At 35.8% G+C, this 225,518-nt stretch carries 185 protein-coding genes, 1 tRNA gene, 1 other RNA gene and 4 pseudogenes (1 of these 191 only partly in view); 88 read left to right on the top strand and 103 right to left on the bottom strand.

From position 1 onward, the window contains the following. The 3 genes from DKK70_RS13705 to nusG form a co-directional block, all read left to right on the top strand. A partial coding sequence (locus DKK70_RS13705; RefSeq protein ID WP_219999817.1) for an EF-Tu C-terminal domain-related protein occupies window positions 1-121 on the top strand: 121 nt, incomplete at its 5' end. 134 nt (window positions 122-255) lie between these two features. Next, window positions 256-657, top strand: coding sequence for a preprotein translocase subunit SecE (secE, locus tag DKK70_RS13700; protein ID WP_110434502.1), 402 nt, complete (start codon window positions 256-258; stop codon window positions 655-657). A gap of 1 nt (window position 658) precedes the next feature. Beyond that, window positions 659-1,204: a transcription termination/antitermination protein NusG gene (nusG, locus tag DKK70_RS13695; protein ID WP_065563741.1), complete on the top strand. Its 546-nt coding sequence runs from the start codon at window positions 659-661 to the stop codon at window positions 1,202-1,204. Between the two features lie 82 nt (window positions 1,205-1,286). Here nusG and DKK70_RS13690 read toward each other — a convergent pair whose 3' ends face one another. Together DKK70_RS13690 and DKK70_RS13685 are read right to left on the bottom strand one after the other, a co-directional pair. Then, window positions 1,287-3,209: an ABC transporter ATP-binding protein gene (locus DKK70_RS13690; protein ID WP_110434501.1), complete on the bottom strand. Its 1,923-nt coding sequence runs from the start codon at window positions 3,207-3,209 to the stop codon at window positions 1,287-1,289. A 230-nt stretch (window positions 3,210-3,439) separates the two neighbouring features. Beyond that, window positions 3,440-5,443, bottom strand: coding sequence for an OPT family oligopeptide transporter (locus DKK70_RS13685; protein ID WP_110434500.1), 2,004 nt, complete (start codon window positions 5,441-5,443; stop codon window positions 3,440-3,442). Window positions 5,444-5,671: 228 nt separating this feature from the next. Here DKK70_RS13685 and mazG point away from each other — a divergent pair, with 228 nt between their 5' ends. From mazG to DKK70_RS13665, 4 genes are all read left to right on the top strand, one after another. Next, window positions 5,672-6,469 (top strand): nucleoside triphosphate pyrophosphohydrolase, encoded by a 798-nt coding sequence (mazG, locus tag DKK70_RS13680; protein WP_219999816.1) that lies wholly within the window; start codon window positions 5,672-5,674, stop codon window positions 6,467-6,469. Then, complete coding sequence (locus DKK70_RS13675) at window positions 6,462-6,902, top strand: hypothetical protein (RefSeq protein WP_034883136.1); 441 nt, start codon at window positions 6,462-6,464, stop codon at window positions 6,900-6,902. The genes mazG and DKK70_RS13675 overlap by 8 nt, the downstream gene beginning before the upstream one ends. Window positions 6,903-6,991: 89 nt before the next feature. Further along, window positions 6,992-7,684, top strand: coding sequence for a glutathione S-transferase family protein (locus DKK70_RS13670; RefSeq protein WP_110434498.1), 693 nt, complete (start codon window positions 6,992-6,994; stop codon window positions 7,682-7,684). A gap of 235 nt (window positions 7,685-7,919) precedes the next feature. After that, complete coding sequence (locus DKK70_RS13665) at window positions 7,920-8,234, top strand: hypothetical protein (RefSeq protein WP_110434497.1); 315 nt, start codon at window positions 7,920-7,922, stop codon at window positions 8,232-8,234. A gap of 129 nt (window positions 8,235-8,363) precedes the next feature. Here the strand turns inward: DKK70_RS13665 and DKK70_RS13660 are convergent, their stop codons facing one another. Together DKK70_RS13660 and gltB are read right to left on the bottom strand one after the other, a co-directional pair. Then, window positions 8,364-9,776: an FAD-dependent oxidoreductase gene (locus DKK70_RS13660; RefSeq protein WP_110434496.1), complete on the bottom strand. Its 1,413-nt coding sequence runs from the start codon at window positions 9,774-9,776 to the stop codon at window positions 8,364-8,366. 14 nt (window positions 9,777-9,790) lie between these two features. After that, a complete protein-coding gene (gene gltB, locus DKK70_RS13655; protein ID WP_110434495.1) occupies window positions 9,791-14,248 on the bottom strand; it encodes a glutamate synthase large subunit in 4,458 nt (1,485 codons plus the stop codon). A gap of 394 nt (window positions 14,249-14,642) precedes the next feature. On the opposite strand from gltB, the gene DKK70_RS13650 reads away from it, so the two are divergent. Beyond that, window positions 14,643-15,827, top strand: coding sequence for an NAD(P)/FAD-dependent oxidoreductase (locus DKK70_RS13650; protein WP_110434520.1), 1,185 nt, complete (start codon window positions 14,643-14,645; stop codon window positions 15,825-15,827). On the opposite strand, the gene DKK70_RS13645 is transcribed toward DKK70_RS13650, so the two are convergent. Continuing rightward, window positions 15,824-17,248, bottom strand: a complete 1,425-nt coding sequence (locus DKK70_RS13645) for a sigma-54 interaction domain-containing protein (RefSeq protein WP_110434494.1) — start codon at window positions 17,246-17,248, stop codon at window positions 15,824-15,826. The two genes, DKK70_RS13650 and DKK70_RS13645, sit on opposite strands and share 4 nt — an antisense overlap. 254 nt (window positions 17,249-17,502) lie before the next feature. Between DKK70_RS13645 and lysA the strand changes: the two genes are divergently transcribed. From lysA to DKK70_RS13625, 4 genes are read left to right on the top strand one after another with little or no spacing between them, the layout of a single operon-like run. Then, complete coding sequence (gene lysA / locus DKK70_RS13640) at window positions 17,503-18,900, top strand: diaminopimelate decarboxylase (protein WP_034883145.1); 1,398 nt, start codon at window positions 17,503-17,505, stop codon at window positions 18,898-18,900. A 55-nt stretch (window positions 18,901-18,955) separates the two neighbouring features. Then, window positions 18,956-20,368: an APC family permease gene (locus DKK70_RS13635; RefSeq protein WP_110424255.1), complete on the top strand. Its 1,413-nt coding sequence runs from the start codon at window positions 18,956-18,958 to the stop codon at window positions 20,366-20,368. A 19-nt stretch (window positions 20,369-20,387) separates the two neighbouring features. After that, window positions 20,388-21,494 (top strand): alanine/ornithine racemase family PLP-dependent enzyme, encoded by a 1,107-nt coding sequence (locus tag DKK70_RS13630; protein ID WP_034883150.1) that lies wholly within the window; start codon window positions 20,388-20,390, stop codon window positions 21,492-21,494. Between the two features lie 54 nt (window positions 21,495-21,548). Beyond that, window positions 21,549-22,946, top strand: a complete 1,398-nt coding sequence (locus DKK70_RS13625) for an amino acid permease (protein ID WP_219999809.1) — start codon at window positions 21,549-21,551, stop codon at window positions 22,944-22,946. A gap of 110 nt (window positions 22,947-23,056) precedes the next feature. On the opposite strand, the gene DKK70_RS13620 is transcribed toward DKK70_RS13625, so the two are convergent. From DKK70_RS13620 to aas, 13 genes and pseudogenes are all read right to left on the bottom strand, one after another. Next, on the bottom strand, window positions 23,057-23,662 hold the full coding sequence (locus DKK70_RS13620) for a MarC family protein (RefSeq protein ID WP_065577645.1): 606 nt from the start codon (window positions 23,660-23,662) through the stop codon (window positions 23,057-23,059). Window positions 23,663-23,816: 154 nt separating this feature from the next. Beyond that, a complete protein-coding gene (gene rplS / locus DKK70_RS13615; RefSeq protein WP_025314641.1) occupies window positions 23,817-24,167 on the bottom strand; it encodes a 50S ribosomal protein L19 in 351 nt (116 codons plus the stop codon). A 31-nt stretch (window positions 24,168-24,198) separates the two neighbouring features. Continuing rightward, the gene (gene trmD, locus DKK70_RS13610; RefSeq protein WP_110434493.1) at window positions 24,199-24,951 is read right to left on the bottom strand and encodes a tRNA (guanosine(37)-N1)-methyltransferase TrmD; all 753 of its coding nucleotides are present in this window, start codon (window positions 24,949-24,951) and stop codon (window positions 24,199-24,201) included. A gap of 16 nt (window positions 24,952-24,967) precedes the next feature. Further along, window positions 24,968-25,498 carry a ribosome maturation factor RimM gene (rimM, locus tag DKK70_RS13605; RefSeq protein ID WP_110434492.1) on the bottom strand — a complete coding sequence of 177 codons (531 nt, stop codon included), beginning with the start codon at window positions 25,496-25,498 and terminating at the stop codon, window positions 24,968-24,970. A gap of 19 nt (window positions 25,499-25,517) precedes the next feature. Beyond that, window positions 25,518-25,766, bottom strand: coding sequence for a 30S ribosomal protein S16 (gene rpsP / locus DKK70_RS13600; protein WP_034900786.1), 249 nt, complete (start codon window positions 25,764-25,766; stop codon window positions 25,518-25,520). 259 nt (window positions 25,767-26,025) lie between these two features. Beyond that, window positions 26,026-26,394 carry a DUF956 family protein gene (locus tag DKK70_RS13595; protein ID WP_110424251.1) on the bottom strand — a complete coding sequence of 123 codons (369 nt, stop codon included), beginning with the start codon at window positions 26,392-26,394 and terminating at the stop codon, window positions 26,026-26,028. Window positions 26,395-26,543: 149 nt separating this feature from the next. Then, on the bottom strand, window positions 26,544-27,455 hold the full coding sequence (locus tag DKK70_RS13590) for a PTS system mannose/fructose/sorbose family transporter subunit IID (protein WP_110434491.1): 912 nt from the start codon (window positions 27,453-27,455) through the stop codon (window positions 26,544-26,546). Window positions 27,456-27,471: 16 nt separating this feature from the next. Continuing rightward, window positions 27,472-28,272 (bottom strand): PTS mannose/fructose/sorbose transporter subunit IIC, encoded by an 801-nt coding sequence (locus tag DKK70_RS13585; RefSeq protein WP_110434490.1) that lies wholly within the window; start codon window positions 28,270-28,272, stop codon window positions 27,472-27,474. Between the two features lie 21 nt (window positions 28,273-28,293). Next, window positions 28,294-28,851: pseudogene (locus DKK70_RS17720) on the bottom strand (PTS system mannose/fructose/N-acetylgalactosamine-transporter subunit IIB); the annotation flags it as partial. A gap of 44 nt (window positions 28,852-28,895) precedes the next feature. Then, window positions 28,896-29,268: pseudogene (locus DKK70_RS17715) on the bottom strand (PTS sugar transporter subunit IIA); the annotation flags it as partial. Window positions 29,269-29,483: 215 nt separating this feature from the next. Beyond that, on the bottom strand, window positions 29,484-30,395 hold the full coding sequence (murQ, locus tag DKK70_RS13575; RefSeq protein ID WP_110434488.1) for an N-acetylmuramic acid 6-phosphate etherase: 912 nt from the start codon (window positions 30,393-30,395) through the stop codon (window positions 29,484-29,486). Beyond that, window positions 30,382-31,569, bottom strand: a complete 1,188-nt coding sequence (gene lplT / locus DKK70_RS13570; RefSeq protein ID WP_110434487.1) for a lysophospholipid transporter LplT — start codon at window positions 31,567-31,569, stop codon at window positions 30,382-30,384. The genes murQ and lplT overlap by 14 nt, the downstream gene beginning before the upstream one ends. A 15-nt stretch (window positions 31,570-31,584) precedes the next feature. Next, entirely contained in the window at window positions 31,585-33,732 is a 2,148-nt protein-coding gene (gene aas, locus DKK70_RS13565; protein ID WP_110434486.1) for a bifunctional acyl-ACP--phospholipid O-acyltransferase/long-chain-fatty-acid--ACP ligase, read from the bottom strand. 200 nt (window positions 33,733-33,932) lie between these two features. On the opposite strand from aas, the gene DKK70_RS13560 reads away from it, so the two are divergent. Together DKK70_RS13560 and DKK70_RS13555 are read left to right on the top strand one after the other, a co-directional pair. Beyond that, on the top strand, window positions 33,933-34,907 hold the full coding sequence (locus tag DKK70_RS13560) for an ornithine cyclodeaminase family protein (RefSeq protein WP_110434485.1): 975 nt from the start codon (window positions 33,933-33,935) through the stop codon (window positions 34,905-34,907). Window positions 34,908-35,395: 488 nt separating this feature from the next. Next, window positions 35,396-36,829 (top strand): hypothetical protein, encoded by a 1,434-nt coding sequence (locus tag DKK70_RS13555; RefSeq protein WP_146210883.1) that lies wholly within the window; start codon window positions 35,396-35,398, stop codon window positions 36,827-36,829. A gap of 595 nt (window positions 36,830-37,424) precedes the next feature. On the opposite strand, the gene gpsA is transcribed toward DKK70_RS13555, so the two are convergent. From gpsA to DKK70_RS13540, 3 genes are read right to left on the bottom strand one after another with little or no spacing between them, the layout of a single operon-like run. Then, window positions 37,425-38,438 carry an NAD(P)H-dependent glycerol-3-phosphate dehydrogenase gene (gpsA, locus tag DKK70_RS13550; RefSeq protein ID WP_110434483.1) on the bottom strand — a complete coding sequence of 338 codons (1,014 nt, stop codon included), beginning with the start codon at window positions 38,436-38,438 and terminating at the stop codon, window positions 37,425-37,427. A gap of 36 nt (window positions 38,439-38,474) precedes the next feature. Continuing rightward, complete coding sequence (gene secB / locus DKK70_RS13545) at window positions 38,475-38,957, bottom strand: protein-export chaperone SecB (protein WP_034883175.1); 483 nt, start codon at window positions 38,955-38,957, stop codon at window positions 38,475-38,477. Between the two features lie 25 nt (window positions 38,958-38,982). Then, window positions 38,983-39,423, bottom strand: a complete 441-nt coding sequence (locus DKK70_RS13540; protein ID WP_110434482.1) for a rhodanese-like domain-containing protein — start codon at window positions 39,421-39,423, stop codon at window positions 38,983-38,985. Between the two features lie 131 nt (window positions 39,424-39,554). On the opposite strand from DKK70_RS13540, the gene DKK70_RS13535 reads away from it, so the two are divergent. The 12 genes from DKK70_RS13535 to fruA all read left to right on the top strand — a co-directional run bounded on the left by DKK70_RS13535 (window position 39,555) and on the right by fruA (window position 53,400). Continuing rightward, on the top strand, window positions 39,555-40,049 hold the full coding sequence (locus tag DKK70_RS13535; protein WP_146210882.1) for a DUF4952 domain-containing protein: 495 nt from the start codon (window positions 39,555-39,557) through the stop codon (window positions 40,047-40,049). A 269-nt stretch (window positions 40,050-40,318) separates the two neighbouring features. Next, window positions 40,319-41,728, top strand: a complete 1,410-nt coding sequence (gene glnA / locus DKK70_RS13530) for a glutamate--ammonia ligase (protein WP_034883178.1) — start codon at window positions 40,319-40,321, stop codon at window positions 41,726-41,728. Window positions 41,729-41,802: 74 nt separating this feature from the next. Further along, window positions 41,803-42,852, top strand: a complete 1,050-nt coding sequence (gene glnL, locus DKK70_RS13525) for a nitrogen regulation protein NR(II) (RefSeq protein WP_110434480.1) — start codon at window positions 41,803-41,805, stop codon at window positions 42,850-42,852. Between the two features lie 11 nt (window positions 42,853-42,863). After that, on the top strand, window positions 42,864-44,309 hold the full coding sequence (gene glnG / locus DKK70_RS13520) for a nitrogen regulation protein NR(I) (RefSeq protein ID WP_219999808.1): 1,446 nt from the start codon (window positions 42,864-42,866) through the stop codon (window positions 44,307-44,309). Between the two features lie 210 nt (window positions 44,310-44,519). Next, the gene (locus DKK70_RS13515) at window positions 44,520-45,476 is read left to right on the top strand and encodes a siderophore ABC transporter substrate-binding protein (RefSeq protein WP_110434478.1); all 957 of its coding nucleotides are present in this window, start codon (window positions 44,520-44,522) and stop codon (window positions 45,474-45,476) included. Between the two features lie 8 nt (window positions 45,477-45,484). Then, complete coding sequence (locus DKK70_RS13510; protein ID WP_110434477.1) at window positions 45,485-46,444, top strand: ABC transporter permease; 960 nt, start codon at window positions 45,485-45,487, stop codon at window positions 46,442-46,444. Next, window positions 46,434-47,405 carry an iron chelate uptake ABC transporter family permease subunit gene (locus DKK70_RS13505; protein ID WP_110434476.1) on the top strand — a complete coding sequence of 324 codons (972 nt, stop codon included), beginning with the start codon at window positions 46,434-46,436 and terminating at the stop codon, window positions 47,403-47,405. The genes DKK70_RS13510 and DKK70_RS13505 overlap by 11 nt, the downstream gene beginning before the upstream one ends. Further along, window positions 47,402-48,157, top strand: a complete 756-nt coding sequence (locus DKK70_RS13500; RefSeq protein WP_110434475.1) for an iron ABC transporter ATP-binding protein — start codon at window positions 47,402-47,404, stop codon at window positions 48,155-48,157. The genes DKK70_RS13505 and DKK70_RS13500 overlap by 4 nt, the downstream gene beginning before the upstream one ends. Before the next feature lie 159 nt (window positions 48,158-48,316). Then, entirely contained in the window at window positions 48,317-49,342 is a 1,026-nt protein-coding gene (gene cra / locus DKK70_RS13495) for a catabolite repressor/activator (protein WP_110434474.1), read from the top strand. A 199-nt stretch (window positions 49,343-49,541) separates the two neighbouring features. After that, window positions 49,542-50,744, top strand: coding sequence for a fused PTS fructose transporter subunit IIA/HPr protein (fruB, locus tag DKK70_RS13490; protein ID WP_110434473.1), 1,203 nt, complete (start codon window positions 49,542-49,544; stop codon window positions 50,742-50,744). Between the two features lie 2 nt (window positions 50,745-50,746). After that, window positions 50,747-51,682, top strand: a complete 936-nt coding sequence (gene fruK / locus DKK70_RS13485) for a 1-phosphofructokinase (protein WP_110434472.1) — start codon at window positions 50,747-50,749, stop codon at window positions 51,680-51,682. Window positions 51,683-51,690: 8 nt separating this feature from the next. Then, complete coding sequence (gene fruA / locus DKK70_RS13480; protein ID WP_110434471.1) at window positions 51,691-53,400, top strand: PTS fructose transporter subunit IIBC; 1,710 nt, start codon at window positions 51,691-51,693, stop codon at window positions 53,398-53,400. 50 nt (window positions 53,401-53,450) lie between these two features. On the opposite strand, the gene DKK70_RS13475 is transcribed toward fruA, so the two are convergent. Further along, window positions 53,451-54,023, bottom strand: coding sequence for an LOG family protein (locus DKK70_RS13475; protein ID WP_110434470.1), 573 nt, complete (start codon window positions 54,021-54,023; stop codon window positions 53,451-53,453). A 148-nt stretch (window positions 54,024-54,171) separates the two neighbouring features. On the opposite strand from DKK70_RS13475, the gene DKK70_RS13470 reads away from it, so the two are divergent. Next, window positions 54,172-54,247 (top strand) — tRNA-Asn (locus tag DKK70_RS13470). 200 nt (window positions 54,248-54,447) lie between these two features. Beyond that, window positions 54,448-55,185: a carbonic anhydrase gene (locus DKK70_RS13465; protein ID WP_110434469.1), complete on the top strand. Its 738-nt coding sequence runs from the start codon at window positions 54,448-54,450 to the stop codon at window positions 55,183-55,185. A 137-nt stretch (window positions 55,186-55,322) separates the two neighbouring features. On the opposite strand, the pseudogene DKK70_RS17710 reads toward DKK70_RS13465, so the two are convergent. Continuing rightward, window positions 55,323-56,266: pseudogene (locus DKK70_RS17710) on the bottom strand (COG2958 family protein). 259 nt (window positions 56,267-56,525) lie between these two features. Here DKK70_RS17710 and DKK70_RS13455 point away from each other — a divergent pair. The 4 genes from DKK70_RS13455 (at window position 56,526) to DKK70_RS13440 (ending at window position 60,657) form a co-directional block, all read left to right on the top strand. Further along, window positions 56,526-57,482 carry a hypothetical protein gene (locus tag DKK70_RS13455; RefSeq protein WP_219999805.1) on the top strand — a complete coding sequence of 319 codons (957 nt, stop codon included), beginning with the start codon at window positions 56,526-56,528 and terminating at the stop codon, window positions 57,480-57,482. Window positions 57,483-57,587: 105 nt separating this feature from the next. After that, window positions 57,588-58,529, top strand: coding sequence for a hypothetical protein (locus tag DKK70_RS13450; RefSeq protein WP_219999804.1), 942 nt, complete (start codon window positions 57,588-57,590; stop codon window positions 58,527-58,529). Window positions 58,530-58,636: 107 nt separating this feature from the next. Beyond that, window positions 58,637-59,593: a hypothetical protein gene (locus DKK70_RS13445; RefSeq protein ID WP_219999803.1), complete on the top strand. Its 957-nt coding sequence runs from the start codon at window positions 58,637-58,639 to the stop codon at window positions 59,591-59,593. Window positions 59,594-59,700: 107 nt separating this feature from the next. Continuing rightward, window positions 59,701-60,657 carry a hypothetical protein gene (locus DKK70_RS13440; RefSeq protein WP_219999802.1) on the top strand — a complete coding sequence of 319 codons (957 nt, stop codon included), beginning with the start codon at window positions 59,701-59,703 and terminating at the stop codon, window positions 60,655-60,657. Between the two features lie 316 nt (window positions 60,658-60,973). Here DKK70_RS13440 and DKK70_RS13435 read toward each other — a convergent pair whose 3' ends face one another. Continuing rightward, window positions 60,974-61,444, bottom strand: coding sequence for a pyridoxamine 5'-phosphate oxidase family protein (locus tag DKK70_RS13435; RefSeq protein ID WP_110434468.1), 471 nt, complete (start codon window positions 61,442-61,444; stop codon window positions 60,974-60,976). Between the two features lie 1,038 nt (window positions 61,445-62,482). Here DKK70_RS13435 and DKK70_RS13430 point away from each other — a divergent pair. Continuing rightward, entirely contained in the window at window positions 62,483-63,301 is an 819-nt protein-coding gene (locus DKK70_RS13430; RefSeq protein ID WP_375334997.1) for a haloacid dehalogenase-like hydrolase, read from the top strand. A 56-nt stretch (window positions 63,302-63,357) separates the two neighbouring features. Further along, window positions 63,358-66,060 (top strand): AAA domain-containing protein, encoded by a 2,703-nt coding sequence (locus DKK70_RS13425; protein ID WP_110434466.1) that lies wholly within the window; start codon window positions 63,358-63,360, stop codon window positions 66,058-66,060. Window positions 66,061-66,539: 479 nt separating this feature from the next. Here the strand turns inward: DKK70_RS13425 and DKK70_RS13420 are convergent, their stop codons facing one another. From DKK70_RS13420 to DKK70_RS13410, 3 genes are all read right to left on the bottom strand, one after another. Beyond that, complete coding sequence (locus DKK70_RS13420; RefSeq protein WP_110434465.1) at window positions 66,540-67,538, bottom strand: restriction endonuclease; 999 nt, start codon at window positions 67,536-67,538, stop codon at window positions 66,540-66,542. 226 nt (window positions 67,539-67,764) lie between these two features. Beyond that, window positions 67,765-68,463 carry a hypothetical protein gene (locus DKK70_RS13415; protein ID WP_110434464.1) on the bottom strand — a complete coding sequence of 233 codons (699 nt, stop codon included), beginning with the start codon at window positions 68,461-68,463 and terminating at the stop codon, window positions 67,765-67,767. Between the two features lie 383 nt (window positions 68,464-68,846). Continuing rightward, on the bottom strand, window positions 68,847-69,386 hold the full coding sequence (locus tag DKK70_RS13410; protein WP_110434463.1) for a hypothetical protein: 540 nt from the start codon (window positions 69,384-69,386) through the stop codon (window positions 68,847-68,849). Window positions 69,387-70,188: 802 nt separating this feature from the next. Here DKK70_RS13410 and DKK70_RS13405 point away from each other — a divergent pair. Further along, window positions 70,189-70,530 (top strand): DUF7079 family protein, encoded by a 342-nt coding sequence (locus DKK70_RS13405; protein ID WP_034884073.1) that lies wholly within the window; start codon window positions 70,189-70,191, stop codon window positions 70,528-70,530. A 620-nt stretch (window positions 70,531-71,150) separates the two neighbouring features. Here DKK70_RS13405 and DKK70_RS13395 read toward each other — a convergent pair. Further along, on the bottom strand, window positions 71,151-71,582 hold the full coding sequence (locus DKK70_RS13395) for a hypothetical protein (RefSeq protein WP_110434461.1): 432 nt from the start codon (window positions 71,580-71,582) through the stop codon (window positions 71,151-71,153). Window positions 71,583-71,731: 149 nt separating this feature from the next. Between DKK70_RS13395 and DKK70_RS13390 the strand changes: the two genes are divergently transcribed. Next, window positions 71,732-72,652, top strand: coding sequence for a hypothetical protein (locus DKK70_RS13390; protein WP_110434460.1), 921 nt, complete (start codon window positions 71,732-71,734; stop codon window positions 72,650-72,652). Between the two features lie 1,036 nt (window positions 72,653-73,688). Here DKK70_RS13390 and DKK70_RS13385 read toward each other — a convergent pair. From DKK70_RS13385 to DKK70_RS13365, 4 genes are all read right to left on the bottom strand, one after another. Then, window positions 73,689-73,928 carry a hypothetical protein gene (locus tag DKK70_RS13385; protein WP_110434459.1) on the bottom strand — a complete coding sequence of 80 codons (240 nt, stop codon included), beginning with the start codon at window positions 73,926-73,928 and terminating at the stop codon, window positions 73,689-73,691. 482 nt (window positions 73,929-74,410) lie between these two features. Continuing rightward, window positions 74,411-74,775: a transfer-messenger RNA gene (gene ssrA, locus DKK70_RS13375) on the bottom strand. Between the two features lie 291 nt (window positions 74,776-75,066). Beyond that, on the bottom strand, window positions 75,067-76,455 hold the full coding sequence (locus tag DKK70_RS13370) for an MFS transporter (RefSeq protein ID WP_110434458.1): 1,389 nt from the start codon (window positions 76,453-76,455) through the stop codon (window positions 75,067-75,069). Window positions 76,456-76,599: 144 nt separating this feature from the next. After that, window positions 76,600-78,003: a glycosyl hydrolase family 32 gene (locus DKK70_RS13365; protein ID WP_110434457.1), complete on the bottom strand. Its 1,404-nt coding sequence runs from the start codon at window positions 78,001-78,003 to the stop codon at window positions 76,600-76,602. Window positions 78,004-78,287: 284 nt separating this feature from the next. On the opposite strand from DKK70_RS13365, the gene DKK70_RS13360 reads away from it, so the two are divergent. Both DKK70_RS13360 and DKK70_RS13355 read left to right on the top strand, forming a co-directional pair. Next, on the top strand, window positions 78,288-79,274 hold the full coding sequence (locus tag DKK70_RS13360) for a LacI family DNA-binding transcriptional regulator (RefSeq protein ID WP_110434456.1): 987 nt from the start codon (window positions 78,288-78,290) through the stop codon (window positions 79,272-79,274). A 502-nt stretch (window positions 79,275-79,776) separates the two neighbouring features. After that, window positions 79,777-80,673 (top strand): DMT family transporter, encoded by an 897-nt coding sequence (locus DKK70_RS13355; RefSeq protein WP_110434455.1) that lies wholly within the window; start codon window positions 79,777-79,779, stop codon window positions 80,671-80,673. Between the two features lie 48 nt (window positions 80,674-80,721). On the opposite strand, the gene DKK70_RS13350 is transcribed toward DKK70_RS13355, so the two are convergent. Further along, a complete protein-coding gene (locus tag DKK70_RS13350) occupies window positions 80,722-82,002 on the bottom strand; it encodes a virulence factor family protein (protein WP_181416017.1) in 1,281 nt (426 codons plus the stop codon). Between the two features lies 1 nt (window position 82,003). Next, window positions 82,004-84,607 carry a bifunctional lysylphosphatidylglycerol flippase/synthetase MprF gene (mprF, locus tag DKK70_RS13345; RefSeq protein ID WP_219999801.1) on the bottom strand — a complete coding sequence of 868 codons (2,604 nt, stop codon included), beginning with the start codon at window positions 84,605-84,607 and terminating at the stop codon, window positions 82,004-82,006. Between the two features lie 341 nt (window positions 84,608-84,948). On the opposite strand from mprF, the gene DKK70_RS13340 reads away from it, so the two are divergent. Next, window positions 84,949-85,611, top strand: coding sequence for an HD domain-containing protein (locus DKK70_RS13340; protein ID WP_110434453.1), 663 nt, complete (start codon window positions 84,949-84,951; stop codon window positions 85,609-85,611). A gap of 84 nt (window positions 85,612-85,695) precedes the next feature. Here the strand turns inward: DKK70_RS13340 and DKK70_RS13335 are convergent, their stop codons facing one another. From DKK70_RS13335 to DKK70_RS13300, 8 genes are all read right to left on the bottom strand, one after another. Next, on the bottom strand, window positions 85,696-86,619 hold the full coding sequence (locus DKK70_RS13335) for an AEC family transporter (RefSeq protein WP_110434452.1): 924 nt from the start codon (window positions 86,617-86,619) through the stop codon (window positions 85,696-85,698). A gap of 20 nt (window positions 86,620-86,639) precedes the next feature. Then, complete coding sequence (gene glnD, locus DKK70_RS13330; RefSeq protein ID WP_219999800.1) at window positions 86,640-89,297, bottom strand: bifunctional uridylyltransferase/uridylyl-removing protein GlnD; 2,658 nt, start codon at window positions 89,295-89,297, stop codon at window positions 86,640-86,642. Window positions 89,298-89,929: 632 nt separating this feature from the next. Continuing rightward, window positions 89,930-91,279, bottom strand: a complete 1,350-nt coding sequence (locus tag DKK70_RS13325; protein WP_110434450.1) for a hypothetical protein — start codon at window positions 91,277-91,279, stop codon at window positions 89,930-89,932. Further along, entirely contained in the window at window positions 91,276-97,542 is a 6,267-nt protein-coding gene (locus tag DKK70_RS13320; protein WP_219999799.1) for a protein kinase domain-containing protein, read from the bottom strand. The genes DKK70_RS13325 and DKK70_RS13320 overlap by 4 nt, the downstream gene beginning before the upstream one ends. Window positions 97,543-97,552: 10 nt before the next feature. Then, window positions 97,553-98,200: a 4Fe-4S single cluster domain-containing protein gene (locus tag DKK70_RS13315; RefSeq protein ID WP_110434449.1), complete on the bottom strand. Its 648-nt coding sequence runs from the start codon at window positions 98,198-98,200 to the stop codon at window positions 97,553-97,555. Further along, window positions 98,201-100,024 (bottom strand): AAA family ATPase, encoded by a 1,824-nt coding sequence (locus DKK70_RS13310; RefSeq protein ID WP_110434448.1) that lies wholly within the window; start codon window positions 100,022-100,024, stop codon window positions 98,201-98,203. A gap of 1,370 nt (window positions 100,025-101,394) precedes the next feature. Continuing rightward, a complete protein-coding gene (locus tag DKK70_RS13305; RefSeq protein ID WP_219999798.1) occupies window positions 101,395-101,853 on the bottom strand; it encodes a lipocalin-like domain-containing protein in 459 nt (152 codons plus the stop codon). A 47-nt stretch (window positions 101,854-101,900) separates the two neighbouring features. Next, window positions 101,901-103,925, bottom strand: coding sequence for a CocE/NonD family hydrolase (locus DKK70_RS13300; protein WP_181416016.1), 2,025 nt, complete (start codon window positions 103,923-103,925; stop codon window positions 101,901-101,903). Window positions 103,926-104,027: 102 nt separating this feature from the next. Between DKK70_RS13300 and DKK70_RS13295 the strand changes: the two genes are divergently transcribed. Further along, window positions 104,028-104,936, top strand: coding sequence for a LysR substrate-binding domain-containing protein (locus tag DKK70_RS13295; protein ID WP_110434445.1), 909 nt, complete (start codon window positions 104,028-104,030; stop codon window positions 104,934-104,936). A gap of 194 nt (window positions 104,937-105,130) precedes the next feature. Here the strand turns inward: DKK70_RS13295 and DKK70_RS13290 are convergent, their stop codons facing one another. Beyond that, the gene (locus tag DKK70_RS13290; RefSeq protein ID WP_110434444.1) at window positions 105,131-105,874 is read right to left on the bottom strand and encodes a DeoR/GlpR family DNA-binding transcription regulator; all 744 of its coding nucleotides are present in this window, start codon (window positions 105,872-105,874) and stop codon (window positions 105,131-105,133) included. A 408-nt stretch (window positions 105,875-106,282) separates the two neighbouring features. Between DKK70_RS13290 and DKK70_RS13285 the strand changes: the two genes are divergently transcribed. Next, window positions 106,283-107,149 (top strand): aspartyl protease family protein, encoded by an 867-nt coding sequence (locus DKK70_RS13285; RefSeq protein WP_110434443.1) that lies wholly within the window; start codon window positions 106,283-106,285, stop codon window positions 107,147-107,149. A gap of 92 nt (window positions 107,150-107,241) precedes the next feature. On the opposite strand, the gene DKK70_RS13280 is transcribed toward DKK70_RS13285, so the two are convergent. Both DKK70_RS13280 and DKK70_RS13275 read right to left on the bottom strand, forming a co-directional pair. Then, a complete protein-coding gene (locus tag DKK70_RS13280) occupies window positions 107,242-109,674 on the bottom strand; it encodes a formate C-acetyltransferase/glycerol dehydratase family glycyl radical enzyme (protein WP_110434442.1) in 2,433 nt (810 codons plus the stop codon). Between the two features lie 14 nt (window positions 109,675-109,688). Beyond that, on the bottom strand, window positions 109,689-110,588 hold the full coding sequence (locus tag DKK70_RS13275; RefSeq protein WP_110434441.1) for a glycyl-radical enzyme activating protein: 900 nt from the start codon (window positions 110,586-110,588) through the stop codon (window positions 109,689-109,691). A 209-nt stretch (window positions 110,589-110,797) separates the two neighbouring features. Between DKK70_RS13275 and DKK70_RS13270 the strand changes: the two genes are divergently transcribed. The 8 genes from DKK70_RS13270 to DKK70_RS13235 all read left to right on the top strand — a co-directional run bounded on the left by DKK70_RS13270 (window position 110,798) and on the right by DKK70_RS13235 (window position 118,236). Beyond that, complete coding sequence (locus DKK70_RS13270; protein WP_181416015.1) at window positions 110,798-111,751, top strand: ROK family protein; 954 nt, start codon at window positions 110,798-110,800, stop codon at window positions 111,749-111,751. Between the two features lie 12 nt (window positions 111,752-111,763). Continuing rightward, the gene (locus tag DKK70_RS13265) at window positions 111,764-112,915 is read left to right on the top strand and encodes a PTS transporter subunit EIIC (protein WP_219999796.1); all 1,152 of its coding nucleotides are present in this window, start codon (window positions 111,764-111,766) and stop codon (window positions 112,913-112,915) included. Window positions 112,916-112,983: 68 nt separating this feature from the next. Beyond that, on the top strand, window positions 112,984-113,724 hold the full coding sequence (locus DKK70_RS13260) for a DeoR/GlpR family DNA-binding transcription regulator (RefSeq protein WP_110434438.1): 741 nt from the start codon (window positions 112,984-112,986) through the stop codon (window positions 113,722-113,724). 358 nt (window positions 113,725-114,082) lie between these two features. Beyond that, entirely contained in the window at window positions 114,083-114,406 is a 324-nt protein-coding gene (locus tag DKK70_RS13255) for a PTS lactose/cellobiose transporter subunit IIA (RefSeq protein ID WP_110434437.1), read from the top strand. A 27-nt stretch (window positions 114,407-114,433) separates the two neighbouring features. Further along, entirely contained in the window at window positions 114,434-114,751 is a 318-nt protein-coding gene (locus DKK70_RS13250; RefSeq protein WP_110434436.1) for a PTS sugar transporter subunit IIB, read from the top strand. A 2-nt stretch (window positions 114,752-114,753) separates the two neighbouring features. Further along, entirely contained in the window at window positions 114,754-116,079 is a 1,326-nt protein-coding gene (locus DKK70_RS13245) for a PTS sugar transporter subunit IIC (RefSeq protein WP_110434435.1), read from the top strand. Window positions 116,080-116,351: 272 nt separating this feature from the next. Next, window positions 116,352-117,014 carry a fructose-6-phosphate aldolase gene (fsa, locus tag DKK70_RS13240; protein WP_110424191.1) on the top strand — a complete coding sequence of 221 codons (663 nt, stop codon included), beginning with the start codon at window positions 116,352-116,354 and terminating at the stop codon, window positions 117,012-117,014. A 112-nt stretch (window positions 117,015-117,126) separates the two neighbouring features. After that, window positions 117,127-118,236, top strand: a complete 1,110-nt coding sequence (locus tag DKK70_RS13235; protein WP_110434434.1) for a glycerol dehydrogenase — start codon at window positions 117,127-117,129, stop codon at window positions 118,234-118,236. Between the two features lie 285 nt (window positions 118,237-118,521). Here DKK70_RS13235 and DKK70_RS13230 read toward each other — a convergent pair whose 3' ends face one another. The 7 genes from DKK70_RS13230 to DKK70_RS13200 all read right to left on the bottom strand — a co-directional run bounded on the left by DKK70_RS13230 (window position 118,522) and on the right by DKK70_RS13200 (window position 128,817). Next, complete coding sequence (locus tag DKK70_RS13230; protein WP_110434433.1) at window positions 118,522-119,223, bottom strand: hypothetical protein; 702 nt, start codon at window positions 119,221-119,223, stop codon at window positions 118,522-118,524. A 189-nt stretch (window positions 119,224-119,412) separates the two neighbouring features. After that, window positions 119,413-120,543, bottom strand: a complete 1,131-nt coding sequence (nrdB, locus tag DKK70_RS13225) for a class Ia ribonucleoside-diphosphate reductase subunit beta (RefSeq protein WP_110434512.1) — start codon at window positions 120,541-120,543, stop codon at window positions 119,413-119,415. A 117-nt stretch (window positions 120,544-120,660) separates the two neighbouring features. Continuing rightward, window positions 120,661-122,946: a class 1a ribonucleoside-diphosphate reductase subunit alpha gene (nrdA, locus tag DKK70_RS13220; protein WP_110434432.1), complete on the bottom strand. Its 2,286-nt coding sequence runs from the start codon at window positions 122,944-122,946 to the stop codon at window positions 120,661-120,663. Window positions 122,947-123,405: 459 nt separating this feature from the next. After that, the gene (locus DKK70_RS13215; RefSeq protein ID WP_110434431.1) at window positions 123,406-123,993 is read right to left on the bottom strand and encodes a hypothetical protein; all 588 of its coding nucleotides are present in this window, start codon (window positions 123,991-123,993) and stop codon (window positions 123,406-123,408) included. Between the two features lie 351 nt (window positions 123,994-124,344). After that, a complete protein-coding gene (locus DKK70_RS13210; RefSeq protein WP_110434430.1) occupies window positions 124,345-124,893 on the bottom strand; it encodes a hypothetical protein in 549 nt (182 codons plus the stop codon). An 882-nt stretch (window positions 124,894-125,775) separates the two neighbouring features. Then, on the bottom strand, window positions 125,776-127,155 hold the full coding sequence (locus DKK70_RS13205; RefSeq protein WP_110434429.1) for a hypothetical protein: 1,380 nt from the start codon (window positions 127,153-127,155) through the stop codon (window positions 125,776-125,778). A 330-nt stretch (window positions 127,156-127,485) separates the two neighbouring features. After that, the gene (locus tag DKK70_RS13200) at window positions 127,486-128,817 is read right to left on the bottom strand and encodes a replication-associated recombination protein A (protein WP_110434428.1); all 1,332 of its coding nucleotides are present in this window, start codon (window positions 128,815-128,817) and stop codon (window positions 127,486-127,488) included. Between the two features lie 165 nt (window positions 128,818-128,982). Here DKK70_RS13200 and lolA point away from each other — a divergent pair, with 165 nt between their 5' ends. Next, complete coding sequence (gene lolA, locus DKK70_RS13195; RefSeq protein WP_034883972.1) at window positions 128,983-129,576, top strand: outer membrane lipoprotein chaperone LolA; 594 nt, start codon at window positions 128,983-128,985, stop codon at window positions 129,574-129,576. Between the two features lie 87 nt (window positions 129,577-129,663). On the opposite strand, the gene DKK70_RS13190 is transcribed toward lolA, so the two are convergent. The 9 genes from DKK70_RS13190 to exuR all read right to left on the bottom strand — a co-directional run bounded on the left by DKK70_RS13190 (window position 129,664) and on the right by exuR (window position 138,000). Then, a complete protein-coding gene (locus DKK70_RS13190; RefSeq protein WP_110434427.1) occupies window positions 129,664-130,638 on the bottom strand; it encodes a hypothetical protein in 975 nt (324 codons plus the stop codon). 107 nt (window positions 130,639-130,745) lie between these two features. After that, window positions 130,746-131,189, bottom strand: coding sequence for a PTS sugar transporter subunit IIA (locus DKK70_RS13185; RefSeq protein ID WP_110434426.1), 444 nt, complete (start codon window positions 131,187-131,189; stop codon window positions 130,746-130,748). Between the two features lie 16 nt (window positions 131,190-131,205). Beyond that, the gene (locus DKK70_RS13180; RefSeq protein WP_110434425.1) at window positions 131,206-131,703 is read right to left on the bottom strand and encodes a PTS system mannose/fructose/N-acetylgalactosamine-transporter subunit IIB; all 498 of its coding nucleotides are present in this window, start codon (window positions 131,701-131,703) and stop codon (window positions 131,206-131,208) included. A 33-nt stretch (window positions 131,704-131,736) separates the two neighbouring features. Further along, a complete protein-coding gene (locus tag DKK70_RS13175; RefSeq protein ID WP_110434424.1) occupies window positions 131,737-132,597 on the bottom strand; it encodes a PTS system mannose/fructose/sorbose family transporter subunit IID in 861 nt (286 codons plus the stop codon). A 41-nt stretch (window positions 132,598-132,638) separates the two neighbouring features. Then, entirely contained in the window at window positions 132,639-133,472 is an 834-nt protein-coding gene (locus DKK70_RS13170; RefSeq protein ID WP_110434423.1) for a PTS mannose/fructose/sorbose/N-acetylgalactosamine transporter subunit IIC, read from the bottom strand. A 120-nt stretch (window positions 133,473-133,592) separates the two neighbouring features. Then, a complete protein-coding gene (locus DKK70_RS13165; protein ID WP_110434422.1) occupies window positions 133,593-134,243 on the bottom strand; it encodes a bifunctional 4-hydroxy-2-oxoglutarate aldolase/2-dehydro-3-deoxy-phosphogluconate aldolase in 651 nt (216 codons plus the stop codon). A gap of 88 nt (window positions 134,244-134,331) precedes the next feature. After that, complete coding sequence (locus DKK70_RS13160) at window positions 134,332-135,285, bottom strand: phosphoglycerate dehydrogenase (RefSeq protein WP_110424181.1); 954 nt, start codon at window positions 135,283-135,285, stop codon at window positions 134,332-134,334. A 497-nt stretch (window positions 135,286-135,782) separates the two neighbouring features. Then, window positions 135,783-136,793, bottom strand: a complete 1,011-nt coding sequence (locus DKK70_RS13155) for a substrate-binding domain-containing protein (RefSeq protein WP_110434421.1) — start codon at window positions 136,791-136,793, stop codon at window positions 135,783-135,785. A 430-nt stretch (window positions 136,794-137,223) separates the two neighbouring features. Continuing rightward, window positions 137,224-138,000, bottom strand: a complete 777-nt coding sequence (exuR, locus tag DKK70_RS13150; protein WP_110424179.1) for a transcriptional regulator ExuR — start codon at window positions 137,998-138,000, stop codon at window positions 137,224-137,226. A gap of 246 nt (window positions 138,001-138,246) precedes the next feature. On the opposite strand from exuR, the gene DKK70_RS13145 reads away from it, so the two are divergent. The 6 genes from DKK70_RS13145 (at window position 138,247) to DKK70_RS13120 (ending at window position 147,066) form a co-directional block, all read left to right on the top strand. Continuing rightward, on the top strand, window positions 138,247-139,512 hold the full coding sequence (locus DKK70_RS13145; protein WP_110424178.1) for an MFS transporter: 1,266 nt from the start codon (window positions 138,247-138,249) through the stop codon (window positions 139,510-139,512). Window positions 139,513-139,588: 76 nt separating this feature from the next. Next, window positions 139,589-141,001, top strand: coding sequence for a glucuronate isomerase (gene uxaC, locus DKK70_RS13140; RefSeq protein WP_110434420.1), 1,413 nt, complete (start codon window positions 139,589-139,591; stop codon window positions 140,999-141,001). Window positions 141,002-141,048: 47 nt separating this feature from the next. Then, window positions 141,049-142,512 carry a tagaturonate reductase gene (locus DKK70_RS13135; protein ID WP_110434419.1) on the top strand — a complete coding sequence of 488 codons (1,464 nt, stop codon included), beginning with the start codon at window positions 141,049-141,051 and terminating at the stop codon, window positions 142,510-142,512. A 13-nt stretch (window positions 142,513-142,525) separates the two neighbouring features. Then, window positions 142,526-144,025 carry a UxaA family hydrolase gene (locus DKK70_RS13130; protein ID WP_110434511.1) on the top strand — a complete coding sequence of 500 codons (1,500 nt, stop codon included), beginning with the start codon at window positions 142,526-142,528 and terminating at the stop codon, window positions 144,023-144,025. A 92-nt stretch (window positions 144,026-144,117) separates the two neighbouring features. Then, on the top strand, window positions 144,118-145,632 hold the full coding sequence (locus tag DKK70_RS13125; protein ID WP_110434418.1) for an MFS transporter: 1,515 nt from the start codon (window positions 144,118-144,120) through the stop codon (window positions 145,630-145,632). A 111-nt stretch (window positions 145,633-145,743) separates the two neighbouring features. Next, on the top strand, window positions 145,744-147,066 hold the full coding sequence (locus DKK70_RS13120) for a glycoside hydrolase family 28 protein (protein WP_110434417.1): 1,323 nt from the start codon (window positions 145,744-145,746) through the stop codon (window positions 147,064-147,066). A 62-nt stretch (window positions 147,067-147,128) separates the two neighbouring features. On the opposite strand, the gene DKK70_RS13115 is transcribed toward DKK70_RS13120, so the two are convergent. From DKK70_RS13115 to DKK70_RS13095, 5 genes are all read right to left on the bottom strand, one after another. Then, window positions 147,129-148,646, bottom strand: a complete 1,518-nt coding sequence (locus tag DKK70_RS13115) for a UxaA family hydrolase (protein WP_110434416.1) — start codon at window positions 148,644-148,646, stop codon at window positions 147,129-147,131. A gap of 71 nt (window positions 148,647-148,717) precedes the next feature. Continuing rightward, window positions 148,718-149,734, bottom strand: a complete 1,017-nt coding sequence (locus DKK70_RS13110) for a zinc-binding alcohol dehydrogenase family protein (protein WP_110434510.1) — start codon at window positions 149,732-149,734, stop codon at window positions 148,718-148,720. A 27-nt stretch (window positions 149,735-149,761) separates the two neighbouring features. Beyond that, window positions 149,762-151,201: a tagaturonate reductase gene (locus DKK70_RS13105; protein WP_110434415.1), complete on the bottom strand. Its 1,440-nt coding sequence runs from the start codon at window positions 151,199-151,201 to the stop codon at window positions 149,762-149,764. A gap of 113 nt (window positions 151,202-151,314) precedes the next feature. After that, on the bottom strand, window positions 151,315-152,232 hold the full coding sequence (locus DKK70_RS13100) for a GntR family transcriptional regulator (RefSeq protein ID WP_110434414.1): 918 nt from the start codon (window positions 152,230-152,232) through the stop codon (window positions 151,315-151,317). Window positions 152,233-152,338: 106 nt separating this feature from the next. Next, complete coding sequence (locus tag DKK70_RS13095) at window positions 152,339-153,616, bottom strand: MFS transporter (protein ID WP_034883319.1); 1,278 nt, start codon at window positions 153,614-153,616, stop codon at window positions 152,339-152,341. A 350-nt stretch (window positions 153,617-153,966) separates the two neighbouring features. Here DKK70_RS13095 and DKK70_RS13090 point away from each other — a divergent pair, with 350 nt between their 5' ends. From DKK70_RS13090 to DKK70_RS13080, 3 genes are read left to right on the top strand one after another with little or no spacing between them, the layout of a single operon-like run. Further along, window positions 153,967-155,235 carry an oligosaccharide MFS transporter gene (locus DKK70_RS13090; protein ID WP_219999792.1) on the top strand — a complete coding sequence of 423 codons (1,269 nt, stop codon included), beginning with the start codon at window positions 153,967-153,969 and terminating at the stop codon, window positions 155,233-155,235. A 41-nt stretch (window positions 155,236-155,276) separates the two neighbouring features. Continuing rightward, complete coding sequence (locus DKK70_RS13085; protein ID WP_110434413.1) at window positions 155,277-156,395, top strand: glycoside hydrolase family 172 protein; 1,119 nt, start codon at window positions 155,277-155,279, stop codon at window positions 156,393-156,395. A gap of 20 nt (window positions 156,396-156,415) precedes the next feature. Beyond that, window positions 156,416-157,414: a LacI family DNA-binding transcriptional regulator gene (locus tag DKK70_RS13080; RefSeq protein WP_110434412.1), complete on the top strand. Its 999-nt coding sequence runs from the start codon at window positions 156,416-156,418 to the stop codon at window positions 157,412-157,414. Between the two features lie 13 nt (window positions 157,415-157,427). Here DKK70_RS13080 and smpB read toward each other — a convergent pair whose 3' ends face one another. After that, complete coding sequence (gene smpB, locus DKK70_RS13075) at window positions 157,428-157,910, bottom strand: SsrA-binding protein SmpB (RefSeq protein WP_110434411.1); 483 nt, start codon at window positions 157,908-157,910, stop codon at window positions 157,428-157,430. 33 nt (window positions 157,911-157,943) lie between these two features. On the opposite strand from smpB, the gene DKK70_RS13070 reads away from it, so the two are divergent. The 5 genes from DKK70_RS13070 to DKK70_RS13050 are packed head-to-tail and all read left to right on the top strand — an operon-like array spanning window position 157,944 to window position 159,873. After that, a complete protein-coding gene (locus tag DKK70_RS13070; protein ID WP_110424166.1) occupies window positions 157,944-158,405 on the top strand; it encodes a type II toxin-antitoxin system RatA family toxin in 462 nt (153 codons plus the stop codon). 1 nt (window position 158,406) lies between these two features. Then, on the top strand, window positions 158,407-158,685 hold the full coding sequence (locus DKK70_RS13065; protein WP_219999791.1) for an RnfH family protein: 279 nt from the start codon (window positions 158,407-158,409) through the stop codon (window positions 158,683-158,685). Between the two features lie 20 nt (window positions 158,686-158,705). Continuing rightward, the gene (gene zur, locus DKK70_RS13060; protein ID WP_034883328.1) at window positions 158,706-159,140 is read left to right on the top strand and encodes a zinc uptake transcriptional repressor Zur; all 435 of its coding nucleotides are present in this window, start codon (window positions 158,706-158,708) and stop codon (window positions 159,138-159,140) included. After that, window positions 159,128-159,484, top strand: coding sequence for an EamA family transporter (locus DKK70_RS13055; protein ID WP_034883329.1), 357 nt, complete (start codon window positions 159,128-159,130; stop codon window positions 159,482-159,484). Before zur ends, DKK70_RS13055 begins: the two co-directional genes overlap by 13 nt. After that, entirely contained in the window at window positions 159,484-159,873 is a 390-nt protein-coding gene (locus DKK70_RS13050; protein WP_110434409.1) for a DMT family transporter, read from the top strand. Before DKK70_RS13055 ends, DKK70_RS13050 begins: the two co-directional genes overlap by 1 nt. A gap of 86 nt (window positions 159,874-159,959) precedes the next feature. Here DKK70_RS13050 and DKK70_RS13045 read toward each other — a convergent pair whose 3' ends face one another. The 9 genes from DKK70_RS13045 to DKK70_RS13005 all read right to left on the bottom strand — a co-directional run bounded on the left by DKK70_RS13045 (window position 159,960) and on the right by DKK70_RS13005 (window position 167,572). Further along, window positions 159,960-160,172 (bottom strand): DUF4177 domain-containing protein, encoded by a 213-nt coding sequence (locus DKK70_RS13045; protein WP_034883332.1) that lies wholly within the window; start codon window positions 160,170-160,172, stop codon window positions 159,960-159,962. A gap of 280 nt (window positions 160,173-160,452) precedes the next feature. After that, window positions 160,453-160,857, bottom strand: coding sequence for an 8-oxo-dGTP diphosphatase MutT (mutT, locus tag DKK70_RS13040; protein ID WP_110434408.1), 405 nt, complete (start codon window positions 160,855-160,857; stop codon window positions 160,453-160,455). Between the two features lie 115 nt (window positions 160,858-160,972). Next, entirely contained in the window at window positions 160,973-163,702 is a 2,730-nt protein-coding gene (gene secA / locus DKK70_RS13035; RefSeq protein WP_110434407.1) for a preprotein translocase subunit SecA, read from the bottom strand. Window positions 163,703-163,794: 92 nt separating this feature from the next. Continuing rightward, the gene (locus DKK70_RS13030; protein WP_110434406.1) at window positions 163,795-164,139 is read right to left on the bottom strand and encodes a hypothetical protein; all 345 of its coding nucleotides are present in this window, start codon (window positions 164,137-164,139) and stop codon (window positions 163,795-163,797) included. A 183-nt stretch (window positions 164,140-164,322) separates the two neighbouring features. Then, complete coding sequence (gene hxlB, locus DKK70_RS13025; RefSeq protein WP_110434405.1) at window positions 164,323-164,862, bottom strand: 6-phospho-3-hexuloisomerase; 540 nt, start codon at window positions 164,860-164,862, stop codon at window positions 164,323-164,325. 54 nt (window positions 164,863-164,916) lie between these two features. Then, window positions 164,917-165,366: a PTS sugar transporter subunit IIA gene (locus DKK70_RS13020; protein WP_110434404.1), complete on the bottom strand. Its 450-nt coding sequence runs from the start codon at window positions 165,364-165,366 to the stop codon at window positions 164,917-164,919. Window positions 165,367-165,380: 14 nt separating this feature from the next. Continuing rightward, window positions 165,381-165,665, bottom strand: a complete 285-nt coding sequence (locus DKK70_RS13015) for a PTS sugar transporter subunit IIB (RefSeq protein WP_034883343.1) — start codon at window positions 165,663-165,665, stop codon at window positions 165,381-165,383. Next, window positions 165,662-167,032 carry a PTS galactitol transporter subunit IIC gene (locus tag DKK70_RS13010; protein WP_110434403.1) on the bottom strand — a complete coding sequence of 457 codons (1,371 nt, stop codon included), beginning with the start codon at window positions 167,030-167,032 and terminating at the stop codon, window positions 165,662-165,664. The genes DKK70_RS13015 and DKK70_RS13010 overlap by 4 nt, the downstream gene beginning before the upstream one ends. A gap of 18 nt (window positions 167,033-167,050) precedes the next feature. Next, window positions 167,051-167,572 (bottom strand): RpiB/LacA/LacB family sugar-phosphate isomerase, encoded by a 522-nt coding sequence (locus tag DKK70_RS13005; RefSeq protein ID WP_034883345.1) that lies wholly within the window; start codon window positions 167,570-167,572, stop codon window positions 167,051-167,053. Window positions 167,573-167,843: 271 nt separating this feature from the next. On the opposite strand from DKK70_RS13005, the gene DKK70_RS13000 reads away from it, so the two are divergent. Further along, window positions 167,844-168,599 (top strand): DeoR/GlpR family DNA-binding transcription regulator, encoded by a 756-nt coding sequence (locus DKK70_RS13000; protein WP_110434402.1) that lies wholly within the window; start codon window positions 167,844-167,846, stop codon window positions 168,597-168,599. A 78-nt stretch (window positions 168,600-168,677) separates the two neighbouring features. Here the strand turns inward: DKK70_RS13000 and DKK70_RS12995 are convergent, their stop codons facing one another. Together DKK70_RS12995 and DKK70_RS12990 are read right to left on the bottom strand one after the other, a co-directional pair. Continuing rightward, on the bottom strand, window positions 168,678-170,231 hold the full coding sequence (locus tag DKK70_RS12995; protein WP_110434401.1) for a multicopper oxidase family protein: 1,554 nt from the start codon (window positions 170,229-170,231) through the stop codon (window positions 168,678-168,680). Between the two features lie 120 nt (window positions 170,232-170,351). Continuing rightward, entirely contained in the window at window positions 170,352-170,663 is a 312-nt protein-coding gene (locus DKK70_RS12990; protein WP_219999790.1) for a hypothetical protein, read from the bottom strand. 313 nt (window positions 170,664-170,976) lie between these two features. On the opposite strand from DKK70_RS12990, the gene DKK70_RS12985 reads away from it, so the two are divergent. Then, a complete protein-coding gene (locus DKK70_RS12985; protein WP_181416014.1) occupies window positions 170,977-172,041 on the top strand; it encodes an MJ1255/VC2487 family glycosyltransferase in 1,065 nt (354 codons plus the stop codon). Between the two features lie 10 nt (window positions 172,042-172,051). Continuing rightward, on the top strand, window positions 172,052-172,552 hold the full coding sequence (folA, locus tag DKK70_RS12980) for a type 3 dihydrofolate reductase (protein ID WP_110434398.1): 501 nt from the start codon (window positions 172,052-172,054) through the stop codon (window positions 172,550-172,552). Window positions 172,553-172,608: 56 nt separating this feature from the next. Here folA and relA read toward each other — a convergent pair whose 3' ends face one another. Genes relA through coaD form a run of 3 tightly spaced genes read right to left on the bottom strand, consistent with a single transcriptional unit; the run spans window position 172,609 to window position 176,702 of the window. Further along, window positions 172,609-174,867, bottom strand: a complete 2,259-nt coding sequence (gene relA / locus DKK70_RS12975) for a GTP diphosphokinase (protein ID WP_110434397.1) — start codon at window positions 174,865-174,867, stop codon at window positions 172,609-172,611. A gap of 5 nt (window positions 174,868-174,872) precedes the next feature. Further along, complete coding sequence (gene rlmD, locus DKK70_RS12970; protein WP_110434396.1) at window positions 174,873-176,198, bottom strand: 23S rRNA (uracil(1939)-C(5))-methyltransferase RlmD; 1,326 nt, start codon at window positions 176,196-176,198, stop codon at window positions 174,873-174,875. Window positions 176,199-176,213: 15 nt separating this feature from the next. Beyond that, the gene (gene coaD, locus DKK70_RS12965) at window positions 176,214-176,702 is read right to left on the bottom strand and encodes a pantetheine-phosphate adenylyltransferase (protein ID WP_110434395.1); all 489 of its coding nucleotides are present in this window, start codon (window positions 176,700-176,702) and stop codon (window positions 176,214-176,216) included. A gap of 253 nt (window positions 176,703-176,955) precedes the next feature. Between coaD and DKK70_RS12960 the strand changes: the two genes are divergently transcribed. Then, on the top strand, window positions 176,956-177,951 hold the full coding sequence (locus DKK70_RS12960) for an alpha/beta fold hydrolase (protein WP_110434394.1): 996 nt from the start codon (window positions 176,956-176,958) through the stop codon (window positions 177,949-177,951). A gap of 205 nt (window positions 177,952-178,156) precedes the next feature. Here the strand turns inward: DKK70_RS12960 and galM are convergent, their stop codons facing one another. The 8 genes from galM to trmB all read right to left on the bottom strand — a co-directional run bounded on the left by galM (window position 178,157) and on the right by trmB (window position 186,806). Beyond that, window positions 178,157-179,155 carry a galactose-1-epimerase gene (gene galM, locus DKK70_RS12955; RefSeq protein WP_110434393.1) on the bottom strand — a complete coding sequence of 333 codons (999 nt, stop codon included), beginning with the start codon at window positions 179,153-179,155 and terminating at the stop codon, window positions 178,157-178,159. Further along, window positions 179,146-180,303 (bottom strand): galactokinase, encoded by a 1,158-nt coding sequence (gene galK, locus DKK70_RS12950; protein ID WP_110434392.1) that lies wholly within the window; start codon window positions 180,301-180,303, stop codon window positions 179,146-179,148. The genes galM and galK overlap by 10 nt, the downstream gene beginning before the upstream one ends. Further along, entirely contained in the window at window positions 180,304-181,353 is a 1,050-nt protein-coding gene (gene galT / locus DKK70_RS12945; protein ID WP_110434391.1) for a galactose-1-phosphate uridylyltransferase, read from the bottom strand. It abuts the gene before it with no gap. 67 nt (window positions 181,354-181,420) lie between these two features. Next, window positions 181,421-182,437: a UDP-glucose 4-epimerase GalE gene (gene galE / locus DKK70_RS12940; RefSeq protein ID WP_110434390.1), complete on the bottom strand. Its 1,017-nt coding sequence runs from the start codon at window positions 182,435-182,437 to the stop codon at window positions 181,421-181,423. A gap of 29 nt (window positions 182,438-182,466) precedes the next feature. After that, window positions 182,467-183,750: an MFS transporter gene (locus DKK70_RS12935; RefSeq protein WP_258363951.1), complete on the bottom strand. Its 1,284-nt coding sequence runs from the start codon at window positions 183,748-183,750 to the stop codon at window positions 182,467-182,469. Window positions 183,751-184,200: 450 nt separating this feature from the next. After that, a complete protein-coding gene (locus tag DKK70_RS12930) occupies window positions 184,201-185,364 on the bottom strand; it encodes a histidine-type phosphatase (protein ID WP_110434389.1) in 1,164 nt (387 codons plus the stop codon). After that, entirely contained in the window at window positions 185,361-186,086 is a 726-nt protein-coding gene (nfsA, locus tag DKK70_RS12925; RefSeq protein ID WP_110434388.1) for an oxygen-insensitive NADPH nitroreductase, read from the bottom strand. Before nfsA ends, DKK70_RS12930 begins: the two co-directional genes overlap by 4 nt. Before the next feature lie 18 nt (window positions 186,087-186,104). Then, complete coding sequence (gene trmB, locus DKK70_RS12920) at window positions 186,105-186,806, bottom strand: tRNA (guanosine(46)-N7)-methyltransferase TrmB (protein ID WP_110434387.1); 702 nt, start codon at window positions 186,804-186,806, stop codon at window positions 186,105-186,107. Between the two features lie 259 nt (window positions 186,807-187,065). Between trmB and DKK70_RS12915 the strand changes: the two genes are divergently transcribed. Both DKK70_RS12915 and pth read left to right on the top strand, forming a co-directional pair. After that, window positions 187,066-188,013: a ribose-phosphate pyrophosphokinase gene (locus DKK70_RS12915; RefSeq protein WP_034883364.1), complete on the top strand. Its 948-nt coding sequence runs from the start codon at window positions 187,066-187,068 to the stop codon at window positions 188,011-188,013. Window positions 188,014-188,094: 81 nt separating this feature from the next. Continuing rightward, window positions 188,095-188,679 (top strand): aminoacyl-tRNA hydrolase, encoded by a 585-nt coding sequence (gene pth, locus DKK70_RS12910; protein WP_110434386.1) that lies wholly within the window; start codon window positions 188,095-188,097, stop codon window positions 188,677-188,679. Between the two features lie 91 nt (window positions 188,680-188,770). Here the strand turns inward: pth and DKK70_RS12905 are convergent, their stop codons facing one another. The 3 genes from DKK70_RS12905 to DKK70_RS12895 all read right to left on the bottom strand — a co-directional run bounded on the left by DKK70_RS12905 (window position 188,771) and on the right by DKK70_RS12895 (window position 191,884). Beyond that, complete coding sequence (locus tag DKK70_RS12905; protein WP_110434385.1) at window positions 188,771-189,232, bottom strand: DUF3597 domain-containing protein; 462 nt, start codon at window positions 189,230-189,232, stop codon at window positions 188,771-188,773. Between the two features lie 633 nt (window positions 189,233-189,865). Further along, window positions 189,866-191,047, bottom strand: a complete 1,182-nt coding sequence (gene uxuA, locus DKK70_RS12900) for a mannonate dehydratase (RefSeq protein WP_110434384.1) — start codon at window positions 191,045-191,047, stop codon at window positions 189,866-189,868. 75 nt (window positions 191,048-191,122) lie between these two features. Beyond that, a complete protein-coding gene (locus DKK70_RS12895) occupies window positions 191,123-191,884 on the bottom strand; it encodes a GntR family transcriptional regulator (protein WP_110434383.1) in 762 nt (253 codons plus the stop codon). A gap of 280 nt (window positions 191,885-192,164) precedes the next feature. Between DKK70_RS12895 and DKK70_RS12890 the strand changes: the two genes are divergently transcribed. From DKK70_RS12890 to rpmE, 8 genes are all read left to right on the top strand, one after another. Further along, the gene (locus DKK70_RS12890) at window positions 192,165-193,634 is read left to right on the top strand and encodes a mannitol dehydrogenase family protein (protein ID WP_110434382.1); all 1,470 of its coding nucleotides are present in this window, start codon (window positions 192,165-192,167) and stop codon (window positions 193,632-193,634) included. Between the two features lie 15 nt (window positions 193,635-193,649). After that, window positions 193,650-195,062, top strand: coding sequence for a glucuronate isomerase (gene uxaC / locus DKK70_RS12885; protein WP_110434381.1), 1,413 nt, complete (start codon window positions 193,650-193,652; stop codon window positions 195,060-195,062). A gap of 35 nt (window positions 195,063-195,097) precedes the next feature. Then, window positions 195,098-196,369 carry an MFS transporter gene (locus DKK70_RS12880; protein ID WP_110434380.1) on the top strand — a complete coding sequence of 424 codons (1,272 nt, stop codon included), beginning with the start codon at window positions 195,098-195,100 and terminating at the stop codon, window positions 196,367-196,369. A gap of 255 nt (window positions 196,370-196,624) precedes the next feature. Further along, a complete protein-coding gene (locus DKK70_RS12875) occupies window positions 196,625-197,086 on the top strand; it encodes a DUF721 domain-containing protein (protein WP_110434379.1) in 462 nt (153 codons plus the stop codon). Between the two features lie 48 nt (window positions 197,087-197,134). Further along, window positions 197,135-197,539 (top strand): YhcB family protein, encoded by a 405-nt coding sequence (locus DKK70_RS12870; RefSeq protein ID WP_110434378.1) that lies wholly within the window; start codon window positions 197,135-197,137, stop codon window positions 197,537-197,539. 84 nt (window positions 197,540-197,623) lie between these two features. Further along, a complete protein-coding gene (locus tag DKK70_RS12865; RefSeq protein ID WP_110434377.1) occupies window positions 197,624-198,997 on the top strand; it encodes a Do family serine endopeptidase in 1,374 nt (457 codons plus the stop codon). Between the two features lie 112 nt (window positions 198,998-199,109). Continuing rightward, window positions 199,110-200,162: an outer membrane-stress sensor serine endopeptidase DegS gene (degS, locus tag DKK70_RS12860; protein ID WP_110434376.1), complete on the top strand. Its 1,053-nt coding sequence runs from the start codon at window positions 199,110-199,112 to the stop codon at window positions 200,160-200,162. Between the two features lie 141 nt (window positions 200,163-200,303). Further along, window positions 200,304-200,519 (top strand): 50S ribosomal protein L31, encoded by a 216-nt coding sequence (gene rpmE / locus DKK70_RS12855; RefSeq protein ID WP_034883381.1) that lies wholly within the window; start codon window positions 200,304-200,306, stop codon window positions 200,517-200,519. Window positions 200,520-200,612: 93 nt separating this feature from the next. Here rpmE and metJ read toward each other — a convergent pair whose 3' ends face one another. Continuing rightward, the gene (gene metJ, locus DKK70_RS12850) at window positions 200,613-200,930 is read right to left on the bottom strand and encodes a met regulon transcriptional regulator MetJ (RefSeq protein WP_034883394.1); all 318 of its coding nucleotides are present in this window, start codon (window positions 200,928-200,930) and stop codon (window positions 200,613-200,615) included. Window positions 200,931-201,109: 179 nt separating this feature from the next. Between metJ and metB the strand changes: the two genes are divergently transcribed. Beyond that, entirely contained in the window at window positions 201,110-202,294 is a 1,185-nt protein-coding gene (metB, locus tag DKK70_RS12845) for a cystathionine gamma-synthase (RefSeq protein ID WP_110434375.1), read from the top strand. 82 nt (window positions 202,295-202,376) lie between these two features. On the opposite strand, the gene citX is transcribed toward metB, so the two are convergent. From citX to DKK70_RS12810, 7 genes and pseudogenes are all read right to left on the bottom strand, one after another. Then, a complete protein-coding gene (gene citX, locus DKK70_RS12840; RefSeq protein WP_181416013.1) occupies window positions 202,377-202,925 on the bottom strand; it encodes a citrate lyase holo-[acyl-carrier protein] synthase in 549 nt (182 codons plus the stop codon). A 61-nt stretch (window positions 202,926-202,986) separates the two neighbouring features. Further along, window positions 202,987-204,516, bottom strand: coding sequence for a citrate lyase subunit alpha (gene citF / locus DKK70_RS12835; protein WP_110434373.1), 1,530 nt, complete (start codon window positions 204,514-204,516; stop codon window positions 202,987-202,989). A 12-nt stretch (window positions 204,517-204,528) separates the two neighbouring features. Continuing rightward, a complete protein-coding gene (citE, locus tag DKK70_RS12830; RefSeq protein ID WP_110434372.1) occupies window positions 204,529-205,416 on the bottom strand; it encodes a citrate (pro-3S)-lyase subunit beta in 888 nt (295 codons plus the stop codon). Beyond that, window positions 205,413-205,703, bottom strand: coding sequence for a citrate lyase acyl carrier protein (citD, locus tag DKK70_RS12825; RefSeq protein ID WP_110434371.1), 291 nt, complete (start codon window positions 205,701-205,703; stop codon window positions 205,413-205,415). The genes citE and citD overlap by 4 nt, the downstream gene beginning before the upstream one ends. Before the next feature lie 21 nt (window positions 205,704-205,724). Then, complete coding sequence (gene citC / locus DKK70_RS12820) at window positions 205,725-206,774, bottom strand: [citrate (pro-3S)-lyase] ligase (RefSeq protein ID WP_110434370.1); 1,050 nt, start codon at window positions 206,772-206,774, stop codon at window positions 205,725-205,727. Window positions 206,775-206,778: 4 nt separating this feature from the next. After that, window positions 206,779-207,624 carry a fumarylacetoacetate hydrolase family protein gene (locus DKK70_RS12815; RefSeq protein ID WP_110434369.1) on the bottom strand — a complete coding sequence of 282 codons (846 nt, stop codon included), beginning with the start codon at window positions 207,622-207,624 and terminating at the stop codon, window positions 206,779-206,781. 83 nt (window positions 207,625-207,707) lie between these two features. Beyond that, window positions 207,708-208,997 (bottom strand): annotated as a pseudogene (locus DKK70_RS12810) (2-hydroxycarboxylate transporter family protein); the annotation flags it as partial. A gap of 278 nt (window positions 208,998-209,275) precedes the next feature. Here DKK70_RS12810 and DKK70_RS12805 point away from each other — a divergent pair. The 7 genes from DKK70_RS12805 (at window position 209,276) to DKK70_RS12775 (ending at window position 220,731) form a co-directional block, all read left to right on the top strand. After that, window positions 209,276-210,865, top strand: coding sequence for an ATP-binding protein (locus tag DKK70_RS12805; protein ID WP_110434367.1), 1,590 nt, complete (start codon window positions 209,276-209,278; stop codon window positions 210,863-210,865). 29 nt (window positions 210,866-210,894) lie between these two features. After that, on the top strand, window positions 210,895-211,587 hold the full coding sequence (locus tag DKK70_RS12800; RefSeq protein ID WP_110434508.1) for a response regulator: 693 nt from the start codon (window positions 210,895-210,897) through the stop codon (window positions 211,585-211,587). A 619-nt stretch (window positions 211,588-212,206) separates the two neighbouring features. Further along, complete coding sequence (locus tag DKK70_RS12795; RefSeq protein ID WP_146210880.1) at window positions 212,207-212,830, top strand: hypothetical protein; 624 nt, start codon at window positions 212,207-212,209, stop codon at window positions 212,828-212,830. A 50-nt stretch (window positions 212,831-212,880) separates the two neighbouring features. After that, window positions 212,881-214,716, top strand: coding sequence for a hypothetical protein (locus DKK70_RS12790; protein ID WP_110434365.1), 1,836 nt, complete (start codon window positions 212,881-212,883; stop codon window positions 214,714-214,716). 162 nt (window positions 214,717-214,878) lie between these two features. Then, window positions 214,879-216,675 (top strand): hypothetical protein, encoded by a 1,797-nt coding sequence (locus DKK70_RS12785; RefSeq protein ID WP_110434364.1) that lies wholly within the window; start codon window positions 214,879-214,881, stop codon window positions 216,673-216,675. Between the two features lie 194 nt (window positions 216,676-216,869). Beyond that, window positions 216,870-218,705 (top strand): hypothetical protein, encoded by a 1,836-nt coding sequence (locus DKK70_RS12780; protein WP_110434363.1) that lies wholly within the window; start codon window positions 216,870-216,872, stop codon window positions 218,703-218,705. Window positions 218,706-218,895: 190 nt separating this feature from the next. Further along, window positions 218,896-220,731 carry a hypothetical protein gene (locus DKK70_RS12775; protein ID WP_110434362.1) on the top strand — a complete coding sequence of 612 codons (1,836 nt, stop codon included), beginning with the start codon at window positions 218,896-218,898 and terminating at the stop codon, window positions 220,729-220,731. A gap of 73 nt (window positions 220,732-220,804) precedes the next feature. On the opposite strand, the gene DKK70_RS12770 is transcribed toward DKK70_RS12775, so the two are convergent. Next, the gene (locus tag DKK70_RS12770; RefSeq protein ID WP_110434361.1) at window positions 220,805-221,179 is read right to left on the bottom strand and encodes an AraC family transcriptional regulator; all 375 of its coding nucleotides are present in this window, start codon (window positions 221,177-221,179) and stop codon (window positions 220,805-220,807) included. 393 nt (window positions 221,180-221,572) lie between these two features. Between DKK70_RS12770 and DKK70_RS12765 the strand changes: the two genes are divergently transcribed. Together DKK70_RS12765 and DKK70_RS12760 are read left to right on the top strand one after the other, a co-directional pair. After that, window positions 221,573-222,100 (top strand): RNA ligase family protein, encoded by a 528-nt coding sequence (locus DKK70_RS12765; protein ID WP_219999787.1) that lies wholly within the window; start codon window positions 221,573-221,575, stop codon window positions 222,098-222,100. Window positions 222,101-222,420: 320 nt separating this feature from the next. Next, window positions 222,421-223,560 (top strand): AAA family ATPase, encoded by a 1,140-nt coding sequence (locus DKK70_RS12760; RefSeq protein WP_110434360.1) that lies wholly within the window; start codon window positions 222,421-222,423, stop codon window positions 223,558-223,560. Between the two features lie 59 nt (window positions 223,561-223,619). Here the strand turns inward: DKK70_RS12760 and DKK70_RS12755 are convergent, their stop codons facing one another. Next, window positions 223,620-225,020, bottom strand: coding sequence for a glycoside hydrolase family 1 protein (locus tag DKK70_RS12755; RefSeq protein WP_110434359.1), 1,401 nt, complete (start codon window positions 225,018-225,020; stop codon window positions 223,620-223,622). Between the two features lie 9 nt (window positions 225,021-225,029). Then, window positions 225,030-225,518 carry the 3' portion of a beta-glucoside-specific PTS transporter subunit IIABC gene (locus DKK70_RS12750; RefSeq protein ID WP_110434358.1) on the bottom strand. The gene runs 1,371 nt beyond the window's last position, so 489 of the gene's 1,860 nt are visible here — the last part of the coding sequence; its start codon lies off the right edge, out of view; it ends in the stop codon at window positions 225,030-225,032.

Below are 225,518 nucleotides of genomic sequence, written 5' to 3'. Positions count from 1 at the left end.
TAACATCAAAATGACAGTATCATTAATTCACCCAATCGCAATGGCAGACGGTTTACGTTTCGCTATCCGTGAAGGTGGTCGTACTGTTGGTGCTGGTGTTGTTGCTAAAGTTATCAAATAATTTAAGTAATTACGATCGAGAAAGGGTGTCGTTTGATGCCCTTTCTTATCTAGTCTGTTTAGCAAAATGTTTTTAACGAAAAGAGCATTTTGGAAAATGGATAATATTATAAATAACATAATCATAGGTTTTATATGCTAGTAAGTAACGAGAGTCAAGATACAAGCACAGTTCTAGACAAATTTAAATGGGTTTTGGTTCTAGTATTAATTGCGTTAATTGTTTGGGGAAATTCTTATTTCTCTACGCCTAATGATATCTATCAACCAAATACAATTGTTCGAATTATTGCGGTTGTTGTGATTTCGCTTTTAACCTTATTTATTGCATTTACAACCAATAAAGGAAAATCATTTATAACATTTTTACAAGAATCGCGAAAAGAGCTCAGAAAAGTGGTATGGCCAACGCGTAAAGAAGCGGTACAAACAACTTTATTAATCGCTGTTATTACCGTTATTGTTGGTACTGCGCTTTGGGGAATGGATTCTTTGTTCCGTTCAATCATCTTTTATTTAACATTAATAGGGCGTTAATATGAGTGAAACACAACAAAAACGCTGGTATGTGATCCAAGCTTATTCTGGCTATGAAGCACGTGTTGCACAATCATTACGTGAATATATTAAATTACATAATATGGAAGACTCTTTCGGTGAAGTTTTAGTACCAACCGAAGAAGTTGTTGAAATGAAAAGTGGTCAACGCCGTAAAAGCGAACGTAAATTTTTCCCAGGTTATGTTTTAGTTGAAATGATGATGAACGATGCGACTTGGCATCTCGTTAAAAGCGTTCCAAGAACTTTGGGATTTATTGGTGGAACTTCAGATAGACCAGCACCAATTAGCCAACGTGAAGTTGATGCTATCATGAATCGTTTACAGCAAGTTGGTGATAAACCTCGTCCGAAAACCTTATTTGAACCGGGCGAACTTGTGCGCGTTAATGAAGGTCCATTTGCCGACTTTAACGGTGTCGTCGAAGAAGTTGATTACGAAAAGAGCCGCTTGAAAGTATCTGTTTCTATTTTTGGTCGCTCTACGCCTGTTGAATTAGATTTTAGCCAAGTAGAAAAAAGTTAATCTATTTGTCATCTAATTAAAAAAATCACAGCTATATGCTGTGATTTTTTGTTTTAGGTGTTTAAATTTACTAAACTGATAGTTAATTAGCCTCGAACTCTTCCAATTGCTGTTGTAGCTCTAACCATTTTGATTCTGATTCATCTAATTCAGCCTTTAAATTACTTTGATTAAGTAATAATTGTGTTAATTCTGATTTTTTATCCGTTTCGTAAATTGATGAATCAGCTAATTGCTCTTCAATGACTTTTAACTGATCATTTAAATGAGCAATAGTTTGTTCTTCTTTATGTAACTGTTTTTTCAATGGTTGTATTTGTGCTCTGGCTTCTGCATCTTTTCGTTTCTGTTCTTTACGTTCTTGTGCAGAAACTTTAGGCAACACTTCTTTTTTTACTGGTTTATCTTTTTCTTGCGGTTGATTTTCAGCCTTTTGCTCATCGGTCAACCATTTATGATAGTCATCAAGATCACCATTAAAAGGTTCAACTTTATGGTTATGCACCAAGTAAAATTCATCTGTTGTTGACCGCAATAAATGTCTATCATGGGAAACCACAACTAAAGCACCTTCAAAATCAATCAACGCTTCAGTCAATGCTTGTCGCATGTCTAAATCTAAATGGTTTGTCGGCTCATCGAGTAATAGTAAATTTGGTTTTTGCCAAACAATTAGCGCTAAAACTAACCGAGCTTTTTCACCACCTGAAAAGGTTTTTACCGGTTCACTTACTTTATCACCATGAAAATCAAAACCACCCAAATAATTTCGAAGCTCTTGTTCGGTATTTTTAGGTTCAGCAAGTTGTTTTAAATGCCATAAAGCTGATTCATCAGCGCGTAAATATTCCAATTGATGTTGCGCAAAATAGCCTAATTGAACACCCTTAGCTAAACTAACATGACCGACCATCGGTGGTAATTCGCCGGCTAACAGTTTAATCAGTGTTGATTTACCTGCACCGTTACGACCTAACAGACCGATACGTGAGCCAGGTACTAAATTAAGTTTAATCTGCTCTAAGACAACTTTATCACCATACCCCGCAACGATATTTTCCATGGTTAATAATGGACTAGGTAAGAACTCTGGTCGTCGAAATTTAAAATGAAAAGGATTGTCAACATGAGCTGGCGCAATCAGTTCCATTCTTTCTAACATTTTTATTCGACTTTGAGCCTGTTTTGCTTTGGTTGCTTTAGCCCTAAAACGATCGATATAGCTTTGCAAATGAGCAACTTTAAGTTGCTGACTTTCATACATGGATTGTTGTTGTGCCAGTTTTGCCGAGCGCTGTGTCTCAAATGATGAATAGTTACCTGTGTATTCAAATAATTTCTTCTGTTCAATATGAATGATTTTATTAACTAATGGATCTAAGAAATCACGGTCATGAGAGATTAAAATAAGTGTACCTTGATAATTACTTAACCATCTTTCTAACCACATCACTGCGTCTAAATCAAGATGGTTAGTTGGTTCATCAAGAAGCAGTAAATCAGAACGACACATTAACGCTTGTGCTAGATTAAGTCGCATACGCCAACCACCAGAGTATGATTTAACCGGCAGCGTTAATTGTTCATTAGAAAAACCTAAACCATGCAATAATGTTGCCGCTCGGGAGCGGATAGTCCAAGCATCGATATTATCAAGTTTTTCATGGATAAGGGCGATTTGTTCACCGTTATTTTTTTCGTACGCGGTTTCTAAATCTTGTTCTAATTTGCGAAACTCACGATCGCCATCAATAACATATTCTACAGCTGGGGTATCTAATGCGGGGGTTTCTTGGTTTACCCAGGCTAATTGCCATTGAGAAGGGATAGAAACACTACCAGCATCTGTTTGAATTTCACCTTTGATTAATGAAAAAAGTGTGGATTTACCACAACCATTTTTACCGACTAATCCAACTTTTTGTTTAGGATTAATTGTTGCAGATGCGTTATCTAAAAGCAGATTAACACCCCTGCGAATTTGGATAGAATCAAATACTATCATAATATTGCCATCTATTATTCAAAAAACATGCTATGCTAACAAAAAAAGAACTTTATGCAAAACGTTTTGCAGGTGATTTATCCCCATTGTATTACTATCGAAAATTGATGATGGATTTATAACAATGAGGATAATGGAAAAATAAGATTAATTCTTCATTAATTTATTTAATAAAATCTTACTTAAATTTAATATAATAACTATCTATTCATATTAATATCACTTAAATTTTATTTTTTTATCGCCAACAATGCTCGGCGAATAAAAAGCCAACAGATAAAGATAAATACAAACAAACCTAAATATTGCGGTATATTTCCTAGGTTATTAAATATTGCTAGTGGCGCATCGCTGCCACCATTAGTTATACTGATTACGATGACTACTGCTAAGATAACTCCAATTAGACTTTCACCAACAATTAAGCCTGATGCAATTAAAGCGGCTTTGCGATCAACTTTTTTAAATTGTACTTTCGGATCGAGATTATTTCTTTTAGCGTCAGCATAAGTATAACGTTTAATAATCCAAGATAATAATGTACCGACAAAAATTGGTGTGGTGACACTTGGTGGTAGATAAATTCCTAATCCGACTGCGAGCGCTGGTAATCTAAATTTCGAGTGACGTTTAGCTAAAATTAAATCAGTGATGATAATTATGGCTCCTAATACTAAACCAATAAAAATCATTGTCCAATCAAGTTGGTGCGAAAAGATACCTCGGGCAATGGTTGTCATTAACGATGCTTGAGGCGCGGCTAAAACTTGCGTAAGATCCATATCACTACGAGGAATTGCACCAGTAAAGCCATAGGCATGGTATAACGTTTCTAAGATAGGTGCTATAACTAAAGCACCAACAAAACAACCAATTAATAAAGCAACTTGTTGTTTCCAAGGGGTTGCATTGACTAAGTGACCAGTTTTTAAATCTTGCAAATTATCATTGGAAATACATGCTATAGCTAACACCGTACTAGTGGTGAATAGGGCTAATGCGGTAGCAAAATTCGAGCCTTCGACTGTTGATAACATACCATTTACTTCACCTAGTCCTAATAAAATAAGTGAAACAACAATAACAGCAACTATTGCAATGCCAGACATCGGGCTTGCAGATGAGCCAACTAAACCAGCCATATATCCGCAAGCAGCAGCAACTAAAAATCCCATAATAAAAGAGAACAACACTGCACAAGCAACTAATGACCATGCTACACCACTTGATAAACCACTATCTGCTATGAATGAGTAAAAAGTTGCCACTAAAATGACTAACATTGCCGCCATAATTGAAAAGATCCATTTCGGAGACAGATCGCGTTCTGTGGTGGGTACGTCTTGTATAGATACATCTGAACGTAAGGTCTTAAAAGAAATTTTCAACCCTTCAATAACTGGTTTGATTAATGAAAATAGAGTCCAAACAGCTGAAATAGCAATTGTTCCAGCACCAATAAAACGGATATCACTGTCCCAAAATTGCATGGCAACTTGAGATAACGGTAAACTTGAATCATAACCAATGATGGCAGTTAAAATAGGTATACCAAATAGCCAAGCAATAACCATACCGATCAATATTGCAATACCTGAGATAATACCGATCAAATAACCGGCACTAAGTAACGCTAAAGAAAACCCCAAAGGAATTTGGAATATTGATTTGCCTGCTGTGAACCAATAAGCTGAACTTCCAGAAAGTAATTTAAACCCATTAGTAAATAAACTGACTATAGAGGCAATTACGCCGCCAAATAAAATATCTTTTAGTCCATCATTAGCATCACTACCTTCAGTCTTTGATCCGGCTTTTAATATTTCAGCCGCAGCAACCCCCTCAGGATAAGGTAAATTACTTTTTACTACCATGACATGTCGAAGCGGTATAGAAAATAACACACCTAACATACCGCCAGCCAAACATACCGCAAAGGTTAACCAAAATGGGAAATCATGCCAATACCCCATCATTAATAAACCGGGTATAACAAAAATAATTGAAGATAAAGTTCCTGCTGCTGAAGCCTGTGTTTGTACCATATTATTTTCTAAAATGGTTGAATCCGGGAAAAGGCGTAAAATCGCCATAGAAATGACTGCTGCAGGAATAGCAGATGAAAAAGTTAAGCCGACTTTTAAGCCAAGATAAACATTTGATGCGGTAAAAATAATTGTTATTAGTGCACCAAGAATAATCCCTCTAAATGTAAGTTCTCGTAGTTTACTCATGTTTTTAATGTAATTCCAGTTGAAGTTAAGCGTATTATATACTTAATTAGATTATTTTGCGTGTAAAACTGCGAAGTGATGTTGTTTTTTGGTATTTGATGGTTGTTTTTAAATGAAAATATTTTTTAATATATTTTGAATGTTTACTATTTAGTTCTTAAAGAATTACCATTTCTTTTTGAAACCATTACAATGTTAGTTAATGATTATTACTTTGTGAGAGATATTGTGAACCAATTAGAACGTCTACAAGCGATTACTAAACAATTACGCAATCCTATTAAAGGTTGCGAATGGGACAGTAAGCAAACTTTTGACTCGTTAAAATCCTATACTTTAGAAGAAACTTATGAAGTTTTAGATGCTATCGAAAAAAAAGATATGGTTGAACTTAAAAGTGAATTGGGCGACTTACTGTTTCAGATTGTTTTTTATGCGGATTTAGCAAGTGAACAAGGTTTTTTTAATTTTGATGATATTTGTCGAACTGTTGCTGATAAGCTGGTCAGTCGTCATCCGCATGTTTTTTCCAATAATACGACTATTAAACCGAATTGGGAGCAACTTAAACAACAAGAACGCGATAAGCGAGCACAATATTCGCTATTAGATGATATCCCGACCGCAATCCCTGCATTAATGAAGGCGGAAAAAATTCAAAAACGTTGTGCATCTGTTGGTTTTGATTGGAATGAACTACAACCGGTTATTGCTAAGGTTAAAGAAGAAATCAATGAAGTTGAACAAGAATTAGCACAATCAACTATTGATCAATCAAAAGTTGAAGAAGAAATGGGAGACTTGTTGTTTGCTACCGTCAATTTAGCAAGACATCTAAAAGTTAAATCGGAGTTATGCTTACAAAATGCTAATAACAAGTTTATTAGGCGTTTTAAACAAGTTGAATCATTGCTAAAACAAAAAAATCACAATTTAGTTGATGCAACACTTGAAGAAATGGAAGATGCATGGCAAATTGTCAAACAAACTGAAAAAATACCTAGCGAAGTAAAACAAAATGACTGAACAAAAAAATGAATTGTATCAAGAGATCGAAGCATGGGCACAAAATGCTATTTTACATAGCCCAACTTGGAGTATTAATCAACTCGATTATTCTGAAAAAAGTATTACTGTTGTTGAGATGATTATTGGCGAAATGGCGGATAAAAGCTTTGGTCTGCCAGAAGAACAACTGAATATGATATCGCAAGAATATGGCTGTTATCTGTTACTAACTGCACATAAATTATATGGTGGTCAGTTTTATTGGAACCAAGAACTAGAACAACCTATGTTAATTTGCTGTGAACCTGATTCAACCATAGCATTATTCACGTGGAATAAAGTTAAAGGTCGTTTATTAGGTGATAAAGCGGATCATATTGCTTATTTTCTAGATGAATTTGGCAAAGCGGTTTTCCAACCAGAAAAAGGTACCAATTTAGTTTATCTATAAATTACATTTGTAATAAATATGATTGAAAAAAGTTGGTAAGCAGATAAGTTTTCCGACTTTAATAAATTCTGTTAAAAGGAATTTTAAATATGAAATATACACTTTATATTGGTAATAAAAACTACTCAACATGGTCGATGCGTCCTTGGGTTGTGATGAAATATTTTGATATTCCTTTTAACGAAAAGCTGGTTAAATTTGATAGTTTTGCTGATGATTCTTTGTTCAAAAAGACTATGCTCGCTGTTTCAAAATATGGCACGGTACCTATTCTAATTGACGGTGATTTAGTGATCAGTGACTCTTTAGCTATTTGTGAATATTTAGCTGAAAAGCATGGCGACTTAGCTTTATGGCCGGCTGATCCCAAGAAAAGGGCAATCGCTCGCAGTTTAGTGGCTAAAATGCATTCTGGATTTCAGGCTATTCGAACTTATTTGCCGATGAATATTGAAGCCGAGTTTCCACAAGTAGGGCAAATAATATTACGAGACCATTTAGAGGTAAAAAAAGAAATCATGTTTTTAGATGATTTATTATCCTCGTCGTTAGCCTCGAAAAAATCAAGTTGTGACTATTTGTTTGGTAATTTTAGCATAGCCGATGCCTTTTATGCTCCTTTGTGCCTAAGATTAAAAAATTATCATATAGCAACAAGTTCAAGTGTTAGCAACTATATTGATATTATCTGTAATACTAAAGGCATTAAAGATTGGATCAATGAAGCATTACAAGAAAGATCTTTTGTCGCGATGGATGAACCTTATCGTTTACAAAGATAAGTAATGATAGGTAGAGATAACATAAAAATACCATCCCATTCAACACATACGCTATAAACATTATCGAGGATGAGGTTGACGGGTTAACTTCTTTTTTATCCAGTCATCAACTAAAGAACAATGGTTTGAGATTTACTATTATGGCGAATTAGAAAATGGCTACATTGCCGGTGTAGAACCAACTTTCGCCAATATTAAGATTGTAGCAAAATCCATTAATAGTGAAGAAGAAATATTGTTATTTGATGAAACGGTGCATGGCTATAACGCAATGTTTTGTGACAATCACTCTGATGGAGAAAAAAACAATCGGTCACTTGAAAAACTTAAAGTGACTGCGTCAAAAATAAAATTAACATTCGGTTATAGTATTGACTATGATTCTGAAAAAGAACTTTATGACTTAGATGAAAAAGGTCAGGTAATATTGGTTGATGGGCGAAAAATAGCTTGGCAACAGCTACTATATGACGGTTTTGACTGGTTATCGATTGAATTGATTGACGTAAATGGCAACGAACAACTCATAATAGATGCCGAGCTAGCCTAACGGTTATAGCTATTTTGTGGTGGAAATTGCGCTATTTTACTAAGTTACTCTCACTCAAATAAACTGATTTATCATTAACAAACCCGTTTGCTTAAAACGGGTTTGTTATTTTAATAATGATATTAGCAATTATGCTTCTAAGTAATCTAAAATACCTTCAGCAGCTTTGCGTCCTTCACTAATTGCGGTGACGACTAAATCAGAACCACGCACAGCATCTCCGCCAGCAAAGATTTTGGCATTCGAGGTTTGATAACCTTTGCTTTCAGGGGCAATTATCCGTCCTCTATCGTCAAAATCAACCCCATGTTCAGCTAACCACGGCATCGCATGCGGTTTAAAGCCAAATGCCATTACCACCGCATCTGCCGGTAACACAAATTCTGAGCCTTCAATAATCACTGGTGAGCGACGACCTTTCGCATCGGGTTCGCCAAGCTCTGTTCTTACCATTTTTACGCCAGTAACATGCCCAACATTGTTAATTTCAATACTCAGTGGTTGTACATTAAATTGGAACTGTGCGCCTTCTTCTTTGGCGTTTTTAACTTCACGTTTAGAACCAGGCATATTGGCTTCATCACGGCGATATGCACACGTCACTTCAGTAGCACCTTGACGGATAGATGTTCTTACGCAGTCCATGGCAGTATCACCACCGCCTAATACCACGACACGTTTATTTTTCATATCTACATAAGGCGCATCGTCAGTTTGTTGGTGCTGCATAATATGTTTCGTATTAGCAATTAAAAATGGTAATGCATCATAGACACCATCAGCATCTTCATTTTCAAGCCCGGCACGCATTGATTGATAAGTACCAGCCCCAACAAAAACGGCAGCAAACTCAGCAAGAAGATCGGCTAATTGTACTGTTTTACCCACTTCAGTATTAAGGCGGAACTCGACGCCCATTTCGCTAAAGACATGTCTACGATGAACTAAGACCTCTTTATCTAATTTGAAGGCTGGAATACCGAATGTTAATAAACCACCAATTTCAGGATGGCGATCAAAAACGACAGGGGTGACACCATTACGTACTAAAACATCAGCACAAGCCAAGCCGGCCGGGCCAGCGCCAATTATTGCGACTCTCAACCCGGTTTTTTCCACGTTAGAGAGATTTGGTCTCCATCCCATTTTAAAGGCTTCATCGGTAATATAACGCTCAATACTACCAATAGTTACCGCACCAAATTCAGCATTCAAAGTACAAGAACCTTCACAAAGACGATCTTGTGGACAAACTCGACCACACACCTCTGGTAAACTATTGGTTTGGTGAGATAGCTCAACCGCTTCTAAAATTTTGCCTTCATTGATTAATTTTAACCAATTTGGAATATAGTTATGTACCGGACAGCGCCATTCACAATAAGGGTTGCCACAAGCAAGGCAACGATCTGCCTGAGCTTGTGATTGTGAGGCGGAAAATCCCTCATAAATTTCAACAAATTCAATTTTACGAACGTTTAGCGATTTTTTAGGCGGATCAACACGTTGTAAATCGATAAACTGATAAACATTCTGACTCATATCGTGTTCTCCCCTTACTGTGCTTGCACGCGAAGCTCTGCTGATGAGCGGCTACGGTGACCTAACAATGCTTTAACATCACTAGACTTTGGTTTAACTAAGACAAATTGTTTGGCAAAGCCTTCCCAGTTAGCTAATATCTCTTCAGCCCAAGATGAGTGAGTTAACTGAGCGTGTTCCATGATTAAACCTCGTAAGTGCTCTTCATGGATCGAGTAGTCAGCCACATTTAACATTTCGACCAACTCTTTATTAATACGCTTATGTAAATCGCCATCGGTATCCAAAATATAAGCAAAACCACCGGTCATACCAGCACCGAAGTTAACGCCGGTTTTACCTAACACACAGACAATACCGCCAGTCATATATTCACAGCCATTATCACCAATGCCTTCAACCACGCTAATGGCACCTGAGTTACGCACGGCAAAACGTTCGCCAGCTCGGCCAGCAGCAAATAATTTACCACCTGTTGCGCCGTATAAACAGGTATTACCGGCAATGGTCGCTTCGTGACTTAAAAATGCCGAGCCTTGCGGTGGACGAATCACAATGCGACCACCAGCCATGCCTTTACCAACATAGTCGTTGGCATCGCCAGTAAGCGTTAAATCAACACCGCCTGCATTCCATACACCAAAGCTTTGACCTGCGGTACCATTGAAATTCAATGAAATAGGTGAGGTAACTAAGCCTTGATCACCATATTTTTTAGCTATATAACCAGATAAGGTAGTACCAACAGAGCGATCAGTATTTTGAATATCAAAGTAGAAACTTTTACTTTGACGATTATCCACCGCGTCTTGCGCTTGAGTGATGATCTCTTTATTAAGCACGCCTTTATCAAATGGCTTGTTATCTTCAATACAGTGCACAGGTTTTCCTTCAACCGGCGATGCGGTTTTAAGCAAGCCAGATAAATCCAGTTTTTGCTGTTTTGCGGTAATACCATCAAGTTCAATAAGCAGATCGGTACGACCGATTAAATCAACAATTCGGCAAACGCCAAGTTCTGCCATAACTTCTCGCGTATTACGAGCAAGAAAACGGAAGTAGTTCATGGCTTTTTCTGGTAGACCATGATAATGCTCACTACGCAGTTTCTCATCTTGAGTAGCAACACCGGTCGCACAGTTATTCAGGTGACAAATACGTAAGTATTTACAACCTAGGGCAACCATTGGCCCGGTACCAAAGCCAAAGCTTTCAGCACCTAAAATTGCAGCTTTCACAATATCGGCACCGGTTTTTAAGCCACCATCTACTTGCAAACGTATTTTATGGCGTAAACCATTAGCGACCAATGATTGTTGGGTCTCAACCAGACCAAGTTCCCAAGGAGAGCCGGCATATTTAACCGATGTTAACGGGCTGGCACCGGTACCGCCGTCATAACCTGAAATGGTGATTAAATCGGCATAGGCTTTAGCTACGCCAGTTGCAATAGTACCGACTCCCGGTTCGGACACTAACTTAACTGAGATCATCGCCGTTGGATTAATCTGTTTCAGGTCAAAAATCAATTGTGCTAAGTCTTCAATTGAATAAATATCATGATGCGGTGGTGGTGAAATTAATGTCACACCCGGTACAGAAAAACGTAATTTTGCAATATAAGGTGTTACTTTATCACCTGGTAATTGACCACCTTCACCCGGTTTTGCACCTTGGGCAACTTTGATTTGAATCACGTCAGCACTCATTAAGTAACCCGGTGTTACACCAAATCGGCCGGAAGCCACTTGTTTAATACGTGATACTTTGATGGTGTTATAACGGGCAGGATCCTCACCGCCTTCACCAGAGTTAGAAAAACCACCTAAGGTATTCATGGCTTCAGCTAATGATTCATGCGCTTCTGGACTTAATGCACCAATTGACATAGCGGCGGAGTCAAAACGTTTAAATAATGACTCTTCTGGTTCAACTTCATCAAGTGCAATAGCGGCATTTTCAGGTGGATTGAGTTTTAATAAGTCTCGCAAGGTCGTAGGAGGTCGATTATTTACAATATCCACATAACGCTGATAATCTGCATAATTACCGTCATTAACTGCTTTTTGTAGCGATTGTACAACATCTGGATTATAAGCGTGATATTCGCCACCATAAACAAATTTGAGTAAGCCACCTTGTTCGATTGGTTTACGACGCAGCCACGCTTTTTTAGATAAATTAAATTGATCTTGGGCAAAATCATCAAAGTTGGCACCACTAATGCGGCTAGTTACTCCTTGGAAGCAAAGTTCAACCACCTCTTCATTTAGACCAACTGCCTCAAATAGTTTAGCACAGCGATAAGAAGCGATGGTCGAAATTCCCATTTTTGACATAATTTTATATAAGCCTTTATTAATACCATTGCGATAATTAATAATCGCGTCACGGTAAGACTTATTTATAGTGCGATTATCCACCATTTGCGCTAACGTTTCATAGGCTAAGTATGGATAGATTGCCGTCGCTCCAAAGCCTAATAGGACGGCAAACTGATGCGGATCGCGACAGCTTGCGGTTTCAACAATGATGTTGGCATCACAGCGTAAACTTTTTTCAACTAAACGTTGTTGTACCGCACCAACAGCCATAGGTGCCGGAATTGGCAGGCGATCAGGTGCAATATTTCTATCGGATAAAATGAGTAATACCGTTCCCTCACGAACTTTCGCTTCGGCATCACCACATAATTGTTCAATTGCATCACGTAAACTACCGTCAATCTCATAAGTGATATCCAGTGTTTCTGATTTGTAGTAACGAGATTCTAAGGTTGTTAACTGTTTAAAATCCGAATGAACTAACACCGGATATTTAAAGGCAACCCGATGCGCTTGACCTTCAGCTTCGGCAAACACATTCATTTCACGACCAATGCTGGTTGAAAGCGACATGACGTGCGCTTCACGCAATGGATCGATAGGTGGATTAGTTACTTGAGCAAATTTTTGTCGGAAGTAATCATAAATTAAGCGCGGACGGCTTGATAGTACGGCAAACGGTGTATCATCACCCATTGAGCCGGTGGCTTCTTGGCCGTTTTCCCCCAAAACTCGAATGCATTGGTCGAGCTCTTCGGCACTATAACCAAATTGTTTTTGGTAAGTAGCGAGTAAAGTGTCGTCATAATCACGAGAGCCGATATCATCATCTGGTAGATCTTCAAATGGGATGAGACGTTTTACATTTTTAGCCATCCACTCTTTGTATGGATGACGTTTTTGGAGATCATTGTCAGTTTCTGAAGATTGTAAAATGCGACCTTCTTCAGTATCAATGACTAGTAACTCACCCGGACCAACTCGTCCTTTGGTGACGACTTCATCGGGTTGATAGTCCCAAATACCGATTTCTGAGGCACAAGTGATAAGTTTATCTGTGGTAATCACATAACGAGCAGGACGTAAACCATTACGGTCTAAGTTACAGGCAGCGTAACGACCATCTGACATAACAATACCGGCCGGTCCGTCCCACGGTTCCATATGCATGGAGTTAAAATCAAAGAAAGCTCGTAAATCCTCATTCATATCTGGATTGTTTTGCCATGCTGGTGGTACTAGTAAACGCATCGCACGGACAATATCCATACCACCGACTAAAAATAGTTCCAGCATATTATCTAGCGAGCTTGAATCAGAACCGGTGACATTGACAAACGGCGCGGCATCTTGCAGATCTGGAATCAATGGTGTTTTAAATTTGTAAGATCGCGCTTTTGCCCATTGGCGATTGCCCTCAATGGTATTAATTTCACCATTATGGGCTAAATGTCTAAATGGTTGCGCCAGTGGCCAACGCGGTACGGTATTGGTTGAAAAACGTTGATGGAATAAACAGATTGCGGTTTCCATCCGAATATCAGCCAAATCTAAATAGAATCGAGGTAAATCCTTCGGCATACATAAACCTTTATAGATATTAACCTGATTTGAAAAACTACAGACATAAAACGTATCATCTTGCACACGTTTTTCTATACGTCGGCGCACCATATATAGACGGCGTTCTAAATCGATTTTGGTCCAACCCGCCGGGGCATTGACAAATACTTGTTCAATTCTTGGTAGTGATGAGAGGGCGATTTCACCCAGAACACTTTTATCGATTGGCACTTCACGCCAACCTAATACATATAAGGTTTCTTCCGCTAGCTCTTCTTCAACAATTTCACGACTAGCTTGCGCTTCGGCTTCATCTTGACTTAAAAATAGCATGCCAACGGCATAATTAGCGGCTAAACGCCAACCTGCGTCCTCGGCGACTAGTCGAAAAAATCGGTCTGGTTTTTGTAATAAAAGACCACAGCCATCACCGGTTTTACCATCCGATAATATGGCGCCACGGTGTTGCATGCGAGCAAGTCCGTGAATTGCAGTACGCACTACTTTATGACTTGGTTGCCCTTCAATATGAGCAATTAAACCAAATCCGCAGTTATCTTTTTCATGCTGCTGGTTGTATAACATATCATTGCCTCTAATTCATTGTTATTCTTTTTTGAGAAGATATAGGCATTAATCCCATAATAGGTGTGAAGGTAATTAAAAATAGGTTTTTGGTCAAATAAATATTACTTATAAGTCAATATTTTAATCACGTAACCCATATATATTAATGAAGCTTATATCTTATATTAACCAATTGTTTTTATTAGTTTTAAATTTTATTTAAAATTAAGGTTATTTAATTTTAAAAATTTTTCATAATAAGAATTAATATCTGATTAAAAAAAGTTGCGCAATGAGGTTTTTGAGCCTAAAAATTGACGATTTTTACACATTTTTCAAAAATAGCGGTATTAGAATCGCCACTGTTATATTGTTATAATAAGCTATCTTTATTATGGGTAATAGATTAAATATGCAAACTAAAATTACAATTATCGGTGCTGGTGCTGCGGGGCTTTTTTGTGCCGGATTATTAGGGCAAAAAGGTTATGATGTGACTGTCATTGATAACGGTAAAAAATTGGGTCGCAAAATTTTAATGTCTGGCGGTGGTAAATGTAATTTTACTAACCTAAATGTTGAAGCTACCCATTATATTTCTCAAAATCGCCATTTTTGCAAGTCAGCGTTAAAGCGCTTTACTCAATGGGATTTTATTCAGCTAGTTAATCAATATCATATTGGCTACCATGAAAAAGATCATGGTCAGTTGTTTTGTGATAATTCAGCGCAAGATATTGTCGATATGCTTAGCCAAGAGTGTCAAAAAGGGCAAGTTAACTTTATGTTACAAACACAACTTGAGGATGTAGTATTAGCGGAGCAGGGTTTTAAATTACACACTTCCAAAGGCTACTTGCAAACGGATCACTTAATTGTTGCAACCGGTGGGCAATCTATGCCCGCACTCGGTATGACAGCAATTGGCTATAAAATTGCTGAAAAATTTGCTATTCCAGTTGTCCCTGTAAAAGCCGGATTGGTGCCATTTACCTTACATAAACCATTGTTAACAGTATTATCTTCGTTATCAGGAATCGCCCTACCAGTTGAAGTATCTAATAAACGTATCAGTTTTAAAGAAAACCTACTATTTACTCATCGAGGATTATCTGGGCCAGCCATTTTACAAATCTCCAGTTATTGGCAAGCAGGTGAAGCCATTACGATCAATTTATTGCCTGACTTTAACTTTGAGGATGATTTTAAACCTCTGTTAGATAATAATCGCAATCAAAGTCTTAAAAATTGTTTAGCGCAGATATTACCTAAACGGTTAATTGAAGCGTTAATGCAACTAAATTTGATCGTTGATACAACGGTTAAACAGTTAACGCCTACTGAGCAACAAGCACTGTATCAGACCTTAACAGCATGGAGCATGACACCAAATGGAACTGAAGGTTATCGTACGGCAGAGGTCACCTTAGGTGGGGTAAGTTGTGATGCATTATCCTCAAAGACGATGGCGGTAAAAAATCAGCCTAATCTCTACTTTATTGGTGAAGTTGTAGATGTGGCCGGTTGGCTTGGTGGTTATAATTTCCAATGGGCTTGGAGCAGTGCATTTGCCTGCGCCCAAGCTTTTGGTGATTAACTATCAATTACTCCCATTTGTATATTATATTTCTTCACTTTATATTGTAATGTGGTGCGCGAAACATTAAGTAATTTTGCCGCTGTAATAATTTTACCGTTGGCTTGATTTAATGCATCAACAATAAGTTGCTTTTCATAGTTTTCAACTTGTTCGGTTAGATTGCCGGTTATCTCTTTAATATTTGGCTTTTCGAGCTTAGCTTCTTCTTGTGGAGAAGGGCTTGGAAGGTCAAATAACTCGTCATCAAGAACAATTTGTTGCAATTCTCCCGGCTCATTTTGTAAAACCATACTACGGACGATAGCATTCTCTAGCATCCGTACATTCCCCGGCCAAGGTGCTGACATAAGTTGTTGTAAAGCATGTTCACTAATTCCGGTGATCACTAGGTTGACATCTGTTTTATGTTTATCGATAAAGTATCGTGCCAGTACCGGGATATCTTCTTGCCTTTCTCGGAGGGCAGGTAGTTTGATTAAACCAACATTTAATCGATAAAATAGGTCACTGCGCATTTTACCGGATTTTAGCAATTCGGCCGGTGATTCATTCATCGCCGCCACAATTCGCACATCGGCATGTTGCTCTTTATTACCGCCTAATGGCCAATAAGTTTTTTCTTGTAAGAAGCGCAATAGTTTACTCTGCATTTCAAGTGGCATTGTATTAAGTTCATCAAGAAATAAAGTTCCACCATTAGCCAGTTCAAGATAACCTTGACGATTTTCAGCACCGGTAAAGGCCCCTTTAACTGTCCCAAATAAGGTACTTTCAATCAAGGTAGTTGGTAAAGCACTACAGTTAAGTGAAATAAATGCTTTATCGCGGCGATGGCTGGTTTGATGAATTAATCTGGCAAATAGCTCTTTACCCGTACCAGTTTCACCAACAATTAATACCGGTACATCATTGCTGCCTAGAATATTGGTCTGATCGATAACTTCTTGCATTTTTTTCGAAGCAAAAATGATTTCCGGTAGTGGTTGCTCTTTATTCTGATATAATTTTCTATTCAGGCGAAAAACCTGATCTTGCAGTTGTCTTACATTTGATAAATTACGACCTATTTCAACAGCGCCGATGATCGCTTTTTCATGATTATAAAGCGGTACCGTTGTATGTTGATAATCGACTAATTTACCCACATGATTAAAGTAAGTTTGATAAGTATCTTGATACTCCTTACCATGTAAAGCTTGTAGCATAGTACTATCTTCTTTTTTCAAATTAGGGTAAACTTTAAGCATTGGTTTACCGATGGCTTGCTCCATTGAATAACCATCAAGTTCTGCGCTTTCCTGATTGTAGTAAATATATTTACCTTCTTTATCAATAATAGCCATAGGCTGATGTATTAAATCAAAAAAATGTTTAAATATTTCCAATGCTTGTAGTAATTCAGGATCAATTTTCATGATACTAAAACCTTTTAATAATCGGATTATTGCTAAGTATAGCTAGCGTTGATTTAAATATCTTTCAATTATTACTAAAAAAAGTGACAAATTTTTGTCATAAAAACATATTTTTTACTAAATGACTAATATTAAATTTGTAATTATTCTGTTAATGGATTGATTATTTGTGTTTTTTTAAGTTGGCACGGTGATTGCATTGTAAGTGAGTAATTTTTTACTTACCTTTTTTTATGTACTAATTAACTGGAGGTCATATGTCCGACACAATTATGTCAAATTATAACAAATTACGTACCGATCTAATAACAAAAGATCGCCGTTTCAGTGCGCAAGACGGTAAACTTTGTTTTGACGGTGTGAATTTGGAAGAATTAGCCAAGAAATATCCAACACCTTTTTATGTATTTTCTGAAAAAGAAATTGACCGTAATATTCAGGAAATCAAAGATTCGTTTAAAGCTCATCCAAACACTAAAATTTTCTATGCGTCAAAAACTTGTTCAGTTATGGGTGTTCTTAAAGCGATTAAAGATGCGGGTATCTATGCAGAAGCGAACTCAATGTTTGAAGTGCGTAAATGTTTAGAAATCGGTTTCCCAGGTAGTCAAATTGTTTTCAACGGTGTGGTTAAAAAACCGGTTGATTTAGAATTTGCAATCCAAAACGATCTTTATATCATCAACGTTGATAGTTTATATGAATTAGATATCATCGATGAAATTTCACGTCGCTTAAAGAAAGTAGCCAATGTTTGTGTGCGTGTTGAACCAAATGTTCCATCAGCAACTCACGCAGAATTAGTTACTGCTTACCACGCTAAATCAGGTATCGATTTAGAACAAGCTGAAGAAACTTGTCGTCGTATTCTTGAAATGCCTTATGTGCATTTACGTGGTTTACATATGCACGTGGGTGACCAAGTGCCTGAAGCAGAACCATTTGCTAAAGCAACCAAAGTATTAGTTGATGAATCACGCCGTTTAGAAGAAGTTTTAGGCATTAAATTTGATTTAATCAACGTAGGTGGTGGTATTCCAGTTCCTTATAAATACGATGATGAAAATGGTAATCCATTACAAGACAACATGTATGCCGGTATTACTGCACAAGATTTCGCTGATGCGGTAATTAGTGAAGTTCACAAATGGCGTACAGACGTTGAAATCTGTATCGAACCAGGTCGTAAAGTTACCGGTTCAGCAGGTGTGCTTTTAACTGAAGTTGCTTGTGAAAAACGTAAAACTAACTACGATTTAGACGGTAACATTGAAGAACATGTTGAATGGAAATTTGTTGATGCTGGTTATAGCGTATTATCTGACAGCCAACACTTTGATTGGTTCTTCTATGTTTATGATGCGTCAAAAATTACTGAACAACATGATGAGTACATTAAATTAGCTGGTCCATTATGTGATGGTGGTGACTATTTCCACGTTGGTGTTAAAGGTGAAGAATTCTTATTACCTAAAGACACTCAAATTGGCGATATCATTGCTTTCCTTGATGCTGGTGCTTATACCATCGAAAGCCAAACAGTTTATAACAATCGTCCACGTACAGCTGTTGTTATGATTGATAAAGAAGGCAAAGACCGATTGATTCGCCGTGAAGACACTTACGAGGATATGGTTGGATACGACGTGTATTAATCATGAGCTATCTGGGGCACTTAGTGCTCCAGATATTATAATGTGAGGTTATTTTATGAGTGATTCTAAAGATTCAAGTTTACTTGGTATTAAAGACATTGTGTTTATGAATGTTATTGCCATACTAAGTTTACGTCAAATTCCTAATGTTGCTCCTTATGGAGCGTCAGCAATGGTCCTTTGGCTACTTGCTGCATTTTGTCTGTTTTTCCCATTAGCTATGGTTTGTGGTGAACTTTCTACTGGTTGGCCAAAAGATGGTGGGATATTTGTTTGGGTAAAAGAAGCGTTTGGTAAACGAGTTGGCTGGATAGTGGTCGTTTGTTTCCTATTCTCATGCGTACTTTTCTTCCCATTAATGTTGCAATTTGGCTTTACGGCAATTGGTTACATGTTTAGTCCTGAATTAGCGCAAAATCAGGTGTTTATTGGTGTTGGCTCCATGGTGGTATTCTGGATCTTAACATTAATGAATATCAAAGGGATGAAATGGACTAAAATCATTAACAGTGTTAGTGCATGGTTAGGGGTATTTATTCCTGCTGGTATTATCGTGTTATTAGCCATTGTATGGTTAATGACTGGTCATCCAATGGCAACTGATTATAGTCATGTTAGTGATTGGATTCCGGATTTAAGTAGCTGGGATACTATTGTATTTTTATCAAGCATGATGTTTGCTTTTGCTGGACTTGAAGTGGCACCAATGATTGCTGGTCGTACTCGTGATCCACAACGTGACTTCCCTAAAGCAATGGCAGTATCTGCAATTGTTATTGTGGGTATCTATATGATCGGTACTTGGGCAATTAATACTTTATTACCTGCTGCTGATACCGATATTGTTGCCGGTGTAATGCAAGCGATGGAAGCTGCCGCTCAAGAGTTACATATGCCTTGGTTATTACCTGTAATGGCAATCTGTTTATTCTTTGGTGCATTGGGTCAAATTAACTCATGGTTAGTTGGTCCTATCTATATGTTACAAGAAGCATCAAAAGAAGATAATTTACTTGGCGAACGTATTGGTCGTTTACATCCGGTATATCAAACACCAGCATTTGCTTTAGTTATCCAAGCAATCATTGTAACGGTACTTTGTTTCTCAACATTCGTATCACCAAGTATTGCTGCTGCATATTGGATGTTAACTGCATTAACAACCATTTGTTACTTTATCCCTTATTTAGTGATGTTTATTGCTTACTATCGCTTACGTATTACTCAACCAGATGTACCACGTAGCTTTAAGATCCCAGGTAAAGTATTACCAATTGTTTTACCAGGTTTAGGCTTCTTATCTACGCTATTTGCGGTGATCTTAGTGTTTATTCCACCAGCACAAATAGATATGGGTGGATATGTTGAGTACATCGCGAAAATTGTTGGTGGTGCAGTGCTTGCAATTGTGTTAGCTGAATGGATATACCATCGCGCACAAAAACGTAATCGCTTGCAACAACAATAAGATATAGAGGAGTAATTTTATGTACAAACCTATATTGGAAATTGATTTAGGTAAATTAAAAGACAATGCTCGTGTTGAAAAAGAGCTATTGGCTAAACACGGCATTGAAGTAATGGCAGTAAATAAAGTCTTTGACGGTTGTGTGGAGACCGCCAAAGCGGTACTTGATGGCGGTATTGATGTTATCGCCGAATCAAGAACTTACAATTTGAAGAAACTTAAAGACGCTTTAAATTGTAAAACTTGTTTACTACGTAGTCCTTGTTTAAGCGAGATCAGCGAAGTAGTTAAATATGCTGATATTAGCTTGAACAGTGAAAAACAAGTTATCCAAGCACTTTCTGATGAAGCGGTAAAACAGCAAAAAATCCATCAAGTCCTATTAATGGTGGATATGGGGGATTTGCGTGAAGGTATTTGGTTTGAACATGTCGATGATATTATCGAGACAGTCAAACTTATCCTTTCTCTACCGGGCGTTGAGCTATATGGTCTGGGTACTAACTTTAACTGCTATGGTACGGTTCTACCAACTGTTAAAAATGGTGTGGACTTTTTACATATAGCGCGTAAAGTAGAGCAAGCTTGTAATATCAAGATCAAGTATCTATCAGCTGGTAACTGTACAAGTTATCATCTGCTTGATAAAGGGATCTGGCCAGAAGGACTTAATCACATCCGAATTGGTGGTTTACATGAGTTTGGGATTGAGTATGTAGATATGAAATATCTTGATGAATTTCATCACTCAAACAAACCTGTCGAAAAAGCTTGTAGTGACATGTATAAATTATATGCACAAATTATTGAGCTTAATAGTAAACCAACGGTTCCGGTCGGTGAGCTAGGTGTTGATGCCTTTTTGAACAGCAAAACTTTTGTTGATCATGGTACTCGCAAACGAGCACTTCTTGCTTTTGGCCGCCAAGATGTACCAGCAGAAAGCTGTATACCGATTAATGATAACATTACGGTATTGGGTCAAACTAGCGATCATACTATTGTTGATATCGAAGATGTTTCTGAAACATTACGAGTTGGCGATATGATTGGCTTTGAACTTGATTACACAGCTCTTCTTATGGCTTGCCAAACCAACGGTGTAGAAAAACGGTTTGTTTATTAATATGTATCAGCTGCTGGGCAACCAGCAGCTATTATTGATTACTAGGCGGTTTACATGGCAACATCAGAATCTCAAGAAAGTCCTTATCCCAGTACCTTAAAGAAAAACTTAAAAAATCGTCATTTATTGATGATTTCCTTAGGTGGCTCAATTGGTACTGGATTATTTATTGGTATCGCAGCACCACTTAGCACGGTTGGACCTTTAGGGACCATTATCGCATATCTACTTGCGGGTAGTATTATGCTATCTACTATGCTTTGCTTAGGTGAGCTTTCTTGTGCATTCCCGCATGCGGGTTCTTTTCAACATTATGCATTAATGTTTATTCCTCATCCTATCTGGAGTTATACCATTGGTTGGTTATATTGGCTAAGCTGGGTGCTGTCTATGGCGGCTGACTTAACCGCAGCTTCTATGATTGCTCATCAAGTTTTTTCCTCTATCCCCATCTACATTCTTAGTTTAATTATTTTAACCGTTATCACTTGTGTCCATTTAACTTCGGTTCGCGCCTTTGGTGAAAGTGAATACTGGTTTTCAACGATTAAAGTATTAGCTATTATTGCGTTCATTGCAGTTGGTATATATCTACTTTATCAACAATATAATCAAACGCATGAGTTACCGACATTTAAAACCGATCAAGGTTGGTTCCCTAATGGCTTTTTATCCATCTTTGTCTGTATGACGATTGTTACCTATTCTTTTCAGGGCGTGGAATTAATCGGTAGTGCTGCCGGTGAAGCGCAATCACCACAAACGGTATTACCGAAAATTATTACTGGTGTGGCATTTCGTATCATCTTGTTTTATGTGTTAGCGATAGCCGTATTAGCACTGGTTTATCCTTATGGTACAACACATGATGAGATTAGCCCATTTGTTTGGGTATTTAATAAAGCGGGAATTAACTTTGCTTCTTATGCGATGCTGTTTGTTATCTTTTGTGCGGCGATTTCGGCTGCTAATTCGGCGGTTTATGCCAGTTCGCGAATGTTATGGTCGATGGCTCAGGATAATTTAGCGCCAAAATCTTTTTCAAAAGTGAATAAACGCGGCGTGCCAACCAAAGGAATATTATTTATCGCCATTATTGCCTTAGTTTCGCTATTTTCGAAATATATCGCGGCTGAAAAATTATATCTCTATTTAGTGGCAAGTACCGGACAAGTTGGTTGTTTTGCGTGGATAATTATTGCTTGGTGTCAGTACCAATTTCGCAAAGGTGTGAATCAAGGTAAGTACAGTAAAGATATGATTAAATTTAAATCACCGCTATTTCCTTGGTTAGCGATGATCTCCATTACCGTTAACATTATTATTATTGTTGGCGTATGGTTTGGTGAGTCAGGGCATTTTATTTTATTATCAGAAGTGCTTTTAATTTTTGTTATCTTAGTTTCATACTACTTTTTTAAAAAACGACATTTAACTAATAAATTAAATTAATCTTATTCTTTATTTATGTAATCACCTAAACTCTCAATTAAAGGTGATTACATACTATCAGTGATAACTTTCTCTATCTTTATTTCTATCTGAAAGAGGACTAGCCTGACTTATTTTAGGAATGCAGCAACGCCTGTAAAAACAACTTGTGCCGCAATCGCTGATATTAATAATCCGGTGAGTTTTGACAAAATGGCAATACCGGTATTTTTTAACACTTTAGCAATGCTTTTAGCACATAGTAACATGGCGTAAATACCACTTGAGGCAATCAATAACGAAAGCGCGCCAATCAGATTTTGCATAATACCAACTGAACTCGTCCCCATAACAATGATGGTACCGATGGATGCCGGCCCCATACATAGCGGTATTGCTAATGGCACGACACTAATATCATCATCATCACTATGAATTTTATTTTTTTCAGGCGAATCATTCATTAATGTCACCGCGGTAATAAACAGTAATGCTCCCGAGCCAATTCTAAATGCGTCGAGTGTAAAACCAAACACGCTGAACATCGCATTACCAAAAAAGAATAGCACAATACCAATAATAAATACCGCACACGATGTTTTAAGTGCCGTTTTACGGCGTTGTGGTTCATCATACTGCTTAGTACCACTTAAAAATGCACTTAGTACAGCTGGTGGCGTCATCAATGCAAATAACTTGGTTGTGGTGGCAAGAATCTCAACAAGATAGTTGTCCATAGTGTTACCTTTTTTATTACTAGATATTGCTTGAAATGTGTCAACGATTGTTGGCGGGAATGAACTATAATACCCATAAAAACGGTCACCATAAAGGTGACCATATTTAATTGGATATATTTTAATGTGTATATTAAATATTAACCAATTTGAATTAGTTAAGGCGCTCTTTGATACGCGCTGCTTTACCACGAAGTTCGCGTAAGTAGTAAAGTTTAGCTTGACGTACTTGACCACGACGTTTCACAGTAATTGAATCAACAATTGGTGAGTGAGTTTGGAATACTCGTTCAACACCTTCGCCATTCGAAATTTTACGTACTGTAAATGCAGAATGTAAACCACGATTACGAATTGCTACAACAACACCTTCATATGCTTGAAGACGTTTTTTGTTACCTTCAACAACCCATACTTTAACTTCTACCGTATCACCCGGGCGAAAAGACGGGATGTCTTTTTTCATTTGTTCTTGTTCTAATTGCTGAATAATTGCATTTTTCATAATTTTGTCTCTTACTAGTTATACTGAAATATTAATGGCTCTGTTCATCACGATATTCACGCTGGAATTCAGTGAGTAAACGTTGCTCTTCATCAGTCAGAGCTAGATTTTCAAGAAGATCTTCTCTTCTCAACCAAGTTCGTCCTAGTGATTGTTTTAATCGCCAACGACGAATCGCTTCATGGTGACCAGACATTAATACGTCAGGCACCGCCATTCCATCTAACACCTCAGGTCGAGTATAGTGTGGGCAATCAAGTAAGCCGTTAGCAAAAGAGTCTTCTTCTGCTGATGATTCATGATTTAATACACCCGGAATAAATCTGGCTAATGCATCAATCATTGTCATCGCCGGTAATTCACCGCCACTTAACACGTAATCCCCAATTGACCATTCTTCATCAATTTCGGTTTGGATAACGCGTTCATCTATACCTTCGTATCGACCACAAATCAAAATCAACTTTTGATATTGTGATAACTCGCAAACACCTTGTTGGTTTAATTTGCGCCCTTGTGGGGAAAGATAGATTACTTTGGTATCTTCACCTGCTACTGCCTTTGCTGCATGAATTGCATCTCTAAGTGGTTGTACCATCATTAACATGCCGGGACCACCACCATAAGGCCTATCATCGACAGTCTTATGCTTATCATGCGCAAAATCGCGCGGGTTCCAATAATCTACGGTTAACAGCCCATTTTTAACAGCTCGACCAGTTACGCCATAACAGGTAATAGCTTGGAACATTTCGGGAAAAAGGCTAATTACGCCAATCCACATATTCTTACCTTACCAATTAAAAAGCGGGATCCCAATCGACCACAATCATTTTTGTTGTTAAATCAACTTGTTTAATAAATTGTTCTTCAACAAAAGGGATTAAACGTTCTGTTGCTCCAAATGCATCTTTTAGATTTGCTTTAACGACCAATACATCATTAGAACCGGTTTCCATTAAATCAGTTACCTGACCTAAGTCATAACCATTAACTGTTTTTACTCGACAGCCAATGAGATCTTTCCAATAAAAATCACCTTGATTTAATTCAGGTAATTCTTCTGCATCAACAAATACTTCAGCATTGGTTAACGCATTAGCTTGGTCGCGATCATCAACGCCTTTGAGTTTGACAATCATGTCCTGATTATGCGGTTTAAAGCTCTCTACAATTACTTCTTGCCATTTTCCAGCACGCTGGATATACCAAGGTTTGTAATCAAAAATACTATCTGGAAGTTCTGTAAACGAAAAAATTCTGAGCCATCCACGAATGCCGTAGCTTGAACCAAGTTTACCAACAACAATTAGATTCTCAGTATTCATCATCACAGTTACTATTACTTAATTAAGCAGCTTTTTGTGCTTGTTTGATCAATGCATTAACACGATCAGAAACTGTTGCACCTAAACCAACCCAATGATTTACGCGATCAAGATCTAAACGTAATTCTTCTGCTTTACCTTGTGCAATTGGATTAAAAAAGCCAACGCGCTCAATAAAACGACCATCACGTGGGTTACGGCTATCAGTGACAACTACTTGATAAAAAGGGCGCTTTTTAGAGCCACCACGAGCTAAACGAATAGTTACCATAACATCCTCTTAAATTAAAAAATAATCTTTCTTTTGCCCAACATGGACAAAATCAAAGCCCCAGAATTATACTCTTTCTAGCAAAAAGTGCAATGACTGATTGAGTGTGTAGAAGCGTGGTGGTAGCGGTTATCCGCAAGTTTAATCATAAATGAACATAAATTCATCTGGTTAACCAAGCGCATTGCAGACAATTCGCTTAATTGATAATAGTTGGCTTGGTTTACTGAGATATTGCTGTCTAATAGATGGTTTATTTTTAGGACTTTTTACGTCGAAAAGCACGAATTAAGACGTCGAAAAACCCTAATGATTTGACCATTTTTTGGCTATCAACATAGACTCGTATTGCTCTTAATACTTTCTTTGGCTCTTTGGAGGCAAAAGCAAATGTTCCATCTTTTTTGGTTTGTATGGAGTATCGAGATATCCACTTACCTTTAAAAAATACCGAGGCGATAACATAATCGACTTCTTCCCAAGGAATTTGAATATATTTGCGTGGATCACGTTGATGATAGAATTCAAATGCTTTATCGCCAATCATAATGTCGCCATATTCTGAAAATCCTGAAAATGCAGTCGCTTTAACTGTTAAATCTATTTTGGTATTTAATGATTGCACCATTTAATTGCTTGTTTCCATTATGCTAATTTGAGTTAGTTATTTCACCCTTTTCCCGTGATTGATGGTGAAAAGGGTGAGTAATGTTTGAGGGAAGCACAATTTTTACTTAAAAAGTGCCTTCCTCAATTTTTTAGTTAACATTCTTGATGTTATAAAAGACCAACAACGTGACCAATAATACCGACTAAGAATAGTCCAAGAATAATTAAAATAGGGGATACTTTTTTACGAAGTAACCACATACATAAGAAAGTTAATAGTAATGGCACCAGTCCAGGAATTAACTGATCTAAGTTATTTTGTAAGGTAGTTACTTTTTCTTGGCTCAGCGCAAGTCCACTTTGCATTTGGATTAATGCTTGGTGAATACCTTCGGCACCAGAGGGTAGTGAATTCCAATCAATAAATGCACCATTATCTAATTTTACTGTTGATACAACAGGTTGGAATTTTATTGATACCCACCTTTGTACCAAAGCTGCCAAGACAAACATCCCCAATATAGATGCACCTTTAGTGATTTTTTGCAGTAAACCACCACCTAAATTATCGGTAATTTTCGAACCGGTACGGTAACCAAATTCTTGAGTAAGCCACATAAAGGAGCAACGAATAATATTCCAAAGTAAGAAGAATAAAATTGGTCCTAAAATATTACCACTTAAGGCAAGTGAAGCGCCTAATGCACCAAGCATAGGACGAACGGTAAACCAGAATACTGGATCACCAACCCCTGCTAAAGGTCCCATCATCCCCACTTTAACCCCTTGAATAGCGACATCATCAACTGGTGCACCATTAGCACGTTCTTCTTCAAGGGCTAAAGTCACACCAAGTACCGGTGATGCTAAATAAGGGTGAGTATTAAAAAATTCTAAATGACGTTTAAGCGCGGCTGAACGATCTTCTTTTGTGGTATATAATTTTTTGATAGCTGGAATCATTGAATAAACCCAACCACCATTTTGCATACGTTCGTAGTTCCAAGAACCTTGAAGGAAAGTTGAACGCCAAGCTACCGCTAAACGGTCTTTTTTGCTTAAATGAATTTTATCTGTCATGTTCTTCTCCAAGTTCTTAGTAATCATTCAAAATATCATCAAGTGGATCGCCTTTACTACCACCATTTGATGAATTGCCACGTTCAGAAAGATTGAGATAAATCAGTGCTAAAGCAATACCTAGCGCACCTAATGCAATCAAGGTTAATTGTGATATCGCGGCAACGACAAAACCGATAATGAAAAATGGCCAAACTTCACGGTTTGCCATCATATTGATTACCATCGCATAACCAACAGCAACCACCATACCGCCACCAATAGCCATACCCGTTGTTAACCATTCAGGCATTGAGTTTAATGCTTCCTTGACTGCATCGGCAGGAATAAACAATAGTGCTGCTGCTGGGATTGCGATACGTAAACCTTGTAAACAAACTCCTAATATTTGCAACAATTCGATTCTACGAATATTACCTTGCTCTGCTGCGGCGTCCATTAAATGCACTAATGGCACGGCAATAGTTCTTACGATCATAGTTAAAAATAGACCAGCAACCGCAAGTGGGATAGCAATAGCGATAGCTGTCGCTACCCCCGCTTCACCTTGTCCACCAAGTACTAAAATGATTGACGAAGCAACGGCAGCAAGTGCGGCATCAGGAGCAACGGCGGCACCAATATTTGCCCAACCTAGTGCTATCATCTGTAATGATCCACCTAACATAACACCCGCTTCTAGATTTCCTGTTACAAGACCAATTAATGAACAAGCAACTAATGGTTGATGGAACTGGAATTGATCCAAAATACCTTCCATCCCCGCTAGGAACGCAATAACTATCACTAAAATGATAGCAATAATCGATAAAGTCATAATAATAACCTCTTAATTAAACTAATTTTTCTGTCCGGCTAATTCTTGTTTCGCTTTCTTTAATAATTCATCCATATTATCGTTAGAATCATTAGGTACTTTGCGAACGTCAAATTTCACATTTTTCGCTTTTAATTTTTCGAATGTATCAACATCTTCAGTGCTCATAGACAGCACTTTATTGACCATTACCTTGCCAACAGAGTGAGCCATGGAACCAACATTTAATGTTTGAATATCAACACCACCTTCGACAGCACGAAGTACATCTTCCGGGTTTTCGAAAAGTAATAAAGCTTTAGTGTTACCAAAACGTGGATCATGCGCAACTTCGATAATTTTTTTAATTGGCACGACATTAGCTTTAACTCCTGGAGGTGCAGCTTCTTCAATCAGTTTTTTTCTTAGCTCATCTTTGGCAACTGAGTCTGAAACCACGATAATACGATTAGGGTTAGTGGTTTTAGTCCAAGCGGTTGCTACCTGTCCGTGTAACAAGCGAGAGTCGACGCGCGCTAATACAATTTTCAACTTACCATCACCTATTACGGTACCTTCAGGGATCGCACCTGACTGTTGGTTGTTTGGTGTTGGTTTAGCTGCCACTTCAACTGTTGTTCGAATACCATCTTGGGCTGATTCGATAATGGCGGCAGCCACTTCTTTGGCGGTATCCATCGATAAACGTGATGAATAAGCTTCGATCAACATGGGAAGGTTCAAACCGGCAACGATAGCCCAATTTGGGTGTTCGCCACAAAGAGTATTGGCTTGATTAAATGGCGTACCGCCCCATAAATCTACTAAAAACAGTATTTCATTTTGGTTATCGAAAGTAGCAATTGCTGATAGCATCCTTTCTTTTAAACTTTCAGGACTATCACTTGGATGCAAAGTAACGGCTTTAACATTCTCTTGCTCTCCAAATATCATCGTCCCTGATTGTAAAATACCTTCAGCAAACTCACCATGAGTTGCCAGGATAATTCCAACCATAACGTACCTCCTAGTTTTTTATATTATAGCTAATATAAAGTTAATAAAATCAATCTACATTTTTTTTATTTTAATTAACAATATGATTTATAAATTCGATCTTCATCAAAATTTAATAAAAAATATTGCTAAATTTATTAAATAATCTTTCTTTATCCTACAAGTTGTCTGATGATAATAAAGATTATTTATAAATAAGAGAATAAATTATTAATTTATTTAATGTGTTGCTCCAATGCCGTGCGGATAAAGCCATTATTTTGTTCTAGAGTTGTTTTTGCTTGCTGAGCTGTTAATCCGGCTAGGATCATTAAAATAGCTGTTTTACAATGTTGGTTACATTGGTTTAAGGTTGTGATCGCTGTCTGGCGACTACAATCGGTGGCTTGCATGACAATGGATATTTGTCGTTCAACCAACTTAGCATTAGTGGCTTCAACATCAACCATTAAATTACCATAAACTTTGCCGATTTTAATCATGCTAGCGGTGGTTAGCATATTAAGTACCAATTTTTGTGCCGTACCTGCTTTCATTCTTGATGAACCGGTAACGACTTCTGCACCGACGATTGGGGTGATGGCTATATTGGCCAAATTAATCATAGGTGCATTGGCATTGCAGCATAAACTGATTACTGTTGCACCAAGTGATTTGGCATATTGCATGCCGCCGATAACATATGGTGTGCGACCACTTGCGGCGATCCCCACTAAGATATCTTGTTCACTAAAATTAATGTTTTTTAGATCATTAACCGCTAATTCAGGTGAATCTTCTGCGTTTTCAACCGCTTTAAATATGGCAGGGTGCCCACCAGCGATTAATCCAACCACTTGTTCAGGGGCTGTTCCATAAGTAGGCGGACACTCGCTGGCATCTAAAATCCCCAAGCGCCCTGAGGTGCCGGCACCAAGGTAAATTAAACGACCTCGATTTAACAAGGCGTGACTAATTGCATCCACTGCTTTGGCTATATTGGTTAGTTGTTTTTCAACCGCGATGGCTACTTTTTTATCTTCATTATTGATAATTTGCAGAATCTCCAGTGTTGATGCGCAATCTATGTTTTCGCTCGCACTGTTGCGATTCTCAGTAATCATTACTGATAAATTAATGTTTGGCATGTGATTTTAATCCTAACCATACAAAGGCGATAATAATAGCAAATAGCATACCAAAACCGACACCAATTGTAATGACTGATAATTCACAAGCGACCGCTAATGTATAAGCACTGAGCATAATCATCATTGCACTATACTCGCTTAAGTTCTGTATCGAAATAACACTACCTGCACCGATAAGCTCTTTACCTATTTTTTGAATTAATGCATTGAGTGGGACTAAAAAATAACCGCCTAACGCACCAATAATCACTAATAATATATAAGAACTAATCATATTGCTTTGTAGCGTAAATGCGATGACCGCCAATCCCATTAATATTCCAGCTGGAATACAGCGAAGTGTATTGGATATTGAAACCGTCGCACTAGCAAGCCCTGCACCAACAACAATACCTATTGCCACAACCGCATTTAGATTAGTTGGTGTTGAATTGTCAGTAATACCTAAAACAACTGGCACCCAGCTAATTAATAAAAAACGCAAGGTAATGCCGGCTCCCCAAAATAGGCTAGTGCCGAGTAAAGTATAAAGTGCTTGTTTATTGTTGAAGATGATTTTAAAGGTTTTAGCAAAATCTTTTATCATACTCATAAACTTCCACTCAATATCTTGTCGAGCAGCAGGTAGTTTGGGAATAAAAATGTTTGCTATCACCGCCAGCCCATACATTAGCACACAAGTAAGTAACGCTAATGTAATATCTAAATCAGCAATATGGCCACCAGCAAGTGAGCCCAGCAAAATAGCAGCAATGGTAGATGCTTCAATTAAGCCATTAGCTTTAACTAGATTATCACCAGACGTCAGCTCACCTAAAATACCGTATTTTGCCGGTGAGTAGCCAGCTGCTCCCACACCAACTAGGAAATAACCTAAAAATGGGTTGATATTTAGGCAGATGATGGCGGCGCCTAATAATTTTACCCCATTAGAAATCATCATCGCTTTGCCTTTAGACATACTGTCGGCAAATTGCCCAACAAAAGGTGAAAGAAGGATAAAAGGAATTACAAAACCGATTTGCAATGCTGATTGGCTCCATTCTGGATAATGGAGCTGCTTAATAAAAGCAAGGATAGCAAAAAAAATTGCATTGTCAGCAAAAGCCGAAAAAAACTGAGCTAGCATGGTCGCAGCCATGCCTACCGTTATAAGAGGTTGTTTACTCATATCCTATCCTTGTGGCTATTGCGTTTCATCAGCCATTTTGCGTAAGGTAATAAAATCGATTTTACCTGTACCAAGTAATGGCAACTCTTTAACCAAGCGAATATCCCGAGGGATGGCTAAGGCAGGAATACCTAAATCTTGCGCTGCTTGATTAAGCTGTTCACGAGTTAATTTAGTCGAAGTCGTAAATAGTACCAGAGCTTCACCTTTAGCGGCGTCAGCCTTTACTGTTGCACCATGCATCGCATCAGGGTCGACTTTTTTAGCCAATGCTTCAACACTTTCAAGTGAGACCATTTCACCAGCAATTTTGGCGAAGCGTTTTAAGCGTCCTTTAATTGTTAAAAATTCATCTTTATCAATCGCAACGATATCGCCAGTATCATACCAACCTTTATCTGCATTACCGTTTTCATCGATGGCAACCGGAGCTTCAAGTACGCCTGGTTTTTCAACGCGTAAGTAACCTTTCATCACGTTAGGCCCTTTAAGCTGTAATTCACCACCATTGGTAATGCCTGAAATGGGTATTAATCTCGATTCCATTCCCGGTAATAAACGACCAACGGTTCCAGCTTTAAAGGCCATCGGCACATTAAGGGCAACAACAGGTGCACACTCGGTTACGCCATAACCTTCTAAAATTCGGATACCGTACTTATCTTTCCACTGCTCACGCACCGCATCGGACAGTTTTTCAGCACCGGCAACTACATAGCGTAAGCGCATAAAATCATAAGGATGGGCATATCGGGCATAGTTAGCTAAAAAAGTTGGTGTACCAAACAATACGGTACAGTTTTGGTCATAAATGATTTCTGGCACCATACGATAATGTAATGGGTTTGGATATAAGAAGGTTCGACTGCCGGAAAATAACGGTAAAAATAAACCAGCCGTAATACCAAAGGCATGAAAAAGTGGTAATGCGGACATAAAACGGTCAGCAGGTGTTGGGTCGATAACGGTACGAATTTGTTCAACATTTGCCAATAAACTACCATGGCTATGCACAACGCCTTTAGGATTGCCTTCCGATCCTGAAGTGAATAACACTAAAGCCTCATCATCACTTGATTGTTGACGTTTCACTAACCGCGGAATGTATTGATGCACTGCAACGTATAGTTTATCAAAAAAGTTCAAACTGCTACGCAAGTCTTCGAGGAAATACCAATTGACATCCTTAATTTCTTCCAATAGATAATCAAGTTTACCTTTTTTAATAAATTTACGTGAAGTTATGATCGTTTTAATTTCTGCTGCAGTAACTGCACAAGTTACCCCTTTCGTTCCCGCAGTATAGTTAAGCATAGCGGGAATACGATTTTTAACCGATAGACCAAAAATAGTCGCAACAGTGATCGTTGCATTTGGTAGCAATAAGCCAACCCGCTCTTTCGGTTTGGTAATTTTAGCAATAATGCAACTAACGCCAATGATCTGCTTAAGTAGGTTCCGATAGGAGGCCTCGTGAGAGGTCGGATCTTGAACCATCCGCGATTTTACTCCATAGCGAACTTGGGCTTCGAGCAAAGCTTCAAAAAGAGTCAATTTTGGTCGACTTGCCATTCTGGCATTCATCATAATTTGATGTAATTTTTCACCAGCAATATATCTTCGTTCACTTGCTTTTGGTGAATCAGGCATTGGAATTGATTTTGGATCCAGTACATGGATAGTAATTTTGGGAAATAGGCGGCGCTTAAATAAGCCTTTTAACCGGCTAGTTAAGGTAAATTCGGCACCTTCTATCCAAACCGGTACAATGGTCGCCTGAGAACGCGCGGCAACAAATGCTGCACCATCATAAATTTTCATTAATGATCCGGTTATGGTAATTCGACCTTCCGGAAAAATAACAATAGGTCGTCCTTTTTCAATTTCACGGACTAATTTTTTAATCGCCATTGGACTTAATGGATCCATTGGCACAAAATCAACATAACGTTTGGCGAAACGTACTAACCAGTGATTAATATAACCTGCATAGATAGCAAATACTGGTTTTACCGGTAAAAATACGCCAATTAAGACGCCGTCTAGAAAGGAAACATGATTAGGAGTGATAAGTAATCTGTCTTGTTTTAAATTATTAAGATTTCCATGAATCTTAACATGAAATAAAATCTTTAAAAAAAATTTTAATATTTTAAATAACATCTGATTTCTCAATTTCCGTGCAATATTGCACAATGTAATAATAGTGAAAATAAATTAAATATACAAGAAAGCAAAATTCATTTCATACATATCCTTAATAAACAATAAGTTGTATTTTAAATTTTGCTGTAAAAGATTAAATAATAGACATCAGATAACAAAAAAGTAAAATAAATGTTAAATAACCGTAAGGAATAAAAATGCTAATTTTAACTGCCCATGATATTCAACAATTCTATACTATGCAAGATGCAATCGCTGCTGATAAGCAAGCACTGAAAATTTATACTCAAGGTAATAGTGAAGTGCCTTTACGTATCAACTTTGATATGCAAAAAGGGCAATGTCTATTTATGCCTGCCCATATTAAAGAAAACGATGTTGTTGGATTAAAAATTGTCTCGGTTTTTCCTGATAATCCCAAATTGGGAAAACCATCGGTTCCGGCGCAAGTATTTATGATTGATCCTCAAACGGGCGAAGTTTGTGCGATATTAGATGGCACATTTGTTACCCAATTGCGAACCGGTGCGGTACAAGGTGCTGCCACCGATTTATTAGCAAAAAAGGATGCTAAACGAGCAGTATTAATTGGTACTGGTGGGCAAGCTGCTGCACAATTAGAAGCTATGTTAACGGTACGGCAGTTAACCGATGTAGCGATCTATGGGCTTGATGCCAGTAAAGGCAAGGCGTTTGTCGAAGAGATGAAAAAACGCTTCGCCCATTTTTCTGCTAACCTCTATTTTTCTCATAATTTGGATGAAGATATTCACCAAGCCGATATTATTACCTCGGTCACCACATCAAAAGTGGTTACCTTTAATGGTGATCTGGTTAAGCCGGGAACCCATGTCAATGGCGTAGGAGCTTACACGCCAGAAATGCATGAAATTCCAAGTAATATTGTTGAAAACGCTGATATTCGCGTGCTTGATACTAAAGATGGCGTATTTGCTGAAGCGGGTGATATTATCGATCCAATTAATCAACAGTTAGTCACACAACAAGATTTTTATGAGTTGGGGGATTTAGTTAGCGATCCACAAAAATGTCGCCAAAATGATCAGCAAATCACTTTATTTAAAACGGTAGGAACGGCTGTTTTAGATGTCTATGTTGGTTATGATATTTATCAGAAAGCCAAACAAAAGGGCTTTGGAACGAATATCTAATCCTTCCTTCAAAAAGTAGCACCCCCTTACCTAAAAAGTAGCGTAAAGGGGGGAGAGCATCAAAATTCTTCTAATCTAACTTAACATTTAAATGGTATTTATACCTTAAAAATTGGTATTTTTTCTCACTATTTCAAAGTGAAAATCGGCAAGAATATTTACAAAAGTTAACAATTAAAATAATTAAAATAAGTTGCGTAGTTTTTTCAACACATTATAATTTTACTTTTATTAAATTGATTATTAAATAATCGGTTAAGTTAAGATAAATTCAAATAAAACAAAATATTAATTGACAGGAATGTCGGAATGCATTATAATTTTCAACACCCAACACCCAACACCCAATCTGCCCAACTTTAGATCTCAATTCATCTAATTTTAACCCTCAAGGTTTAGTCTTTCAGTTTAATTTTTATTGTCATAAAATCATAAGTTCTTTACTAAGCTATTTTGGTCGCTCCTTTAAAGGGTGGCAGATCTTTTTAGTGATATTATCTATTTTGCTGATGCTGGCTAGCAATCCCTGTAAAGCTTTAACGTCGGTAACTAGCAATTTTATTTATGGTCATGCGCCGTATTTAACCTTAGATGGTGGTCATACTCGAGTAATGGATACTGATGGTTTGCTTGGGATAAGCTTATCCAATGGAGCTCGACTCACGCCGACAACTAATAATTCAACACAATCCAATCCAATCGAATTACCTAATTTTGGTGAAACGTTAGCTAATGTTGAGATGTTTATCCCCATTAATACTAATTCAATCGAGTTAAATTTACTTATTGGCGCACCTTACTTTTATTGGGGGGACGATGATGGTGACGGTCAAGGTAGTGATGGTATTTCGGCCAATGGTAGCTTAAGTTTAACCATCGTTGATAACAATAACCAAGCGGTCGCCCGTAACGCAAGATTGGATATATGTAACGCGCCCTATAAATTGACATTGAATAGTTCTGGAGGTGCTTTAACTACCCGTTATGGGTTTCCAAAAAGTTCAAATTTTAATGCAAGTACTGCCACTTATTATATTAATCCTAAGGCTTTACCAAAGGTTTGCTTTGCTAAACCTAATCTAAAATATGGTAAAAATAGTGAACCAGATTCGTGGGCACACGGTGTCGATTTTCGAGGCCCTATTAGCATGTGGAATGAAAATAAGGGCTTTATTCCTCAGTCTAGTAATCCATCTTTTTATTATTTAAACTTTCCGTCTACAGGGGCTGACCATTTATATTTTGATTTAGAGATAGCTGGTAGTGGTCCTTTAAAGTGGGAACCGGTTGAGCATAATGGTATTACAGCTACGATTGATGCAAACTCTACTGGTAACCGTGTTAAAGTTACACTAACAGGCCCTGTTGCATCGAAACAACAATGGAATTCAGATAGGCCCAATGAAATAGCAAATGAAATAAAAATACTTAGACCTAATTTACCGCAAACATTTGAGTTGGTTGGTAAAGATGACAATGGTAATACTATTATCAAGTATGGATTTAAATTAAAGCAGTGGTTTGTCAACCGTGGAAATAAAGAGGGAAAGTACTATAACTATATTGATACACAAAAATGGTGTGAAAATATAAATTACCGTTTGCCGATGGTAAAGGATTTAACTAACGCATCTTGTCAAGGAATAAATTCAGGTCGTTGGTGTCAAGGTGCAAATGTTGGTGCTATTTATCCGTCACCTAATAATTATTACCAACGTAGAATTGATGCAGGATTCTTTTCTGAGTGGGGTGATATGTATTACTATTCTGATGCTAGCTTTGGCTTTTATGGTCGAGATGGCTACTGGACAAGTGATCATCACCCAACAGATGGCGATCCGTACATTGTTCATTCCTCCCATGGTCATATCGGTTGGGGGCGCGTAGACTATGAAGGAAGAGGGCTTTGCGTGGTGCCTTAGCTTTTATTTTTAGTAGAGCAATTAAAATAGAAAATAACAATTCGTTATTAATTCGTTACTTTTTCTCTTACAATCAAGAGGGCAACGTTAGCGAGCTTGAACGCGATATTGTGTGAAAATAGGCATGCTGAGTTTTATGTTGTAACTCTCTATTAATTCAGAATAAATATTATAAAGCGCTATGAACTCCTTAATTATTTTTACAAAAAGATAACCTACTTTATAAATTATAAAATGAGGGTAGTTAACAATAATTTTTTATTGCTCGTTATTCTAAGTGATTGCTGTATTTAAGGATATTGTTTAGGTTATTTAACTTTTTTATTTTTAGTTAATAATTATTGGTTGATGACCGAGACTCCTCGATTATTTTTTAAAAAATAACCAATAATCAATTTTAAAAAATATAAATTTGCTACATTTGAAATTTATAAGTAGTTCCGATTTCAATTTAGTCATATGATGAGTAAATTAAAGAAAAGGTAAAAATTTATTAGAGCTAAAATTGATGTTAATACTAATTTATTAGCCGTAACAACAAAGTTAACAGGTTAAATAAAATAATCTGAGGGAAGGATGGTTGTTTGCTTTAAAACTAGCTTTTTAGCTCTTGTTTTTGTGAACGCCCCAGTAATGACATGGCTGCCTGTTTTGGATCTTTATGTTCGTAAAGCACTTTATAGATTTGCTCTGTGATAGGCATATCAACATGATATTTTTGCGCTAATGTCCAAACTTCTTTAGTATTTCGACAACCTTCAACCACTTGAGCAATGATATCTTGCGCTTCCTGAATCGATTTGTTTTGTCCCAGTAAAATACCAAAGCGACGATTTCGTGACTGATTATCGGTACATGTTAGCACCAAATCCCCTAATCCAGCCATACCCATAAAGGTGGCAGGATCGGCACCAAGTGCTTCGCCTAAACGCATCATTTCGGCTAGTCCACGTGTAATTAAAGCGGTTCTCGCATTGGAGCCAAACCCCAGTCCATCCGATAACCCAGCACCAATGGCAATAACATTTTTAACCGCACCACCAAGTTGAACACCGATAAAGTCTTTGCTGCTATAAACACGAAATGATTTACTACAGTGGAATAAATTTTGTAATTCAGTTAAAAATTGTTCGTCGGTGGACGCAACGGTGACAGCTGTTGGTAAGCCAGATGCGACTTCTTTGGCAAAAGTTGGACCCGAAATTACCGCTAATGGGATTTTGTTTCCTAACACTTCTCGTGCAACATCTTGTAATAATCGACCGGTATCTACTTCAAGGCCTTTGGTGGCCCAAACGATTTTGCTGTCTTTTCTTAAAAAGGGTTTAATTCGTTTAAGAATGCTGCCAAAAACGTGGCTAGGTACAACGATTAATAAAATAGGTGAAGCAGCAACGGCAGTTTGCAGGTCTGCTTCAATTTGCAATTGGTCAGGAAATGGAATATCCGGTAAAAACTGTCTATTTTGTCTATCATGCTGCAAAATAGCCATTTTATCTGGGTTATGTCCCCACAATAAGGTTTTATGACCATTACGTGCTAGTAATATAGCTAGTGAGGTTCCATAAGAACCTGCACCAATAACTGTCACTGCAGCATTTTTATTCATAAACAATCCACTAGACTTTGTTAATTAATTTAACAATTATTGTATAGTTTCAGAAGCTTTGTTTTGAGCTTCTTGCTCTTGCTGTTGTAAATAGTTAATGAACAGTGCTTCAAAATTTACCGGTTCTAAATTAAGTTGTGGGAATGTTCCTTTGTTCACTAAGCTTGAAATAACTTCACGTGCATAAGGGAATAAAATATTAGGGCAATAAGCACCAACACAGTGTCGAATTTGTGCCTCGTCAAATCCAATAAGTGAGAAAATACCTGATTGAGTAACTTCACAAATATACACAACTTCTTCTTGTTGTTTTACCGTTACAGTAACACGTAAAGAAACTTCATGTACTTCATCACTTAATGCTTGTGATGCTGAATTTAGTTCTAAATTCATTTCCGGTTGCCATTGTTTTGTGAAAATTTCTGGCACGTTGTTAGTTTCGAATGAAACATCTTTGATATAAATACGTTGAATCGCAAATTGTGTTTCTGGTTGTTGTGTATTGTTTTGTTCAGTCATGATAAAACCTTATTTTAAAATTATATTATTTTCTAACTAATGGTAAGTTTTCGCCGTTCCATCCAGCAATACCATCTTTTAATGTAAATACATGCAAAAAACCCTGTTTGACTAATACTTCACCGATGCTTGCTGATGTTAAACCATTGTCATCAACCACAATGATGATATTTTCTTTGAATTTATCAATAGTTTTCGCGCTGGCATTTTTAATATCGATGGGTAATATGTTGTGAGATTCTGTAATGTGCCCTTTTTTGAAGCTATCTGCTGAGCGAATATCAACAATAACTGCATTTTGATTGTTCATCATATTGATCGCTTGCGCGTTATTAATTATTTTCACTTTTGATAGTTTACTTTTCACGGTTAACACAATGATTGCAACAAACAACACAATCCAACCTAATGAAAGTAAAAGGTGATTTTTGATAAAAGGTATAATTTCGAGCGTAACAAAGTCCATACTTTTGTGATTACCTAGTTTTATAAAAAATAAGTTAAGATTATAACGATATTGTCTACTGAAATATAGACCTAAAGGGAGAAATCTTATTTTAAGTTGATAAGATTTAAAGAATAAGAAAGGAAAAATCTGTGATATTAAAAAGAGTTATTTTGTTGTTATGCCTTTTATTGGCTGTCATTCCTTCCGTTTTTGCTGATAATTCAACAAAGAATTCCCCCCTCATTAACCTAATGGACGGTAATCAAACTGAACCTCTACTATTTGATCCAAATTTAACCTGTCGAGATTTTTTTCTGGAAATTGATGCTAATGCACCTGATTATTTTCAATATTATGATTGTCAAATGCAAGATGAAGGTCAAACATGGCCAATAACAGTAATTTATAAAGTTGACGGTAAATATGCTAAGCAAGCCCACCAATATTTGATTAAAACTATGGGAATGGGGGATCTGAAATATTTATGCTGTTATTGGGAACAACAAAAACCAGTAATGATCGTTAATCCAAAGGATAACTTATTATATGAGGCGTCGTTTTCTTCAGGTGAAACACTCAAACGTGATTGGGATGAAACGACTTTTTATTTAACCATAACCGGTTTTCGAAAATACGATATTTAAATCGATAACACTTTTTAGCAGATTAATGATGTTCAAGTTCAGCAGAAATGTAGCATAAGTAACTTTATGTTACATTTTGGTGCGTTATTTTGGTGCCTTATGCATTATTTTGGTGCATTAATGTTATTTTTTGCTATTATCTAACCAATAACAACCATGCAAAAATAGTGGTTAACAAATTGGCATCATATTTGCATATCATTTAATAAATAGGCAAATCGGCCTTTAAACTGAACACTTATATTATATGTCCTTAATGGAGAAGCTACATGTCTACACAAAAAGTTTTAACGCTAATAAAAGAAAACGATGTTAAGTTTGTTGATTTACGTTTTACTGATACTAAAGGTAAAGAACAACACGTTACCATTCCTGTTAGTCAAATCGACGCTGATTTTTTTGAAGATGGTAAAATGTTTGATGGCTCTTCCATTGCTGGTTGGAAAGGGATTAACGAATCAGATATGGTGTTAATGCCAGATGCTTCAAGCGCAGTGATTGATCCATTTTTTGAAGATGTAACATTAAATATTCGTTGTGACGTTTTAGAGCCAGCGACATTACAAGGTTATGACCGTGACCCTCGCTCAATTGCTAAACGCGCTGAAGAGTTTTTAAAATCATCAGGTATTGCTGATACGGTTATTTTTGGACCAGAACCTGAATTTTTCTTATTTGATGATGTGCGTTTTGGCTCACCAATGTCTGGTAGTTTTGTACATATTGACGATATCGAAGCTGCTTGGAACTCAGGTACTAAATACGAAGAAGGTAATAAAGGTCATCGTCCGGGAGTTAAAGGTGGTTACTTCCCACTTCCGCCGGTTGATTCATCACAAGATATTCGTTCAGAAATGTGTTTAATCATGGAACAACTTGGTTTGGTGGTTGAAGCACATCACCATGAAGTTGCAACAGCGGGTCAAAATGAGATTGCTTGCCGTTTCAACACATTAACTAAAAAAGCTGACGAAGTTCAAATCTATAAATATGTTGTCCAAAATGTTGCTCATGCTTATGGTAAAACTGCAACATTTATGCCTAAACCAATGTTTGGTGATAACGGCTCTGGTATGCACTGTCACCAATCGCTAGCTAAAGATGGCGTAAACCTTTTTGCTGGTGATAAATATGCTGGCCTTTCTGAAATGGCGTTATTCTATATCGGTGGTATTATCAAACATGCTAAAGCGATCAATGCTTTTGCTAACCCTGCAACTAACTCTTATAAACGTTTAGTACCAGGTTATGAAGCACCAGTTATGCTTGCCTATTCTGCGCGTAACCGTTCTGCATCAATTCGTATTCCTGTGGTTACTAGCCCTAAAGCGCGTCGTATTGAAGTTCGCTTCCCAGATCCAGCGGGTAACCCATATTTATCATTTGCGGCACAATTAATGGCTGGTTTAGATGGGATTATCAATAAGATTCATCCGGGTGATGCGATGGATAAAAACTTATATGACTTACCACCAGAAGAGTCTAAATTAATTCCACAAGTTGCAGGTTCACTTGAAGAAGCGCTAAATGCTTTAGATGCCGATCGTGAATTCTTAACTCGTGGTAATGTGTTTACTAATGACACTATTGATGCCTATATTGAATTAAAACGCCAAGATGTTGATCGTGTACGTATGACTCCACATCCGGTTGAATTTGAATTGTACTATAGCCTATAAGTCATTATTTTACTATTTGAAGCGTTAACCACCGCTATTTGGCGGTGGTATCTAAAGAGAACGGAGAGCCTACGATGACTTTTGATAATGAATCTGATGCGAATCTTGTTCTCGACTCAATGATAACTAATATTTTATTACTTGATAAAAAACTCAATATTGTTTACGCCAATACGGCGGCACAACAGTTACTTGCCCAAAGTTCGAAAAAAATATTAGATAGTTACCTTCCCGATTTATTGGGGTATTTTTCACTAGACCTTGAATTGATGCAAAATGCCTTAGATCAAAACCAAGGTTTTACTGATAGTGAAGTAAATTTAGTGATAAACAATGAATTGCATATTTTATCACTGACGGCGCAATTGTTAGCTAATGGTCGCATTTTGATCGAAATGGCACCATTGAATAGTCATAAAAAGTTAAGTCAAGAGCAATTACAGCAAGCGCAACAGAATGCCGCGCGTGAACTCGTTCGTGGACTTGCGCATGAAATTAAAAATCCATTAGGCGGGCTTAGAGGTGCAGCACAATTGTTATCGCGAGAACTGCCTAAAAATGAGTTGCAAGATTATACACAAATTATTATTGAACAAGCAGATAGATTGAGAAATCTTGTTGATAGATTATTAGGTCCGCAACAACGATTACAGCAAACACAGCAGAATATTCACCAAGCCATAGAGCGAATTTATGCCTTGTTATGTTTAGAAAAACCGTCAAATGTTGAGATTATTCGCGATTATGATCCTAGTTTGCCAGAACTGGTACATGACTCCGAGCAGATCGAGCAAGTAGTTTTAAATATCGTCCGTAATGCGATACAAGCGATTGGTTCAAAAACGGGTTCTATCACGATTAGGACGCGAACAGCATTTCAGGTCACTTTACATGGTCAGCGTTACCGACTTTGTGCGCGTATTGATATTGAAGATAATGGGCCAGGGGTTCCAGTGCATATTCAAGATACCTTGTTTTATCCGATGGTCAGTGGTTATGAAGGTGGCAACGGTATAGGGTTATCGATAGCGCATAATATTATCGATCAGCACCATGGTAAGATTGAATTTAACAGCTGGCCGGGACACACTGAGTTTTCTATCTATTTGCCAATCAAACAATGAGGTTAATTAAAATGAATGTTTGGATTGTTGATGATGATAGTTCGATTAGATGGGTGCTAGAAAAAGCACTTACCAATGCGCATTTTAATTGCATCAGCTTTTCAAGTGGTCAAGAAGTGATTGATGCTTTAGTTAATCATCCGCAAAAACCTGCCGTAATATTATCCGACATTAAAATGCCGGGGATCGATGGCTTATCTTTACTTAATTATATCAAAGAGCAAATGCCCAATTTGCCAGTGATTATTATGACGGCTCATTCGGATCTTGATGCAGCGGTGAATGCTTATCAAAAAGGGGCTTATGATTATATTCCTAAGCCTTTTGATGTCGATGAAGTCATTCAATTGGTCGAACGGGCTATTTCACACACTCAAAGCAATAAACCGAGTAATCCTTCTAGCAATAAAGCCTCTACAGGTATTATTGGTGAAGCCCCCTCAATGCAGGAAGTATTTCGTATTATTGGTCGACTTTCCAAATCCTCTATTAGTGTGTTAATTAATGGTGAATCAGGAACAGGTAAGGAGTTAGTGGCCAAAGCACTGCATACTCATAGTCCACGTTCGCATTCCCCTTTTATTGCACTCAATATGGCCGCTATACCTAAGGATTTAATTGAATCTGAATTGTTTGGTCATGAAAAAGGTGCATTTACCGGAGCCGCGCAAATCAGGCACGGTCGTTTTGAGCAAGCTAATGGTGGAACCCTGTTTTTAGATGAAATTGGTGATATGCCGTTAGATGTGCAGACGCGATTATTAAGAGTGCTTGCTGATGGCCAATTTTATCGAATTGGTGGATATTCACCGGTTAAGGTTGATGTTCGTATTATTGCCGCCACTCATCAGGATCTTCAAGCAAGAGTAAGAGAGGGTAAATTTAGAGAAGATTTATTCCATCGTTTAAATGTTATTCGCATTTTATTACCACCATTACGAGATAGAGCACAAGATATTCCCAAACTGGCTGAACATTTTTTACGTACCACAGCCAAAGAGTTAGGCGTGGAGAGTAAAGTGCTAAGTCCTGATGCACTTAATCTGTTATGTATGTTTAATTGGCCAGGCAATGTTAGACAATTGGAAAATGTCTGCCGTTGGGTCACCGTGATGTCGTCAAACAGTGAAATTTTTGTTCAAGATTTGCCACCTGAACTATTACAGTCATCAGCACCTGCTACAGGGATTAATTGTGATATAAGTACCAATTCTCACATATTACCTGAAACCGATTGGAAAGTGATGTTAGAGCAGTGGGCTAAGCAAGCATTATTAGCCGGTCAAACGGGCATATTGACACAAACTGTTACTGATGTTGAACAGATTTTATTGAAATGTGCACTTAATTTTACCCGTGGTCATAAACAAGATGCCGCTAACCTGTTAGGTTGGGGGCGAAACACTTTAACTAGAAAGCTTAAAGAGTTAACTGACGCACCTAAAAACGGGCATTAATTGACAGAAAATAGCTCAACAATCAGCCCTAAATTTAACCTTATTAGCTGATACTTTTATCAGCTTATTTATTATTGATTTTTTTGTTTATCAAAGTTTATCAAAGTTCATTGAACACTTATTTATTTTTAGTTACAATTCAGTGCAAATGATAATTATTCTATTTATCATTTACGCGCTTTTGAACTAAGCTAATAATTAGGAGTTACAATGTTTTCATCTATTAAAGTTAAATTTTTAGTATTACTGACCGCTTTATTTGCCTTGGCTGGTTGTGATGATAAAAAAGAAGCACCTGCCGCTAATAAAACATCAATAACGGTCGAACATTCTCAAGGTAAAACCGACGTTCCTGAGAATCCGAAAAAAGTGGTGGTATTTAATACTGCAACACTTGATATTATTGATGCATTAAATATTCCTGTTACCGCGGTTCCCCAATCTGATGTACATTTCCCCGAGTTTTTATCTAAATATGCAGATAAAACTTATACCAATGTCGGTACTTTATTTGAACCAAATTATGAAGTATTAAGTTCATTACAACCGGACGTCATTATTGCCGGTGGGCGCGCCAATGATGTCTATAAAAAATTAAGTGATATTGCACCGACAATTTCGCTTGATATTGATCCTAATAATTTTGTGGCTAGCTTAACCGAGCGTACTGAACAATTAGGTACTATTTTTGCTAAACAAGCAGAGGCGAAAAAATTAATTGATGATTTTAATCAAAAAATTGAAGGTTTAAAAGCAAAAACCAGCAACGCGGGAACCGCTTTAGTGATTATGGTTAATGGCGGTAAAATGTCAGCTTATGGTCCTAAATCACGTTTTGGCTTTATTTTTGATGTGTTAGGATTTAAACCGGCAGCAACATTCCAAGAAGCGGGTCGTCATGGTAATGCTGTCACTTCTGAATTTGTGTTAAGCGTTAATCCACAATGGTTATTTGTACTTGATAGAGATAACGCAATTGGCAATAAAGAAGCGCAATCAGCACAACAAGTTTTAGATAATGAATTGATTCAAAAGACCGATGCATGGCAACAAAACCACATCGTATATTTAGATTCTACTTCTATGTATATCTCCGGCGGTATTCAAACTTATAGTCGTTTGATGGATCAAATAAGTGATGTATTACAAAAAACATCCGCTAATTAATCTAAACCATGTCTAAAACGGTTTACTTTATTGCAGGCATTGTTGTTTTATTCGCAATGGCTGCATTAAGCCTATTTATTGGTGCTGGGCATGTCACGTTAGCCGATTTATGGTCTGACAGTAATATGCGACAAATCTTTTTTGTTAGCCGAGTACCAAGAACGGTGGCATTACTATTAGCCGGCAGCGCAATGAGCGTGGCTGGCTTAATTATGCAACTACTTACCCAAAATCGATTCGTGGAACCCTCATTAGTTGGTACTACTCAATCAGCCAGCCTTGGCTTATTAGTGATGATGGTACTGGCACCGGGGGCAAGTGTGATGATGAAAATGGTGGTAGCTAGCTTATTTGCTATGGCTGGTACGATGCTATTTATGTTCATCTCGCGAAAAATCATCTTTAAATCTGCGTTGATGGTGCCCCTTATTGGCATCATGCTTGGCGCAGTAATTAGTGCAATTTGTACTTTTTTTGCCATGTATTTTGATTTATTGCAATCACTCGGCGGTTGGGAATCGGGTGACTTTTCAGGTATTTTGCAAGGTCGCTATGAATTATTATGGTTAGTCGGTGCTATAACCTTACTTGCTTGCTGGAGTGCTGATCGCTTTACGGTTGCCGGTTTAGGGCGAGACTTCTCTGTCAATGTTGGACTTAATTATAATCGAGTAATGTTAACCGGTCTGGTGGTGATTGCGCTGATAGGCGGGATAGTGGTTGTGGTTGTTGGCGTCTTGCCATTTTTAGGATTAATTGTTCCCAATATTGTTAGTTTATTATTTGGCGATAATGTTCGCAAAACTATTCCTTGGATCTGTTTATTCGGTAGTGGACTTGTTTTGTTATGCGACATCATTGGACGAGTGATCCGTTACCCATTCGAAATTCCTGTCAGTGTTATTCTTGGTGTAGTTGGGGCTGTTATTTTTTTAGTGTTGTTGAGTAAAAAACGCCATGCGAGTTAATCAAAAACGCCATATTTCTAGTCGAAAAACTGTACTACTATTACTGGCTATTGCCACTTTTTGTGTTGTTTTTTTCATGACATTTAATTTGAAAGGTAATATTAGCTACATTCTGACACATCGTGCTTGGATCGTGTTAACCATGATTTTAGTCGCCTTTTCCGCGGCAACTTCGACATTGCTTTTCCAAACCGTCACCAATAATCGAATTTTAACGCCTTCAATAATGGGGTTTGAGTCGTTGTTTGTATTGATTCAAACTGTAGTGATATTTTTTATTGATGCTCAAGGCATTCCTTATATTGGCATTGTCGGTAAATTTATCTTTGAGTCATTACTATTGATTTTATTTTCTCTTTTTTTGTATCGTGGATTATTTACCAAACTTAAACAGAATCTGCACTTAGTGTTATTAATCGGTATTATTTTAGGGACACTGTTCCGTAGCTTTTCTAATTTGTTACAACGATTAATGACGCCAACTGAATTTGCAGTGTTACAAAGTCGAATATTTGCAACTTTTACTCGCGCTGAACCGGTATTAATTGTCTTTTCATTAGTTATCGCCACCACAATTGGTCTATTTTTATGGCGAATGCGGTTCCGGTTCGACGTATTAGCCTTAGGGCGGGATAATGCAATAAATCTTGGTATCGACTATCAAAAAAGTGTCACCATTATTTTATTGTTGGTCTCGGTATTAGTTTCAATATCGACCGCATTAGTAGGTCCATTTACGTTTTTAGGCCTACTTATTGCCAATTTAGCTTATAGTATTAGTGGATCAAGCCAACATCGTTTTTTATTGCCAACAGCATTTTTGTTAGGGGTTATATTTCTGGTCGGTGGACAGATGTTTTTAGAGCATGTTTTAAATATGGTCGGGGCACTATCCATTGTCATTGAGTTTATTGGTGGTTCATTGTTCATCTTCTTAATTTTGAAAAAGGTACCGATGTGATAGAAATTGATAATGTTAGTAAAAAATATCAAACCATACCGGTTTTAAAAAATGTGAATGCGACCATATCCCAAGGTGGTGTTACCGCCATCATCGGTCCAAATGGTGCGGGTAAATCGACATTATTATCAATTATTAGTCGTCTATTATTGGCTGATGAAGGACAAGTAAAAATTCAGAATATGGATGTGGTTAATACCCCTAGTGACAAACTGGCTACCTACTTATCAGTATTAAGACAAGAGAACCGTTTTACTAGCCGATTAACTGTTTTTGAACTGGTCGGTTTTGGCCGTTATCCCTATTCAAAAGGGCGATTAAATCAAGACGATTTAGCGCATATTCATCGAGCACTCGAATTCTTAAATCTTACAGAATATAAAGATCGCTTTTTAGATGAGCTTTCTGGTGGACAACGACAACGAGCTTATGTTGCCATGGTGCTATGTCAAGATACTGATTATGTATTACTTGATGAACCATTAAATAACCTCGATATGAAACACGCGGTCGCCATGATGAAACAGTTACGTCGCGCTGCCGATGAACTTGGCAAAACAATTGTTATTGTTATTCATGATATTAATTTTGCTTCCGTTTATTCAGATTATATTTTAGCAATGAAAGATGGCCAGCTAGTTTATCAAGGCAGTCCCAAAAAAATTATGAATTCAGCCATTTTAGAAGAGATATTTGATACGCCAGTGAAAATAGAAAACATTCATAATCAAAATATCGCTATTTATTATTAACAACTGATTCCTTTAATTGAAAGGATTTAGATTCACACTAAATCCTTCTTGCGTACAATTCCTCAAGTTATATAATCGTTAACGCAAAATGATAACTTTGTTTACATTTAATTTAAGTTAAGGTTAAATAACTGATAATTTTTTTATTGAGATATATTCATGAAGTTAGAACAAATTGCATTGTTAGCTGGGGTGTCAAGAACAACCGCTAGCTACGTGATAAATGGTAAAGCTAAACAATACCGAGTTAGTGATAAAACCGTTGAAAAAGTGATGGCGGTGGTAAACGAGTATAATTATCAACCCAATGCCGTTGCCGCAGGATTAAGAGCAGGTAAAACACGCACAATTGGTATTATTATTCCCGATCTTGAAAATATAAGTTATACCAGAATTGCTAACTATTTAGAGCAATTGGTAAGAAAAGAGGGGTATCAGCTATTACTTTCTTGTTCTGAAGATAATCCTGAAATTGAAAAAGAGTGTGTTAAACATTTAAAACAGCGTCGAGTTGATGCGTTAATTATCTCTTCTTCATTTGTTGCCGACTCAGATTATGCTTTTTATAACGGTTGGCAAAACAGTGATACCCCATTGTTTGCACTTGATAGAACATTATCAGCCTCAGAATTTCGAAATGTTGTTGGCTCAGATAAAGAAGATGCTGAAATGTTAGCCAAAGCATTTTATCAATGTGTTAATGGAACGGTGGCTTATATTGGCGCATTACCCAATTTGTCTGTTAGCCAGCTTCGCATGAAAGGCTTTAAAGAAATCGCTTTAAAGCATGGCAATAAAGTTGATTTTTTGTGTGCAAATAATTATAGTCGTCGCGATGCCGAAGCTACTTTTAGTCAATGGTTAGCGAATAATGATCTACCTAGCGGTATTTTTTCTACCTCTTTTTCGCTATTACAAGGTACTATTGATGCAATATTGAAAAAGTTTGGACATTTACCCGATAATTTAACCATTGCCACTTTTGGTGATAACGAGTTACTTGATTTTTTACCTTGTAAATTGATTGCACTTTCCCAAGATCATAAATCAGTATCTGAAGTAACCATTAAATTATTATTTGATAGTTTGCATAACAAGAGTTATCAACCAGGAACTACCGTTATTCCTCGCCGCTTGATTTATCGAGGTAATCTGAGTCGAAAAATTGCTAAAAAGTCAAAATAAATAGATATAAAAGTAGTTAAATTGAGTTAAAAAGCAGATCTAGATCACATTTTTTGAATTAATAGATATAATTTAATTGATAATTAGGCTTTTTATATTCATTATTGCTGAAACGATTCAATATGATTCAATAACGATTGTGGGATTGCTGAGTTGTTTTTTAGTAGACCCAACATTATAACCCAGAGGTATTTATTATATGTTTCATTTAGTTAAAGAAGATATTCATTTAAATGAACAAGCAACTAACAAGACTGAGGCAATTAAGAAGATTGCCGCAGCATTAACTAGTGCTGGTTTTGTCGCAGAAGGCTATGTTGATGGTATGCTTGAACGTGAAGGTCAGGCGGCAACCTATTTAGGTATTGGTATTGCCATACCTCATGGTACTCCTAAAACTCGTCATTTAGTTAAAAAAACCGGTGTGCAAGTTTTCTGTTTCCCTCAAGGTGTTGAGTGGGGGGATGATGGTGAAAAAGCCTATCTGGCTATCGGTATTGCAGCAAGTTCTGATGAGCATTTAGAGTTGCTTCGCCAATTAACACATGTTCTTGGTGCCGATGGCGTTGAAGAACGAATCAAAAAAATTCAAACAGCCGACGAAGCTTTGGCTATTTTGACTGGTAAAGAAAGCGCAGAAGATAGTCAATTTGCAATTGATGCCTCTTCATTATTATTGGATATTCAAGCCGATAGCTTAGCAACACTACAAGCCTTGAATGCTTCACGTTTAAAACAACACAATGCGGTTAATGCTAACTTTATTGCCAATGTACTGGATAATAAACCAAATTATTTAGGTAATGGCGTATGGTTAAATGATAGTCGCGAAGGCAACTTAAAAAATGCGATTGCTATCAGCCGTACAGTAAATGATTTTAATCAAGATGGTAAACCAGTTAAGCTTCTTATCACCATTTCGGCTATTGATGATAGTGTGGCAACTATCGCCAATAATATTGCTGCGTTAGCTTATAACCAAAAATTAGCACAATTAATTTCAGCAAATAGTGATGATTTTAATAATCTACTTTTATCAGGAACTCAGTCAGTATCATCTGAAAAATCAGAAACAGCCACTGTAAATACAGCTGCTAACGCAACATCTACTAGTAATGGTGAAGAGTTAAGTCGCGTATTTGTTATTCCAAATGAAAATGGCTTACACACTCGTCCATCATCAGTTCTTGTTAAATTGGTAAAAGAGTTCAATAGTAAAGTGACTGTTGCTAATCTCGATGGTAAAAATGAACCAGTTAGTGCAACCAGTTTAATGAAGATTGTTGCATTAGGTGCAAAAAAAGGCAGTCGTTTACAATTCACAGCAGTTGGTGATGATGCCGAACAAGTATTAGATGCCATCGGTAAAGCTATTGAAAGCGGCTTAGGTGAGGGTGCTTAATCATGACTTATCGTGTTGCAACCATCACTTTAAATCCAGCTTATGATCTATTAGGGTTTTGTCCTAAAGTTGAACTTGGTGATGTGAATTTAGTTCAAACCAATGCGTTACTTGCAGCAGGTAAAGGTATCAATGTTGCTAAAGTATTATCCGATCTTGGTATTAAATTAACAGTGGGTGGTTTTTTAGGCAGAGAAAATCGTGATGGATTTAATTTACTGTTTGAATCACTAAATGTTGTTGATAAATTTCAAACCATTGATGGACGTACTCGGATTAACGTTAAATTAACTGAAGAAAATAGTGATGTAACCGACCTAAATTTTTCAGGTTTTACTATTAGCGAGCAAGATTGGCAAACCTTTGTCACCAATTCGTTAGAATGGTTAAAAGAGATAGATATGGTCGCCATTAGTGGCAGTTTACCGGCTGGAGTATCTCTGGAAAAATTCACAGAATGGATGAAACAAGTTAAAGCAATTTGTCCTAAAGTGGTATTTGATAGTAGTCGAGAGGCTTTAGTCGCCGGGTTAAAAGCTAAACCTTGGTTAATAAAACCCAATGATAAAGAGCTTGAAATGTGGGTAGGCAGAAAATTATCCACATTAGCAGAAATCAAAACCGCAGCCATGGAACTTATCGATGGTGGGGTAGAAAACGTAGTCATTTCACTAGGAAGTCAAGGTGCTTTATGGGTAACTAAACATGAAGCATGGTTAGCCAAACCGCCTAAATGTAAGGTAGTAAGTACTGTTGGTGCTGGTGATTCAATGGTCGGTGGATTAATGTATGGTTTATTAACAAATCAATCAATTAAAGACACCTTAGTATTTGCATCAAGTGTTGCCGCATTATCAGTTGGACAAGCTGGTGTTGGTGTGTCAGACCGTCAAGCGGTTACCGACATGTCAGAAAAAATTGAAATAATCGCGGGATAGGAGTATTCATGAATATATATATTGTAGAAGGTAGTAATTCAGGCCCGGTTAACGGGCGTTTAGCTAAAGCGGAATTAGCGCTAGCCGCTAATTCTTTAAATATTAAACTTGTTGATAATGCTACGTCAGCCGATACTATCATATCGGTTGGTAATGGTAATATTAGCGATAAAGCTGTTATCGGCAAAAAAGTTTATGTGGTTAATGACCTCAATGATGTTTTTGCTGATCCTAAAAAAATCTTGAATGAAGCACAAAGTAAAGCAACTGTTTATCAACAGTCGGCTAATTCTGCTGCTGTTGCGACTTCAAACAACGGACAAAAACGCATTGTAGCTGTCACAGCTTGCCCTACAGGTGTTGCGCACACATTTATGGCCGCCGAAGCGATTGAAGAAGAAGCGAAAAAACGTGGCTGGTGGTGTAAAGTTGAAACTCGTGGTTCGGTTGGTGTTGGTAATGAATTAACGCCAGAAGAGATCGCTTCTGCTGATGTGGTTATTGCTGCATGTGATATCGATGTCGATTTAAGCAAATTTGCAGGTAAAAAACTTTATCGTACCAAAACCGGTCCTGCGCTTAAAAAGACTGCTCAAGAGTTAGATAAAGCATTCCAAGAAGCTACAGTTTATCAACCATCTGCTAATGCAACAACATCCAACAACAAAAAGAAAGGCGTTTACCAACATCTTTTAACTGGTGTGTCTTATATGTTACCAATGGTGGTTGCTGGTGGTTTGATCATCGCCCTATCATTTGCTTTTGGTGAGTTTAAAGATGTTTTAAACGATCAGGGAGTGTTGGTTAAAACGTTGGTCGGTGAACCTCATTTAGCGCAAATTGGTGGTTTAGCATTCTCTCTAATGGTGCCATTACTTGCTGGTTATATCGCTTACTCAATTGCCGATAGACCTGGGCTTGCTCCTGGCCTTGTTGGTGGTTTACTAGCTGTTTCAACCGGTGCTGGTTTCTTAGGTGGTATAATTATTGGTTACTTTGCCGGTTATTTAGCAATGTTAATCACTAAATATTTGCCATTACCAAAAACATTAGAAGCATTAAAACCAATTCTTATTGTGCCTTTACTTGCTACATTAGCGACCGGTTTAGTTATGCAATTCGTCGTTGGTACACCTGTCGCATGGTTAATGACTGCATTAACTGAGTGGTTGAAATCTATGGGTACTGCAAATGCGGTTGTTTTAGGGGCAATTTTAGGTGGTATGATGTGTACTGATATGGGTGGTCCAATCAACAAAGTTGCTTATGCATTTGGTACTGCTTTAATTTCTGCACAAGTTTATGCACCAATGGCTGCGGTTATGGCTGGTGGTATGGTTCCACCGTTAGCAATGGGATTAGCAACCTTAATTGCGCGCAAAAAATTTGCTAAAGCAGAACAAGAAAGTGGTAAAGCTTCATTAGTATTGGGATTATGCTTCATCTCTGAAGGGGCAATTCCTTTTGCTGCTCGTGATCCATTACGTGTTATTCCTTGTTGTATCATTGGTGGCGCAATTACCGGTGGTCTATCACTAGCATTTGGTTCCGAACTTATGACCCCACATGGTGGATTATTTGCACTAGCAATTCCTGGTGTGGTTAAACCTGTTGGCGGATACATCCTATCAATTGTTGTCGGTTCTGTAATTGCAGGTATCGCTTACGCAATTATTAAAAAACCAGAATCAGCAGCTACCGAAATAGCTACTGCATAAAATTATGGAAACGCCATCAGATGATGGCGTTTTTTTGTTGTTCTCTTAAACTATTTTTTTACCCAACGTTCTAACTCTTTGGGAATAAAATTATCCATCTTTTCTAACATTGCATCCGCAACATCTGACACGATCAATGTTTGATAAAAATTTTCCCGAATAAACCCTTCTTGCACTGCGTGTTTTAAAAAATTCAGCATAGGTTGCCAAAATTCACTATTGTATAGTGCGACAGGTTTTTCATGATAACCAATTTGCATGCCAGTCCATACTTCAAATAGCTCTTCTAGTGTTCCTGTGCCACCCGGCATAGCAATAAAGCCATCGGCAAGTTCGGTTAGTCTTGCTTTACGTTGATGCATATTGTCAACAACTTCTAATTGGGTAATTCCATGATGCGCAGTTTCAGCTTTAACTAACCGCTCAGGAATAATACCAATAACTTCACCGCCATGAGTTAAAACCGCATTAGCGATAATGCCCATTAAACCTTTATTGCCACCACCGTAAATTAATCGTCTATTTTGTTTGGCAATGGTCATACCTAATTGTTCTGCTGCCATTCGATATTCTGGACGATTACCTTCACTGGCACCACAAAAAACACAAATATTTTTTTTCATCAGTTTTACTCTACTCGTTATGTCATATTATCAATATTTTAGCATAGGATTCATTAAATTTGTTCATAACCTGAGCAATCAAACTAAATTAATGTTTTATAGATTGACAGAATTCTCATAGATAGTTAATATTCTGTCCACTAAGTGTTCCTCCATAGTTCAGTCGGTAGAACGGCGGACTGTTAATCCGTATGTCACAGGTTCAAGTCCTGTTGGAGGAGCCAATTTCAGTTTTCAAGAACCTGCTTATAGCAGGTTTTTTTGTATCTATATATTGATGATAATCATCATAATTCCCATCTTCAAACGAGCCTTACTGTTAATTAAAATTAATTATGTTACCAAGAGCGTTTTATCTAGAAAGACAAATTTTTGCGGCGTATAATTTACTCTCCCTTAATTAATTCTGTAGTGTAAAATCAAGATGAAACGTAATGTAATAATCGCGGCATTAATGGTAACTAGTCTATCTTGTGCAGCATCAGAGCAAACCTCACATTGGGGATATGAAGGCCAAGAAAATCCAGAAAACTGGGGTAAATTATCACCTGACTATTCTGCGTGTCAAAAAGGTAAAAATCAGTCACCAATTAATATCGATCATGTGTTAAAAACCGAGCATGAAAAATTAAATTTTACTTTCCAGCCTAGCAAACAAGAAGTTATTAATAATGGGCATACTATTCAAGTCAATATCTCTGGTGATAATCAGTTAACATTAGATGATCAAAGTTTTATATTACAACAATTCCATTTTCATACCCCAAGTGAAAATACCATCAAAGACAAACGTTATCCAATGGAAGCCCACTTTGTCTACCAAAATAAAGCTGGTGAGCTTACGGTGGTTGCCTTAATGTTTAATCATGGTGAAGTTAACCGCGAACTTGCCAAAATTTGGCAGCAAATGCCAGCACAAGCGGGTAATAAAGCTATTATTGAAAATACGGTAGATATCAGAGCATTATTTCCTAACAACTTAGATTATTACCGCTTTAGTGGATCACTAACAACCCCACCTTGTACAGAAGGTGTAAGATGGATTGTGTTAGAACAACCTGTGACAGCCTCAGAACAACAAATAGAAAAATTCCACTCAACCATGCATCACGACAACAATCGCCCAGTACAGCCATTGAATGGTAGAGTTATTGTTGATTAATGATGATTAATTGGCTTTATTGATGTTTATTATAAAGCCAATTTTGATTGTTATATTGATTAACAAAATATCAATTAATTATAGTTTATTTCAATGAAAATGACTCTTTGGTGTCTCTTTTTTACTAATTTTCTTATTTAAGCATTTGTATAATCCCAATCAAAAACTTTTATTTCGCCAGTTTGATAAAACTGCTTAACCAACTTAATATAGTTATTAAAGTCTTTATTTTCTCGAGCAAGACGACTGCAAGAGTCCCAATCAATAATAGTTTTTTCTTGAGCAGGAATTAAAATTTGACTTTCTGATGGATTATCTATATCTAATTTAATAACGCCAATACCGTGTGCTGCGCACAGTACTCTGAGTTCCTTCAATGTATCACTACCAGTAATTTGTGAAGTCACCAAATAACCAAAATTAGCCCATGAAGAATTAGATACAGCTTGGAAAAATGATTCTCTGACGTTTGACATATTAAGTAATATTTTAACTTCAAATGACCATAGTTTACTTTGCTGATCGGCATAAAGTTTAACACACTCTTTGACTAAGTTATTCCAATCAGAGCTGAGATCTTCTAAGCCAACAATATCAGGATGTAGCCATATATTGCCATTTTTACCCATTCTATTTGATGAGGTTTTTTCATCAATACGTTTAGAGTACACATTAAGTTCATCATAAAGATATTTACATAATAATGGATAGAGAGAGTGTTCGCTGTGACCATTCTTCTCTGTTTGGGTTTGTGTGGGCAGTTTCTTTGTTGATAAACACTCAGCGTCTAGTACTTCTGCTTCATCCGATTTTTGCGAAAAGTAATACTTTTTAGGACGCCCCTCTGTGGTTTTTATCTCTGGATGTTTTTTTGTAAAAGTGGTCGCTGGGCACCAATTTCAGCTGCAATTTGGGCAATAACATCATCATCAGTCATTAAACGCTCACTAGCCTGTTTTTTTTCAGCACAGGCTTGCGGATTATGTATAAATATCAACTGAGCCAACTGCCTAGCGGTAAACTGTTTTTGCGGTTGCTGTTTAAGTAGATTAAATATTGTCTTCCTGAGATTTAATGACATAATGTTTTATAACTTATTTATAATAATTAATATATAGGTAATATATAATTTAATTAGCTAGTGATGTCAATTTAACTTTAATAACTATAAGAAACCATATCATCATTGTTAATAGTTATAAATTCACAAATAAATTATTACTTATAAAAGTAATAGCTACATAGTTATATTTAAAACGGTGCTAGTTTTTACATACATGAAATGCCAAACATAATGGAAAAATTGAATTTTATTTAATAAAGAATGGGAAACAACTAATATGGCATCTATTAATGAAATAAGAATATATTTCGCTCGCTACGTTATTTTAAAAAAAGATATTAATAATTATGAAAAAAATACGATAGATGAGATATCCGCTGAATTAGAGAAGATTTATCAAGAAAATAAAGAATATATTTTAGCTAGTATAGCCATCGAATTTTCTACGACAAGTGATTATTATGCCACAATGTATCTTAGCTCTAAACAAGAAAAAAATTCCTATTTATGCGGTTATGTTTCGACATCTGCATTAAGTTTGTTACTTGATTACTATAATATCTATCCACATCAAGACCGTTTTTTAGTAAATCTCTCATATCAAGGCGAAATCTTACTAATGATGTTTGCCTGTAATCGATTTGAGTTAATTGAACCTTGCTACCCAAAAATTGTTGAAAGTATTCTCAATGGTAATATGAGTCGAAGTTTACCTTGGGGAGGAGATGGTGAAGGTAATGTTGTACCACCGAAACCACAGCGCTTAGGCGTATTAGCGATTGAAATGATGGCAAGTGAGCGTAAACAAACCATTGATTGGGATAGCGCAAATATCCCTGTCGATCCATTTTATCATCGTTTTTGTCAGGAAGCGCTGTACAGCACCGATGAAAATGAGTTGACTGATTGGTTAACCAAGCTTTGTGATAATCATTTAGAATGGGTATGTTTGTTTTTTGATAATGACGAAAAGCAACCATCAACAGGTTATGAAATTCATGATGAGATGTTACTTCTATGGCCATTTGAATATCACGCCGTGAAAAATTTTCGAGCACGTCATGGTTTATCTACCCCTAAAATCGATCACCCGCTGTTAAAGACACCAATGGCTATAGACCATTTGCCGAACTTTGCAACATGGCAAAAACCGATATGGTATAACAAAATGGTTGATAAAGCGATAGATGTAAATCCAGAGTTAAGCTTTATCCGAGAATTATTTAATTCGTGAGAGTGGCCTCAAAGCGTTTTTATTACTACTTTTAACACAATATTAAATGCAAATGTAATAAAAAATAATTGGATTTTATTTAGTAAATCATGGAGAACAGCAACTATGGCATCTATTAATGAGATTAATAAGTACTATAAAAAATATGTTTTTTTGAAAAAAGATCTGAATGAATATCAAAAAGATGAAATTGATATGATTGAATCTGGATTAGAGGATATTTATAAAGAAGATAAAGAAAAGATTCTAAGCTATACATCAACTGATATGACTCATGTGATATCTTTTTATTCTATCCTTTATCTAAACTCTAAACAAGAAAAGAATCCTTATTTATGTGGTTATATTGCTTCATCAGCATTACAATTGTTACTTGATTATTATAATATTTATTCGATTCAAGACTGTTTTCAAAATGATCTATCACATCAAGGTCAAATCTTACTAATGATGTTTGCCTGTAATCGATTTGAGTTAATTGAACCTTGCTATCCCAAAATTATTGAAGGTATTCTCAACGGTAATATGTGCCGAAGTTTACGTAGAGGTAGTGTTGTACCACCAAAACCACAGCGCTTAGGGGTATTAGCGATTGAAATGATGGCAAGTGAGCGTAAACAAAGCATTGATTGGGATAATGCAAATATTCCTGTCGACCTATTTTATCATCGTTTTTGTCAGGAAGCACTGTACAGTACTAATGAAAATGAATTGATATACTGGTTAGAAAAGCTTTGTGATAATCATTTAGAATGGGTATCACTATTTCTTGATAATGATAAAAAGCAGCCAGCAACAGGTTATGAAATTGATGAAGATATATTATTTCTTTGGCCGTTTGAATATCAGGCAGTCAAAAATTTCCGAGCTCGTCATGGCCTTTCTACTCCAGAAATCGATCACCCTCTGTTAAAGACACCAATGGCAATTAACCATTTCCCTAATTTTGCAACATGGCAAAAACCAATGTGGTATAACAAAATGGTTGATAAAGTGATAGAGGTAAATCCAGAGTTAAGCTTTATTCGAGAATTATTTAAATCGTGAGAGTGGCTTCAAAGCGTTTTTTGTTGCTACTTCTAATATAATATCAAATGCCAAATGTAATAAAAAATAATTGGATTTCATTTAGTAAATCATGGAGAACAGCGAATATGGCATCTATTAATCAAATCAATAAGTATTATAATAAATACTTTTTTTTGAAAAAAGATATGAATGAATATCAAAAAGCTGAAATTAATAGGATTGAATCTGGATTAGAGGATATTTATAAAGAAGATAAAGAAAATATTCTAAGTTATACATCAACTGATATGTCTCATGTGAAATTTTTTTATTCTATCCTTTATCTAACCTCTAAACAAGAAAGGAATCCTTATTTATGTGGTTATATTGCTTCATCAGCGTTATATTTGTTACTTGATTATTATAATATTTATTCGATTCAAGACTGTTTTCAAAATGATCTATCACGTCAAGGTCAAGTCTTACTAATGATGTTTGCCTGTAATCGATTTGAGTTAATCGAACCTTGCTATCCCAAAATTATTGAAGGTATTCTCAACGGTAATATGAGCCGATGTTTATCTTGGGGGGGAGATGGTAGAGGTAATGTTGTACCACCAAAACCACAGCGGTTAGGGGTATTAGCGATTGAAATGATGGCAAGTGAGCGTAAACAAAGCATTGATTGGGATGGGGCAAATATCCCAATTGACCTATTTTATCATCGTTTTTGTCAGGAAGCGCTGTACAGCACCGATGAAAATGAGTTGACTGATTGGTTAATCAAGCTTTGTGATAATCATTTAGAATGGATATCACTGTTTCTTGATAATGATGAAAAGCAGCCAGCAACTGGTTATGAAATTGATGATATCATGTTATTTCTTTGGCCATTTGAATATCAGGCAGTCAAAAATTTCCGAGCTCGTCATGGCCTTTCTACCCCAGAAATCGATCACCCGCTGTTAAAGACAGCAATGGCAATTGACCATTTGCCGAACTTTGCAACATGGCAAAAACCAATGTGGTATAACAAAATGGTTGATAAAGTGATAGAGGTAAATCCAGAGTTAAGCTTTATCCGAGAATTATTTAATTCGTGAGAGTGGCTTTAAAGCGTTTTTTATTGCTGCTTCTAACATAATATCAAATGCCAAATGTAATAAAAAATAATTGGATTTTATTTAGTAAATCATGGAGAACAACGAATATGGCATCTATTAATCAAATCAATAAGTATTATAATAAATACGTTTTTTTGAAAAAAGATATGAATGAATATCAAAAAGCTGAAATTAATACGATTGAATCTGAATTAGAGAATAATTATAAAGAAGATAAAGAAAAAATTCTAAGTTATACATCAACTGATATGTCTCATGTGAAATTTTTTTATTCTATCCTTTATCTAACCTCTAAACAACAAAGGAATCCTTATTTATGTGGTTATATTGCTTCATCAGCATTATATTTGTTACTTGATTATTATAATATCTATCGACATCAAGACTGTTTTCAAAATGATCTATCACGTCAAGGTCAAATCTTACTAATGATGTTTGCCTGTAATCGATTTGAGTTAATTGAACCTTGCTACCCTAAGATTGTTGAAAGTATTCTTAATGGTAATATGAGCCGAAGTTTATCTTGGGGTGGCGATGGTAGGGGTAATATTGTACCACCAAAACCACAGCGCTTAGGGGTATTAGCGATTGAAATGATGGCAAGTGAGCGTAAACAATCCATTGATTGGGATAGGGCAAATATCCCAATTGACCCATTTTATCATCGTTTTTGTCAGGAAGCACTGTACAGCACTGATGAAAATGAGTTGACAGATTGGTTAATCAAGCTTTGTGATAATCATTTAGAATGGATATCACTGTTTCTTGATAATGATGAAAAGCAGCCAGCAACTGGTTATGAAATTGATGATATCATGTTATTTCTTTGGCCATTTGAATATCAGGCAGTCAAAAATTTCCGAGCTCGTCATGGCCTTTCTACCCCAGAAATCGATCACCCGCTGTTAAAGACAGCAATGGCAATTGACCATTTGCCGAACTTTGCAACATGGCAAAAACCAATGTGGTATAACAAAATGGTTGATAAAGTGATAGAGGTAAATCCAGAGTTAAGCTTTATCCGAGAATTATTTAATTCGTGAGAGTGGCTAGATCTGTATTCAGCCAGCGAAATCTTAACAAAAGTATTAAAAAACTTGTAAATACTGGATTTCTATTTTATTAAAATTGTTTATATATCTAAATGAAAAGTGACCTATAAAATTGAGTATTTATAACTAGCTATTTACTATTGTATATTCAACATATGCACCAAATAAACCACGAGCCTTTAACCTATTTTGTGTTATTTTCTTATTACTGATAATTAATAGCTAGATGGTTAAAAACTCACATATAAGTATTATTAATTTAGGTTTTCTTTATCCTTTTTTACCCAAACAATATAGTTATCATAATTCAATGTTTTTTAGCCGTATAAGCTTGTACTGCAATTTTTATGACGCTAATTGGTCTAACATCGCCTTCTGTAAAAGAAAAAGTTTTATTAGGAGCAAATTTATTCATCATTATTTGTAACGCTGCTATTTTTGCGGTGGGTTCTTCAATAAAGGTTGCATGCCCATTGCCGATAACACTAGCATAATCGAAGGAATACTTGCAGGCTTTTTCATTAGTGATTAATTGATGCCCTGTATCTAGCTCAAAGCTAACTAAAGGATTTTGTCTGAGTAATTCAACTTTAGTTCCCACTTTAGCCCCATGAATATAAAAAATAAACTGATTATCTGTTGTTAGTTCATAACAAAAATTGACAGGAACAATATAGGGATAATCACCATTATTCATCGCTAAACGAATAACATCAGTATGCTCTAAAATATCGATCACTTCATCGAGATTAGTTATTTCTCTATCTTTGCGTCTCATAAATATCCTTTTTTATGTCATAGATAATTTAGTTTAAAGTAACAAAAGCGCTAACTCATTAATACTTTTGTTATTATTATGCCTTATATTAAATCTAAATTGAAATTTTCACAAAATTTAAAACCATGTTAAAACCTCAGTTAGGCAGTAAAGATTATTTTTAATGGTTTAATTTATTTTATATTAGTCGATATATAACTTCATCTTCAAATAAACCATTTCAAATAAACCATGGTCTTTATCGTTTGGTTAAATATATTTTTAAAGGAATTAAAAGAAAATTACTAAATAGTGGATGACAGGATTTGGAGAGCGTTATCGATTTGGTAATTGCTCAATTATAAGAAAAATATGATATTTTTTGTGATCTAATTTTAGCGTCAATGAGGGGGACTTGTTGAACTGATTTTTTGGGTTGATAAAAGATCATTTACAAAATGTCGTTTTATAGTTTATTTGTGGTAAATGTAAATGAGTGGTTTATTTGCATGGGCAAAACCCTCAGATTCTATATTGTTTTAAGATTAAATGATATTGAAGAAATATCTTAATTTGTGATTTAGATCACAGAAACAGCTGAATACCGCTAGATTTTTGTTATGTAGCTTAATTTTTGTGAGCAGTATCGTAAAATTCCTGTATATTATTTATATTGTTTAGCATGAAAGTGTAGTTGATGGTTTCAACTTTAAACACTTTTGCATAACAATAAAACTTAAAATCACTCATGTTAAGTGCCAGACATCAGGTGGATCATTGGTGATTCATAATGATCTAGCCCGTTGTGCTATTTGTTATTGCGGACGTGATAAAAGGTGTAGAGGCTAAATAGTAGCTTTAAATAGCTTGAGGTTGATGTGCAAATTGGTAGTGAGATCATGGAGAAACTAGACTAGGATGTTAAAGGAGACAGTTTTTCTTATCTAAAATCAAAGAAAATGATTTGCCAGATAAGAATGATAATTATACAGAGTCACATTATAGGAAAGTTATAGCCTTATTATTGAATGTAAAGCATTATATAGGGATTAGTAAATGATTAAGTGTGCATTAATTTATGATTTCGATGGAACGTTAGCCGAAGGCGATTGCGCTCAGCATGGCCTTATGCCGGCATTAGGTATTACTGATATAGCAAATTTTTGGGTTAAAGTGAAACAACGCGCCCAACAAGATGATGGTGATGAAATACTTGCTTATCTTGGACTCTTAGCAGAAAAAGCCAATCAACTTGGTTCTGATGAATTAAGTGAAGATAATTTAAAAAAACATGGTAAATCAATTCCTCTTTTTCCCGGTGTTAATACTTGGTTCGAGCGTATTAATCAATATGCAACGGCTAATCAGATAGAACTACACCATTACATCATTTCAAGTGGTTTAGATGCGATGATCCGTGGTACAGAAATTGGTCATCAATTTAGCCAAATTTACGCCTGTAAATATCATTATTCCCCAAATGGAAAACAAGTTATTTGGCCAGCGCAAGCAATAAACTATACAACCAAAACCCAATTTTTATTTCGAATTAACAAAGGCATCTTAAATTCCTGGGACAATACTGAAGTTAATAAATTTATTGAGTTAAAAGAACGAGATATCCCTTTTGAACGAATGATCTATTTTGGTGATGGTGATACCGATATTCCATCAATGAAAATGGTTAGATACCAAGGCGGGTTTTCGTTGGCGGTGTTTGATGAACAAAAATGGAAGGAACAACGTACACAAGAAAAAGTTGAAAAACTTATTGCTGAAGAACGAGCTAATTATGTTGTTCCTGCTAATTATCAGCAAGGTAGTCAGTTAGAAGTTACAGTAAGAGGTTTACTGCAATTGTTTAAACGTAAACAATAAGGTTAAACGATTTTCTTCTTAATGGAATATATTCCCTATTAAAAGGACTGAAAGCAATGATTTCTATCTATATGAATGGCGAAAATAAAACCAAGCAAATTAGCGACTGGTCTCTCTACTATGATAATAAAGATCAAGAACTCAAACTCACTAGCCATTTTCCTTCTGGCAAAAAATATACTCAGCCGTTATCACAATGCCAAGTCAATCCATTTGAGCAAATAAAGGGCAATCTTCTTATTGTTAAGGATAAATCGAAAATAGATTGGATTGAAAAAGCTGAAAGTTATGGGCGAAAGTATACTGTTGTCTATTATCCTAACCATTCTCGCCCCTACGTTATGCTTAGTGAGAATATTCAGATTGTATCTGAGACCAATCTTAAAAATGAAGATATTTTTCAATATTTTACACAAGTAGCACTAGCTCGTATTGAACATGCCGATGAGCACAATAAAGGTATTGCCGAAAATGTGTTACGACAACTGGATAAAATCACTCCCCATCCTGATACGGTGCTTCATGCTTATTGCAGTGTAATAAACCAAAAACGCCAGCCTCCTCAACATCTTATTTATCCTTTTGGAATTAATGAAAGTCAGTTAAAAGCAGTAAAACAAGCTTTCGCTTCACAAATCAGTATTATTGAAGGCCCGCCTGGTACCGGCAAAACCCAAACTATTTTAAATATTGTGGCGAATATTTTGATAAATAATCGCACGGTTGCGATTTTATCCAATAACAATTCTGCGGTAGAAAATGTCTATGAAAAATTAGCTAAAGATCAACTTGATTATCTGGTTGCTAAATTAGGCAGTAGTGATAAACGAAAAAACTTCTTTGGCGGTGAACTAGAACTGAGTCTTGAAAAACAAGAGCAAACAATAACTTTACAAAGAATAAGTGAGCTTTCAAATACATTAGTCGAACACCTCCAAGCACAGAACCAAGTTGCTTTCTTGCAAGCGCAAATTAACGAATTGACTATTGAAAAGGGCTATTTACAACAGAGCCAAAGTGAAAACTTATCGTCTGACGCCCAGCTATTAAGTAAATATCAGTTTTCCAAAGAGAAAATTACCGATTTATTGGCTTATTTAAATTACCTTGATCAACGTCGGATTACATTTAAAGACCGCATACAACTTCTGCTTAATTTTAAGATAATACGCACAAAATTCATTAGTAATTGGCAAAAGCGACAAGCAATTTTTAATCTTTTACAGTTGGCTTATTATGATCAGCAGTTGAATGAAAAAAAACGCCTACTTAAACGCTATCAAGAGCGACTTGAACAAAATCAATTTCACTCGTTATTGGCTGATTTAACCCGTTTTTCAATGCAATATTTGAAAGCGCATCTTTCACAAACCATCGACCTTAAAGCGACCTTTACCGACAAAGACTATCAACAACGTTTTAGTGAATTTACTAAACGTTTTCCAATTATAGGTAGTAGTACTCATTCCATTATCAACTCTTTGGGGCAAGGTGCCTTAATAGACTACTTAATTATTGATGAAGCTTCACAGCAAGATATTATTCCCGGTATTCTTGGTTTGGGCTGTGCCAAGAATGTGATTATTGTCGGCGATCGTAAACAGCTACCTCATGTACCTACCAAACTTGATATCAAACCACCTCATGAATATTATGATTGTGAAAAATATAGTCTACTTGACTCTTTTATTGGCTTATTTCAAGACAAAATCCCCATCACTTTACTGAAAGAGCACTATCGTTGTCATCCGAAAATCATTCAGTTTTGTAATAAGCAATTTTACAATGATCAGCTTATTCCGATGACCAAAGATAATGGAGAACAAGCACTTACATTAATTGTTACCGCACCGGGTAATCACACAAGAAATTTAACGAATTTGCGAGAACTTGACTCTCTTAATAAAGTTGGTTGGCAAGATTTTACAGAAGAAAATACCGGTTTTATCGCGCCCTACAATAACCAAATTGATTTATCGCAAGAACATTTGCCATCCGGTATTATCAAAGCTACAACGCATAAATTTCAGGGTAGAGAGTGTGATAATATTATCTTTTCTACTGTATTGGATAAAAAGCTCAGCAGCCAACAACAGCTCAATTTTGTTGATGATCCCAATTTAATTAACGTAGCTGTTTCGCGGGCTAAAAATAGGTTTATGCTTGTCACCGGTAATGATGTCTTCACTAAAAATAACCAGAGTATTGCCGCCTTAATTCGTTATATTAACTATTATGCGGATAACGATCATATTTACCAAAGTCCGGTTATCTCGGCTTTTGATTTGCTTTATCAAGATTATGATAAGTCGTTAGAGGCACTTAACTCACGGTTAAGAAAACATGACTCAAAATATAAATCTGAACGGATTATAGCTCAATTACTGCGTGATATATTGAAAGAAAGTACTTATCAAACCATGATATACCATCAACAAGTTCTTTTAGAACAGCTGGTTTCAAAAAACAACAACAGCTTTACCGAACTTGAACTTGAATATATGCACCATAAAGCCAGTTGTGACTTTGTCCTCTATTTCAAAACCGGTAAATACCCTATAGCAGTGATTGAAGTGGATGGCGATGATCATAGTAAACCAGAGCAGAGGAAACGAGATCAGCTGAAGAATGCCATTCTTGCTAAAGCTGGTGTGCCATTATTACGACTTAAAACTATTGAAAGTCAAATAGAAGAGAAAATAAAGCAGTTTCTAAGTCAAAGTATGGTGGTTGAAAGAGAGAAATTTACGGGGTATTAGAGCTGAATAGCGAATCGATTTTAAATCAATTTTTGAGGCGACTATTCTCTTATATTATTGGCACTCTGATTTTCAATATATTTATTATTTTTACTCAGTTTTATCTAAAGCCTACATAATGTAGCAAGGGCAAATTATTTATGATAAAACAAATAACTGTCATATATCGGTAAACTCATTGTACTCCTCTACAATGAGTTTCTCATTGATATTCATATCTTAAACCATCTAGCAACGTCGTCAGCAAAATATAAAGTAAAAACAGGTTAATTACCGCGTTACTCTGTTTCTATATCTTTTACATAAAGGGTATTTATAAGCTTTTTTAACTCCTAATTGAGCAATTTTTTCAGCTACTTTAGCTGATATTAACCCTAAATATGACGAGTCATAATCCAATATAAGCAATTGCTATTTATAGCTTAAAGCTATCGTCTCCTACTACATTGGATAAAAAAGCTATCCACATAGTTAACTGATTATACAGGTAAATAAGCCCTTTTTAATGGCACTAGCAGTTTTGTTTCAATATCAACATGGTCATAATATTCGATTAAGGTTCTCACTAAATCATCAAGCGTCCAAAGTGTTAATGGGATTGTGGAGCGGTCAGCCTCATAGCGAGCCTCCTTGCTAAACCCACCTGTACTAACATATAGCCCGCGATCATCTTTGTGTCTTCCGCCGATAAAACTACGAATATCTGGACTACCCATTTGCACTTTGCGATGTTTTACTTCAACAATAATACGCGGGTTTTCAAACCCAAAACCATCTGGAGATGCGATAATATCTTTACCTCGATCTGGACCTGCTGGTGAAATCAGGGTTTTGTACCCCATACTACGTAATACACCGGCAACTAACTGTTGCATTTCATCCCACCGCAGTGCACTGACTAAATCTTTTATTCTTTCGATAGCTAATGCTTCCATACCTAATAGCGGATCATCATCAACATCAATTTCAATATCATCAGGATGCTCAATCGGTACATTTTGGATAGTGTTGTCATGTAAAAGTTCTTCGATGGCAAATTCAGGCAGTTGAAAGACAGTCAAAGTTGAACCTAAGGTATTTTTACTTTCTTCCGTTAGTGTATCGCGACCGATTTCCTTTTGCCATTTAACCGTTCTGGCTAAGGCCATACCTTCTTCAATCCATTCTGGATGATATTGGAAGTCAGACAATATTTTTCCTATCAGATAAGTACGATTGGCAGGAGAATAGGTAATAACCCAATCCTCAGGCTGAACCTCATTAATAAAACGCCACACTTGCGAAGCCCCTGATCGTGCAGTACCAAGCTTGGTAAGTGGTTCAACTTGAAGATAGTATTGTGTTAATTGATCTCGAGTCATGTTTGGCTTGGCATATTCAGCTAACTGTGCCCATCCTATTCCTACAACTTGGCGTTCTCGAAAATCATCATATAATCGACCACCATCACCACGAATCATCCACATCTTATTTGTCATTGTTTTATCCTTTTATTTATTATTAACTTATATTATGACTGCTATTTACTTTTAATTGATATCTGGATACTCTCTTAACTAATTAGTATAACCATTTTTTAGGGAAATGATCTTCTTACCACATTAATTCATTCAAAATGTTCTGTGGCTTTAACACTCCCTTCAAAATTAAAATATTTAATTCAATTTTGGCGAAATGGGTTATTTAAAATAGCTTATATGGCTATTATTGGTTATTTGAACCATCATAATCCTTGATGGCAAATTTACAATAAGGGTACTCATCAGTGCTGCTAAAGAATTGTTGATCATAATCAGGATCCCATAAACGAGAATACCGATTATTAATATTTAGATCTTCAATATTATTACGGTAGGCGATAATCTTTTCAGCCTGCTTTGCATTAATAGCCTCAATCTCTTTTTGACTAAATAGAATCCCAGTTCCAATAGTATGTAATAGCATATCTGACTCATCAAATAATAGTTCAACGCTTCCTGTATAAATAACGCAAACAAATGTCATTGTATCTGGATAAGCCAAACTCTTACCATAGCAAACTATCTGAAAATCACCCTTTGAAAATTGAGTATCCCAAGAATGAAAATAGTCTTTATTTTTTACCTTGCTGACCATAAGAATTTGAGCACATTTAATATTATTAATAACTAATTTTGATTTCTTCAATAAAATCACGGGATCTTTATAATCTTTAATAAAGTTATTTGGATTGTTCTGTAAAATATTTTTATAAGCTGGTTCATCACTATAGAAATTAACAGCAATGTTTTCTAGGTTGATTTCATAAGAGGAGGGTAATTGTTCCGTAATGACAGGGAATTGAATAAAAACATTTAATCCAATTAGCTCTTGGAAATGAAGCATGGTTTCGTGATAGTTAGTTATATCTAATTTATGATTCATAATCAAAATATTTTTTACCGATGAGCTCAATTATATCTTTCTTGGTAAAAATCCATAAATAAAAATGTTACCTCGCATGCTCGCTTTTTCACGTTAGCAATAAGAGTAAAGAATAGGATAATGTGTGAGATTGCTAGCGCTGTCACTGTCACTGTCACTTTAACGGTAAGGTGACAGTAATTGACGATTTAGGGAAGCTTGAGTAACGATGAAAACTTATGGCTTAACACGTTGCTGTTGGTTTGTCGTGCGCTAAGCTTGTTCAGTGTGAGCACAATATTAATCAATATTCACTTTTTTCCAACCTACGCAAACCAAAGCAAATTGATGTTATTTTTATTGAATAAGAGTCACTGTGATCATACTTTGCTTTAATTACAATCTTATCCTGAAGTAAAACTGAAAAGATAGATATAGTGAAACTCTGTCTCCATAAAGTATCCCAAATCTTTCATAAAATTGTCAGGATTATCGACAAACTCAAATAAAGATATCAAAGGAAACTTGTCCATTATATCGTTAATGAAATCTGAATCTTCATCAAGATGCATGCAATACAAAGAATTAGCAAACTGTTTTGCTGTTATATTAGTCGATAAGGCACTAAATTGGATAACATTATCTTCAATATAAAAACATTCACGAATTATTTCATTAAGATATTGCTTATCTATATATACCGGGGGCTCATGATTTCGATATAAATCATCCCACCCATACCCAGTAATTATTAAACGAGTACCTAAAATATAAAATGCTTCGAGTGATGATTTTACCTCTGATTTATTGATAAAACAGTAATGCACTGAGCTCTCACCATCTTGTAATACCGTTGTATTTAATAAATTGATTAATTTGGTGATATCTGTTTGAAGTATATATTCCTTAAAATGATTTGCATTGATGGATTTAACATTATTCATTTTAGTGTCATGATAGTTTATTTGAGTGAATATTGATGATTTAGGTTACAATAAAAAGTACTTTTTTAACAATAATTGGTTAATTAGGTTCAGCAACAAATACTCTTTTGGAATTCCATTTTCAACCAGTTTGATTACCTAAACCACGTCAATCGATGGAAAAAAATATAGCACAAATTTCATTTTAGTTAAACCGCTAACAGACAACGTAAAACAATTTCTATTGATGAATATTCAATATGTTAGTGCATTGGTCAGGGGGTGTTATTGCGAGAGTGATCGTAATTTTTAATGAATAAAATTGTGTTTGTCAGATTGCGCTCGAATAGCGAAGCTTTGCTTAGATCATACCGAAATAAATCGTAAACTTGAACATCAATCAGGGGGTAGGTGTGGTAGTAAACTTGATTATACTTTTTCTGACTACAAACTATTATCGCCATACAAACCTGCTTGAGCATAAACAGAAAACAATTTCCTATTCACTCAATGCCAACATTGGAAAATTAACGTAATTTATCCATTGCATTTAACAAGCAAGTTCAACATTCAAACGCTAATGATCGTTTTAAAGTTAAAGTTGAGAGAGCCAATTACATGTGGTATATATCTCGGTTATTATTAGTTAATTTTGACTCTGTTATAAAAAATCATTAAATCAGAGAGTTAAATTTCGATTAACTTAAATAGAAAGTTTCTATGCTAATTCATTTTGCGTTCTGACTGATCTTTTAACACTTAGCGAAAGTAATGATTGCTACCCTTATATGTAGTTTTGATGATGAAATAGAGGAGTTACTAGATGGAACTATTAAATGAAAAAGAGCTCTATGCTGCGCTTTCAGATCTATTTGTTGATAACCAAGCAGATTATAACCATATTGCCTCAGTAGTAAAATTATATCCAATATCCTATGTTGAACATGTGTTATTTTATTACGTGGCGCCTGCTTGTCATTACAATACGATCGGACCAGTGCCACCGGTTTGGTCGTTTTTTGATGAAGATGACTTAATGAGTGCAATAGATGACATCAAAAAAAAACAAAATCGCCCCATTCATAAAATCAAAATGCGCATTTTTGCTTTCTATCTTAAGTTTAGATTTAAACATGAATGGCAAAAAGTAAAGGACTTATTATGATTGTTATTGCGTTTAAATCTTATGTAAAGAGCGTCTATAGTATCTGCTTAAATTTATAATATATTCTGTAGAAGAGATAGATTAAAGATAGAATCGTACGGCTAAAAAATTACCAGTTTGCGTTATATTTATTTGGATTAGTTTAGTTGGGACATGAGTAAACAAGGCATTCTTTATTAATTACTGTTTTCAATTGATTGCAACAGAAAATATCAGCAGGTGATCCGTTAATAGTGTGAACCGCATCAAAGGTATACCATTTTTTAGTTATAGTGCATCAACATAACTATTAAAAAATCTTTTTTAGCAGTATGGCGTTTAAATTTCATATTTATAGATGGGTCTGCGACATAAGCCGCGTAATTTGCAGTGTACTCAACTCTACCAGTGATACGAGTACCGTTAATAATTACCTCTCGATATTGGCTATTAATTAGTGTTGATGTATCTATAGGCGTGTAGATTGCTGTTTGTGTAGCTGATACAGTCATTGAAGCATGCATTGCTCTAACTGCATTGTCTTTTGTTCTGTTGATAGTTTTATCAAAGTTCTTTATGCATCTATCAATGCCTTTTAATTTTATTCCTATATCAACCTTATTTTATTCTTGTGCAAACTTCTACTCTTTTAGTTTTAGGGTAGGGGGGAAATCGCCTCTCTTTATATAGGCTTCGCAAAATTCCTCCCATTCATAAGTAAACTTATTGCTTGTATTTTTTGATAAATTTTGATTATAACTCCATTTACCACACATGTTAGTTATAGTTTCCATATTTAAATTGTTATAAAGTAAATCCAAATCAAATTCTATAGCTTTGTTATTCTCATTTTTCAATAATAAAATTCCATTAACAATTTCATATGATTGAATTACTTGTTCGCTATGAGTTTCAAAATAATCACTATATTTTTTAAGTTTAGAATCATATTTACTTCCATATTCTTTATAGACGCAGTCCCACTTACCCACAAGGTACTCTTTTGTCACTTTATTATCACCACAACCAAATAATGCGAAACAGGCCAAGCTTAATAATAAAATCTTTTTCATATCATTTCTTTTTTTGGCTAATGGTATGTTATTTAAGAGATTTGGGCAATAAAAAAACTCACTAGGCGGTTTGTGTAAAATTTTAGCTATAGCAATGAAAATCTAATTCAAGTTACAATAATAAATTATATTATAAAATGGATGAAATTATGGAAAACGATTTAGTTATATCTTTACAAGGTTTTGACGATGAAAATACCGCCAACCTGATAGGTAATTTTACCTTGACTATCATAAAGGACTTAGAAAAAGAATATAATTTGAATATTTCAAAACTCAAGAAAGTATTAATAGCTTATGATTTTGAAACAGCTCTAGAAGATATTTCTAAGGAGTACGGTCATGATGAATCATATAATAATGAACATGTGATAGCAATATCTCAGTTGCAACCAAAATTTGATAGCAAAGGATTATATTCTGAATTTACTTTAGTTTTAAGTATAGCTTTTTTCTATAACCTATTTGAAAAAGACAACTCAATATCATTTGATAATATAAGTGGTATTATACATATGATGCATAATGAGTTAATTGATATACATCAAAAAAATGAATTTAAATTCGATGCTGGAAAATTAGATGATGAACATAATGATGCTATATTTGTAACTTCAATAAGATCTTGGCAAAATTTTCTTGCAAACTGTATGTCTGCTAAAACAGCAACTCCCGAATTTATCAAAATAGATTTATATAGTCTTGAGACAGCATTAATAGAATATCCAGAAGAAATTGAATCTTTTATAGAAGAATATAAAAATGATAGTTTATCGCTAAATGACATGTATTTAAATGTAGCTCTAAGAATTAAATCAATTGCTGATTCATATGGTCGCGCTTTTGGTTTTATTAGCTCACTTGAAATATCCCCCGAATTATATCCTTCATCACTTTCGGATTTACTAGAAAACACAAAATTAGGATTACTTTTAAAAGAGCTTGGTAAATGCTTTTTAGAATTAACAAATATATTCAATCAAGGAAATCTTACTGACTATAGTATGTTTGAAAACGCAAATAAAATCGTGCTTAGCATATATAATTTATTTGGATTAAGCCATGAATAGCAAGATAAAGAACTTTTAATTCATCTTGATTAATTATAAATTAAAAAACCCTCATTAGAGGGTTTGAACTGATTTTATAGTCGATAGATAATTATTTTTTTCTTGTGCAAACGTTTTCTGTTTTTATTTTAAATTTATCTAATGAATTTTTTATATAGGAACAATTAAAAATAATTTCCATTTAAAAAAGTAAACTTACTATCTGAATTTTTTAATAAATTTTTATTAACGACGTATTGGCACTGGTTACTTTCATGTTCCTCTTTTAAATTGTTATAAAATTTATCCAAATTAAATTCGGTAGCTTCTTTATCCGCTGTTTTTGATAATAAAATTCCATTAACAATTTTATATGATTGAATTACTTGTTTGCTACTTGATTCATCGCAATCACTATATTCTTCAAATGCAGAATTATAGATACTTTCATATTTTTTATTGACACAATCCCATTCGCCAACTAGATACTCTTTTGTTACCTTATCATCACCACAGCCAAATAATTAGAAACAAACCAAGTTTAATAATAAAATCTTTTTCAAACCATCTCCTTTTTTGGGTAACAGTGGATAGGCTATACGAATTCGTACAACTTTTTTAAGGAATAAGATAAACTATCCTAAAAAAGGAAAATACGATGAAAATAAAACGACGAGAAAGACAGATCTATCCAAAGATAATATATTGAATAGTTATAGTATTCTTTTCTATTATCTTATACGATTTATTGTACTCATCGTTTCTACAAACAGAAAGATAAACAGTCTAAAATTAGCGACTTTATTGGTTTTGTTCTATGTATAATATTAAGTACATTGCTTTTAAGCTTAACATTTTCTGCTACGTTTATACTCAATATGTTATCTAGTAATTTCTAAAATTTTTATGTTATACATAAACTTTATATAGCTACTTAGTGTGACTTTTTTATTATCTAAAAAAACTAAAGGTATAAATATGAAAAAGGACGATAAGAGAAATCATCAAATAAATTTAGCTACATTATTAACTAACGAATTTAATGACATATTTTTTGTTATCTAGTTTTTAAAATCTCCAAAACTAGAAAGTGTAATGGAGATTTTGCGTGAAATTCATTAAGTTCTTGCCATGTTAAATGCTCTAAAAGGTTTTTATTAAAATATTCTTTTATTGTGTAAGATAATCTTCGCATAAGTTTCCAATTTAATTTGTTTCCTTTATAACCGTTTTTGATTAACCAATCTCTTATTTCATGAAATTCATTAAAGTTGATTTGTTTATTATCAGTAAGCATTTAAACCTCGCAATAAATAGTTTTTAGGTCATGATATGTTATGTGGAGAATGAGTCAATAATTTTCAGATATCTAAATAAAGTTATGAAAGTATACAACAAAACTAGGTGGCGTAAAGTAAGCCTCTCATACCTACAGCAAAATCCATTCTGTGTTATATGTAGAGAGCAAGGCAGATATGAGCCAGCAACAGCAGTGGATCATATAATCCGGCATAAACTAAACAGGCATTAATAGCTAAAGACCCGGTAAAGATTAAAAGAGCACAGCAACTATTCTGGGATTCATCTAACTGGCAAGGATTATGAAATATTCATAACTCGAGTACTCAGCAGAGGATAGAGAATAAAGGCACAAAGATGGGGTGGGACATTCCAGTATCTTACTGGTGCTTAATGAATAATAAAATAGGCTTTAAGCCTTGTATTTATTGATTTTGATGTGTTTTAAAGGATTTAAAAGAATGTTACTGAATAGTGAATTGGTGGAGCTGGCGGGAGTTGAACCCGCGTCCGAAATCTCTACATCCTTGGTACTACATGCGTAGTTTGTCTTTAAATTTCGCTTACCCGCTGCGGACAAACACGCCACTGATAAACTAGCTTGATTAAATTTAATGCTTCCGCCCCAAGCAAGGCTTCCACACGATCTCGTTTAGGTTTGACTCCTCTTGATCCCCGTCCTACGAGCGGAGGCTAGGGAGAGAAGGCTCTATGCAGGTTATTAAGCTGCTAGTGCGTAGTTTTCGTCGTTTGCGACTATTTTTTTGCGGTTTATTTACGAGGCCTACCGCACCTCGGCATGCACCTTGGGTTTCGCAAATCCCGTCGAATCCAGAATCAGCCCCAAATGTGGTATAAATAATATTGAGGCATTATAGGTGAATTCAAGCTGTAAAACAAGTTAACTTATTTTACAACTTGATTTGTTTCTTGTCGGTTTTGCATATTTTAAAGCAACTATAAGAGTATCAATAAGATGTTTTATTTTTTATGCAGATTGTTAAGGGCTAATATTGTCGCATATATTGCAGTAAACAGTGGTAATTGAAGATTTATTCGAACTTGCGCTGTTATTACCATAGATTAATCAAAGAGAGGGAGTAATAATAAAGTTATCAATCCCTCAGCTTTATTAGTTAATAGACATTGTGCGTTCTTTGCGCGAGATCTTTGATGATGTCAGGGTAAATTTTTTCTAAAGTATAAAAACGTAATAATAGAATGGTGATAGCACTCAATACTAATGGTGAATAGATAAATAAAACTTGTAAAGTAGTTAGTACACTTTCAGGTTGATTGGCAACATCAGTGGCAATATAGCCGGCCATACCTAAAACCCAGCCAATGCCACCAGAAGCAATACCACTGCCTAATATGGCACTAAAACTTCCGCCACTGTAGACTAAACCATCGTTTCTAATGCCAAATTTCCATTCACCGTAATCAATGGTGTTGGCTAACATGGAATACGCATTTCCCATAATCGGTGCGAAACCGGCTCCGCGTAAAATAGTGCCAATTATAGCAACATAAGTATCATGCGGAGCAACTGCCATAATAACGCTACCTAAAATAATAGTTGCCATACCGACAATAATAAAGGTTAAACGACTCATGATTTTTAAGATATAAGCGGAACACATCAAAACCATCACTAACGGTAAGGCAAAAGCCATATTGATTAAACCAATAAGTTGACTGTCAGCCAAAAGATATTTTGCATAATAGACACCCACCCCATTGATTAGTCCTAATATACTGAAACTGACTAACATGGTGAAAAACATGGTTACCCAATACTTATTGGCTAGCAGGGTTTTTAATGACACACCAAGTGATGGCGCATTATATTTGAATTGATTGATCGGTTTAATACGTTCTTTAGTATTAAAAAAAGTATAGAAAAAAGTAAGAATTAAAATTGCTGCATAAATTATCATGGTTAACTGCCAACCGCGTTCACCTCCACCAAAAAAATCGACCATAGGCAGTGTGATATAAGGAATGATCAGCATACTTGCAAAATAGCACAGCATACGATAAGTATTTAAACGACTACGTTGATAAGAGTTTTGTGTCATTAATGCAGCTAGCGTACCATAAGGAATATTGCTTGAAGTATAAATAATCCAATGGATGTTAAGTGTAATGGCGGCAAAAATTAGTAATGCAAACTCACTCCAATTTTCTGGTGCACTAAATACCATTATCAATGATAAACCAAACGGAATTGTTGACCATAAGATCCAAGCCCGAGCTTTACCATGTTTACTTTTTGTTCTATCAACAATAAAACCCATAACGACATTAATTACAGCATCAAAAACACGTGAAAATAGTAGCACAGCACCAAGTAAAGTCGCTGAAACGCCTACAATATCGGTATAATAGTAAAGAGCAAAAGTTCCCACAGTCACACCCGAGAACCCCGTTGCAAAGTCACCAAGTCCATAGGCAAGTTTTTCTTTAAATGAGATGTCTTGGTCAGCCTGTTGACCATTATTATCAATTACTGTTGTATTCATTATGATATCTCCAGAGAAGTTTCCATGTTTAGATTACTGATGATAGTCGCCTATCTAAACCAAGGCTTTGATCACAACTAACCGATAAAAGCCTTGATAATGGTGATCATCTAACTTGCTAGTTAAACGGTCTGATAAGTGCGATTACCATTTTTCTGGAAAACATCCTTCATTTGAAAAAATATTATTTTTACAGGTTACTGTTCCATCACTGACAGCGATTGCTAAACCACTACCTAATTGATCATAACCACGGACATTAAGTGCAGTGCCATCAATGTATAAAGTAAATAGCGTATCATCGGCAATGATCTGTAAGTCATATTCGCGATCAGCTTGAAGATGAATAGGGCGCTCTAAACCTTTATTCATCACCCGATACCAAGGGTAACAAGGAGTTTTATCAAAAGTTAAACGGTTATCAACCAGTGAAAAAATAAAGTCATAGGATTCGCCAGTATGTTTATCTTTCATTAAACGAATGGAAAAATCACGAGTATCCTTACTAAATTTTAGCGTTGTAGAAAAACGGAAAGTTTTATCGGTGTTTTCAATTAATAACTGTTCTTTGCGTGCATAAGGTGATGAGAGGGTAAAGTCATCAATTTTTTTTGGATGAGTAAAGCAGTTCCACAAACTGTCAACTACTTTTACCCCAAGGGTATGATCCGCTTTTTGATAAACTTCATGAGGAACAAAAGTACCCGCCCATTGGAAATTTTTTAAATCATCATTGTCTTCTTTGGTTGGAACCCAACCGAACAGGATACGGCGTTTACCATCAAATGAGGTTCTCGCGGCATAATAAGCACGACCGTCAAAGGCATCATCTTTAGGGGTAATCCATGGACCTTCTAAAGATTGGCTCATGACGTAGCGAGTTTTACTTTGATCGCTATATTCGGTATAAACTAAATACCACCAATCGCCAATTTTGAATAAGTCAGGCATTTCAATCATGGTGTATTTACCCGCTACCCAAAAATCGCCTTGGAATTGCCAATTTTTAAGATCTTTTGAAGTGAAAGCCACCACTCGACCTGATTGTTCCGTTTTCGGGCCTTGTAATCTCGCACCTAATATCAATAAATATTCTTGTTTTTCATCATTCCAAATTACCCATGGATCACGCCAATCGCTAATGTCATAACCTGGTTGGGGAGTTAGAGTTATCAGTTCTGAAGATTTATGCCATGTTTTAAAATCGTCACTCCAGGCATGTAACAAGACTTGTGAGGTTTTTCCCTCTTTTTCCCAATTACGATTGTAACCAGTATAAAAAGCATGTCCTTTACCTTCTGCTTCAAACACACAGCCAGCATAGATAAACTGATCAACATCTTGTTCACCACCTTTCTTAATCGAATCGCCTAAATTTTGGTAATTAACAAAATCAGTGGTTGTCGCCAGTGACCAGCCAAAAGGTTCACCGAAAGGGCAAGGATTACGATTGTCACGTTGATCATAAAGATAGAAAACGCCATTCTTGCCAAATGGCATAATATCGCCAACCCAATAACCTTTTGGTTGATAATGTAATTTTTGCATTTTTTTACTCCTTTTTTAGGTGTGAGGAAATGACATTGCGTTGTCATTTAATACTGAAACAATTTATTTCATTTCATGTCAACCGCGTTCATATGTCAACCGAGACCACAATTAAAATGCTAAATTTGTGAGGGACATCACTTATTCAAAAGTGAATTTGTGATCAATGTCACTAAAATATTGGCTGACAAAGGGGTAAAGCAATTCAATTACAATGATTTACCTCATAACAAAAAGCTTTATAATTATCAGCGAATAATATTAATAATGATTAAAGGATGATTATGAAACTAAGTAGAGATGATGTGGCTAAGTTAGCAGGGGTTTCACCAACCACGGTTTCTCGAGTATTAAATAATCGTGGCTATATTAGCGCAACAACTCGTCAACGTGTTCAAGATGCGATGGAAACCTTGGGCTACTATCCCAATGAATTAGCACGTTCATTATCAAATAATAAAAGTAATTTGATCGGTTTAATTTTTCCCAGTTTAACTAATCCTTTTCAAATGGAGTTAATCAGCTATTTAGAGAGAATATTATCTCGTCAAGGTTATAAAATATTAATTTGCAATAGCCATCATAACCAAGAAGAGGAAAAGAATTTTTTATCCATGCTGAGGCGACATCAGGTTGAAGGGGTAATTGTTAACTCCATGAATGAAAATTTAGCTGATTACCTAATCCCAGATCTCAATATCGTATCAATAGATCGTAAAATTAATGAAACGATACCGGTTATTTCGTGTGACAACTACGCTGGGGGATATCTGGCCAGTCAACATTTGATCAATCAGGGTTGTAAAAAGATTCTGTATATTGGTTCGATTACCAATGATAAACATGTCGATATGGATGCTAACAAGCGCTATCAAGCTTATAAAGATAGCATTAAAGTTGCCGGACTTAAGCCGATCACACTTGATATGGATTTTTCAATCAGTTATCAAGAAAAATATCAGCTAATCAAACAACGTTTACAGTCGCAATCTATTGATGGGGTACTGGCTGATGATTCCTCAGCCATCGCGACAATTAATGCCGCAAGAGACTGTAAATTATCTTTACCTTCACAATTGAAAGTAGTGGGATTCGATGGTGCAGAATTAACGCTACAACATATGCCATTTTTGACGACAATCCGTCAACCAATTTTACAAATTGCCCAAAATGCAGTTTCGATATTGTTAGCAATGATCAATGGTGAACCCTATCAGAGTATAACCAATTTACCCATTAGCTTGTATCAAGGGTACGATAATTGCATTTAAGTCATTTGCTCGCTAAAAAATGGTATTTTGGTTATTTAATCTGAGGAATATGATAAAAATAAAAAAAAGATCTAAAAATTAAATCATTATAAATCAAACAAATAATAAATTTTTTAGAAAAATATGAATTTTTTTTAAAATTAGTTGGAACTTTTTATGATTTAGTTTGTCTATATATTCAGATTACGTTAATTCATTTTTTTGCCCTCCACTCAATTCGTTGAGTGGATTTTTTTTATCTACAATTCTAGTTAGATCTCACACACCTTGCAATATCCGCACTTTTTTACTGACCATACCACGGATAAAATAATTGCTATATCAAACTTATTGAACAATAATTAACAGTACGTTAATATCTAACGATTTTAACTTTCGCATAAAATAGCGTCATTTCAATTATTATCAAGGCTTATCTTTTGCTTATTTTGTTGGTCTAATTTGGCTAATAAATATTAGGGTAATCAATGACGTATCAATAATAAGTGAGCAGAGAATTTTCATGTTATTTTCATCGAGAACAAAAGGGCACCTGATAGCGCTGATGACAGTATTTATTTGGGGAATAACCTATGTGGCAACCAAAGTATTACTGACAGATTTTAAACCCATTGAAATTCTCTTTTTTCGCTTTACCCTAGGTTATGCCACACTTTGGTTATTAGCGCCTCGCTTTTTTGCTTGGCAGGGGATTAAACAAGAGTTAATGTTCCTCGGTGCCGGATTTTGTGGGGTGACATGTTATTTTCTTTGTGAAAATATTGCGTTAACCTATACCACCGCCTCAAATGTTGGGGTGATTACCACATTGGCGCCGGTGTTTACCGCAATATTGGCGATCTTCTTTCTGAAAACTGAAAAACCCGCTAAAAGCTTCTATATCGGTTGTCTATTTTCGATGATTGGTATTGTGTTAATTACCTTAAATGGAAAATTTGTATTATCAGTTAATCCACTTGGCGATTTACTGGCGGTATTGGCTTGTCTATTTTGGGCATGTTATTCAATTTTAACCAAACGAAGTAGTAATTATGGTTACAATATTATTTTACTGACGCGAAGATTCTTTCTTTATGGCCTAATGTTTATGTTGCCAGCGTTATATTTATTTGATTTTGAATGGAATTTGTCAAGATTTAATCAACCCGTCAATTTAATCAATATTTTATTCTTAGGTGTTGGTGCATCGGCTATCTGTTTTGCCTCTTGGAATTATGCGGTGAAATTAGTCGGTGCGGTAAAAATTAGCATCTATATTTATTTGGTACCAATTTTGACAATTATTAATGCGGTTGTCATTTTAGATGAACCTTTTACTTGGATTGCGGCAATTGGAACCTTATTTACGCTTAGTGGCGTGTTGCTGTCTGAAGGGAAAATCAAACTTAAAAAGCATTAATATTTTATTAATGCTTTGACTTAAAAAATGTTACCTACAGTGCCACGATTACTGTATGCGCTTATCGATTGCTTGCATAATAACTTGCCCTAAGTGCTGATAATTTTCATCAAAATGGTGACCACCCGGTAATCGAAATGCTTCGCCTTTCATCTCAGGTTGTAAGCAACCGGTATCCTCTTTCTCTTCTTCACCATAAATGCAAAATAATTTATTTGCCGGAATCTGATTCACTTCAGGGGCAGTTTTCATTTCATCGCCCGATTGTCCCAACCAACCACTGACTTCGATTTCAAAATTAGCCTCTTTAGAAAAGGCAATCATAATCAAAGCTTGCACACTTTGTTGATCTTCTTTGGATAATCGATTATAGAGCGCCGGTAAGATATCTCCCCCAAAGGAATAACCAGCTAAAACAAATCTATTAATCCCCCATTTATCTCGATACTCTTGCATTAAATTGGTTAAATCTTTAGCACTACGTTCAACCGAACGATGTTGCCAAAATAGCTTTAGCGCATCGACACCAACCACCGAGTAACCATGGTCAGCCATATATTCAGCCGAAATTTTGTCTAAATCACGCCATCCCCCGTCACCGGAATAATAAAAGGTAACACTGTTAGGATGGGGCTGTTGACCTTTAGCCGGTAATTCAATCACCGGTAATGGTTCATGCTCGCCAAATAAAATAGAGGATAAATGTAAACTTAACAACTCAGTTGGTGATGCCTGATATTCACCAATTTTGGTGGTGACTTTGATCTGTTTTTGTTGGCGAGGAAAAATGGCAACTTGTTCATCAGGTGGATTATTCCAAATCACTTGCCAGATTCCATGACTTGCTTGTGCAGGTAAAGGTGCGTCACAATCTTTATGGTCTAAAGTAAATTCAATCGATAAAGCTTTGGCATCATCATTTTGTTGCTTGCTTAACCAGCGATAAGCAAATGCCGCACCTTCTTGCATGCCGGCAACAACAAACTTATCTTCATTTAAGATTTTCTGTGCCTGTTCGAAGCGCGTTTGCTGCTCGGCACAACTACCTTGTGGTTGTAATTCAAACTGCACCAATTTAGCGCCTGTTGATTCAGATAAGGTTAATAACTGATCAGCGGTAAAGTGGTTATCTTTGGTAGCAACAATAATGGCTGCGGCTTCGGCCGATTGTTTTGGTGCAGCCGATAAGATAGAAAAATTTTGACTGACCGTAATCGTATCTACAGAAGCACTGCGCTGATTTTTATAAAAATACCAACCGACGGCTATAGATGCTGTGATTAATAGTAACATCACGAAGAATAAAACATAACGTATGATTTTTTTCATTTTATTCATTCTTATTCTGCGTTAAATTTGATTTCCCGCCTGAAATTAACATCGTGGTGTCAATTAAGGCGACCAAAGGATCAAGTCCTGCCGGAACTGCCATATAACGTGGTTGCCAATGGGTGGCAAATTTTTCTTTAAAGCGACGCAAACCTTGGAAGTTATAAAAACGTCCGCCACGGCGAAAAACTAACGCACCTAAGCGTTGGATCATCGGGGCACCACGTCGCCTTTGCATGCCGGCAAGTGGCACCATACCTAAACTAAAGTACTGATATCCTTTTTCCTGATAATGTAAAATCAATCCCACCATTAAAAATTCCATAGTTGACTTAGGAATATCTTGGAGAACTCGCATTAAATCAATGCTGGCACTATAGTTTTGCTCGGTTTCTAATAGATTCACAAAAGCAATAATGCGACCTTGGTACTCAACCGCGGCAATGGTGAAATTATCTAAATAGGACTGCGAAAAAGCGCCTAATGAGAATTGCTTTTCTTTTGCCTGTTTATTTTTCAGCCATGTGTCCGAGACTATTTTTAGTTGATCTAGCGGTGCAGTACCAGGCGGATAAAATTTCAAACTCAGGCCATCTCGTTGCCCGCGATTCCAAGTATATCGTAGATCTTTATAACCTTTTGATGTTAAATCAAACTCTTGTAAATTCACCAATGCTTCCTCGCCAAGTTTGACCACTCTAAGTCCTATATCCATATAAAAGGGGAGATTGTTTGCGTTAACTTGATAGAAAACAGGACGTAAATGGTGTTGATCACAAAGATCTCTAAAGGCCCAGATTAAATCTGCTCGGGCGTTATCATCGCCAATTGGATCATAAAGAGCAACCATACTTCGTCCGCGCCTTGCATACATAATAAAAGCGGTTTTTGATTGATTGAAGAGTAAGGATTTATCCCCACTCATCGCTAGCCCACCTTCGGGTTGTTTTGAGTCAAGGATGATCTGATGAGCTTGGTTTAACTCCTCTTTAGTGGCAATAGTTAAGATCGGTAGTGCCGGTTTGAATAACCAAAACAACATCACACCACTTAATAATATCAAACTTCCTAACGCAGCACGCAAGGCTCGAGGAACATGGCTATCTAATTCAAATTGCCACCACAAATCATGACTATACGGAATATCTTGATAGATAAATAAGATTAGCCAAATCAATAGGATAATTAAACCAAAGCTAACCACAAAGGATTTTAATGAAAAAGGTAAAATGCTTAATCGACTTTTACGATAAAAAGCATCCCGAAAATAGCCCAAGAGTATTGCGATGGTTAATAATGTCGCCGCTTCAATCCAGTGTAAACCTCTTAACAACGAGCAGATACTACCCAATATCAATAATATAACCGATAAACCCCAAGCAGAATAAAGCCTGCGACGCAATCCCATTGCCAATAATAGGCATAACACACCAATTAAGCTGGCAGTTAAATGGGCAAAATTGACAATTTTTTTCGGTATAAAGGTAGTGACAAGATGATGATTAAATCCTGGGATAACACTCGAAAACATCATCACCACGCCGGCAAAGAATACCGCTGTCGCCATAATTGTTGCCGCAATGCCGGTATCGGTTTCTTTAACTTGTGGGGCCGATAAAAAGTGTTTACCTTCATTAATTAATAACAAAATTCCTGCCGGAATCAGCGGTAATAAAATATAGATCAACCGATAGATGACAAGGGCAATCGTTAAGGATGCGGCACCAATTTGCGATGAAAAAGCGGCTAATATAATCGCCTCAAATATACCAACACCACCAGGAACATGACTAAGCACCCCAGCCACTAACGCTAGAATATAAATCAAGATAAAAGTGATAAAGTTTGGTTGATTTGGGAGTAAAAAGTAGAGGATCGCCCCAGCTAAAATCGTATCAACTAACGTGATTACAAGTTGACTGCTAGCTAAGCGCCAGTTAGGTAAACGGATTTTCCAATGAAAGATTTGGTATAACCGCGTATCGTTATTGGGTGTTGCCGACAATTGGTGCGCATGTAAAAAGAGCAAAACACCGACATAACTAAGCAACACCACACTAGCCATTATTTCAATACTCATTGCCGAAATATGGAGGGCGATCACGCTATTTTTAATATCAATTAAAGCTGCGATTGCTGCTAATAACGGTAAGGTAAAGCCTAGCGAAAGGGTCACAAAAATCGACATCCGTGCCACATCAATGGTGCTAAGTCCATATTTAAAATAGAGCCGACAACGAATGGCGCCACCAGATAACGCGGATAACCCGACGGCATTACCAATGGCCGACGCACAAATCCCCCCCATCGTAATTGTTGACGGTTTTAGCTTAACCCCTGCATAACGTGCCGCCGACCATTCATAGCCAATCAACATGCTATAACTGGCTATTGCCGATAAAGCCGAAAGCAAAATTGCATGATAAGGAAGTTGCTGTAGTGCTGATTGTAAATCGTTAAGATTGATGGTTTTTAACAAATGCCAACACACTACCAATGCAATACAAAAAATAGATAGTCCAAATAGTAGAGCGATAAATTGACGATATCGAGTGAAGCATTCTATAAGCTGCCAAGGCAGAACTTTACGTGCTGATATTTTCACTTAATCAACTCCAGTTAGTTGCAGTGATAATGAATTTTCATTGAGGCATTCTACCTCTCGAAATTAGTGAAAACAATTGAAAGAAATTAAAGAAAATATAAAAAAACATTAAATACAAGGAATTTTTTAGTAAATTAGATTAAATAACCATCAGTTGTAAGATTAAATTCGATTAATTATTCGTTTTAAATGGATTTAGTGATTTTTTGGCAAGGATTTCTGTGTTTATCTGTCAATCATTATCTAAATGGATAGATAGCGGTTAAATGCTAGCTGCGGTAAAATAGATCATATTCAGACAACAAATAAAATATCACTCCAATTTTAATAAGTATAATAAAATGACGCTAACACCCCAACAACAAACCACCCTAAATAACGTTAAAGCGTTTGTCAAACAGAAGCTTTCACATGATTTTTCTGGCCATGATATGGCGCATATTGAGCGAGTGGTAAAGCTAGCCAACAAAATTCTCAACCATCAACCACAAGCAAATGCCTTTATTGTCTTGATGAGTGCTTATTTGCATGATGTTATTGATGAGAAAGTGATTGCTGATGTTAATAACGCGATTAATGAATTGCAGGACTATTTGCGATCACTCAATTTAACCACTGAGGAAATGCGTGCTATTTTCGATATTATTGAAAACATGTCCTATCGAAAAAACCTTTCACAAAAAACAACACTATCATTGGAAGGGCAAATTGTTCAAGATGCTGATCGTCTTGATGCAATTGGGGCGATTGGTATTGGGCGTACTTTTTATTATGGTGGTAACAAACATAATATCATGCATGATCCCAATATTTTGCCTCGCACCAAGCTCAATGAAGATAATTACAAGCAACCAAACACCGTAATTAATCACTTTTATGAAAAACTATTTTTACTCAAAGATATGATGAATACTCAAACCGCTAAACAAATCGCCGAGCAGCGCCATGAAATTTTAGTCAAATTTGTTAAACAATTTGAACAAGAGTGGCTTGGCAACGATTAAAAGCTATCCAAACTCAGGCTAAACGCTTTTTATCCATTAGGATTTCGTTGGCGTGGTTCAAGGCGCTTTAATCATGCTCTTTGTTTAAATCGGAATAGGTGCGCCAACCAATGAGAGTACAATTGGTAAGGTGATCAAACTTAACAAGGTACTCACTAAAGTGGCACTAGATACCAGTTCTGGATGAGTATCAAATTGTACCGACATTAAGGTCGTATTGGCGGCACTTGGCATGGCGGCTAAAACAATAAGAACCTGTTTATACATTGGCGAAAGTGGCATAAAGTACACCATCGCAAATGCAACCATTGGTGAAATTACCATCCGAGTAGTTAAAGCAAATGATAGTTTTGGGTAATCAAGCTGGGTAATTTTGATTTTCGCTAATTGCATACCAAGAATAATCATAATGATCACAATCGATGAGTCACCGATCATACCAATCGAGGTCATAATCGATTTTGATAATGGAATGTGGCCAAGCTGGAAAATAATGCCGGCAAAAGCCCCATAGGCAACTGGCATTCGAATTACTTTTCGAATCACATCTTTTTGACTGACAATATCACTATGCGAGCTGCCTTTTGCCGCATAATAAATGCCAATGGTGCTCATAACAAATTGTTGTAACACCATCATAATAACGCCTAAATCGAATCCCAGTGTACCAAAAAATACCAGTAATACCGGCGTACCATAGTTACCATTGTTCATAAAACATGAACTTAAAATCAATGCACAGCGCTCTTTGACCGAATAGCGCATAATGATTGACCAAATGCTAACAATCAATACCAACGAAACACAGAGTCCAAAGATATAAACAATATAGATAAAATAATCGCTAGTTAAAGTGTGGGTATAAAAGGTTTTAAATGCCAAAAAAGGTGAAAGCACATACAGTGACATTTTAGAAAGATTGGCGACATCAAACTTCAGAACTTTTTGCGAAATAAATCCGACAATAAAAATACAAAAAATAGGAAACAAGATAATAAAAAATTGCATAGTGTTAATTTTTTCGTTAATTAATTTATTGAATCTATAGCCATTACTATCGATTCGCTTAGTTTCTGACAGGTGTTATCATCAAGGGCTTTGTTGTGTTTATCGGTTAGAATAAACAGATCTTCAATATGTTCGCCGATGGTGGCTATTTTAGCACTCCTCAGCGATAAGTCTAATTTTGCAAAGACTTCGCCGACACAAGCAAGTAATCCTGGCTTATCAAGGGCGATTAATTCCATATAAGTATGATTGTCATTAAACGATGAGATAAAGTTAACTTGCGTTGGCACCGAAAACGAACGTAATCTCTGTTTAGCGGGTTTAATCGTTACCCCTTTATAAACCGATTGATTGAGCACTTTATTTAAGGTTTGAATAATATCTTGATGGCGATTTTCCGGCACCACTTGGCCATTAGGTTCAAGTACAATAAAGGTATCAAGCGCCAAGCCATTTTTATTGGTAATAATTAATGCATCATGAATACTCAAATTTAACATGCTCAACGCATTACAGACAGCGGCAAATAAAAATGGTCTATCGGGTGAGTAGATAATGATCTCGCTGCCACCATGATGCGGTTTAGGATTAATGGCAACTAAAGTTTGTTGTAAATCTTTATTTAATAACAGCTCAGCATGCCAAACAATCTGCTCGACGGTATAGCGCAAAAAGTAGTCAACACGATAATCCTGCCAAAAATGTTTAATACTCTGTTCATCATAATTTTTGGCAAGCAATTCAGTTAGTGCTTGCTGTTTATGTTGTCGCGCAATGCTACGTTGCTCTGGTATTTGGTGAATACCAGAATCAAATGACCGTTCAGCGGTTAAGTAGAGTTCGCGCATTAAGCTCTGTTTCCAGCTATTCCATAAGGTTTCATTAGTAGCACAGACATCGGCAACGGTTAAACAGAGCAAATATTGCAAGCGTCGTTTACTTTTGACCAATTGTACAAATTCACGAATAACTTCTGGATCTTGGAGATCACGGTTTTGGGCAGTTACCGACATCAATAAATGGTAACGAACTAACCAAACAATCAAATCAGTATCTTTAGCATCTAATTCATGCAATTGACAGAAAGATTCCACTATTTTCGCGCCAATTTCCGAATGATCGCCATGTCGTCCTTTACCAATATCATGAAATAATCCGGTAATTACGAGTAATTCCGGTTTGGATAATTCGGCAAATACCTTTGAACTATTGGGGTGTTTTTGTTTCCCTTCTTCTGTACGTAAAAGATCCAGTTCTAACAATAAGCGTATTGTGTGTTCATCGACAGTATAGGTGTGAAACAGATCAAACTGCATCATCCCAGAAATTTGTTGCCAACCAGGTAGATAAACCGCCAAAATCCCATATTGATGCATAGGTAAAATCGCCTTTTTAATAGCATCAGGATGTTTGATGATTTTTATAAACAATCTTCTGGCTTCCGGCTGCTCACACAATAGATAGCTTAATTTTCGTCTTGCAGAACGGAGTTGCCGAATGGTATTGGAGTAAAGCCCGGTAATTTGCGGGTTAAGCAAAAGGGTATAAAACAGCTTAAGAATCATCACCGGATCATCTGTGAAAACACGATTATGTTTAACATCAATTAGATTATCTTTGCTTTGGAAATGCTCATCAATATCATAGGTTTTATATTGTGAATAACGTTTCAATAGTGACTCATCGAATAATTGCAACAGCATCTGATTGAGTTCGGTAATATTATGTGCCACCCGATAATAATCATGCATCATGTTTTCAACCGGAGCGTTACCTTCACCGCTATAACCTAGCATTTTAGCGATACTTAACTGACGATCAAACAGCAGACGGTTGTCATAACGATTAATCACGCTGTGCAAAGCAAAACGCATACGCCATAAAAATTTACGACATGTATTAAACTCTTCAACTTCGTCTGGCGTTAAATAGTCAAAATGGGCAATTTTTTGTAAAAACTCGCCACCAAAATGGCGGATAGCCAGCCACTGAATAATCTGCATATCCCGCAAGCCACCCGGGCTATTTTTTAAATCGGGTTCTAGATTATAGGTGGTACTATGATATTGTTGGTGCCTTTGTTGTTGCTCTTTAATTTTGGCTTGATAAAACGCCGGTGAAGGCCAAATTTTATCACTAAAAATATAGGTTTGAAGCTCCTTAAGTAATGACTCACTTCCAGCAATCAGCCGTGATTCAATTAAATTAGTCATGATAGTGATATCATTTTTAGCTTCTTGCAGACAGTTTTTTAATGTTCTGACACTATGACCAATATCCAGATGAAGATCCCAAAGCAAACGAACCAAATCGCCTATCTGTTTTTCAAGCTCTTTGGTTAGTGAGTTATCACTTAATATCAAAATATCTATATCAGATAAAGGATGTAGCTCGCAACGCCCATAACCACCAACAGCAATAAGTGCAATACGGTTTTTTTTCAAGAGTGATGAAACGTGTTCTGGAATTTGATAGTAAAGCCATAATCGTTTAAGTAGTTGATCGATAAATTGACTACGCAAATGGACTAAATCATCAATATCAACATGATTTCCAAATTGAGTGATCGACCATTGTTGAAACGCATCGAGTTGCTGTTTTAGGTAGGGGACAGTGATTTGCTCATCACTAAAATCAAGCGGAGAGATAGAATAATGCGTACCAGTCATAGTCATCATATCAAATTAAGCTAATTCAATAGCCATATCGTCCCGCGATTTTAAAGGAGTGTCAAGTTACAATACTTACACTTTTTGCTTAAATGTCATTGCTGCCTTTTTAAGTGATTATTTACTATTGTTGTAAAAATAATTGAGGAGTTTATACCATCAGCCGGTATTAGTTGAGGAAAATGTAAATGGAATTGATGTGACTGAGTTATTTTTGGTAGTTCTTCGGTTGATGTAGCAATGGTTGAATTTGAAGATGATTGGGTAAAAGTTTACAAGATATTATCTTTTAATAATCTGATTTCATTAAATATATTAGAAATTATGCGGTTAAACAAAGTAAGAGGGCTAGATTTTATTACCACAAAAGCTCGTTAGTATTTTTTAACATTAGGAAAAAGAAGAGTGTAGAGAACTATTTACTCATCAAGGAGGAATATGCAAACTGAGGGGGATATTGCAAAATATTGGTCACCGGTGGTGAATAACTCAGTTAACCGAGCAGTTTAATTCCGACCAACCAAATATTGTTTGATTAAGCGATATCAGTCACCTCAATAGCAATGGTGATTGGTTATGTCAGTGGCTGATCATCGATTTGTATAAAAAAAAATATGGTTAGTTTATAAACCAGTCGTTATCTATCTTTTGGTAGAAGTTAATGTTGTTTGCGATGTCGTTCCTTCTAAAGCATCATTTTCAGTGGTTGTAACAGATTTTAGCGCCACAGCACCAACAGGTAATGCTTTTTCAATTGTTAAGTATGAACCTTGTTTGGCTAACCATTGCTGTAACTTATGAAAATCACCACACCAAAGGGTTTCTATGTCGTTATCACGTTGTTGATTATTTTCGCCAGTCAATTTAACTGCTCGTATCTGCATGCGTGCAGCTTCTGCTTTACCAGCTAACTCAATACCGTAGCCTGGTGTAGATGGATTACGTAAAACTAATCGTCCATCTTTCACCCACTTAGTATCCATACCATGTCGAACTTCATAGCCAAGACTAGCCAATCCTTGCAAAATAGCTTGTTGTCTGTAAGTTGCCACGGTTTTTTCGGTTATTTGTGCCAGTGTTTGTTCACAGCTATCAATTAATTCTTTCAATTGGTTAATGTTAATTGTATCAAGTGTATTTAAATCAAAATCTAAAGGTTCCACTGTTTTTTGATTTAATTCAGCTATTAATAATTCCAATTGTGTCTGTAATGCATTCCTCTCCTTGGCCTCTTTAACTGCTTGAGCCAAGTTTAGCACAATACTATCAAGCAGTAGTTTTTGACGGCTATCTACTGGTTGTTGCTCAATGGCATTTGAACGCTCAATAAATACCTCATAAATCTCTCTTTGCTCAAATGATAATTCAGCAAGGTAGTGTTCAATTTTTTGAATATAAGGATCTTTCTGTAATTCAATGTGTTGTTTTTCTAGCCAACTTGCAAAGGTTTGCGTGGTATTATCTTCCACCATACGATTTAACAAAGCTTGTTGCTGTTGTGATAGTTCTGTGGTGTTGTTAGGTTTGAGTAAACTAAAGGCTTTAGTTAAAAGCTGATTAATATTACCCTGATATTTTCCTTTAATTGCAGCCTGTAATTCGTTATTGAATTCATCTGAGATAGCTATTTGTTTATGATTTAATAAATTAACCAGAGCTTTGATATTTTCTTTGGCTTGCTTTACTTCAATAGCATGCTGGCTTTTCGCTGCTATCTTTAATTGTCGACGTTTAGCAATATCATCGTCTAGATTGGATATTGCCACCAAAACCTGTTTGGGTATTTCTGAGAAAAGTTTCTCTTCAAACATCTGATCAAAGTTTTTTCGTGTTGCAAGGATCGCTTCATAATAATTTTCATCTGTTTCTCCCAGCTTGACCATCGATTTTTGCCATTGTTTGATCGCTTGATCAAGACGGGATAAATGGCCTTTACAGGTAGCCGTGATTTCTTGTTTCGTAGTAATTCTGACAACTTTTGGTCCACTCATTGACTTACCTCAGGTGTTAATACTGTTTCAACTAACGTTTTTAAACGTTGCTTTTCTTGTTCTTTATTTGCATACCAATTACGTGATGAAATGCGTAAAATGTTAGGAATTGCCTGTTTTAAAACTGATTGTCGCCAAATATCACGAGCTCGAGCATGGGTTAATAATGGATTAATCGGGGCATCACATTCAATGCCGATACTGTAGAGTTTGGTCGCCGGATCCTCAATCGCAAAATCAAGCGCGAATACGTCATTACAGGATTGTCGCATATATCCAACACCCAAGGACTGGATAAAGGCTTCAACATCATCCAGAAAGGCATCTTGTTGCTTAGTCTCAGCGTTTTCAAGAACAAGCTGGCTATTGCCTGCAACTCGATTAAGTAAATCGTTACTATAGTCAAAATGACCCTCTGATAGCGCTTTAGCATAAGCTAAATAGCATTGTAAATAATCTCTTGGGTTAGTGGCGATCTGTTTACCGGATAACATGTCAGAAATATCGTTTATTGGCATAGAGGAGACCAGAACGACTTTTTTACGAGCTCGTGTAATGGCAACATTGAGCCGTCTTTCCCCCCCTTGTTGACTTAATACACCGAAATTACGTCTAAAAATTCCTTTCTCATTACAGCCAAAGGTTGTCGAAAATACAATAATATCACGCTCATCTCCCTGTACATTTTCAACATTTTTAATGAAAATGGACATATCTTCGCCTTTATCCATCCGTTGATTTTCTTCTTTATAGATGTAGGCAAACTTTTCATCGTCAGCGGCTTTTTCATAAAAGAGTTTCTCAATTAAATCTGCCTGTTTTTTATTAAAGGTAACAACGCCTATAGAAGGACGTTCATCCAAAGAGTGTTGCCAAATTTTCGATACTACTTGAACCACTTTTTGGGCTTCTTTAAGATTGGTTTGCTGTTCATAGACACCATCTGCCCAAATATATTCTATAGGCTGAGCTTGTTTAATCGTATCTAAAGGATGACGAACCGGTATATTTAATTGATTCATATAAAAAGCGGCATTTGAATAATCGATTAACTCTCGATATGCCGAACGATAGTGAATTTGTAAGCTCGTGGTAGGTAACACCGAACGTGCAAGTTGCAATAAATCAGGGCAATCCATAATTTCTTTTGAGTTCCATTGACCTTGCAATACCTCTTGCTGCTCTTCAGCGGTTAATTCAGCGGTTAAGTTTAGATCTAAATCTTCCTCAAGCTCTACTTGAGAACTAAAGAAAGAGCTAGGTGGCATTTGCTTTTCATCGCCACTGACGACCGCTGCTTTACCGCGATAAAGTGCTGGTATTGCATATTCGATCGGCATTTGAGAGGCTTCATCAAAAATAACCACATCAAATAAGCCTGATTTTAATGGTAATAGTCGGCTCACAATATCGGGATTCATTAACCAAATAGGCCTTAAATTCATGAGTCCTAACGGTTCACCTTGCTCGATAAACTCGCGTAATCTTCTTGCGCGTTGCCCGGTTAATCGTGTGATATCCTCCCATTGTCTAGCACTCGCTAACTTTTTGACAGGAATGTTGTGCCTAAACAGAGTCTTATTTAACTCGCGGATCTTTTGATCGGCCGTAGCTAAAGCCTGAATTTGTTGTTGTATTTCATCCTCATTAGTGAGCAGTACGGGGTTGTCTTGCTCAATACGGGTTTTCCATGTCTGTTTAGCCTCATAATCTAATAATTGTCTAAAACTTTTATCGAGCGCAGTCACAGCTAAATTGCTTAACTCTTGCTGATAATGCCTTAAACGTTCAAACAATTTCATCGCTTTGGTTGATAATTGCGGAACTCGTTTTCTAAAGTATTGGTAAGCTTCAAGGGTATCAAGTACACGGTTAATTTCTACCAGTAATATAGGTGAAACAGCATTGTTTTCGATGGCTGTTTTGCAGTTTGCATAGAATGCATCTTCAAAATAATTTATTAACGGCAGTAATGCCTCTAATGAGGCTTTGCGTGCAGCATATCTTTCAAAAGCGGTATGATAATCATTTAATAAGTGTTGAAATGCCACTTTACTTTGTAGAACTGACTTTTCCACTTCTTCACTGTGCGGGGCAGCCATAATCCTTTCTGCCCACTTTTTTACCTCTTGTAAACTTATTAATGTTTCATTGACAACATTTTTAATATTAAGATTGCTATGGTTGTCAGGCACAGGCAGTTGTAGTTTAGCGAAAATCGCCTGTATTTCTTGACGAATGGGGCGATATTCTTGTTCAAGCACCAAAGCATTATAAAGCTTAACAATAGCCTCTACATTCGGCAGTTCGCCTTGTGATATTAAATAAGCTAATAACGTCCGTTTTGCTTTATAGCGTTTAATACTTAAAAAACTATACCAAGGCTTAGGCATGACCATCAGTCTTGCTTTGTTTGTTAAATCATTTAATGCATCAGACTCTAGCAAACATAGTCTAAGCGATAAATTACACCAACTGCTTTCAGTTAACAGAGCTAAGCGCTCTTGCAGTAGAGTCAGTTGCCTTATCAGTGAGTCACCGTCTAGCTCAGCTGAAGTCTGGGCACTCTGTTTAAACAAAATTAACCATTTAACTAACCGCGATCGAATACTTTCTGAAATGGTTAGAAAATGATTTCCCTCATTTTCAATCCATTGCTGGTAGGGTTTGGGATTGTCTATTTCAAACCGCGCGCTGCTACTCAACTTATTGATTCTTAGTTGTTCAACGGTTAAAAAATAGCTAAAGAATTTTTTAAAATCCTCTAGCGTTGCTAAATCATGGGAAAATGCTTTTAGATGAATTAATGGGCTATTTTCATAACTGGCTGGCAACCAAAAACGCACCAACGGTGCACACTCATTTTTCAAAGCCATTAACTGTTGTGGATTGCAATCACTTAGCACCGGTCTTAACTGAGGCGCCGCAAATAACTGATAGTGTTGACTTATGCCAATTAAATCAGCAAGTAACTCTCTATAACTTAACTGTGTTTGCGGGTCTGTTTGATGTAGTGCCTGATGATAACTATCTAAACGATTTTCTAAATCGGTAATTTGGGCGGCAACTTGCTTACGTTTTTCGATCCAATCGGTTCTTTTAGGAGATTTAAATAATAAATCCAGTTGTTCACGGATACTATTAATCACAGAATTTCTATTCGCATTAATATCATTGATCATAATACTGCGTGCATCTAGTCCTTCGGCGACTAAGCGTTTATAGACGACCTCTAAGGCGGCTTTTTTCTGGCAAACTATCAACACGGTTTTATTTTGGCCAATCGCATCACCCACCATATTTACAATTGTCTGGCTTTTACCTGTCCCTGGTGGTCCTTCAATTAATAGCCCTGATTGCTGTCTGGCTTGTAAAACGGCATTTTCTTGCGAAGGGTCACTAGCTACTGAAAAATAGCGATCTAACTCTTCAGGTTTTTCTGGAGTCTGTGCAACTGCTTGATAAGGTTTTAATCGCAGTGCTGTCTCTAATGCGGTATTAACCGGTGATAATTTCTTTAAGCGATTAAGATCTTCACCGATGGATTGACCTAAGAAGTTGACATCAAATAAGACCGCTGAACATGCAAAGCACAATTCACCACGCTCAGCTTCAACGCTAATAGGTAGGTTTTGTACTTGTTGAGACAATACATGCCCTAAAGTAGCCAAGGCATCCATGACTTCAAGTGTCGTCAGTGCAGATCTAGCGAGTAACTCATCTATAACGCTTTTACAATTCTCATACAATGCCTTTCCTAATATGCCTTCTAATGCAGGATTAACTCTAATCTCTTCACGTTCATTATCAAAAGCTAACGTAATACGATTGCGAGTGCCCATGTCATAATTGAGTTTAATCGGCCAAAGTAATAGCGGAGCAATACGAGGTAGTCGATAGCTATTAGGCTCTTGATAAAGTAAAAAGGGGAATCCCATGTATAATCCATCAATTCCGGTATCTCTTTTATAGAGATTGGATTGACGGTGTAAATTACGCAACTGATACTCTATGAGGTTGTTGGCTTGAAAAGCGGCTACATCGATGGCTTGCTGTCGGTTATTGCGCTGAACAATATGATCGAGCAATTTATTCGCTGACGTTGCTTGGGTACCCAATAAATGAATATCGACACGTGCAGTGTACATTCCTAGGCGCATTCTCACCAAAGGACCTTGCAAGATAGATGTAGTGACTTTTTTATGGAAAAAATCAATAATCTGTGAGGTATACTGCCGTTTATGTGGTTGTACCCATTTTTCTGGTGCAATACTTAATAAAACCAACAACCTTGATAATGGCATGCGTTTTTCAAGGCGGTATTGTTCTGCCCACTGATCTACTTCATCCAAACCTGTGCTGGCAAATCCGGTGATCCTTTCATTTAGCTGTTGATAAAGTGTTAAACGAGGCTTGGCGATTAACGCTGTTAACGCTTCATCATCAGCTATATCAATATGCAATTTTTTTCCTAATGCTCGTGACTCCTTAATGACGGTATCTAAGGATTTAAACTGCCCAAGTTCAGCACTGAGTAAAACAATTAAATCTTCTTCGCTAATGGTTCGTCGCTCTAACAATGACAATATCCCCGCATTATTCGCAGCGGGAAACAGGGCATTTTTCTCTAACCATAACGCGGCTAATTGGGCTCGTGAAGCTGATAACAAATGAATTCTTAAAATTTCTTCATCAAGTTTTATTTGTAAATTTAATGCGCGCTGGCGAACCACATTAGCACGCTCATGTAAACGCCATAACCACACTTCAGACGTTTTTAGTAAGCTTGGAATAACGCCTGTAATAAGCTGGTAACCGTCATTAGGATGTTGCAATAGCCAATTTGGTGTGACAATATCACCGTTGAGAATGAGCGGCATATCTGGATTTAAGATCTTTAAAACCACCATCAATTGCATATCTGGGGTTAAATCCTGCTTACGCATCACCTCTCTAATAGTAGCTAAGTTAGTTGCGTCAAAAGCTGTTTGCTCCAACCATGTAATCAAATTACCTCGGGACAATAGCTCAGTTGCTTCCTGCCAATTAACTGGGTTAGCCGCATTTAACGCAAATAATTTAATTCTATGGTAGCTTTTTCCTGCTAAGAAAATACTCTTATCAAGATCAACTTCTTGCACCGTCGATGGCAAATTTTCGGCGGCTTCTACCGCTTCGCCATTAATCCATGCTTGAACTTCAGGCCATTGCCAACGCTGATGATGGTCTTTGGTCAGCAGTCCTCTTAATAGTAACTGTAACCGTGGATCTAAAGTGGTTGGTATATCTATACCATTGGCCAATACTTGAATGATAAATGCTTGGGTGTTAAGTCCGACAAAGCAATTACCTTGGGTCAATTGCTCCAGTAGAATCATGCCCAAACTCCACCAGTCGGAAGCAACACTTACACCACCGGCGACGACTTCTGGTGAGGTATAAAAGGTAGTTGCCAAAGGCGATATGACTTCTAAATCAAATTCGGAGAGCCTAGCTGAACCAAAGCCTGTGATCACCAAATCCAAAGGCTCTTTGGTACGTACTAATAAGTTATTTGGTCGTAAATCACAATGACGTAAACCTGCAGCAGTAAATGTATTGAGTGCTTGACCTAACTCAGTCATGACATGACGAATAGTATCCATGTCATTTATTACCATACCAAGGTCAGCTAACATACCACCGGTTAACTCTTCTGCCACAACATAAGCCTGATCGTTCCAACGACCTTTAGCAATAATTTCTGGCACATGTTCACGAGGCAGGTTACGTAACACCTCATACACCTCAATATTAGGCTCAGCACCAGCATGATAAAGTGTTAATACCGCCCGTTTTTCATCATGTAATCTTTTGACTAAGTAACGTTGACGCACTCCATCAGTTTGGTTAATGAGTTGCAGTAATTGCCAATCATCAATGGTCGTAATTTGGGCGTCGGTTACGTGTTCTTCTTGGTCAGAAGGTAGTTGTTCTCTATTTTCTGAACTATCTATCTCGGTTGTCTCGGCTAAATCGGCACCACACTCCATGCAAATTAAATCACCAGCCTCCATGATATGACCATTAACACAGAGCGCTACATGATTTTGTGGTAACACATCATTAACCGTTACAACACTTTGCGGGCGCCATCCTGCTTCACTAATAGTAACGGCTGACAAATCCCAACCGCAGGGTTGACCATTGATAGTTCCTTCACAAAAAATCTCTTGAAGAGATCGCTCGGTTTGACAATTAGGACAAAACCGCATCATCGCCATGCTAAAATCCTTAATTCTTTACTTTGTCAGCGGTCACTTTTAATTGGTGTCCTTGCCGCTTTAAAAGGGTTTCTAATTTTATGAAATCATCACGTCTAGGAATGCCTGCGAACCAGATGACACCTTCTGCATCAAACATGACATCTAATACTTTATCCTCAGTTGTCACGGTTTGTTGATAATAAGCAAATTTTTCTTTTGCTTGTGATGTAAAACAGTGTAAGCGTTGATTATCACTGCCTCTTAACCTTAAAGTTTGTGAACTTTGTCGTTGAAAAGGATCACTGATTAATACATCAATATAAGGTTTAATCTGTTGTAACTGATCGTTGATATCTTCGATGCTATAGCCGGTATACACTAAAATATCAACTTTGGTTTTTTCTCGTAACTGGGTCACAATGGCTAACAAGGCATCAAATTGATCGAAGGGTTCGCCGCCAGAAATAGTAATGCCATCAACCAAAGGCAGGTAAGTGGAGAGCCCCATCATCAGTTTATCGATGGGAATAAACGTTTTTGCAGTTGCCCAAGTATCAACTGAAATACATCCCTCACAACGTAAACTACAGCCTTGAAACCAAATACCTAGTCGCCTACCCGGCCCTAGTGTTGTCACAGGAAAATGAACGCGCGATATACCAACTGTTAACACCATTTACTCCAAGGTTAATTTTCCCACTTGTAACTGAGTAACCTCCAATGCTTGACCTGCTTGAGGGTTTAACTTAAACAACTCACGAGCCAATGGATTTAATAAATGAGCCTCAATCTGATTACGTATTCCTCGACCGCCATTTGATAGATCAGCTAAAGCAATCTTCTTCAAACTTTGTAATGCCTCTGGAGTAAAAGATAAAATCACCCCTTGTGTTTGTAAATCTTCAATCACACCATCAATCATTTGTTGGAATATCTGCTCTGCTACATCAGGGCGAATAAAGTCAAATACAATGATATTTTCGCCTATTCGATTTAAGATTTCCGGGCGATTTAAGACAAATTTAAAATGCCGCTCAATTTCATTTTTAACTTTTTCTTGAACATCATCAAATTGGTCATGTGCAGAAACGTTAGCAATACGCTCTCCTGTTTCGCTCAGTTTATAAATTCCAAGATTGGATGTAAAAATAATGAGTGCTTCTGAAAAATAAACACGCTCACCTCGCCCTGATGTAAGAACACCATCATCTAAAATCTGCAAAAATTTGTCCATAACACGAGGATGAGCTTTTTCTATTTCATCAAATAATACAACGCTAAACGGTTTTTCACGTATTGCATTAGTTAGCTCTCCCCCTACATCATATCCCACATAACCGGGAGGTGAACCAATTAAGCGCTGATCTGAAAATTCTGAACTAAACTCAGACATATCAAAGCGAATATAAGCACTTTCATCATTAAAGAGTAAACTGGTAATTGTCTTGGCAAGCTCTGTTTTACCTACACCAGTTGGACCTGCTAAAAAAACTACTCCGCGGGGTCTATTGCCTTTTCGGTTAACGCCTACTCCCGTAATCGCCCGCTTTATAATGTCGAGCATATGGACAACCGCATGATTTTGTCCTTTAACTCGTTGATATACAAAGTCATCTGCTTGTTCTATTTTTTGCCGTTCGATTTTCTGCCAAGGGTCTTCGGTTACTCCTACTTTATAACGTCTTACGGCATCAGAGATATCATTAATGGTCAATCCCTCAACTCTCGCTAATGTGGTAATAGCATTCATATCAAGCAATAACATGCCTTCGGTGCTATTAACAAAGGTTGCTTCCGCTTTCGCCAGCAATTCTGGAGTGGCTTGTTGCCAACCAGAAAGGCCTTTTATTAATGCAGAGGCTAATGCTCGACGAAAGGTGCTGTCTGGTTTAGAAACTGGAATATGACGAATTCGTGGATTATTTACTAATAACCAGTCAGGTAAATCCCCCTCTTTTTCTACCAACCAAATTAGTGTATTAAAAAAAGGGTTACGATTTGTTCCGGCAGGTCTTGCACGCGCTTGATGGGAGAGGACTAATGCTCGGGTAAACAGTTGATGCTCTGCGGCAGTGAGGTTATTAGCACGAATGGTTAGCTGTGAGGCAAAATCAATAATTAATGCCACAGGTTCGTCATTATTAAGATTAACAACGTTTTCTAAAGTGTTTGCCAATGAATCAATGCCCGCAGCGGCTCGTCCTCCTTCAGGTATTAATCCTATTTGATGTAATAACTCATCAATACCAACAGCTGGTAAATCAGGCGTTTGTAAACCATAAAGCCCCAGTAAAGGATTCCAAATAAGTACTTGACTATATCCTACTTCACGAAGAGCACGATATAAAGTTAACTCAAATGTTTGTGGTGTAATAACTTCAGGAGCCACTTCACACGCTTGTAAATCCCTAATGTTACCCGACAATACAAACTGACTTTTTAACGGCAAAAACCTTAATAGATCACGTAGCCAACGTGGTTTATTAAACTGATTTGTCATGCGCAAAAACCTTTAATAATAACCCCTGAATAATTCCTACAATCTATTATATAGAATCAGATAGAGATAACTAGTATTTCTTTTTAATTATCAATGATATTGATCATACTCACTAGTTTAGCTTTCCACTCTTTTGATTGAGTTGAGCACAAAAAGCTATGACTGACAATTAGTCAATAAATCTCAATCATCTTATCTAAAATTATTTATTTTTGACTTTAATAACCGCCTCACCCTAAAACACAACGATTATCAGGCTGCATAAATCGTAGGTACTCATCGATTTAAGAAAATAGTTTACACAATAATCTATCATCCTTTTAATCCTATCGGTTTCTCAATGATGTATCATCTATAAATAAATGTATTTGTCATTAGCTTGTTGTTCTTCCATCCAAAATTAATAGGTATTTATATAAACGCAGTATATTCAGCTTGTTTTATAAATCATAAATAAATAGCTTTATTCAAAAAACATTATGATTTTCATCAATCTTGGCGATTTTTGCCAAGATTATTAGAGAGGTATCTAAAATGAGTACAATGAATATTCCACCACCAGAATCACAACGTGCTGACGTTGAGCAAAGAGTTTAAAAAAGTTTTTATAGTACTCATAGTGAATATATCAAAGCGCTTATCCATAAAGATTTTGCGCGTAAATAATTGAGAGATTTAATTATGTAAGGGGTTAACTCACCAACGGTTCAGTTATTAAGGAAAACCATTTGGTTTTATTAAAACGCAGAATAGAAGGGTAGAAAGGATAGACTAGATAATGGCAAAAATGTTTATCTAAAAAAATACCGAACAAGATGTTGAACAGACTATTGTTTATTATGAAGGAAAATCTTAAGCATTAGTTAATAAGGTTTATAATGAACTATGTTTGGGTATAATTTACACAAAACAGTCTAAATTTATTTCCTATTTTTGGTTGATCATGACACTTCTTTATTAACTCATTTTTTAAATGAAAGCTTGATGTATAGGATATTTTGAATAACGTTTTGAGCTTTCAATGTTCGATCCATTTTCGAAAGCAGCTACGACGATTAGTCCCATGCCAAAAAGTTTACTTATATCTTTTTGGTTTAGATTTACTTTAATTCAATAATTGCGAAGTTTATTACTTAATATTTTATTGGTCGTATGCTTTATACCTAATCTTTTATAACAGCTAAAGCTAAAATATACGCTATAACCAATCAATTCAATACTTAGGTTATAGCGTATCAAGTCAATTGAGACCAAGCTTTAATTTTGAAAAATAGAAATATTTTCTATTATTCTCTAAATAACTTTCTTATCTCTATTTTTATGCCACGACAATTACCTGTAACAAACTTCAGGATCTGGCTAATAATCCACTAAATTTGTCTGCTGCACTTTTGCCATTCTAGTGTTGCATCGATTTCAATACCGCCAGAACTTACTGGCTCGACTGAAGAAAGGAAGAGGCGGTCACCTTCGATGCGTGCTCGGCGTAGCTGCCGTTGACCGCACCAGTTTGGGAAAAGCGATACATCCATGCCGTGAATGATCGTTCCGGGTTGCTCGCCAAGTTGCCATGGACCACTGTAGGCGATATAGGTGGTTGCTTCAGCTTTGAACTCCTCAGGAGAAGCAACGAACCAGTCTCCTGATGTAAAATGCGAGCGTTCTGGAGCACAGAGTTGTGCCGACATGTAGCCATCTGGCGTGTAAAGGATCAACCCTTGAGGCCGATCGGTCATAGGTTGGCGTATCGGCGAACCGTCTCGCGGTCGCTCTATATAACTTACTAGACGCCACGCCCCGATTAATTGTTCACGAAGTATATTGGTCATTAGAAATTTCCTCTTTTTGGGCATGGAACCCGTTAGTATTGGTCAATTTAAAGTTTCTTCAACGGTACAAGGAGATAACTGTCACGCTCTGCACCGAAATGGATATGGTGAATACCCTTGTTACGAGACGGCGGCATCACCTCTTGCGCCTTGGCCCATGCCGGCATCGTTGCTGGTCCACCACCAACCAGATGGATCATCTCCGGCTGCGTACCGGGTTCAAACGTAAAGCTGTTCTTCGGCAGATCAATCGCCGCCTGTCCGAAAGGTAGGTTGACGGGATCGTTGCAGAAAGGTTTGATCGTCAGTTTCAGCTGTTCACCTGGATGAAACTTCATTGCCAACGGCCAGATACCTATATCAACTGGTACCACTTCTTTAGGTGAAAGTCGCTGTTCCCCTTGTAAAAGAAGTACTGGGTCTGCTTCAGTTGAGAGGACAGGATCCAGAGCTCGGCGTGAAACCCTCAGATAACTTGCCGTACGGGTCGGTGCTGCGCCACCGGGATAGGTCTCGCGAATAATGGTTCGCCCCGCAGAATCCACTTTTTCTAAATAAACGGTAAGATCCATATCATCCGCCCCATCAGCTTCGACAAACAACCGAAGCTTGCTGTAGCCAATAAGCTCTGCCTCATGCTCGATCGGCATTAAAAAGGTAGCTGAGCCACCATCCACCTTGTAAGAAACCACACCGGGTTTTGGGTATGATGTGGCTGACAATGAAGAGGTATCAGTTAGATGAAGCTTGATATGCTCATAACCTTTTGGCGGAAATTCCTCGACAATGCGGTCAACCTCATCTTGATGGCCGGGATCGAGAACCGAGATACGGACTTTTGGTGTTTCTTCCCAACCATTTTTCTCGCCTTTTAGATATCGATCGAAGAAGCGTTTAAGCTCGGCTTGGTGAGCAGGATTATAAAAGTCCGGCCACTCCTGCGTATTATGAACACGTAACCATTTCTCTTTGGAAGAAATTCTGCGCCACGCATCAAACGTTCCATATGTATGAGCAACATTATCGTAGCTGGCAACGATGTAGGCCGGGACTTCGATGCGTTCGAGGCGTGCAGCTTTATCTGCCCAGTAAGGCGTCATATCCTGTTCAGTCGCAGCCATGCGCGGCATATCTTCCAAAAAGTGCTCACCACCAAAGCTTTGGATTAGCGCTTCCGGGAATGCGGTGCGAGGAATGCCACCACGGAGGAAATCACCGCGAGCAATATCGGTGCAACCCTCCCACGGAGCTATAGCAGCTAAGTGTGGCGGTTGTTCTGCTGCGATAAACCACTGCGAAACGCACAGCCAGCTATTACCAGCCATACCGACTTTACCATTAGACCAACTTTGATCTGCTATCCAGTTAATTACGTCGCAGCCATCTTCGGCGGTCTGCCGACCCCAACCGACGATATTTCCACCTGAACGATAGGCACCACGAATGTCGGGATTGATCACGGCGTAACCAGCATTAACCCAGTAGGCTGGGTCAGGACCTTCCCATTTCATCATTTCAGACGTCATACTTAATTTAACGCCATATCGTTCTGGAATTTCGTCCAACCATTGACCACCAATCTCTTTGCCGTACGGACTCCAAGCGAGAATTGCCGGATGGATAGCATCGCCGACAGGACGGAAAACATCCGTGTAGATCACTGTACCATCACGTAGGGTAATCGCCACATCACGCTCAAACATAATGTCGCACGGTAATGGCATCGCGCCCTCACGTCGAATTGTTCCTTTACGCAGAATTTCTGATCCGGGCTTGAAGCCGGGATAACGCACTCGAGGTGCATCCAAAGGTAATGGACGACGGAAGTAGGTCGGGTAAGCATCATTGCCATAGACGCGTAGCGGTAACTTTTCGGAAAAAGGAACCTCATTTTTTGATGCTGCTGCAAACGCCGAGCTAATTGGCTTTCCGATGAATGGCAAACCGAACTGGCTGACAGCAAGCGCTCCGCCGGCGATCCCCATAGCGCTCAAGAAGCGTCGTCGGCTTATTGATTCGCTAGTAGCAACACAAGATAGAAGTATTGTCGGAGACTGTTTTGATTTAGTCATAGCAGATCCTTTTTGAGTGTCGTATGTTGTTGACAATAATAAAAGTCGGTCCATATAATGTCTAATGACATTATGTTCCCCCTGTAATTCCAAGAGGTAATAATGGAACTCCGCCATCTGAAATCTTTCGTCGTACTGGCTGAGGAGCTGCATTTTGGCAGAGCGGCGAAGCGTCTGCACATCGTCCAGTCGGCGCTGAGCAAGCAAATGCTGCTCCTTGAGGAAACCGTAGGATGCCGCTTACTCAATCGCAATCGTCGGGGTGTGACGCTTAGCGAAGCGGGTAAGGTGTTTCTCGGAGAGGCAAATCAAGCACTTGAACATATTGAACGCGCGATGGAAACTGCGTGCCGCGTTAGCCAAGGCCTTATGGGGCGCGTACGGATTGGTTATTCAGCCATCGCTGTTCATTCTGGTATTCTGACATCAGCTCTCACGCGGATCGAGGGTGCCATGCCTGAGGTTGAAGTACTGCTGCAACAAATCGAGCCATGGGAACAAAATGAGAGGCTTATGACCGATAAGGTTGACTTCGTACTAGCCCCTGTACTTGACAATGATCAGCAGACACTTCGAGTGCATCAACTTGCGAAATTGCCGGTAGTTGTGGGGATGTCGGTTCGTCATGTACTTGCTTCCAAATCGGTAATTGAACTTGAAGACCTCAAGGAAGAAACGTTTATCGAACTTGCCAATAGTGATGGTGAGGCCGTTGATGTAGTTAAAAATCTTATTGGTCTTCATCCGCAAACCGTCATCGCCAAATCCGACCCGATCGCCGTTCTGGCTCTGGTTCAAGCGCAGCGTGGTATCAGTGTGTTACCTACAGTACTTCAGCTACCGAATTTTCCACAGGTCACCTATAAACCTCTTAAAACCAACTGCACGGTTCCGCTGTCACTTATCAGCCGACGAGATGGCGATGATCCCTTACTTAACAAGCTCAAGGAGATCTTAATCACCACAACTGTCTTGGCTCACGAATGCTCCAGACCTATAGCGGTGAAGTAAATTAAGCGACACACTTAGATTTTTGCAAAAAATGGTTTTTATTCAGTCTGTTAATCCTCAGTTGTATTGATAAAACCTAAGTGGAGTTAACAGAGACCATTTTCTCATTATAAGACACTATAAGATATCTGCGTTCAAATTTAATTATGATTTTTTGTCTATTATCTTTAATAGCAGCGACTTTTGCTGTTTAACTAAATAACTTTATCAACAATAATATTTTTCGTGGTTAGATATTGCTCATCTTCAATGTTAATTGCCTGATCAGTAATTACCCGATGTATGGCTTCGAGTGGCGATAATTGATATGGCTGTTTTTGACCAAACTTTGATGAATCAGTGATGATGATGTTTTCGCTAGGCTTGGTTAATATGGTATTAACTAACTCAGTCCGCATTTGGTTTCGACCAGAAAACCCAGTATCTGGTAAAAAGCCATCAATACCAATAAATGCTTTGTCAAAATGGAGATGTTTTATCGCAAGGCAAGCAAGTTCACCGACCACACTTTCACTCTTCTTCTGATATTCGCCACCAATGACCACCACTTTTAATTCGGTATTTTTTAGCAATTGAGCGATGTAGTAGCTTGAGGTAATTAGGGTGATACGACGTGTGTAGGCTAAATGTCTGGCGAGTAGGGCGTTGGTACTCCCCCCTTCAATAAAGATATGTTCATCGTTATTGACGAGTGAGGCGGCGTATTCAGCTATTTTTTGCTTTAACGGGAATTTAATCTTCATGCGAGCGTCAAGATTATCACTATCGATTGCCACGGCATAACCGTGTTCGCGTTTTAAATAACCGTTTTGCTCTAAAAAATTGAGATCATGACGAATGGTCACAACAGAAACATTAAATTGCTCAGCTAACTCATTGACACTAACTTGATTGAGTTCATTAACTTTATAAATAATCTCTTGTTGTCGTTCATTCATTAAATACAGCATAATTACCTGTTATAAATATAGTCACCTGTTATAAAATCGCCATATCCATATATCAATATCGATATAAACACGTAGGGAAAGATAGTAATGAATTACATGGCATTTGTCATTATAAAAGTGGCAAAACAAAAAAGATGCCTATCGGTTTTTGGATAGATATATAAATTCGATTTTATTTTGGCATTAATCTCATTTTCTGTTTCTGTTGATCCTACCTCAAAAAACAATGAATAATCAGGGGTAGCAAACACAAAGTCATGATATAGAAATTGTATTGTTGTATATCAATTAATAACGATTAAAATGGCTAAAAAATAAAGGATCAATAATAAACATTTTTAGTAATTTCAAATTGAAAAGAGATATTAGGAATAAGAATACAGTGAGGATAGTTGAATGAATAAAAAAATATTATTGCTAATCATGCTGTTTATCAGCCACTTTGCACAAAGTGCTCAAGTCACTTGGGATCTAACTTTTGATAGCAAATATAATTTACCTTTAATCATGATGGATTTTCAAGGTGAAAAAATTACCATGACGTTGGATACCGGTTCGAAAATAGCTTTACATCTACCAATGGATTTAATTAATAAGATTGCTAATAAAACGGAAAACTCTGAAAAAATCAGAACGATTGATCTTTCTGGGGGTGTCACAGAACTTAAATCATTTATTGTCAACAAGTTAGAATTAAATTCTTTTATCTTTAATAATGTGCAAGTGGTTGAATATAAAGACTGGGGATTATTTATCTCGAGTGATCCGATGGATAATGATAATAGTGAAGATAGCAGTGCATTTAAAGCTGTTATTGGTCTTAAATTGTTTGATAATTATGTATTAACTATCAATTATCCTGAAAGTAATTTAACAATATCCGATGATACTTCAACCGACTTAAATCGAAATTGGGTTGCTATCCCCTTTGATTTAAATGATGAAGGTTTGGTCGTCACTCTGTCTGACGGTATCAAGAATTATAAAATGGTTTTAGATACCGGAGCAACGGTATCACTTATCAAAGAACAATCACTTTCACCAGAATCAATAAAAATAAGCGATCCTGAAGATAATTTTAAATCTATATCACTTGATGTGAATAATGTCGCGAATGATAGCGTTCTGCCAATAATAATTGATTCATTTCCTAATGAATTTCAATCTGACGGATTATTAGGCGCTGACTTTTTAAGTAAAAACAGAGTTAAAATTGATTTTAAAAATAAGCAAATGTGGATCCAGCCGGTTGTGACAAAATAATTTTATCTTAAATTTATATTGATGATTAAACGATAAAAAAGACCTACAAGAGTAGGTCTTTAAATTGCTGAGGTTTATAAATTAGCTATTAATTAGATAACGTGTTCTGTTCTGGCGATAATATCATCCTGAGTATCAGGTGATAAGGCAGTAAAGAATGCGGAATAACCAGCAACACGGACAACTAAGTCACGATATTGATCCGGATGCGCTTTCGCTGCAAGTAACGTATCACGTGAAACAACATTATATTGAACATGCCATCCTTTATGCACTTCAAAGAATGTTCTTAACATCATCATCAGTTTTAACTTATCACGCGGATTGTCTAAGGTTGATGGGTTGAGTTTTTGGTTTAACAGCACGCCACCAAGAATTTTATCCGTAGGTAATTTACCTAATGAGTTAAATACTGCTGTTGGTCCTAAGGTATCCGTACCAGATGATGGGCTAGCACCTTCGGCTAACGGTGTCCATGCTTTACGTCCATCAGGTGTTGCTGCAGTTTGGGCACCAAATGGCACATTGGCAGAGATAGAGGAAGTACCAGCATAATAAGTACCACCAATTGGACCACGGCCATAGCGAGGGTTGCGATAATTTTTTAACTCATCAATATAGTAGTTATATAGTTCAGCTAAAAGATAATCTACTTCATCATTATCATTACCATATTTTGGTGCACCATTAAGTAGGCGTTGACGTAATTGTTCACCCGCAGAGCCGGCAAAGTTTTCAGCCAATGCTTTAGCTAAATCGGACTGTTTGATGGTGTGCTCATCAAAAATCAATTTTTTAACCGCTTCAAAGCTGTTAGTGGTATTAGCCAGTCCGACTTGTAAACCGGATACCCAATCATATTTCGCGCCACCTTGTTTAAGGGTTTTACCGCGTTCGATACAATCATCGACTAATACTGAGCAGATAATGTCATGCGCATTTTCTTCTAGGATAGTATCAATCACATACTCAATTTCGATTGATTTTCGCGTATAGTAGCGAATTTGTTTATCCCACTGTGCTTTGACTTCGTCAAAACTTTTGAAGTTATTTTTACTTAAGGCTTGTTCTTGTGGTAAATAAACCACACCACTGGTTGCATCTTTACCTCCTTCTAATGTCGCTAATGCCACACGTGCAAAGTTAATAAAGCTCATCCCTGTACAACGGTACCCCCATTTACCCGGTACTGCTGTTTCAATACAACCGATTGCTGAATATTCATAAGCATCTTGGCGTTCGACACCGAGTTTAATAAATTCAGGAATAACGATTTCATCATTATTAAACGCCGGCATACCAAAGCCACAACGAATAACTTGTACGCAAGCATCTAAAAAGTCATCACTCATTCCAGCATGATAACGGACACTTAAGTTAGGTTGGGTGGATTTTAAACGTCCACAAGACTCTAAAATAGCATAAGATAATGAGTTTACTGCATCAGCAGGTACATCATCGACCAGTTTTTGCCCACCAATCGTCACGTTTTGATACATTGGGCTACCGGCTGAGCTCTTAGAGTGTGAACCAGAACGGATTTTATTGACTTCTAACAGTTTCAACCAACAGCTGTGTAATAACTCAATAGCTGCTTCGCGAGTTAATGTTTTATCTTGCTCAACATCTTTTTCATACCATGCAGAGAGATATTGGTCCATCCGTCCAAACGATACCGAGTGGCCATTTGATTCGATTTGTAACAATAACATAACAAAATAGCATAGCTGGATAGCTTGCCAAAATGTTTGCGGTGGTTTATGAGCGATAACCTCACAGTTTTTAGCTATTTGTAATAACTCATTTTTACGCCACGAACGTTCTTCTTTAGTAGCCATTTCACGCGCTAATTCGGCATAACGTTCAATATATTTACTCATGGCTAGCATGGAGATTTCTGATGCTTTTAGGAAGTGATCTTTATGAAAATCATCAAAATCAGTGGTATTAATGCGACTACGACGTTCCTTAATTTTATCAATAATACCATCAATGCCTTTTTCCAGAATAAATGGGAAATTAACGGCAAGGTGAGCATCACCTGAGTTCATATTCCCTTCAGCTTTGATCATCACAGTATCGAGTAATGATTTGTGTTCATCACTAAATAGTGCATAACAGCGATCAAGTACTGTTTGACCATGCCACCATGGGCAAACACGGTGTAAGACTTCCTTGTCATGTTCGGTGACTTCAAATCCTGCGCCTGGGCGATCACCTAATACATCAATTTCTTTTTCTACCCAACCAACAGTATATTCAGGAAATATGGGGGCCGCTCTTGGTGCAGAAGCTTGGTTACCCACAATTAATTCATCGTGTTTTATCCAAATTGTTTTTTTATTTAGGTGATTGGCTAAAGCATAAGCACGACGTAATACCACGGGTTGTGCCAAATGTTCTTGATAAGATTCGGTATAATGCTCTGCGCGTTCTACACAAATCGGTGGTTTAATAATATGAATCAATGCATTTTTATGTGCTTGAATCCTTGGTGTGACAGTAGTCAGGTCTAGAGTAGACATAAGGTTCTCCTTGGTTATCCTCGTAAAACAGCGGTTAGCTGTTTTTGTTGGGCGTAATGGGTTGCAAAATCGATGATATTTGCGTCGTTTAGTGGCTCTTTAGGTGCATGATATGGCAGATCGAGCATTTTATATTTGTTGATACCTAATGTGTGATACGGTAAAAAGTGGATCTCATCTGTCGGTATTTCGTTAGCAACAAAATCAACAATACTTTTTATCGATTTCTCATCAGCATTAAATCCTTGAATTAATGGTACTCGGACAGTGATCTTTTTGTTTGTCTTTGCTAAGTGCTGAAAATTTTTTAAAATCCGTTTAGCTGAACCTTTGGTCCAGGCATAAAAAATCGATTCGTCAGTGTGTTTTAAATCCGCCAAGAAAAGATCTAAATATGGCAATGACGCTTCTATATTCTTCCATGGCACATGCAAACACGTTTCAACCGCAGTGTGATAGCCTTGTTGTTTGCAAGCAGCAAGTATTTCTTGGCTTAATTTAGGTTGCATAAAAGGTTCACCACCCGACAAAGTTACGCCACCACCGGTACGTTGATAAAACGGACTATCCCTATCGATAGTTTGCATCACATCCTGTACTGATAGTGATTCACCACATACAGTTAATGCTAAGCTTGGACAAACATTTTGTATTTTTTGATAGTCAGTTTGTTCGGCTGCTTTTCGATTAATCTCAATGTGTCCATTTGATTTTTTGATTAAATTTGGGCAAGATGCAGAACAAAGATCACAATCACTAATGCAAAGCCTTTCATCAAACAGGATCTCTTGCTTAGCCGATTGGCTTTCTGGATTTTGACACCAAAAACAGCCTAAAGAACAACCTTTTAAGAAGACTACTGTTCGAATTCCGGGTCCATCATGAGTGGAATATCGTTGTAAATTAAAAATCATACATTGCTCCCTTATCTTTGCTACATAATAATAACTTTCGAACGAAAGTGTCTGTGATCTAGATCACATTTTTGAGCATAAAATTTAAAATTAAGATCTAGATCACATTTTTAAAATTAAAATATTCATTTGTAAGCAACAAATCTTTCGATCGAAAGTTATTTATGTTTTAATCAAAAATAAAGAGATAAGTAATAATGAGGAATAACATGAATAATTTTACTATTGGGATTGATGTTGGTGGTACTAAAACTGCATATGGACTTTTTGATAGCAATAAAAATCTCATCTTTAAAAATAAATTACCGACTAATGCAAATTTAGATGGACAAGCTTTTTTTGATGGAATTGCCGATAATATTAATACTATTCTAAAAAATCACGATATTAATTACTCCAATCTACGAGGTGTTGGCATAGGTATGCCTTCTTATATTTTTTATGAAGAAGGCCGTATTATGAAAACGGCAAACTTACCAAAGATAAAAGATTTCCCTGCGCGTAGCTATTTATATAAAAAATTAGGCGGTAATATTCGAATTATGCTTGATAACGATGCGCATACTGCTGCTTTAGCTGAACACCGTAATGGCGCAGGTCGTGGTTTTACACATATGCTCTATTGTCCTGTCAGTACTGGTATTTCAACAGGGATTATTATTGATAATAAGCTATTTCGTGGTCGCTATGGTTGGGCTGGAGAGACTGGTCATATGATTGCTACACCAGGAGAAGGCATTGAATGTGGCTGTGGTAATCGTGGTTGTCTTATGTCGTATTGTTCTGGTGCGATGATTGTAAAACATGTTAAACAAAAGATCCTTGAAGGTCATAAAACCATTATGCTTGATATGGCAGGTTCGCACGATGCTATTGATGTGTTACATATTAGTCAGGCTTATGATTTAGACGATTCATTATCTATTTGGGCAATCGATCAAATGGCTAAATATATGGCAGTTTGGCTCTATAACCTTTATTCAGCATTAAATATTAACTGTTTTGTGCTTGGTGGCGGATTGTTAAATATTGGTGATAAATTATTTGATCCAGTTAAGAGTATGTTTAATGATTTGAATCATTGTGATTTACCTGTCTATTTTAAAGAAGCGGAATTAGGCGATGATTTTGGCATAGTTGGTGCTGCCGAGTTACTATTTTAATTTGAGGTAATCATGATGAACACAATCACCATTGATGAAGTGAATCCCCCTACAAAAGCTAAATTTTTAGTGGTTATTGATGTACTGATAGATGGCATATCGGGTATTTTTCTCCCGTTTGTTAATCAATTATGTGCATGTGGTATTTTGATTGGAATCGTAGCTATTTTGCAAACTACACATTGTATCGCTATGGAAAGTGATTCCTATAAAATTTTACATGCAATGGCAAATAGTCTTTTTTATTTTTTACCGATGCTACTTGCTTATACTTCAGCTAAAAAATTTGGAGCTAACCCTTATACCGCGGTGGTTATTGCTGGAATTTTACTTTATCCAAGTCTTGTTGAGATGTTAGATAAAGGTGAGACGATTAACTTTATCGGCTTAACTATTTATCCAGTTACCTATAATGCTAGCGTGATTCCGATCATATTAGCAGTTGGCATTTTGCATTATGTTGAATTATTGTTTAAGAAAATATTACCGGATGTTGTGAGTGGCTTTTTAACACCACTACTTAGTATTATTCTTATTTCTACTTTAACATTATCCACATTGGGACCATTAGGGGTTGGGATTAGTAAATATCTGGCAATTGGATATCAATCGGTCTATCAAACCAGTCCGATTTTAGCTGGCTTTATATTGGGTGGTCTTATTCAGTTAATGGTCATTTTTGGTTTTCATTGGTGTTTAATCCCACTGGCTTTAAATAATATTAACTTAAATGGATTTGATACGATTCTCGCCATGATGGGACCAGCTGTATTTGCTCAGGCAGGATCAGCGTTTGCCGTATTCTTGTTAGCTAAAAATAAACAATTCAAATTTATCTGTTTTTCAGCAGGAATATCAGCGTTATTTGGCATTACTGAACCCGCCATGTATGGGGTTAATTTACCACTTAAAAAACCGATGATAGGTGTCTGCCTTGGCGGTGCGATTGGTGGTGCTATGACGGGCTATTTTGCTAATTCGGCAATGTCATTTGCTTTCCCTGGACTGGTTACACTGCCGGTATTTATGGGGGTGGCATTTTGGGGGTTTATAGCAGCTGTAATGGTAGGATTTTTAGTCGGCTTTTTATTTACCTTAAGTTGCCATAAAAAATTAGAATTAGCTAAATTTAGTCAAGCTGAGCTATCAATTACTAACAATTGATCTTACCTATTTGGTCAAATTTGGGTATCATATTGATTATCTCTAAATTGACAGAATAGAAAGGATATATGAATAAGCGTCACCAAATAATCTTAGAGTTGATTAATAGTAAAAAGAAGATTAGTGTGAATGAGTTAGCGGTACTAACTAATGTATCACTGGTTACTATTCGTAATGATCTATCCATTCTTGAACAGCAAAACTATGTTAAACGTTCCCATGGTTTTGCTGAGATCCTTGATCGTGATTCAATGAGCGAAAGGTTAGATGTCAACTTTTCACTAAAACAGAAATTAGCCAAATATTCATTAAGCCTAATCAATGAAGGCGATTCTGTATTTATCGAAGGCGGTAGTACCAATTCATTATTAGCTCGAGAACTGCTCAACTTTAAAGGTGAAATAGTTGTTATAACTGTTTGTACCTATATAGCATCGCTATTACGTGATGCACCATTTGATGTCATTTTATTTGGGGGCTTGTTACAAGCGAAAAGCGAAAGTGTGATAGGTCCTTTAACCCGAACTTGTATTAATCAAACTCACTTCAATAAAAGCTTTTTGGGAATTGATGGTTACACTCCGGATATCGGTTTTACAGGAAGAGACATGATGCGTGCTGAAGTAATTAATGCGGTGTTGAATAAAGGTGCGGAAAATTTTGTAATTTCAGATTCCTCTAAATTTGGTCTTGTTTATCCATATACTATTGATTCCGATAATTTTAAACAAATAATTACCGATAAAAATATCAGCGCCGATATGGAAAAATCACTAAAAGATAGGGGAATTATTGTTCATAAAGTATAGTAATGGCCATAAGTTAAACTATTATAATATTTTCAATGGCTAATAATTTGCTATCTATTCCTAATTAATCAATTGATCCTTTCAAATACCTCTCTTTTTGGCTAACAACATTGTGTAGCCTTCATAAATCTTAATTTACTTCTTTTCTTACTTAACTTTAATAAATCGTAACTTCAGATCAGTTATTGCCACTAGGTAACGCATTAATGTTACATATGTAAATAGTAATATTTTCATTGGAAAGTGATTTTATTTGCGTTTATGTGATCAAGTTCAACTTTTTGAAAGCGTATTTTGTGCTATTTTCTAATAAACGAAAGTTATAACAAAAATGTAAGTTAAAAAGGAGAACAATGATATGACTGATATAGAACAAGTGATTATGAATTTAATTGTTAATTCAGGTACGGCAAAATCTTTTGCTTACAATGCGTTAACCAAAGTTAACGAAAAAGATTACCTAGGTTGCGATGCAGATCTTCAACAAGCTCATGAATATTTAAAATTAGCCCACAATGAACAAACCGCATTACTCACAATGGAAGCCAATGGCGAAAAAATTGCCATTAGTGCCTTATTCATTCATGCACAAGATCACCTAATGGCAGCCATATCAGAAATTACATTATTAGAACAGATTATTGATTTAAGAAAAACGGTTAACAGTTTAATAGCTAATTAATTATTTAAAGATAAGAAGGTGAGTATTATGATAAAAATTAAATTATTTTGTGCAGCAGGATTTTCTACTAGCATGTTGGTTGAAAAAATGGTAGAAGCAGCGAAAGGGCAAAACCTTGAAGTAGATATTCAAGCACACTCTCATGCTAACTTACGAGATTATATTAATGATACTGATGTTGCTTTACTCGGGCCACAAGTTGGATATGCTTTAGCTAAGGCAAAAGAAGTTTGTGATCCGGTCGGATTACCGGTAGAAGTTATACCAATGGTCGATTATGGCACGATGAATGGGCAAAAAGTACTTGAATTTGCGCTAAATCTTTATAAGAAAAAGGGTGAATAACGATGAGTATTATTGTCAACTTTATCAATACTAAAGTATTGCCCAAAATTCTGGTATTTGTGAACAGCAAAGGCATTATTGCTGTCAAAGATGGAATGCTAAGTATTTTACCATTAACCGTTGTTGGAAGTTTTTTTTTAGTTATTGGTCAAATACCTTCAAAAGATATTAATAATTTTATAGCGAGTATTTTTGGTGAACATTGGACAGAGCCTTTTATGCAAGTTTATGGAGGGACTTTCGCCATAATGGGCTTAATTTCCTGTTTTGCCATTGCTTATGCTTATGTCAAAAATGAGGGATTTGAGCCGTTACCAGCTGGTGTACTTGCTGTTTCAGCTTTTTTTATCACCTCAAACTCTTATGTGGTGGCACCGATTTCGAGTGAAATTATTGATAATACGGTATCTAAAGCTTGGATCGGTGGACAAGGGATGATTTCAGCCATCATTATTGGTTTGGTCGTTGGTTATATTTATTCGCTTTTTTTACGTCGCAATATTGTGATTAAAATGCCGAAAGCAGTACCCAAAACGGTAGCGGTTCAATTTACGGCGTTTTTACCGGCTGCTTGTATTTTTACCTGTGCATTAATTACTTATGCTCTATTTAAAGCATTTGGTCAAACCACTTTATTAGAGGCCATTTATAGTTTAGTACAAGTCCCTTTACAAGGATTAACCGATTCATTAGGTGGTATGATTGCGATTGCCTTTTTTATCTCTTTTTTATGGTGGTTTGGTGTGCATGGACAATCGATTGTCAATGGAATCGTGACATCAATCTTAACCGCCAATGCAATTGATAATACTAAAATTTTAGCTGAAAAAGGTTATTTGGATCTAAGTAACGGAGGACACATTGTTACTCAACAATTTTTAGATTCTTTTATTCTTTTAACGGGTTCTGGTATTACCTTTGGGATTGTGTTTGCTATGATTGTTGCTGCAAAATCTAAGCAATATAAGTTTTTAGGTAAAGCGGTGGTCTTTCCAACACTATTTAATATTAATGAACCTATTACATTTGGCTTTGGTATTGTGCTTAATCCAATTATGTTTATTCCATTTATTGTTGTACCGATTTTAAGTGGTTTATTAGTTTATTTTGCGTTTGTGATTGGCTTTTTAGAACCTTTCTCAGGGGTTATGCTTCCATGGAGTACCCCCGGAATTCTTTCCGGATTTTTAGTCGCGGGATGGAAAGGTGCATTACTGCAAGCTATTATCTTAGTCATTTCTATCGTGGGCTATTATCCTTTCTTTAAGAAGATGGATGCCATTGCGTATGCCAAAGAACAACAAGAGGCGTTAGCCACAAATTCATAAGTTATTTTCATTAATAATAAAAGTCTGATAGTTTAAAAAGACTTAAAATTATATTTTTTTGATAGCATTCTTTTGTTAATAAACCAAACGAAAGAATGCTTTTTTATCTGATCTTATCTGCCTAAAATCGAGAGATATTTCCACTGTGGTTATATTTCAGTATTCAATCTTGTCCTCTTAAATTATTTTTACCAATAAATATCAAAAAATAGTAGAAATATTTTCTATAGTAAGTAAAATAACTTTCGAAAGAAAACAAATAAGGAGTTGTTATGGAACTTTACTTAGATACAGCTGATGTTGCAGCCGTTAAAAAACTAGCCCCAATATTTCCTATTAAAGGGGTAACAACCAATCCAAGTATTATTGTTAAATCTGGTAAACCTATTTTTGACGTGCTACTCGCATTACAAGAAGTTATTGGTCCTAAAGGTCAGCTTTTTGCCCAGACAATTGGTAATACCGCAAAAGATATGATTAAAGAATCAGAACAATTACGCAGTAAAATTCCTTCTATCGTAACTAAAATTCCAGTTACAACCGAAGGCCTGATCGCCATCAAAGAGTTAACCAAGCAAGGAATTCCAACATTAGGTACGGCTGTTTATGGCGCTGGTCAAGGCCTATTAGCTGCTTTAGCCGGGGCAAAGTATATTGCGCCATATGTAAATCGTATTGATGCGCAAAGTGGCAGTGGTATTGATGTGGTTAATGAGTTACAAACTTTGCTAGATCTACATGCTCCTTCTTCAATGATTTTAGCTGCTAGCTTTAAAACACCAAGACAAGCTTTAGATTGCTTATTAAGTGGGTGTAAGTCAATTACTTTACCAGTAGATGTAGCTGAATTGTTTTTAGCTGATCCTGCGGTTGATGCTGCAATTCGTAAGTTTGAAGATGATTGGACAAAAGCTTACGGAACGTTATCTTTCTAATCATTTGGTTTGATGGAATAAATTAAAAATTATTATTTTAAGTTAAACAAGGATGTTGGATTTAAGTTCAATAAAAGATCATTAATATTATTATTTAAAATTAGGAAAAAAAATGAGTGTAGTTGCTATTCAATCACCAAGTAAATATATACAAGGTGCCGGGGTTTACAATGATATTGCAAAATATTTGTCACCAGTGGCGAATAAGTTTGTCATTTTGGTCGACTCTTTTGTTTTACCATTAATTAAAGATCGGTTAGAACAGAGTCTTTCATCACAAGACCTTAAATATATTATTGTGGAATTCGGAGGTGAATGTTGTCATTCCGAAGTTAACCGTGTTATGCAGTTGGCAATTGAAAATCATTGTTTAGCTATTTTAGGTATTGGTGGCGGTAAAACGCTTGATACCGCAAAAGCAGTGGGTTTTTATGCTAAATATCCTATCGTATTAAGCCCAACAGTTGCTTCGACAGATGCTCCGTGCGCTGCACTTTCTGTTTTATATACTGATGATGGTATTTTTGATTCTTACCTATTTTTACCAAACAATGCCAATGTTGTGCTTATTGATACTCAAATTGTGGCTAACGCGCCGAGTCGTTTGTTAGCAGCAGGAATGGGCGATGCATTGGCGACATGGTTTGAAGCGCGCGCTTGTCATCGAAGTGGAGCAAAAACCATGGCAGGTGAATTGGCATCTTCATCGGCACTAAGTTTAGCTAAGTTTTGCTTTGATACTTTAATGGCTGAAGGCCGAAAAGCAATGATTGCTGTGCAAAATAAAGTCGTTACTCCAGCGGTAGAAAAAATCGTCGAAGCTAATACTTATCTTAGTGGTGTCGGTTTTGAAAGTGGTGGTTTAGCTGCTGCTCATGCAGTACATAATGGATTAACAACGCTTGATGAAACCCATAAGTATTTACATGGCGAAAAAGTTGCTTTTGGTGTGTTAACACAACTCTTTTTAGAAAATGCCAGTGATGAAGAGTTAGAGCAAATTACCAGTTTTTGCTATGATCTTGGCTTACCTATCTCATTAGCTCAAATTGGTGTAACTACTGATATTGAAAAGAAAATGCAGAAAGTTGCAACAGAATCTTGTTCTGACAACGATACGATGAAAAACATGCCGGGTAACGTTCAACCTCAAGATGTTTATGCGGCTCTAATTGCAGCTAATCAATATGGTGAAAATTATTTATCTCAAAAAAATAAATAGTTTTTGCTCTATTTCCTAATAAAAAGAAGAGAAATTATTCGGTTAATTTCTCTTTTTTATTTACTTAATTTTTGATATGCCATTTTTACCAGAAAGTTAATTGGCTGTTTTTTAAAGAAAATATGGAAAATATGGTATGCAAGATTCTCTTTTAGTCTTGCTTCGCTGTATACAACATTGGGTTTTGATTAGCTTTTCCTGAATTTAGCTAATTTCAAACCAAAAGGAACCCATTTAGGTTCCTTTTGATAAATAATTGATGAAGGGTAGAGTGAATATTTTCTATTATTCTTGATTTGGTGTATTAAAATTACGAAGAACTTTGTATTTTATATATTGATTTGTAGCCTCAATGACTTGAATGACAGCCCCTTTATATCTAATTGTTTTTGAACTAGATAAGTCATATTCAGCATTATTTGAGAATGCAGGCCTAGCCATATCATTATTAAATTCTCGGTAACTAATATTAATTTTGCTTCCAACTTTGCCATTATAAATCAATATTTGTTGGAAAGTGTCTTGACTAGTTAAACTAACTTTTTTGAAACTATAATGTTTATTGTTGTTACAAAAATCAGTTCCAGTTATAAAAGAAATACATACTTCATTATTAGCATTATCTTTTCTTACTCGAATACCAATAGGTGCAGCTGGTGTAGTATATGTTTTAACAATTGCATTACCATTGGCACTTTTCGCTGCAAAGAATAAGTGAGTTTTATCTTCCCCTAATTTAGGATAATCACCGGCATCAATGATGTAAGAATGGTTAAGTCTTGTAACTTCTGTAGTATTGGCAAAAGAAATTGCATCCATTATTTTAACCTTATCCTGGCGAACTAGATCATCACCAATATAGGTTGTCGTTACAACATTGAGTTCTGGATAGCTTTTTTCAACCACCTCGGCTGTATAGTTATATTTGATATCACTAACACAACCAAACAAGATAAAAGGAATAGTAGTCACAATTATCTTTTTCATTTTATTTCCTTTCAATTTTTGAATTCTTATGAATAGTAAATTAGAGTGTAAATATATCAAGAAAAATCTAATTTGTATCTTAATAAATAAATTGATAATCTCCTGAATTTAGCGAATTTTTAACAAAAAAGGAACCCATTTAGGTTCCTTTGGTAAAAAGTTAAGGAGAGGGATTTTTTCGGGAGATAATTATAATGTGAAGTCGCTTAAATCGTCTTCACTGATTTCGGCGTCAATTTGTCCAACTAGATATGAGCTCATTTCTGCTTCTTGTGGAGCAACCTGTACGTTGTCGGAAACTAGCCAGTTGTTGATCCAAGGAATTGGGTTGGATTTTACTTCAAATGGTAGTTTAAGACCAACCGCTTGCATACGGATATTGGTAATGTATTCAACATACTGGCAAAGGATATCTTTGTTTAAGCCAATCATTGAACCACCTTCAAATAGATATTCAGCCCACTCTTTTTCTTGATTGGCTGCTTGTAGGAAGAGGTCATAGCAATCTTGTTCGCACTCTTTGGCGATTTCTGCCATTTCAGGATCGTCTTCACCGCTGCGTAGTGTGTTGATCATAAATTGGGTACCGGTGAGATGAAGGGCTTCATCACGGGCAATCAGTTTGATTATTTTAGCATTACCTTCCATCAACTCTCGTTCTGCAAAGGCAAATGAGCAAGCAAAACTCACATAGAAGCGAATCGCTTCAAGGGCATTTACACTCATTAGGCATAGGTAAAGTCGTCTTTTTAGTTCGCGCAAGTCGATCGTGATGGATCGATTATTGACAATGTGTTTACCTTCACCAAGTAGGTTGTAATAGCTAGCGTAGCTAATAAGATCATCATAGTAACCGGCAATATCACCAGCGCGTTTTTGGATCTCTTTATTTGTCACAATATCGTCAAATACCACTGAAGGATCATTAACGATGTTACGAATGATATGGGTATAAGAGCGTGAATGGATAGTTTCTGAAAATGACCAAGTTTCTACCCATGTTTCAAGTTCGGGAATTGAAATTAAAGGGAGTAACGCAACATTTGGGCTTCGACCTTGAATGGAATCAAGTAATGTTTGATATTTTAAATTACTGATAAAGATATGCTTTTCATGTTCCGGCAAGGCAGCATAGTCGATACGATCTTGGGACACATCGACCTCTTCAGGACGCCAAAAGAAGGAAAGTTGTTTTTCAATTAACTTTTCGAACATTTCATATTTTTGCTGATCATAACGAGCAACATTAACCGGTTGTCCAAGGAACATCGGTTCTTTCAGTTGGTCATTGTGGACGTGTGAGAAGGTGCTGTAATTCATACTCATAATTGAACTCCTAAATTTGGTGGCTTTTCATGAAATATTCAGAAAAAGTAGCTATAGTAGGGATAACTAATTGGTTATCCACTACATTTAGTTTAGTGCTAAGCCGGGCAATTAAATTTTGCATGCTCCGCCTTCACAACCATCATCACTTGATGCGGGTTGAATATCCCCTTGAATATCTTCAGCACCATCGCGGGTGTTATGGTAATAAAGGGTTTTTACACCATATTTATAGGCTGTTAGTAAGTCAGCTAATAGTTGTTTCATTGGTACTTTGTCATTCGGGAATTTGGTCGGATCATAATTGGTATTCGCCGAAATTGATTGATCAATGAACTTCTGCATAATGCCAACTAAATGCAGATAACCGGTGTTATTTGGTATTTGCCAGAGTAACTCATAGAGATCTTTTAACTTGTTATATTCAGGTACCACTTGTTTCAAGATGCCATCTTTCGATGCTTTGATACTGATATAACCGCGAGGTGGTTCAATACCATTGGTGGCATTAGAGATTTGTGATGAAGTTTCCGATGGCATTAACGCCGATAAAGTTGAATTACGTAAACCATAGGTTTTAATTGATTCACGCAGCGATTGCCAATCGTAATGGAGTGGTTCTTTGGTGATACTATCCAGATCTCGCTTATAGGTATCGATAGGTAAGATACCTTGTGAGTAAGTGGTTTCATTAAATAGTGGACAGGCACCTTTCTCTTTAGCTAAGTTATTGGAAGCTTTTAATAGATAATATTGCATTGCTTCAAAAGTACGATGAGTAAGGTTGTTAGCGCTGCCGTCAGAATATTTAACACCATGTTTAGCTAAATAATAGGCATAGTTAATCACCCCAATGCCAAGGGTGCGACGATTAAGCGAGGAGTTTTTAGCCGCTGGTACAGGATAATCTTGATAATCAAGTAATGCATCAAGAGCGCGAACTGTTAAATCAGCTAGCTCTTCAAAATCATCAAGCGATTCAATTTTACCTAAATTGAAGGCGGATAGGGTACAAAGCGCGATTTCGCCTTTTTCATCATTAATATTATTCAGTGGTTTGGTTGGTAACGCAATTTCCATACATAAGTTGGATTGATGTACCGGCGCAACTTGTGGATTAAACGGGCTATGAGTGTTACAGTGATCGACGTTTTGTATATAAATTCGCCCAGTTGATGCGCGTTCTTGCATTAATAGTGCGAAAAGTTCTACCGCTTTAACCACACGTTTACGAATATTCACATCCTGTTCATATTGATGATAAAGTGCATCAAATTTGTCTTGGTCAGCGAAAAAGGCATCATAAAGTCCCGGTACATCAGAAGGGCTAAATAGTGTGATGTTTTCGTTTTTGATCAGGCGTTGGTACATTAATTTATTGATTTGTACACCGTAATCCATATGTCGAACGCGATTTTCTTCAACTCCACGGTTGTTACGTAATACTAGTAAACTTTCTACTTCTAAATGCCAGAGTGGATAAAATACCGTTGCCGCGCCACCACGTACACCACCTTGTGAACAAGATTTAACTGCGGTTTGGAAATATTTGTAAAAAGGAATACAACCGGTATGGAATGCTTCGCCACCACGAATTGAGCTACCTAAAGCGCGAATTCGACCGGCATTGATACCAATACCCGCGCGTTGTGATACATATTTGACGATAGCACTGGCAGTAGCATTGATAGAATCTAAACTATCATCACATTCAATTAAAACACAAGAGCTAAACTGCCGAGTAGGTGTGCGCACCCCCGCCATTATTGGCGTAGGTAAAGAGATTTTAAATGTCGAAACAGCATCATAGAAGCGTTTAATGTAAGCTAGTCGAGTATCTTTAGGGTAATTCGCAAATAGACATGCCGCAACTAAAATATAGAGAAATTGAGCGCTTTCATAAATTTCACCGGTTACGCGATTTTGAACTAGATATTTACCTTCAAGTTGTTTTACCGCAGCGTAAGAGAAGTCCATATCTCGCCAATGATCGATCATGTTATCCATCTGTTGAAACTCTTCTTGGCTATAATCTTCAAGAAGATGTTGGTCATAACGTTCGCTAGCAACCAGTTTTTTTACATGTTCATAAAGCGGTGGTGGGGTAAATTGATTATAAGCTTTTTTACGTAAATGGAAGATAGCTAAGCGAGCAGCTAAATATTGATAATCAGGTGTATCTTGAGAAATGAGATCCGCTGCTGCACGAATAATGGTTTCATGAATGTCGGAAGTACGAATACCATCATAAAATTGAATATGTGAGCGTAATTCAACTTGAGAAACCGATACGTTATCTAACCCTTCCGCAGCCCAAGTAATCACTTTATGGATTTTATCAAGGTTGATGGGTTCTTTTTCGCCATTACGTTTGGTTACCAATATTGATTTGTTCATTTTTCATCCGTTCATCTATTTTTAATAGCGCTTATAATAATTGATATTTATCAAAATATACAATATATAGTGCCTATTAATCATTTTATTACTATATATAGTGTGTTTAATAAACAGCGATTTTAAATTTATTAACGAAAATCAATGATTACGCCTATAGATTAGTAAATGGCGTGTATTTTATAAAAAACGGTAACAGTAGGTAGTAGCAGTAGAAAGTAATAATTGTCGATGATAAGTTTTACCTATGAATAAATAGAGTTCGAATATAAATGGCAAATTTAATGAGTATTGATTTATCTACACAAGCTATTTTTATCTTGGTTCGCATTGTTGTTATGGTATTTGCTATCATATCGCTGTAAATCACACTATCGATTAATTGTAGTATTCAAGCCTAAATTTGAAATATTGGCGTTATTTATTATCTGTTAATTAGTTATTATTACGTTAATACTTTTACCATTTTTTCTCTCTATCAAGATATTTTATCAATCCTTCTTTTGTTGAATATTCACAGCGTCTATCGGTTTCAAAATCATCGATACAAGTGAATTTTGAAAAACCGTTATCATCCCCTATAAAAAACAACGCCCTCAATATTCCATCATCTTCTATAAATAAAGGTAATTCAGTAAAGCGATAACTGTATGAAACATTTGGTTCTAAAGTATGTTTAAGTAGAATATAAATGTATTTGTCACCTGTTTTTTTATCAGCATATTCAAAAGCGCTTACTAGTTCATCACCACCATATTGATATGTATAGAGTTCGTATGCTTTATTCAATTCTTTATTATTATTGGTTAAAAAATAGACCTCTAAATTACGCCTTCCATCTTCAAAAGTATTACTAAGAAACATCGCTGTTCCTTTATGACCTTTATATTCAACATTAATTGGTGGATGGGCTATATTATTATATTTAGGAAATTGATACTCTTCTGGAATGCTATCTAAATCTTCATCTGAATCTTCGTCTGAATAAGCATTTGGTATGGTAAAAATTAAACTCAATAACATAAACAGTACTATTTTATATTTCATAACAACTCCTTATTAGAAAGAAACAGAATTAAAAATTTTTGCTTTATTTAGTTTTTCTAACAAACAATTTTATATTCTATTTTCATCCTTGACCTATTTGTCTCGTAAGATTGACCAATTTTTTTATTTGCAATGTCTACACTTTTTAATACAACAAAATTAAGGGGTAACTGTTTATTAAATGCCATCGGTGTCAAATTATTTAAATAACATAACCTCATGATTTTTAATCGACAAGCTTACCATACCTTCAATTAAATCACTGGCAGTAAAACTGGACAGTGTTATAGAAATATTTTTAACAGTTGTACGAATTAGTGTAGCCTATCCAGATGATATTTAGCATATTGCTTATAATTTATCTAAATAAGCACAGCCTTCAAAAATTTCACCTTTATAGTTTATAAAAATTTCATATATTGAATCAGGTTCAGCAATTTCGAGTTCACATTTAGACGATTTATCAAGATCTCGGATTAATCCAAACACCCCATTTTTTGAGTGAAAAAAAGCGACAAAATCATATGTTACATTAGAGTTTTTTATATCGATTTTTATTGCTATCTTCTCTTTTTTCGAATTAGTAAACTGTAATCTATTTTTAGTTATTTTGGCAAACCAATGTGGTTCATAGCCACTGGCATAAAACACGATTGAATTATTGGTAAGTTTATTCCAAAACTCTGTTGGTGATAGCATACCTATCTGTTGCATTTGTTCTAATTTGGCATTATCTATCCAATCTATCGCTCCTGTTTTTAAATCCATAAAACTCTGTTTATTATCTTGTTTGCCTCCTAAATATAAATATTCTTTATTTGCAGAGTCAATAAATAACTCTTGCGCTAATAGTAATTTAGGGAAAATCAATAAAATTAAAACTAAAATTAAATTTTTCATAAAGTTGCCTTATTTTTTATGGGGATCGCCTTCTAAAACAGGAGGCCACGAATATTTTTGAATGTCTACCCTTTTTCATCCAACAAAATTAAGTGATAACCTTTTTTTCAATTTCATCGACGTCAAATAACCTAATGATGAATACAGCCGATTGTTGTTGTACCAATAATATGTATAAGCAGAAAAACCTTGTTTTAGTTCATTGGCGTAGTTTATTAACATAGTTTATTAGCATAGTTTATTGGTATCGGTGAATACCTCATTTTTAACAAACTCAGTTTTAATTGTCTTAAATTTTGTTTCAGCAATATCGTAAGGACATATTTTATGGAACAATGAGCAAGTGATCCACAATACCTAAAACAGCTATCGAATAATTGATTATCAAACACTTTTGCTCGGTCTGAATGAAATAGTGCGATTGAGGATAATGGTGCTTTAATTTGCCTTAATGTTTGCATAACAAGCTTGGCTGTTTTGTGTTGCCCAACACTGAATTCGATTATCTTTCGTGCTGAGAGTTCGAGTAATCAGTCCAGATAATTCCATTTTGGCATCACTTTTATATAAGTTAAATCAGCGAAAATAACATTTGTTTTTAAGCCGACAGTAAAATTTTGTTGTAGAACTCTTAAATAAGTTGAACGCTTAAAAAGAACAAAGCCAACTTATAAAAGTTGGCTTGTTATTTTACATTGAAAATTTATTATCTAATTGATTTTTAATATAAAAAATAAATAACTCGATCCATCTATTCGTCGAAGTATTAGCGTAAAATAAATCAAAATATTTTTGTTCTATTTTTTTCATCTTTTCAAAAGAATCGAGTAGATTTTCAGATATGGTTAATCACTCGCTGTCTTCCACAGTGGTTATTTACAATCAACGTATTGAAGTGCATAATCCATTTTTTGCACCAGTTTCATTTACACAGTGATACTTTGCATTGTAAGTATGCAAGTCGCAAAAATCATCTTTATCAGGATCATATAACCAAATACGTCTTGTTTTATTGTTCTGGTTTTCAGCTGGCGCCCATGAATTTGGATATGAATTTTGGCTAGGATCCCCCCATTCACTAAATAGTGTGCCTATTTCTCTAGTGTAATACGTTTTATTGGACATTAAGTTTGAATTAACCACTTCTTGACTATAACTAATTCGATATTTACCACCTCCAGCTAATGAGTTACAACCATCAACAACATCTTGAGCACTCCCGATAGAAGCTTGCGGTTTGCCAATATTACTTTCGTCCCAACCGACAAACCATTTTACGAGGGTAAATGAATATTTAATAGTGGTATTTTTTTGAGGATTTTTTCCTTCTACAATAACCGTATGACCATCTGTTGAACCCATAATGTATTGCCAAGCTTTTGCTGGGTCTCTAGCATCTGGTGTATCAAATGATACTGTAATAACTTGCGTAGTTGGATCTTTGTTAACTTGTACTAACTCACCGCCTTGTTTAATCGACCATTCATAATCTTTAGCCATTTCTGGATTACTCAAAATTAACTGAAATCGAGCACCATAAAAACCGGTTGAAGGAAAGTTTTTGCTAGCGTCAGTTCTTGATTGCGGTAGAAAACCATAAGTAGCATCCCATTGTCCTTCGGCATTTATCCCAGATTCTGGTGGATTTATTTCTGGTTTAGCATAACAAATTCCAACATCATGCATGATGGTATAAGTTTTTGAAGGTTTCGTTGTTATATCAGCATTAGGATATTGATAATAGTCTGGGGTGCCATATTTGGAAAATAGGGTTAAAAAATCAGTGGATAATTTTATTTTGAATGGTGCGTGAATATCTTGTTTAGCTAAATTACAAAAGGTATCGGTATCACTTGGAGTAAACTCTACTTGGTTGCCATTGACATCGGTATAATACCAAGTCATGTCAATAAGATATGGACTTTCAGTAAGAGATAATAATTCATCACCATCTGCATCAAAATATTCTTGATCATTTGGTTGTTTTATCGGCGCTAATTGAATTTTATTTTTAAAAGGGTAATTGCTAGTAATTGGTGATTGATTGACTTCATCACCATAATAATTATGGTTATCAATTTTTAAACCAAATAAGTCCAAATCATCAATATTCGCTTCTAAGGTTGATGATAAATGGGGTGGTGTTCCTTCAATTACTCTAGCCGTTGTTTGTGATAGACTAGCAAAAGCCTGTTGACTACAGATGAATAATATTAAATAAAACCAACTTATAAAAAATCTACTTCTCGGAAATCCATTCACTTTGTATTCTCAATATCCTATTGCTTTTTATTCTTATCTTTAATTATCCTAATTATTTATTATGCGGTAAGCATCCAGCCTACTTCATAATGTTAATCATTATAACTTAATTAAATGATATTAGTGAATAGAGTAACTACAATGATTACTAATAAATTAAGATAATAACATCCTGTTAATTAACCATGTTAATATTTTGATTAATATCAAATTATATCTGAAATGTTATATTATGCCTATTACATTAATAGTTAAGTACATAAGTTAGCGAGAATGATAGTTATCATTATTGCCATACTTTAGTTAAATTTAAAAAACCGACTAAATTATTTAAGATTTATAGCGTTGGAGCAGGCTGGCTTTATTTTGCGCTTCTAACCAAGCAAGTTTTTCAGCGTAATTTTTTTCAGCACCACGTTGTGTTGGATGATAATATTTGCTATCAGCCATTTCAGGGGGAAAGTAGTTTTCACCGGCTGCGTAGGCATTAGGCTCATCGTGGGCATAACGATACTGAGCGCCATAACCTAAATCTTTCATTAAACTGGTTGGCGCATTGCGTAGATGTTCAGGGACGTCATAATCGGGTTTTGATGTCGCATCTTTCATCGCTTGGTTAAATGCAAGATAAACCGCATTGCTTTTTGGTGCGCAAGCAAGGTAGACAATTGCTTGGGCGATAGCTCGTTCGCCTTCTGCAGGGCCTACTCGCGTAAAACAGTCCCAAGCAGCTAAGGCGACTTGCATTGCTCTTGGATCGGCATTACCGACATCTTCTGATGCAATAGCTAATAATCGGCGTGCAACGTATAGCGGATCTCCTCCTGCAGAAATGATTCTTGCATACCAATAAAGTGCGGCATCAGGAGCCGATCCTCTAATTGATTTATGCACCGCAGAGATGAGGTCGTAATAACGATCGCCTTGATTATCAAATCTTGCACTACGTTCACCAATGACTTCTTTAAGTAATTCTGAAGTGAGTGTTTTGCCATCTGACATATCAACCAACAATTCAAGCGTGTTGAGGGCTCGTCTCGCATCACCACCAACAAATTCGGCAATCTGTTTTTTGGTTTCATCAAGCAAGGTAATGTTTCGCTTGCCATAACCACGCTCAGGATCATCCATCGCTTGTTGTAAAATTTGCTCGATATCTTCGTTAGTTAATGATTTGAGCAAATAGACTCTAGCCCGCGATAAAAGTGCTGAATTCAACTCAAAAGAGGGGTTTTCAGTGGTGGCACCAATAAAGGTTACCGTACCATTTTCCACATAGGGCAAAAAAGCATCTTGTTGACTTTTATTGAAACGATGAACCTCATCAACAAATAAGATGGTTCTTACTCCTGATTGTTGATTAATTTTGGCACGTTCAATTGCTTCGCGGATATCTTTTATACCGGACGTTACTGCTGATATACGTTCAACTTTAGCATTAGCATGGTGTGCAATGATTTCAGCTAAAGTGGTTTTACCAGTACCAGGCGGGCCCCAAAGGATCATTGAATGTAAATGACCAGCTGCAATAGCTTTAGGTAAAGGTTTGTCTTTACCTAACAGTTGGCTTTGACCAATGTATTCGGATAAATTACGTGGACGCATCCTTGCTGCTAAAGGTTGAAATTCATCTGAGCTAAATTCAAAAGAGAGACTAGGCATGGTGCATCGTTATCCAAATTTACAAAATATGGCTATTATATACTGCTTAACTGATAAGTGAAAAAGAAAAGAAAATATCTTCCCCCGCTAATAGAAAAACGGTAATATTTTGACCTAAATGAGTTATTAAAATACTACACTAAACAAAACGAATAAGGATTGGTAATGAAGAAGTTTTTAATCTTAATCGGATTACTAACAACTGCTTCAGCATGGGCTGGAGATAAAGAAGTGTTACAAGAACGATTAGCAAAAATTGATGGATTTTATGCCCGTTTTTCTCAAGATGTCAAAACGGCAGATAAACAACCGGTTCAGCAAGGTAAAGGTGATTTATGGGTGACAAGACCTTATTACTTTAATTGGAGCATGACTGAGCCAGATGAAACATCGATTATTTCTGATGGGAAAAATATGTGGGTATATACTCCAGCGGTTGAGCAAGTGAGTGTAATGAGTTTGAAAAAAATGGTAGATAATCGTTTAATGTTACTCATTACTGATAGTCATAATCCTATCTGGAACACTTATACTGTAACACGAAAACAGGACTCTTTTACGCTTAAACCAACTGATGGTTCTAATCAAGATTATGTTATATCGGTTTTACCTACAGGGATGATTTCCAATTTTACGATTATTGAAGAGGACGGTCAGCGTAGTTTTTATGATTTATCTAAACAAACTTTAGGTAAAGTTCCGCTTGATAAATTTAAATTCACTCCACCAGCAGGGGTGACTATTGACGATCAGCGATGATTAGTTAACAAAGATTGTGGAGATGTCTTAAGTTAGCGACATCTCCAACATAACTATATTTCCAACATAATTGCATCTCCAACATAACTACTTATCCAAGATAACTTTATCGGTTAGGTTTTTGCTTTTTTCAGGGGTTATTAATAGTGTTAATAATGAATGTAGCGATTTCGAATGCTTTTCAATAATGCTATCCGCTAAGATATTGTCACCTCGTGAATGCGCATTATTTATCTGAACTTGATTGTATTCATTTAGGGCTCCGGCTGTAATCATTAAGTATTTTTTTAGTGTTGTTTCAAGTTTACCGTCTAAAAAATTAATATGTTCGGCAGCAAACTCAAAGGATTTTGGTTTAAAAAATAATAACGATTCACTATTGCCTAAACTATCGAGAAAAATAAACTTCTTCTTTTTTAGCTTATCGGAATAATGTTCAATCATTTTAAGACCATATTGATTTGAACATCCGCCGTCATATAACACAAAGGCAACTCTCTTTTTTTGGTATTTATTCATTTTATTTATTGTGTTTAACATAACCAAAATACTTGAAGTATTACAGACAAAATTCTTTTTATTGGAAATACCATTTTTAAATTTTAAAATAATATAGAAAGCAGATAGAGTAACGATGGCCGCTAGAGCACCAGATATACTATAAATTCCTGATGCTTTAATATTGGGAAGAAAGATAAATAGGTTCAGGCTTATTGCGATAGCCAATAGCATGAATACTGGGATTAGTCCCCCAAAGTAGCGTCGCTTATTGAAACGTTGTTCAAAAGCAAAAATTTTAATCAAATTAAAGTAATTGACGCCAGTATCATAATAGGTACAAACAATCACATCTGCGCTATCTAAATCGCCAATATAAGCATTATAGTAATTTTCATACTTTTTTTTAGCTAATTGTAATTTAGCTATTTTTGCATCAACATAATAACCTAGCTGGATTAACTCTTTAGAGATAACTCTTAAAAAAGCTATTTTTTCTCTATATGAAAACCGTTTGCCAAATAAAACGCAGTAGCGAAATATTAAATCTTTTAAACTGTTCATAGGCACTTATATCACTCAATTAGAAAAATTAGAAAACTATATGAATGACTGATAGCCGTTTTATCACTATCAGTCATTATTAGTAATTCCCTAATTTATTTCATTTATTAATAATCATCATTACTTATAACTTTTTTTGACGCTTGAAGTTCTGCAATGACATCTCTAATATCTTGTTGACCAGCTTCAATAATCGCTAAGGTGAGATCTGATATTGTTGAGAAATCACGATTACAAACAGCGGTTATCGTCATCGGTAAATTCATACCCGAGATCACCCGTATATTCATACCTTGTTTTTCCCATTCTGGAATGCATGCCATTGAAGCATTGTGTGGTGAGGCACCATACAAATCGACTAAAATAATCACACCATTACCAGAATTTAACTGCTCAGTTTTTTTTCGGATATTAGTTTTCAATTCTTCAATGTCTTGCCCGGGAATTAATGCTAATGTTTCAAACTGCTCAGCTTGACCAACAATCATCTCAACACTATCTTTTATTCCCTCAGCCATTTTTCCATGACTTATTAATAAGATTCCAATCATGTTAACTTCCTCTTACTTAGGAAAATAGTTTAACGGCTTCAGCTAAAGTTACTTTTTTTAGTGAAGGCGTTGCTTGGAAAAAAATATTCATGTTAGGGTAACAAGTTTGTAAATCCACTAATAGATCTAATTGCGCTTGGGTTATGGCAACTTGACTAATCACAGGTGTTGTTCCCGGCGATTGTGGAATTCCGCCAAGATTGAGATTTTCCACCGGCACACCACCTTTAATAATTTTATGCATAACTTCAATACTTTTAGTAATTAGCATGACATTAAAATCGTCGTATTGCCTATCCTGCCAATATCTTATTGCACCATCTTCTTTTAATACGCGGATTTTGTAACCGGTACGTGATGCTGCACCCAAAATAATATTTTTAGTAAATTCATCATGTGCAGATACATCATCAACAACAAAGAGAGCATTTGCACCAACTGACTTTGAAACATTGGTGGCAACTTGTCCATGAATTAACCGACTATCTACACGAGCTAAAACAACTTTACCCATAATTAAGTTTCTTCCTTTATATAATAAGTTAAATTACAAAATCCCTATTGCGGCTAGCACACCTAAAATTACCGTGAGGCCAATTAAAGCATTGGTAACTTTCAGTCCTTTTTTCGCAAAATAGAGATATAACCCACTAACAACAACTAACGGTAAAATTCCCGGGAGGATCTTATCTAGTGTTTCTTGGATAACGAAGTTTTTGCCAGAGAGTTCAAAAGAGAGGCTTGAGGTGACTTTAATATAGTTTGCGGCCAAAATCCCCATCATAAATAATCCTAGAATAGATAGCCCCTCAATTAGCATTTGCATACTGTTACCCACCACTTCAGTTGCTGCGTTTCTACCAAGTTTGAAACCTAATTGACTGAAGTAATAACCGATCATTATTTGATACAGCGAAAATGCAATGAATGGGAATAAAGCACCTATTGCCATGCCTTCTTGCGCCCATGGTAGGGCGATTGCAATAAATATATATTGCATAGTGCCTGAATCTATGGAGTCACCGATGCCGGCTAATGCGCCCATTAATCCAGCTTTAGTGTTATATAATAAATTATCATCAATACTGAGTGGTTTTCCCTCATAAGTATCGTTAGCGCGGACGGATTCAAGCGAAGCCATGATACCGGTGATAGTACCGCCACCCCAAGCTAACTGGGTGTTAAAAAATAATAAATGTCTTTGATAAGCAGCAATTAAATCATTTTTATCTTTATAAAGTTTTTTAAGAATTGGCATTAATGCCCACAATAGTGAAGCGGCAATATAGCGATCAAACGCATGTGGAATTTCGTTAGCATAATAAAATCTTAACCATGCAATCACGACATCTTTTTGGGTGATCTCTTCAGGTTTTAAATCGATACTTTTTTGTTGAATTTCTGTCATAGTATATACCTTCTAAAAATTTGCTTATTAATCTGATACTATTAATAATCATCTTCGTCTTGATTAAACCCTGCTCCTGGACTACCAGAACCTAAATTATCTTTAATTGCATTAAAGGTTTCAGATTTAGCTAGAACAAAAATGAAAGCAATAATGGCACCCAGAATCGCATAGGTGACCATAGTTATACTTAGTGGTTTGGCAATAACAGCAACAAAATAGGCTAATAGGAAGAAAATAATATAACTACGTTTACCGATAACATAGACAGTTACAGCTATACCAACAGCGGCTAAACCTCCGCCAATAACGTTAAGGATATGGAATATAAAACTACTTGAATTTGTTTTGATTAAATCTGCAATAAATGGGGCACCATAATATAAAGCAGTAAACATAAATGGTATAAAGATAATGAAAGCAATGATAATCGGAATACCAATAATTGAGAAAGTTAATCCGGTACTACTGCCTTTGGCTGCAAATTTGTCAGTGAATCGTTGCATAGCAAATGTATTTACGAAAAATCTTAATTGATATAAGTAAGATCCCAATAGACCGACAGGTACCGCAACGCCAACAGCAGTTTCCGGCGACATGTTACCGAGCAGTGTCACAGGTACGGCTATTGCCGTTGCAATTGCAGGCTCGGATGGCATTTGCCCCCCCGGTGAAAAAACTCCCATATAAATTAATTGTATAGCAGCTGTGGCTATCATGGCATTATGAACATCATTAAATACTATACCCACTACTAAACCAGTCATCATAGGTGAAAATCTGAGTGTAGTTGTCGCACCGCCAAGAAAGGCTCTTGACATAACTAGTGCTATCCAAATAGCAACTAGTAATGCTTGAAGAAAAGTTACATGCATATATTTATTCCATTGTTTAAATATTTATTGTGATAAGTTAATAAAAAACACATCACATGACTTGATAACTAAAATTTATTCATTTAGTTATTCATGTATTTATTTATTTAGTTATTTATGCTAGCCGGCCAATTTTTGGGCGCCTTCTACCGCCTCTTTAGCCAATGTAGTTATTCCTAAGAAATTTCCTTCGCGAATAAAATCAGTTGGCACAAACCAAGAACCACCAACACAAATTACATTTTTAAGTGATAGATAATCTCGGTAGTTGTTTAGATTAATTCCACCTGTTGGGCAAAATTTTGCATCTGGAATTGGGCCTGCAAATGCTTTAAGTGCGGCTATACCGCCATTTATTTCTGCCGGGAAAAATTTAAATGCCGTTAATCCTGCTTCTTTAGCTGTCATCAATTCGCCAATTGTTGCTATACCCGGAATTACCGGTACCGAACCTTCAACAGCTGCTTTTAGAATAGCCGGTGTTAATCCTGGTGTGATAATAAACTCAACCCCCGCTTTCGTGACTTCTTTAAGTTGTTCAACCGAGGTGACCGTTCCTGCGCCTACTATAGCTTCAGGAACTTCAGCAATAATCTTTTTAATTGCCTCAAGCCCGCATGCAGTACGTAAAGTCACTTCTAACACTTTTACCCCTCCTGCAATAAGCGCTTTTGCTAATGGCACGGCATCATTAACATTTTCAATTACAATTACCGGAACTACTGGCCCTAAAGATAAAATTGCTTCTGCTGATTTTTTCCAATTTTTCATGTTATTAACCTCTAATAATGAATAAAATTTTATTTGTCTTATACCAAAATCATCAATATTGAATATATTGACTTTTCATGGTTAATCTTTACTGATTTACTGAATGTAATGGCTTATTGCCGTTAAGTACTCTGACAACGTCTTGCGCTGCCATAACTAATGTTTTTACAATGGCATCTTGGGTAAATGCCCCTGTATGTGGTGTTAAAATGACATTTTTATGATTAAAAAATCGAGAATCGGTGAAAGGTTCTTCAGTGAAGGTGTCTAGGCCAACACCGCCGACATAACCACTGGTTAAAGCATCATAGAGATCATCATTATTAATTAAATCTCCACGCGCGGTATTAATGATGTAAACACCTTTTTTCATTTTGCTGATGTTTTCTTGGTTGATCATTCCTCGAGTTTGTTCGGTTGCCGGAAGATGTAGGGAGATGAAATCTGCTAATTCGAATAACGGTGTCATAGAGTCATAATATGTCACACCATATTTTTCTTGAAGTTCTACATTCGGATAGAGATCATATGCAATAACCTTCATACCAAATGCCGAACAGCGGATGGCAAGGTTTCGACCAATAGAGCCTGTTCCGAAAATGGCAATAGTTTTACCACTTAATTCAACACCATCTTCTCTTTTCCATGAGCCAGAACAGACACTTGTGTCCATCACATGGATTTTACGCGCCAATCCGGTAATAAAGGAAAAAGCAAGTTCACAAACCGATAAACTGTTTGTACCTGGCGTGACGGTAACGACTATGTTATTTTTTTTTGCGGCGATTAAATCTACACGATCATAACCGACCCCGTTCCGGGCAATGATTTTTAAATTTGCTGCGGCATTAATCACGTCAGAAGTTATAAAATCTAAACCAGCTATAAGCGCATCAATATCTTTTACTAAAGGTATTAATTCTTCAGCTTTTAATGGTTTATCTGGAGTAACAATGCGGATTTCGTGTCCGGCATCTTCTAAAACTTTTTTGGCCGCATCGCATGTGGCAAATGCTCTAGCGGTGGTTAAAACTACTGCCATTGGTAGTGCTCCTATTCATCTCTATATCGAGTCAATTTAATTTTGGTTTTAAAAAAATAACTGCTGGAAATTGCTTAAAATTTCCAATGAAACCGGTTTCTTTGCAAAAGAAACCGGTTTCATTAGTTATTTATATTTTTTGAGTATATTAAATTGGAAAGGTAAAATCTGTTGGCGAGATCACATTTTTAAAAAAAGTATAAAAATAGATCAAATTTAAATAACTTTTATATTAAGGCCTAGTTAACGCAATTATTAGCCTAATTTTTTAAGAAGATCTGTTTTCTTGAATCTATTTTTAATGATTACTTTGATTGTGATCTATTTTCTGCTATGCACAAATAATCAGCTTTTGGCGTTATGTAAAACTTAGCGCTATTGGTTCATGCAAACCTATTTTGATGATGGTTATAGGGTCATGTTGGTTAATTTTTGCAATATACCTATTATATCTATCTAGATATTTCTAATTAAAAATAGTTAATAATCATCAGTGATTAACCGTGATAGTTAGCTATACTTTCTCCTTCAATATATTGGACAGGAAGTTCAACTACATTAGAGGATATGAGTTTTCCATTTAACCGTTTGAGTAATATTTCTGCGGCAATTTTTCCCATTTCGAACTTCGGTGTTAAAACCGATGATAGTTTGGGATTTACTGATTGTCCGATATCATATCCATGAAAACCGGCTATGGCGATTTGTTGAGGAATAGCAATATTACGTCGCTGGCAGGCAAAAAGTACCCCTAAAGCAAGACTATCATTGCTGCAAAATATGCCATCAACTTGCGGGTATTCATTCAATACTTGAGTGAGTAATTGTTCGCCAAGTGTATAAGAAGTGACTTCATTTGATAAGATAGTAAAGGTCTCTAAATTATGTTCAGCCATTGCCGCTTCGTAACCCTCTTTACGTAAAGTGCCTCTTTCATTTAATTGACTACTTAAATAGACAATATTTTTTTTGTTGGTTTTTATCATACGTTCAACCATATTTTTTGAGGCTTTAAAATTATCATAGCCAACCGCCATATCAATACAAGGGCTAATACAGTCCATTATTTCAACCACGGGGATGTTGGCTAATTGGATCATTTTCAGAGATGCGGGGGAATGATTTCGTTCCGTGAGAATTAAACCATCAATATTATAAGACAGTAGCGAACGTAGTCTCATCTCTTCTTTATCTTTATGACGTCCAGTATGGGCTATCATGACTTGATAATTATTTTGGTCAGTAATTGTTTCGATACCTTGTAAAACTTCGGTGAAGATTTGATTAGTTACTGACGGCAAAATGACACCTATTGCGTGGCTTTTTGCATGGGATAACATATTGGGGACTTTATTGGGTAAATATCCAAGGGTTTCTATAACTGTTGAAATGCGTTTTTGTAATGAGGGTGATACCAGATCAGGCGTATTCAAATAACGACTTACTGTTGCTTTACTTACTCCAACTTGTTTAGCAATATCTAATAATCCGGTTCTTTTCTTTATCATTCTTATACTCATTATTGTGCTTCATAAGCGCGACTATCTCACGGAAGTGAATGTTTTTTATATTTTAATGCGGGTATTTTATCATCATTTTATTTCTTATCTACTATCATTAATATTTGTTAAATTATCATGAAGTTGTTTTAAATATTTATCTTCGAAATTATTATTTGTGTTGCGATCAATGATGTTAAAAAATCTTTCCAATAAGTTAATATAAAAAATTATGATGATATTTAAATTTTTTAGTTTAAAAAACGCCACATTTCTGTTTACTCACATTAAAAGTAAATAGATGAATATTTAAACGTCATAATCGGCTAATTGGCTATAACCTAAGCTACAGTTTTGTCATGTATTAATGGCAAATTATGTTATCTATTATCCTGACGTTAATTATAACGTGATGATTATCAATAGGTTATAAAATGACTTAACTTAATTTTTCATTAATACTTATCACCGGATTATCAGAAAATAGATAGTGATCCCGTTTGGTCTCAAAATCTTCACTTGCGGCATCAAATAACATTTTTTTGGTATTTTCTAAATGTTGCCACATAGCTAGTTTGGCCGCTTTAGGATCGCGATTAATGAGCGCTTCTAATATTTTATCATGTTCTTGCCACCAACTTTCAATGTCTTGTTGTTGTACATGTTCATGCAGTTTTTTCCACATAGGGTTCAATGTTCGTTGTTGCCAAGCTTCTTGAACGATGGTAATTAAAGCGGTATTGCGGGTGATCATGGCAATTTGCGTATGGAATTTTAGATCCCAATCTGAATCCCGATAATGATCTTCTTTTTTAGCATTATGCTGAATTTCTAATAATTTGACGATGTCGTCTTTAGTGATTTGTGTTGCTGCAAATTCGGCAATATTACTTTCAATAAGTTGACGGGCCTGTAATAATTCAAATGGTCCTGTAGTTGAGAAATTTAGCCCTTGTGAAGCGGTTAGGACATTGGGTTGTAAACTATTGGCGATAACATGAATCCCAGAACCTTTCCTTGCATCAACATAGCCTTCAACTTCTAGCATGATGATGGCTTCTCTGACAACTGAACGGCTTACTTTTAATTCTTCACAAATCAATCTTTCAGATGGTAGTTTACTTCCTACCGGATAAATGCCGTCAATAATTCGGTTTTTAAGTTCTGTGGCGATAACTTGGTAAAGTCTTTGATATTCGTTCTGTTGTTCAGTCATGATGAATTTTGTATAAGTCCTTTAAGTTTTTTTCAGACTTTTAAAATAACATCTAATTGCTTCAAATTAAATAATATTCCTGCATTTTTTTAATAAAGTTTTTTGTCAGCTAACTTTATTTGGCTAAAAAATATCCCTTTAATTATTATGGGTATAGAAGATTTTTGTGATGTATGTCAACTTTTTTAGTTGTCAGGCATGTTATTATACGCCAAAATATCTATATATATTTAGGAGCAATTAAAGATGTACAAAACGATAAAAAACCTGCGATGGTATATGATAGCATTAGTCACCGTAGGGACAATACTTGGTTACCTTACTCGCAATTCAATCGCGGTAGCCGCCCCAGTTTTAAACGAAGTGATGGGGTTAACAACTCAACAATATTCATATGTGGTAGCAGCTTACTCAGCTTGTTATACCATTATGCAGCCAATTGCCGGATATGTTCTAGACTTGTTAGGCACAAGAATGGGGTATGCAGTGTTTGCTATTCTATGGTCAGTATTTTGTGTAAGTACTGCATTTTCCGGTAGTTGGATCGGACTGGCTTTTGCTCGAGGTGCGGTAGGGGCAACCGAAGCGGCAATGATTCCGGCTGGACTCAAAGCAACCAGTGAATGGTTTCCTGCTAAAGAAAGATCGATTGCGGTTGGTTGGTTTAATTTAGGTTCGTCAGTGGGGGCAATGATTGCACCGCCATTAGTTGCTTGGGCAATATGGTTCCATAGTTGGCAATGGGCATTTATTCTATGTGGTTTATTAAGTTTTATTTGGGGAATTTTTTGGTTAATTCTTTATCGCCATCCAACAAAACAGAAACGCCTTTCTGAAGAAGAGAGAAAATATATCTTATCTGGTCAAGAAGCGAGTCATCAGACATCAAATACTGAAAAATTACCAACGAGTAAAATTTTAACAAGTCGACGTTTTTGGGGTATCGCTTTACCAAGATTTTTAGCCGAGCCTGCCTGGGGGACTTTTAATGCTTGGATTCCATTATTTATGTTCACCGCTTATGGCTTTGATTTAAAACAAATCGCTATTTTTGCTTGGATGCCGATGCTTTTTGCTGATGTTGGCTGCGTCCTAGGTGGTTATATGTCACCATTCTTCCAAAAACATTTTAATGTAAGCTTAATTAATTCAAGAAAAATGGTAGTGACAGTTGGTGGCGTTCTTATGATTGCCCCTGGTCTGATAGGTTTATTCTCAAGCCCATATGTTGCAATCTTTTTATTCTGTATTGGTGGTTTTGCTCATCAAGCATTATCCGGCGCATTAATTACTTTATCTTCTGATGTATTTGGCCGTAATGAAGTTGCAACCGCAAATGGGTTCACTGGTATGGCGGCATGGTTAGCAAGTACTATTTTTGCCCTTATTGTTGGTGCACTTGCAGATACTGTTGGATTTAGTCCGCTATTTGTGATTTTATCTTGTTTAGATCTATTAGCTGCGTTAGCGGTTTGGACAATCTTAAAAGAACCCGCAGCAGATCAAAAATAATTAATAAATTAATTAGATTATAGGAGTATATACTCCTGTAATCTTTAATAGTTAACTACTATTTATGGAGAATAAAATGAGTTTTTTAACTGAAAACTTTTTACTAGATACTGAATTTTCTCGTCAGCTTTATCATGATTTTGCTGCTGATCAACCGATTTTTGATTATCACTGTCACTTACCACCAGAACAGATTGCTAAAGATTATCAATTTAAAAATCTGTATGACATCTGGTTAAAGGGTGATCATTATAAATGGCGTGCAATGCGTACCAATGGTGTTGCTGAAAAATTCTGTACTGGTACTGATGTGAGTGATTTAGACAAATTCAAGGCTTGGGCGGAAACAGTTCCTCACACCATTGGTAATCCTTTATATCATTGGACACATTTAGAACTGCGTCGTCCTTTTGGAATTGATAATGTTTTATTATCACCAGCTACAGCAGAGCAAATTTGGAATACTTGTAATGAGATGCTTGCCACTCCAGAGTTTTCAGCTCGTAGCATTATGAAAAAAATGAATGTTAAAATGGCCGGTACCACCGATGATCCTATTGATGATTTAGCTCATCATAAAACTATTGCCGAAGATAGTTCATTTGAGGTTAAAGTTTTACCAAGTTGGCGTCCAGATAAAGCATTTAATATCGATTCGGAATTTTTTGGCCAATATATGGAAAAACTTTCTGCGGTAGCCGATGTGGAAATTTCTAACTTCCAAGCGCTTTGTCAGGCATTATCCAAACGTATGGACCATTTTGCTGCTCATGGTTGTAAGATTTCTGACCATGCATTAGATACCGTTGTTTATGAAGAAGCCTCTGAAAAAGAGTTAGATACCATTTTAACTAAACGTTTATCTGGTGAGGTTTTAACCGCTAAAGAAGTTGCTCAATTTAAAACGGCAGTACTTATTTTCTTAGGTGTTGAATATCACAAACGTCAATGGGTTCAACAATATCATATCGGCGCATTGCGTAATAATAATTCAAGAATGTTTAATTTAATGGGGCCAGATGTAGGGTTCGATTCTATTAATGATTCACCAATTGCGCAGCCACTTTCTCGATTATTAGATGCCCAAGCAAAACAAGATGCGCTACCTAAAACGATTTTATATTGTTTAAATCCTTCTGATAATGAAATTCTAGGTACTATGATTGGTAACTTCCAAGGTGCTGGTATTCAAGGAAAAATGCAATTTGGTTCTGGTTGGTGGTTTAACGATCAAAAAGACGGCATGATTCGTCAAATGACACAGCTTGCCCAACTTGGCTTATTAAGTCGTTTTGTTGGTATGTTAACAGATAGCCGTAGCTTCTTATCTTATACTCGTCATGAATATTTCAGACGTATTTTATGTCGCATGATTGGACGTTGGGTTGAAGATGGTGAAGCACCACGTGATATCCAATTATTGGGTCAAATGGTTAAAAATATTAGTTTTGATAATGCTAAAAACTATTTTGGCATTGAACTAAGCTAAGAGCATTAAGTCGTTGTAATTAGATTAATTAAAGAAGAGTTAGAGTAATGAAAACATTAAACAGAAATGATTTTCCGGGTGCAAAATATACGACTCGTGTTGTTCAGTTTGGCGAAGGTAATTTTTTACGGGCATTTTTAGATTGGCAGTTAGATATTCTTAATGAGAAAACTGATCTTGATGCGGGTGTTGTGGTGGTTCGACCGTTAAATACCGATTTTCCGCCATCATTAAGTATTCAAGATGGTTTGTATACCACACTGGTTCGTGGTTTAAATGAACAGAATCAAGCGGTGAAAGAGTTTAGATTGATTCGTTCAGTGAATAATGAAATCAATGTGTATACTCAATATGATGAATATCTTGAGTTAGCTAAAGACCCGAATATTCAGTTTATATTTTCAAATACTACCGAAGCGGGCATTAGTTATGTTGAAAGTGACCAATTAACCGATAAACCTGCAACTAGCTATCCAGCTAAATTAACCGCATTTTTATATGAAAGATTTGTTCACTTTGCGGGTAGTAAAGAAAGTGGTTTGATTATTATCCCTTGTGAATTAATTGATTATAACGGCGATGCACTTAAAAAATTAGTACTGAAATATGCCAACCAATGGAACTTGTCAGACAAATTCATACACTGGCTTGAAAATGATAATTTATTCTGTTCCACTTTAGTTGATAGAATCGTACCAGGTTATCCGAAAGCGCAAATTGCTGAACTTGAAGCTGAATTGGGCTATAAAGATAATTTTATTGATTCAGCGGAATATTTTTATCTGTTTGTTATTCAAGGACCTCAATGGTTGGCAGACAAGTTATGCCTAGATAAATGCGATATAAATATCAAAATTGTTGACGATATCAAACCATATAAAGAGCGTAAAGTGGCCATTTTAAATGGTGCCCATACCGCTTTAGTGCCTGTTGCTTATTTATCGGGTATTGATACTGTTGGTGAATCAATGAATGATCCACAGATCTTATCTTATATTAAAGAGACTATTTTTGAGGAAATTATTCCTGTTTTAGATTTACCTCATCAAGAATTGGTTGATTTTGCTCAGTCTGTTATTAGTCGTTTTAAAAATCCATTTATTGAACATCAATTGATGTCAATTGCCTTAAACAGTATGACTAAGTTTAAAACCCGTATTCTTCCTCAATTAATCAATTATCAGCAAGAGAAAGGGACATTACCTAAACATTTGGTCTTCTCTTTTGCGGCATTAATTGCATTTTATCGAGGTGTACGTAATGGGCAAAACTATCCATTACAAGATGATGCAATTTGGTTAGAACGTTTTAATAATAGCTGGACAGCCATTGCTGAAGGCAAAAGTTCATTAGAGGATTTAATCAAAGTAGTATTAGGTGACACAGCTCATTGGGAGCATGATCTATTAAGTATTCCTCAATTAGCACAAACTTTAACACACTATTTAACTGTCATAACCGAAGAGGGGATGCGTCAAGCAATTGAAAAATGTGTTGTTGGTAGCGAATAACATGAGTGATTTAATGGTTAAATATATAAAAATCAATAATAAAGATAATGTCGGTGTGGCATTATCTGATTTAGAAGCACATGAAAAAAATATCGTCGTTGATGGGCAGGTTATTGACCTACAAGAGCCGATTAAACAAGGGCATAAGTTTGCGCTTATCGATATTGAGCAAAATGAAAATATTATTAAATATGGTTTACCAATAGGCCATGCTACCCGCTTAATTAAAGCGGGTGAGCATATTCATTCGCATAATTTGAAAACCAATTTAAGTGATATTAATGATTACCAATATCAACCTACTTTATCAAAAAATGAGTTGTTGCACGAGATAGCTGATAAAGAAGTGCAAATTTATCGACGTAAGAATGGTGAAGTTGGTATTCGTAATGAACTCTGGATTATACCAACGGTAACTTGTATTAACGGGATTGCAGAACAAATAGTTAAACAGTTTCGTGATGAGTTAAATAACCAATTAGCAATTGATGGTATTACGGTACTTGAACATCCTTATGGATGTTCACAATTAGGACAAGATCATCAAAATACCAAAACTATTTTACAAAATTTAGTTAAACATCCTAATGCTGGCGCGGTTTTGGTGATTGGACTTGGTTGTGAAAATAATCAGGTTTCAGAATTTAAGGCTGATTTAGGAGAGTACGACGAATCTCGAGTTAGATTTTTAATCGCTCAGCAAGAGAACGATGAAGTCGAATCAGCGTTGGTTCATTTAAGAGAACTTTATGCCATTATGCAACAAGATAAACGTGAAGTAGGGCGTTTAAGCGAATTGAAATTTGGCTTAGAGTGTGGTGGTTCGGATGGTTTTTCTGGTATCACCGCCAATCCAATGCTTGGTCTGTTTTCTGATTATGTTATTGCTCATGGTGGCACAAGTGTGCTTACTGAAGTACCAGAAATGTTTGGTGCTGAAAATATTTTAATGTCACATTGTATTGATGAGTCCACTTTTGACAAAACAGTACATATGATTAATGATTTTAAACAATATTTTATTGCAAACAATCAACCTATCTATGAAAACCCTTCTCCTGGTAATAAAGCTGGTGGCATTACAACGTTAGAGGAAAAATCTCTCGGTTGTACCCAAAAAGCCGGCGGTAGTGAAGTTATTGATGTACTCAAATACGGTGAAATGTTAACTAAACATGGACTGAACTTACTAAGTGCACCAGGTAACGATGCAGTAGCTACTGGCGCGTTATCAGCGGCTGGTTGTCATATGGTACTCTTCACCACAGGCAGAGGAACGCCTTATGGCGGTATTGTGCCAACGGTCAAAATTGCAACCAATACTCAATTGGCAGATAAGAAAACCAATTGGATCGATTTCAATGCCGGTAAACTTATACAGGGTGTATCAATGCAATCTTTGTTGTTAGAGTTTATTGAGTATATCGTTCAGGTTGCTAATGGCAAACCAACACGTAACGAAATCAACAACTTCAGAAACTTAGCCATTTTGAAAAGTGGTGTAACTCTCTAAGTAAAAATAAAAAAATAAATATCTATGTCATTAAGTCCTTCGGGACTTAATGCAAGGGATCTTTTTTTGTATAAAAATTATAGGAATCTTTTATGGGCAAAAGAAAAGAGAATAAAATTACATGGTTAGTAAGATTCTCCTACGGTAGTGGTAATTTAATTGGTAGTGGCGCATTAGCCATTAGTGGGGCTTGGTTACTCTATTTTTATACCACTTTTTGTGGTTTAAGTGTGGTGCAAGCAGCATTAATTTTTTCGATCGCTACTTATTTGGATGTCATACTCAATCCATTGATGGGCTTTATTACCGACAACTTTTATCAAACTAAAATCGGGCAACGTTTTGGTCGGCGGCGATTTTTTATTTTGATTGGTATACCGTTGATGGTTATTTACCCAATGCTATGGATTGATGGTATGGGATTTTGGTACTACTTAGTTACCTATATTTTATTTGAGATTATTTATACCAGTATTATGATCCCATTTAATACCTTACCGGTAGAAATGACCGCTAACTTCTCTGAACGTACTTATTTGACTGGTTCAAAAGCGATGTTTGGTAAAGTAGCTAATTTCTTAGGTGCCGCAATACCGGGGGTATTTTTCTATTTCTACAGTAAAGAATCCGCAACACCATTTTTATTAACCGGCATCACTTATGCCACTATCATGATGTTAGCGTTAATTCTACTCTATTGTAATAGTTGGGAAAAACCTAAAGAAGAAGTAAAAGATGAATCTGTTCATAGCTTTTTTGAAGCTATTAAAAAGCTTTTCATCGACATATTATCAACCTTCCGTATCAAAACATTTAGGACACATTTAGGCATGTATCTATTTGGATTTGGTGCTGAATGGTTGTTTACCGCGGTATTTACCTATTTCATCGTATTTAGTTTAGGTGAACCGCGCTCATTTGTGGCTTCAATGAATTCATTAAGTAGTATTTGTCAGTTGGTTTCTACTGCATTTTTTATGATGTACTGTGCTAAAAAAGGCTTTAAAAAACCATTTATTATTGCACTATTGATTGTTATTTCATCAATGATGGGGTATGTCGGTATTTATTACTTTAATCTACCGCATATTACTTGGATTGTTGTTGGTATTACTATTTGGTTTGGCTTGGGGACTGGTGGTGTTTACTATATTCCTTGGAGTGTATATGTGTTCCTTGCAGATGTAGATGAAGTGGTAACCAATCGTCGTCGTGAAGGGGTATATGCAGGTGCAATGACGATGGCCGGTAAATTAGTTCGAGCTTCAATTGTTTTTGTACTAGGTGTGATATTAAGTGCCTATGGATTTGAATCGAAATCACATATTCAACCACAAAGTGCGATTGATGCTATTAATGGTATTATTTTGTATGGGGTAGTTGGTATGGCATTAATTGGCGCCTTTTTTGCTTGGCGAATGAAGCTTGATCACGCTACTCACTCCATCATTATTAATGAAGTTGCCCGTATCCGCCAAGGTGGCAAAATGGAAGATGTTACTCCTGAAACCCGAAAAGTGGTTGAAGAACTATCAGGGATCGCTTATGACAAATGTTTTGGTAATAATAACATTGGCTTTAAGCAAAAAGAGAGCACAACGAAATAAAGAAAATATATATCAGGATCAGGCTGCTGATCCTGCGGTTATACAATACAACAGCAAACATTAGAGCTAAATTACAAGGTTTATGTTTGTAAATATAGAAGGGACAAACTTATGACGACTATATCTGTAAAAGATTTTGGCGCTATTGGTGATGGCAAATCAATCAATACTCAAGCTTTTGCCAAAGCAATTGGGCATATTGAACAATTAGGTGGTGGAACGCTAATTGTTCCTGTTGGTACCTATTTTACTGGAGCAATTAAGCTTTGTAGCAACCTAACATTGGTTATTGAACAAGGCGCAACTTTACTCTTTTCTGATGATGCTAAGGATTATCCGGTGGTTAATTCTCGTTGGGAGGGTGTTAAGCAAGATGTGTATATGCCGTGTATATATGGCCAAAATATCAAAAATGTGGTTATCACCGGCAATGGTAAGATTGACGGAAATGGTCAAAAATGGTGGCATATATTTCGTCATGATCGAAGCAATCTTAAATACCCACGACCTTATTTAATTGGTTTTGATTTCTGTGAACGAGTTACTATTGAAAAAGTCTTTCTAACCCAATCACCGAGTTGGACAGTCCATCCGATGGAATCAAATAATGTCGTTGTCGATAATATTTCGATTCTTAATCCGGCTGATTCGCCAAATACCGATGGTATTAACCCTGAATCTTGTCGTAATGTGAGAATTTCAAATTGTTATATTGATGTTGGCGATGATTGTATTGCCATTAAAGCCGGCACTGAAGAAACGGCAGAAAAAAGCCCATGTGAAAACATTTTGATTACTAATTGTAATATGATTCATGGGCATGGTGCGGTGGTTCTTGGTAGTGAGATGAGTGGTTGCATCCGTAATGTCACAATTACTAATTGTGTATTCCAAAAAACTGATCGCGGAGTAAGATTCAAAACTCGCCGAGGTCGAGGGGGCACGATTTCTGATATCACATTTAGTAATATTGTTATGGACGAAGTTCTATCTGCTTTTGTGATGAACTATTACTACTATTGTGGTCCGAAAGGGAATGATCCTATTGTTTGGAATAAAGAGCCGATGCCAATAAATGACGCCACTCCCGCTTGCCATAACATCAGTTTTTCAAACATTATTGCTAAAAATGTACGTGCTTATGCTGGCTTTTTATATGGTATTCCTGAATCACCAATTTCGAATATCTCTTTTGATAATATCCGGGTTTCAATGCAACAAAATGCGCAACCAGGCGAAGTTGATATGTTTAAAGATGTCAAACCTGAAGCGGGCAAAGGATTCTTTATTGAGAACGCCCAGAGCGTGTTATTTAATAATGTAATTATCGATAATATCGTTAGTGAACCGCTATTTGTTAAAAATAGTGAAGACGTTCATGTTAATCAATCTTTTGTTAAGCAAGATGGTAAATTAATTGGCTTGAAAGCTTAAGTATGATGGCTAAAATAACCGCGGCATAGAGTCAGCGGTTATTTTATTTTTATTTGTGAGTACTATTCAGTGACGCCATTTTTGAAAATGGTTAAATCACGAAATTCATTAATTTCATTACATGTCTGTTTGCCATTGGTTATATCGACAATTAAATTAATAAATTGATCAAGTAATTGCTCCATTTTTATTTCATTGACTAATTGACCAGCATCAAAGTCTATCCAATGTTTTTTTCTTTGTGCAAGAGCCGAATTTGTCGATATTTTAACGGTAGGAACTATTCCGCCATAAGGCGTACCGCGACCGGTTGAAAATAGTACCATATGACAACCTGAAGCGGCTAAAGCACCGGTTGCCACTGCATCATTGCCGGGAGCGGATAACAAATTAAGCCCTGATTTTTCAAGCATGTCGCCATATTCTAAAACATCCATAACTTTACTCATTCCAGCTTTTTGGGTACAACCTAGTGATTTATCCTCAAGCGTTGTAATGCCACCAACTTTATTACCTGGGGACGGGTTTTCATAAATGGGTTGGTTATATGACATAAAATATCGTTTGAAATTATTAATCATGCTTACCGTTTTGTCAAAGACTGATGAGTCAATACAATGAGACATTAATATCGTTTCTGCACCAAACATTTCAGGTACTTCAGTGAGTACGCTAGTGCCACCATGAGAAATAACATAATCTGAGAATTTTCCTAATAAAGGATTAGCTGTGATACCGGATAAACCATCGGAACCACCGCATTCAAGTCCAAATTTGAGTTCACTTAACTTACCAGTCTCGCGTTTATCTGATTTCATAGTTTGATATAGCTCATGTAAGTAACTGACCCCTTGTTGGATTTCATCTTCAACTTCTTGGGCAATCATGAATTTTACTCGGCTACTATCATATTCACCCAGACTCTCTTTAAAAGCATTTAGTTGATTATTTTCGCAACCTAATCCGATTACTAACACCCCGCCAGCATTGGGATGCTTAACCATGTTTTGTAATATTTTTTTAGTTGCTTGATGGTCGGCTCCTAACTGGGAACAACCATAAGGATGAGAAAGTAAGTGAATACCATCAAAGAATGATTGATTGAGTAAAATATCTTGCTGAATTTCAGACAAAAATTGTTTGCGTATTTGATTGGCAATACCATTTACACAGCCAACAGTTGGAATAATCCATAATTCGTTCCTAATTCCGATATCATGGTTTTTTCTTCGATATATTTTAACCTCTCTATCAGGTAAGGTAGTTGAAATTATTTCATCAACTGGTTGATATTGATATTGATTAAGTTCGGCAAGATTGGTTTTTATATTAAATGTGTGAACATGTTCACCCGCTTGAATAATTTGGGTAGCATGGCCAATTGGAAACCCATATTTGATAATGTTTTCACCAATTGTTATTGGTTTAATGGCTACTTTATGTCCAAAAGGTATATTTTGTAATATGGTTACTTCGTTCTGCTGCTTCGCGTCTTGGTAGATTACTTTATCGCCCGGATACAATTCTTCTAATGCAATAACAACATTATCATTGTTATTAATTTTAATTGTTTTTTTCATTCATTCTTCCTTTAAATACGCATTTCCGTTACTTACTAATGAAGTAGTAACGGAAATGATTAAAAGAGTATTTAATTTATTTTTATCACTGATTTTAATCGATTACTTGGATCATCCCGCATTTCTTTAAAAGCATTTTCAGCATTTTCTAATTCGTAAACATCGGTAATGATTTTTTTGACGTCACATTTTCCTGAGCGGACTAAATCAATTAATTCAACAAAATCTTTTTTCAATGCGTTACGAGAGCCAAATATATCTAATTCTTTGGTTTGAATTTGAGTAAAGGCAAAGTCTAGTTTTTGTTTACTCACGCCTACTAAGCCAACTCTACCTCGATATGCGGCAGCATCGATACAATTTTGGAATGTTTGTGGTAACCCTGCACACTCAATACAGACATCAAAGCCATCGCCATTAGTGATTGATTTAACACATTCTGCAAAATCTTCCTTATCGGTTCTAATAATGCCTTTTGCCCCTAGTGAAAGCGCTTTGTCTAGTCTTGATTGCATTACATCACTAACATATACCTCAGCCCCTTTTAATACTGCAGCCATGACAGCAAACAAACCGATCGGCCCAGCACCGACAACTAATACTTTATCGCCTTGTTTAACCGCGGTGCGTTGAACTGAGTGATAACTAATGCAGAAAGGTTCGATCATTGATAATGTTAAAGCATCTAAGCCTTTACCATCATAAATACGCTCAATTGGCATACTATAATATTGTCGGAAAATACCATCACGTTGAGCGCCGAGTGTCTGATTACTGGTGCAACAGTTAACAAATCCACGTCGGCATGAATAGCATTTACCACAATTGAAGTAAGGATTTGCGGTAACAATCATACCTGGTTTTATGCCATAATCGTTATCGGCAACTTCAACGACTTCGGCTGAAAATTCATGTCCGGGGATACGAGGATAACTAGCATAAAGGAAGGTTCCTTTATAGGTGCCCATATCGGAACCACAAATTCCGCCATAGAGTACTTTTAGAATTGCTTCTCCTGGTTGTAATAGCGGTTTATCCATTTCCTTTACTTCAACCTTACCGGGTTCAGGAATTACAATATATTTCATTTTAGTCATATTTTTTGCTCCTATAATTTAATTTTTTGGAATATAAAGTTTGATATCGCTTGATAAAATCTTTTCGAGATACTCAGTGACTAACTCTGTTAACCCAACAATTTCATTTAAATTACGGTCCCAATGTTCACTTAATCCCAAAATATTAGTGACCAGTGTTTTGCAGTCATTTTTATAGAGAGGTTGCCACTGTTTAAATTTATCGAGTAAATGAGCATCATCAGTGAGTTCAATAGCTTGACCTTGATATTCGCCTTGATAAAAGGCGATAAGCGCCGCTAAGGAAAATGAAATGTAAGTTGGTGGTTTTTTGAATTTTTGACTATAGGTCAATAATTGTGGCAATAAGCGAGTTTTAAATTTTGTTAATGAATTTAATGCAATAGACATTAATTCATGTTTAATAAATGGATTTTTAAATCGTTTTAAAACTTCGTCAGCGAATTTTTCTAGCTCTTCTTTATCTAATGATAGTGTAGGTATGACTTCTTGATTAAGTAAATTCTTGATGAACGTTGCAATTTGTGGATCGTTCATACTTTCGCCAACAGTACGTAAACCAGAGAGATAGGCAACCGGTACCATGGCGGTATGAGCACCATTTAGAATACCAACTTTTCTTTCTTTATATGGTTTGATATCTTCAACGACTAATATATTGAGATCGACCTGATCTAATTTCAGTTTTTGTTTTAACCAATTTGGACCTTGGATAACAAACAAATGAAAATATTCACCGGTATCTAAAAAACGATCTTGATAACCAAGGTCATTTGCAATTTGTAGCGCTTCGTCTTTTGGATAACCGGTGACGATACGATCGACCAGCGTTGAACAAAACGTATTGTGTTCATTTATCCAAGTGATGAAATCATCATTGAGTTGCCATAATTTTGCATATTTAAGAATTAATTCTTTTAATTTATCTCCGTTATAATCAATAAGTTCACATGGGATGATGATTAATCCTCTGTTTTTTTCACCTTTAAAAAATTGGAAACGGTGATGTAAAAAAGCTGTTAATTTAGCTGGGAATGATGATGGTGGTGTGTCAGTTAGTTTATCGTTATTATTAAAGGATATACCGGCTTCAGTGGTGTTAGAGAAGATAAACTCTAAATCGGGATTTTCAGCAGATTTTAAAAATTGTTGGTATTGTTTATAAATCAATATTTCTTGGTTTACAGAATAAATAATTCTTGGTGTGGCTATCGTTTCACCTTGTTCGTTAATACCTCGAATAATGGTGGTATAAAGACCGTCTTGTTCATTGATAGATGGTTGATGGGTATCAATTGGTCTTACAATCGTCACACCACTATTGAAGTCGGTTTTCTCATTGAGAATATCTATAATCCAATCAACAAAAGCTCTTAAAAAATTACCTTCGCCAAATTGAATTATTTTTTCAGGGTATACCGGTCCAGGGAAATTGGTTCGATTTAATTGTTTATTCATATAATGTTCTCTTTATCTAATTGATTAGTAGGTAAAGAGAACTATAAAAGATGACAAATTATGCGATGTTTTTTTTTAGTGGTTTCGTGTTGAAGATATAACTTTTTTGTTTTTTATCTGTTTTTTATTGCTGATGTTCTTCCAATTGATTCTTGCATTGACTTTTTAGCAGTATTGAGATGTCGACATAATGCTGTTGTAGCTGCTTGCTCATTTTTTTGTAGAATTGCTGTTAACACTGCAATATGTTCAGATACGGCAATACTATTTCGTTGTTTTAAATCACTACTATCCCATTGATAATGAAAATGAAATATGACGGATATTAAATCAAAAGATTGCATGAAAAAAGGGTTGTTATTACAAGATAAAATCAGTTCGTGAAAATCGCGATCAAGCGTTGAAAATAGTCTGTATTCATGTTGTATATTGGTTTGAAGTTGTTTATGTCGTTCTAATAACTCTTTAGCTTTAATCCAGTTGATATGATCATCAGGTTGAGCCATGAAGGTTTTAAGGGCAAAAACTTCTAATATACAACGAAATTCATATAATTTTTCAGCATAGTCATTAGCGAAGGTTTCTAATTTCCATTCGCCTTTTTTTACATTATCAATTAGTCCATAATGTAAAAATCGTAATAAAAATTCACGGACTACAAATGGGCTAACATTGGTATCTTTAGCTAATTGGATTTCATTAAAATTATCTCCAGGTAGGATTTTTTTACTATTGATTAAATGGTAAAAATAGTGCTCAAATTTTTTATCTTGAATATTCCTTTTTTCAAATACACATGCAATTTTATCTTCTGAGGTTGGTTGTCTTAGTTGACGATATTCTCCTTCTTCAAAGACTAAAATTCCGGCTTGACATAAATAATCTAATACCGCTCTAATTGTCGTGCGACTGACATTAAAAGCATCAGCAAGAATTGATATAGAAGGAAGAGGAAAAGATAATATTTTGTTATTGATGCAATCAATAAATTGATTAATTGTATTTTGTCTTAATGTTTTACTTCTGCCCATATTACGTTTCTCAATAATTTTTTAATATAAAAATTTGAGTTTATGAAAATTCTACACAAAAGTTTTGGTAGAATTTTCAGACATAATGGTTAATTTCTTAATGTTATTAAATCGATTCGTTTACGGTAATCGGCTTAATATCTTTTAATACTAATAAATAAACCAATGCGCCTATTGCACAAGCGCCGCCAGAAACAACTAAAGCATACATAAATGAACCTGTTGCTCCGATAATGTAGCCTGTTACAATTGGTCCTAAAATACCACCACAATTTGATACGGTATTTTGAATGCCGCCTAAAACTGATGTCATATTTCTTGGTGCAATATCTCCAGGTAAACACCAGATTGCTGAACCAGCAAAAGCTAAACCTATATAAGATATACATAATAACATCATCATAACTGATATCGAGTCGACTAATCCAGCAAGTGAGATTGAAGTTGCAACTAGCATGCCACAAACTAAATTCACTTTTCGGGCAACATTGATATTATTGGTTTTTATATAAATAAAATCAGTTAGCCAGCCACCAACCCATTGGCCAATTATCCCACATAGTGGAGGTAGCATCGCTAGGAAGCCCATTTCTGTTAGACTTAAACCTCTTTCTTTCATTAAGTAAGTAGGGAACCAAGTAATGAAAAAATAGACAGCATAATTGAGCATGAAGAATCCAATACACATAGCAACAACATTACGGTATTTTAATAATTGATACCATTTCATTGGTTGTATTTTGTCGATTCCTTCTTTTTTTACTTGTCCATCCCGAATGTATTTAAGTTCTGTTTCACTAATCTTCGGATGTTGTTCAGGGTCTTGATAGACACATAACCACCAAACCACCCAAATCAGTCCTAATCCTCCGCAAATAAAGAATGCCGCATGCCATCCCCAACAAGCAATGATCCAAACAACCAGAGGCATGGCAAAGGCGGTACCAAATCTTGAACCACTATCAAATAGTGAAGTGACACGTCCTCTTTCTCTATCTGGGAACCATTTGGCCGTTATACCACCATTACAAGGGTATGCAGCTGCTTCTCCAACGCCCATAAATACTCGAGCAAAAATAAAACCAATAGGTGTGGTTGCTAATGCTGTTGCACCTGTGGCTAAAGACCACCAAGTTACCGAACCAGCTAACGTCTTTCGCTGTCCAAATCTATCCGCAAGGAAGCCGGCAGGTATTTGGCAACATGCATAACTTAAGAAAAATGCAGACATTATCCATCCCATCGCTTCAGGTGAAATATTTAAATCTGTAGCAATAATAGGTGCAGCAGCAGACATTACAGTTCTATCTAAATAATTAATTATTATGGCAAATAGCATAAGTATTGCTATATGAAATCGAACACGACTATTCTGTTTAGGCATAAAAAACCTCTTTTTACAAATGGTTAAATAATATATTCGTTTAATCATCATTATTAATAATTGAACTAGTAAAGGAGTAACTTTTAATAAGTTATTTTTTTAATAATGATTATTTTGATATTAAAAAATAATTAGCTTTAGATAAGGAATTATTTCCTTGATTGTGGTTGGGATAATATTTTTCTGTTTTTTATCTGTTTTTTATAATCATTGCGCTGTTAACAAATTAGATTTTTTTAGGATAAATAAAATAATTTTGAAGTTGATCACATTTATCCAATAAAGCCGTTAAAGCTAAATTTTTAGCTATTCATACTCCAATCAGTACTTAACTCTTTATAGGATAAATTATGACAAGTGCATTTTATAAAAAACCAACTTATTGGTTTGCTTCGTTTTATAGCATTATGTATTACGCGGCAGGTAGTTTTGTTTTTTCTTTTTATGCAATATGGCTTAGTAAAGAGATTGGTTTAACAGCAAAACAGACCGGTATTATCTATTCTTTTAACTATTTTATCTCGTTAATTATCATGATTATTTATGGTGTGTATCAAGATAAATTAGTTTTAAAGAAACATCTAATTTGGTTTCAAAGCATTATCATAACTTGTGCAGCGCCTGCGCTGATTTATGTTTATGAACCGCTGTTACGACATAATTTTTATGCTGGGGTTATTTTTGGTAGTTTCTTCTTAGGTTTTGGTTGGGTTGCCGGTATGGGCCTAATCGATTCTTATTGTGAAAAAATCAGCCGGGCGTTTGATTTTGAATTTGGACAATGCCGAACTTGGGGCTGTATCGCCTATGCTGTTGGTACCTTTATCGCCGGTATATTGATTAGTATTAATCCACACCTTAACTTTTGGGCTGCTTCAGTAGTCGGTATCTGTTTTATGGTATTAAATCTGAATTTCAAACCAGATTTAAGTAAATCATCGGCAGCTGTATTCCAAAAGAAAGATAAACTAAGTTTTAACGAGATTGTCTCAGTATTTGGTCTTAAAAAGTTTTGGATATTTGTGGTTTATGTACTTGGTACTTATAGTTTGTACAACATTTATGACCAACAGTTATTCCCAGTCTTTTTTACGCAGCAATTTACTGATGTAAATGATGGTTATCGTCTATATGGTGTTTTAAATTCTTTCCAAGTATTTTTAGAAGCAGCAGTTATGTTTTGTGTACCATTTGTGGTTAATAAAGTTGGTGCCAAAAATGCATTAATCTTTGCGGCATTTATATCTGCTACTCGAATATTTTTAACCGGACATGTCGAAAGCATTGTCATTATCTCAGTAATAAAACTGATGCACTGTTTGGAGATCTCAACTATTTTAGTTTCAGTGTTTAAATATATTGATAATAATTTTAATTCTCGTCTATCAGCCACCGTGTTTTTAATCGGTTATCAAGTAGCAGGCTCAGTAGGGGTGATATTGTTCTCTACCTATGTTGGTGATTTCTATGATACTGAAGGTGCGGCTACCACATTTAATTATTTAGGTTTAGTTGTTTTAGGCTTCATGTTATTTGCTGTGGCTTTCTTAAGCCGTGATAAAAAATCAGACACCCCTGAAAAGGGTAACGGAAGTAAATTAGGTAAACAAAATTTATAGTTTAATTGATAAAATTTGAGAAAACATATTAAGGATACAAAATGAATATTTTTGATTCAGTAACACAATTTCACTTTGAACAAACCAGAACGATTTCACCTGAAAATTTGACCGGTGAAAAGGGTAAATCGTGTATGAAAGGCAGTGCTTTAGGTCCATGTAGGAAAGGGCAAGGCTTTATATCTATTCCTTCTGGTGAAAAAGTCACTATTGCTGAAATCACTGGTCCAGCAGAAATTCGTCATATGTGGTTTACTTTAACTGATAAAACACATCGTGGCAGCTTTGTATTGCGTGATGTAGTCATTCGAATTTATTGGGATGATGAAACTGTTCCTTCAGTGGAAAGTCCTATCGGTGACTTTTTCTGTAATGGTTTTGGGGCAAGGTGTGATATTAATTCAATGCCAATAGTCGTTAACCCAACAGGTGGCTTTAATAGTTATTTTAGAATGCCATTTAATAAAAAAGCCAGAATTGAAATTCATAATGAACATGAAGCTGACTTACAACATTTCTTCTTTGCTATTAACTACGCGATAATGCCAAAACCGTTTGAAAATCCACTTTACTTCCATGCTCAATGGCGTCGTCAACGAGTAACTAATTATGCTCAAGATTATGTTATTTTAGATAATGTTCAAGGTTATGGTTATTATGTGGGTACTTATTTAGCACTTACTGCTTTAGAGCGTTATTGGTGGGGTGAAGGGGAGTTTAAATTCTACCTTGATGATGATAGTGATTATCCAACACAACATTCAACAGGTTCGGAAGATTACTTTGGTGGTGCATGGGCATTCCATAATCGCGACAGTCAAGGTCGACCAAAAGCAAAATGTTTCCAAACTATGTTTATGGGCTATCCTTACCAAACAAATCGTGATGCGACCCGCGACTTTTTCCAAACTGGCGACTCTAATCCGGTACATGGTTTTGGTGATGATGGCTTACCAATGCATGGTTTATATCGTTGGCATCTTCCAGATCCAGTGGCATTTCATAAAAATATCAAACTGGCGTTCCAACAAATCGGTAATGATGATATAAGATTATATGAACGTTGTGATGATATTGCCAGTGTTGCTTATTGGTATCAAAGTCCATCGGTTAATCACAATCCGGTGTTCCCAAATAAACAACAACGAACTCCACGTTAGTGTATAAAGGTGATTGAACAATGGCGAGTAATAAACTGAAAATTAATGATATTGCTCGTTTGGCTGGCGTGTCGGCAACGACCGTCAGTCATATATTTAATAAACGAGATAAAAAATATCGTATTTCTCCGCAAACACGGAAAAAGATTTTATCAATTGCCGAGAAATATAGTGATCAACCTCATATTCGTCAATATCTGATTAAGGCTAACAGCACTAATACGATTGGTGTCATTGTACCAGATATGTCAAATTCATTTTTTTCGATGTTTTTGCATCATCTTGAGTCGGCTTTTCGGCAAAAAAACATTCAATTACTTATTACTTGTAGCCACTATAATAAAGAGGTCGAAATTAAGGTGGCGCAAAATTTAGTCGAGCGAAAGGTTGATGCCATGATTGTGGTAACGTCATTAGATAGCGACCAATTTTATGTGGATATCAATCAAAAAACGCCGGTACTGCTGTTTGACCGTTATTTAAAAGATACGATACTGCCTTTTATTACTAGTGAGTCGTTACAATCGGTAGGTGATTTAATTAAGCCTTATGCTAAGGATTTAGATGAATTTTATTTTATTGGTTGTGATATTCAGTTAACTTCAATACGAGCTAGGCTAAAAGGGTTTAAGCGAGGTTTAGAAAGTGTAGGCTTAATGGTAAAACCAGAATGGATTGTCAGTGATGATTATTGCCCAAATAAAGGCTATGAATTAATCAAAGGTGTTCATGAAAGGTTAGGTCGAGTGCCGAAAGCTATTTTCACCCCTTCCGGTAATTTATTGGAAGAAGTATTAAGTTATTTAGTTAAAACTAAAATTGATCCAAATCAGCTATACTTATGTTCTTATGATTACAATAACTATTTGAATTATTCTTACTATCCAATTGACGCTATTATTCAAGATATCGAAACTATGGCGCTAACTTGCGTCGATGTGATTGATGATTTGTTAAATTTTAACGAATTAAAACATCATGCATTTTTTATTGAACCACAAATTATACGCCATCGTTAAGTGGCATTTTTTATTAGCGATTGGCATTTTTCATTATACGAGCCTTATCAACTTGCCATTGACGTTCTTTGATGTCAGTGCGTTTGTCGTACTCTTTCTTACCTTTTGCTACGCCAATTTTTACTTTGGCCCACGCATTTTTCCAGTATAAAGAGAGTGCAACAACTGTGTACCCTTGTCGATTTATCTGTCCTAAAAGCGAATTTAACTCACGCTCTTTTAACAACAATTTTCGTGTACGCATAGGCTCACACACGACATGGGTAGAGGCGACATTCAATGGTGTTATGGTTGCACCAAAGAGCCATGCTTCACCATTTTTTAGTAATACATAACTATCACTAATATTCGCTTTGCCCGCTCGTAGTGATTTAACTTCCCAACCTTGTAGGGATAAACCTGCTTCAATTTCCTCTTCAATAAAGTACTCATGACGCGCACGTTTATTTAATGCAATGGTAGCCGAACCCGGCTTATGTGATTTTTTCTTAGTCATAATGTGCGTTATTATAGAGTTACATGATACTATATGCCACTAATTTTAACTTTTAATTTGATTATTATGGCACATGTTTTTCATGAAGTGATCGAGCCTTATTCGATTCAGCAAATGTTTGCATTGGTGAACGATATAGCTAGATACCCCGAATTTGTTCCCGATTGTATCGCAACTGGGATTATTAGCAAACAAGATAATTATTTAACCGCATTTATTGAGGTTGAAAAGTTAGGCTTTAAAAAATCTTTTACTACGATAAATCAGATCAATGAACCAAATTCAATTGATATGGCGTTGATAGATGGCCCATTTAAACATCTAAAAGGGCGATGGCAATTTACTGAGCTTGCTGAGCAAAAAAGTAAAATTAGTTTTAGTTTGGATTTTGAGTTCAACAATAAAGTAATGAGTGCTGTTTTTACGCCAATATTTAAAGAAGTGATGAGTAACATGGTTAAGGCATTTTCGCAAAGAGCAAGGCAGATCTATTAATATGATAAATATACAAGTGGTATATGCACTACCTAACCAACCGACAATCATTGATTGCGTGGTTGATGAGCAAACTAATATCTTGCAAGCGATAACAAAATCCAATATCTTATCAATATGCCAAATTAAACTAGATGAGCATCTAGTTGGCATTTATGGTAAACGTTGTGAACTTAATGAACCAGTCAAAGACGGTGATCGTATTGAAATATATCGAGCATTAATCAATGATCCCAAAGAGATAAGACGAAAAAAAGCGGCATTAAAAAGTCATAAATAAAGTGAAGGAAACTGAACTCAATGCATAATATGCTAATTGAAAAAATTGAAACTTTATGCAATAAACGTGGTATTAAGCTGACTACTCAGCGTAAAACCGTTCTAGATATCATGCTTAAAGCGAATAAAGCCATGAGTGCATATGATCTTTTAGATCTTTTAAAGGTCACCGAGCCTCAAGCAAAACCACCAACCATTTATCGAGCGCTTGAGTTTTTACTTGAGCAAGGCTTTATTCATAAAGTGGAATCAACCAATTGTTATATTATTTGTCCGCATTTTCAGGATCCGCAACATATATCAATTCTATTTATTTGTGATAATTGTCAGCAGATTATTGAAAAACACTCTGAAGATATTGAATCGCAACTTAAACAACTCGCTAGTCAAAGTCAATTTTCAATAACTCATAGTGTGCTTGAAATTCATGGAATTTGTCACACATGTCAACCTTAATCTTTTTTTTGTGGTTAACTAATATCGCTTGCGACACAGTTGGCCAAGTTGCCTTTAAATATGCGGCGATTACTTCTAATGATAAACAGGGTTTAAATTATTGGCAGAAATTATTTGGTAACATGTGGTTATGGTTAGGTTTTGGAGCTTACCTAATTGGTTTCGTATTTTGGTTGGCATTTTTAAGTGAAGTCTCTCTGTCGAAAAGCATACTATTAGGTTCTTTCAATATTATTACGGTAATGATTGCTGGGCGTGTGTTATTTAAAGAATATTTAACACCATTTCGATTAATTGGTATTTTTTTTATTACTCTTGGCGTCGTATTAGTAGGATTAACTTAATGAAAAAATTTTATATTATTGGTTTTATTTTACTCCTTTTTTTTGATACGTTTGGGCAAACCAGTTTTAAACTTACGGCACTTTCAGCATTGCCGTTCGAAATGGATATTGCTTGGTTATTGAGAGTTTTTAGTCATGGTTGGGCATATTTAGTTATAATTGGTTATGCTGGAGCATTTATTACTTGGATGGTGTTATTGCAAAAAGCGCCAGTTGGCCCTGCGTTTGCCGCATCTCATCTACAAGTAGTAACAGTTATGCTAGTATCTGTCATTGCTTTTAACGAACAAATTACCTTATCTCGACTACTAGGTGCTTTGTCTATTATTGTGGGAATTATCTTTCTGGCTTTGGCGGAACAACGCCTACACAATAGTCCTGCAAATTAATTATTTTTGCAATTTTCAGGAATCAAAATAATTTATATATTGATTCCTGATTTGCTTTAGAAAATAATATTTTCTATTTCAATTAACTAACGATCTCGCTCCATCACAATTAGATAAGCTTCACGTTGCCAGAATAAGAATAAGCGACGCATATCTTTTTGCATTGTAATTACCCGCCAGCCTTCTTTGGCAGTTTCATTTAAAAAAGCGGAAAATTTGTCAGCATTTGAATTAGCTGCACCAAAAATTAATGAAGACAAAGCGCCTTCTTGATATATAACTACTTTATATTCTTTCATCTATTTTTAGAACCTTATTAAAATATTATAATAAAACAAAGAAAATTCCTAACATAAAACTACATTAAGAAAAATCGTGTACACAATATACTTTTTTGGTCATTTTATCCAGTATAAAAATTAACAATATTTACAATTGAAACTAATTAGCTAGTTTCCAATAGTAAAATTCAGATTTACAGCGTATAAATAAAGTCATGTCAATACGTGATTGACGTTTGGATTTCGAGTGGCAGTTATGCTAAAAAACGTTATACAAAAATTTGCATAATGAAATAAATTAAATTTGTTTATCTAAGTTTTTAAGCATTTCGATAATTGGTCTATTAGCATCTGGAAATTCATCGGCATTGAGATCTTCCTGATCTACCCAACGGCTTGGTTGTCCTTCTTTAGCAAAAGGAACGCCATCCCACTCTTCTACTAGATAAGCATGAATAGTGATATCACGATCATCATAACTATGTTCGAATGTTTTTAAAAATTGAGATTGATGAATATGAATATCAATTTCCTCTGCTATTTCACGTTCTAAGGTTTGATAAGGTGTTTCACCAGCTTCGATTTTTCCTCCTGGAAATTCCCAAAAACCAGCAAGATGAGAGTCTTCACCGCGTTGGGTGATAAAGATTTGGCAGTCTTGTGAACGAATGATACCTACAGCTATTTCAGTATGTTTTCTCATGATCCTATCTATATGTGATTAAAGTTAGGGAAAGCTACTGCTTTCCCATTTATTTGTTATAACCTTAATCGGTTAATTAAACATCAATGATAGTTAATCATACTAAATTTTTCAGTTAATTAACAGCACCGTGACAATGTTTATATTTTTTACCTGATCCACAAGGACAAGGATCATTACGTCCAACTTTTGCTTGAGCGCGAACAATCGGTTGTTGTGAATTTGCTGGTTGCCCGTTGTTGTCTCCATCCATGCCACCAAGTGATTCATGATTAGCTTGCTGTTTTGCCATTAATCTTTCGATTTCAGCTTGGCGTTGACGTTCGGCTTCATCAACTTCTTCTTGTGACCGAATTTGTACTCGGCTTAATATACCAATTACGTCATATTTTAGGGTATCTAACATGTTAGCAAACATATTGAACGATTCGCGTTTGTACTCTTGTTTAGGATCTTTTTGTGCATAGCCGCGTAAATGAATACCTTGACGCAAATAATCCATTGCCGCTAAATGTTCTTTCCATAATGTATCAAGTGTTTGCAACATAACACTCTTTTCAAATTGTCTAAAGGCTTCAGAACCGGCAGCATTTTCTTTTGCGAGATATTTATCTTGAGCAAATTGTAAAATACGTTCACGTAAGGTTTCCTCATGAAGATTTTGTTCTTCATCTAGCCAGTTAGCAATAGGTAACTCTAAATCAAAGTCATTTTTTAAGGCGGTTTCAAGTCCAGGAATATCCCACATTTCTTCAATAGATTGTGGTGGGATATATTGATCAATAACAGCAGTAAATACATCGCCGCGTATTGAATCAATCGTATCTTTAATATCTAGGTTATCTAATAAATCGTTACGTTGGCTATAAATAGCTTTACGTTGATCATTAGCAACATCGTCATATTCCAGTAATTGTTTACGAATATCAAAATTGCGGCTTTCAACTTTTTTCTGAGCATTGGCGATAGCTTTAGTGATCCAAGGATGCTCGATAGCTTCACCTTCTTTCATGCCAAATTTACGCATCATATTGCCAACCCGCTCTGATGCAAAGATACGCATTAATGGATCTTCTAATGACAAGTAAAAACGCGATACTCCCGGATCACCTTGACGACCAGCACGACCACGTAATTGGTTATCAATACGACGAGATTCATGACGTTCAGTACCTAAAATATAAAGACCGCCAAGTTGGATAACTTCTTCATGTCTAACTTGCCATGTTTGTTTGGCTTTTTCGATATCGGCATCAGTTGGATTTTCTAATTTTGCAACTTCACTTTGCCAATTACCACCAAGCATAATGTCGGTACCACGGCCAGCCATATTGGTTGCAATCGTTACCGCACCTTTACTACCTGCATTAGCAATAATTTCTGCTTCTTGCGCGTGGAATTTGGCATTAAGTACGTTATGTTTGATACCCGCTTTTTTAAAGGCATGAGAGACAAGTTCTGATTTTTCGATTGAAGCAGTACCTACTAAAACAGGTTGTCCGCGTTTAACGCATTCTTGTACATCAGTTACAATTGCATTAATTTTCTCTTTTTCTGTCATATAGACCAAATCAGGTAAATCTTTTCTAACCATTGGTCGGTTAGTTGGAATAACAATGGTATCAAGACCATAGATTTGGTTAAATTCGAAAGCTTCAGTATCAGCTGTACCTGTCATACCGGCTAATTTTTGATATAAACGGAAATAATTTTGGAAAGTGATAGAAGCTAACGTTTGATTTTCGTTTTGAATTTTAACATGTTCTTTAGCTTCTACTGCTTGATGTAAACCATCAGACCAACGACGTCCATCCATGGTACGACCTGTATGTTCATCGACGATGATGATTTCATTATCTCGAACAATATAATCTACATCACGGTGGAATAGATGATGGGCTCGAAGAGCGGCATTGACATGGTGCATCAACACAATATTACTAGGCGCATATAGTGATTCATCACCTTTCATAATACCTTGTTTGATTAATAGCTCTTCAACTTTAATTAGGCCTCGTTCAGTAAGGTTAACTTGGCGTGATTTTTCATCAATTGAAAAGTCACCATCACCTTGGAACTGATCTGAATCTTCTTTTTCTTGACTGACTAAATATGGAATAATTTTATCAATACTAACATATCTATCTGAGCTGTCTTCAGCTTGGCCTGAAATGATCAGTGGTGTTCTTGCTTCATCAATTAAAATTGAATCGACCTCATCGACTAAGGCATAGTGAAGAGGGCGTTGAACGCGAGACTCTTTACTAAAGACCATATTGTCACGCAGATAGTCAAAGCCATATTCGTTGTTGGTGCCATAAGTGATATCAGCATTGTAAGCTTCACGCTTTAAATGTGGTGGCATATTTGGTAAGTTAATACCAACCGTTAATCCTAAAAATTCGAATAGCGGGCGATTGTTTTCCGCATCACGCTGCGCTAAATAATCATTGACTGTAACAACATGGACGCCTTTGCCAGTTAAGGCATTTAAATAAGCAGGTAATGTGGCAGTTAAAGTTTTACCTTCACCAGTACGCATTTCAGCTATACAACGTTCATTTAAAACCATACCACCAATTAGTTGCACATCAAAATGACGCATACCAAATACCCGTTTACTGGCTTCACGAACTACAGCGAAAGCTTCTTCTAATATGTCATCTAAATTAGTGCCATCAGCAATTTTTTGCTTAAATTCATTGGTTTTTGCCTTAAGTTGATCATCGTTTAATGCTTCCATTGATGGTTCAAGCGCATTAATATTTTCAACACGTTTACGCATATTTTTTAAAACGCGTTCATTACGGCTACCGAATACTTTTGTTAATAATTTTAATAACATAACTGTTCTCTTATTCTTTTTTATAATGGGAGTAATAAGGAATCAACCTTATTCAAAAAATTAATTAATTTATTTATTTAGATAAAAATGTGTTAAACGGTAGCTTGGGGACCGGCTCTTATTCCATTATATGGTGATAATCGAATAACGGTGCTTGGGTTCACTTTGTCATAACTTAACGAGACAATTTGCTTATCGTAATGCGTTTTTTGTGACAAAGGTAAAGTTTGCGATTCTTTTCTTATCGGTGTTTGGTGATCTTGTACAATTGCCGTAATCGCAATAATCCCCACCTGGGTGGAAGATGATTGAATTGGTAATACACCTTTTTCATAAAAACCGAATCCAGTAGCAATCACACCTAATAATAAGTGCGATAGAGCAGTTTTAATGATGAGGCGTTTACTAATTTGTTGCCAGTAATTAATCACGGTCATAACGGTAATATCTTAGCATTTTTTGCCAAAATGAAAAACTATTATTACAAATAGGTAATTGTTTATTATTTAGGATTCATCTATTTATAAAAAGAAATTAATTTTAAAATAGAGCTGATAGGTAGTATCTGATTTTAAAACCACTGATAAAAACAAGTGGTTTTCAGTCAAGTTGCGATAATATTATTCTAAACTAGCATGTCGTTGTGCCATATCGTTATTACTCTCATTTTGCTCTCTACCCATAACTAAAATAACAGTATCAAATATAATTAGTAGCATTTGCTCAAATAGGCTACCTAAAGGTTGTTGGCTAACTTGTGACTGATTAAATTTAGTTCCGGATTGTAATAATATGTTTGGTGATTGGAGTTTTGCTAATGTTGATGTGTCGGATGCACAAATAATGGCTAAGTCAATTCCTTGATTGAGCGCTGATTTCGCCATAATATTTACGCTTTCTGTCTCACCAGATGCGGAGGCTAGAATAAGTAAATCTCCTTTCTGAACCGATGGAGTGGTTGTTTCACCGACAACAAAAGAGTTTAAACCAAGTTGCATAAGTCTCATTGCAAATGCTTTGAGCATAAGACCTGAGCGTCCTGTGCCATAGACAAATATACGCTTATGCTGTTGTATTTTTTGTATTAGATCAATGATGTCATCATCGCTCAATGTTCTAACTGATTGATTCAATTCATTAATGATTAATTGTGCTTGCACTGCTGTCTCCTGTCGAAAAATAGCTAATGCTATTTTTCGACTATAAAATGTAAACTAAATATTTAACTGCTGAGTGATTAATTCCTCAGTTTGCTGGCAATTAAACTGTTGGCATTTATTTACAAAAGATTCATCTTGAAATAAAGTAACTAAACGTCTAAGTATTGATAAGTGTTGATCGCTTGTTGCTAATGCTAAATTGAAGATCAATTGGCAAGTTACCTTCAAACTAGCATCTGCCATTTGCCCAAAAATTACCCCTTTGCTTGAACGAACTAAACTAATTGAATCTGATTTAACTAACTGGGAATTACCATGTGGTATAGCAATACCTATGCCACCGTTGATAAGTAATCCAGTTGGATAATCTTTTTCACGATCAATACAAGCCGTAATATATTCAGATGTAATATAATTTTTTTCTAATAAATATCCGCCTGAAGTTAATATCGCATCTTGATATGTTTTTACTTTTTCCGGCAAATCATGAACTAAAATGTGCATGGTTAAATTCCTAATTATTGCGTTAAGTTTTGCTTAACCGCATCAAAAATGGCATCTTCACCAATACCGGTGAGTAAACCAGCACCAACAATAATTTTGGTTGTAATATCTGGATTATCAATTTTAGTTGATGAAACCACTAAATCATAACTATTAAAAATATCAGCATTGCAAGCCATAAGTGATGATTTATCTACTTGTGCATCAATATGTTGCTCTTTCAAATAATCTTGCAAAATTGAAACCATAATTGATGAAGAAGCAATGCCATTACCACATACCACTAATATTTTTTTCATTTTGAAACCTCGCTTGTATTAATTTTTGAATTTTTTTCTTTTTTCTTTAATAGATAGCCCACTGATAGCAAAATTAAGCCAATCAATAAGTAACCAAATATTCCGACATGGCTAGTTGCAGCAAAGAGTCCAGTAAATGGATTGGCTGACGGATTTAATGAGGTATACATTACAGAGGCATCTGGATTAGAACCAAACGCTTGGAATACTTCGTTGGTTGCAGGTGTCATCCATGAGGCGATATATAAACCTCCACCAAATAAAAATATTGAGGTAACCCAAGTCCGGATAATATTGCCTTTAAATACAGGAACCATACAGGCAATAAAGAAGACAAATTGTGATAGATCACCCAACGGCATGACTTTATTACCAGGTAAAATCACCGCTAAAATGACAATAATAGGAATCAATAATAAAGCTGGGGCGATAACCGAAGGATTACCCACAATTAATGCGGTATCCATACCTACAGTAATATCGCGATTAGGAAAACGTTTAACTAATTTTTTTCTAGCCACATTAGATAAAGGAACTAGACCTTCCATCATAATTGAGGTCATGCGAGGCAACAATAACATTACCGCCGCTAAATACATGCCTAACTGTAAGCTTGAAATAATAGTATGATAGGGACTTTGCCACGAGTAACCACAAAAACCAAGTAAAACACCAATAATAAAGCCGACTACTGTTGGATCACCAAGTACCCCAAAACGTTTTTGAATAGTCTCTGCGGTTACAGTTATATTTCTAAAACCCGGGATACGGTCATAAATCCAATTAAATGGATAAGCAAAAATAAGATAGGTGTTTGCAACCGGATGCGAAATTGAGACACCTTCTGGAAGATTAAAAAATTTCTCATTATTCTTTGCGCCTAGATCAGCAGCAATTAATGCCCAAACGTGAAATAGTGCGGCTGTTAATACACCATATAAAAAACTACCTGAATAAACGCCGACAATTGCCCCCATTGACGCATTTTGGTGTAAATTGAACACATCAACATTCACACAGTCAGTGATTTTCATAATTAGTAATAGAACATTTACGGCAACACATAATGGAATAATAATTGGTCCCATGCTTGAACCAAAGCCCATTACCGCAGTTGCAGCACCACCAACATCGATTGCACTTAATGACGAACCGGTACTTTCGGCTAGCCCCGTAACGGCAGGTGCCATTTTATCTAGCATAAATTTAATTGTCATACTTAATGCAATAAATCCAATGCCAACTTTCATTGCCGATGCAATACATTCAGAAATAGGCCTGCCGAGCGCAGCCATTAAGATTAAAAATATTATAGGAATAAAAATAAAGTTTCCTAAATCATTGATAAATTGTGTAATTAATTCCATATGTGACTCCTTTTATCGTTACTCATTGGCTCGAAAGCCCATATTCCAAGCAATATGAGCAGGTTTGACCAATAACGCATTGTCATTACGCTCAGCTTCAAGCAAGTTTTTCTTAGAATTTTCACGCGCAGTAGTAAAATCAAATGGTTGGTCGTACCATGCGTCTAAGATCATTTTGGTATATTCAAGGCTATTGACTCGACAACCTAGTCCTATGATTTGAGCATTATTGCTTAGCCTAGCTCGTTTAGCTGAATAGGGATTAGTGACAGCAACAGCACGAATGCCCCAGTGTTTGTTAGCTTGGCAGGTAAAACCAATACCTGTTCCACAAATATATATTCCTAAACGACAAACATCTTTCTGAATCAAGATTGACATTTCATCAGCCAATTTGGCATAAGTATTAATACCATCTGTTTTAACCTTTACCGGGTCATAAACAACATCGGCATTTTTTTCATTAATCAGATATTTTTTGATTTCTTCTTTATATTCGAAACCTAAGTCGTCACTAGCTATAGCAATTTTTGTTTTCATTTTTTCCTCTCCTAAATTAATAATTATTTTATAATTGGTTTTTATTGGTAAGTCAATGTGATCTGGATCACAAAAATAATAACATACTGATTTATAATATTAAAAAAACAAATATAAACCAATTTTAATTTGTTATTTATAATATGTTATTTAACTTGAGATCAGAAAAGATATGATGAGTCATGAATGAATCATGTGGACTTTTTGCTAAAATATTGGTAATAATCAGACATGGTTAGTCATATCTAAATCAATTTTGAGATTGTTAACAATGCAATTAATGAATGAAAGACGAGAATTAATATTAGAAGAGTTAATCACTGTTGGAACAGTATATGTGAGTGAGTTAGCGCGCAAATACCAAGTGACTTACGAAACCATTCGTAAGGATTTATCCGATTTAGAAAAAAAAGGGTATTTAGTCAAATGTCATGGCGGTGCAACGTTAAAACAAGGTGCTATTGAACATCCATTTCAAATTAGAGAGAAAGAAAATGCCAGCTTGAAGAAAAGTATTGCGCAAAAAGCATTAACGTTACTACCTGATAATTGTTCTATGATTATTGGTACTGGTAGTACCACATTAGAATTAGCCAAATTGTTGATGTATCGTTCAGGTTTTAAAATTTTTACAGATTCATTACCAGTTGCCAATACCCTTATTTCCTCTGAAAACCAAGTTTTCTTGTTTGGTGGGGAGTTACGCAATAAAAGTTCATCAGTCTATGGTGGTTGGGCGTTATCTATGATTAATGAAATTCAGGTTGATCTCTGTTTTTTAGGTACTGATGGATTTAGTAATTTAACTGGACCTTCAAGTCCTTCATCTTCAGACGCTTATATTGATAAAGCCATCATCGCTCATGCCGAGAAAAAGTATATTTTAGGCGACTACACGAAATTTAATAGGAAGAGTCTGTATAAAATTTGTGATTGGCGTGATATAACCGCATTAATTACCAATAATCTTGCTGATCAGGCACAGGTTGCTAAGTTAGAAGCTAAAACCAAAGTTATTTTGTGTTAAGAATATTTCTTAGCAACGCCAAATAATAAAGATCTCCCTTACCTTAAATAAACAAGGGAAGGGAGATAACTGATTAGTTTATTTAACCATCAATTGTCCCATCATGCCAAGCGTTTCATGCTCGATAATATGACAATGATACATACGTAATCCAGGCATGTTTTGCTGGATTTTTATGGTGATTTTTTCGTGAGGGCGTAAATTGATGGTATCTTTTAATGCGACATATTCTGGAGGATATTTTTTACCATCAAATTCATGGGATACGACAGTGAATTGTGTACCATGAATATGGAAGTTATGATCCATATGTGAGTTATTGGTTATCGTCCACTCTTCAACCTCATGTATTTTGCTTTCTAGATCAATACGTTTCATATCATGGCGTTTACCATTAATTAAAAATAGCATGCCCCCTCTAGGTTCGCTTTTATCCATCACTTCGGTATATTCAAGTGATTTATGGGTTTTTGCTTCGGCCATTTTTGGTAGGGTGCGTAATGTTGATGGTAAGACAATTGAATTGGCCTGATGAAGTTCTAATTCAGCAAGTATTATATCTTGTTCTACCGGTACATTTCCCATTTTACCTCGGTCGTAACCAATTGATTGTAAATATACAGTACCGGTTTGTTTGGGTAAAATTACCAATTCAGCGCGTTCAGCCGGTGATAACAATAGTGGCTTTTCAAGAGAAATAGGTTCAGGCATCAATCCACCATCACTCCCGACTAAGAAGACATCACAACCGGGAATAGAAAGGTTAAGATAACGTCCAGAACAGGCATTCCAAACACGAACACGAGTTGCGCTATCAACTTTCATTTTTGGACGATAACCACCATTAATTAACACAAATTGCCCTTCTCGACCATTCATCCAATCCGTCATTGAGTTATCGGCAATCTCTCCTTTGTCTGTCAGTTTTAGATCCGAGAAAAACCAATTGAGTTCAGGTAACGAGGCTAATGGATCGTTTTTACTTCGAACAATAAATACACCCGCTAATCCTCTGGCGACTTGTTCTGCAACGGTATTATGACCATGCGGATGGTACCAATAGGTACCAGCACTATCTTCAGGAATGGTAAATTCATAAATACGCTCTCCACCGGCTGGGATTTCATCTTGTGGATTGCCATCTTGATTTGAAGGAACCAGTAAACCATGCCAGTGTACAGTTGTTGCTTGTGGAAGTTTATTTTTCACTGTAAGTTTGACTTTATCGCCCTCATAAACTTCAATAAGTGGTCCTGGAATTGAATCATTATATGCCCAAAACTCTGTAGTAATATCAGGTGTTAAAGCAATTTTTACTGGTTTTGCTTCAATAGTTGCTTCGAATAAACCTGATTGATTACTATTATTCTTTAAATGTTTGAATTTAGGTAAATCCTGACCTTTTGGTAATGCTGAAGTAGATAATAGTTTTTGCGGCTTTTTGGTGCTCATGTTCATATTCATATTCATATTCATATGATCGTGCATGTTGTCCCCCTTGTCACAATTATCAGATTTAACATCACAAACCATGTCAGATATTGGTGAATTATCCAAATTGGCAATGGCTTTAGTTGCAATTAAACCACCAACGGCAGCGGTTATATTCTTTATAAAATTTCGGCGTTTCATACTATTCCTATCATTATTTATTACGTTAAACAATAACAGCCATTCAGCTTGCAAAACAACAAGCTGTAAAGACTGTGTTATTGATTTCCAGTACTTATTACTTATACACAGCAGTGTAAATTAGATAAATTTTGGTGGTTTTAACTCAGGAATAAATTCTTTATATTCAGGTATAACGTTAGTTGGTAGATATTGTTCGCGGTGAATCGGATAATCAATATTAACAGTGTAATTAGTTATTACTGTACCACAACTGGTGCAATGATTAACTGATTTACCAATAAAAGGTTTTGTTGATTTAGAAGTCGGCAAATCGGTAATTGAATAATAGAGATTTGCGTTCACCCTTAAGGAGATTAACATTGGTGAATGGTCAGCTGAACAGGTTTTGGGAATAATTGACGAAAAATGCCAAATAGAAGAAATAAACAAAAAGATTGTCGATATAATTAAAATATTAAATCGCTTTTTGTTAATGGCTAATGACATTGTTTATCACACAATTAATCTAACAAACCTTAATTTTATTTTACTAGATAAAACATAAAATTTATACCATTTTAGTAATTGGCAATTTTATTCAAGTTCAATTGCCAATAATCAACAATCTCTCAAACTGCAATATTCATATTAATTGACTAAGTTAATAGTTTTGCAGTAAAAGATAATCATAAAATAAATAAGCCAAACATAAATGGTTCTGGTATTATATTTATATAAAAATATTATTCTGAATAAAAACGATATGAAAATTCTTTACGGAGTTCAAGGAACAGGAAATGGCCATATCAGTCGTTGTAGAACATTAGCAAAAGCTTTAAAAAAGGCTGGTGCTGATGTTGATTATATTTTAAGTGGTCGTGATCCTAAAGATTACTTTGATATGCAGGCCTTTGGTAATTATCGAACTTTTAGTGGTTTGTCTTTTGCGACACTTAATGGAAAAATTAATTTTCGTAAAACCATTCAACGAATTCGTGCCTTTAGATTAATAAAAGATGTTCGTGATCTCGATTTATCAAAATATGATTGCATTATTAGTGATTTTGAGCCAGTGAGCGCTTGGGCTGCACATCATCAAAATCGAGATTGTCTAGGTATCAGTAACCAATCCATTTGCCATTATCTGAAACCTAAAGAGTATGGCATGATAGCAAATGTAATTATGAAGTATTATGCTCCGGTTACTAAACCAATTGGTTTGCATTGGTTTCATTTTGGTCAGAAACTTATTCCACCGATGATTGATTCATTTGAAACTCAGCCAACTGAAGATGGTAAAATTGTTGTCTATTTGCCGTTTGAAGATTTGCAGGAAATAGCTCAACTAGTCAATCAATTTCCACAATATCAATTTTGTTGTTTTCATCCCGATGTGAAACAAATTTCTGAACGTAAGAATTTATTGCTACAACCGTTAAGTAGAGATACTTTTACCCAAGCTTTACTTAGTTGTTCTGGTATTATTTCCAATACCGGATTTGCATTAATTTCCGAAGCGTTATCTTTAGGCAAGAAGATTCTCACTAAGCCAGTCGCCGGTCAATTTGAGCAAGTTTACAATGCTCAATGCTTGCAATCTTTAGATATGGCAACCGTGATGGAAAATCTAAGTAGTTTGAAGCTAAAATATTGGCTTAGCTTACCCTCAACGAAACCGATTGTATATCCGAATGTTGCAGAAGAATTAGCTAATTGGATTGTTTCCGGGCAAAAAGAGACCTTACTATCTTTAAGCCAAAGGCTCTGGCAACAGACTGTATTTCCTGACAATGTCAAACAACAAATCAAATCTTTAGGGTATGTGTAAAGGGGCTAACATGATATTGAGTATTATTGTCGCGATGGCTGATAATCGGGTTATTGGATTAAATAATCAAATGCCGTGGCATATGCCAGCAGATTTAGCTTGGTTTAAAAAAAACACCTTAAATAAGCCGGTTATTATGGGGCGTAAAACATTTGAATCTATTGGTAGACCTTTGCCCAACCGCCATAACATTGTCATAAGTCGTCAAATTGCCAACAAAACTACAATTAATTCTGATGTAACTTGGGTTCAATCGATTGATGACGCAATATCACTGGTTAATAAACAGCTGGTTGATGAAGCCTTTATTATCGGTGGTGGTAATATTTATAATCAGGTTTTGCCACTAGTTAATCGTCTTTATTTAACGCATATTGATGCCCAATTATCAGGTGATACTTATTTTCCTGATTATACTCAAATGTCTTGGCGACAAATTCATCAAGAGAAACATCAAGCAGATGAAAAAAATCGTTATGATTATCAATTTGAGATACTGGAAAGGCATTAATCAACAGATAATTTATATAAGTTGCCACCTAAAATTTGTGGCAACTTAAATAATTATCACCCTTGTAACCGTTTTGCCTCGATCACATCTGCTAGTTGTTTAATTTTGTTTAATACTCGTTCAAGTGAATCTTGATCAAAAATTTGCATATCCATATCAATAGTTGCTATTTGTTGTTTCATTTCAATTCGACTTGAAACACCTAAAACATTCACTTTTTCATTAGCTAATATGGTGGTGATGTCTCGTAATAAACCGCTTCTATCATTTGCGATGATTCGAATAACCATAGTATAACTAGCATTATGATTGCCACTCCATACTGCACTGGTAATACGCTCCGGAGCATGATTTTTTAACTCTTGCAATTGTTCACAGTCAGCTTTATGAATTGAAATTCCTCGCCCTTGTGTTACAAAGCCGACAATTGGATCACCAGGAATAGGACGACAACAATTAGCAATGGTATAAAGTAAATTATCAACACCCTCAATAATGATTTCACCACCTTTTATTGCAGTCGATCTTCCGGTGTTTTTAGTTTGCGATGTTGATTTTTGAGTGATTTGTTTAAGAACCGCTTCGTCTTCTTCTTCTGCTGTCGGCTTATTAAATTGAGCATTAATGAAGTTAACCAATTGATTGATTCGCACATCACCGCTACCTATTCCGGCGAGCACTTCATCAAACGAGTGGGCATTGTATTTGCTAATAAGAATCTTCTCGACGCTTTTTAAGGTAATATTTAATGGCACGAGTTCGTTTTCAAGAATTTGTTGACCGGCTGCAATATTTTTATCTCTATCTTGTTTTTTGAACCAGGCTTGAATTTTTGCTCGCGCTCGGCTGCTATTAACAAAACCTGCATTTGGATTTAACCAGTCACGACTTGGGTTTGGTTGCTTTTGGGTGATAATTTCAACTTGATCGCCTGTTTTCAATAAATAGGTAAATGGCACAATACGACCGCCAACTTTAGCGCCAATACACCGATGTCCAACATCACTATGTATATGATAAGCGAAATCTAACGGGGTTGAACCAGCTGGCAAATCTACAACGTCACCCTTAGGCGTAAATACATAAACGCGGTCATCAAAAATTTGGCTACGAACTGTTTCTTGAATTTCGCCACTTTCTGACATTTCTTGTTGCCAAGTTAATAGCTTACGTAACCAAGAAATTCGTTGATCGTATGCCGTCATCTTATCGGTACTGCCTTCTTTATACTTCCAGTGTGCTGCTATACCTAATTCAGCATCATTGTGCATCTGCTCAGTACGGATTTGAATTTCAATAGTTTTGTTTTGTGGACCATAAACCACAGTATGAATGGATTGATAGCCATTTGGTTTTGGGTTAGCCACATAGTCGTCGAATTCCTTAGCTATATGTTTATAATGGCTATGCACAATCCCCAAAGCGTTATAACAATCTTCAATTCGGTCACAAATAATACGTACTGCTCGAATATCATATAACTCCTCAAATTGTAGATGTTTACGCTCCATTTTTCGCCAAATGCTATAGATATGTTTTGGTCGTCCGTAAACTTCTGCACGAATATGATCATGATTCATCATATCCTGTAGATGTTTAACAAATTGATTAATGTATGATTCACGATCAAGGCGTTTTTCATGTAACTTATGAGCAATAAAGCGATATTGATCTGGATGCAAATAACGGAAGCAAAAATCTTCAAGTTCCCATTTTAATTGCCCGATTCCCAATCGATTGGCTAGAGGTGCATAGATATTAAAACACTCTTTAGCAGCCAGTACTTGATCTTCTTTTGGTGCCTGTATAAGATTACGTAAATAAGTAATACGCTCTGCTAATTTTATCACCACACTACGGAAGTCATTCACCATAGCCAGTAACATACGGCGAATACTATCAATTTGCTCTGTAGTGGCATGACCATTACGAATGGCTCGTAGTTGCCTAATTTCCTTCATTTTGACAACACTGGTAAGGATGTGAATAATTTCTCGGTCAAAATTTTCGGGAAGATCGTCTCGGCAGATAATTTTGGTGTCAAAGAAAGGTAGTAAAAGGGCTGTACATAAACTATTAATGTCCATATTTAAGGTCGATAAAATTTCAACCATTTCAATGGCATTTTGAAAACAATAGGCTTGTTCAGGCGCGCCAGCGCTATGTTCAAAACAAAAATCCCAGATATCTTTGAACTTTTGATAGGATTCAAGGTTGGTTAATAGTAGTTCTTGTTTAGCCCATTGTTCAACATCAAACTGTGTTAGAGTATAATGCTCGTCATTTTGTTGATGGGCGCCTCTAATTGATACCATAATTATTATCCTGATCTGGTTAACATCAACATTGATTCTATATGCTTAGTTTGCGGAAACATATCCAAAATAGCAATTTTAGCAATGTTGTATCCTTCCTTAAAAAATAACTTGCAATCTCTGGCTAATGTAGCTGGGTTACAAGAGATATAAACGATTTTTGATGGCGATATCTTAATAATTTCTTCTGTAGCATTATAAGCCCCAGCTCTTGCCGGATCTAATAATACTTTGTCAAAAATGGTTTGATTCCATAGCGAAAATTGTTGCTTATCTTCTAAATTACAGGTAAAAAATTGTGTCTTAGCTTTAACTTTATCTTTATTCAATTTGGTATTGAATTTCGCTTTTTCAACTAATGCCTCAACGCCCTCAATACCAGTTACCGACTGGCAATTTGTTGCTATTGGTAGTGAAAAATTGCCCATACCACAAAATAGATCAAGTATGTTATCGTTTGCTGACACATCTAACCAGACGAGCGCTTTCTCGATCATCTTCTGATTAATTCGGTTATTAACTTGGATAAAATCGAGTGGACTAAAGGTTAATTTTAGTTGGTTAATCAGGTAGTAATGTTCTTTAGAACCAGAAGCATGGCGCAAATTATCACCATGAAAATAGAGCGAAATGTGATGAACTTCAGCAAATTGTATAAGTAATCGGCTATCTTGTTCTGTCAGTGGCATAGTGTGTCTTAAAACTAAAATTATTCCACTATCAACCGCAATCAATTCAATATGCCCAAGGGCTTTTTTCTGTTTGATTTGTCTTAAACAAGATTGTAATGGAATTAGCAAAGCATCTAATTGTTCAACCAATACCGGGCAGTGTTCTATATTTATAATTTGGTTTGATTCAGGTTGTCTAAAACCGATAAATAATTCACCTTTGACTAAATTGATGGCTAACCTAGCTCGTCGACGATAATGATAGGGTTGATCTGCAACTATGTCAGGTGGATTATCCTCTAACAGAGCCCCAGTTTCTTTTGATAATAATTTAATTAGCGCTTCGTATTTGGCTTGTTGTTGTAACTCTGATGAGATGTGCTGTAATTCACAGCCGCCACATTTTGTATAGTATTGACATTTTGGCTTAACACGTTGTTGACTGTAATTGTGGTATTTTATTACTTTTGCTTTGGCGTAATTTTTTTTATCTTCAGTCAATTGAATATCAACAGTTTCGTCTGGCAATGCCGATTTTACAAAAATCGTTTTACCTTTATGATTGGCAACGCCTTGACCAAAAGCATCTAGTTTTGTGACGGTAACAGTCAATTTTTGCGAAGTTAGCTTTTTTTTCGGGGGGGTATAAAAATTAACCATTTTAATAAATCGACATTAGGTTAAACGTTTAAGAAGTTGGGTTTTAACATGTAAAGGTACTAAATTAGTGATATCACCACCATGGTAAGCCACATCTTTTACAATGGTAGATGAAATAAATCCCATCGCAATAGATGGCATTAAGAAGATAGTATCTAAATCGGATTTTAATGCGCGGTTCATTTCAGCTAATTGTCTTTCGTATTCGAAATCGTGTGTGGTTCTCACTCCTCTAACAATAACCGTCGCGGCATGTTTTTGGGCAAAGTCCGCCATAAGATTATCAAAACCAATCACTTCAACATTTAATAAGTGTTCAACTGATGTTGAGGCTAGGTTTACACGTTCATCTAAAGCAAATAGCGTTTTTTTATTAGGATTTTCTGCTATAGCAACAATCAAACGAGGAAATAGCTGGGAGGCTCGAGTAATCAGATCAATGTGACCATTGGTAATCGGATCAAATGTTCCCGGGAAAATAGCTGTGAGAGTTTTACTTTTCATTTATCTTATTATCCATCAGCGAATAGGAGAATATCATACCTAATTTTAGCTTGGATTGTTAGCTTAAGTATGCAAAATCTTCGTTTTTTTATGTTCAAAACCACCTTTCCTCATTGTTATTTGTAATTATAATTATAAATAAATTTGCTTAAAGGCTATGCTTGCTGATATGTTTTGTTGTTAATCTAAGCAGACTAATTAAAATAGTCATGATAAGTTTGTTTTGACTCTAGCCAATGCAGGTAATGTGAATATGATTGAAAAGAGTGACCATTTTATTAAATCTTGTTATTCAGATGAGAATATCTTTATTAGACAGGTTAAGTTAAAAGATAATCATCAACCAGCAAACCATGAACCTTTGTTATTGATTCATGGTGCTAGAGTAGCCGGTATTGGTTCGTTTGATCTACCTGTCAAAGGGGGATCGTTAGCCGAAGATTTAGCTCTGGCTGGATTTGATATCTATATTATCGATTTACGAGGTTATGGTAAGTCAAGCCGTCCCAAAGAGATGTTGAATGCGCCGAATGAGTCTAAACCATTGGTTAGGACACCAACGGCAATTGCTGATATCAGCTGCGCAGTAAAGCAAATTTTAAAATGGACTCATGCCCAAAAAGTCAATATGTTAGGGTGGGCCACAGGAGGACATTGGGCTGCCGCTTATGCCGAGCAACATAATGATAATGTGAAAAAACTGATTATTTATAACTCATTATATGGTGCTATAGATAATCACCAACTGTTAGGCAAAGGATCGGTATTTGAGGATAAGCAACACCTAGAAGAATTTAATCATGATATTGGCGGTTATCAGTTAAATACTCGAGAAAGCCTATTTACCGCGTGGGATTCGAGTATTCCCTTGGATAATAAAGAGTTATGGCGTGATCCTTTAGTTGCTAATGCTTATGCTGAAGAAGCAATCAATTCTGATCCTCAATCTTTTTCGTATTTACCTCCACAATTTCGCTCACCAACGGGTGCCATGGCTGATAGTTTTGAGTTAGCGATTGGTAAAAAACAGTGGCTGGCCAAACATTTGACGATGCCAATATTAGTTATTTTTTCACAAAATGATTTTTGGAGCCGTAAAGCGGATGCAGTAGCGATAGTTAATGAAGCTCAGCAAGCACAACTTGTAGAAATACCTAATGGCACGCATTTTGCTCATTTGGATCGCGATAAATATGGCAGAAGTTTATTTATCTCTTCTGTGATTGATTTTCTTAAATCAGATAGATAGTTCTTATAGGTTTATTTTGCCGATTTGACTGAAGAAATTTAATCATTTCTATCATAATTTATGCTGTTTTTAAGATTCAAAAAAACGTTCCTCAACTTTTTTATTATTTTAAATCGGTTAGCGGTAAGCAGAGATTTGTTGAACTGTTTTATTATTGATGAAGTTATTCACTCTTCATCAATAATAAAAAATAGCGAGAATCAATTTATTGATTTATAAAAAACTGATAACAAATTTGCTGATGATAAGTTTGTTCCGGCTCTAAGAAACAGCTTGGTTGTGGCCATGTCGGATGATGTGGACTATCAGGTAAAAACTGTGCTTCTAATGCCACCCCCGCAAAATTAGCGTATTGACCATTATGACGATTTGGCGTATGGGCTAAAAAGTTACCCGTATATACTTGTAGGGCAGGGTAAGACGTAGTTACGTCCATCGTTACTTTTTTATCTGATGAGACAAGTTGAGCTGCGACCGATTTTGATTTATCTAATAGATAAGCGTGATCATAGCCACCAGTAATTTTTCGAGCTGAACTAGTTAATAAATTATTAGCTATCACTCGCAACTGTCTTAAATCCATATCACCTTCCGTCACATTAACTAAATCGCTATTCGGAATACCAGTAGCATCGACCGGTAGATAATAGTCAGCATTCACTTTTAAACTGTGTGCAAGTATATTTTCGGTTTCACCATCTAAATTAAAATAGGCATGATTTGTTAAGTTAACTGGTGTGCATTTGCTAGTATTCGCATAATATTCAATATTTACCTGATTATCGTCAGTTAACATATAACTAGCCGTAACTTTAAGTTCGCCTGGATAGCCTTGGTCACCATCAGGAGAAATTAAGCTAAATACAATTTGTTGGTTCGATTGTGATTCAATTTTCCATAATTGCTTATCAAAACCTTGTTTGCCACCATGTAATTGATTAACACCTTGATTGGCAGTAAGTTGATAGTGTTTGCCTGCGATATCTATTTGCGCATTTGCAATGCGGTTAGCATAGCGTCCAATGGTCGCACCTAAATAAGCATCTTGCTGTTGGTATTGTTCGAATGATTGGCAACCAAGTAGTAACTCACGCTTCTCTTCGCCAACTGGAATGATACAGGAAAGCCAAGTAGCTCCCCAATTGGACAGTTTAATTTGCATGCCTTGACGGTTTGTCAGCGTAATAATGTGTTTTACAGACATAGTTTATGTGCCCCTTCACTTGGCTGGCAAATATAAAAATCTTCTTTGATTGCAAATTTTTTATGGTAGTTTTGGCTTACCGCATCTTTGACATCACCAACTTTATCTTTAGGAACTAGGGCAACAACACAGCCACCAAAACCACCGCCAGTCATTCGCACACCGCCTTGATTGCCAATAACGCCTTGAACAATGTTAACTAGATAATCAATTGCCGGTACGGTGATTTGAAAATCATCGCGCATAGAGTTGTGGCTTTCAGCCATTAATTTAGAGAGTAATGGATAATCCTCATTAGCCAGCGCGTGAGCGGCTTTAAGTGTGCGTTCATTTTCCGTTATGACATGATGAGCCCGTTTATAAACAATAGGATCGAGCGAGGCTTGGATCTGTAATAAATCAACTAACGAAGCATCACGAAGTGCTTTAACACCAAGTGCTTTGGCTGCTGCTTCACATTGCTTGCGACGAGTATTATATTCACTATCAACTAATCCACGCTTGATATTGGAGTTAATAATCACAACCGCGAGATCTTCAGGAATTGGAACAGGTGATACTTCAAGTGATCGGCAGTCAATTAATAAAGCATGTTGTGCTTGACCAAGTGAGGAAATTAATTGATCCATAATGCCACAATTACAGCCAACAAACTGATTTTCAGCTTCTTGACCGATTAAGGCTATTTGTTTGCCATCTAAAGGTAAGTTAAAAAGTACTTGAAACATTTTGCCAATTGCCACTTCAAGTGAGGCCGATGAGCTTAAACCTGCACCTTGAGGTAAATTACCACTAATAGCAAAATCAACACCGCTAATATTTTTAGTATATTTGATGATATGTTTAATTACCCCGCGGACATAATTAGCCCATTGATAATTTGGATGTTTCTCAATTTCTGAATCAAGCAAAAACTGGTCTTGTTCATTATTGTAATCAACAGCAATTACACGAATTAAGTTGTCAGAACGTTTATGGCAGCTAATAACCGTTTGATAATTGATGGCGCAAGGTAAAACAAAACCGTCATTGTAATCAGTATGTTCGCCAATCAAATTTACTCGCCCGGGAGCTTCAACAACGGTATCTGGTTTATAACCAAATATAGCTGTAAAAGCTTGTGTGGTTTTATTGATTAATGCTTTCATCTATTTATCCTTTTCATCTTTATAATGCTCATCACTAACGTTGCGCAACCTTTCGGCAGCTTGTTCTGGTGTTAAATCCCGTTGAACTTCAGCAAACATTTCATAACCAACCATAAACTTTTTAATGGTAGCTGAACGTAATAGTGGCGGATAAAAATGGGCATGTACTTGCCAATAATCACTATTGCCAGCGACAAACGGTGCCCCATGCCATCCCATCGAATACGGAAAAGAACAGTTAAACAAATTGTCATAGCGACAGGTTAGTTTTTTTAAGGCAATGGCTAAATCTTTCTGCTCTTCCTGATTAAGTATGGTTAATCTAGCAACATGTGTTTTCGGCAATAGCAGCGTTTCAAAAGGCCATATTGCCCAAAAAGGCACGACAGCTAGCCAATGTTGAGTTTCCACCACAATGCGTTCTTGATTGGTTAACTCTTTTTCTACATAATCGACTAATAAATTTCGGCCATATTTTTGAAAATAGTTGCGCATATTGCTATCTTCTCGCGCAATTTCGTTGGGAATAAAACTATTCGCCCAAACTTGTCCATGCGGATGGGGGTTTGAACAGCCCATGGCTGAGCCTTTATTTTCAAATATTTGTACCCAAGGGTAGTGTTTACCTAGCTCCTGTTGTTGGTTTATCCACGTTTTTATCACTGTTTCAATTGCTGGTAAATCGAGTTCGGGTAGGGTTTTACTGTGATCGGGAGAGAAGCAGATCACTCGACTTGTTCCTTTAGCACTTTGAATTTGAAATAAAGGATCGTTACTATTGGCTGAATTAGGTGTGTCTTCCATTAATGCTGCAAAATCATTGGTAAAGACGTAGGTACCCGTATAATTAGGATTTATATCACCGGTGACTCGTTTATTGCCCGGACATAAATAACAATTTGGATCATGATGGGGTTTTGGTTCTTCATTTAAGGTCTCTTGCTGACCTTGCCAAGGCCGCTTTGCTCGATGTGGCGAAACTAACACCCATTGGTCGGTCAATGGGTTATAGCGGCGATGAGGATGGTCAACTGGGTTAAAAATATCCATTTTTGCCTCTTTAATTATGATGTTGCGACTATTGTTGTATAAATACAACTGTTGCGTAAATATAACCTTAATCGGGATAACCTTGTGGATTTTTAGATTGCCAATTCCATGAATCTTTAACCATATCATCAAGGGTTAATTTGGTTTTCCAGCCTAACTGCTGTTCAGCTTTCTTGGCATCAGCCCAAAATGCAGGCAAGTCGCCAGCACGTCTTGGCGCAAAATGCCAATTAAGTGGTTTACCGGATGCCTTTTCGAAGGCTTTAATCACTTGTAGCACACTGAAGCCTACTCCCGAGCCTAAATTGTAGATATGTACACCGGCTCTATTTTGGTCAGCTTTAAGTGCAGCGATGTGACCATCCGCTAAATCAACAACATGAATAAAGTCTCGCACGCAGGTACCATCAACAGTTGGATAATCATTACCAAATACCGATAATGACTCGCGCTTACCTACGGCAACTTGGGTGATAAATGGCATAAGATTATTAGGTACGCCAAGCGGATCTTCTCCCATCAAACCACTTGGGTGCGCGCCGACAGGATTAAAATATCGCAATAATGTTAAGGACCAATCAGGTTCAGCAACCGCCAAATCCATCATACACTGTTCAACCATAAGTTTACTTTTACCATATGGACTAGAGGGTAACCCTTGTGGTAAGGTTTCGACGTAAGGAACGGGCGCTAGCTCACCATACACGGTGGCAGATGAACTAAAAACCAACTGTTTTACACCAGCATCACGCATTGCTTTCATTAAGACAATACTACCGTAAACATTATTTTCATAATATTCAAGTGGTTTATAGACTGATTCACCAACGGCTTTTAATCCAGCAAAGTGAATAACGGCTTTGATATCATGTTCTTTAAAAATTGTTGCTAATATATTTGCATTACATACATCGCCATGATAAAAATCGACTGATTGCCCTGTGATGGTTTTTATTCTTTCCAATACCGAGGCTTTACTATTAAATAAATTGTCAATAATAATTGGTGTATAGCCGGCAAGAATTAATTGAACACAAGTATGACTGCCGATATATCCACAACCACCCGTTACTAATATTTTCATCTTGATACCTTAACTTATGCTAATTCTAATTAATTTGTATTATTTTCAGATTTTTCTATCTTATTATGTTTAAACAAATCCCACGGTCCTCGGCCTGATAACGTAAAGGACGAGATTAGTGTAAAGCTAAATGCGATTAAGCCGAGCACTAAATAAGCTCCTTCAAATCCAATTTTAACATACATTTGACCTGCAAAGGTGGACATAAACATAATAGATAATTGTTTAGCGAAACAGAAAGCAATTAAGTATACCGTTGCTGAAAAACGAATCGGAAAATGTTTGGTAATATATTTAAATGCACCGACAAGCAATAGTGGTGCCTCAAACATATGTAATGTTTTTAAGATAACCACTTCAACAGCTGAACTGGCGAAGGCTGAACCTGTTATGCGAATTGACATGATCGCCCCAGCAACTAATAGGGTATTTTTACTGCCAATTTTCATAACAATAACTGGCGCAAAAAACATCACAGTCGCATTTAAAAATTCCCCTAATGTGGTGACATAACCGAAAGCCTCACGCCCCACTTGTTCACTAGAAAAAAATGAAGTAAAGAAGTTAGCAAATTGTTGGTCAAATACTTCATAAGTACATGCTACGCCTACAATGTAAAGCATAAAGAACCAAATCTTAGGCATTTTTAATAGATCCACCGCCAATTTTAAGTTAAATGGTTCAGGTTTGTTTAAGCCCATTTGTTCAACAACATCCGTAGTTGGTGTTTTAGCCGGATCAGCAATTTTGACTAAAATTAATAAAACTAAAGCAAATCCAGAACATAACCAATAAACGGCATTAACATCTTTGGATATCATAATCCCGACAAATGAAGCGCAAATCGCCCAGCCAAAACAACCAAACATCCGACAACGACCGAATTCGAAACCGCTTCGTCTACTGATTTTTTCAACTAAAGCTTCAATTGCTGGCGCACCACCACTAAATACCATACCTAAATATAAACCACCAGCAGTAGCACCAAGCGTCACATTTAATTTGAGTAAAGGACCTAATATAAAAATAAAGAATGGTCCAAATAGCACCAATAGAAAGGTGATCATCCAAAGGAGATTTTTTCTTAAACCTAATTTATCGGATATCAATCCAAATACTGGTTGAAAGAATAATGCAAATAGCGAAATAAAAGAGAAAACATAACCTGTATCAGCTTGATCTAAGCCAATCATTTTTAACCAGACTGGAAAAAAGGGGAAATAAGCTCCCATGATGAAGAAATAAAGAAAAAAGTAGAGGCTAAATACCCAATAGTTTTTGTTGTGCATTGTCGACTTAATTTTCTGATTCATAATGAACTTCCTTTGCTAAGCTTTAAATGATTACTTAATCATCTAGAAATCGCTTACATTTTAAATAAACAAAAAGCGATAAATTGCTCAGGATGATAGCATTTAAAATTGGGCAAAAAAGTGATCTAGTTAACATTTTGTGAAATCGCTTACATTTTGTAAACATTAATTTAGATGACTAATAATCTTAATTGTAATTACGAAAATTCAATGCATTCCGTTGTAAAAGCGTTATTTATCTTTTAAGCAACTAATTATAGAGGTCTGTTTGTGTCTGATTTTCAGGATTTTAACAGAATATCATTTATTTTATGGTATCGATTACATTTTGTGATGGCAATGACCAAGTTATATAAAATCGGGGAAAACAATTTTAAGTCTATTAGCTATTTTGTAGATCGTCTAATGACTTAAAGTTGGTAGCCATATAGACAATCTAATTAATTAAGCTTAGGGTTGAAAATCTTTTATACGTTTTTCAAAATCATGCCACGAATAAAAACCATCACTATTTGGTGTCGCATTTAGCAACTTGAGTTGATAATGTTGTGGAGGATTATTAATATCAATCGCTTCGCCAGTATATAGCTGTTCAAAACTTTGGTAGACGTATTCAGCTTTAAAAAAGTATTTGCCGGATGTTACATGTCGATAACGTTGTAAGATAACCATGCCACCAATTGGTGTATTTTCAAATTGGTTTGGCAGCTGATATGGTGCAAAATCCAAAGCGCCGAGCAGTGCGGCAATGGTACTATCATGACCGACTAGTAGATTGACTTTGTAATTTTTATTGTGTAATAGATCATCTATCTTATTAATTAATAATTTACTATTATGTCGAGCAATCGTTCTAGAATGAAAAACTAAGTCAATATAATGGTTGCGAATTTGCATCAATTGTTGCCACTGTTCTTGACTGGTTATTCTTCCCCAAGCAATTTGCTCTTTGGGAAATGCCGAATAATACTGTAATAAAAAAGCATCGATAACACAAATACCAATGGCCAATGGCCCGCGTAGTTCAGGCTCTTCGTTTTTTACAAAATGAAGTTCATAAGGGATATCTGCAAAATCACATTTAAGTTCAGCATATAATTGTGAGTGTGGATAGTCTAAGATATCCGATACCATTTTATAAGCCGGGGCTAAATTTTTGAAGATCGCCTCTTTTTGGTCAGCTTCTTCGATTTCTTTTAATACTTTTTGTTTAATTTCTGATGAGTCATTTTTTACACTTGGATCAAAAATAGGGTCCATTTTTTCAATGGTATATTTATGTACGATAGGAATATCATAACCTGCATAAGCGCCAGCAACTAAGAATTGAGCTGTCGCTACCGTTCTTTGAAGACTATTTGCATAAACATAGATATCGGGATTTTCAGGGGTAAGTTTAATATTTTGTTGTTCAAGCCATTGAGATAGATAATGGCCAAAAAAAGTTTCTAGTACTCCACCTCGGGTGGTCAAATAACCATAAGCATGATCCCAACTTGGCCATTTAAATGGGCTGGATTTTTCTAAAAATGCTATCGTGTTCTCTAATGGTGTGCGAATACCGTGGCGGCTTAATATAACGACTTTGTCTAATTGGTATTGATTGTTGTTCATTTAGTTATCCATCCTTGTTTATGCAAATAATTTAAAATGAAATCTCGTTGCCCTTTGATAATTTTTTCTACGATTTTATCACTCCAACCATTGGTTTTTTGATTAGTCAGTCGATGGTCATAGTACTGACGCATCTGAGTATCATATTGTGCTAATAATTGATGATTGATTGGTTGATAGTGATTTTCAAAAAAAACTAATTCTTTCGGTAATCTTGGTTTTCGATCTGGATTTTGGTCAGGATAACCAATACAAAGCCCAAAAAGCGGAAGAACATATTTAGGTAAGGCCAATAATTGTGTTACTTTCTCAATATTATTGCGTAATCCGCCAATATAAACTGTGCCTAAACCTAATGACTCGGCCGCAATAACGGTATTTTGTGCCATAAGCGCCGTATCAATGCAACCCACTAACAGCTGTTCTGCTTTTTCAAGGGGAATAGTTGGAGCAATTTGAAAATGCCGATTAAAATCGGCACAGAACACCCAAAATTCAGGGGCCTGAAGTATATACTCCTGATCTCCCGCATAATGTGCTAGTTTTGCACGATTTTTGCTGTCTGTAATTCTAATTATTGTCGCGCATTGTAGAAAATTGGAACTTGGAGCCGATTGTGCAGCTTGAACAAGTGATTCTATCTGCTCTGTAGTTAATGCCGTTGATTGGTAAGACCGAATTGAACGACGATGACAAATTATATCAATTGTTTTATTTTGCATAATGGCTCCTTAATACCACTATTTTTTTATAAATTGTAAATCCCAAACACCATGACCTAAATTTTGACCACGTTTTTCAAATTTGGTAATAGGGCGATCTTCAGGTCTTGGGATATAGTCATTAGTTGGCGATAAATTTTTAAATCCATCAGCTTGACTAAGTACTTCGAGCATGTGCTCGGCATAGTGTTGCCAGTCAGTCGCTAAATGTAACACCCCATTAGTTTTTAATTTTTTGACAATTAATTTAACAAACTCCGGTTGAATAATTCGGCGTTTGTTGTGCCTTGCTTTGTGCCAAGGATCGGGAAAGAAGATTTGTACTTTATCTAATGATTCATTAGGTATCATGTTTTCTAAAACTTCAACGGCATCATGACACATCACTTTTAAATTAGTTAATTGTTTTTCCTCAATAGCCATTAAACAAGCACCGACACCAGGTCGATGAACTTCAATACCTATAAAATTTTTGTCTGGAGAGGCGTTGGCCATTTCAATTAATGAAGCGCCCATTCCAAAACCGATTTCTAATATTGTCGGTTTATTATCCTCAATAGTGATTGATGAATTTGCATTATATTCAATGCCATATATAGGCCATAAATGAGTTAAAGCTTGTTGTTGCCCTTTGGTTAAGCGGCCTTGTCGCAATACAAAACTACGTATTGTTCGTTTAGATTCTGTCTGTTGATTATTGGTTTTTAATTGTTCACTCATTGCGTATCTGCTGTTATTGTTAAATAGTTTATCAAGGTAATTGTTCACCTTTGTTGTACAGTAGTTTAACCGATTTTTAATCCACTTCAAAAAACATCTTGTTAACTTATTTTTCTATATATAATTGTGACAGATATAAAATATTTGTAAGAATTTTTTATAATCTGGTTGAGGATGCTCTGTAAATGATTATATAATATAACTCCGATTTAACCGATTACGTTTTATGTAATCATGATTACACGCTTGAGGATTTCTCGTGCCTGATATGAAGCTGTTTGCTGGTAACGCCACACCCGAACTAGCAAAACGTATAGCTAATCGTCTTTATACTTCCCTTGGTGATATTATTGTTAGCCGTTTTAGTGACGGTGAGGTCAATGTCCAAATTAATGAAAATGTCCGTGGTGAAGATGTTTTTATTATCCAATCAACTTGTGCGCCTACTAATGACAATTTAATGGAATTATTAGTAATGATTGATGCAATGCGTCGAGCATCTGCCGGTCGTATTACTGCTGTTATTCCTTATTTTGGATATGCAAGGCAAGATCGCCGAGTGCGTTCAGCTCGTGTTCCTATTACTGCCAAAGTTGTTGCAGACTTTTTATCAACTGTTGGTGTTGATAGGGTTTTAACTGTTGATCTTCATGCTGAACAGATTCAAGGCTTCTTTGATGTACCAGTTGATAATGTATTTGGTAGTCCTGTGATTTTAGAAGATATGTTACAACGTGATTTTGAACGCCCAATCGTGGTATCTCCGGATATTGGTGGTGTGGTTCGTGCACGTGCGATTGCTAAACTTTTAAATGATACAGATATGGCGATTATTGATAAACGTCGTCAACGTGCTAATGAAGCAGAAGTGATGAATATTATTGGTGATGTCGCAGACCGAGATTGTATTTTAGTTGATGACATGATCGATACTGCTGGAACGCTTTGTAAAGCGGCTGATGCATTAAAAGCTCGCGGTGCAAAACGTGTTTTCGCTTATGCTACTCACCCAATTTTCTCAGGAAAAGCGGTTAGTAACATTAAAAATTCTGCCATTGATGAAATCGTAGTTTGTGACACAATTCCATTAACTGCTGAAGTTAAAGGATTAAATAATGTGCGTCAACTTACATTATCAGGCATGCTTGCTGAAGCAATTCGACGTATTAGTAACGAAGAATCAATTTCAGCAATGTTCCATCAATAATCTTTTCTTGCCAATTAGATAAATGCCCCTCATACATAGGGGCTTTTTACTAATAACCAAATAATTAATGATTAAACTATTATGACAACAATCAAACTTATTGTAGGTTTAGCAAATCCCGGTAACGAATATGCGGCAACTCGCCATAATGCTGGTGCTTGGTATGTGGATCTTCTTGCTGAACGTTATAATCAACCATTAAAAAATGATCCTAAATTTTTTGGATACACTGCCCGAATTAATCTTAATGGTCATGATGTCCGTTTGCTAGTACCAACAACCTTTATGAATTTAAGTGGAAAAGCGGTTCAAGCAATGGCGTCTTTTTATCAAATTCAACCTGATGAGATATTAGTTGCTCATGATGAGTTAGATCTTAATCCCGGTATTGCTAAATTGAAATTTGGCGGTAGTCATGGTGGTCATAATGGCTTGAAAGATATTGCCAGTAAACTTGGCAATAATCTGAATTTTTATCGATTAAGAATTGGAATTGGGCATCCAGGCGATAAAAATAAAGTCGTCGGTTATGTATTAAATAAACCATCTAAACCTGAACAAGAGTTAATTGATAAAGCTATTGATGAATCAATATATTGTACCAATATTCTCTTAACGGATGGCATAGAAAGTGCGATGAATCGTCTGCATTCATTCAAAGCTTAAACTTGCTAAAAATAACCTGTCCCGTAATAAATTAAATATAAAAAAATCCACCTGATGAACAGGTGGATGACAAATCACGTATCTATTTAGACTAAGAAAATAAGTGAGAAACGTTACCGCCTTTCTCTGCAATTTTTTTCATTACTTCTTTGATTAACCATGTATTCATTGCGGCGGTGTCGTCTGTGCTACCAGTATAATTAAGTTCAGTTGCTAATTTTTTGCGTGCATCTAAACTGTTATCAATACCTAATAATTTCAATAAATCAACAATTGAGGTTTTCCAATTAAGTTTTTCAGGAAATTTTTTAGCCAAATTATCCAAAATTGACATAACGTCGACTTGAGATATAGGCGTTTTGTTTTCTGAGGAATTTTGTTGATTTTGATCGGAATTACTATTATTTCCAGTATTGTCGGTATTGGTAGAAGTTTTGTCTTTAACGGTGTCAGTAATTTTATCAACTTGCTCTTTCACCGCATCTTTTGCATGACCTACCGCGGCCTGTGCGCTTGGAAATATTTTAGAAAAAATATTATTTAAGATACCCATTTTACACCCCTTATGTTTAAACTGCTTATTAAAAAACTGCTTAACGATACAGATGTAGAAAATATCCCCTAAAGTATAGCGGTTAAATATAAATAGTGTCAAAGCTAGAATTAACTGATAGCATTTTTTGTAATATCCAATTAAGGGTGTACAAAGATACCTTCTGCTTTTATTGAATATTCTTTTTTGAAATTATTTAACTATTAATTTAAACGGATTGATTTTTTTACTATAAAAATTTATTATACCAATTTGTACAAGTAATGTGATTTGTGTCACGTAATTTAACAAATTCTGCAATATATTGGTTTAAAATAGTAGTATTATTTGGTTTACCAATTATAATACAGCCTCTATTAATTAGCCTTAAATCATTGAACATTAGTCTAAACGAAGAAATTAATCTATGAATTTTATTCTTCAATTTGATTTAAAGGTGTTCTAAATAGTAAATATCGATAATTAATTATGCAAAATAATTAGTTATAATAAAAACATCCTAACAATATAAGGAAAATAGCGTGTATATCACGCTATTTTTATGTGCAAATTAAGAAAATAAAAGAGCCCATTATTATGGGCTCTTTAACTAAGATAACTAAGAAATTAAGATAATTAAAAAATAATTAAATTTTACTCAAAAAATGCACGTCTAATTGCATATTCAACGCCACGAATTTCTGCTAAACCTCTTAAGCGGCCTATCGCCGAATAGCCAGGATTAGTTTTTTTATTAAGATCGTCAAGCATTTGGTGACCGTGATCTGGACGAACAGGTATTGAACGTTTAATTCCCGCTTTTTTACGTCGTTCTTCTTCAGCAATCAGTACTTTAATTACTCCATACATATCAACATCACCAGCTAAATGATCGCCTTCATGGAAAGATAATGGATTATTTTCACGAACTGTTGCGCGTAAATGAATAAAATGAACTCGATCAGCAAATTTTTCCGCCATTGTCACAAGATCATTATCGCTACGAACACCATAAGAACCAGTACAGAAACAGAATCCGTTATGGATACTATCAACTGTCTCTTTCATCCACTGCATATCTTCGATGGTTGAAACAATACGTGGTAAACCTAAAATTGGTCTAGGAGGATCATCTGGATGCACGGTTAGAACTACACCAACTTCTTCTGCGACTGGAACAATAGCTTTTAAAAAATAAGCAAAGTTTTCGCGTAACTTAGCTTTATCAATACCATCATAAGTGGCTAAATGAGCTCGGAATTGATCGAGTGAATAACCCTCTTCAGCACCAGGTAAACCAGCAATAATATTACCAACCAGTTTATCTTTATCAGCTTGAGACATTTGTTCAAAATAACTTTTTGCTGCCAGTATATCTTCTGGTGTGTAATCTTTCTCGGCATTAGGTCGTTTTAAAATATGAATATCAAATGCTGCAAAAGCAATTTGATCAAAACGTAATGCTTTAGAACCATCCGGTAATTGATAACCAAGATCGGTTCGTGTCCAATCTAATACCGGCATAAAGTTGTAACAAACTGTATCAATACCACAAGCAGCTAAATTACGAATCGACTGTTGATAGTTGGCTATATGTTGTTCAAAATTACCAGAATGGGTTTTAATTTCTTCATGAACAGGAATACTTTCAACGACAGACCAAGTAAGGCCACTGTCTTCAATCATTTTTTTTCGTTTTTCAATCTCATCAATTGTCCAAACTTCACCATTAGGTATATGGTGTAAGGCTGTAACAATTCCTGTTGCCCCTGATTGTCTAATATCGGCCAATGATACAGGGTCGTTAGGTCCAAACCAGCGCATTGTTTGTTCCATCTAAAATCTCCTCAATGATTTTTCATTTACTAATTTATTCTAAAATGAAGATCCATAAACAATGCATATTTGTTTCTATTGGTTAACAATAGTGACTGGAATAGAGTCAAATAAATAACCATCAAAATTTGGATCTTCACTGTCAGAAACTGTCATTAATGTTTGTTTAACATTTTCCAAGTGTTGCCACATAGCGTGACGTGCCGCCATTGAATCTTTTAATTGTAGTGCCTGTAGAATTCTTTCATGATCATATAACCATTTTTTTCGATAACTATGATCAATTATTCTACTTTGCAATTGGTCCCACATTTTACTTGATGAACGTTTTGACCATAAGTCTTCTAACAGACGCTCAAGTATTGAGTTCTTTGTGGCTCGAGCTATTGCAACATGAAACATTTCATCGGCACTATAGTCATCAAGTACTTCTTGTTCTAAAGTTTGCCGTTCTTGTTCAATTATAGTTCTTAACTCAATAATATCGGACTTTACAATTTGTGACGCAGCAAATGCGGCGATGTTACTTTCAAGAAGTTGTCTTGCTTGTAACAGCTCAAATGGGCCAAAATCTTCTTCTTCTATTTCTCTATCTTTTTCGGATAAGAACTCGTCAGGTAAACCAATAACATAAACACCAGAACCTTTTTTTACGGCAACTAATTTTTCAAGCTCTAACATAATTAATGCTTCTCGAACTACCGTACGACTAACATTAAAAGTTTCTGCAATATCTCTTTCTGGTGGTAGTCGGTCACCAATTTTAAAGGTACCACTAGTTAATAATGATTTTAACTCATTACCAATTTTTTGATAGAGTCGATGGACCCTTGGCATAATCTATAATCCTCAGAATTCTATTAAGTTTGTTGCAGATAATTATACGCTAATTATCACAACTCCTCTAAGTGAATAATCAAAGAAATATATAACACCGTTAAATTGGTGTACCAATGTTGTTATGCATTATAGAGATTTTAGCAAACATCCTCATAAAATAAACCAAAAAATGTGACATAAGTCACAAAAATTAAAAAATATAGATGAAAAATTTGTCAACAAATGAAAATATGTCTAACCAATAAATGTTGTTAACTAGTTAATCATGGTATAAAAAATGCTCAATTTATTAAAAACCCCACAATCAATTAAAAATAAACCTTTATACAATAGGCAAACAATGACTGCTCGTATTGTTCATATCGGTTTCGGCGCCTTTCATAGAGCACATCAGGCATTATTTACTGATCGCCTGTTAAATAAAGGCAATAGTGATTGGGCTATTTGTGAAGTGAATATTGTTGGAGGTGAGGAGTTAATCAATGATATTCGTAAACAAGATCATCTCTATACAGTATTAGAAAAAGGGGCAACATCTAAACAAGCCTATATTATAGGTAGTGTTAAAGAGTCATTGTTAGCTCCAACTGATGGTATAGAAACAATTTTAGAAAAAATGGCTGATCCGGTAGTGGAAATCGTTTCGTTAACGGTGACAGAAAAAGGTTATTGTATGTTGCCTGGCGGAACAGGATTGGATTTGAATAATGAATTAATTAAAGCCGATTTAGCATCACCAAGTAAACCTATGTCAGCTCCCGGTGTTATTGTTGAAGCATTATATAGAAGAATGCAACGAGGTTTAAAATCATTTACTGCTTTATCCTGCGATAACATGCCAGAAAATGGTTTAGTTTTGCGTAAAGCTATTTTAGATTTAGCCAATGCCCGTGATCCAGAGTTAGCAAAATGGATTGAAAGCAATACAACTTTCCCATGTACGATGGTTGACCGTATTGTTCCTGCCGCAACGCCTGAAACCTTAGAAGAAATCCAAGAGGAATTAGGCGGAATGTTTGATCCTTGTGGTATTGCTTGTGAGCCATTCATTCAGTGGGTTATTGAGGATAATTTTGTAACATCTCGACCTAATTGGAACGAAGTTGGTGCTGAATTTGTTGATAATGTTGTCCCATATGAAGAGATGAAACTTCGGATGTTGAATGGTAGCCATTCATTCTTAGCTTATTTAGGTTATTTAGCTGGTTATGAGCATATTAATGATTGTATGAATGACGAAAATTATAAAAAAGCGACTTTATCATTAATGATGCAACAACAAGCACCAACCTTAAATGTTCCTTCTCACGTCAATTTACAACAATATGCTGAAAAACTTATTGAACGATTTAGTAATCCATCACTAAAACATCGAACATGGCAAATTGCTATGGATGGTACCCAAAAATTACCACAACGCATGCTTGACTCAATCCGTTGGCATATTAAGCATAATTCTGATTTTTCATTACTCGCTTTAGGCGTAGCCGGGTGGATGCGTTATGTTGGTGGTATCGATGATAATCAACAAATAATCGATATTCGTGATCCAATGGTTGAGGAATTGAAACGACTTGTTGCTGCAAGTGATGATGGTATAGAAAGAGTTAACACTTTACTAAGTTTGGCTGCCGTTTTTGGATCTGATCTACCAAATAATACATTATTTAAAGACAAAGTTACTCAGCATTATCTTTCATTAATGGAGAAAGGAGCCAAACAGACTATTAAGGATTTATCTTTATAAATTGGACGGAAAACAATGAAAAAATTTTTAGATGATAACTTTTTATTACAAACTGATGCGGCGCAAAGACTGTATTTTGATTACGCCAAAGATCAACCTATATATGATTATCATTGCCATTTACCACCTAAAGATATTGCTGAAAATAAAAACTTTGGTAATTTAGCTGAAATTTGGTTAGCCGGTGATCACTATAAATGGCGAGTATTACGCACAGCAGGTATCGATGAAAAATTTATTACCGGTGATGCTTCTGATTATGAAAAATACCTAACTTGGGCAAAAGTTGTTCCTTTGACGCTTGGAAATCCAATTTATCATTGGACTCATTTAGAGTTAAAAAGACCATTTGGTATAAAAGATATTCTTCTTAATGAAAAAACAGCGGATAAAATTTGGACAGAGGCAAATGCTAAATTAGCGACGGCTGAATTTTCAACTCGTGGTATTTTGACACAAATGAATGTCAAAGCAGTAGGCACAACAGATGATCCTATTGATTCACTTGAATATCATAAACAAATTGCATTAGATGGCTCATTGCAAACGAAAGTAAGGCCTAGTTGGCGACCAGATAAAGTCTTTAAAATCGAACTAACTGGTTTTGTTGATTATATCGCTCAATTAGGCAAAGTTGCTGATATTGAAATTAATAATTTTGAAAAACTACTTTGCGCATTAACCAAGCGGCTAGATCATTTCGAACAACATGGTTGTGAAGCAGCCGATCATGGTATTGAAATTTTACGTTATGCTGATATTCCTTCAGAAAAACAGCTCGATCAAATATTAACTAAACGCCTTACTAATCAACCTCTTTCTGAATTAGAAATTGCGCAATTTAGTACTGCGGTGCTGGTTTGGTTAGGTAAGCAATATCATAAACGTAATTGGGTTATGCAATTACATTTAGGTGCACTACGTAATAATAATCAAAGAATGTTTAAGTTACTGGGTCCAGATGCTGGATTTGACTCGATTGGCGATAGACCAATTGCCGAACCTCTCTCTTCATTATTAGGTATTTTAGACTTAACGGATGAACTACCGAAAACTATTTTGTATTGCTTAAACCCTCGAGATAATGAAGTCCTAGCGACGATGGCTGGTAACTTTCAAGGTTCAGGTATTGCCGGAAAAATTCAATTTGGTTCAGGCTGGTGGTTCAATGACCAGAAAGATGGGATGGAACGCCAATTAATGCAACTTTCTCAAATGGGATTATTAAGTCAATTTGTCGGTATGCTAACTGATTCTCGTAGTTTCTTATCATTTACCAGACATGAATATTTTAGACGTATTCTCTGTAATCTAGTCGGCAATTGGATGGTTAATGGCGAAATTCCAGCTGATTTTGATTTAGTTGGCAACATGATTAGCAATATTTGTTTTAACAATGCAAATCATTATTTTTCTAAAAAGCAATAAAACGATTTAACATTAAATAGGACGAAGGAAACGAAATGAAAAAAATTCCAAAATTTAGATGGTGTATGATTTTACTAGTCTGTGCTATTACTATTATCAACTATCTTGATCGAACTGCATTGGGTGTTGCCGCGCCGACGATTTTAGAAACTACCGGTATTACTAAAGAGCAATATTCTTGGATAGTGAGTGCTTTCCAATTAGCTTACACCATAGGTCAACCTATTATGGGCTTCTTCATTGATACTATCGGTCTTCGACTTGGATTTGCTATCTGTGCCGTAATCTGGGGGCTAGCAACTATGGGGCATGCTTTGACGGGGACATGGCAAGGTCTAGCTTTCATGCGTGGGGTGATGGGCTTTAGTGAAGCATCAGCTATTCCAGCAGGAATAAAAACCGCAACGACATGGTTCCCAGCAAAAGAGAGAGGAATTGCCTCAGGTGTCTTTAATATGGGGACATCTTTTGGGGCTATGTTAGCGCCGCCTTTAATTGCTTGGTGTATTTTATTCCAAGGTTGGCAGTTCGCTTTTGTTGTTTCAGGCTCGTTAGCATTATTTGCTGCGCTTGCATGGTTTATTTTTTACCGTGATCCTAAAGATTCAAAAATATTATCTCCTGAAGAGCGAGAGTATATTGAAGCGGGACAAGAGAAATATTTAGGCGTCGATAACCAAAAAGAGAAGGTATCTCTTGCAACAATCCTTACTCAGCGTAATTTCTGGGGTATTGGTATTGCACGTTTTCTTGCTGACCCTGCGTGGGGAACAATTAATTTTTGGGTGCCAATCTTCTTCGTTGAAACACTGCATTTTAGTTTAAAAGAAATTGCTATGTTTGTTTGGTTACCATTTTTAATGGCTGATCTAGGTTGTTTAGCAAGTGGTTTTGTTGCCAAGTTTTTTAATGACCGAGGAGTATCTTTAATCAATTCAAGATTGATAACCTTTACTATCGGTGCAGTATTAATGATGACAATTGGTTTTGTTAGTATTGTCGAAAATCCATATTTAGCAGTATTTTTAATCAGCTTAGGTGGTTTTTCACATCAATTATTATCGACTGTAGCATCGACTTTAGGTGGCGATTTATTCAAGAAAAATCAAGTTGCGACCGCTGTTGGTATGGCTGGTGCTTGTGCTTGGACAGGGCAGTTAATATTTAACCTTTTCATTGGTGCATTCGTAGGCATAATTGGTTTTGGTCCATTCTTCATAGCTCTAGCGTTCTTCGATGTAATTGGCGCAATTGTGCTTTGGACATTTATTCGAGAAAACAAAGTTAATAATAGTATCAGTAATTAATCATTAAAAACTAACAAATAATTAATATTAACTTTAATAGTTAGGCTCAAAATTTTTGAACCTAACTATCATTGTTGGTTGATTAATTGAACTATTTGACCTTTCTATTCATTTTCAATAAATCAAATAAAGTGTAAATATCATTTTTTTACACGACTTTTTAAACCAGATCAGGTAAATTATTTAGCATTAAATTTTTTAGGTTAAAAATTAATTTTTATTAATTTTAGCAAAGAGGAAGGATAAGCCTAATTCATGCGTGATAATGAGCCAAAAGTGTTGACCAGCCTTTTGTCACAAGGGGCTTTATTATGCCAGATAAAAGAAAGAACCCAGGCATTGAGTCAATTAACGAAAGTTATTGATGAGTTACTTCCAACGCCTTTAAATCAGCAATATAGAGTTGCTAATTATCGTCAAGGTGTGCTTATTCTTGAGGTTAGTTCGGCTAACTGGTTGACAAGAATAAAATATGAACAAAGTAATTTAATCTCGGGCATACGTGGAAAAATCTTACCGTCGCTATCCTCTATTCAATACAAGATTAATCCAACTATTGCGACAAATTATTCGCAATCAGTTAATTTTTCTAACAATAATGCTAAAATTAACAGTGTGATTTCGGTGCAAACAGCTATATATTTAAAGGCATTGGCTGAGCAAGCTCCAGAAAAACTAAAAAAACAATTGATTAAACTTGCTAACCATGCAAAATAAGTTGAACAATATTTAGAAGTAACAAATGAAAAGATACAGGAGTGAAATATGGACAAAAGTATGATTACCTATATTGTCATTGGCCTAATTATTGGTTTTATTGTAGGTATGATTTTCATGAATTTTGTTTCTCAAAAAGGCCGTAAATACGCCAAACTTAAACGTGAATACGAACAAGCTCAAGAAGAATTAGTATCTCAAAAGCAAATGATGGTGAAACACTTTTCACATAGCGCTGAAATATTAGACAATATGGCTAAAGAATTTCGTCGATTATATCAACATATTGCCGAAACTTCTGGGCAATTTTCGACTTTTGATGACATGCCAATGATAGATTTAGAAGCGAATAAGGATATCAGTGTCAAAAACAAGTTAACACTTGAAGAACAGCCTAAAGACTATTCAGATAATCCTTCTGGATTATTCAAAACAGATGATATTAAATCTTAATTAATATTAAATATTTGTTAGTTAAATCATACTAATGAAATCTGTGTTTTAAATATTAAATTCCTTAAATAAGAGAGTTTTACGATGAGTCATTCCTTAAGAAAACCCAAAAAACTATTAAGCGTAATAGCATTAGGTTTAGGTTTAAGTTTAGCTACAGTATCCAATGTTTATGCTGCATTTCCATTTATCCCAACAGATAATAACCAACAGCAACCATCGTTAGCGCCAATGTTGGAAACTGTTTTACCTTCAGTAGTCAGTATTAAAGTTGAAGGTACAACTCAAATGCAAAATAATATGCCGGAAGAATTTAGACGATTTTTCGGTTATCCTGATAGCCAATCGAGAACTTTTTCAGGATTAGGCTCTGGTGTAATTATTGATGCGAAAAAAGGTTATATTGTTACTAATAATCATGTGATTGATAACGCCGATAAAATCATCGTTGCCTTGAATGATGGTCATGAATATCCAGCAAAATTAATTGGTAAAGATCCACAAAGTGATATTGCTTTATTACAAGTGGATGATGTCAAAAGATTAACTGAAATTAAACTGGCAGACTCAGATTTAACTCGAGTGGGTGATTATGTGGTTGCCATTGGTAATCCATTTGGTATTGGTCAAACAGTCACATCCGGTATCATTTCAGCGTTAGCACGAAGTGGGCTTAATATGAATGGTTTTGAAAATTTCATTCAAACTGATGCCTCTATTAATCAAGGTAACTCTGGTGGTGCTTTAGTTAACTTAAATGGTGAACTAGTTGGAATAAATACGGCTATTATTGCGCCAAGTGGTGGTAATGTAGGGATTGGTTTTGCGATACCTAGCAACATGGTTAAAAGTTTAACTTCGCAACTTATTGAATATGGTGAAGTTAAACGCGGGGTATTAGGCATTAAAGGTAATGAATTGACCTCAGATATTGCCAAAGCTTTTGATCTTGACGTACAAAAAGGTGCCTTTGTTAGTGAAGTTATGAATGATTCTGCAGCGAAAGATGCTGGAATTAAATCTGGTGATATCATCATCTCGATGGATGGCAAACCAGTTAATAGTTTTGCTGAATTACGCGCTAAAATTGCTACAACAGGAGCAGGTCGTACCGTCAAATTAGGTATCATACGTGATGGTAAAGAAATTTCTGTTGAGGTTAAACTGAAAAATGGTGATGAAACAATTACTGAAGCGAAAGCAATTCATCCAGCGCTTAATGGCGCGACACTTATCAATGGTGAAGTAAAAGGTCAAAAAGGTGTATTAATTAAAAGTATTGCTAAAAATTCACCTGCTTCTCGTTTAAGTTTACAAGAAGGTGATCTTATCACTGGGGTTAATAAAGCAAGAATCAATAGTGTTTCAGAACTACGTAAAATTATTGATAGTAATCCTTCAGCAATTGCTTTAAATATTATAAGAGGAGATAGTCGTCTGTATCTTATCTTACGCTAAGTGATTTTAGGCTATATTTCGTCGATGCTTAGCATCGACGAAAACTTCGTGTTAACCCGCAGTTAGTTATGATAGAATCCTAGCAACCATTCTCATTTTGCTAATCATAATTATGCTTAAAAAGTTTCTTTGGCCAATATTAATTGGTACTGTTTTAGCGATAGTGTTGCTTATTATTTTCCCTTCGTTAAGAAACGGAACCCAATCTGATTTTTCAAGATCTATTTTTAATGACCAACCTATGAGTTATTCTGATGCGGTTAAGATTGCTGCGCCGGCAGTGGTCAATATATATAGCCGATCGATTAATACTGTTCCCAAACAATCACAAGATAGTTCTATTACACCACTTGGTTCGGGTGTAATTATGAGTGAGCATGGTTATATCATCACCAATTATCATGTTGTAGTTGGTGCCGAGCAAATTATCGTTGCTTTGCAAGATGGTCGAATTTTTGAGGCATTACCTGTTGGCTCTGATAAGTTGGTTGATATTGCGGTACTAAAAATCGAAGCGACTAATATTCCAACCATCAATATCAATCCTAAACGGGAACCGAAAATTGGTGATGTCGTATTAGCTATTGGCAATCCATACAATATTGGTCAAACCATTACCCAAGGTATTATTAGTGCAACAGGGCGTGATGGATTAAGTCCCTATCGTCGACAAAACTTTATTCAAACTGATGCTTCCATTAATCATGGTAATTCAGGCGGTGCATTAGTAAATACTAAAGGCGAATTGGTTGGCATTAACACATTAACATTTGCTAAAAATCTAGGTAGCGATGTTCCTGAAGGAATTGGTTTTGCTATTCCAACCGCTTTGGCCGTTAAAATAATGAATAAAATAATTCAAGATGGCAGAGTGATTAGAGGTTATATTGGCATTGACGGATTAGAGTTTGCACCAACGCAAAATCCTAGCGATCCACCTAAAGTTTTAGGTATTTTAGTCACCAATGCAGAAGGGCCTTCATTACAGGCAGGTATTGAAGCAAATGATATTTTAATTATGGTTGATAATAAACCAGTAAAATCAATAGTTGAAACTATGGATCAAATTGCAGAGTTGAAACCAGGAACAACCGTCCCCATAATAGTTTTACGTAATGGAGAAAAGATTGAACTTCAAATAACTATAGGCCTGTTACCTGTTTAGCTTGGTCTTTTATTACTTGATTATCTTTCATATAGGACGTATAATTCGCACCCTTATCATGTTATTTAACACTCGTATGGTGTATAGATTTTGCGATTAAGCCATTTATATAGCGATACGAACAAACTTTAGAGGTTTATTATGAAAGAAGGTATCCATCCAGAATATAAAGCAATTAAAGCAACTTGTTCTTGCGGTAATGTTATTAATACTCATTCAACAATTGGTCACGATATTCATCTTGACGTTTGTGGTGAATGTCATCCGTTTTATACTGGTAAACAACGTGATGTTGCAACTGGCGGACGTGTTGATAAATTCAAACAACGTTTCGCAATGGTTGGCGGTAAAAAATAAGTTTATTACACTAACTAAATTTGTTACACTAACATTGTTAAAAAAGGCGCTTAAAGCGCCTTTTTTGTAGCTATTGTTTTTTTAACAACTCAATTATTCATCAATTAAATCAGGGTCGATACCCAAATCTCGCATCATTTTCTGTGCTTGTAGTGGAATGCCATCATCACGATCTTTTTGTAAATCTTCATCACAAGGTAATGGTTGACCGGTATAAGCATGTAAAAAAGCTTCACATAATAGTTCACTATTCGTTGCGTGGCGCAAGTTATTTACTTGTCGTCTTGTACGTTCATCGGTTAATATTTTCAGTACTTTCAACGGAATTGAGACTGTTATTTTTTTTACTTGTTCGCTTTTTTTGCCGTGCTCGGCATAAGGGCTGATATAATCGCCGTTCCATTCCATCATATTTTTTTCACCAAATCGCATCACAAATAATGTGGGTAATTTTAGCGTTTTTTTTGCTTAGCTGCAATCTATACACCAAGATAGTTAGACGTCTAGACATGTTGACGTCTTTTTTTGTTGTGTTATTCTTATACAACTGAGTTCTAAAAATAAATAAATGTTTGGTAAGGAAGGTTGTTATGGCTAGTAATTCTAAAAACTTAAGCCAAGGCGCTAATTTTAGTCAAGGTACTATAGCGGTTCGTGGCGGATTAAATACAGATGATCAATTTGGTAGCGTAGTTCCTGTTATTACGCCATCAACATGTTATCGATATGAAGAGTTTGCCACCCCAAGAAAGTTTGATTATGGTCGCAAATCCAATCCAAGTAGACGATTAGTTGAAGAAACCGTCGCTAAATTAGAAGGTGGTGTTGATGCTATTTTAACTAATTGCGGTATGTCAGCAATACATTTAGTCAGTGTAGCCTTACTTGGCCCAAATGATGTCGTGGTTGCACCTCATGATTGTTATGGTGGTAGTTATCGATTATTTAATAGTTTGAGCCAAAAAGGGTATTTTAAAACAAAATTTGTAGACCAATCAGATCCTGCCGCCTTAAAAGAAGCATTAAGTCTAAAACCTAAATTAGTGTTAGTTGAATCACCAAGTAACCCATTATTACGAGTTGTTGATATAGCAGAGATTGCTCGCCAAGCGCATGCGGTTGGTGCATTAGTTTTGGTTGATAACACCTTTATGACGCCGATTCTACAAAAACCGTTAGAACTTGGTGCGGATATTGTTAGCCATTCTGGTACTAAATTTTTAAATGGTCATTCCGATTTACTTGCTGGAATATTGGTATTTAAAGATCAACAATTAGCAACCGACGTATTATGGTGGGCAAATAATATAGGTACGTCAACTTCATCATTCGACAGTTATTTACTATTACGCGGTCTAAGAACGCTTGCTGCCAGAGTTCGATTACAACAAGAAAACGCGCAAAAAGTAGTGGAATATTTAACCAATCACCCTAAAATTGCAAAAGTTTTCCATCCTTCCATACCAACCAATCTTGGCCATGATATTGCTAAAAAACAGCAAAAAGGCTTTGGTTCTTTGCTAAGTTTCGAATTAGTCGGTGATGCCGATGTTATGCCGAAATTTTTGCAGGCACTGAATATTTTCACACTAGCTCAATCGCTTGGCGGTGTAGAAAGTTTAATTTGTCATCCAGCTACCATGACACACTCAGGTATTAGTGCAGAAGCGCGTAAAACCGCAGGTATCTCTGATCAATTATTACGTATTTCGATTGGTCTTGAAGATATCAATGATCTCCTTGGGGATTTAGAGCAGGCATTAGCGCAAATCTAAACTTTATCAATTAACCAATAGAGTTGGAAAATGGCTTATTTTTCGACTCTATTGATATCATTTTGTACATATCTATCTCAATCTAACTATTTCGATAATCATTAACTTTATTGGTAATGGCAGTAAGGATTTCACTAATCGCATGTCGTTTGCTGCGTCCACAAACTTTAGCATTATCTTGGCAAACTAGACATTGCCGCGAATAATGTGCGAATTTAGTGCGCGAAATACTTTTTTGTGTAATAGGGTCAATGACATCAATGTCCCATAATCGCCCTAAAAAATGGTTTTCCTCAATTTTTATACACAGTTGTTTAAGCATATCAACGTTATAATCAATTGATAATAATGCTTCATCACCAGTTATGCTTTCATAAAGTTTTTCATGGATAATAGAAATATTATGTTGGTTTAACATCTGGTGGATAGCATCTAATGCTTGAGTAAATAAGAATATAGAGCCACTACTTTTTTTGATTGGTCCCGGTATTACTAAACTTAATGATATTAGTGGATAAGGGTAGTGCGCAAAAAGTTGTTGCTGATGGTGTACACGCTTTTCTTTGGTCAGTAACATTTGTTCAAGCGTTATGTTAATACCATCGTCGAATCTTAATGTTGAATTATTCATAATGATGTTGAGTAATAGCATAACTTAGCATTTTGTTATGCTATTGCTTTTCCAAAGTTAATTAGTCTTTGACTTGACGAACAACATCAATAATTGAACCGTCACGGAAGTGAACAACTCCAACAATTTTATCATTAAATTCAATTGGTTTGGGTTCACCTGTTAATGCAACAGCACGTTGATAAAGTTCTTCAATAGTCATTACTGGTAAATTAGCTGCTTTTAAACGTTCTGCGATTTCAGGACGAGCAGGATTTACCGCTATACCATGGTCAGTGACTAACACATCTACACTTTCACCTGGTGTGACAATAGTGGTTACTTTTCTTATTACCGTTGGAATTCGGCTGCGAATTAGTGGCGCAACGATAATAGTTAGATTTGCTCCAGCTGCTGTATCACAGTGACCGCCGGATGCTCCGCGCATTACGCCATCAGATCCGGTTAGTACATTGACGTTGAAAGCTAAATCTACTTCAAGAGCGCTAAGAATGACAATATCTAATTCATCCACACTTGCTCCTTTAGAAGCAGGGTTCGCATAAACATTGGTTGAGACTTCAATATGATCTTTATTTCGACCTAAGGATTGTCCTGCTGTACCATCAAAGCTTTGGGTATCTAATAAACGTTTAACCAAACCTTTTTCATGTAAATCAACAATACTTGCTGTAATGCCACCTAAAGCAAATGAGGCTGTGATATTTTTAGCGCGCATACGATTTTCTAAAAAACGGGTTGCTGCTGTTGATGATGCACCAGAACCAGTCTGAATTGAGAATCCATCTTTGAAATAACCTGAATTTTCGATAACCTCAGCGGCATAGCGGGCAATCATTAATTCTCTAGGGTTTGTGGTAATACGCGCGGCACCAACACTAATTTTAGTTGGATCACCAACTTCATCAACTTTAACAATATAGTCAACTTGATCTTGGCGAATACTGGCTGGATGGTTAGGATAAGCAACAATATCTTCAGTAAGTAAAACGACTTTCTTAGCAAACTGAGCATCAACCATCGCATAACCAAGTGCGCCACATTGTGATTTACCTGATACACCATTAGCATTACCTTGTTCATCAGCAGTTGATACGGCTAAAAATGCGATATCAATATTAATTTCACCACTTTGGATAAGTTTTACTCGTCCTCCATGAGAATGGATATGTACCGGATTATCCATTAAACCGTGTGAAATCGCATCAGCTAATTTTCCACGTAATCCAGAGGTGTAAATTTTAGTGATCACCCCAGCCTCAATATGTGGGATTAATGAGGCATTACAACTTAATAATGAACTTGATGCTAAAGTTAGATTTTTAATGCCTAATTTACTAATTGTCTCTACAACTTTATTGATGACCTTATCACCTTCACGGAATGCATGATGGAAAGATATGGTCATACCGTCACGTAATTCACACTTTTTAAAGGCTTGTTCAAGCGAATCACATAATTTACGCGTATATTTAGACTCATCTTTTAAATATGGCGTGGTTGCATTAGCATCAATAAATGGTGTGATATTTTTAAGCTCAGGATGTTGTTTTAATAAATCAGCAATTTTTTGGTTTATAGACGTTGTCATATTTCAATCCTATCAAATTTCTTTACGGACACCGGAGTATTTGGCTAGTTCAATGGTTTTTTGCGCCCGAGCAATAATCGGTGCATCAATCATTTTGCCATTCAAAGAAACAACTCCAAGCCCCTTTCTTTCACCTTCTTCAGCTGCTTCAACGACTTTTTTCGCATTTTCCACTTCACTAGCAGTAGGAGCATAAGCATTGTGTAATAGCTCGATTTGTCGTGGATTAATCAATGATTTACCGTTATATCCCAATTTTTTGATTAGACTGACTTCTTTTAAAAAGCCTTCGTCGTCATTAACATTTGAATAGACAACATCAAAAGCATCAATACCGGCTACACGAGCAGCATGTAAAACAGCGCAACGCGCATAAAATAGTTCAGTACCATCCCCGCGTTCTGTTTGCATATCAACAAGATAGTCAAAAGCGGCAAGAGCAATACCGATTAAACGAGGCGATGATTTAGCAATCGATACCGCATTAACCACCGCTTGAGCTGACTCAATTGCGGCCATTAATTTAGTACTACCCACTTCACGACCACACTCTTTTTCAATACGTTCAACCTGCGCTTCAAGTTCATGAATATCTTCAGCACTATTGGTCATTGGTAAACGCACAACATCAACCCCAGCACGCACTACGGCTTCTAAATCTTTAAGACCAAATGGGGTATTTAACGCATTAATTCTAACTACCGTTTCAATACCATGTTCTTTATAAACAGGTAACTTCAATGTTTGTGCGACGAGTAGACGTGCTGAATCTTTTTCTTTGATAGACACAGCATCTTCAAGGTCAAACATAATTGAATCAGGTTTGTAGACAAAAGATGTTGATAACATTGCGGCATTGGCACCGGGAAGAAACAGCATACTTCGGCGTAATTTTTTCATAGTAATTTACTCCAATCTAAGTTCTCTTCTTCTGCACCGCGTAATACTGCACATTGAATTCTTGCTCTGATTGCACAATCTAAAGCGCCTTTATCATCAATAATAATTAACCCATCAGTTACATTTAGATCATTTAAAGTCTGATTGACAACAGCCCGTATTTGATCGCCAAATTGTTTATTTACATCACTATTAATAATAATTTCGATGCCAGTATTTGGCATGACTTTAACTAACAAATCGCTCGATTCGAGAGTTCCAGCCATGGCTTCTTTTTGTATTTTCATTTTTTTACCTTTTAAGACGTATTAAATTTTAAAGTTATCCAAATTAGCCGAAAGATAATCCCATGTTGTTGGGGGAACCAACGTTTTAACCTGTTCATATTGCCCAGTAGCCAGTAGCTTTCTTACTAATGAAGCCGAGACAACACAATTGCTTTCGGTTATACGTTCAACTTCAACAACTGTAATGGCTGGTAGACTACTTACCGTATTATCTTCAAGCCAATAACGCATTGCTTCGTTATAAGCTTTGGTCACTTCATCAATAGGTTCAGTCCCTACAAATCGGTGAGTGATATTGAGTGCTGGCGCAATATAATTTCGGAAAATCAACAGATCGATACCCATATAAGCTTGATCAATTTTTGTTTTATCTTTGAGGAAATAAGTAGGAAATGTTGCTCTAGAAATAATATAGGGTGAGCTTGCATGCACAGTGACATTGTTTATCTGATTTGTGCCATCTTTAACTAGCTTTAAACGTGTATCAAATGAAAATTGCGCGGCATTTTCATTGACAACAAATACATGTAACCAGTCAGATTGACTTGCTGCATATTCTACTAAGTATTGATGACCCTTAGTAAAAGGATTGGCATTCATAACAATGCTGCCAATTTTTTTTCCTTCTTTTTTCTGTGCATGAAGTTGTTTGCAATATTGCTTTATTCCGACCGGATTGTTTTCCATTAGAACAACTAAATCAGTTATTTCAACAATCGGATAAAAACCACAGGCTTTGAAAAAAGCGATATTTTCAGGTTTGGTATATAAAAATAGATGAAAATAGCCGTTGTCATTGGCATATTTTATCGTATAGTCCATTAAAGTTAGATTTAGTTGATTACCGCGATATTGAGGATCAATAGCAACACATTTAATAATATTGCGATCCATTCCGGCACAAGCAATAATTTTATCGTTAACTTTTGCAACTATAAAAAGAGTAACTTGCTTATCGAGATCAAGATTAGCTTGTGACAATAATCGTTTAATTTCTTGATAGTCTTGTTCTGACTTAGAAATATCAACGATAGAATAATCAACGATAGCATAATCAACTAAATCATACATAACCTCACCCTCTCTCTGCTACTACATAATTGGTTAAACGCCCAATTCCTGTAATTTCGACTTCAATCTTATCGCCATCTTTCATAAATATTGGGGGATTCCGTTTTTTACCGACGCCACCCGGTGAACCAGTAAGAATGACATCACCAGGTGATAAACGGGTAAATGTACTAATGTAAGAGATAAGTTCTGGTACCGTGTGCACAAGATTTTTAATACAATCGTGTTGCATCTCCTGACCATTTAGATAAGTGGTTAAAGATAAAACTGTTGGATCAGGGATTTCATCACTGGTTGTGATGCATGGACCGAATGCGCCTGTACATGGCCAGTTTTTACCTGCTGTGAACCAAGTATATTGCCAGTCACGAATCGAACCATCCATATAACAGCTATAGCCGGCGACATAAGATAAGGCTTCTGCTGATTTTATGCGGAAGGCTTCTTTACCCATTACAATTGCTAATTCGCCTTCATAATCGAGTTCATTGCTGATCGTCGGTTTAATAATATTTGTCTTATGTCCTGTTTGAGAATCTGGAAAACGAACAAATAACGTTGGTGCAGAACTAGTTTCGTTAAATTCCGCGCGTTTTTCCGCATAATTCATACCAACACATAAAATTTTGTTTGGGTTGGCAATGACGGGTAAATAAGTTATTGCCTGCTCATCGATATCACTCGGTGAATCTAAAAAGTTTTTTGCGTTAGCTAATCCGTCTTTATCAGAAAGAAGGGATTTTAGATCTTGATATTGATCGCCTAGTTTTTGGCCTAAATCTACGATGCCATGCGCAGTATATAAACCATAACTTGGTCGACCAGAAACAAGATAACTGACTAGCTTCATGAATACTCCTTAAAAGCTGGTTATTGAAACGCTAAATGAAAATTGCGCAAACTTAGTAATAACTAAGACTGCTTTTTAATAAATTAAACTAAGAAATTACCTAGAATTAGTAAGGATACCGATACATTGATCGCCCCACCTATGCGAGTTGCAATTTGGGCAAATGGCATCAATTCCATACGCTCTGCTGCGGTCAGTATTGCGACGTCACCCGTTCCGCCTTGACCACTCTGGCAACAAGAAATAACCGCGGCGTCGATGGGATACATACCTAATTTTTTAGCCACAAAAAAACCAGTTGTGACTAAGCTCACCACTGTACAGACAATGACGATTAGGTTGATTACGGTAAATGCCGAGACAATTTTATCCCAAGGTGTGATGGCTACGCCTACCGCAAATAAAATTGGATAAGTGACCGATGTTTGGAAGAACTTGTAAACTACTTGCGAACCACTCAAAACTTTTGGTGAAACACCTGATACTAATTTTACCAATACCGCAGCAAATAACATCCCTACAGGGGCTGGAATGCCAGTTACTTTGTGACCAATCATACCAACCATATAAAGAATAGCGGCTAATAACACCCCTGAAGCAAAAGTTGTCACATCAATAACCGATTCTGTTTTAGCTGTTTTATTGATAATTTGATCATCTTCTGATGCTGGTAACAAGCGACCATTACCAGTTAAATGTGGAAAAGCTTTACCAATACGGTTAAGAATTCCTCCACAAATAATACCGGTTAAACCTCCTAACATAACAATTGGTAACACTCGACCGAGCGCTTCGCCTTGTTCCATACCTAAAATAGAGGCATAGCCGATAGATAAAGGTATGGCGCCTTCACCTACACCACCAGCCATGATGGGTAATACTAAAAAGAAGAATGTTTCAAATGGTGACAAGCCTAATAAATAACCCACACCCACGCCAACTAGCATTCCAACGATTTCACCACATACCATTGGCCCGAAGATTTTTAAGAAACCTTGAATAAGCGTTTTCTTATCCATGTTCATAATACTACCAACGATAATACAGCAGATATAAAGATATAAAATGTGAGTATCTTTATAGAATTTGGTCGTTGCTTCTACCACAGGAGTAGGCAAAATGCCGTAATAGACTAATGCAGATGGAATAAAGGTTGCACAAATTGCCGCGGCGCCCATTTTGCCAACTATCGGTAAACGTTTGCCAATTTCACCACATAAAAAACCAAAAAACGCACACGTTACTACCATGACGACGATTTCACTTGGTAATTTACCTGTTACTAATACTTCAGCAAAGATAAGCATACCAGCGATTAGAAATAATGGTAAAGGAATTACACCAATTTTAAAATCATCCATAAGTTTCCACCAGCCAAATGGCCAAAACTTTTGTCTCGGATTTTTGTGCTTTACCTCATCTTGTCCATTAACGTTATGTGTTTTTTCAACTGAATTTAAACTCACCATATTTTTATCTCCAAAATAATTTTGCTCTGTTTTAATGGTGGCTATAGTGACAAAATATTTATATCGATTTTGTGATGTAAATCATGGATTAATTGTGGTTTTTAAGGTTTTAAAGGCTCTAAGTTTTTTTATGCTGTGTTACACTTCCTAGTAGATACAGCAATTATTAACAAAGTATAAAAATGCGAAAACGAATCCATTTTTCATTCACGACAAAGTTATTTTTATCTCTTTTGCTTTTTTCATTGGCCGTTCTGCTATTGCTACAAAGCTATATTTGGAATGTGACAGAAAACGCCTTATATCGTAGTTTAGGAGAGAAGGCACAAATTCAAGCAAAAGAGTTAGCGGTTATTCCTAGTTTGGTAAAATATGTTGAGGAAAAAGATACCGAACAGATAGCTAATCTTGTTTCGGATATTTTTAAACAAAGTGATGCCAGTTATATTGTTATTGGTGATGAAAAAGCTTATCGACTGTATCATACCGCCAATAATTCTATATATTTACCCATGGTTGGCGATGACAACCATAAAGTTTTAAGTGGCATTAGTAGCACTACGATCAGTGAAGGATCTCTAGGTCTCGCGCTACGAGGTAAAGCGCCGATTATAAACCATGGAAAAGTAATCGGTATTGTTTCTGTGGGCTATATGGTTGAAGGTATCTCTTCATCACATACACAGCAATTTATTCCTTTCATTATTTTCTGTTCATTTTTATTTTTTGCCTTATTTATATTTTCTTTATGCTTTGCTAAAGCTATAAAAAAACAGATGTTTAATTTAGAACCTCAAGAAATTGTACTATTAGTGAAAAGTCAGAAATCAATAATGGAATCAATTTTTGAAGGAATTATTGCGATTGATCTTGATTATAAAATTATAAACATTAATCAATCAGCAAGACGTATGTTAAATATTGATATTGATGATAATAGTCTACTGAATCATGATTTATCTGATTTTATTAAATCGACAGATTTTATTTATGGTTGTACTAATCAGACTAAAGATGTACATGACCATATTTGTTATTTCAATAATATTATTGTCATTGCGAATCGTATTCGCGTGATTGTTGATGATGAGATTTTAGGATGGGTGATCACTTTTCGAAATTATGATGATATAAATTTATTAAGTATGCAATTATCGCAAGTGACACAGTATGTGGATAATTTGCGCGCGTTAAGACACGAACATCTTAATTGGATGGCAACTTTATCGGGTTTAATTTATATGAAACGATATGAAGAAGCCGAATCATTTATTGCCTTACACTCCGCTGATAATCAACAAAACCTCGATTTCATTACCAGCCATTTTCAGGTTCCAGCTATTTGCGGTTTATTAATTGGTAAATATTCCAAGACGCATGAAATTGGTTTGAAGTTGGTGTTTGATCCCGCTTGTCATTTAGAAGCCTTACCAACCAAAATAACCGAAGCCGAGTTTATGTCAATATTAGGTAATCTGCTGGATAATGCGTTTAATGCTTGTTTGAAAAACAATCAAGGCGATAAATCTATCCATCTATTTTTAAATGATAGAACCAATGAAATTGTTCTTGAAGTCAGTGATCAGGGTTGTGGTATAGACGATAAAATCCGCAATTCAATTTTCCAACCGGGGGTAACCTCACAACATTCGAACGAACATGGTATAGGTTTACATTTAGTTTCAACTTATGTGAAAAAAGCTAATGGTTATATCACATTTGAAGATAACAAACCTTATGGAACGATTTTTTCTGTTTTTATACCTAAGTAGTTAACAGAGGTAAATGAAATATGTATGAAATAAAAGAAGATACAATTAAAGTTCTGATAGTTGAAGATGAGCCTATTTTAGCTGAATTAAATGCCGAATTTATTCAACGGGATACCAAAGTAGAGGTTATTGGTATTGCCTCTTCATTGGAAGAAGCCAAAGTAATGGTAGAGAAGTTAAAGCCAACGTTAATTTTACTAGATAATTACCTACCAGATGGTAAAGGTATCGAATTATTCGAGCATATTATTAATAATCGCTTGGATAGTTATGTTATTTTTATCACTGCTGCAAGTGATATGGATACCTGTAGTAAAGCGATACGTTTTGGTGCTTTTGATTATTTAATCAAACCGGTATCTTATCAGCGCTTGAAACATTCACTTGAACGTTTCGAACTATTTTTATATCGTCAAAGTTTACAAAAACATGTCAATCAAAGACGAATTGATGAACTTTTTAATTTACAAACAAAAGATTTTGCCGATATTAACCGTCACTCCAAAGGCATCGAAGAAATTACCTTACAAAAAGTCAAAGATCTATTTATGCATACCAATCAACCGCAAACAGTAGATCAAATTGTCGAAAAAGCCAATATTAGTAAAACCACCGCCAGGCGATACTTAGAATATTGTGTGCAAACTAAATTATTAACGGTTGAGCTTAACCATGGCAAAATAGGCCGTCCTGAAAGACTTTATAAACGCTTAGGAAAGTAACTGTTTTCACAGATTCGAGTCTTAATCCTAGGTTATATAATTTATAATTATATAAATATGCCTATTCTTTATTTTATCGTACAAATATTTGATGCTAGATTGAATTAATCCGATTGGTGGATAGTTTAAATTGCAGCATCAAATAATAGGAGTAAGCGTATATCTATCACAATGCGTTGATCACTCCAAGTGGTTAATCAATTTAATGGTGAGATTATTTTGATTTTTGTAATGTATTAGTCCTTTTTATCGGGTTAATTGGTTTCTAAACAGCATGGCGTTATTAATCTCCATTTTCTGATAAATAAATACACATTTTAAATTCTATTTACCCGCGTTATAGGTTTATATTTATTCAAGTTAGACTGTAAACAATTCAACAAAATTTGATCATTTTGGCTGATTAAATACATAAACTAGATGTTAATTTTCTGTTAAGAAACGATTTATGTGCCTTTCACTTTTCCTTGCGTTATCTTGCTTCAATATGCATGTATATTATTTATAAAGATAATTGAATTGAAAAAAAACATCTTATTTTACAAAAAATTGGTTATTATTAGCAATTAACCAAAACTAATTGAAAAATATAATATAGTAAGAAATACTGACGACTTTAATGAACCAAATGGAAAATGCAGGTAATACATTAGTAGCTAGTCATCCCTCTAATCATTATCATTCAACGATTGATGGTCAACCTACTACCACCACTTTATCCGTTCTATCACACTCTGGGCGGGAAGATTTAAACCAACCATGGCGCTATGAAATCAACTTCACCTACACCGATAAACAAATCACTGTTGATGCCATTCTTTGCCAATCGGATAGACTTACTTTGCAAACACTTCATATCGCTCAACAACTCACCAAAATCGGTGCTGAGGATAATATTCAACTCTATGCTCCGGGCGGAATAACCCATGGTGCACAGTCATTCCCTTTTACCAGCCCGAAACAGATGCAGCCTGCACTTTATTCATTTAAATTTACTGAAAACTTTAATTATTGGCGTTGGGATAATGACAGTTATAGAGAAACAAATTGTCATACCCTTTTATTTATTATATTAGCTAGCGGTAGTTTAGCCGATCCTCAATATATTGGAGAGAACTTGAATATGTATTTTTTGCGATATAAAAAATCCCTTGATAAAAATATAAACAGAGGAAGAGAAAGAAAAGGAAACAGAAAAAAAAGAATAGAGAATCTAGCAATGCTATCTAAAAAAGCAAAATAAAATTATTAGTAATTATATAATTACATTAAGAAAGCTTGTTAGGAGACAATATGAAAAGCTTAATAAAGATATTCTTTCTGCCTTTTATGCTATGGATAATAACGGTTGATTATGTTTATGCAGGGGTAAGAATGAACGAACATCAAATAAAAACCATAGAACAATTAAAAAAACAATCAATTTTACCGAATAAAATTTATTATCAATATGATTTTATGACAGCTTTTGAAAATGAAGATAGCGTTCCAATGGAATATTTATTCTCATCATTATCAGGTTTAGAAACTCATCCAGCCATGTATGAATTAGCAATTCAGAGCATTGCAGAAGTAAAATTAAATGAAAATTATCAATATAATGAAGTATTACAACGCAATCGAAATATTATCGAAGTTATCTACCCCACTGATTCATTTCAATCATTAGACGATGGTGTTTATTTTTATACCTTAGATGAAAATAAACAGCTACAACCAAAAAAGTCATTTAATGAGGTCTACAAATTACCCTGTTATTTAAGAGTCGAAAAGAAACACGGCATTGTGGTAAGTATTCAAAAAAGACCTTTAGCGGCCATTTCTCATTATAAGTACGCTTATTGGCCGAATAACAGTCTAAAATATCTTAAAATAGAAATGACTGATAATAACGACAAGATTATTTATACCTCAGAAACATTTTTTAATGATTCTGGAAGAATAGAGAAAAATATTAGGAGAAATACTGTAACGGGAAATCTGGCTATTGAATCAATCCAGCATGATGGGGATATTTATTCTATTGAAGAGTATTTTAATAATAAAAATACCAAAACTAACCGTGTAATTCACTATGAGAACTCGTTCCGTGTAAAAAATGAGGTATTAAATAAAAGCGGTAACGTAATAAAAATAAATAATATAAATCCACTATTATTCGATTTTGAAAAAGATTTGGATGAACCTTACCCATATAATAAGCTAGTAATGAATGTCGAAAAGAGTAATGCATTACTGACCGATTCAATGTTTGAACAAGGTATCCGTGATAATGCTAAGTACGACGAAGAAGCGCTTAAAAGAGCCAAGTATTTAGGTATTAAACCAAAGCAAGTTTACTATCATAAACTACCTTTCCCGAGTTTTATGGCTGAACGCTATAAGAACTATCCTCATCAAGCACCTTTAACGCTAATTGAAGCCGAAAATCAATCACCTCAAGAAAAATACAGTGATTTAATAAAAGTTGAAATAGATAATAATTATCAATATAAGAAAATTGATAAAACTAAATGGCAACAAGCAGCTATCTCATTACCTTCAGCGCAACTTAAATCTCTTGAAAATGGTATTCACTTTTTTGTGATTAATAACAAAGGTCAGTTAACACCGTTAAACGGTGCTGAAGAGGCTATAGCGCAACCTACTTATGTTCGAGTGGAAAAAGTCATGGGTAAAATTGTCTCAACATTACAAAAAAACCGTGTGCAATGGTTAACAACCGAGTTTGATTACAAAAAGAATTCCCCTATTCGAAGTAAACTAACTGTTATTGAAAGCCATGTTGTCCCAAAATTGGTGATAGAGTCGGAATATGAAAGCTGGCAGTATTTGCCGGTCTCACAAGTCATAAAAAATGCTCAAGGTAATATTATTCGAACGTATAAAACTGTTAAAAAGAAAAATATTATCGCTATATTAGAAAGATTTGATGAACAAGGCGTTAAAACTAACCATATTGAGATATCCAAACAAAGGGATATAGAAAATCAATACCTTGATAATAAAGAGCATGTGCGATTTACAACAAGTGATATTCAAGATAAAGAGCATCCGCAACTTTATGATGAGTTACCATTTAATCCGGATGGATTTGAAATGATGCTATTTGAACATTTTAAAAAATAACAGTACACGCTAAATAACATAATATAACAATAAGTGCTGATAGAACTTACTGTTATCGTAATAATAAACTGATGAGTCATAGTTCAATTGAGCAATACCTTGAGTATTTTACCTCTACTTTATTACTCAATTAGTATCATTGACAGAAGAGCTGGAAAGTATATGAAGACTTTAGTTAAAATCTGCTTAGTTCCTTTTTTATTGGGGATAGGATCAACTCAATATGTGACCGCAAAGGTAAAAATGAACGAGCAACAAGCACCAATCGTCAAGCAATTAAAAAAACAGGGAATTTTACCTAATAAAACTTATTACCAACTTGATTATTTGCCAGCTTTGGATAATCAAGACAGTTTCCCTGAAAAAAGTTTACATTCATCAGTAAATGAATTAGAAACCAATCCAAATATGTACATAATGGCGACTCAAAGCATTGCACAAGTGCAGTTAAATAAAAACTACCAATATAGCCAGGTAACACAACTTGATCGAAATATTATTGAAGTTATTTATCCTACTGATTCATTTCAATCATTAGACGATGGCGTTTATTTTTATACCTTAGATGAACATAAACAGTTACAAAAGAAAAACTCATTCAACGATGTCTACTTATTACCAAGCTACTTAAGGGTTGAAAAAAAACACGGCATTGTGGTGAGTATTCAAAAAAGACCTTTAACTTCTATTACCCATTATAAATATGATTATTGGTCTAATAACAGCTTGAAATATCTAAAATTAGAAATGTATGATAACAATAAAAAGGTTATTTATGATTCTGAGGTATTTTTTGATGAAAAAGGAGAGATGGTAAAAGCGATCAGAAAAAATATAGAAACAAAACAATCTTCTATTGAAACTATCGTGCATCAAGAAGATATTTACTCGATAGATGAGTTCTTTGATAATGAAGGCATTAAAACTAATAGAGTCAGCCATTATGAAAACTCGTTCCGTGTAAAAAATGAGGTATTAAATAAAAACGGTAAAGTAATAAAAACCAATAACGCCGAACCTGAAATATTCGATTTTGACAAAGATTTGGATGAACCTTACCCTTATAATAAGTTAGTAATGAATGTCGAAAAGAGTAATGCATTACTGACCGATTCAATGTTTGAACAAGGTATCCGTGATAATGCTAAGTACGACGAAGAAGCCCTTAAAAGAGCCCAGTATTTAGGTATTAAACCAAAGCAAGTTTACTATCATAAACTACCTTTCCCAAGTTTTATGGCGGAACGCTATAAGAACTATCCTCATCAAGCACCTTTAACGCTAATTGAAGCCGAAAATCAATCACCTCAAGAAAAATACAGTGATTTAATAAAAGTTGAAATAGATAATAATTATCAATATAAGAAAATTGATAAAACCAAATGGCAACAAGTAGCTATCTCATTACCTTCAGCGCAACTTAAATCTCTTGAAAATGGTATTCACTTTTTTGTGATTAATAACAGAGGTCAGTTAACACCGTTAAACAGTGTTGAAGAGGCTATAGCGCAACCAACTTATGTTCGTGTGGAAAAAGTCATGGGTAAAATTGTCTCAACATTACAAAAAAACCGAGTGCAGTGGTTAACAACCGAGTTTGATTACAAAAAGAATTCCCCTATACGAAGTAAATTAACTGTCATTGAAAGCCATGTTGTCCCGAAATTGGTGATAGAGTCGGAATATGAAAGCGGGCAGTATTTGCCGGTCTCACAAGTCATAAAAAATGCTCAAGGTAATATTATCCGAACGTATAAAACTGTTAAAAAGAAAAATATTATCGCTATTTTAGAAAGGTTCAATGAACAAGGCGTTAAAACTAATCATATTGAGATATCCAAACAAAGGGATATCGAAAATCAATACCTTGATAATAAAGAGCATTCGCAACTTTATGATGAGTTACCATTTAATCCGGATGGATTTGAAATGTTGTTATTTGAACATTTTAAAAAATAACAGTACAGATAAAACAATTTATTTGAGTTGAAGACACGACCGGCAGAGTGATTATAAATCGGAAATGGTAAGTTCCTAAATAAATGAAATGGAGATAGAACAAAATTAATCAATAAACTACTAACTATTTCCCTAAAAACTAAACAATTATTGAAAAATAGCCAAGTAAAAAAAAGAACTGTATTGGAGAAAATATGCAGAAATTAGTGAAAACATTCTTACTTCTTTTTTTAGTAGGGATTGGATCAACTCAATATGTGATCGCAAAGGTAAAAATGAACGAGCAACAAGCACCAATCGTCAAGCAATTAAAACAACAAGGAATTTTACCTCAAAAGGTTTATTTTCAATATGAAGTTATACCTGCTCTAAATAATAAATATAGTTTCCCTAATGAAAATTTATATTCATTAGTATCAGATTTAGAGACTCACCCAGATATGTATAACTTAGCAATTCAGAATATTTCACAAGTAAAATTAAATGAAAATTACCAATATAGTGATGTATTACAACGTAGTCGGAATATTATCGAAATTATCTACCCGACTGATTCATTTCAAGCATTAGACGATGGTGTTTATTTTTATACCTTAGATGAAAATAAACAGTTACAACCAAAAGAGTCATTTAACGAGGTCTACAAATTACCCTGTTACTTAAGAGTCGAAAAGAAACACGGCATTGTGGTAAGTATTCAGAAAAGACCTCTAGCAGCCATTTCTCATTACAAGTATGATTATTGGTCAAATAATAGCCTAAAATATCTGAAAATAGAAATGTTAGATAGTAACAATAATATTATATATGATTCTGAGATATTTTTTAATGATAACGGAAAAATGGTCAAAGCAATCAGGAAGAATATAAAAACTGGGCAGTATTCTATTGAAAATATTATTCATCAGGATGATATTTATTCTATCGAAGAATATTATAATAATTTAGATATAAAAACTAATCGTGTGACTAATTATGAAAACACTTCTCGCGTAAAAAATGAGGTATTAAATAAAAACGGTAAAGTAATAAAAACCAATAGCGCCGAACCTGAAATATTCGATTTTGACAAAGATTTGGATGAGCCTTATCCTTACAATAAGCTAGTAATGAACGTCGAAAAGAGTAATGCATTACTGACCGATTCAATGTTTGAGCAAGGTATCAGTGATAATCCTAAGTACGACGAAGAAGCGCTTAAAAGAGCCAAGTATTTAGGTATTAAACCAAAGCAAGTTTACTATCATAAACTACCTTTCCCGAGTTTTATAGCTGAACGCTATAAGAACTATCCTCATCAAGCACCTTTAACGCTAATTGAAGCCGAAAATCAATCACCTCAAGAAAAATACAGTGATTTAATAAAAGTTGAAATAGATAATAATTATCAATATAAGAAAATTGATAAAACCAAATGGCAACAAGCAGCTATCTCATTACCTTCAGCGCAACTTAAATCTCTTGAAAATGGTATTCACTTTTTTGTGATTAATAACAAAGGTCAGTTGATGCCGTTAAACAGTGTTGAAGAAGCTATAGTTCAACCTACTTATGTTCGTGTGGAAAAAGTCATGGGCAAAATTGTCTCAACATTGCAAAAAACACGTGTGCAATGGTTAACAACTGAGTTTGATTACAAAAAGAATTCCCCTATTCGAAGTAAACTAACTGTCATTGAAAGCCATGTTGTCCCAAAATTGGTGATAGAGTCGGAATATGAAAGTGGGCAGTATTTGCCGGTCTCACAAGTCATAAAAAATGCTCAAGGTAATATTATTCGAACGTATAAAACTGTTAAAAAGAAAAATATTATCGCTATATTAGAAAGATTCGATGAACAAGGCGTTAAAACTAACCATATTGAGATATCCAAACAAAGGGATATAGAAAATCAATACCTTGATAATAAAGAGCATGTGCGATTTACAACAAGTGATATTCAAGATAAAGAGCATCCGCAACTTTATGATGAGTTACCATTTAATCCGGATGGATTTGAAATGATGCTATTTGAACATTTTAAAAAATAACTGTACAGATAAAACAATTTATTTGAGTTGAAGACACGATCGGCAGAGCGATTATAAATCGGAAATGGTAAGTTCCCAAATAAAAGAAATAGAGATAGAACAAAATTAATCAATAAACTACTAATTATTTCCCTAAAAACTAAACAATTATTGAAAAATAGCCAAGTAAAAAAACTGTATTGGAGAAAATATGCAGAAATTAGTGAAAACATTCTTACTTCTTTTTTTAGTAGGGATTGGATCAACTCAATATGTGATTGCAAAGGTAAAAATGAACGAGCAACAAGCACCAATCGTCAACCAATTAAAAAAACAGGGAATTTTACCTAATAAAACTTATTACCAACTTGATTATTTGCCCGCTTTGGATAATGAAGATCGAATCCCTAATAAAACTTTACATCCATCATTATCTCATTTAGAAACCATCCCAGAGATGTATATAATGGCAATGCAGAGCATTGCACAAGTACAGTTAAATGAAAATTATCAATATAGCAAAGTATTGCGACTTAATCGAAATATTATCGAAGTTATCTACCCGACTGATTCATTTCAATCATTAGACGATGGCGTTTATTTTTATACCTTAGATGAAAATAAACAGTTACAACCAAAAGGGTCATTTAACGAGGTTTACAAATTACCCTGTTATTTAAGAGTCGAAAAAAAACACGGCATTGTGGTCAGTATTCAAAAAAGAGGCTTAGCATCCATCAGCCGTTATATTTATGATTATTGGCATAATACTAATCTGAAATATCTTAAAATAGAAAGATACGATACTGAAAATAATATTATTTATGATTCAGAGGTGTTTTTTGATGATAAAGGAGAGATGGTAAAAGCGATCAGGAAAAATACAAAAACCGGGCTATACTCAATCGAAAATATTATTCATCAAGGAGAGATCTACTCAATTAATGAATTCTTTGATAATGAAGGCAATATAACTAATCGTGTGACTAATTATGAGAACACTTCTCGCGTAAAAAATGAGATATTAAATAAAAACGGTAAAGTAATAAAAACCAATAACGCCGAACCTGAAATATTCGATTTTGACAAGGATTTGGAAGAGCCTTATCCTTACAATAAGTTAGTAATGAACGTCGAAAAAAGTAATGCATTACTGACCGATTCAATGTTTGAGCAGGGTATCCGTGATAACCCTAAGTACGATGAAGAAGCGCTTAAAAGAGTTCAGTATTTAGGTATTAAACCAAAACAAGTTTACTATCATAAACTACCTTTCCCGAGTTTTATGGCTGAACGCTATAAGAACTATCCTCATCAAGCACCTTTAACGCTAATTGAAGCCGAAAATCAATCACCTCAAGAAAAATACAGTGATTTAATAAAAGTTGAAATAGATAATAATTATCAATATAAGAAAATTGATAAAACTAAATGGCAACAAGTAGCTATCTCATTACCTTCAGCGCAACTTAAATCTCTCGGAAATGGTATTCACTTTTTTATGATTAATAACAAAGGTCATTTGACACCGTTAAACAGTGTTGAAGAGGCTATAGCGCAACCTACTTATGTTCGAGTGGAAAAAGTCATGGGCAAAATTGTCGCAACATTACAAAAAACACGAGTGCAGTGGTTAACAACCGAGTTTGATTACAAAAAGAATTCCCCTATACGAAGTAAATTAACTGTCATTGAAAGCCATGTTGTCCCGAAATTGGTGATAGAGTCGGAATATGAAAGCGGGCAGTATTTGCCGGTCTCACAAGTCATAAAAAATGCTCAAGGTAATATTATTCGAACGTATAAAACTGTTAAAAAGAAAAATATTATCGCTATATTAGAAAGATTCGATGAACAAGGCGTTAAAACTAACCATATTGAGATATCCAAACAAAGGGATATAAAAAATCAATACCTTGATAATAAAGAGCATGTGCGATTTACAACAAGTGATATTCAAGATAAAGAGCATCCGCAACTTTATGATGAGTTACCATTTAATCCGGATGGATTTGAAATGATGCTATTTGAACATTTTAAAAAATAACAGTACAAGCTAAATAACATAATATAACAATAAGTTTTGATAGAACTTACTGTTATCGTAATTATAATAAGTATTATTTTTCTAACAAAGGTAAATAAACATCCGTTATCATCTGTTCAGGTTTTACGCTTGTACCAACATTAACATAATGAAAAATTGGGGGAAAATCTCCCAGTTTTTCTCCACTATTTGGTAACCATTTTTCCAGTAAATAAATAATAGCTTGATTATGATATCTCGAACCTATATCTCTGGCTTTTGCACAGCGAAGTTGAGGAATCGTTTTATTTATTACTCCATAAATGTTATTAGCAATAGGTTGGTTAATAGCAATACCAAAATCGACATGATGTTTTTCCGCTGGTGTTATTTTAGGATTGGTATAATGCATGCCGTAGTTTCTATATTTATTATCTAAAAGCTGATTTTCTTGTCGCCATTTTATCAGTTTGTTTACTGATTGATGTTCTAACTCGGCGCGCCATAATGCTCAATAACGGCTAACTGTGTCATTGGGAAGAGTACAATTTCGACATCCATATAAACCTCATAATTTATCAATGGTAATCATCTTGTTGAATCTTAACACTGATTAAGTATATAAAAAAATCGAATTTCACTTGACAATTGATCTGCTGAAAAAGATAATGGCGCCGTTTTTTTAGTCTAATATTTAATTTTTTGTGAGGTGGCAAAATGCCTATATTCAATACTTTATCTTAATGCCGACATGGTATCTTCTATTATATTGTCTTTTAGCTTTTTCTAAAGCACCTACGTTGCAGTTCAATCTATAGATCTTCGCCTTGTCGGTTTTCCCTAATTTTTCGGAGAAAACAAAATGACAATGGAAACTTATATTCAAAACTTAGAATTAATTAAATACCCACGAACTCCACATTTGCAAAGTTCACGTTTACAATTTGGCGATAGTGAGCATGGACAGCTACCTTACGATCAGTTAGTAGGGCAATATATTGTGGTTGAAGAAAAACTTGATGGGGCTAACTGCGCAATCAGTTTTTCAGAAAGTGGTGAACTATTACTACAATCACGTGGCCATTACTTAATAGGCGGGAGTCGCGAACGTCAATTTAATCTATTTAAACATTGGGCAACGGTCCATGAAAGCTGGTTAATTGAACGTTTAGAAGATCGTTATATTATGTATGGTGAATGGTTACATAAAAAACACGCTATTTTTTATGATGCATTACCACACTATTTTTGTGAATTTGATGTTTGGGATAGGCATAATAATTGTTTCTTATCGACTCGAAAGCGTCATCAATTATTGCTAATGGTTCTATTTTATCTGTTCCCGTATTGTATTCGGGAATCGCACCGCAAAGATTGGGTGACTTATTAGCGTTAGTTATATATGCTTTAGTTAAAACAGATGAATGGAAAAGTTATTTTGAAAAAAAATTATACAAGAAAAATTTGATTTAATTAAAGCTTGGCAATAGTGTGATAACACTTATGCGATAGAAAGTGTATATTTAAAGATTGAATCAGAATATACCATAACGGGATGTTTAAAATGGCTAAGACAAGATTTTGTACAATCTATTTTAGATGCAGGGCAATACCCTTTACAACAATGGTTTATTCTTAATCAATAAGCTAAAAAAACGAGCTTAAACGCCACAAATAACAATAAATTGGAATAATATTTGGATGTGATTTATGAGTTATTCGCAATTACAACAAGAGATCGCCTACAGTATCAGCAAAGATAACTTTGACCAGTGGTTGGAATGTATCCCTTCGTTGAATAAACTGATGACCACACCACAAGACTCTACTTATCATGGCGAAGGAAACGTCTGGATTCATACTCAAATGGTATTAAGATCCTTGATAGCTCAAGATCAGTTTGCAAAATCTTCCGATGATCAAAAGTTTGTGCTATTTATGGCCGCCTTATTACATGATATCGCCAAACCAGAAACCACCATTATTGATGAAAACAGTGGTCGAATTTCACAACCAAGACATTCCCTAAAAGGATCGATTAGTAGTCGAATACTATTATGGCGATTGGGCATTGATTTTGAGTTAAGAGAGAAAATTTGTCGGATTATTGGATCACATCAAGTGCCATTTTATGCTTTGAATGATGATAGCAATAACAAATCACCGCAATGGTTAATTCATCGGCTATCATGGGAACTTCCTGTCTGGATGTTATGTATGCATGCAAAGGCTAATATCCAAGGTCGTATTTGTGATGATAAGCGTCGACTACTTGATGAGGTTGAACTTTTCAAGCAATTAGCTTTGGAAGAAGGGTGTTTATATCAAGCGCGGCAATTTATAGATGATTACATCCGAGTACACTATTTTCGAAATAGTAAAATGTTGCCTGATTATGTATTTTATCGCCAATCAGGACCTAAGGTTATTTTAATGTCAGGTTTGCCTGCCTCAGGTAAAAATAGTTGGGTAACTAAATATTATCCGCAATTACCAGTTGCCTCATATGATGATGCAAGGAGTGAACTGAAATTAAAGCATGGTCAAAATGAAGGATTAGTGATCCAATTTGTATTAGCTAAAGTAAAACAATATTTAAGAGACAATCAACCATTTATTTGGAATGCTACTCATTTATCGCGAGATATACGCCAAAAAGCATTGGATTTACTTTATGCATATCATGCCGAAGTTGAAATTGTTTATCTTGAGCAGCCAGAAAAAACATTGTATCAACGTAATTCAAGTCGAGATACTAGCTTGCCAAACAAGAAAATTACTCAAATGCTTTCTAAATGGCAAGTACCGTTACCGACAGAGGCACATAAGGTAACTTATCTAGTCAATTAGCGGTATTTAAATAAATTATGATGGGCCTTTCAGCGCCCATCATGTTTAGTTTTGCAATATTATTTAATGCCATTATCTTTGATGACTTGCTGATACCAATAAAAACTATCTTTTTTAATTCGATTAAGCGTTTTTAAGTCATGATCATCTCGATCGACATAGACAAAGCCATAACGTTTTTTGAAACCTTGATGTGAGCTTAATAAATCAATTACTGACCATGGACAGTATCCGAATAGTTCAACACCATCTTCAATCGCATCATGACAAGCTAAAATATGTGATTTGATATAATCAATGCGATAATCATCATGTACTTTATTGTCAGCGGTTAAGATATCAGGAGTGCCTAAGCCATTTTCAGTAATAATTAACGGTAAACGATATTGGCGATAATATTCATTTAGTACAAGGCGTAATCCCATAGGGTCAATTTGTGCACCATAAGTTGAGGCGACTAAGTTTGGATTTTTTTCGATCTTGAAATAACCATAAAGATCAAAATCGATATCTTTTTCTTTGCTACCAAATGGATGCGCATCGTCTTCAGGTAAATAGCTGGCAACCAAAGTTCGATAATAGTTTACAGCAATAAAATCAGGTTTTGCTTGTTTTAAAATTTGCGCATCTTCTACTTGAGTAATAGGATAGATACCACAACGATTTAAGTAATTTTTATAATACCCTGGATAGTCACCAAAACAGTACATTTCAAGTGCGTAATTGGTTTTGAAATTATCATTCATTTTCGCCGCCCATACATCCATGGGTTTGTTACTTGCAGGGTAGGTCATGGTTGATGATACCGCCGGCCCCACTTTACTACCAGAAATTAGCTCATGACAATCATTGGTTGCCATCGCATGAGCAACAAACATATGATAATCCATTTGGGCGCGAACTTTTTCAATATCCTCAGGCGCAACTTGGTACATATTCATTCTTTCATTGACACGAATCATCAGATTTTGTTCATTATTAATCTGCCAATGTTTTACCCGATCGCCAAATGCTTGATAACAGATTTGCGCATAACGTCTGAATGCATCAACACAGCGACGATCTTGCCAACCATTATATTTATCAACTAAGGCGAATGGTAAGTCAAAATGATAAAGAGTGATAAATGGAATGATATCGTTCTTGATTAATTCATTGATGACTCTATTGTAGAAATCAATGCCAGCTTGATTTATTTCACCATCACCATCGGGAATAATACGAGCCCATGATATAGAAAAGCGATAAGTTTTTAATCCTAACTCTTTAAATAACGCAATATCACTTTCAACATGATGATAAAAATCACTGGCGACTTTACTGTCGGCTTGTATAGCAGAGCGTTGAAATGAATTATAATCGGCAACAGTCATTCCTTTGCCATCTGCATCCCATCCACCTTCAATTTGAAATGCTGAAGATGATGCCCCCCACCAAAAATCCTTAGCAAAAGCTTTCATAACTAACCTCTAAACTTGAATAAATAATAAATCGTCTTTTTCACTAACCTGAGCTTGTTGACAATATTCTATATGTTTATATTGATCGGAATTAACCACAATAATTGAGGTGGTTAAATCAAATTGTTGTTTTATTTTATCAATATCAAATGAAACTAATTTGGTTCCTTTAGTAATATGTTGACCAGCGTGAACATAAGATTGGAAGTATTTACCTTGTAAATTAACTGTATCAATACCGATATGAATTAGTAGTTCAATACCATTATCTAATTTTAGCCCTATTGCATGTAAAGTAGGGTAGAGTGCCGTAACGGTACAATCTTCAGGGGCAACGATTTCACCCACTCTAGGATAAACTGCGATTCCTTTTCCCATTGCACCTGAGGCGAATACTTCATCTTTGACTTGATTTAACGCTATCACCTCGCCAGCAACTGGCGACACAATAGTGGTATCTGAAGTTAATTGTGTACTGGACGTTGTTGGCATTGTTTT

Source organism: Gilliamella apicola, assembly GCF_003202655.1.
GTDB lineage: Bacteria > Pseudomonadota > Gammaproteobacteria > Enterobacterales > Orbaceae > Gilliamella > Gilliamella apicola_R.
This window is presented reverse-complemented; position numbering and strand designations above follow the sequence as displayed.

Coding starts and splice junctions, on each gene's coding strand:
- secE (WP_110434502.1), top strand. CDS start 256: ATGCTAGTAAGTAACGAGAGTCAAGATACAAGCACAGTTCTAGACAAA.
- nusG (WP_065563741.1), top strand. CDS start 659: ATGAGTGAAACACAACAAAAACGCTGGTATGTGATCCAAGCTTATTCT.
- DKK70_RS13690 (WP_110434501.1), bottom strand. CDS start 3,209: ATGATAGTATTTGATTCTATCCAAATTCGCAGGGGTGTTAATCTGCTT.
- DKK70_RS13685 (WP_110434500.1), bottom strand. CDS start 5,443: ATGAGTAAACTACGAGAACTTACATTTAGAGGGATTATTCTTGGTGCA.
- DKK70_RS13675 (WP_034883136.1), top strand. CDS start 6,462: ATGACTGAACAAAAAAATGAATTGTATCAAGAGATCGAAGCATGGGCA.
- DKK70_RS13670 (WP_110434498.1), top strand. CDS start 6,992: ATGAAATATACACTTTATATTGGTAATAAAAACTACTCAACATGGTCG.
- DKK70_RS13660 (WP_110434496.1), bottom strand. CDS start 9,776: ATGAGTCAGAATGTTTATCAGTTTATCGATTTACAACGTGTTGATCCG.
- gltB (WP_110434495.1), bottom strand. CDS start 14,248: ATGTTATACAACCAGCAGCATGAAAAAGATAACTGCGGATTTGGTTTA.
- DKK70_RS13650 (WP_110434520.1), top strand. CDS start 14,643: ATGCAAACTAAAATTACAATTATCGGTGCTGGTGCTGCGGGGCTTTTT.
- lysA (WP_034883145.1), top strand. CDS start 17,503: ATGTCCGACACAATTATGTCAAATTATAACAAATTACGTACCGATCTA.
- DKK70_RS13635 (WP_110424255.1), top strand. CDS start 18,956: ATGAGTGATTCTAAAGATTCAAGTTTACTTGGTATTAAAGACATTGTG.
- DKK70_RS13630 (WP_034883150.1), top strand. CDS start 20,388: ATGTACAAACCTATATTGGAAATTGATTTAGGTAAATTAAAAGACAAT.
- DKK70_RS13625 (WP_219999809.1), top strand. CDS start 21,549: ATGGCAACATCAGAATCTCAAGAAAGTCCTTATCCCAGTACCTTAAAG.
- DKK70_RS13620 (WP_065577645.1), bottom strand. CDS start 23,662: ATGGACAACTATCTTGTTGAGATTCTTGCCACCACAACCAAGTTATTT.
- rplS (WP_025314641.1), bottom strand. CDS start 24,167: ATGAAAAATGCAATTATTCAGCAATTAGAACAAGAACAAATGAAAAAA.
- trmD (WP_110434493.1), bottom strand. CDS start 24,951: ATGTGGATTGGCGTAATTAGCCTTTTTCCCGAAATGTTCCAAGCTATT.
- rimM (WP_110434492.1), bottom strand. CDS start 25,498: ATGATGAATACTGAGAATCTAATTGTTGTTGGTAAACTTGGTTCAAGC.
- rpsP (WP_034900786.1), bottom strand. CDS start 25,766: ATGGTAACTATTCGTTTAGCTCGTGGTGGCTCTAAAAAGCGCCCTTTT.
- DKK70_RS13595 (WP_110424251.1), bottom strand. CDS start 26,394: ATGGTGCAATCATTAAATACCAAAATAGATTTAACAGTTAAAGCGACT.
- DKK70_RS13590 (WP_110434491.1), bottom strand. CDS start 27,455: ATGACAGATAAAATTCATTTAAGCAAAAAAGACCGTTTAGCGGTAGCT.
- DKK70_RS13585 (WP_110434490.1), bottom strand. CDS start 28,272: ATGACTTTATCGATTATTGCTATCATTTTAGTGATAGTTATTGCGTTC.
- murQ (WP_110434488.1), bottom strand. CDS start 30,395: ATGCCAAACATTAATTTATCAGTAATGATTACTGAGAATCGCAACAGT.
- lplT (WP_110434487.1), bottom strand. CDS start 31,569: ATGAGTAAACAACCTCTTATAACGGTAGGCATGGCTGCGACCATGCTA.
- aas (WP_110434486.1), bottom strand. CDS start 33,732: ATGTTATTTAAAATATTAAAATTTTTTTTAAAGATTTTATTTCATGTT.
- DKK70_RS13560 (WP_110434485.1), top strand. CDS start 33,933: ATGCTAATTTTAACTGCCCATGATATTCAACAATTCTATACTATGCAA.
- gpsA (WP_110434483.1), bottom strand. CDS start 38,438: ATGAATAAAAATGCTGCAGTGACAGTTATTGGTGCAGGTTCTTATGGA.
- secB (WP_034883175.1), bottom strand. CDS start 38,957: ATGACTGAACAAAACAATACACAACAACCAGAAACACAATTTGCGATT.
- DKK70_RS13540 (WP_110434482.1), bottom strand. CDS start 39,423: ATGGACTTTGTTACGCTCGAAATTATACCTTTTATCAAAAATCACCTT.
- glnA (WP_034883178.1), top strand. CDS start 40,319: ATGTCTACACAAAAAGTTTTAACGCTAATAAAAGAAAACGATGTTAAG.
- glnL (WP_110434480.1), top strand. CDS start 41,803: ATGACTTTTGATAATGAATCTGATGCGAATCTTGTTCTCGACTCAATG.
- glnG (WP_219999808.1), top strand. CDS start 42,864: ATGAATGTTTGGATTGTTGATGATGATAGTTCGATTAGATGGGTGCTA.
- DKK70_RS13515 (WP_110434478.1), top strand. CDS start 44,520: ATGTTTTCATCTATTAAAGTTAAATTTTTAGTATTACTGACCGCTTTA.
- DKK70_RS13510 (WP_110434477.1), top strand. CDS start 45,485: ATGTCTAAAACGGTTTACTTTATTGCAGGCATTGTTGTTTTATTCGCA.
- DKK70_RS13505 (WP_110434476.1), top strand. CDS start 46,434: ATGCGAGTTAATCAAAAACGCCATATTTCTAGTCGAAAAACTGTACTA.
- cra (WP_110434474.1), top strand. CDS start 48,317: ATGAAGTTAGAACAAATTGCATTGTTAGCTGGGGTGTCAAGAACAACC.
- fruB (WP_110434473.1), top strand. CDS start 49,542: ATGTTTCATTTAGTTAAAGAAGATATTCATTTAAATGAACAAGCAACT.
- fruK (WP_110434472.1), top strand. CDS start 50,747: ATGACTTATCGTGTTGCAACCATCACTTTAAATCCAGCTTATGATCTA.
- fruA (WP_110434471.1), top strand. CDS start 51,691: ATGAATATATATATTGTAGAAGGTAGTAATTCAGGCCCGGTTAACGGG.
- DKK70_RS13475 (WP_110434470.1), bottom strand. CDS start 54,023: ATGAAAAAAAATATTTGTGTTTTTTGTGGTGCCAGTGAAGGTAATCGT.
- DKK70_RS13465 (WP_110434469.1), top strand. CDS start 54,448: ATGAAACGTAATGTAATAATCGCGGCATTAATGGTAACTAGTCTATCT.
- DKK70_RS13455 (WP_219999805.1), top strand. CDS start 56,526: ATGGCATCTATTAATGAAATAAGAATATATTTCGCTCGCTACGTTATT.
- DKK70_RS13450 (WP_219999804.1), top strand. CDS start 57,588: ATGGCATCTATTAATGAGATTAATAAGTACTATAAAAAATATGTTTTT.
- DKK70_RS13445 (WP_219999803.1), top strand. CDS start 58,637: ATGGCATCTATTAATCAAATCAATAAGTATTATAATAAATACTTTTTT.
- DKK70_RS13440 (WP_219999802.1), top strand. CDS start 59,701: ATGGCATCTATTAATCAAATCAATAAGTATTATAATAAATACGTTTTT.
- DKK70_RS13435 (WP_110434468.1), bottom strand. CDS start 61,444: ATGAGACGCAAAGATAGAGAAATAACTAATCTCGATGAAGTGATCGAT.
- DKK70_RS13425 (WP_110434466.1), top strand. CDS start 63,358: ATGATTTCTATCTATATGAATGGCGAAAATAAAACCAAGCAAATTAGC.
- DKK70_RS13420 (WP_110434465.1), bottom strand. CDS start 67,538: ATGACAAATAAGATGTGGATGATTCGTGGTGATGGTGGTCGATTATAT.
- DKK70_RS13415 (WP_110434464.1), bottom strand. CDS start 68,463: ATGAATCATAAATTAGATATAACTAACTATCACGAAACCATGCTTCAT.
- DKK70_RS13410 (WP_110434463.1), bottom strand. CDS start 69,386: ATGAATAATGTTAAATCCATCAATGCAAATCATTTTAAGGAATATATA.
- DKK70_RS13405 (WP_034884073.1), top strand. CDS start 70,189: ATGGAACTATTAAATGAAAAAGAGCTCTATGCTGCGCTTTCAGATCTA.
- DKK70_RS13395 (WP_110434461.1), bottom strand. CDS start 71,582: ATGAAAAAGATTTTATTATTAAGCTTGGCCTGTTTCGCATTATTTGGT.
- DKK70_RS13390 (WP_110434460.1), top strand. CDS start 71,732: ATGGAAAACGATTTAGTTATATCTTTACAAGGTTTTGACGATGAAAAT.
- DKK70_RS13385 (WP_110434459.1), bottom strand. CDS start 73,928: ATGCTTACTGATAATAAACAAATCAACTTTAATGAATTTCATGAAATA.
- DKK70_RS13370 (WP_110434458.1), bottom strand. CDS start 76,455: ATGAATACAACAGTAATTGATAATAATGGTCAACAGGCTGACCAAGAC.
- DKK70_RS13365 (WP_110434457.1), bottom strand. CDS start 78,003: ATGCAAAAATTACATTATCAACCAAAAGGTTATTGGGTTGGCGATATT.
- DKK70_RS13360 (WP_110434456.1), top strand. CDS start 78,288: ATGAAACTAAGTAGAGATGATGTGGCTAAGTTAGCAGGGGTTTCACCA.
- DKK70_RS13355 (WP_110434455.1), top strand. CDS start 79,777: ATGTTATTTTCATCGAGAACAAAAGGGCACCTGATAGCGCTGATGACA.
- DKK70_RS13350 (WP_181416017.1), bottom strand. CDS start 82,002: ATGAAAAAAATCATACGTTATGTTTTATTCTTCGTGATGTTACTATTA.
- DKK70_RS13340 (WP_110434453.1), top strand. CDS start 84,949: ATGACGCTAACACCCCAACAACAAACCACCCTAAATAACGTTAAAGCG.
- DKK70_RS13335 (WP_110434452.1), bottom strand. CDS start 86,619: ATGCAATTTTTTATTATCTTGTTTCCTATTTTTTGTATTTTTATTGTC.
- glnD (WP_219999800.1), bottom strand. CDS start 89,297: ATGATGACTATGACTGGTACGCATTATTCTATCTCTCCGCTTGATTTT.
- DKK70_RS13325 (WP_110434450.1), bottom strand. CDS start 91,279: ATGAGTGGACCAAAAGTTGTCAGAATTACTACGAAACAAGAAATCACG.
- DKK70_RS13320 (WP_219999799.1), bottom strand. CDS start 97,542: ATGGCGATGATGCGGTTTTGTCCTAATTGTCAAACCGAGCGATCTCTT.
- DKK70_RS13315 (WP_110434449.1), bottom strand. CDS start 98,200: ATGGTGTTAACAGTTGGTATATCGCGCGTTCATTTTCCTGTGACAACA.
- DKK70_RS13310 (WP_110434448.1), bottom strand. CDS start 100,024: ATGACAAATCAGTTTAATAAACCACGTTGGCTACGTGATCTATTAAGG.
- DKK70_RS13305 (WP_219999798.1), bottom strand. CDS start 101,853: ATGACCAATATACTTCGTGAACAATTAATCGGGGCGTGGCGTCTAGTA.
- DKK70_RS13300 (WP_181416016.1), bottom strand. CDS start 103,925: ATGACTAAATCAAAACAGTCTCCGACAATACTTCTATCTTGTGTTGCT.
- DKK70_RS13295 (WP_110434445.1), top strand. CDS start 104,028: ATGGAACTCCGCCATCTGAAATCTTTCGTCGTACTGGCTGAGGAGCTG.
- DKK70_RS13290 (WP_110434444.1), bottom strand. CDS start 105,874: ATGAATGAACGACAACAAGAGATTATTTATAAAGTTAATGAACTCAAT.
- DKK70_RS13285 (WP_110434443.1), top strand. CDS start 106,283: ATGAATAAAAAAATATTATTGCTAATCATGCTGTTTATCAGCCACTTT.
- DKK70_RS13280 (WP_110434442.1), bottom strand. CDS start 109,674: ATGTCTACTCTAGACCTGACTACTGTCACACCAAGGATTCAAGCACAT.
- DKK70_RS13275 (WP_110434441.1), bottom strand. CDS start 110,588: ATGATTTTTAATTTACAACGATATTCCACTCATGATGGACCCGGAATT.
- DKK70_RS13270 (WP_181416015.1), top strand. CDS start 110,798: ATGAATAATTTTACTATTGGGATTGATGTTGGTGGTACTAAAACTGCA.
- DKK70_RS13265 (WP_219999796.1), top strand. CDS start 111,764: ATGATGAACACAATCACCATTGATGAAGTGAATCCCCCTACAAAAGCT.
- DKK70_RS13260 (WP_110434438.1), top strand. CDS start 112,984: ATGAATAAGCGTCACCAAATAATCTTAGAGTTGATTAATAGTAAAAAG.
- DKK70_RS13255 (WP_110434437.1), top strand. CDS start 114,083: ATGACTGATATAGAACAAGTGATTATGAATTTAATTGTTAATTCAGGT.
- DKK70_RS13250 (WP_110434436.1), top strand. CDS start 114,434: ATGATAAAAATTAAATTATTTTGTGCAGCAGGATTTTCTACTAGCATG.
- DKK70_RS13245 (WP_110434435.1), top strand. CDS start 114,754: ATGAGTATTATTGTCAACTTTATCAATACTAAAGTATTGCCCAAAATT.
- fsa (WP_110424191.1), top strand. CDS start 116,352: ATGGAACTTTACTTAGATACAGCTGATGTTGCAGCCGTTAAAAAACTA.
- DKK70_RS13235 (WP_110434434.1), top strand. CDS start 117,127: ATGAGTGTAGTTGCTATTCAATCACCAAGTAAATATATACAAGGTGCC.
- DKK70_RS13230 (WP_110434433.1), bottom strand. CDS start 119,223: ATGAAAAAGATAATTGTGACTACTATTCCTTTTATCTTGTTTGGTTGT.
- nrdB (WP_110434512.1), bottom strand. CDS start 120,543: ATGAATTACAGCACCTTCTCACACGTCCACAATGACCAACTGAAAGAA.
- nrdA (WP_110434432.1), bottom strand. CDS start 122,946: ATGAACAAATCAATATTGGTAACCAAACGTAATGGCGAAAAAGAACCC.
- DKK70_RS13215 (WP_110434431.1), bottom strand. CDS start 123,993: ATGAAATATAAAATAGTACTGTTTATGTTATTGAGTTTAATTTTTACC.
- DKK70_RS13210 (WP_110434430.1), bottom strand. CDS start 124,893: ATGAAAAATTTAATTTTAGTTTTAATTTTATTGATTTTCCCTAAATTA.
- DKK70_RS13200 (WP_110434428.1), bottom strand. CDS start 128,817: ATGCCTAGTCTCTCTTTTGAATTTAGCTCAGATGAATTTCAACCTTTA.
- lolA (WP_034883972.1), top strand. CDS start 128,983: ATGAAGAAGTTTTTAATCTTAATCGGATTACTAACAACTGCTTCAGCA.
- DKK70_RS13190 (WP_110434427.1), bottom strand. CDS start 130,638: ATGAACAGTTTAAAAGATTTAATATTTCGCTACTGCGTTTTATTTGGC.
- DKK70_RS13185 (WP_110434426.1), bottom strand. CDS start 131,189: ATGATTGGAATCTTATTAATAAGTCATGGAAAAATGGCTGAGGGAATA.
- DKK70_RS13180 (WP_110434425.1), bottom strand. CDS start 131,703: ATGGGTAAAGTTGTTTTAGCTCGTGTAGATAGTCGGTTAATTCATGGA.
- DKK70_RS13175 (WP_110434424.1), bottom strand. CDS start 132,597: ATGACAGAAATTCAACAAAAAAGTATCGATTTAAAACCTGAAGAGATC.
- DKK70_RS13170 (WP_110434423.1), bottom strand. CDS start 133,472: ATGCATGTAACTTTTCTTCAAGCATTACTAGTTGCTATTTGGATAGCA.
- DKK70_RS13165 (WP_110434422.1), bottom strand. CDS start 134,243: ATGAAAAATTGGAAAAAATCAGCAGAAGCAATTTTATCTTTAGGGCCA.
- DKK70_RS13160 (WP_110424181.1), bottom strand. CDS start 135,285: ATGGCAGTAGTTTTAACCACCGCTAGAGCATTTGCCACATGCGATGCG.
- DKK70_RS13155 (WP_110434421.1), bottom strand. CDS start 136,793: ATGATAAAGAAAAGAACCGGATTATTAGATATTGCTAAACAAGTTGGA.
- exuR (WP_110424179.1), bottom strand. CDS start 138,000: ATGACTGAACAACAGAACGAATATCAAAGACTTTACCAAGTTATCGCC.
- DKK70_RS13145 (WP_110424178.1), top strand. CDS start 138,247: ATGTACAAAACGATAAAAAACCTGCGATGGTATATGATAGCATTAGTC.
- uxaC (WP_110434420.1), top strand. CDS start 139,589: ATGAGTTTTTTAACTGAAAACTTTTTACTAGATACTGAATTTTCTCGT.
- DKK70_RS13135 (WP_110434419.1), top strand. CDS start 141,049: ATGAAAACATTAAACAGAAATGATTTTCCGGGTGCAAAATATACGACT.
- DKK70_RS13130 (WP_110434511.1), top strand. CDS start 142,526: ATGGTTAAATATATAAAAATCAATAATAAAGATAATGTCGGTGTGGCA.
- DKK70_RS13125 (WP_110434418.1), top strand. CDS start 144,118: ATGGGCAAAAGAAAAGAGAATAAAATTACATGGTTAGTAAGATTCTCC.
- DKK70_RS13120 (WP_110434417.1), top strand. CDS start 145,744: ATGACGACTATATCTGTAAAAGATTTTGGCGCTATTGGTGATGGCAAA.
- DKK70_RS13115 (WP_110434416.1), bottom strand. CDS start 148,646: ATGAAAAAAACAATTAAAATTAATAACAATGATAATGTTGTTATTGCA.
- DKK70_RS13110 (WP_110434510.1), bottom strand. CDS start 149,734: ATGAAATATATTGTAATTCCTGAACCCGGTAAGGTTGAAGTAAAGGAA.
- DKK70_RS13105 (WP_110434415.1), bottom strand. CDS start 151,201: ATGAATAAACAATTAAATCGAACCAATTTCCCTGGACCGGTATACCCT.
- DKK70_RS13100 (WP_110434414.1), bottom strand. CDS start 152,232: ATGGGCAGAAGTAAAACATTAAGACAAAATACAATTAATCAATTTATT.
- DKK70_RS13095 (WP_034883319.1), bottom strand. CDS start 153,616: ATGCCTAAACAGAATAGTCGTGTTCGATTTCATATAGCAATACTTATG.
- DKK70_RS13090 (WP_219999792.1), top strand. CDS start 153,967: ATGACAAGTGCATTTTATAAAAAACCAACTTATTGGTTTGCTTCGTTT.
- DKK70_RS13085 (WP_110434413.1), top strand. CDS start 155,277: ATGAATATTTTTGATTCAGTAACACAATTTCACTTTGAACAAACCAGA.
- DKK70_RS13080 (WP_110434412.1), top strand. CDS start 156,416: ATGGCGAGTAATAAACTGAAAATTAATGATATTGCTCGTTTGGCTGGC.
- smpB (WP_110434411.1), bottom strand. CDS start 157,910: ATGACTAAGAAAAAATCACATAAGCCGGGTTCGGCTACCATTGCATTA.
- DKK70_RS13070 (WP_110424166.1), top strand. CDS start 157,944: ATGCCACTAATTTTAACTTTTAATTTGATTATTATGGCACATGTTTTT.
- DKK70_RS13065 (WP_219999791.1), top strand. CDS start 158,407: ATGATAAATATACAAGTGGTATATGCACTACCTAACCAACCGACAATC.
- zur (WP_034883328.1), top strand. CDS start 158,706: ATGCATAATATGCTAATTGAAAAAATTGAAACTTTATGCAATAAACGT.
- DKK70_RS13055 (WP_034883329.1), top strand. CDS start 159,128: ATGTCAACCTTAATCTTTTTTTTGTGGTTAACTAATATCGCTTGCGAC.
- DKK70_RS13050 (WP_110434409.1), top strand. CDS start 159,484: ATGAAAAAATTTTATATTATTGGTTTTATTTTACTCCTTTTTTTTGAT.
- DKK70_RS13045 (WP_034883332.1), bottom strand. CDS start 160,172: ATGAAAGAATATAAAGTAGTTATATATCAAGAAGGCGCTTTGTCTTCA.
- mutT (WP_110434408.1), bottom strand. CDS start 160,857: ATGAGAAAACATACTGAAATAGCTGTAGGTATCATTCGTTCACAAGAC.
- secA (WP_110434407.1), bottom strand. CDS start 163,702: ATGTTATTAAAATTATTAACAAAAGTATTCGGTAGCCGTAATGAACGC.
- DKK70_RS13030 (WP_110434406.1), bottom strand. CDS start 164,139: ATGACCGTGATTAATTACTGGCAACAAATTAGTAAACGCCTCATCATT.
- DKK70_RS13020 (WP_110434404.1), bottom strand. CDS start 165,366: ATGCACATTTTAGTTCATGATTTGCCGGAAAAAGTAAAAACATATCAA.
- DKK70_RS13015 (WP_034883343.1), bottom strand. CDS start 165,665: ATGAAAAAAATATTAGTGGTATGTGGTAATGGCATTGCTTCTTCATCA.
- DKK70_RS13010 (WP_110434403.1), bottom strand. CDS start 167,032: ATGGAATTAATTACACAATTTATCAATGATTTAGGAAACTTTATTTTT.
- DKK70_RS13005 (WP_034883345.1), bottom strand. CDS start 167,572: ATGAAAACAAAAATTGCTATAGCTAGTGACGACTTAGGTTTCGAATAT.
- DKK70_RS13000 (WP_110434402.1), top strand. CDS start 167,844: ATGCAATTAATGAATGAAAGACGAGAATTAATATTAGAAGAGTTAATC.
- DKK70_RS12995 (WP_110434401.1), bottom strand. CDS start 170,231: ATGAAACGCCGAAATTTTATAAAGAATATAACCGCTGCCGTTGGTGGT.
- DKK70_RS12985 (WP_181416014.1), top strand. CDS start 170,977: ATGAAAATTCTTTACGGAGTTCAAGGAACAGGAAATGGCCATATCAGT.
- folA (WP_110434398.1), top strand. CDS start 172,052: ATGATATTGAGTATTATTGTCGCGATGGCTGATAATCGGGTTATTGGA.
- relA (WP_110434397.1), bottom strand. CDS start 174,867: ATGGTATCAATTAGAGGCGCCCATCAACAAAATGACGAGCATTATACT.
- rlmD (WP_110434396.1), bottom strand. CDS start 176,198: ATGGTTAATTTTTATACCCCCCCGAAAAAAAAGCTAACTTCGCAAAAA.
- coaD (WP_110434395.1), bottom strand. CDS start 176,702: ATGAAAAGTAAAACTCTCACAGCTATTTTCCCGGGAACATTTGATCCG.
- DKK70_RS12960 (WP_110434394.1), top strand. CDS start 176,956: ATGATTGAAAAGAGTGACCATTTTATTAAATCTTGTTATTCAGATGAG.
- galM (WP_110434393.1), bottom strand. CDS start 179,155: ATGTCTGTAAAACACATTATTACGCTGACAAACCGTCAAGGCATGCAA.
- galK (WP_110434392.1), bottom strand. CDS start 180,303: ATGAAAGCATTAATCAATAAAACCACACAAGCTTTTACAGCTATATTT.
- galT (WP_110434391.1), bottom strand. CDS start 181,353: ATGGATATTTTTAACCCAGTTGACCATCCTCATCGCCGCTATAACCCA.
- galE (WP_110434390.1), bottom strand. CDS start 182,437: ATGAAAATATTAGTAACGGGTGGTTGTGGATATATCGGCAGTCATACT.
- DKK70_RS12935 (WP_258363951.1), bottom strand. CDS start 183,750: ATGAATCAGAAAATTAAGTCGACAATGCACAACAAAAACTATTGGGTA.
- DKK70_RS12930 (WP_110434389.1), bottom strand. CDS start 185,364: ATGAACAACAATCAATACCAATTAGACAAAGTCGTTATATTAAGCCGC.
- nfsA (WP_110434388.1), bottom strand. CDS start 186,086: ATGCAAAATAAAACAATTGATATAATTTGTCATCGTCGTTCAATTCGG.
- trmB (WP_110434387.1), bottom strand. CDS start 186,806: ATGAGTGAACAATTAAAAACCAATAATCAACAGACAGAATCTAAACGA.
- pth (WP_110434386.1), top strand. CDS start 188,095: ATGACAACAATCAAACTTATTGTAGGTTTAGCAAATCCCGGTAACGAA.
- DKK70_RS12905 (WP_110434385.1), bottom strand. CDS start 189,232: ATGGGTATCTTAAATAATATTTTTTCTAAAATATTTCCAAGCGCACAG.
- uxuA (WP_110434384.1), bottom strand. CDS start 191,047: ATGGAACAAACAATGCGCTGGTTTGGACCTAACGACCCTGTATCATTG.
- DKK70_RS12895 (WP_110434383.1), bottom strand. CDS start 191,884: ATGCCAAGGGTCCATCGACTCTATCAAAAAATTGGTAATGAGTTAAAA.
- DKK70_RS12890 (WP_110434382.1), top strand. CDS start 192,165: ATGCTCAATTTATTAAAAACCCCACAATCAATTAAAAATAAACCTTTA.
- uxaC (WP_110434381.1), top strand. CDS start 193,650: ATGAAAAAATTTTTAGATGATAACTTTTTATTACAAACTGATGCGGCG.
- DKK70_RS12880 (WP_110434380.1), top strand. CDS start 195,098: ATGAAAAAAATTCCAAAATTTAGATGGTGTATGATTTTACTAGTCTGT.
- DKK70_RS12875 (WP_110434379.1), top strand. CDS start 196,625: ATGCGTGATAATGAGCCAAAAGTGTTGACCAGCCTTTTGTCACAAGGG.
- DKK70_RS12870 (WP_110434378.1), top strand. CDS start 197,135: ATGGACAAAAGTATGATTACCTATATTGTCATTGGCCTAATTATTGGT.
- DKK70_RS12865 (WP_110434377.1), top strand. CDS start 197,624: ATGAGTCATTCCTTAAGAAAACCCAAAAAACTATTAAGCGTAATAGCA.
- degS (WP_110434376.1), top strand. CDS start 199,110: ATGCTTAAAAAGTTTCTTTGGCCAATATTAATTGGTACTGTTTTAGCG.
- rpmE (WP_034883381.1), top strand. CDS start 200,304: ATGAAAGAAGGTATCCATCCAGAATATAAAGCAATTAAAGCAACTTGT.
- metJ (WP_034883394.1), bottom strand. CDS start 200,930: ATGATGGAATGGAACGGCGATTATATCAGCCCTTATGCCGAGCACGGC.
- metB (WP_110434375.1), top strand. CDS start 201,110: ATGGCTAGTAATTCTAAAAACTTAAGCCAAGGCGCTAATTTTAGTCAA.
- citX (WP_181416013.1), bottom strand. CDS start 202,925: ATGAATAATTCAACATTAAGATTCGACGATGGTATTAACATAACGCTT.
- citF (WP_110434373.1), bottom strand. CDS start 204,516: ATGACAACGTCTATAAACCAAAAAATTGCTGATTTATTAAAACAACAT.
- citE (WP_110434372.1), bottom strand. CDS start 205,416: ATGAAAAAATTACGCCGAAGTATGCTGTTTCTTCCCGGTGCCAATGCC.
- citD (WP_110434371.1), bottom strand. CDS start 205,703: ATGAAAATACAAAAAGAAGCCATGGCTGGAACTCTCGAATCGAGCGAT.
- citC (WP_110434370.1), bottom strand. CDS start 206,774: ATGTATGATTTAGTTGATTATGCTATCGTTGATTATTCTATCGTTGAT.
- DKK70_RS12815 (WP_110434369.1), bottom strand. CDS start 207,624: ATGAAGCTAGTCAGTTATCTTGTTTCTGGTCGACCAAGTTATGGTTTA.
- DKK70_RS12805 (WP_110434367.1), top strand. CDS start 209,276: ATGCGAAAACGAATCCATTTTTCATTCACGACAAAGTTATTTTTATCT.
- DKK70_RS12795 (WP_146210880.1), top strand. CDS start 212,207: ATGAACCAAATGGAAAATGCAGGTAATACATTAGTAGCTAGTCATCCC.
- DKK70_RS12790 (WP_110434365.1), top strand. CDS start 212,881: ATGAAAAGCTTAATAAAGATATTCTTTCTGCCTTTTATGCTATGGATA.
- DKK70_RS12785 (WP_110434364.1), top strand. CDS start 214,879: ATGAAGACTTTAGTTAAAATCTGCTTAGTTCCTTTTTTATTGGGGATA.
- DKK70_RS12780 (WP_110434363.1), top strand. CDS start 216,870: ATGCAGAAATTAGTGAAAACATTCTTACTTCTTTTTTTAGTAGGGATT.
- DKK70_RS12775 (WP_110434362.1), top strand. CDS start 218,896: ATGCAGAAATTAGTGAAAACATTCTTACTTCTTTTTTTAGTAGGGATT.
- DKK70_RS12765 (WP_219999787.1), top strand. CDS start 221,573: ATGACAATGGAAACTTATATTCAAAACTTAGAATTAATTAAATACCCA.
- DKK70_RS12760 (WP_110434360.1), top strand. CDS start 222,421: ATGAGTTATTCGCAATTACAACAAGAGATCGCCTACAGTATCAGCAAA.
- DKK70_RS12755 (WP_110434359.1), bottom strand. CDS start 225,020: ATGAAAGCTTTTGCTAAGGATTTTTGGTGGGGGGCATCATCTTCAGCA.